Genomic DNA, 230,686 nt, shown 5'->3' with positions numbered 1-230,686 from the left:
ACAGCGGGCGATAGATGTCGCCGAGCGCCTTGCGGCCGCGCTCGTCATCGGTGCCGACCACGATGCGGTCGGGCCATTTGAAGTCGCGGATCGCCGCACCCTCGCGCAGGAACTCAGGATTCGAGGCGACGACGACATCGGCCGCCGGATTGGTCTCGCGGATGATGCGCTCGACCTCGTCGCCGGTGCCGACCGGCACGGTCGATTTGGTCACGACGACTGTAAAGCCGGTCAGCGACGCCGCGATCTCGCGCGCCGCTGCATAGACGTAGGTGAGGTCGGCATGGCCGTCGCCGCGCCGCGACGGGGTGCCGACGGCGATGAAGACGGCGTCGGCATCGGCGACGGGCTGCTTCAGGTCGGTCGTGAAGTCGAGGCGCTTGGCCTTGACGTTGGCCGCGACCAGCGCATCCAGCCCCGGCTCGAAGATCGGAATTTCCCCACGATGAAGCGCGGCGATCTTGCTCTCGTCCTTGTCGACGCAAGTGACCTCGTGGCCGAAATCGGCGAAGCAGGCCCCGGACACCAGCCCCACATACCCCGTGCCGATCATCGCAATTCGCATCGAAACCCATCCTTCAAGGTTAATACTTTGGCGTCTTAGACCATTTGCGGCCCAGGGGGAATTTAGAAAACGGCATGACGTTTGGATGACAGCAAGGAGTATTAACGGCTCTGCCCGAGAATGCGGCAGCTCCGCGCCAGAGAGGGACAGCATGACCGCGAATGGTACGCCGAGGCCGGCCGGAACCGAGGCGCGCATCGACTGGGTGGACTACGCCAAGGGCATCTGCATCATCATGGTGGTGATGATGCACTCGGTGCTCGGCGTCGAGCTCGCGGCCGGCGAGACCGGATTCATGCATGCCGTGGTCGCTTTCGCAAAACCGTTCCGGATGCCGGACTTCTTCCTGATCTCCGGCCTGTTCCTGCCGCTGGTGATCGACCGCGACTGGCGTACCTATCTCGACCGCAAGGTCTTGCACTTCGCCTATTTCTACGTGCTGTGGGTGACGATCCAGTTCGGCTTCAAGGCGCCCGGCTTCGCCGCAGCGAACGGCTGGCCGCATGCCGGGTATCTGTACCTGGAATCCTTCATCGAGCCGTTCGGCACGCTGTGGTTCATCTATCTGCTGCCGATCCTCTTCGTCGTCATCAAGGTGACACGGACGGTCCCCGTGCCGGTGATCTGGGGCATCGCCGCCGGCCTGGAAATGTCGCATATCTCGACCGGCTGGACCGTGATCGACGAATTCTGCGCCCGCTTCGTCTACATCTATTCCGGCTATCTGTTCGCGACGATCATCTTCGCCATGTCGTATCGCGCCCGGGCACAGCCGATGCTCGCCGTCACCGGCCTGCTCGCCTGGGCGGTGACCAACCAGTCGCTGGTGAGCCTCGGCGTCAGCGAGTGGCCCATCGTCTCGCTGCTGCTCGGCTATGCCGGCGCCGTGGCGATCATCATCGCCGGCACCCTGCTGGCGCGGGCCCAGCTTCTCAACGCGCTCAGGTTCTGCGGCGAGCATTCGATCGTGATCTATCTCGCCTTCTTCCTGCCGATGGCCGCGACGCGCACATTGCTGCTGAAGACGGGGATCATTACCGATATCGGAACGGTCTCGCTGCTGGTGACCATCGCCGGCGTGCTCGGCGCGCTCGCGATCTGGCGCCTCGCGCTTGTTGTCGGCGCCCGCTTCCTGTTCGAACGCCCCGTCGCGTTCTGGATTGCGCCGCCGAAGGCACGGCCTGCGATGCAGCCGGCAGAGTAGCGCCACCCACGGTGTCGTCCCGGGCGTAGACCCGGGACCCATAGCCACCGTCCTCAGCGTTGGGCACGCTGTGGCCCCGGCCTGCCGCCTCATTCCCGCCGCGGAGTATGGGTCCCGGGTCGGCGCCCCGCCGCCGCTTCGCGGCGACGCGGCTTGCCCGGGACGACGGCGAAATTTGTGGCGCCGACCAAGGCCTGCGAGGCCATCGAATTGGGTGGGGAACGCGCCGGAATCTGCCGTTCCGAGGGTGTCAATCCCGGCCAAATTCCCTACATTGCGGCCATGCCCAAAGCTCCCCAGAAAGCCGCCGTCACGCCCGCCGCTCCTGCGCCTGCCGCCGCCAAGAATTTGGCAAAGGCCGCGGCCAAAGGCGACCATGTGTTCCTGGTCGACGGCTCGTCCTACATCTTCCGCGCCTATCACGCGCTGCCGCCGCTGAACCGCAAGTCCGACGGACTGAACGTCAATGCCGTGCTCGGCTTCTGCAACATGCTTTGGAAGCTCTTGCGCGACATGCCCGAGACCGACCGGCCAACGCATCTGGCGATCGTGTTCGACAAGTCCGAGGTCACGTTCCGCAACCAGATCTACGCCGACTATAAGGCACACCGGCCGCCGGCACCCGATGATCTGATCCCGCAATTCGCGCTGATCCGCGAGGCCGTGCGCGCCTTCGACCTGCCCTGCCTGGAACAGTCCGGCTTCGAGGCCGACGACCTGATCGCGACCTATGCGCGGCTCGCTTGCGAGCGCGGCGCCACCACCACCATCGTGTCCTCCGACAAGGACCTGATGCAGCTCGTCAACGACTGCGTCACGATGTACGACACCATGAAGGACCGCCGCATCGGCACGGCCGAGGTGATCGAGAAGTTCGGCGTGCCGCCGGAGAAGGTCGTCGAGGTGCAGGCGCTGGCCGGCGACTCCACCGACAACGTGCCGGGCGTGCCCGGCATCGGCATCAAGACCGCAGCGCAGCTGATCAACGACTATGGCGATCTCGAGAGCCTGCTGACGCGCGCGGCCGAGATCAAGCAGCCGAAGCGGCGCGAGGCGCTGATCGAGAATGCCGAGAAGGCGCGGATCTCGCGCCAGCTGGTGCTGCTCGACGACAAGGTCGCCCTCGAGGTGCCGCTGGACGACCTCGCCGTGCACGAGCCCGATCCGCGCAAGCTGATCGCGTTTCTCAAGGCGATGGAGTTCTCCACGCTGACGAGGCGTGTGGCGGAGTATTCGCAGATCGATCCGGCTGATGTGACCGCGGACGCGCAATTGAAGGTGGGATCGAGCCCGGCGGCGGCCCCCACCCCGTCCTCCCCCGCGAGCGGAGGAGGGAGCGCACCGAGCAAGCCGGCGACGGCTCCGCGCACGGGTGATCCACGCATCGACAAATCCGCGATGGGCAAGGGCACGCCTGCTGGTCTTGCCGAGTCCAGAGCCGAGGCAGCGAAGAGCGCGCGCATCGATCGCGACAAATATCAGACGTTGCGCTCGCTGCCGGAGCTGAAGGCTTTTCTCGCCCGCGCGCACGAGTTCGGCCGCGTCACCGTCGACGTCAAGGCGAGCTCGATCGATCCGATGCAGGCAAACCTGTGCGGCTTGTCTCTGGCGTTGGCGCCGGGCGAGGCCTGCTACATCCCGCTGGCGCATCGCCAGGCCGGCGATGGCGGCGGCCTGTTCGATGCCGGGCTCGCGCCGGACCAGATCAAGGAGAGCGAGGCGCTGGCGGCGCTGAAGCCGGTGCTGGAATCCACCGGGCTCTTGAAGATCGGATACAACATCAAGTTCCTGGCCGTGCTGCTGGCGCAGCATGGCATCACGCTGCAAAACGTCGACGACATCCTGCTGATGAGCTACGCGCTCGACGCCGGGCGCGGCTCGCACAAGCTCGACTCGCTCGCCGAGCATGTGCTGGCGCATGCCATCATCAGCGAAGGCGAGTTGATCGGCAGCGGCAAGAACAAGCTGACGTTCGAGCAGGTCGCGATCGACCGCGCCACGGCGCATGCGGCTGAAGCGGCCGATGTCATCCATCGGGTCTGGCGCGTACTGAAGCCGCGCCTCACAGCCGAGCGCATGACCGCGGTTTACGAGACGCTGGAACGGCCGCTCGTGTCGGTGCTGGCGCGCATGGAGCGGCGCGGCATTTCGATCGACCGCCAAGTGCTGTCGCGCCTGTCCGGCGACTTCGCCCAGACCGCGGCGCGTGTCGAAGCCGAGTTGCAGGAGCTCGCCGGCGAGCCGATCAATGTCGGCAGCCCCAAGCAGATCGGCGACATCCTGTTCGGCAAGATGGGCCTGTCCGGCGGCACCAGGACCAAGACCGGCGCCTGGTCGACCTCCGCCTCGATTCTCGACGACCTCGCCGAGCAGGGCAATGATTTCGCGCGCAAGATCCTGGAATGGCGCCAGGTCTCGAAGCTGAAATCGACCTACACCGATGCGCTGCCGACCTACGTCAACCCGCAGACACATCGCGTGCACACGACCTACGCACTGGCGGCGACCACCACGGGCCGGCTGTCGTCGAACGAGCCGAATCTGCAGAACATCCCGGTGCGCACCGAGGACGGCCGCAAGATCCGCCGCGCCTTCATCGCGACGCCCGGCTACAAGCTGGTGTCGGCGGACTATTCGCAGATCGAGCTGCGGCTGCTGGCCGAGATCGCCGACATCCCGGTGCTGAAGCAGGCGTTCAAGGACGGGCTCGACATTCACGCGATGACGGCGTCGGAGATGTTCGGCGTGCCGATCAAGGACATGCCGAGCGAGGTGCGTCGTCGCGCCAAGGCGATCAATTTCGGCATCATCTACGGCATCTCCGCCTTCGGCCTCGCCAACCAGCTCGGCATCGCCCGCGAGGAGGCCTCGGCCTATATCAAGCGCTATTTCGAGCGCTTCCCGGGCATCCGCGCCTACATGGACGAGACCCGCGAGTTCTGTCGCAAGAACGGCTATGTCGTCACCCTGTTCGGCCGCAAGTGCCATTACCCCGAAATCAAGGCCTCGAACGCCTCGGTCCGCGCCTTCAACGAGCGCGCCGCGATCAACGCGCGGCTGCAGGGGACGGCGGCCGACATCATCCGGCGCGCGATGACGCGCGTCGAGGAGGCGCTGGCGCAAAAGAAGCTCTCGGCTCAGATGCTGCTGCAGGTGCATGACGAACTGATCTTCGAGGTCCCTGAGGACGAGGTCGCCGCGACCTTGCCGGTCGTGCAGCACGTCATGCAGGACGCCCCCTTCCCGGCCGTGCTGCTGTCCGTCCCGCTGCACGTCGACGCGCGCGCAGCGGATAATTGGGACGAGGCGCATTGAGCTGATCACACGGCTCTTCCTACTTGATCGATTGCTAGTAGATGCCCGGCCGCATCGCCAACCGTTCCCGTCGTCCCGGCGAACGCCGGGACCCATACCCCCAGGGAGCGGTTCGAGGCACGCTGGTCGTTGGCCTTTTGCCGAACACGACCGCCGCGGAGTATGGATCCCGGATCGGCGCCGTGTCGCGCTGGCGCGCGTCACGGCTTGTCCGGGACGACAGTGGAGGGCGAGGACGCATTCGCGGTTCACACGGCTGAAGACGTAAGATGAGAGGCACAGCTTCGCTGTCTCGCGGCACGTCGTGCCCGAGGTTTGCCAACAGTCCGCCCTCGCGAACGGTGCAAAGGGCGCAGGGAAGGCCGGGCCTCGGCACACGGCCCGTGGCCCGCCGGCGGAAAAATGCAGGCGGCAGGTACCACAGGTTCAGCCGGAACGACCCGGCCCTCCCTGCGCGATGGGTTGAACGTCTGCTCCGCGCTCTCCTCGGGGACCGGGCTGTCTTGCCCCCGTCACCAGCGCGACACGTCATGTCACGCCGGCTTGGCGCCAGCATCGGGCGCCAGGACCACACGGCTCGAACGTCCGCGAGCTCGCCAATCGTCCAGCGCATCAGCACCCGACAGGCCCGCGGCCACCGCTCCCCGCCTCTACGTATCGTGACGCCGCGCACGCCCCTCTGCATGAGGACGGGATACGTGAATCAGAACATAAATTCGGAAGAATAGCAAAATGAAAATGCGGTCGCGGACCGCACGCACTGAGCCACGACGCCGCCGGCACGGTCACCAGGAACGCGGCCAAGGGGCAATCGCATGTGGAGGTACGGAGTCCCTTAACGAGCGATCCTGCCGATCAGACACTCCGTCATGCCCGGGCTTGTCCCGCCTGCGCGGCCGAAGCCGCTTCGGCGCGGCGAAGGCCCGGGCATCCATGTCGTTCTCAGCATGCCGGCCGACGTGGATGGCCGGGACAAGCCCGGCCATGACGACGTGGAAAGAGAAAAGCACAAATCTGCGACCGTCACATGCGATTGCCCTGGGACCGCGGCGGTTTACCCATCATTAGGCACGATGAGAGCGCGATTGGCCGGTTGGACGCGCGGTAACACGACGTGCAGCGCGCTTTGGCAAGGTCGGTGGGGACCGCGCGCGAGCGATCGCGACGGCATCGATCAAGCCTCCTGCCACGAAGTCCCCGATGGCGCCGACGAACCTGGCCTCGACGAACTCCATGACCGCGATCGCATCCGCAGCTCATCCCACGACGCGCGACCGGCGCGCGGTGCTGATGCTGCTGATCGCGCTGGCGCTCTACAACGGCGTCTATCTCGTCAGCTGGTGGCTGTCGGGGCCGCAGCCGGCGTTCGGCGACTTCTCCGGCCTGTGGTCGTTCGGCAGGTTCGCGGCGCAGTCCGGCGCCGCGATCTACGATCCGTTCGCGCTCGCCGCCTTTCAGCAGCAGCTGGATCCCGCGCTCGGCGGCGGCGGCTTTCCCTATCCCTACCCGCCGACCTTCCTGCTGGCGCTGATTCCGCTCGGCATGATGGCGCTGCCTGCAGCCTATGTCTGCTGGATGGCCGCGACGTTTACCGCCTATGGGCTCGCAACGCTCGGCCGCGATTGGCGCTCGCCGTTCGGCCTCGCGCTGCTGGCCGCGCCGACGACGCTGATCAACGCGATCACCGGCCAGAACGGCTTCCTCTCGGCGGCGCTGCTGATCGGCGGCCTGCGGCTGCTCGGGAGCCATCCGCTCATTGCAGGCGGCCTGCTCGGCCTGCTCGCCTACAAGCCGCAATTCGTGCTGCTGCTGCCAATCGTGCTGCTGGCCTCGCGCAACTGGCGCGCCATTCTGGCCGCGGTCGCAACGACCGCGCTCGTCGCCCTCATCACCAGCGCCGGGATCGACGGGTCGATCTGGCTGCAATGGGTCGCGCGCTTCCCGAGCTATCAGGCGCTGCTGGCAGCCAACCAGGCCAGCCTCGATCACATGATGCCGACGGTCATGGCGGGCATGCACGCGATCGGCGCGCCGCCCGCGCTGGGCTACGTACTCCAGCTCATGCTGTCATGCGCCGTCGCGATCGTGCTCTGGCGGACCAGCCGGCGCGGCATCGACGAGCGGACCATCGCGCTGGTCGCGATCGGCAGCATCGTGGCCACCCCCTACGCGATGATCTACGACGTGCCGATGGTGGCGGCCGGTCTTGCGATCCACTGGAAGGCACGAACGGACGCGGGCAAAACGATCGCGCTTTGGGAGATCGGCCTCGTGATCGCGCTCGGCACCTGCCTGCTGGCCATGATCGGTCATTCGCTACCGTTCGTGGCGGCCATGCTGCTGGGCGTGCTGTTCGCCAGCATCGCCGTGCGCGACGGGACGGAGATGCCGGCGCTGTCTTCCATCCGGCGCTGAACATTCGCTGCCCTGCGGCGACCAAATGACACGACGCGGGCCCGGGCCTGCATCGCAGTCATGGTTCGATGGGGGAAGTTTTTGCAGATCTCGAAAGTGTTTGGCATCGCGCTGGTCACCGGCGTGGCGATGTGGTCGATGACGCCGCCGGCGCTGGCCGATCTCGGCTTTCCCGACACGGTGAAGTTTCCGGGGCAGATCGTGATCGATGCCCAGCAACAGCTGATCAAGGAGAACCTCGCCGAGGACGAGTTCGCGAGCGACGCCACGGGCACGATGACGGTGCGCCGCGGCCGGCATTTCCAGCGTTGGATGACCTACAAGCCCGCCGCCGGCGAGCCCGCGCCCGGCTACTACAACGGCACGGAGGAACGCATCTTCAAGGCGATGCAGGCTCCGCTGCTCGCGGCAGGCTGGCAGCTGGTCCAGGTCAATGACAACAAGGATCAGTTCACGATGCATCTCGTCCGCGGCGGCACAGACGCCTGGCTCGCAGTCAAGATGGATGGGCCGCAGGCCGCCGTGAACGTCAACGTGATCGAAAGCGGCGAGGCTGCGCCTGCGCTCACCCTGGCACCGCCGGCCGCGAAGCCGGAGAAGGTCGCCGACAAGGACGACCTGCCCTACCTCAAGCCGTATCCGGGCTCGTCGCGCAAGGGCGAGGGGCGCGGCAATGGTCCGCTCGACGTGACCCGGCCGGGCTCCGGCGACGAGCCGGCGCTGGTCGGCCAGGGCGTCGTCGTCCGCAGCTATCAGGGTCCGACGACGCTCTCGAAGCTGCAATTCGTCGCCGAGTACCGCGCCGCGCTGAGCAAGGCGGGCTGGCAGGTGACCTATCCCGCGACCGACAAGGAAGCGGCCGACGCGGCGGTGGTGATCGCGCACTACACGCGCGACGGCCGCGACATCTGGGCCAGGCTGACCTATGAGTTCGGCGCCAATCTCAGTGTGTCGGTTGTCGATCTCGGCGCCGAGGATCTGGCCGGCAAGCTCGACAAGGACTGCCATCTGCCGCTCTATGGCGTGCTGTTCGACTTCAACAAGGCGTCGTTGAAGCCGGAGTCCGAGCCGCTGCTCACCAAGGTGGCCGCGCTCGTCACCGCGCGTCCCGACCTCAATGCCGAGATCGAGGGTCATACCGACAATGTCGGCGGCGACGACTACAATATGAGATTGTCGGATGCGCGCGCCGCCAGCGTCAGGACATGGCTGACGCAGCACGGCGTCGCCGCGGCGCGGCTGACCTCGCACGGCTATGGCAAGACCCGCCCTGTCGCCGACAACGGCACCGACCAGGGCCGCGCCCTCAACCGCCGCGTCGAGATCGTCAAGCTCGGCTGCAGGCGGTGATAGAGACAGGGGCGCGGCGCGCCGGATTGGATCGCACGCTCAACCAGCGACTCTCAACCCTCACCCTGAGGAGCCCGCCGCAGGCGGGCGTCTCGAAGGGCGAGGCCGGTGCGGAGGCCTCATGGTTCGAGACGGCGCTGCGCGCCTCCTCACCACGAGGATCGGACGGCGGAGCGGCCGCTGCACACGGGACCATGAACAGGCCAAGAGGCGTGTTCATGGAGAGGGTTGAGGGCTCGAAACCGGCGCGCTGGACATTCGCAACTTGCGGTGGGCTTATGGTCAGCAGTTTAGTGTGGCGCCATCACCGGCTGCGATCCGCGTCGGGCTTCCCTCAGTCCAGCTTCGCCTCCATGCCACGCTTCACGGCGGGGCGGGCCATCAGCGCGTCGTACCAGCGCTTGACGTGGGGGAAATCGGCGAGGTCGACCTTGTGGCGGGGGTGGCGCCAGGCCCAGCCGAGGATGGCGAAATCGGCGATCGAGAGCGCGCCGGCGACGAATTCGTACTGCGCCAGGCGGCGGTCGAGCACGCCATAGAGCCGGACGGTCTCGGCCATGTAGCGCTTCAGGCCGTAGGCGCGGTCCTGCTCGTTCTCCAGCGCGATGAAATGGTGCACCTGGCCGGGCATCGGGCCGAAGCCGCCCATCTGCCACATCAGCCATTCATAGACCGGGATCCGCGCAGCGAGCGATTTCGGCAGGAATTGGCCGGTCTTCTCGGCCAGGTACAGCAGGATCGCGCCGGATTCGAACACGCTGACCGGCTGGCCCTCGGGTCCGGCGGGATCGACGATCGCCGGGATCTTGTTGTTCGGGCTGATCGCCAGGAACGCCGGGGCCATCTGGGCGCCCTTGGTGATGTCGACCGGAATGACGCGATAAGCCAGCCCCATCTCCTCCAGCGCCACCGAGATCTTGCGGCCGTTGGGGGTGTTCCAGGTGTGCAGTTCGATCGTCATGGGGGGCCTTCCGAGGTTTTGCGGATTGTGCATGCCGGGCGCTGGCTTCATTAGCTCGAAACTGAGCGCCGCTCCAAACGTAGCGTTGTTGATGGGACGTCGTGGCCGCTGGCCTCCGGCGTCCGAGGCCGATAGATTGCGCCACCCAAGAAGTCGCCAAGAAGCCGCCAAGAATCGACCGAGACCTCACTCAAGATCTGACCCCTCAAGGGAAAACGCCGTGTCCAAATCCGCCTCCCGCGCCCGCCTCCTCGAGATCATCCGCAGGCGCTCTTTCGGCCGCGGCGAGGTCACCCTGGCCTCGGGCCGCAAGAGCGATTTCTATTTCAACCTGAAGCCGACCATGATGGACCCGGAGGGCGCCACCCTGCTCGCCGAGCTCACCTACGAGGCGCTGAAGGACGACGGCTACGACTATATCGGCGGGCTGGAGATGGGTGCCGTGCCGCTGGCCGGCGCGATCGCGCAGATTTCGTGGATCAAGGGCCATCCGATCGCGGCCTTCTTCGTGCGCAAGAAGCCGAAGGAGCACGGCGCCAGGCTCGCGATCGAGGGACTGACCCGGGACGAGACCCTGGCGGGAAAACGCATCGTCGTGGTCGAGGACGTCACCACGACGGGCGGCTCGGCGATGAAGGCGGTCGAGACGTTGCGCGAGGCCGGCGCCGAGGTGTCGCTGGTGTTCACCATGGTCGACCGCGAGGAAGGCGCCGCCGAGGCCTTCGCGGCCGCCGGCCTCTCGTTCCGCGCGCTCTACAAGGCGCGCGAATTTCTCTGATCCGGTCCTCCGCGGCGCAATTCGCAACCGCGCACACCGCTCATTTACCAAAGGCTCGTTAAGGTTACTGCAAAGCTGACGGCGCCATGCCCTGGGGCATGGCCCATTCGGTCGTACATGATCGAGGCCATCCGGACGCTTGTTCGGAGGGGCTTTGCGGTGATCCTTGGCGCGTGGGAGCAGGCGTTGCGTAGCGTGTTGTCGTTTCGGCTGATGTCCCGCCGCGTGGCGGTCGCCGGTGCCGCCGGCCTTGTGGCTGTCGGCACGTTGGCGCCGCAGAGGGCCTCGGCCCAGGGATTGTTCGATCTGCTGTTCGGCGGCTTCACCAAGCCGCAATCGCAACGGCCGGCGGCGCCGGGCAGCTTCTTCACCGACCCGTTCGGCACCAATCCTCAGGCTCCGGCGCAGCCCCGGGCGGCCTCGGGCGGATCGGGCGCGGCGTTCTGCGTGCGCACCTGCGACGGGCGCTATTTCCCGCTGACCCGCGGCCTCGCCTCGCCGGTGCAGATGTGCCAGGCGTTCTGCCCGGCGAGCCCGACCAAGGTGTATTTCGGCTCCAACATCGACTACGCCACCGCGGCGAATGGCGAGCGCTATGCCGACAGCGAGACCGCGTTCGCCTATCGCCAGGCGCTGCGCGCCGACTGCACCTGCAACGGCCGCGATCCGGCCGGGCTCGCGCCGGTCGACCTCTCGCTCGACACCTCGCTGCGCCCCGGCGACGTGGTCGCGACCAGCGACGGCCTCGTCGCCTATTCGGGCACCCGCGGCAGCGGCGGCCAGCCCGCCGATTTCAAGCCGGTCGCCTCCTATCCCGGGCTGAATTCGGACATGCGCGCCAAGCTCAGCGAGATGAAGGTGGCACCGGTGCGCGCCGAGATGCTGGCGGCCGATGCGCTCGCCGCGATGCCGCCGGAGACCAGCGCCGGCAATGTCAGCGTCGCCCCGCCGATGACGATCACGCCGAAGCCGGGCACGGGCCGCGCCAAGCGCGCGGATGTGGATTGAGTCCGGAAGGCTGCGTCAGCGCCCGACGATCACGCCGATGACATTCGGCGCTTCCAGGTACTTCTCCTCGATCGCCGCCCGCGCAGCCGCGCGGTTGTCCGGCGTCAGCAGGCCGCGCTTCTCGGCCAGGATCATCCAGCAGAAGCCCCACCAGTCGGTCAGCATGCCCTCGTCGTCGACCAGATCGTAGCCCTGCTCGGCCGCGAAGATGCGCGCCCGCGCCTCGTCCAGGCCGTCCAGGAAGGTGTGGTCGGTGGCGGAGAACAGGTCGTCGGAAATGTCGTCGGTGGTGTAGCCCCAGACCGACATGCAGACGGCGTTGAACGCGCGGTCGATCTGATCGTCGTCGACGGCCCGGCGGCGTGCCGTCTTGTGCAGCCGCGTCAGAGTGCGCGCAAAATCGGCAATGCGGGTCAGGGCCAGGGGATCGAAGGCGATGTTGGACATGGTGTCCTCACGTGATGCACTGATGCCGGGGGGCGGATCGAATCGCAAGAAGGATAACGATCGCTTGCTAAATCGTTCTTAATTTGTTCTGATCGAAAAAGGAAGTCAATTGTCGTCGTCCCGGCCCCCGAGCCGGGACCCATAGCCACCGCAGCCCTTTGGTTTGCACGGACCGATGAGCGCCGAAGCTGCATGGACGGTCTACATTCTCGCCAGCGGGCATCATGGCACGCTGTACATCGGCATCACCAATGATGTCAGGAAGCGCCTCGAAGACCACCGTGCCGGGCGGGGCTCAAAACAAGGTTTTTCGCCTGGTTCACGTCGAGAGGTTCGCGAGCCCGCTGGAGGCCATCGCCCGCGAGAAGCAGCTCAAGAACTGGCATCGCGATTGGAAGGTCGAGCTGATCGAAAAGGAAAACCCCGATTGGAGCGACTTGTCGGGCCTCATCTTTGGCCGGTGAGTCTGGATCCCGGCTTTCGCCGGGATGACGAGGAGGAGACTTGTTTCGATCCTCTCGTGCGCCTGCAGGAGGTTAGCGCGTTCCTCTTTGGGAACTTCGGCCCGAACTTTGCATATTTTTCCATCACCTTGCTGTGCGGACCAGCCTTTCCCCGGGTTTCGGACCGCGCGCAACCATCGTATGCTTTTACCGGTTCCTCGTAGCATCACAGGTTTCAAGGTGACAGATCAGCCGTCCCAGCGCAGCTTCGTAAGCACCGGCCAGCCCGTCGACGAATTGGCCGTCGCCGAGATCAAGAGCGACATCCTGGCGAAGCTCCGGCTCGCGATTGGCAAGGAGGCGAGCCAGGCGACGCAGCAGGACTGGTATCATGCCGCGGCGCTGACCCTGCGCGACCGCATCGTGCATCGCTGGCTGACGGCGGACAAGGAGAGCTACGACGCCGGACGCAAGCGGGTCTATTATCTCAGCCTCGAATTCCTGATCGGCCGCCTGTTCACCGACGCGCTCAACAATATGGGCCTGATGAAGGTGTTCGAGACCGCGCTCGGCGATCTCGGCGTCGGCCTGATGGACCTGCGCAAATGCGAGCCGGATGCCGCGCTCGGCAATGGCGGCCTCGGCCGGCTCGCGGCGTGCTTCATGGAGAGCATGTCGACCCTGCAGATCCCGGCGATCGGCTACGGCATCCGCTATGATTTCGGCCTGTTCCGCCAGGTCATCGTCGACGGCTGGCAGCACGAATATCCCGACGTTTGGCTGTCGTTCGGCAACCCCTGGGAATTCCAGCGCCCGGAGGTGGTCTATCACGTCCATTTCGGCGGCGGTGTCGAGCATGTCGACGACAAGGGCCGCGACCGCGCGATCTGGCATCCCGGCGAGACCGTGCAGGCGGTCGCCTATGACACGCCGATCGTCGGCTGGCGCGGCCAGCACGTGAATGCGCTGCGGCTATGGTCGGCGCGCTCGCCCGATCCGCTGAAGCTCGACGTGTTCAACTCCGGCGACTATCTCGGGGCGTCCGCCGAGGAAGCCCGCGCGGAGGCGATCTGCAAGTTCCTGTATCCGAACGACGAGAGCCCGGCGGGCCGCGAGCTGCGGCTGCGGCAGGAATATTTCTTCGTCTCGGCCTCGCTGCAGGATCTCGTCAAGCGCCATCTCGGCTCCGACGGCCAGTTGCGGAGTCTCGCGCAGAAGGCCGCGGTGCAGCTCAACGACACGCATCCCTCGCTCGCGGTCGCCGAGCTGATGCGGATCCTGGTCGACCTGCACAATTTCCGCTGGGACGAGGCTTGGAAGATCACCGTCGCGACCTTGTCCTACACCAACCACACCTTGCTGCCCGAGGCGCTGGAGACCTGGCCGGTCGAATTGTTCGAGCGGCTGCTGCCGCGGCATCTCGAGATCATCTACCGCATCAATGCGCAGCATCTCGCGCTCGCCGAGCAGCGCGCGCCCGGTGATATCGACTATCGCGCGTCGGTGTCGCTGATCGACGAGAAGAGCGGGCGCCGCGTTCGCATGGGCCAGCTCGCCTTCGTCGGCTCGCACCGCATCAACGGCGTCTCGGCGATGCATTCGGACCTGATGAAGGAGACCGTGTTCCACGATCTCAACCATCTTTATTCCGGCCGCATCACCAACAAGACCAACGGCATCACCTTCCGCCGCTGGCTGACGCTCGCGAATCCGAAGCTGACGAGCCTGTTGCGCGAGGCCTGCGGCGACGCCATTGTCGACGATCCGACCCTGCTGACGAGCCTGGAGAGCTACGTCGCGGATTCCGGCTTCCACCAGAAGTTCCGCGCGGTGAAGCACCACAACAAGGTGCAGCTCGCGCGTCTCATCTCCGAGCGCATGAACGTTCGGCTCGACCCAAGCGCGCTGTTCGATGTGCAGATCAAGCGCATCCACGAATACAAGCGGCAGCTGCTCAACATCCTCGAGGCGGTCGCGCTCTATCTCGACATGAAGGACGACCCGCAGCGCGACTGGGTGCCGCGGGTCAAGATCTTCGCCGGCAAGGCGGCGGCGAGCTACCGCTATGCCAAGCTGATCATCAAGCTGATCAACGACGTTGCCGAATTGGTCAACAACGATCCTGCGATCGGCGGCAAGCTCAAGGTCGTGTTCATGGCCGACTACAATGTCAGCCTGGCGGAAACGATCATTCCCGCCGCCGACCTGTCCGAGCAGATCTCGACCGCGGGCATGGAGGCGTCCGGCACCGGCAACATGAAGCTGGCGCTGAACGGCGCCATCACCATCGGCACGCTGGATGGCGCCAATATCGAGATCCGCGACAATGTCGGCGCCGACAACATCGCGATCTTCGGCATGGAGGCCGGCGACGTCATGCTGCGCCGCCAGCAGGGCCTGGATGCCACCGACGTCATCCGCCGCTCGCCGCGGCTGGGCCGCGCCATCGACGCGATCGCGAACGGCCTGTTCTCGCCGGGCGAGCCGGGCCGGTTCGAGCCGATCGCGCATGCGCTGCGCCACCTCGACCACTACATGGTCTCGGCCGATTTCGATTCCTACTACGAGGCCCAGCGCGGCGTCGATGCGCGCTGGCAGTCCGAGCCGGCCTGGACCCGCGCCTCGATCCTCAACGTCGCGCGCATGGCGTGGTTCTCCTCCGATCGCACCATCCGCGAATATGCCGACGACATCTGGAACGTGCCGGTGGGACCGGTCGCGGCTCCGGCGCATGCGCAGCGGGCCTGAGGACCAAGCGCTTCGTACGCATCAATGACCTGTGACGTCATTGCGGGTCTGGCCGAATTGCATCTGACCTGACGACCATCATACGATGATCGTCAGGAGGAGCGCATGACCGACACGCCGACCACGTATTTGTTCGACGAGGCCACCCGCGTCACGGCCGGCGACAGCCGCTGGCAGGGGCGGACCAGCCCGGACTACTGGGCCTTCGTCGGTCCGTTCGGCGGCGTCACCGCGGCGACCGTGCTGCGCGCGCTGATCGAGCATCCGCAAATCATGGGCGATCCGCTGGCGGTGACGGTCAATTACTGCGCGCCGATTGCGGAGGGGTCGTTCGATCTCGACGTGCGGCTGGTGAAGGCCAACCGCTCGTCGCAGCACTGGTGCGTCGAGCTGAGCCAGGGTGATGCCGACTCAGCGACGCTGGCGACGGCGGTCTTCGCTGAGCGCCGGCCGTCTTGGTCGCACCAGCCGGCGATCAAGCCGGACGCGCCGCCGTTCGATCAGGTCAAGCGCTATCCCGATGCCGGAATGTCGTGGACCAGGCAATATGATTTCCGCTTCGTGGAAGGACGGCCAGACTTCGGCAGCCGTTCGGATCAACCACGCAGCGCCTATTCGCGGCTCTGGATCTCCGACCGCAAGCCGCGCAAGCTCGACTGCCTGTCGCTGCTGTCGATGTCGGACGCCTTCTTCGGCCGCGCCTTCCACGTCCGCGGCGAATTGATTCCGTTCGGCACGGTGTCGCTAACCACCTACTTCCACGTCAGCCGCGAGGAGCTCGCGGCCGAGGACATCACCCATCTGCTGGCCACCGCGGATGCCAAGGTGTTCAACCGCAGCTACCAGGATCAGCACGGCGAGCTGTGGTCACCCTCGGGTCGGCTGCTCGCGACGACGACGCAGATCGCGTATTTCAAGGCGTGAGGGCCCAAGACCCTTCAACAATCTCGGTGTCGTCCCGGCCTCCGAGCCGGGACCCATAACCACCGTCCGGAGTTTTGCGAACGCTGGAGCCGCCTTCCCGTTTCAACCACGCCGTCCTGTGGTTATGGGTCCCGGCTCAAGGCCGGGACGACGGCGGTGGGTTTGGCGCGACCTTCGGCTGCTCCGCGCTTTGGCGCGAAAACGAAGGGGCAGCCGCAGCGCGGCTGACCCTTGAGCTTGCAGCCCTACTCCGCCGCGAGCTTCACGTCGGGCGCGGCGGCGCGGACATCGGCGTCGACCTGGGCCTCGAACTTGGCGAAGTTCTTCTGGAACATGCCGACGAGCGCGCGGGCGGTCTTGTCGAACTCGACCTTGTCCTTCCAGGTGTTGACCGGATCGAGGATCTCGCTCGGCACGCCCGGCAGCGCCGTCGGCACCGCGAAGCCGAAATATTTGTCGGTGCGGAACTCGACGTTGCGAAGCGAGCCGTCGAGTGCCGCGGTCAACAGCGCGCGCGTCACCTTGATCGGCATGCGCGAGCCGGTGCCGTATTTGCCGCCGGTCCAGCCGGTGTTGACCAGCCAGCAGTCGACATTGTGGTCGGCGATCAGCTGCCGCAGCATGTTGCCGTAGACGGAGGGATCCAGCGGCAGGAACGGCGAGCCGAAGCAGGTCGAGAACTCCGGCTGCGGCTCGGAGCCGAGGCCGCGCTCGGTGCCGGCGACCTTGGCGGTGTAGCCGGACAGGAAGTGATACATCGCCTGCGCCGGCGACAGTTTTGCGATCGGCGGCAGCACGCCGAAGGCGTCGGCGGCGAGCATCACGACGTTCTTCGGATGCGGCGCGCGTCCGGTGCGCGAGGCGTTCGGGATGTAGTCGAGCGGATAGGCCGAGCGGGTGTTCTCGGTTTTGGAGCCGTCGTCGAAATCGGGAACGCGGCTGTCCTCGTCGAGCACCACATTCTCCAGCACCGCACCAAAACGGTTCGAGGCGGCGAAGATCTGCGGCTCGGCCTCCTGCGAGAGCTTGATGCATTTGGCGTAGCAGCCGCCCTCGAAGTTGAACACGCCGGACGGACCCCAGCCGTGCTCGTCGTCACCGATCAGCGTGCGGTTGGGATCGGCCGACAGCGTCGTCTTGCCGGTGCCGGACAGGCCGAAGAAAATCGCGGTGTCGCCCTTGGGGCCGACATTGGCCGAGCAGTGCATCGGCATTACACCGCGCGCGGGCAGGTAGTAGTTGAGCGTGGTGAACACGCTCTTCTTCATCTCGCCGGCGTAATACGATCCGCCGATCAGCACGATCTTGCGGGCGAAATCGATCGCGACCACGTTCTGCGAGCGCACGCCGTGCCGCATCGGATCGGCGCGGAAGCTCGGCATGTCGATGATCGTCAGCTCCGGCACGAAGGTGTCGAGCTCGATTGTCTCCGGGCGGATGAGAAGCGTGCGAATGAACAGCGAATGCCAGGCGAGCTCGGTGAAGACGCGGGTCTTGATGCGGAAAGTCGGATCGGCGCCGCCATACAGGTCCTGCGCGAACAGCGTCTTGCCTTCGGCGTGCTTGATGAAGTCCTGATACAGCGCCTCGAACTGCTCCGGCGTAATCGACTGATTGCCCGCCCACCACATCTTCTCGGTGGACGCATCGCGCACGGTGAACTTGTCCTTCGGGCTGCGACCGGTGAATTCGCCCGTATCCGCGCACAGCGCTCCGTCGGCAGACAGCGTGGCCTCGCCCGCCGCCAGCGAATACTGATAGAGCTGGGGCGCGCCGAGATTCCAATGCAACTGCTTGAGATTTTTTAAGCCGAACTTGTCGGCACCGAAGGCACCGTTGCGAATACCCGTCTCTTGCACCGAAATCCCTCCTGAGAGCCCGCAGCGATCGCGCGAAATTCGTGGCGCAGCGCGCGGTGACCGTTACCGTTTACATCGCCTTACCCAAGCGCGGTCGCGACCTATTACTGATCAACGCTGGTCTTGCCAAGACGATCCGGTCGAATTGGTTATTGCCGACAGCTGATGCACGTAGCTCAATTTCCGCGCGGCGATGCTCATCCGCGGAGCAAAATTCATTCTGACCACGTCATGCTGCAACGCAGCAGATAGATGCGCATTTCGATTTCGCCGAGCAGCGAAACGATACTGAAACCGAACCAAACGCATGGACGGGCGAAGACGGCTCATCTCGCAGGTTCGTCTTCCGGCGCTGGAACCTCCGCGTTGCCGCTGCCCGGTTAGCGACTCAATGCGTGAGCAACGTGACGACGCACCGGCGTCGACAAACGCCCGTGCAAGGCCTGGCGCCTCGGCGGCGCTTGTCGCCGGTCATGTTGCCGAGGGCCGACGGCGTCGGCGTTAAGCTTCAGCTGCGCAACCTTTCGACGTCAGCCCCATCGTCGCATGACGACAACCGTCGCAGCTGTCGGCGCCGCCGTTCCAAGCTGATTGAGTTCGTAGTACGGCGGCTGCACGTCTCGTGCGACCGCTCCCATCGCCGATCCTCGCCACGCAGGAACGAGGAAAGGAATCGCACCGCTGCTTTGGCGCGGAGACTGCCGTCAGAGATTGCTCGACTGATGAGCAGTCAGCTCGGCTACCCAATCTTCGCCCGCGCCTCGTCGGCGAGCCGCACCAGCATCTTGCGCAACGCCCCCGGCGTGGCGACGCGCTCGGGAAAATCCAGCCGCAGCGTCTTGCCCTCGGCCATCAGGTCCAATCCGTCGGGATCGCATCCGGAGCAGCGCCACTCGGCCGCGTCCGCGCCGAGCAGCTTGGTGGCGTAGAGGCCGAGCGCATCCCGGTGATCCTCGTTCATGTGATCCACAGCGCCCTGCTCCGCCGCCAGCAGTTCGGCGGCGTCGGATACATCCGTCAGAAACTGCTCCGGCTTGAGATCGACGATGCGGCCGAATCCGGCGACGAGATGCGTGCCGGCCGGACGAATGAGGAAGAAGGAGAAGTCGGCAAAATCGGCGTAGTCGGCCGCTGACGGATGCACATTGAGATACCGGCGACGAAGCGCATCCTTGTTCTCATCAGTTGCCTGTTCGGCCTTGCCCGACAGCATGATGCGAGCGCCTTCGAGCGGATCACCCGGCGCGCGTTCATCGAGCATCAGCGACACGCGCGAATCGGCGAGAACGTTCTTCGTGTGCACTGCTAATCGCGAGATCAGGATGATCGGCGCGCCGTCGGCGGCGGTGGCGACGTTGACGAGGGAACAATAGGGATCGCCCGAGCCCGTCATCAGGGTCGCGAGCGCGCCCTGTCGGCTTCGGCGCAGCAGGGACCGGGTCACGTGGTTAGGGTTAAAGCTCGGGGTCATCGTCTTTCCCTCGTCCATCCAGTTGCAATGAAGGCCTTTTTTCGGCTAAACGGGCCACAAACCTGGGCACGGCACAAGACTTTGCCATCGTATTTGTGGAACTCGGTCACACTTCAGCCCAGCTTGCATTGCTCGTTGACCATGTTCGAAGCCCAAATACGCGGCCCTTACTTGATTCTCGAAGTCTCGGCGTAACCAGACTCTGAAAGCAGGCTCATGCCCACAATCGCCTTGGTCGATGACGACCGTAACATTCTGACATCCGTCTCGATCGCGCTCGAGGCTGAAGGCTATCGCATCATGACCTACACCGATGGTGCGTCGGCCCTTGACGGTTTCCGGACCAGCCAGCCTGATCTGGCCATTCTCGACATCAAGATGCCGCGCATGGACGGCATGGAGACGCTGCGGCGGCTGCGCCAGAAGTCCGACCTGCCGGTGATCTTCCTCACCTCCAAGGACGAGGAGATCGACGAGCTGTTCGGCCTGAAGATGGGCGCGGACGACTTCATCCGCAAACCGTTCTCGCAGCGCCTGCTGGTCGAGCGCGTCAAGGCCGTGCTGCGCCGCTCGCAGCCGAAGGATCCGACGGCGCTGCCGAAGGAGAACGACGCCAAGGCGCTGGACCGCGGCCTGCTGCGCATGGATCCCGAACGTCACACCTGCACCTGGAAGAACGAGCCGGTCACCCTGACCGTCACCGAGTTCCTGATCCTGCAGGCGCTGGCGCAGCGTCCGGGCGTGGTCAAGAGCCGCAACGCGTTGATGGACGCGGCCTATGACGACCAGGTCTATGTCGACGACCGCACCATCGACAGCCACATCAAGCGGCTGCGCAAGAAGTTCAAGATGGTCGACGAGGAGTTCGAGATGATCGAGACCCTCTACGGCGTCGGCTATCGTTTCAAGGAAACCTGACACATCGTTCTCGCGCGGCGTCATGCGAAATTGCGCGCTGACGTCGCGGCCTGGATTGGGTAGAGTACCACTCTGCGCGTTGATCCGAGCGCAGGTGCCGGAACAGGGCGATTGTTGCGGCGAATTCGAGTGCGGCGGAGCGGTTCTCACGGGGAGCTCGCCGCACACCTCTTGCGACATTCGGAGTCGGAGCACTTACATTGCTCGATCGCACGCTTCCTGATCCGGCCCTGAACACCGAGGCTTCCATCACCTCGGAGGTGGTGGACGAGACCCCGAAGGTCTCCGGCTGGCAGCGTCCGGTCAGCTGGCTGCGCCGCGCCGGGCAGTTTCTGTTCGCGCTGTCGTTCTCGAGCCTGACCCGGCGCATCGTCTCGCTGAATATCGCCGGCCTGCTCGCCCTGGTTGCAAGCGTTCTCTATCTTTCACAATTTCGCGCGGGCCTGATCGATGCGCGCGCACAGAGCCTCCTCGTCCAGGCAGAAATCATCGCCGGCGCGATCGCGGCGTCGGCGACAGTCCAGACCAACACCATCACCATCGATCCCGAGCGCCTGCTCGATCTCAAGCCCGGCGAGAGCTATGGCGCGCCGGACGAATATTCGCCGCTCGACTTCCCGATCAATCCGGAGCGCGTCGCGCCGGTGCTGCGCACGCTGATCTCGCCGACCAAGACGCGGGCGCGGATCTACGATCCGAATGGCGGGCTGCTGCTGGACAGCCGCAATCTCGAAAATGTGCTGCGCTTCGACCTGCCGCCGCCCTCGAGCGAGAAGCCGGGCTTTGTGGAGCGCGCGCTGATCTCCGTGCGCACCTGGCTCAATCGCGGCGACCTGCCGCTGTACCGCGAATTCGGCCCCGAGAACGGCAACGGCTACGAAGAGGTCACGGACGCGCTGAAGGGCCAGAAGCGCAGCATGGTCCGCGTCAATTCGCGCGGCGAGGTCATCGTCTCGGTCGCGGTGTCGGTGCAGCGCTCGCGCACCATCCACGGCGCCTTGATGCTGTCGACGCAGGGTGACGACATCGACCAGATGGTCACCGCCGAGCGCCTCGCCATTCTCAAGGTCGGCGGCGTCGCCTCCGCGGTCATGATCGTGCTGTCGCTCTTGCTCGCCAGCACTATTGCGGGCCCGGTCCGCCGGCTCGCCGACAGCGCCGAGCGCGTCCGCCGCCGCATCAAGACCCGCGTCGAGATCCCCGACTTCACCCGCCGCCGCGACGAGATCGGCCATCTCTCCGGCGCGCTGCGCGACATGACGGATGCGCTCTACAACCGCATCGAGGCGATCGAGATGTTCGCCGCCGACGTCGCACATGAATTGAAGAACCCGCTGACCTCTCTGCGCTCGGCGGTCGAGACCCTGCCGCTGGCGCGCAACGACAACAGCCGCGCCCGCCTGCTCGCGGTCATCGAACACGACGTCAAGCGGCTCGACCGCCTGATCTCCGACATTTCCGACGCCAGCCGGCTCGACGCCGAACTGCAGCGCCAGGACATGACGTTGGTCGACCTGCGCCGGCTCCTGAACACGCTGACCTCGGTCGCCAACGAGACCAAGAAGAACGGCACCGATGTCGCCGTCGAGGTCCGCTTCGAAGGCCGTGGGGTGAACGACACGTTCTCGGTGCCCGGCCATGATTCGCGGCTCGGCCAGGTGATCTCGAACCTGCTGTCGAACGCCCAGTCGTTCTCGGCGGCCGGCGGCAAGGTCCGCATCACCTGCCGGCGCGTGCGCTCCGAGATCGAGATCATGGTGGACGATGACGGCCCCGGCATCCGCGAGGACGCCCTGCAGCGCATCTTCGAGCGCTTCTACACTGATCGCCCGCACCAGGGCTTCGGCCAGAACTCCGGCCTGGGTCTGTCGATCTCCAAGCAGATCATCGACGCCCATGGCGGGCGGATCTGGGCCGAGAACCGGCCCGGCCCGGTCGATGCCGAGGGCAATCCGACCGTCGCCGGCGCGCGCTTCATCGTCCGGCTCCCGGCGTCGTGACCACGGCCGGCCCGACGGTCCATGCCTCCGCCGTCAAGGTCGGGGATCGTGCGGTGCTGATCCGCGGCCCCTCGGGCTCGGGCAAGTCGCGCCTGGCCTTCGATCTGATTCTCGCCGGCCGTGCCGGACAGATCCCGCCGGCCGTTCTGGTCGGCGACGACCGTGTTCATCTCGCCACACGCGGCGGAGAAATGTGGGTCAGCCCAGCCCCGCAGCTGGCCGGCCTGATCGAGATTCGCGGGCTTGGCATCCGCGCCTGCGACCACGTGTCCGACGCGCCGATCGGTCTCATTGTCGATTTGATGGCCGAGGATGCCGCGCGGCTGCCGCCCCGCCATGCGCTGCGCTGGCAGCAAAACGGTATCGAGTTGCCGCGAATCCCGGTCGGCAGGGGTTATGAGCCCCTGTTGCTGGTTGTGGCTGCGCTAACCACGACCGAGAGTTCATGACCCGGTAATCTTTCGGCCAATTGTGTGAATCGAATTGGTAACCATATCACCCCCACTATCGGCGCCCGATCGACCGTCGCCAGCTCCCCGTCGCTCTGCCTGCATCCGGGAGAATCGCGAATGTGCCCTCTTGCGCGGGGGCTCCGGATGGTCAAAGTGGCGCGTTCGTGCGGTGCACCCAAGGCGCCCGCGAGGAGTATCCGATGATTGGCCTGGTACTGGTGACCCATGGGCGCCTCGCCGACGAGTTCCGAGCGGCGCTCGAACACGTCATGGGTCCTCAAAAGCAAATTGAAGCGGTCACGATTGGCGCCGACGATGATTCCGATCTCTGTCGCAGCGACATCATCGAGGCCGTGAACCGTGTGGACACCGGCGACGGCGTCGCCATCCTCACCGACATGTTCGGCGGCACGCCGTCGAACCTCGCGATCTCCTGCATGAGCCGGCCGAAGGTCGAGGTGCTCGCGGGCATCAACCTGCCCATGCTCGTGAAGCTCGCCAAGGTGCGCGAGGAGCGCTCGCTGCCCGATGCCATCGCGATGGCGCAGGAGGCGGGCCGGAAATACGTCACCATCGCCAGCCGGGTGCTCGCCGGCAAATGAGCGACGAGGACGCGCCGCAGGACAATGTCGCCGGGCCGTCGGTGCCCGCCGATGCCATTTCGCGGGAGCTCCTGATCACCAACAAGCGTGGCCTGCATGCGCGGGCCTCCGCGAAGTTCGTGCAGATGGTCGAGAAGTTCCAAGCCGAGGTCTGGGTGACGCGCGGCGGCGAGACTGTCGGCGGCCGCTCGATTATGGGCCTGATGATGCTGGCGGCGGCGCCGGGGACAAAGATCCTGGTGTCGGCGAAGGGCCCCGAAGCGGAAGCCGCGCTCCAGGGGATCACCGACCTGGTGAACGACAAGTTCCACGAAGAAGGCGTGTGACCACGAACTCGTCATTCCGGGGCGCGCGCAGCGCGAGCCCGGAATCTCGAGCTGAGGCACGACGTCGCAAAACAATCTCGGGATTCCGGGTTCGCCGCTGACGCGGCGCCCCGGAATGACGTCGCGGTTGGTTACCTCTCAGGCCCCTGAACATATACCTTCCAAACGATTGCAGGGCCCGCCAGGCCGTGGAAGAAGCGCTGGGTGGTCATCACCAGCGGCTCGGCGCGGGGCGCCTCCTTGGCCATCCAGGCCTCGCAGGCGGCGATGCGGTTGTCGGTGGTGTCGCAGACGCCGATGAAGCCGTCGTGCTTGAGGTCCTCGAGCGTGCTCAGGCCCGAGCCCCAGGTCTCCTCCGCCGTATAGGGGACGGTGAACGGCCGCGGGTGGTCCGGGCTGTAGAACGTCATCGGCGTGTTCATCTCGGAATAGCCGGCGACATGTTTCCAGGGCGAGCCGAATCGAGCGTGCCAGGCCTCGGTCAGCTGCTGCGCCAGCTGCGACCGGGCGCCATAGCCGGTGACGCCGTTCGGATTGGCTTCCATCTCGCGCCGAGCGATCCAGGGCGAGGCGGCCAGCGTCAGCAACGACAGCACCAGCCAGACCGCGGTGAGACGATGCAGCATGATCCGCCGCAGCCGGAGCGCGGGGATCGCCACCAGCGCCAGCGGCACCTGGAAGAAGAGCGAGATGCCCCAATCGGTCTTCATGTAGATCGTGAAGGCGAGGCCGCCGAGCGGCGGCCCGATTGCGACGATCGCCTGCACCAGCCAGACATTGATGGCCTGTCCAACATTGACGCCGGGATTCGGCCCGCGCCGCCAGTTGTCGAACACGAAGCGCGGCGGCCAGGCGAGCACCAGCGCGGCCAGCGCCACCGGCAGCGCGAGCAGCGCCAGATTGTGGCCGATATAGCCGCCGGCCAGCGCGGCCGCGCGGCCGCGATCCGACAGCGTGTAGACGTCGCCGGCATAGGTGATGGCGACGAAATCCGCCCGCCACAGCCAGACCAGATGCGGAATCATCGCGACGATCATCGTGACGATTGCGACCCAGGGCGCCGGCGAGGCCAGGAAGCGCAGCCGCTCGGGATGCAGCAGCGCCGCGAGGCCGATGGCGCCGATCATGGTCAGCACCCAATATTTGGTCATCAGCGCCGCGGCGCCGGCCAGCCCCAGCCAGATGCCGGACGCGACGCTGCGCTTTTCGAAGGCATGAAGATAGGCCAGCATCAGCAGCGGCAGAGTGAGAAGCTGCAGCAGGTCGGGGTTGTACTTGAATCCCTTGAAATTGAAGATCGGGTACAGCGCGACCATCACCACAACGAAGAACGCCCGGCGGCGGTCGACCACCTTCAGGCTGGCGAGCCAGATCACGACCAGGCCGCTGCCGTTGACGGCCATCGCCAGCGCATAGGTCGCCCAATCCTTGACCGGAAACACCGAGAACCACAGCCCGGCGAGCCAGCCGGACAGCGGCGGATGCTTGCCATAGCCGAGCAGGAAGCGGCTGCCCCAGGCATAGGCCTCGGCGACATCCATATGGATGTCCTGGGCCGCCTTCAGACGGGTCAGGATCGCGGTCCACAGCACGGCGTGGACGAGCGCGAAGGCAATCACGGCCCAGATCGACGTCGCCGGCGCGGTGGCGTGCGCGACCAGCCAGGCGGCCAGACGCTGCGGTCCGAGGCGGTGGCGCGGGCGGGCCGCGGGGTGCGGCAGGGAGGTACTCGACATCAGCCCTCGGTAGCCTGTTTTCGCGCCTCGGGGAATCAGCTTGGCGTGAAGAAAGGCCCTGGAAATTCAGCAATATGGTTGCTGGTCAGGGTGCTGTGATGCTATTTGCGCGACCCATGACGACCGTCCCCATTCCCAACATCCGCAACTTCTCCATCGTCGCCCATATCGACCATGGAAAGTCCACGCTCGCCGACCGCCTGATCCAGATGACCGGCGGCCTGTCGGACCGCGAGATGGCGGGCAAGGAGCAGGTGCTCGATTCGATGGACATCGAGCGCGAGCGCGGCATCACCATCAAGGCGCAGACCGTGCGCCTGCAATACCGCGCCAAGGACGGCAAGGATTACATCTTCAACCTGATGGACACGCCCGGCCACGTCGACTTCGCCTACGAGGTGTCGCGGTCGCTGGCGGCCTGCGAAGGCTCGCTGCTGGTGGTCGATGCCAGCCAGGGCGTCGAGGCCCAGACGCTCGCCAACGTCTACCAGGCGCTCGACAACAACCACGAGATCGTCCCGGTCCTCAACAAGATCGACCTGCCGGCCGCCGAGCCGGACAAGATCAAGCAGCAGATCGAGGACGTCATCGGCATCGACGCTTCCGACGCTGTCATGATCTCGGCCAAGACGGGCCTCGGCATTCCCGATGTGCTGGAAGCCATCGTCACCCGCCTGCCGCCGCCGAAGGGCGACCGCGAGGCGACGCTGAAGGCGCTGCTGGTCGACAGCTGGTACGACGTCTATCTCGGCGTCGTCGTGCTCGTGCGCATCGTCGACGGTGTGATGAAGAAGGGCCAGCGCATCCGCATGATGGGCACCGGCGCGGCCTATGACGTCGAGCGCGTCGGCTTCTTCACGCCGAAGATGCAGCAGGTCGACGAGCTCGGCCCCGGCGAGGTCGGCTTCATCACCGCGGCGATCAAGGAAGTCGCCGATACCCGCGTCGGCGACACCATCACCGACGACCGCAAGCCGGTGTCCGAGATGCTGCCGGGCTTCAAACCGGCGATTCCGGTCGTGTTCTGCGGCCTGTTCCCGGTCGACGCCGACGATTTCGAAACGCTGCGCGCGGCGATGGGCAAGCTCCGGCTCAACGACGCCAGCTTCTCGTTCGAGATGGAGACCTCCGCCGCGCTCGGCTTCGGCTTCCGCTGCGGCTTCCTCGGCCTGCTGCATCTGGAGATCATCCAGGAGAGGCTGTCCCGCGAATTCGATCTCAACCTGATCGCGACCGCGCCATCCGTCATCTACAAGATGAAGCTGACCGACGGCGAGGAGATCGAGATCCACAATCCGGTCGACATGCCGGACGTGGTCAAGATCGCCGAGATCCAGGAGCCGTGGATCGAGGCCACCATCCTGACGCCGGACGAATATCTCGGCAGCGTGCTCAAGCTCTGCCAGGACCGCCGCGGCAATCAGAAGGAGCTCACCTATGTGGGCAGCCGCGCGATGGTCAAATACGATTTGCCGCTCAACGAGGTGGTGTTCGACTTCTACGACCGGCTGAAGTCGGTCTCCAAGGGTTACGCCTCGTTCGACTATCATCTGACCGACTACAAGCCGGCCGACCTCGTGAAGATGCAGATCCTCGTCAACAACGAGCCGGTCGACGCGCTGTCGATGCTGGTTCACCGGACCCGCGCCGAGGGCCGCGGCCGCGCCATGGTCGAGAAGATGAAGGACCTGATCCCGCCGCACATGTTCCAGATCCCGATCCAGGCGGCGATCGGCGGCAAGGTGATCGCGCGCGAGACCGTGCGCGCGCTGCGCAAGGATGTCACCGCGAAGTGCTACGGCGGCGACATCACGCGCAAGCGCAAGCTTCTGGAGAAGCAGAAGGAAGGCAAGAAGAAGATGCGGCAGTTCGGCAAGGTCGACATCCCGCAGGAAGCCTTCATCGCCGCGCTCAAGGTGGACAGCTGAGGCCGTCGGGCGGGGCGCGCTCGTTCAGATCTGCAAGGTCGACGCAGCCGGCGCTATCAGGAGGTCTTGCCCAGCGCCTGACGTTTCTGCGCGCGCACCTGCTCGAGTTCGGGGAACGGCGCATAGGCCGCCTTGTAGCAGGCGAGAGGACCGCGATCGGTCCCGAAGTTCCCGCGGAAGACGCCGCCGTGCAGCCGTTCAGTTCCCTGATCTCCCGGCTCGACTTCAACGTAGGCGGAGCCCAGCGCGTACAGCTCCAATGGAGAATCCAGCAGGGCCTTGACGCAATACACGGTGCGGACAGTGATGGTCGACGATATCAGGCTGGTCCAGGTCCGCACGCGCATCACCTTGGGACCGGCGATGAGCGGGCCCGTGAGCGGGACGCGAAGCGCCGCGCCGAACCCCGGGTTGTTCTCGAGCATCTCCGCGATGGCCTGGCGTCGGCGCTGCAGATAAGCGGGGCTCAGCGCCTTCTCGCGGGCTTCGACGCGCGCGATTTCGTCGTCAATCGGGTCGGAGACGGGAGCGGCGTTCGAGCCCGCCCCCTGCTGGAACGAACTGCCGCCTTGTCCGGCGCAGCCTGATAATGTCGCGCCCACCAGCATGGCGGCGAACATGATTGGCCGACGCTTCCGCATCGGCAGACAGTATGACAGCATGGCCCGCCCCCAGACCCGTAAAAACCCGGAACCCCGCCGCTGCACTAACTTCGACCTGTGCGGGAGTCAACGGATCGAAACAGTCTCAGGCGGTTTCGAGGTCATTCTCGACGGGACATGCATCACGCATTCATCGATCAATCCAGATTCCCGTAAAACCACGGTATCTTTTCCTTAACGGTATTCTGGGACCTTGCTGCACAGCAAGGAATGCCCGGAATGTCCCGCCTTCAATCGATCTCCGCCCGCCTCATCATTGCGCTGTCGCTCACGGTCGCCATCGCCTGCGCCGTGCTCGGTACCTTTTCCGTCATCCAGCAGCGCGCGCTGACCCGCCTCGCTCTGGAGCAGCAGCTCAAGCTGCAGTTCGACAGCGTCTCGGCCGGCATCGACTATGAGGGCCGCGCGGCGCTGGCGGTGAGTTCGACTTTGGCGGCGCTGCCGCCGGTCGCCGACGCCTATCTCAAGGGCGACCGCGATGCGCTGGGCGCCCTGCTCGGCGGCGCCATGACCTCGCTGAAGGCGCAGGGCATTCCGCTGGTCAACGTGTGGGCGCCGCCGGCGACCAACTTCTACCGCGTGCATGAGCCGAAGGTGTTCGGCGACGACACCTCGAAGCGCCGCCTCACCGTCGTGCAGGCCAACCAGACCGGGAAACAGATCGCCGGCGTCGAGCAGAGCCGGCTGTCGCTCGGCATCTTCGGCATGACGCCGATCGTGCGCGACGGCAAGGTGATCGCCACCGTCGATGTCGGCGCTGCCTTCGGCAAGGAGTTCGTCGACCGCGCCAAGCAGCGCTTCGGCATCGATCTCGCGGTCTATTGGATCAATGACGGCCAGCCTAAGCGGCTGTCCTCGACGTTCGGCGACGATGTCGTCGCCACGCCGGAGGAAGTGCTCGCGGTGTTCAAGGGCAACCAACTGCAGCGCGACGCAACCCTGAACGGGCGGCCCGCAGCATTGTTCGTTGGCCAGATCAAGAACTATGCCGGCGATCCCGTTGCCGTGCTCGAGCTGATCAAGGACACCACCGCCTACGAGGCCGCGGCCGCCAGCGCGCAGCAGCAGCTGATCGCAGGCACGCTGGTGATCCTGCTGCTTGCCGTCATCGTCGCGCTGCTCGTCGCCCGCGGCATCTCGCGCCCGCTGGCCGCGATCACCGCCGTGATGCACCGGCTGTCGAGCGGCGACACCGGGGTCGCGATCCCCGGCGGCGAACGCAAGGACGAGCTCGGCACCATGGCGCAGGCGGTCGACGTGTTTCGCCGCAACATGATCGAGACTGCGAGCCTGCGCGACGCGCAGGAGGCCAACCAGAAGCAGGCCGAGCGCGACAAGCAGGCGCTGCAGCGGCAGATGGCCGACCGCTTCGAGGCCGACGTCAAGGGCGTGGTGTCAGCGGTGGCCAAGGCGACCGCCGACATGGAGCGCGTCGTTGAAGAGATCACGATCAGCGTCAACGGCACCTCGCAGCGCACGGCTGCCGCGGCGGCTGCGTCGGAGGAGGCCTCGAGCGGCGTCTCGACGGTGGCCGCGGCGTCAGAGGAACTCGCTTCTTCGGTGACCGAGATCGGCCGACAGGTCGCGCATTCGAGCAAGGTGGCCGATGGCGCCGTGGTCAAGGCGCGGCAGACCACCGAAATGGTCGGCAGCCTCGCCGCCGCCGCCGAGAAGATCGGCGACGTGCTGCGCCTGATCGACGCGATCGCCAGCCAGACCAACCTGCTGGCGCTGAACGCCACGATCGAGGCGGCGCGCGCCGGCGAGGCCGGCCGCGGCTTCGCGGTGGTCGCCGCCGAGGTCAAGGAACTCGCCGGGCAGACCGCGAAGGCCACCGAGGAGATCGCGGGACAGGTCACCTCGATCCAGGCCGCGACCTCCGACTGCGTCACCGCGATCGGCGGCATCAGTACCACGATCCAGGAGATCAGCGGCATCGCCGCGACCATCGCCGCCGCCGTCGAGCAGCAGGGCTCGGCGACCCGCGAGATCGCGCGCAGCGTCCAGCAGGCCGCCTCGGGCACGTCGGAGGTGTCGCAGAACGTGGTCGGCGCCAGCGACGCCGCCGAACAGTCGCGCCAGCTCGCCGATCACGTGATGGTGGCGACACGCGACCTCGGCAAGCAGGCCAGCGAGCTGTTCAAGAGCGTCGACACGTTTCTGGCCGGCCTGCGCCAGGCGGCGTAGCGATCGGTGCCAACGCTGCTCGCCAAACACTCCGCCGTCGTCCCGGCCTTGAGCCGGGACCCATACACCGCGCCGCCTGAGGTGAAGCACGGCTGTAGCTCCAGGTCGCTCTAAATTCGGCCGTCGGTGTTTATGGGTCCCGGCTCAAGGCCGGGACGACACTTTTAATGATGCAAGAGCCGGGCTCTCACGTTCAGTCACCCGTCGTCAGCGCAAAGCCCTCGTCGAGCCAGCCGGCGATGCCGCCGATCATCATTTTGACGGGGCGCCCGAGCCGCGCGAGGCGGATGGCGGCGCGGTTGGCGCCGTTGCAGTGCGGGCCAGCGCAATACACCACGAAGGTCGTGTCGCGCGGATATGCAGCCATCCGCTCCGCGGTCATGGTCCGGTGCGGAATGTTGATCGCGCCGGCGATGTGGCCCTTGGCGAAGGAGGGCTCGCCGCGGACGTCCACCAGAATGAAATCCGGCGCGGTGGCGCGCAGGCTTTGGTGCACGTCCCAGCAATCGGTCTCGTACGCCAGCATCGCCTCGAAATGGGCAAGCGCCTGCGCTGATGGCGCTGCGGGCACCTCGGTGACATGGGTGGTCATGGTCTCTCCAGCGACGTTGCATGAGCGGCTCCAACCTCGCGCGCAACCGCCCGCGACCCAAGTGACGGATCCGACAAAGTCCGGTAAGTTTCCGCCAATGCCACGTCCTGCACGTAAACCCGATCCGGATCCCGGCCTCGTCGCCGTCATCACCTATGACGGGCTGTGCACCTTCGAGTTCGGCATCGCCGTGGAAGTGTTCGGGCTGCCGCGGCCGGAGTTCGATTTCCCCTGGTATCGGTTCAAGGTCGTCTCCGCAGAGGGGCGGCGGTCGCGGGCGATCGGCGGCATCGTCGTCGAGGCCGGCGCGCCGCTGACCCGGCTGAAGGAGGCACGCACGATCATCGTGCCCGGATGGCGCGACCGCAACGAGCGGCCGCCGGAACGGCTGCTGCGCGCCATCGCGCAAGCCTCCGCGCGCGGCGCCCGCTGCCTGTCGATCTGCTCGGGCGTGTTCGTGCTGGCGGCGGCCGGGCTGCTCGACGGCAGGCGCGCGACCACGCACTGGCGGCACATGCCCGACCTGAAGCGGCTTTATCCGGGTATTCAGATCGAAGAGGACACGCTCTATGTCGACGAGGGCGACGTCATCACCTCGGCCGGCAGCGCCGCCGGCATCGACGCCTGCCTGCACCTCGTACGGCGCGACTTCGGAGCCAAGATCGCCAACAGCGTGGCGCGGCGCCTGGTGATGCCGCCGCATCGCGACGGCGGACAGGCGCAATACGTCGCCGCGCCGATCCAGGCGCGCCCCGGACGCACGATCGGCGATGTGATGGACTGGGCGCGCACAAGGCTGTCGCAACCGATCGCGATCAGCGCCATGGCCAAGCGGGCAGGCATGAGCGAGCGCACCTTCCTGCGGCGCTTCAACGAGAGCACGGGTGCCGGCCCCGCCGCCTGGCTGCAGCAGGAGCGCATGTCGCGCGCGCGGGAGCTGCTCGAGAGCGGGGTGCTCTCGCTTGCCGACGTCTCGGCGCAATGCGGCTATCAGTCGCTCGAAACCTTCCGCGTCGCTTTCCGCCGCAGCGTCGGCACATCGCCGGCCGCGTATCGCGCGCGGTTCAGAAGCAGCATGCCCTGATGTCGGCGATCGACCAAAACACGACAAGTGAGCGCAACAAGCGAACTGCCAATTAGTTACTCGTCATGCCCGGGCTCGTCCAGCGCATCCACGTCGTCCTCCAGGCGCGGCTCGACGTGGATGGCCGGGACAAGCCCGGCCATGACGACGCGGAGAGAGCCAACCACAAGCTGAAGTTTTCGGGCGGGATCGCGGCTAAAGCTGTGACTAAGCCACCATCGCCTTGCCCGATGACGGTCCACCCGACGCATCCCGCTGCGCCAGCAAAAGGCCGACGATCTCGGCGTTCGGCCGCGGGCGGCTGAACAGATAGCCCTGCGCCTCGTGGCAACCTTCGGCGCGCAGGCAGCGCAGCTCGGCCTCGGTCTCGACGCCCTCCGCGGTGATGGTGACGCCGAGGCCCTTGCCGAGGCTGACGATCGAGCGGACGATCGCCTGCGCCTCGCGGTTGGCGGCGAGGTCGCGGATGAAGGACTGGTCGACCTTGATCTTGTCGAACGGGAAGCTGCGCAGATAGCTCAGGCTGGAATAGCCGGTGCCGAAATCGTCCATCGAGATGCGCACGCCGAGCGCCCGCAGCGCATGCAGTGTCGCCAGCACCTGGCCGCTCTTCTCTAGCACCAAGGTCTCGGTGATCTCGAGCTCGAGCCGGCTCGCCGGCAGGCCGGACTGCTTGAGCGCATCCATCACCAGCGACAGCACGTTGCCGACGCGGAATTGCAGCGGCGACATGTTCACGGCCACGCGCACCTCGTCGGGCCATTTCGCCGCATCGCTGCAGGCCTGGCGCAGCATCGAGCGGCCGAGCCCGGAGATCAGCCCGGTCTCCTCGGCGATCGGAATGAACTCCGACGGCGGGATCATGCCGCGCTCCGGATGCGGCCAGCGCACCAGCGCCTCGAAGCCGGTGATGCGGCCGGTCGAAAGATCGATCAGCGGCTGATAGTGCGGCTGCAGCAGGTCGCGCTGGATCGCATCGCGCAGCTCGATCTCGATCTTGCGCCGGCTCTGCGCCCGCGCATCCATGCCGGTCTCGAAATAGCTGAAGGTGCCGCGCGTCTCCGTCTTGGCGCGCGACAGCGCCATGTCGGCGTTCTTCAGGAGCTTCTCGGCATCGTCCCCATCATTTGGCGCCATCGCGATGCCGATCGTCGCGCCGATCGTCACCGAGCTGCCGTCGATCAGATAGGGATCGGCGAGTGCCTGCAGCAGGCGGCGGCAGAGCTGCGCGGCATCTTCCGGCCGCGCCAGTCCGCCCTGCACGACCGCGAACTCGTCCGAGTTCAGCCGCGCCACGATGTCCTCCTGGCGCAGGATCGAGCGCAGCCGCTTGCCGACACCGCGCAGCAGCCGGTCGCCGATAGCATGACCCAAGGTGTCGTTGATCGACTTGAAATTGTCGAGGCCGAGCACCAGCACGGCCATCTTCTCCGAGCCGCGCCGCATCTGGATCAGCTTGTCGTCGATCTGCTGACGCAGCAGGTTGCGGCTCGGCAGCCCGGTCAGTGCATCGTGCTGGGCGAGGAAGGCCAGTCGCGCCTCGGCGCGCTTGCGCTCGGTAATGTCCATCAGCGCCAGCAGCACCGCCGGCTGATCGTTGTGGACGAGGTGGCGGGAATAGATTGCGAGATCGATCAGCGCGCCGTCGGCGCGGACATGCTTCCAGGTGCGCGCCGCCTGCTCCTCGCCGGACTGCTCGCTGGCCCAGGGCGTCTCGCTCTCGTAGGCCTGCAGATTGCGGATGCTGAGCTGCTCGAACGCCGCGCGGCTGTAGCCGTAGTGCTGGGCCGCGGCCTCGTTGACGCCAAGCACGCGGCCGTCGTCACGCGCGCAGACGATCATCGGGACAGGGTTGCCGTCAAACAGAAGCCGGAACGATTCCTCGCGCTGCTTGAGCTCAGTGATGTCGACGCGCAGACCGATGATGCCGCCGTCGCCGGTGAGGCGCTCCTCGATCAGGATGGTGCGGCCGTCGGAGAGCTTCTGTTCGTGCCGGCCGCTCGGATGGAACAGCTTCTCCAGCCGCTCGGTGATCCACGCGTCCTCGCGGCCCGCGGCTTCCGGATAGTCGCCGCGCGCGACGCCGACGCGGATCGTGTCCTGCAGCCGCGCGCCGGACTCGAACAGATCGGAGCTGCGATTGTAGATCTCGGCGTATTTCTTGTTCCAGAGAATGTAACGGCCGTCGGAATCGAGAAAGACGATCCCCTCGGGGAGGATGTCGATCGCCTCCATCAGGCGGTCATGCGCCTTCCTCGCCTCCGCGATGGCAGCCTCCGCCTCGGCCCGGGTGCCAGCGATCTGGTCGGCCGCGGCCGTATCCTCCAGGTTGCGCCGCCCCAGCTTCGGGCTCGGCCTCACCGGACGGGATGCACTGGCGCGGGGCGCGCGCTTCAGCGTTTTGGGCTTTATTGGCCGCACAGGCCGCATCACACGCCTCACTCTCCTCACGCGTCGCGTTTTCGGCCAAGTTTCTGAAAAAATGGTATCTCGATGTAGAGTGATACCATCTCTCATTGAGCGAGATTCGGCGTCGATTCTCGTTTTAGGCGAGGAATCATCGTCGAACATGCTTAATCAAACATGTCGGCACAACCTTCGGTAAGCTCGGTCCGCTGGCTGCTACAAACATGACACGCATTCCGTGTATTTACGGAGCGATGACGTTCATCTGTCGCACGACATCGTGCATTTGATCGGTGTTGGGCGGGTTCCACCAATCCGCACGCAGGGTTACTCGCTGCTTAAGATCGTCCTCCTTTGCACGCGTACAACGGCTAGACTGGTGTCATGCACGTCCGCCTGATTCTGATCGCCGTCATGAGTTCGGCCCTCGTCGCCGCCATGGCACCGGCGCATGCGCAGGACAAAGGGAGCGTCGAGCCGCAGGCCCTGCCGCCGTTGGCCCATCCGGATGCTCCCGACACCCCGGCCAAGGAGTTGTTCGCTCGCCGGGTCCTGCCCTCGGCGCAGCCGACCAAGGTCATCGGCACCTATAACCGCGGTTGCATCGCCGGCGCCGAGCGGATGCCGATCAATGGCGACGACTGGCAGGTGATGCGGCTGTCCAGGAACCGCAATTTCGGCCATCCGCTGCTGATCGCGCTGCTCAAGCGACTCGCCGCCCGGGCGCACAAGGACGCCGGCTGGCCCGGCATCCTGGTCGGCGACATCGGCCAGCCGCGCGGCGGACCGGCGCTGAGCGGTCATGCCAGCCACCAGATCGGGCTCGACGCAGACATCTGGCTGACGCCGATGCCCGAGCACCGGCTGTCACGCAACGAGCGCGAGGACATGTCGGCCGTGATGATGGTCCGGCCCGACCGCCTCGACGTCGACCCGCGCGTGTTTACGCCGGGACATCTCGCCGTGATCCGCGCCGCGGCCAGGGAGCCGTCGGTGCAACGCATCTTCGTCAACGCCGCGATCAAGAAGGCGCTGTGCCGCGACGCCAAGGGCGATCGCGGCTGGCTGACGAAGGTGCGGCCGTGGTGGGGTCATGACTACCACTTCCACATCCGCATGATGTGTCCGCCCGGCAATCCCGATTGTCACGGCCAGACCGACCAGGAGGGCGGCGACGGCTGCGGCGACCTCGACTACTGGTTCTCCGACGCGGTGCTGCATCCGCCGCCGCCGAAGGAGCCGCCGAAGCCGCCGCAGCCGATCACCATGGCGCAGCTGCCACCGGCCTGCCGCGCGGTACTGCACGCGCCGGATGCCAAGAATTGAGGCGCAAGCTCTGACGCGATCGCGTTTCGCGGCGGCGCCGACATGCGCTAGGATGTCCGGGCTCGCGCCGTAAGCGCGGCACTCGAACGGGATGACGGTCCCACTCTTTCAGACAACGATCCTGGGCGCGGCGCATTGCGCTGGGCTGTCCACTCCTCTGAGTCCGTCATGACCCTGATCCGCCGCGCTGCCACCGCCCTGCTCCTGAGCCTTGCCGCCAGCGCCACCTGCCGCGCCGCCGAGCCGAGCGGCTGCGACAAGTTCAAATGGGACATCGCGCGCGAGCGCGCGGCGTTGACCGCAGCCGATCGCCAGAATCTGGAGTCGGGCGCCGAGATCGCGGCGCTGCCGGCGACGGGCGTGTTGCTCACGCTGCGCCCGCTCGCCGATGCCAGGCTGCCGGCCACCCCGGAGCGCGCGCCGAAGGACGGCAGCTTCGCCGGCTTCACGCGGACGACCACCGCTCCCAAGCCGGGCATCTACACTGTGAGCCTGTCGGCCGCCGCCTGGATCGACGTCATGCAGGATGGCAAGACCCTCAAGCCGGTCGCCTTCAGCGGCGCCACCGATTGCGACGGCATCCGCAAGACCGTGAAGTACGAGCTCGGCGCGCAGCCGTTCGTGCTGCAGATCAGCGGCGCACCGGAGGCGGCGATCTCGGTCGCGATCCTGCCGGCGGAATGAGCCTTGCGAGTAACCCTCAGGTCGCAATTGACGGGTGCGCGTTTGCCGGAGATTTGCTATGATCTCGCCCATGATCAAGGCACTCGAATACGCAATCTCCGCACTCGAGCAGCTACCGGCGGCGGATCAGGAGCAAATCAGCCGCGAGCTGATTGCGCATGTTCAGAAGCTTCAGTCGCTTCGTAACATGCTTGACCAAGGCGTGGAGTCTCTCGATGCCGGCCAGGGTCAGACGCTGGATATCGAAGAGTTGATCAAGCGGAAAAACGCTGGACATGTCCGCGGGTGAACGTGCAGCGCTGTGGTCACCGGAAGCCATCAGCGATCTCGATCGTCTTTGGGAGTATCTAGCGGACACCGCCGGACCAGCAATCGCCGACCGAATTCTTCGTGATGTGTAGCGCGCCGTCACGGTGCTGATCGAGTTCCCACATGCGGGTCGGTCTCGCAGCGAGTTGCGACCAGGTCTTCGTTCGATACCCGTCGGCGCCCAGGTCGTGTTCTACCGCGTCGCAAAGGAAGGGCCGCAGATCGTCCGTGTCATCGACGCGCGGCAGGACATCGTCGCAATCTTTGCAGACGTAGATCCAAAAGCGAATTAGCTCGAGACTGCAGTCTTCACACCCCTACCACCGTCGCCCACACATCCGCGAGCTTGCGTCTCACCTGCTCCTTGCGTGTCAGCACCGGCTGCGGCTCCTCGTCCTCGGGCAGGCGCAGGCCGACGACGTTGACGCGGCCGCCGGAGATCGAGCGGGCGACCAGCACGATGGTGTCGAGCGCGACGGTGGAGCCTTCCTTCGGCGCGTTGTCGAGATGGATGTCGAAGTAATCCGCCAAGGTCAGCTTGTCCTCGCCCTCGCCGAGCTTGACGCCGTAGATGCCGGCGACTTCGTCGAGCGTGTGCTCGGCCGACACCATGAAGTCGCCGAGCAGATGCGGATCGGGCGACGACGACGGCGGCATGTCGACGAAGAAGCGGTCGAGCGACTCGGCCTTTTCAGGCGGCGCCAGCAGATAGAGGTAATCCCCCGGCGCGATCGGCTCGGCCTCGTTAGGCGACAGGATCTGCTGGTTGCGGATCACCAGCGTCGGCTTGGACCATGACGGGATCAGGCCCCGGCGATAGTACAGACTCTTGGAGCGGACCGAGTAGCCGACCAGCTGCTGCTCGAGCTGGCCGGGCAGATCGAGCTCGACGCGGCGGGGCCCGCGGTCGGTGCGCGGCAGCGCCACGTGCAGCTTGCGGGCGGCGACGCCGAGCGTCCAGCCCTGCGCCAGCAGTGAGATGATGACGACGACGAAGGCGACGTCGAAATAGAGATAGGCCTTGGACAATCCGACCAGCATCGGGATCGACGCCAGGAAGATCGCCACCGCGCCGCGCAGGCCGGTCCAGGCGATGAACGCCTTCTCCCGCCAGTTGAACCGGAACGGATGCAGGCAGAGAAACACCGCGGCGGGGCGCGCGACCAGCATCAGCACCAGCGCCACCGCAATCGCCGGCAGGAGGCTGTCGAGCAGCCGCTGCGGCGACACGAGCAGCCCGAGCAGCACGAACATCACGATCTGCGCAAGCCAGGTGGCGGCGTCGAGAAAGGCGACCACCGAATTATGTGCGCGCGTCGGCCGGTTGCCGATGATGATGCCGGCGAGATAGACGGCGAGGAAGCCGGAGCCATGCGCGATCTGCGCCGCGCCGAAGATGACGAGCGCCGCCGTCGTGACGAAGGGCGCGTGCAGGCCCTGCGGCAGCGCGACCTTGTTGAGACCGATCACCACGAGACGGCCGCCGACGATGCCGAACAGGGCGCCGAGCACGGCCTCCCGCACCAGCTCGAACAGGAAATGGCCGATGCTGCCGTGGCCGACCGAGATCAGCTCGACCAGCATCAGGGTCAGGAACACCGCGAACGGATCATTGCTGCCGGATTCCGCTTCCAGCGTCGCGCCGACGCGCGGCCGCAGGCGCAGGCCCTGCGCATGCACCAGCAGAAACACGGCGGCCGCGTCTGTCGAGGCGATGACGGCGCCGACCAGCATCGCCTCGGTCCAGTCGAGGTCGAGCGCGTATTTCGCCACCGGCGCGGTGATGAACGCCGTCAACAGCACGCCGATGGTGGCGAGCACCATCGACGGCGCCAGCACGGTGCGGATGCTCTGAAAGCGCGTGCGCAGGCCGCCGTCGAACAGAATCAGCGCCAGAGCGACCGAGCCGACCAGATAGGTGGTGCGGACGTCCTGAAATTCGATATGACCAGGGCCGGAATCACCCGCCAGCATGCCGATCACCAGGAACACCAGCAGCAGCGGCGCGCCGAAGCGCAGCGCCAGCAGGCTGGACAGGATCCCAGCCATGACCAGGACCGCGCCAAGGAGAATGGCAATGCTGACGGCGTCGAGGGATGTCATGAAAAAACGTTGATGGATCCGAGTTTTACATCCTTATCGTCGCCACACTTGCACGCCAACCGGATTTGCTCATATCGCGGCGATATGCCCATTTTTCCACCCTTGCCCGTGTTCGGGGTATATTTCGCGGCAAAACCACATCACGAAAACGCGCTAAATCCGACGCGTCGGTCAGCCCCGCGCCCCTGTTCCTCGCCGAGACCCCTCTGATGGACCTCGATCTACTCGATTTGAAAGACGTTCTCGAATTCCTCCAGACTGTTGCCCGATCGATCGGCGCCGAGGTCACCTCACCCTGGTTCTATCTTCAGCTCGGATTGGTGCTGAGCGGCGCCGGGATCGCGTTCGCGGCGAGCGCCGCGGTGCGCGCGCGTATCGACGTGACCTCGCTGGCGATGGGCTGGCCGGGTCCGCTGCGGCAGCTGCTGCGCGTGCTGCTGGAGAGCGTCACCACCGTCGTGTTCGTCATCCTGATGCGGATCGCGCGCACCGGCATGGTGCTGTGGACCTGGCCGAGCCGCTCCTATCTGCTCGCGGTTGCGCTCAAGCTGGCGCTGGCCTGGCTTGTCATCCGGCTGATCACCTCTGTGATCCGCAGCACCTTCATCGTGCAGATCGTGTCGATCTCGGCCTGGCTGGTGGCGGCGCTCAGCATCATCGGCCAGCTCGACAACGTCGTCGACGCGCTCGACTCTGTCTCGGTCGTGCTCGGCGGGCTCAGGTTGACGCCGCTGCTGGTCATCAAGCTTGGCGTGCTGCTGTTGGCCGTGCTCTGGCTGACCAACATCGCCAGCAATTTCGTCGAGAGCCGGATCACGCGCTCGACCGACCTGACGCCGTCGATCCAGGTGCTGCTGATCAAGATGGTCCGGATGGGCCTGATGATCCTCGGCGTGGCGATCGCAATCAGCGCGGTCGGCATCAACCTCTCGGCGCTCGCCATCTTCTCCGGCGCCGCCGGTGTCGGTATCGGTCTGGGCTTGCAACGCATTGTCGCCAACTTCGTCGCCGGCATCATCCTGCTCGCCGACAAGTCGGTGAAGCCCGGCGACCTCGTCACCATCGGCGACAGCTCGGGACGAATCAGCGCGATGAACACGCGCTACATCTCGGTCGCCGCCGGCGACGGCCGCGAGTTCCTGATCCCGAACGAGGACCTCGTCACGCAGAAGGTCACCAACTGGACCTACACCGACAAGAACACGCTGGTGAAGGTCAATTTCGGCACCAACTACGACGCCGATCCCCGGATCGTCGTCAAGCTCGCCACCGACATCGCGGCCGAGATGCCCCGCACGCTGAAGTCCAAGGCGCCGAACTGCCTGCTGACCGAGTTCACCGAGGCCGGCATGAAGTTCTCGCTGACCTGCTGGATCGCCGACCCCAGCTACATGGACAGCGTCAAGAGCGAGGTGATGCTGGCGCTGTGGGATGCTTTCAAGCGCGAAGGCATTCGCGTCCCTTATCCGGTGCGCGAACTGCGCGTGCGCGGCGGCGCATTGCCGGTCGAAACCACCGTCGAGGTTCCGACGGCCTGAGGACGCCGACTTTTCCCTATCCCCCGTGGCATCGGCTCACTCCTCAAGCGTTTGAGTTCATCAAGCCGCTCCGCATTCCGCGACGCCCTATCCCCCCGCTTGCGGGGGAGAGTTGGAGAGGGGGCGCCACATGCACTGCCGCCGGAGTGGCCCCCTCCCTAGCCCTCCCCCGCAAGCGGGGGCGAGAATCGACCGTGCATGCGGCGCCAGCCACGGCCCGACCCGCCGTGCAGACCCGGCTTGCACCGGGGGGCAGGATCATTAAATTAGGCGATCACCTCACGACATGTCCGAGAACGAACCAGGTCCATGAGCTATATCGAAGCCACCGACACCGCTGCGCGCAAGAACGGCCAGATCAAGCTGCACGGTCCGAGCGGGTTCGCCGGCATGCGCAAGGCCGGCGCGCTGGTGTCGAAGTGCCTCGATGCGCTCACCGACATCGTCAAGCCGGGCGTGCCGACCTCGCGGATTGACGACGTCGTGCGCGACTTCGCCTTCAGCCATGGCGCCTATCCGGCAACCTTGATGTATCGCGGCTACCGCTACTCGACCTGCACCTCGATCAATCACGTGGTCTGTCACGGCATGCCGAACGACCGGCCGCTGAAGGAAGGCGACATCATCAATGTCGACGTCACCTTCATCGTCGACGGCTGGTATGGCGATTCGAGCCGGATGTATGCGATCGGGCCGATCTCGCGCAAGGCCGAGCGGCTGATCGAGGTGACCTATGAATCGATGATGCGCGGCATCGCCGCGGTGAAGCCCGGCGCAACCACGGGCGATATCGGCCACGCCATCCAGAGCTTCGTCGAGCCGCAGGGCATGAGCGTGGTGCGCGACTTCTGCGGCCATGGCCTCGGCCGGCTGTTCCACGACGAGCCGAACATCATCCATGTCGGCCGTCCCGGCGAGGGCGTGCTGCTGAAGCCCGGCATGTTCTTTACCATCGAGCCGATGATCAATCTCGGCAAGCCGCACGTGAAGATCCTGTCCGATGGCTGGACCGCGGTCACCCGCGACCGCTCGCTGTCGGCGCAGTTCGAGCATTCGGTCGGCGTCACCAATGACGGGGTCGAGATCTTCACCCTGTCCGAGCGCCATGGCGAGAAGCCGCTGACGCAGGTGTGAGCGCGTGCAGCGCCGCGCGGCCGCACGGCGTCCGATTGTTGCCATTCGCGGCTGCTCGACTGCCTCCATCGCGCATGATCGCTGGAGGCTTCCGTGACGATTGCAACACGCCGTGGCGTTCTCGGCCTGCTCTCCGCGAGCGCGGCGCTGCTGTCACCATCGGCACGCGCGGCGTCGGAAACGCCCGCTCCGGCCGCTGGCGCAGAAGATGCCTGCATCCTCACGCCGCAGTCCGAATCCGGTCCCTATTATCTCGACCCCAAGCTCGTGCGCGCTGATATCACCGAGGGCCGCCCCGGCGTGCCGCTCGGCTTGCGCCTGCGCGTGATCGAGGCCGGCGCCTGTACGCCGATCTCTGGCGCGCGGGTCGACATCTGGCATTGTGACGCGCGTGGCGTCTATTCCGGCTATCCGGGCCAGGGCGATAATCACAAGCTCGACCAGAGCGGCAAGACCTATCTGCGCGGCACGCAGATGGCGGATGCCGCGGGATGGGCGGGCTTCAACACCATCTATCCAGGCTGGTATGCCGGCCGCGCCACCCACATTCATTTCAGAGTGTTCGTCGACGACGCCACCGTGCTGACGGGACAGACCTTCTTCCCTGAGGCGCTCAACGAGTTCATCTACACCAGCGTCCCGGACTACACGGGACGGCCGAAGCAGCGGCTGGTGATCAACGCCAATGACCGCGTCGCCACCGATGCCGATCCCGATCATCGCGCCTACTGCGCTATCAAGGAGGAGCGTGACCGTTATCTCGCGACGCTCACCCTGGCGGTGCGCCGCGAGGCGGCGAAGCCGGTCGAGATGCCCACCGGCAGGCTGCCGCCGGCGCCCTGGATCAAGGACCGCTTGGCGGCGCTGGTGCCCGGGCTGAAGCGCAGCCCGTTCTGATCAGTCGCGCTCGGTGAACTGATAGGCCAGGGCGGCGAGCGGCAGCGCGGTGCCGAGCGCGGCGGCGAGCGTCCAGCCGCCATGCGCGTAGACATAGGCGCCGAGGCCGGAGCCTGCGGCGCCGGCGACGAAGAACGTCGTCATGTAGAGGCCGTTGAGCCGGCTGCGCTGATGGGCGCCGAGCACGAACAGCACGCGATAGCCGAGGATCAGGCTGAGCTGCGCGCCGCAATCGATGGCGATCGCCGCGATGACCAGCAGGCTCAGCGACCAGCTGGTTCCGAGCGGCGCCAGCAGTGTCACGGCAAAGCCGGTCGCGCAGAGCAGCATCGACGCGATCGTCGCCGGCCGCGTCCAGCCGCGATCGGCGATGCGGCCGGCCACCGGCGCCATGATCGCACCGGCAACACCGGCGAGCGCAAACAGCGCGATGCCGGTCTGCGACAAGCGGAAGTCGGGCCCCGCGAGCAGCAGCGGCGAGGTGGTCCAGAACACGCTGAAGCAGCTGAACAGGGCCGCCTGGTACAGCGCGCGGCGGCGCAGCGCCGGGGTGTCGCGATAGAGCTGCACCATCGAGCCGAGCAGTTGGCCATAGCTCAGCCGCGCCTGCGGCTCGCGCGGTGGCAGCGCCACGCGCAGCACGACGGCGAGCGTCAGCATGGCCACCGCCGAGGCCGCGTAGATCAGGTGCCAGGAGGCATGCGCCGCGACGAAGCTCGCCAGCGGCCGCGCCAGCATGATGCCGAGCATCAGCCCTGTCGTGACGTTGCCGACGGTGCGGCCGCGGATCGCCTCCGGCGCCATGTGCCCGGCATAGGGGATCAAAATCTGCACCGCGACCGAGCCGAAGCCGATCAGCAGCGCCGACAGCAGAAAGGTCGAAGGCACAGTCGAAAGCGCCGCGCAGGCCAGCGCCGCGGCACCGACGATGATGGTCGCGATGACCAGCTTGCGGTTCTCGATGAGGTCGCCGAGCGGGACGACCAGCAAGAGACCGGCGCCGTAGCCGATCTGGCTCATCGTCACCAGCAATCCGGCGAGTTGCGGATTGAGGCCGAGATCGGCGCTGATCGGGCCGATCAGCGGCTGCGCATAATAGATGTTGGCGACGATCAGCCCGCAGGAGAAGGCGAGCAGCAAGGTGATCCAGGACGACAGCGAGTCGCCGGAATCGGACGTGATGGTGGTCAAGGCAGGCGTCTCCAGGCGGGACGGTCAATCAGTGCAACACGGCGTAGGCGCCGTGAAGCCCAGATTTTGCATCGCAGCATTCAAGCTGCACATGGGTCCTGAAGCTCCGTTTCGCCCGTTCACATCTGCGTGGGGACAAGGGCGGGCAGACCCCGGCGGAGATGGGCCCGGAGCCTGCCCGCGCCTCGACAGCTTAGATGCGGTCAGCGGATCCGCTCCGCTTCGGCCCCGGCGTCCGCGCTTCGCCGCCCACCGACGAGGCGCGGCAGCAGCATGGGAACCTGCTGGCGATAGTGCTCATAGATCTCGCCGAACTCGGCGACGAGATCGCGTTCCTCGAGGCGCGAGCCGATCAGGATGTAGCCGGTGCTGAGCGCCGCGAACAGGAGATGGCCAACGCTCATCTCCGGCGTGGCCCAGAAGGCGAGCAGGAAGCCGAGCATCAGCGGATGCCGGACCAGGCGGTACAGCAGCGGCGTCCTGAACGTCTGCCCCGGCACCGGCGTGCCACGCAGCGCGAAGAAGCCCTGGCGCAACCCGAACAGACCGAAATGATCGATCATGTAGGTCGAGCTCAGCGCGACCAGCCAGCCGAGCCATTGGATGCCGGTGAGGACCTGGCCTGCCAGACCATCGACGCGCCAGATCGGCGTCGCAATCGGCCGCCACTGCCACAGCAGGAGCAACAGGACCAGGCTCGACAGCAGCACATAGGTGCTGCGCTCGGTTGCGGCGGGGATGAGGGTCGTCCACCAGCGCTTGAACGCCGGCCGCGCCATCACGCTGTGCTGAAGCGCGAACAATGCGAGCAGCAGCACGTCGACGACGATGGACTCGGCGAGCGGCCCGGCGGCGCCGCCGCTGTCGATCGTTTTGGCGGCAAGCTGGCCATAATTGCCGATGAAACCGAGCGCCCAGGCAAACGACACAAGAAAAAGTGCGTAGCTGGCAATGGCATAGATCATGATGAGGAGACGTGCGAACATGGAAGCTCTCCGGTTGCGCGGCTGGCCGCGCCATGAGTGCGGCGGGAGCGATCCCGAGCGCGTGCCGCGATCGAGCCTCAGTGCTATCAGGCGACCGTCCCCTGAGCGTCCCCCGACGCCATGAAAGCAGGTCTCGTCACGATGCCGCGGTACAGCATCCGCACCTTGGGCTTTCCGGAGATCCTCCGGGACCGCGAGCCGTGCCCGCTGTCGCTCCGCAAGGGATTGGCGCTGCTGGTGTACCTCGGCGAGGCGAGGGCCGCCGTCGCGCGCGACATCGTCGCCACGATGTTCTGGCCCGAGTGTTCCGAGGACGTGGCGCGTGCGAGGTTGCGACGGTTGCTGCATCGGATCCAGCTCGTGCTCGGCGATGGTTGCTTGATCGTGGACCGTGCGACGATCCGCTGGTCTTCGGCGATCGGGCTGGAGGTCGATTCCCAGCAGTTCGAAGCCGCCTGCGATCGCGGCGAATTCGCCCGCGCATGCGGCCTCTACACCGGTGATTTCCTCGATGGCTTCACGCCCGGCGACTGCCCGTCCTTCGACGAATGGGCGTTCTTCCGCCGCGAGGCGCTGCGCGGCCGCGTGGTGCAGGCGCTGGAGCGGGTGGTGCAGGACGCGAGCGCGACCGGCGACCATGCCGCGGCCGTCAGCCACGCCCGGCGTCTCGTCGCGCTCGATCCGCTCAGCGAGGTCTATGGCCGCGCGCTGATCCGCAGCTTGCTGCTCGCGGGCGACCGCGCCGGCGCGGAGCGTCATCTGGCGGTCCTGACCAAGTGCCTTCACGACGAACTCGGCGTAACGCCGGAAGCAGACACATTGGCGCTGATCAAGCAAGGCACCGCGATGCGGGACGGTGCCGCGCCGCCGACGCGTTATGTCGGCAAGGACGGTATCCATCTCGCCTATCAGACCTATGGCCACGGTCCGGTCGACATTCTGCTGCTGCCCGGCTTCGTCTCCCATGTCGAGCGTGTCTGGGAGGAGCCGCGCTGCCGGGCGCTGCTGTCCTCGCTCGCTGGCATGGGCCGCCTGATCCTGTTCGATCGCCGCGGTGTCGGACTGTCCGACCGGGTCGGCTTCAGCCCCGACCTGCACGCCACCGCGCAGGACATCGCCACCGTGCTCGATGCCGTCGGCAGCCGGCGCACCGTGCTGCTCGGCGCCTCCGAGGGCGGGCCCGCCTGCATCGCGTTTGCCGCCGCCCACCCCGCGCGGGTCGCCGGGCTGATCCTGTTCGCCTCGCTGGCCAAGGGCAGCGCGACACCGGACTATCCGCACGCGCTGCAGGCCAGCCAGTACGGGATGTGGCTGCAGCAGCTCGTCGCCGGATGGGGCGGCCCCGCCGGGATCGAGACCTTCGCACCTAGCCTGGCCGGCGATCCCCAGGCTCGTGCCTGGTGGGCGGGGCTGCTGCGCGCCGCCTCAAGCCCCGGCGCGATCAGGGGCCTGATCGAGGCCTTGAGGGACACGGACGTGCGGCATCTGCTCGGACAGGTGACGGCGCCGACGCTGGTGCTGCACCGTCGCAAGGACCGCGCCGTGCTGATCGGGGCTGGACGGCATCTCGCCGGCAACATCCCGGGCGCCAAATTCGTCGAGCTCGACGGTGCCGATCACTGGATCTTCGCCGGCGACCAGCAGCCGGTGCTCGCGGCTATCGCTGCTTTCCTCGATCGCCTCCCGGCGCGACGCCCCGAGCGAGCGAGATCAATGGAGACGCTCTCGTCAGGAGATCGCGATCACGATGGCCGATGACACCGCGTTTCGTCACGAGCAGCGCCAGGTCGCGACCGGCATGGCCGCGGCCGCGCTGACGGGCCTCGTCGCCATCGGCGTCGCCTTAGGGCAAAGCGGGGGCTCGGCGCAGCCGATCGCCGAGCGGCTTGCCGTGGCGTTGCGTCTCGATCTGTTCGTGATCGTCTGGCTGCTCGCCTCGATCGGCAACGTCGCCCGCCTCCGCTTCTTCTCGCGCCAGGACATCGCCGGCGCAGCGACGACCGTCGCCAGCGAGGCCGTCCGCCGCGGCAACGCCATCCTGCAGAATACGCTGGAGCAGGCGGCGCTCGCGATCGCGGTGCATCTCGGCCTCGCGGCGTCGCTGCACGATCCCGTACCGCTGCTCACCACGCTGGTGGTGCTGTTCGGCCTCGGACGCCTGCTGTTCTGGCTCAGCTATGCCAAGGGGGCGGCGGGCCGCGCCTTCGGCTTCGCGCTGACCTTCTCTCCCACGGCGTTCGCGCTGGTGATCGGTCTGCTGCTGGTGCTGACGGGACGCGCGACCTGACCGACAATGCGCGGATGCCGGCACTTCGAGGTTGCAAAAACAATACGCCGCGGCATGCTGGCGCCGATGCCGGACAAAGCCCTCCCCCCCGATGACAGGCCGACCGAGACGCCGCATTACCACGGCCATCGGCAGCGCCTGCGCGAGCGCTTTCACAGCGCCGGCCCGGATGCGCTCAACGACTACGAGCTCCTGGAGATGGCGCTGTTTCCGGCCTTGCCGCGACGCGACGTCAAGCCGCTGGCCAAGGCGCTGATCAAGACGTTCGGGTCGTTCGCCGACGTCATTCACGCGCCGGAGCAGCGCCTGCGCGAGTTCGACGGCATCGGCGACGCGTCGATCACGCAGCTGAAGCTGATCGCAGCGGCCGCGCACCGGATCGCCAAGGGCGAGGTCCGGCAGAAGCATGCGCTGGCGTCGTGGCAGGAGGTGATCTCCTATTGCCGGACCAGCATGGCATTCGCCGACAAGGAGCAGTTCAGGCTGCTGTTTCTCGACAAACGCAACCAGCTGATCGCCGACGAGGTGCAGCAGACCGGCACCGTGGATCACACCCCGGTGTATCCGCGCGAGGTGATCAAGCGCGCGCTGGAATTATCTGCCACCGCGATCATCCTGGTGCACAATCACCCGTCCGGCGATCCGACGCCGTCGCAGGCCGACATCCGCATGACCAAGACAATCGTGGAGATCGCAAAGCCGCTCGGCATCACCGTGCACGACCACATCATCGTCGGCCGGAACGGGCACACGAGCCTGAAGAGCAACGGCCTGATGTGATCAAACGGAGCAGCCGCGTGATTCCACTCGGCAGAAAGCCGTGCGTCAACCGCGCGCGGCGGTGCGGTCGCAGCCCGGCAGATCCTGAAACGTGACCGCGCCATCGGCGACGTTCATCAAGCCGGTCTCGCGCAGCTGTGCCAGCACGCGGCTGACGTGAACCGTGGTGAGCCCGACCGCATCGGCAATATGCTGCTGGCGGAGCGGGAAGGAATAGCGACGGCCTTCGGCCAGCCCTTCCGGACTGAGCCTCTTCAGGGTGTCGATCACCAGGAAGGCGATCCGGCCCTGGGCTGAACGCCGCGCCAGCGTGGCCGCCAGATCGTACGCATCACGCATCTCCTCGATCAGCCGGTCGAGCACCAGCGACATCATTGGTGGCGTCGCCAGACATCTGTCACGCAGGTCACGCGCCGAGTAGCTGCAGAGCCGGACGTCCGTCAGCGCCTTCACCGGCGTCTCGAGCCGCGGCGCGGACTGTCCCGAGAAGGCCGCCTCCGCGGACACGACCTGGCTCGGCAGAACGATCCTGACGATGGAGCGGCGCCCGTCCGGAAGCATGCGATAGCGGAACGCCCAGCCGCTGCACAGGATCAGCGCTCGCGCGGTCGAACGCTCATTGTTCGGAATCGGCTGACCGGCTGCAATCGTGAAGAACCGTTGATCCAGCCCGGCTCGATCGGCTGCAGCGCCGGGCGACGCGACGATGGCCTCGCAGAGCCCTGCTGCAGGGCATGAGGGGCACCTGCGCGCCTGCTCCGGGAGCGTCATTCGACCGACCTTTCGTCCCCGGCGCACGACCTCGCCGCCGGGATTTATTAGTCGAAGACTCTCATGCAGCCCCACGTCGATCAATAACATGGATCAAGCCTATCTGCTCAACCTCACGACGGCGCGATCTCTTTCGTGAGTTGGCGTTCCGAGCGCGTCATCGCGCAGGCTTGAACCGACAGGCCCGCTTGCATCACCAAGCCTGGTGAACAGCAGCGGGATTGGACATGCGCGCCGCCCTTATCGGACTTGTCTTCGGCATTGTGGCGACAATGGACGCGTCCGCCTACGACGCCTATGACCCGGCCAATTGCAACGGCATCGGCTGGGACGATGCGCGGCCGCTGGCGGTTGCCGAAATCAGCGCGTCGCCGCGGGTTAACTTCGTCAAGAGCCCCTATGACGACGACTTCAAGGCTGCTGCCTGCCCCGCGATAGGCGATACATGCCGGAAGAAGAGCTACCTGGTCAGCGGCGACCTCGTGCTGGTCGGCAAGACCCGTGGCGAGTTCACCTGCGTCAGCTACCAGTCGCCCCACGCTCGGACACAGACCTGGACCTCCGGCTGGCTGCCGCGGACGGCTTTGGCGCCGGTCACGCCGATGGCCCGGCCTGCGCTCGCGGACTGGACCGGCAGCTGGGTGCATCCGGGCGGCGGGCTCGCGATCACCAGCGCCGGTGGCGGCCGGCTCAGGATCGAAGGCGACCAGGTGGTGCCGGCGGGACGCGATCTGAACAACGGCTCGCTCGCTGCGACGGCCCAGCCGGAGGGCGGGCTGATCGCCTTCGTCGACGATGGCACGACGCCGTTCGAGCGGCCGAGCGCCGGAGACGAATGCCGCGTGCGTCTGCAGCGGGTCGGCGCGCTTCTGCTGGTCGAGGACAACGCCGGATGCGGCGGTGCGGGCGTCAGCTTCACCGGCCTCTATCGTCGCAAATAGCCGGCGCGGCTTACGCCCACCGGCGCGCCATCGCCACGCAGAGCACGACGAGTCCGGCCGCGCCGAGCATCGGGGCGGACACCGGCTCGTGCAGCAGCAGGCTTGCGAAGGCGAGGCCGAGAAACGGCTGCAGCAGCTGCAGCTGTCCGACGCTCGCCGTGCCGCCGCGCGACAGGCCGCGGTACCAGAAGGCGAACCCGATGAACATGCTGAAGACGGAGACATAGGCGAGACCAAGCCAGGCCGCGGCGCTGATCGGCTGCGCGGAGATCGGCCATGTCATTAGCGCCAGCGGCAGCATGATGGGCGCCGACAGCAGCAGCGCCCATGAGATCACCTGCCAGCCGCCGAGCCTGCGCGTCAGCACGGCGCCTTCGGCATAGCCGAGTCCGCAGACGATGATCGCGGCGATCATCGCGAGGTCTCCGGTGAGCGACGCGGCGCCGCCCTGGGACAGCGCGAAGCCGGAGACCGAAGCCGCGCCAAGACATGCGAACAGCCAGAACAGCGGCCGCGGCCGCTCGCCGCCGCGCGGCACGCCGAACGACGCCGTCGAGAGCGGCAGCAGGCCGATGAAGACGATTGCATGCGCCGAGGTCACGTGCTGCAGCGCCAGGGCCGTGAGCAGCGGAAAGCCGATGACGACGCCGAGCGCGACGGTCGCGAGCGACAACAGTTCGCGCCGTCCCGGGATGCGCTGGCGGAACCAGGCGAGACAGAGCGCGGCAATCCCCGCGGCCAGCGTCGCACGCGCGCCGGTCAGGAACAGCGGCGCGAAGCCCTCGAGCGCGGCCCGCGTCGCCGGCAGCGAGCCGCTGAAGATCGTCATGCCGATGGCGCCGCTGCCCCAGCCGTCGATCGATGCCTTCATGCTCAGCCCTCCTTGGACAGCCCTGCTTAGCCGAAGGCGCCTTGCTGCGGCAGCCACGGATCGATACAATTCTGCCAAACTGTATTGATCTGTGGGGCAGTACACTTGGGACTCGCGGTCTCAGATCCGCGCCCGGCGGGCGCCAGGACGACGGCGGTGGTCGAGGCCATCAGGCAGCGGCTGAAGACGCGCGCGCTCGCGCCCGGCCAGCGCCTGCCGTCGATCCGGGCGTTCGCTGCAACGATGGGTGTCGCACCGGCCACTGTCGTCGAGGCCTACGACCGGCTTGCGGCCGAAGGCCTCATTCGCGCCCGGCGCGGCTCGGGGTTCTATGTCGCCGAGACTGCCCTGCCGCCGCTCGCGCTCGCCGGGGCCGAGCCGCGCCGGCCGCGCGCGGTCGACCCGTTCTGGGTGTCGCGGCAGTCGCTCGACGCCACGGCGACGACGCTGACGCCCGGTTGCGGCTGGCTGCCGCCGGACTGGATGCCGCAGGACGCACTCCGCCGCGCGGTCCGCGCACTGGCGCGCAGTGGCGGTCCTGAGCTCACCCATTACGGCGCCGCGCGCGGATCAATGACGCTGCGCCGCGTGCTGCAGGGCCGCCTCGGCGGCATCGGGGTCGAAGCCTCGAGCGAGCAGCTCATGCTGACGTCGTCGGGCACCCAGGCGATCGACCTGATCTGCCGCATGCTGCTGCGGCCCGGCGAGACGGTCGTGGTCGACGATCCCTGCTATTTCAATTTCCTGGCGCTGCTGCGCGCGCATCAGGCGCGGATCGTCAGCGTGCCGATGACACCGAGCGGCCCGGATGTCGCGCAGTTCGAGGCGGTGCTCGCGACCGAGCGGCCGCGGCTCTACATCACCAATTCGGGCCTGCACAATCCGACCGGCGCGACCCTGTCGCTGCAGACGGCGCACCGGCTGCTCAACGCCGCGACCACGCATGATACGATCATCATCGAGGACGACATCTACGGCGACTTCGAGCCGGAGCCGTCGCCGCGGCTCGCCGCGCTCGACGGGTTGCAGCGCGTGATCCTGATCGGCAGCTTCTCCAAGACGCTGTCGGCGTCGATCCGCTGCGGCTATATCGCAGGCCGCGCCGACTGGATCGAGCCGCTGATCGACCTGCAGATCGCCACCGGCTTCGGCGGACCCGGACAGTTCGCGGCAGAGGCGCTGGCGCAGGTTTTGACCGGCGGCAGCTACCGCAAGCATGTCGAGGAGTTGCGCGCGCGGCTCGCGCGGGTGCGGCCACGCGTTGCCGCACGGCTGCATCGCCTCGGCATGACGCCATGGCTGATGCCACGCGGCGGCTTTCATCTGTGGTGCAAGCTGCCGGAGGGATGCACGGCCATCGCGGTCGCGGAGGCGGCCCTGGATGAGGATGTGGTGCTGGCGCCCGGCGACGTGTTCAGCGCGGCGCAATCAGCGGCCGGGATGATGCGCTTCAACGTCGCGCATTGCGACGATCAACGGGTGATGGCTGCTCTGGAGCGCGCGATCCAGCATGAGGCCGCAACTGTCGCGCGGCCGGTTCAACGCCAGCGATGATCGGCAAATCTCAGTAGCAGTAGCGCGGATGGACGCGGACATAGGCGCCGTCGCCACGCTGCAGATAGCAGCCGTTGCGATAGGCGTAGTAGCCGCCGCGACGGCGCTCGCCGTCCGCCGCGATCGCGGCTGCCGTGCCGGCCCCGATCACCGCGCCGATGGCCGCACCACGGCCTCCGCCGATGGCGCCACCGAGGATCGCACCGCCCGCTCCGCCCAGGATCGCACCACCAAGGACGTCCTGCGCGGCCGCCTGATGCAGCGGCGCGACGGTCGCGAGAGTCAGCACCGCAGCCGCACTCACGCGGGTGGCAAGGGAAATCCCCAGACGTCGGGTCATGGACAGGCCTCCGTTCCGGGCACGCTAGTCCGCCCGGATGAGCCCTTCTTGATGCAGATCAAGGCGCGGTCAAGGCGCCGGAATCGCGTAGTCCATGCCGCGATCACGCCGCAGCGCGCTGATCCCTGGTGCGGTCCTCGACGATGCTCAGCAGATATTTCGGCTCGCCCTCGCCGACCGACACCGGCAGGCGGCGGACCACGATATCGCGCCTGCCATTGCCGGGCGTCTCGATGCTGTGCGCCTTCGGTGTCTGGTCGGCCGCCTCGTCGAGATGGTCGCGATCGAAGCTTTCGAGCAGCGCGCCCGTCGGCGCCGGAAACAGCTCGCGCGCGGCGCGGCCGATGATCTCCGACCGCGGCAGGCCGAACAGCGCCTCGGTCGCGCGGTTGACGAACACGTAGCGGAGCGACTGCGCGTCCTTTGCAACGACGGCCTGCGGGATGTTCTCCAGCAGCGCCGCGAGGAAATGTTCCGCCCGCGCCAGCACCCGCTCGTTGCGCCGCTGGGCCGTGAAGTCCTCGTGGGTCGCGACCCAGCCACCGCCGTCCATCGGGCGCTCGGAGATGCGCATGATGCGGCCGTCGGTGAGCTCGACCTCGAAGATCTCCGCCCTGCGCTCCTTCATGCGCTCGCGAAGCGCGGCGAGGAACTCGGACGGCTTTTCGCGCATCAGGCCGAGCTTGGCGCGATGCGCCAGGATCTCACGCATATGCGCGCCGGGCTTTGCGATCGAGGCAGGAACGCCGTAGAGCTTGCGGTACTGGTCGTTGACCATCAGCACATAGCCGAAGCTGTCGAGCATGATCAGGCCCTGCGGCATGTTGGCGACGGCCGCATCCAGCCGCTGCTGGCTGCTGATCGCGCCCTGCTCCAGCCGCTCATGGTCACGCAGGATGTCGGTGTACTGCCGCTCGATCTCGACCTCGTGCTGCTCGAGCTCCTGCAGGCGGAATGCGTTGTTCTGATAGGTCTCGACGGCATGGGCAACGTGCCCGATCTCGTCCTGGCGATGCGCATGCGGGATCTTCAGCTTGATGCGGCCGGCGGCGATGCGATCCGTGACCCGGGCGATGTCGAGCAGCGGCATCAGAACGCCGCGGCGCAGTGCCAGCGCGGCGGCCGCGATCAGCGTGACGATGAGCAGGCCGAGCCCGCCGATAAAGAACGAGGCGAGGCCTCGCTCGTCGACGACATCGCCGAGCTCGCGGGTGCGGTCGGCATAGAGCCGCGACAGACCCTCGAGATCTTCGTTGAGCGCGGTCCGCACCGCGCGGTTCTCGTCATTGTCGCCGAGCTCGCGCGCCGCCGACGAGCCGATCGCGATCGTGCGACGCGCCATCTCGGTGCGGAATGCGACGAACTGATCGATCCGCTTCCTGAACGGGGCGAACAGGGCCGCATCCTCGTCGCCAGTGCGGGCTTCCCATTCCTCGACGACCTTGCTCAGCTGCGCGAGCTTGACGAGCTGCGAATCGGCGTAGCGCCGGGCGACGTTGCGATCCGGCGACATGTAGATGCCCCGAGACTCCATCACCACGGCATAGATCAGCGCATTGATGCGCTCGATATTGCGGGAGGCCTCGGAAAGAGTTTCGAGCCGGTCGTAGAACAGGCGCTGCTCCCGGAGCGCCGACACCGCGCCGAAGGTCGAGAGCATCACGAGGACGGCGAAGGCGGCAGCGGCCGCGCTGATCTTGTCGTTGAGACTGAACGACGGCAGCAAAGGGGTGAACCTGCGCAACAGCATCTGCATGGCTGGCTCCCGGCGTTGGGACAACCATCAGACGCAAAATCCGTAAACAACACGTTCAGATAACATCACCAAGCCGCAACGAAGAATTAACCCAGGTTTCGCAATCGTTAACGCGGCGGGTGCTCAGGCTTCACTGCCGGAGCATGATCAGCGGCGCTGCGCTGTCCGGCACCAGCCGCCACTGCGCATTGTCGTCGGCCTCGAACTTCCAGGTCTCGCCGCGCGCCGACATCAGCATCATCTGGCCGTGCTCGAGCCGCCACTGCGTCGGCGCGAACGCCGCGACCTTCGGATCGCATTTCGGCTTTACGAACACCTGGAAATTGTCATTGCCGGCATCGGTGTTGGTCAGCACCAGGCTGCAGACGGCCGCACCATTGCCGTCGACCATGGCCCAATCGCCGATCATCTGGTCCATCGATTTCGCCAGCGAGCGCGCCGCCGCCAGATTCTGCAGGATGTAGACGCCCTCGCCCTGGCGCAGGCCTTCGAAGATGCCGGCCTCGACCTCGGTGAAATCGATCACCGCCTCGCCATTGGCCGCCTGCAGGCTGACGATGTCGCCGAGCCCCTTCACGTTCCAGCCGGCGATGTCCTTGGTGAACGGCAGCGCGGTGGCGCAGGCAGGCTCCATCTCGAGCTTCATGCCGCGTTGCGCGGCGTCGGGCTTCAGGGTCAGCACGCAGGTCTTGCTGCGCTCGGTGGTCGCGAGCTCCCACTGCCCGATCATCGCCTTCTTCAGGCTTGCCGCGTCCTGCGCAATCGCGGGAATGGCAGCCACTGACGACAGCGCGATCAGCAATGGGAGCAGGCGTGACATCAGCGGCCTTTCGCCGGCGTTTCCGGAACGGGTGTCAGCGGCGGCTTGCCGGCAAACCAGACCTTGAGGTTGTCGACGACCAGCTGATCCATCGCGTTGCGGGTTACGATGGCAGCGGAGCCGATGTGTGGCAGCAGCACGACATTGTCCATCGCCTTGAGCGCGTCCGGCACCGCCGGCTCCTTCTCGAACACGTCGAGGCCGGCGGCAAGGATCGTGCCCGACTGCAGCGCCTCGACCAAGGCCTGCTCGTCGATCACCGAGCCGCGGGCCACGTTGACGACGACGCCGCGCGGTCCCAGCGCCTTGAGCACCTCGGCGTTGACGATTCGGTTGGTGCTGGCGCCGCCGGGCACGATCACCACCAGCGTGTCGACATCCTTCGCCATCTGCAGCAGGTCCGGATAGTGCTTGTTGGCGACGCCGGCGGCGGGATTGCGCGAGTGATAGACCACCGGCACCAGCGAGGCCTCGAGCCGGCGCGCGATCGCCTGGCCGATGCGGCCCATGCCGACCATGCCGACGGTGCGGTCGCGCAGCGAGCCGACGCTGAGCGGATAGGCCTTCGCGCTCCACTCGCCCGCGCGCACGAAGCGGTCGGCCTTGATGAACTCGCGGCAGGTGGCGATCAAGAGACCGAGCGCGACGTCGGCGACCTCTTCCGTCAGCACGTCAGGTGTGTTGGTGACGATGATACCGTGCTGTCCCGCATGGGCGGCGGCGATGTGGTCATAGCCGACGCCGAAGCTGGCGATGATCTCGAGCTTCGGCAGCGAGGCCATGACCGCCGCATCGGTCTTGACGGTGTGGAAGGTGACGGCAACGCCGCGGATGCGGCCCTTCACATCCGCCGGCAGCGCTTCGAGATCGGCCTGCGTCGTCGCATGGTGCACGTTGAAGCTGTCCGGGAACCCCTTCTCCAGGATCGGCCGCAGCGGCCCATAGATCAGAACATCGACCTTGTCAGACGAAGTGGCCGCCATCAGCTATCCTTTCCAAGCGCGCTCTCGTGCCAGCGCCGCAAAACGAGGTGCGAAACTAGCGCCAGCAAGCCATAGATGACAATCCCGGCGACCGACAGCAGCACCAAGGCTGCGAACATGCGGGGGATGTTGAGACGATAGCCGGATTCCGCGATGCGATATGCGAGACCCGAGCCAGCGCCGGCGCTGCCGGCCGCGATCTCGGCGACGACGGCACCGATCAGCGACAGGCCTCCGGCGATGCGCAGGCCGCCGAGAATGTAGGGCAAGGCGGCGGGCAGCTTCAGATAGCGCAAGGTCTGCCAGCGCGAAGCGCCATAGAGCTGGAACAGGCCGGCGAGATTGCGGTCGACCGAGTTGAGGCCAAGCGCGGTGTTGGACAGCACCGGGAAGAAGCCGACGATCCAGGCGCAGGTGACCACCGCGGTCTGCTGCGGCAGATAGATCAGCAGCAGCGGCGCGATCGCGATGACGGGCGTCACCTGCAGCACCACGGCATAGGGAAACAGCGCCCATTCCAGCCAGCGCGACTGGTTGAACAGGAGCGCCAGCGCGATGCCGCCGAGCGCGGCCGCGGTGAAGCCTTCCAGCGTCGTGATCAAGGTCGTCAGCAGCGACTGCGCCAGGATATCCCAGTCGTTGACCAGCGTCTTGAGCACCAGGAGCGGCCCCGGCAGCACATAGGGCTGGATGCCGTTGACGCGCACCACGAGCTCCCACGCGGTCATCGCGGCGATGAAGACCACGGCCGGGAACGCCAGGCTCGCCAGCCGTGCCCCGGAGACGACCGCGCGTCGCTCCCCCACGTTCCTCACAGCGCATGCACTCCGGTATAGGCCGGCGCCAGCGCGTCGGAGACACGGCGGCAATACTCCGCGTAGGCCGGCGAGGCACGGAAGGCATCGTCGCGCGTCGCGGACGCGATGTGAATCTCGGCGCTGAGCCGGCCGGGCCGCGCCGTCATCACCAGCACGCGCTGCGACAGATAGACCGACTCGAACACCGAATGGGTGACGAACAGGACAGTCATGTTCAGGCTGCGCCACAGCGCCAGCAGGTCGTTGTTGAGGCGGAAGCGCGTGATCTCGTCGAGGGCTGCGAACGGCTCGTCCATCAGCAGGATGTCCGGCCGCGTGACCAGCGCCCGCGCCAGCGAGGCCCGCATCTTCATGCCGCCGGATAATTCGCGCGGGAACGCGTCGGCGAAATCGGCGAGCCCGACCTGCGCGAGCGCCGCCTCGATCCGCGGCCGCGCCTCCGATGCCGGCACATGCGCGAGCTTGAGCGGCAGGCCGACATTGTCGCGCACGCTGGTCCAGGGCATCAGCGTGGGCTCCTGAAAAACGAAGCCGATGCGGTGGCCGGGATGCGCCGTGGATGCGGACACCGCGACGTCGAGCGTGCCGCTGCTCGGGTCGGCGAGCCCCGCGATCAGCCGCAGCGCCGTCGACTTGCCGCAGCCGGACGGGCCGAGCAGCGAGACGAACTCGCCCTTGGCGATCGACAGATCGATCGGCCCGAGCGCGGCCACCCCGGAATCGTAGACCTTGGTGACGCCGCGCAGGCGCACCGCGCCGCCGTCGGCGCGCGCGGACGGAGGGACCGAGCTCATCTGCGGGAGGGTGCGCTCACGCGGCCTACTGCTTCGGCCGGAGATCGACGCCGACGCCCTTGTTGACGAAGCGCAGCGTGTAGGACTTGCGATAGTCGATGGTCGGCTTGACGACGCCGGCGCGCACCATCTTGTCGAAGAAGCTGGTGATGCGCTCATCCGTCATCGCGCCGATGCCCTTGGTGACGCTGTCGCCGGAATCGACGATGCCGAATTCCTTCATCTTGGCGACGGAATAGGCCAGCAGATCGTCGGTCATTTCCGGGTTCATCTTCTTGATCAGCGCATTGCCGGCGGAATTGTCGCCATAGATGTAGGTGTACCAGCCGATGATCGAGGCATCGACGAAGCGCTGCACCAGGTCCGGCTTGCTCTCGACCAGGTCACGCCGCGTCTCGATCAGGGTCGAGTAGGTGTTGAAGCCGTTGTCGGCGAGCAGGATCACGCCGGGCTTGAAGCCGGCGGCGCGCTCGACCGCGAACGGCTCGGACGTGACATAGCCTTGCATCGCGCTCTGCGGCGTGGCGATGAAGGGCTGCGGATTGAAGGTGTAGGGACGGACGTTCTTCTCGGAGAAGCCGTATTCCGACTTCAGCCATTGATAGTAGCTGGAGACGCCTTCCTTCGAGACGAACAGGGTCAGCGGCTTCAGCTCCTCGAGCTTGGTGACCTTGGACTCCGGGTGCGTCAGGAACACCTGCGGATCCTTCTGGAACATCGCCGCGATCGACACCACCGGCACGTTGTTGGCGACCGCGTCGAACGCCATCAGCGTGTTGGCGGCCATGAAGAACTCGATCTTGCCGGAAATCAGCAGCATCCGGTTGTTCTCGTTCGGGCCGCCCGGCACGATCGTCACGTCCAGCCCGTAGCGCTTGTAGGTGCCGTCGGCGACCGCCTGGAAGAAGCCGCCATGCTCGGCCTCGGCCACCCAATTGGTGCCGAACGAGACCTTGTCGAGGGTCTGGGCCTGCGCAGCCGCAACCGTCCCGCCCAGGGCCCCGCCGATGACCAGCCATGCCGCCATTAACGTTCGCGACAGAAGCGATTGCCTCATCTCTAGTCTCCCCGATTCTTTCTGGCTGAACATGTTAAGATCGTCTGGTGATAACTACCCTGCCCGACGGACGAAGGAAATGGCCCGCGCGATGACCGTGCCGCCCCGCGATTGGACCGAGATCAGCTGGCCCGACCTGGAAACGCCCGACGCGTCCAGCTGGATTGCGGTGCTGCCGCTCGCCGCCACCGAGCAGCACGGGCCGCATCTGCCTCTTGGCACCGACGTCTACATCGCCGAGGCCTATCTGGCCCGGGTCCGCGCGCTGCTGCCGCCGGCGTTGCCGGTGACGGTCCTGCCGGTGCAGCCGGTCGGCATCTCGACCGAGCACATCGATTTCCCGGGCACGCTGACGGTGCCGACCGAGACCGCGCTGCAGAGCTGGCGCGCGCTCGGCGACAGCGTGGCGCGCGCCGGTCTCCGCAAGCTCGTGATCGTCACCAGCCACGGCGGCAACAGCGCCGCGATGACCCTGGTCGCGCAGGATCTGCGCGCCGCTCACCGCATGCTGGTGGTGACGACATCGTGGTCGCGCTTCGGCGCGCCGGAGGGCCTGTTCAGCGCCGACGAGCTGCGGCACGGCATCCATGGCGGCGCGGTCGAGACATCGATCATGCTGGCCCGCCACCCGCAGCTCGTGCGCGGCAACGCCATCGCCGACTTCGTGTCATCGGCCGTCGCGACGGAGCGGGCGAATCGCGTGCTGTCGACGCAACGGCCGGCGCCGTTCGCGTGGCAGACGCAGGATCTCAATGCGAGCGGCGCGGTCGGCGATGCGACGCAGGCCTCGGCAGAGAAGGGCGAGCGCGTGCTCGACCACGGCGCGGCTGCGTTCTGCGCGCTGCTCGAGGATATCGATAAATTCGACGTGAACACGCTGGCCACAGGGCCGCTGGCAAGCCGCTAAATCCACGGCAAGCCACTGCCCTTCCTTGCGAATTCCGCCATCGCGCACGCCCTGGTCAGGTGATTCGAACCGCTTTCGAAAACGCTCCGTCCAATTGGCAAGCGACCAGCAACCGGCCGCCCCAACGCACAACAGGAGCTTTCCCATGTCGATCAAGAGCAAGATAGCCGCCCTTGCGCTGGCCGCGCTCGCCGTCACCGGCAGCATCGCGGCGACCTCCAAACCTGCCGAAGCCCATGGCTTCCATCATGGCTGGGGTTGGGGCGTCGGTGCCGGCCTCCTCGGAGCGGCGGTCGTCGGCAGCGCCATCGCCGCCAGCAATGACGGCTACTACTACGGCGGCTATCGCTATTGCCGCTGGGTGCCGCAATACGACGTGTACGGCCAATATGTCGGCCGGGTCAGGGCCTGCGGCTACTGAGGCCGCAGCGCCTGTCTCGCCGACCGGCCCGGGCGCTCTGTCCCCCCGCCGCTACCGATCTCGGTTCGCCCAGCTTGCCCGCCTTGACGCGGGTGCCCCCAGCAAACAGCCCCCCATCCGCGTCTCGACAGCCCGCCCGGCCGCCCGGGCGGGCTGTTTGTTGCACAGCTGTCATGGAGAGCGGGCAAGCAGGCGCCGAGGACCTGCGGCCAATCTCCTGTTGCAACTTACTTGCAATAAAGATAAGTCCACAATTGGTCGCGCCTCGCACACAGTTGCGCCCGAACACGGGCTGTTCCGCATTCTTTGCGTGACTGTGCGCGGCCAATCAGGTTCTGACTGACATCTGTGTCGTGGACTTCGCCTGGGACCTTGCTTTCATGATCCGCACGAACCGCACCCGAGAGATGCTCGTGGCCGGCACCATGCTCGCCGGTCTCGGACCTCTGGCGACCTCCGTCGCCGCGGCCGACCTGCCGGTGAAGGCACGGATGGCGCAGACGGTGTTCGATTGGACCGGCCTCTATGTCGGCGCCCATGCGGGCTATACCCGTGACCATGCGAGCGCGACGCTGAGCGATCCGACCGGTGTCGCAAGCGCCGGCAGCCGCTTCAACGGGCTCACAGGCGGCGTGCAGGCCGGCTACAATTGGGTGACGCGCTCCGGCCTGCTGCTCGGCCTCGAAGGCGATTTCAGCTTCCCGAATTATCTGACATCGAACCACACCGTCGCCATGCTCGGCACGCCCGGCGCCAGCGTGTCGGAGCTGTGGGACTATGTCGCCACCGCGCGCGGCCGCGTCGGCTACGCGAATGGGGACTGGCTTGCCTATGCCACCGGCGGCGTCGCCTGGACCGGCGGCCGCTTCATCAACACCGATCCGGCCGGCAACACCGAGAAGCGGCTGACGACCCGGCTCGGCTGGGTGGCCGGCGCCGGCATCGAACGCGCCTTCGCGCCGGATTGGAGCTGGCGGCTCGAATATCTCTACTACGGCTTCGAGAATGGCGGCGTCCGCTTCGGCAATGGCGCCAGCTACAATTCGGCGCTCGACTTCCAGACCCTGCGCGTCGGCCTCAACCGCAAGCTCGACTTTGCCGGCGGCCAGGAGCTCAAGCTCAAGAAAGATCCCTCGGATACGGAATCCGACCGCTGGGAGATCCACGGCCAGGCCACCGCGATCGCCCAGGGCTACCCGGCGTTTCACGCCCGCTACACCGGAGCCAACAGCCTGACGCCGGCAAGCCAGCTGCAGGAGACCTGGAGCAACAGCCTCTACATCAATGCGCGGCTGTGGGACGGCGGCGAGGTCTACTACAATCCCGAGCTGTTGCAGGGCTTCGGCTTGAACAACACGGTCGGCCTCGGCGGCTTCTCCAATGGCGAGGCGCAGAAGTCGGACTTCCCCTACCCGCACTACAATACGTCGCGGCTGTTCCTGCGCCAGACCTTCGGCTTCGGCGGACAGCAGGAGCAGCTCGGCAGTGGCCAGCTGCAGCTCGCCGGCAAGCAGGACATCTCGCGTCTGACCGTGCAGGTCGGCAAGTTTGCGGTGCTCGACGTGTTCGACGGCAACGCCTATGCGAAGGACGCGCGCAAGGACTTCATGAACTGGTCGATCTGGGCGCCCGGCGCGTTCGACTACGCCGCCGACAAGCTCGGCCTGACCTATGGCGCGACCGCCGAGCTGAACCAGAAGAACTGGGCGCTGCGTGCCGGCTATTTCCTGGTCGACTCCACCTCGAACTCGAACAGTTTCGACATGAACGTGTTCCGGCGCGGCGGCTACGTCCTCGAGCTGGAGACGCGCTATCAGCTGTTCTCGCAGCCAGGGCATCTACGCACCATCGGCTTCTTCAACAACACATTCTCCGGCAGCTATCGCGAAACGCTCGACAATCCCGCGCTCAACGCCGACATCACCCAGACGCGTCGCGGCCGCCCCAAATACGGTTACGTCATCAGCTTCGACCAGGCGCTGTCGGATGAGCTCGGCCTGTTCGGCCGCTGGAGCTGGAACGACGGCAAGACCGAGATCATGGCGTTCACCGACATCGATAACAGCCTGTCGTTCGGCACCTCGATCAAGGGCAACCGCTGGGGCCGCCCCGACGACACGATCGGCATCGCCGGCGTGACCAACGGCCTGTCCCGCGACCACCGCGACTTCCTCGCCGCCGGCGGCCTCGGCCCGCTGATCGGCGACGGCGCGCTGAACTATCGCCGCGAGACCATCATCGAGGCCTACTACGCCTACTCGATCAACAAATACCTGACCTTCACGGCCGACTATCAGTTCGTCAACAACCCCGCCTACAACGCCGACCGCGGCCCGGTGTCGATCTTCTCGGGACGGCTGCACGGGGATTTCTGAGGGTGACGCCGCTGCTGCGGTGGCAACTGTCCACGCGAGCGCGGCTCGCTGCTGTATGGAGACTCTCCCCACGTCATTGCGAGGAGCGAAGCGACGAAGCAATCCAGAGTCCCGCCCACGGCCCTTGGATTGCTTCGCTGCGCTCGCAATGACGCCGCGGAGTCAGTGGCGCCTCATCAAAATCAGTGTCGTCCCCGGCGCACGCCGGGATCCATGCCGCGGACGCTCTCGTGAGACATCACTGCGAGTTGCCTGCCTCAGCACGGCCGGTGGTTATGGCTCCCGGCTCAAGGCCGGGACGACGGTGGTGGGCTTGGCTGCCATCTCGGGCTCCGGAATGCCGACGCGTAAGAGCCACCACTCGCATGGCACAAAAGGTGTCGTCCCGGCGAAAGCCGGGACCCATACCGCGGACACTCACGTGGAACATCACTGCCAGTTGCCTGCCTCATCATGGCCGGTGGTTATGGGTCCCGGCTCAAGGCCGGGACGACGGCGGTGGGTGACGGGCGGCCGGTGCGCCAAGCTGCCCCGCTTCCTGGCCGCAGGTCCCCATGCGCCCACCGCAACGCAGCAATGGGCGGCTGCCATCCCCATATGCTAGGACCTGTCCCTTCCCGCCCGTCCGGGCGTCACATCAGGTCGCAATGCTGTCCGCCGAACTCGCCATCATCGTCGTCCTCATCGTCGTCAACGGACTGTTATCCATGTCCGAGCTGGCCATCGTGTCGTCGCGCCCCGCACGGCTGGCGCTATTGGCTGAAAAGGGCGTGTCCGGCGCGCGGCGGGCGCTGGCGCTGGCCTCGGATCCCGGCCGTTTCCTGTCGACGGTGCAGATCGGCATCACGCTCGTCGGCGTGCTCTCCGGCGCCTTCTCCGGCGCCACGCTCGGCCAGCGCCTGACCCAATCGCTGCTGGAGATGGGAATGTCGGCCTCGGTCGCCGACATTGTCGGCGTCGGCCTCGTCGTCACCATCATCACCTATGCGACGCTGATCGTCGGCGAGCTGGTGCCGAAGCAGCTCGCGCTGCGCGATCCCGAGGCGATCGCGGTGCGCGTCGCGCCGGCGATGCAGGTGCTGGCCAAGGTGTCGCTGCCGCTCGTGGTGCTGCTGGATCTCTCGGGCAAGCTGATCCTGGCGCTGCTCGGCCGCTCCGGCGAGGCCGAGGAGAAGGTCTCGGAGGCCGAGATTCACCATCTTGTCCGCGAGGCCGAAACCGCCGGCGTGCTCGAGCCGGGCGAGAAGGAGATGATCGCCGGCGTGATGCGGCTCGGCGACCGCCCGGTCGGCGCCATCATGACGCCACGCCCGGAGGTCGACGTCGTCGACCTCAACGACGACCCGAAGGCCATCCGCGAGCTGCTCGCCAAGAGCCCACATTCCCGCCTGCCCGTGTCCGACGGCGAGCGCGACCGTCCGATCGGCGTGCTGCAGGCGAAGGACCTGCTGGCGGCCTATTTGCGTGACGAGACGCCGGACCTGCGCAGCCTGGTGCGCGAAGTGCCGATCATTCCGTCCACGGTCGATGCGCGCGATGTGATCGCGATCCTGAAGGTGGCGCCGGTGCATATGGGCCTCGTCCACGATGAGTATGGCGCGTTCGAAGGCGTCGTGACCGCAGCGGACATTCTCGAATCGATCGTCGGCGCGTTCTCCTCGGAGGAAGGCCCGCCAGAACCGGCCTGCGTCCGCCGCGACGACGGCTCGCTGCTGGTCTCCGGCTGGATGCCGCTCGACGAGTTTGCCGACCTGCTGTCGATCGACGTGCCGCCGCATCGCGGCTACCACACAGTCGCCGGCCTCGTGCTGCAGCACTTCGGCAGCGTGCCGGAGGTCGGCCAGAGCTTCGAGCTCGACGGCTGGCGCTTCGAGATCGTCGACCTCGACGGCCGCCGCATCGACAAGATTCTGGCGACCAAGCTCGCGCCCGACGGCGGCGAGCCGAATGTAGGATAGCGGGACTATCGCATCTGGGGATCCAAGTTTGCGCTTGCCTGTCTCCACGTCGTCCTGGCCGGGCTTGTCCCGGCCATCCACGTCGTTCGGCATGCTGAGATCGACGTGGATGCCCGGGACAAGCCATGGACAAGCCCAGGCATGACGGAGTCAACGAACTGACAGGATCGTTGGTCGCGACCGCAGCAGATCTCCAGATGCGATCGCCCGCGCAGAGCGCCGGGGAGAGGTTGCACAGGAAGTGCCGCCCTCCGCGTACCACGAGCAGCTCGTGACGTCTGATTCGCCCGTCGGGCAGAGTGCGGATTGCCAACGCGCCAGCAGATGGCAGATGCACCATTCGGGCAGCCTGCGCCGAATTGCTGATTTTCCCTGTGCGCTCAACCCGAAGCTCCCTTTCAAGAGCCCCCGCCAAAAACAAATCACTTCCGAAAATCATAATCCCTGTTCTATTCTCCCTCCATTCCGGTCCTGATGAGGGGCGTACGCGTCGTCACGAACGTTGGGCCGGCAATGCGATGGACGTGGTGGCGGCGCTGGACGAGCGTCGTGATCACGGACGGCGAAATCGTGTGGTCCTGACCTCCCGACGCTGAGGTCCGCGACAGCGCGCCTGACGCGCGTTGGCGCCACGGTGGCCCAAAAGCCCGGTGCACCGAGGAGAGCACGTATAAGCCGTTAAAACCGATCGCGCAGGGAGGGCCGGGTCTGTCCGGCTGAACCTGTGGTACCTGCCGCCTGCATTTTTTCTCGCAGGCGGGCCACGGGCCTCAGTCGAGGTCCGGCTCTCCCTGCGCCCTCACATGTCACGAGGGCCGACCGACACGCACAGCCCGGACAGCCATGTCGCGGGAACGTGAAGACGCGGCCCGCGTATCCTTTGATAGGCCGGGATGACCCCGCCGTCGCGGCTTGAAATCAAACCATCACAGAGGGCACTTAGGGTGCGGATTCGGCCGGCGGCCCTGCCGGCACGACCAGCCCCAGGCCATGACGAGGACCCGTCCGCAGCCAGACGCTGCGGCCGACGAGACGAGACACGCGAATGCTGCTTCAGGACCTCCGGACGACCGTGCTGCGCGAGGCCGTGCGCCCCAATATCTGGGACGTGGTCGCACTGATCATCGTGGTCGGCGCGATGGTGCTGATTGTCTATGGCGGCGAGCAGACCACGCTGCCGCTGTCGGCGCTCGACACGGCGCCGGTGTCGCTCGATCCGTCCAACCTGCCGCTCTACGCGCTGCGCACCACGTTGCGCATGCTTCTCGCCATCATCTGCTCGCTCGTCTTCACCTTCGTTTACGCCGCGCTGGCGGCCAAGAGCCGGCGCGCCGAGATCGTGCTGATCCCGCTGCTCGACATCCTGCAATCGGTGCCGATCCTCGGCTTCCTCACCTTCACGGTGGTGTTCTTCATGAACCTGTTTCCGGGCAAGGTGCTCGGCGCCGAGCTCGCCTGCGTGTTCGCGATCTTCACCAGCCAGGCCTGGAACATGACCTTCAGCATGTACCAGTCGATGCGCAACGTACCGAAGGATCTCGAGGAGGCGACGCGCAGCTTCCATCTCTCCGGCTGGCAGCGCTTCTGGCGGCTCGACGTGCCCTATGCGATGCCCGGCCTGATCTGGAATGCGATGATGTCGATGTCCGGCGGCTGGTTCTTCGTCGTGGCGTCGGAGGCGATCACCGTCGGCAACACCACCGTCACCTTGCCCGGCATCGGCTCCTATGTCGCGCTGGCCATCCAGCAGAAGGATCTCGCCGCGATCGGCGCGGCACTGCTGACGATGCTGCTGGTGATCACCGCCTATGATCAGCTGCTATTCCGGCCGATCGTCGCCTGGGCCGACAAATTCCGCTTCGAGCAGACCGCGTCTGGCACTCCGCCAAGCTCGTGGATGCTCGACCTGTTCCGACGCACCCGCGCGCTGCGCTCGCTGTCGATCCCGTTCGCCGCGATCAACCGCACCTTCTCCAACTTGCGCCTCAACTGGCCGAAAGCCTGGAGCGGCCCGGTGCGCCATGCGCCGCCGTCGCAGCTGGTCGATGGTCTCTGGCTCGCCGCGGTCGTCGTCGGCTGTGCCTACGCTGGCTGGAAGACATACCTCTATCTCTCAACGACACTCGCGCCTTCGGATGTCTTCAGCGCGATCGGCTATGGCCTGATCACGCTGATCCGCGTCGCCGTGCTGATCGCGCTGGCCTCGCTGATCTGGGTGCCGGTCGGCGTCTGGATCGGGCTGCGGCCCAAGCTCGCCGAGCGCATGCAGCCGCTGGCGCAATTCCTCGCCGCCTTCCCGGCCAACCTCGCCTTCCCCGTGTTCGTCGTGCTGATCGTGCGCTACGGCCTCAATGCCGATGTCTGGCTGAGCCCGCTGATGATCCTGGGCACGCAGTGGTACATCCTGTTCAACGTCATCGCCGGCGCCAGCGCCTTCCCGAGCGATCTCCGCGAAGCGGCCGCAAGCCTGCACCTCACCGGCTGGCGCTGGTGGTTCAAGGTCGTGCTGCCCGGCGTCTTCCCCTATTACATCACCGGCGCCATCACCGCCTCCGGCGGCTCCTGGAATGCGGCGATCGTCGCGGAGGTGGCGAGCTGGGGCGACACGCATCTCACCGCATCAGGCCTCGGCGCCTACATCGCTGCCGCCACGGAGCGCGGCGACTTCCCGCGCGTCGTGCTGGGGATCGCCGTGATGTGCATTCTCGTCACTCTGTTCAACCGGCTGCTGTGGCGGCCGCTCTATGCCTTCGGCGAACGCCGGCTGCGGCTCGGCTGACCGGGAGAGATCATCATGCGCGACCAGGTCAAGGACACTTCGCTGATCGAGATCAAGGGCGTCAGCCGGATGTTTCCCAAGGGCAGCGGCGAGGATCTCGTCGTGCTCGAAAAAGTCGACCTCACCATCCGCGCGGGCGAGATCGTCGGGCTGCTGGGGCGTTCGGGCTCAGGCAAGTCGACCTTGCTGCGGATCATCGCAGGCCTGGTGTCGCCGTCGTCGGGCGAAGCCAAATGCCGCGGCGAGATCATCGCCGGGCCGCCGCGCGGCGTTGCCATGGTGTTCCAGTCGTTCGCGCTGTTTCCGTGGCTGACCGTGCTGCAGAACGTCGAGCTCGGCCTCGAGGCGCTCGGCATCGACAGCGCCGAGCGGCGCAAGCGCGCGCTCGCGGCGATCGACCTGATCGGCCTCGACGGCTTCGAATCCGCGTTTCCGAAGGAGCTGTCCGGCGGCATGCGCCAGCGCGTCGGCTTCGCCCGCGCGCTGGTGGTGCATCCCGACCTCCTGCTGATGGACGAGCCGTTCTCTGCGCTCGACGTGCTGACCGCGGAGACCTTGCGCACCGACCTCGTCGATCTCTGGACCGACGGGAGGCTGCCGATCAAGTCGGTGCTGATGGTGACGCACAATATCGAGGAGGCCGTGCTGATGTGCGACCGCGTCCTGGTGTTCTCCTCGAATCCCGGCCGGGTCGCGGCCGAGTTCAGAATCGACTTAGCCCATCCGCGCAACCGGCTCGACCCCGCGTTCCGCCAGCTCGTCGACAGCCTCTATGCGCGAATGACGCAGCGGCCGGAGCCGAAGCTGCCGAGCACCGCGAATGCCGGTGTCGGCATGGTGCTGAGCCACGTCTCGTCGAACTCGATCTCCGGCCTGATCGAGGCGCTCGCCGGCGAACCCTACAAGGGCCACGCCGACTTGCCGGTTCTGGCCGGCCATCTGCAGCTCGAAGTCGACGAGATCTTTCCTCTCGCCGAAGCGCTGCAGCTGCTGCGCTTCGCGCATCTCAGCGAGGGCGACCTGACCCTGACCGAGGCAGGCCGGCGCTTCGCCGACCTCGAGACCGACGAGCGCAAAAAACTGTTCGCCGCGCATCTGATCGAGAACGTGCCGCTGATGGGCCTGATCCGCCGCGTGCTCGACGACCGCCCCTCCCACGCCGCCCCCGCCGCGCGTTTCCGCATCGAGCTCGAGGACTACATGTCCGAGCAATATGCCGACGAAACCCTTGAGACCATCGTCTCCTGGGGCCGCTACGCCGAGCTGTTTTCCTACGACGAGCAGTCGGAGACCTTCAGCCTGGAGAACCCGCATTAGCTCGCTGACGGCTTCAAACTCCGCTGTCGTCCCGGGCAAGCCCGCTGACGCAACGCGTCAGTGGGCGCCGACCCGGGACCCATACCGCGTGATCTACCTTGGGGCAGGCGGCAAGTTGAACTTTCCGCGCAACACACACGCACCTGTGGTTATGGATCCCGGCGTTCGCCGGGATGACAGCGGGGGTGGGAACGCAGCGGATCAACTAACTGCCGTCGGCGTGGCAACCTCACGCCGCCGCGAACGTATCGGGCCGCGCCATCGCCCAGGCGTCGCGGAAGCGGACATCCTGCGTGCCGTCGAGGAGCTCGCCTGGCCGCAGCGAGGGATAGAGTTTTGCGAAGGAGGAGACCTCCGTGGTCGATGTCCGCTGTGAGAAGTGGATCGGCCGCAGATCCTGCGGATGCTCCAAGCCGGCAGCCGCTAGCAGCTCGGCCAGCGCATGCAGGGTCGCGTGATGATAGTTGTAGACCCGATCGATCTTGTGCGGAACGACCAGCGCGCGGGCGCGCGTCGGATCCTGGGTGGCGACGCCGGTCGGGCAGCGGTCGGTATGACAGCTCAGGGACTGGATGCAGCCGAGCGCGAACATGAAGCCGCGGGCGGAGTTGCACCAGTCGGCGCCGATCGACATGGCGCGAGCCATGTCGAAGGCGGTGGCGATCTTGCCGGAAGCGCCGATCTTGACTCGGTCACGGATGTTGATCCCGACCAGCGCATTATGCACGAAGTTGACGCCCTCGCGCATCGGCATGCCCAAATGGTCCATGAACTCCAGCGGAGCGGCGCCCGTGCCGCCCTCATTGCCGTCGACGACGATGAAGTCGGGGTAGATGCCGGTCTCCAGCATGGCCTTGCAGATCGCCAGGAATTCCCAGGGATGGCCGATGCACAGCTTGAAGCCGGCCGGCTTGCCGCCCGACAGCCGCCGCATCTCGCCGATGAACTGCATCATGCCAACAGGCGTCGAGAACGCGCGATGCGCCGGCGGCGAGATGCAGTCCTCGCCCATGGCCACGCCGCGGATCTTGGAGATCTCCTCGGAGACTTTCGCCGCCGGCAGCACGCCGCCATGGCCGGGCTTGGCGCCCTGGCTGACCTTGAGCTCGACCATCTTGATCTGCTCGGTCGCGGCCACGCGCGCAAACGCATCGGGATCGAACGTGCCATCCCGGTGACGACACCCAAAGTAACCGGAGCCGATCTCCCAGATGATGTCGCCGCCCATCTCGGCATGATACGGGCTGAAGCCGCCCTCACCCGTGTCGTGCGCGAAGCCGCCGCGCTTGGCGCCGCCGTTGAGCGCACGCACCGCGTTCGGACTCAACGCGCCGAAGCTCATGGCCGAGATGTTGAACACGGAGGCCGAGTAAGGCTTTGCACAGCCGGGACCACCGACGGTGATGCGGAATTTCTCCTCCGCGTGCGGTTTCGGCGACACCGAATGGTGCATCCACTCGTAGCCCTCGCGGTAGACGTCCTCCTGGGTGCCGAACGGCCGCTTGTCGAGCACCATCTTGGCGCGCTGATAGACCACCGCGCGGGTGTCGCGCGAGAACGGCATGCCGTCCTTCTCGCTCTCGAAGAAATACTGCCGCATCTCCGGCCGGATCTCCTCGAGGATGAAGCGCAGATGCGCCGATATCGGATAGTTGCGCAGCACCGCGTGACTCTTCTGCAGCAGATCCCGGACCCCGAGCGCGGTGAGCGCGGCGAAGACCAGCAGCGGAATGAGGACGAGATCGAAGATCTTGCGGTCGTAGATGCCGAGGATGAGCAGCAGCGCGGTTGCGGTAGCGCAGATCGTCAGCACGATGTAGCGCGGCGAGAACGGAAGCAGCAGCGTATCCATGAAAAGCCCCGGGACGGATCGTGGACGGTCGGCAGTGACGATACTACGCGCATCACGAAACAATCGTTACACGAGCGCGCGCGATTGACCATCGACGGTATCACATCGTCGATAGCCTGTGGCTATCGACGGGGGTGCCAAACTGGGCATGGGGCGAGCGCGCCGCCGCGCCAGCCAAGCGTAACGGACCGACCGAGCTTTCGAGCCTGCCCAGGCGGCCGATTGACGCCGCCGGCCCGCCCTGTCTCAGCCCTCGGCGAACAGGCCGGCATGCGCCTCGCGCAGCTGCCGCTTCAACAGCTTGCCGCTCGGGTTCTTCGGCAGCGCATCAACGAACACCACGCGCTTCGGCGTCTTGAACGAGGCCAGCCGGCCGGAGGCCTGCTTGAGCAGCGCCTCCTCGGTGAGCTCGCAGCCGGACTTCACGACCACCATCGCCACGACAGCCTCGACCCAGCGCGGATGTGGCAGGCCGACGACCGCAACCTCCGAGACTTCCGGAATCTGGTACAGCGCTTCCTCGACCTCACGGCTGGCGACGTTCTCGCCGCCGGTCTTGATCATGTCCTTCTTGCGGTCGACGATCGTGACGTAGCCCTCCTCGTCGATGGTCGCGAGATCGCCGGAGTGGAACCAGTCGCCCTGGAAGGCGGCAGTGGTGCGCTCATCGTCGTGGAAATAGCCGAGCATCAGATGCGGCGAGCGGTGCACGACTTCGCCGACCTCGCCCGGCGCCACGTCTTTCATGTCGTCGTCGACCACGCGGGTCTCGACGTTCAGCACCGCGCGGCCGCAACTGCCCGGCTTGCGCAGCTGATCCTCAGGTCCGAGCATCGTGGCGAGCGGCGCGATCTCGGTCTGACCGTAGAGATTCCACAGCCGGACCTTGGGCAGGCGCTGCGCCAGCTCGCGCAACACCTCGACCGGCATGATCGAGGCGCCGTAATAGCCCTTGCGCAGCGTCGACACGTCGGTGCTCTCGAACAGCGGCGAGCGCAGGATCGAGATCCACACCGTCGGCGGCGCGAAGAACGAGGTGATGCGGTGCGTTGCGATCAGCGGCAGCAGATTGTCGGGCGTCGGAAACGCCGTGATGATGTTGGTCGCGCCGACATAGATCGAAGGACCGAAGAACACGTCGAGCTGCGCGCAGTGATACAGCGGCAGTGCGTGCAGGGTCACGTCGTCAGCAGCAATACCCGCGTCGACCACGCAGCTGACATACTGCCAGATGACGGCGTCATGGGTGAGCATCGCGCCCTTCGGCAGAGACTCCGTCCCCGACGTGTAGACGATCTGCGCCACGTCGCTCCCCGCGATCTCGATGGATGGCACCGGCGCGGTCGAGGCCGCGAGCACGGCAAAGTCGATCATGTCGCCCTGCCGCTCGCTCGGGCCTTCCGACGGCAGCCAGATCAGCTGCTCGACGGCCGGCGCCAGCGCCTTGGCGGCGCGTGCCGTACCGGCAAAGCCGCTGTCGGTCGCCAAAAGGCGCGCGCCGGCATGCTTGAGGATGTAGGCGACCTCCTCCGGCTTGAGCATGAAGTTGATCGGCACCAGCACTGCGCCGAGCCGGGCCAGCGCGAAGCGCAGCGCGGCGAAGGCGTGCGAGTTGCGGGCGAGGATCGCCACCCGCTCGCCCTTCGCCACGCCGCGGCCGGCGAGGCCCGCCGCGAGGCGGTCGACGATTGCGTTGAATTCTGCGTAGGTCCAGCTGGTCTCGCCGCAGATCACGGCCGTCTTGGCCGGCGTGCGCGCCGCGCTCCGCCGCAGGAGGTCACCGAGCGTCTGTCTGCGAACGATGGAATCCATGGCCCTTCCCCTTGCTGTCGCGGGGATGGCCGCCCGTCGGGCGTTCCTAGTCCCCTCCCTGGTGCGCGCCGCACGTCTGCAGGTCCGGTCTTGCGGCTCAAAATCGCACGGCCGCTTCAGCGCGTGCAAGGAGGATATTGCCAACGAAAAGAGCGCCCCGATTGCGTCGAGGCGCTCTTTGACGAATTCCTATACGGCGAAATCGGCGGCTCAGCGCTCGACGAACGCTTTCTCGATCACGAAGTGGCCGGGCTCGTTGCCGCTGCCCTCGAGGAAGCCGCGCGACTCGAACATGGTCTTGAGCTCCTCCAGCATCGCCGGGCTGCCGCACATCATGATGCGGTCCTTGGCGATGTCGAGCTCGTGCTGGCCGAGATCGTTGAACAGCTGCTGCGACGAGATCAGATCGGTGATGCGGCCGCGGTTCTTGAACGGCTCACGGGTGACGGTCGGATAGTAGTGCAGCTTGCCTTCGAGCAGCTCGCCGAACAGCTCATCCTCTCGCAGCTTTGCGACCACATTCTCGCCATAGGCCAGCTCGGCGACCTGACGGCAGCCATGAACCAGTACGATGCTCTCGAAGCGCTCGTACACGTCCGGGTCCTTGATGAGGCTCGCGAACGGCGCGAGGCCGGTGCCGGTCGACAGCAGCAGGAGCCGGCTGCCGGGCAGCAGGTTGTCGGGGATCAGGGTGCCCGTGGCCTTGCGGCCGACCAGGATGGTGTCGCCTTCCTTGATCTTCTGCAGCCGGGAGGTCAGCGGACCGTCCTGCACCTTGATGCTGAAGAACTCGAGTTCCTCCTCATGATTGGCGCTCGCCATGCTGTAGGCGCGCAGCAGCGGGCGGCCCTCGACTTCGAGGCCGATCATCGCGAACTGGCCATTCTGGAAACGGAAGCCCGCATCACGGGTCGCACGGAAGGAGAACAACGTGTCCGTCCAGTGGTGAACGGAAAGAACTTTCTCTTTATAGAACGCGCTCATGTCGTTTGTTTTTTCACGTGGGCTGAAGTTGGAAGAAACAAGTCGTGACGGAGGCAGAACCGCAAAAACCTCGGAGATCTCAGCGATTTTCGGCGCCTGATGTACGTGAAAACAGCGAATAATCAACCCGCATGGATGCACCATTGATCACGATCAAACGCATGCCGGACGAGACCGGATCACGCGTCTGCGCCATTCATTCGTACACAAACGATCAGAGCAATTTACTTGCCGAAATTCCGATATTCCAGCACTTTAATTCCGCATCGCCGGCCCAATCCTTGAGCAATGATTAACCATCCCCGCCACCAGCTTGCTGCCGTCACCCGTTATTGCGCCGAGCGCGGCATCCGCCTCGACGTCCGGGACGACGGCTGGTTGCTGGTTCTCGAGGATGCCACCCGGCGCCACCTGATCTTCGGCTATGATTTCGGTTTGAACAGTGCGGTGGCGCACAGAATTGCCTGCGACAAGGCCGCGACGGCCGGCCTGCTGACCGCGGCCGGAGTTCCCGCTGTCCCGCACGCTTTCCTGCTCGCGCCGGCCTTGACCGGTTCGCGCGATCCTGACTGGACGCCGATCCTGAACATGCTCGAAGCGCACCCTGCCGGCCTCGTCGTCAAGCCCAACGAGGGGACGTCGGGCCGCGGCGTGACGCCGGTGACCAGTTCGGCAGACCTCAAGGACGCGATCAACCGCATCTTCGATGCGGGTGCGAGTGTTGCCATCGCACCGCTCATGGAGATCGCCGACGAGGTCCGCGTGATCCTGCTCGATGATATCCCGCTGATCGTCTATCGCAAGCAACGTCCTGCCGTGACGGGAGACGGCGTTCACTCGCTCCGCGAGCTCGCGATCGCGTCCGAGCCGAGCGAGCTGCATGATCAGCTGCTGCGGCGTCTGCGCGACGAATTTAGCGAGCCACTGCTGGATGCCATCGTTCCGCGAGGCGAGCAGCGCCTGCTGAGCTGGCGGCACAATCTCGAGCTCGGCGCCAGGCCGATGCTGCTGGCCGATGGCCGGGTGCGCGAGACGTGCTCGGCTCTCGCCCGCGAAGCCGCGGGGGCTATCAACATCCGATACGCCTCGGTTGACGTTGTCCTGACTGACGGACGCTGGCAGGTGCTCGAAATCAATTCGGGTGTGAAGATGGAGACGCTCGGCCGGCATGCGCCCGAGCTGGTCGAGGCCGCCTGTTTCGCGGCCCTGGACAAGATCTTCGGAGAACGCCGCCCGCGATCATGCCCCTGACGAAAGCACCACGCACCCGGCAACGAGCCCTTTCCGGTCAGTTGTTCGCGGCCGGGCTGTCATCGAGCACATGAAAGGCCTGCTCGAGCTGTGGCGAGATCGCTGCGTTGAGCCGCTCTCCCGTCGGCAACCGTCGGACGAACCACTTGTTGTAGAGCGGAATGAGGTCATGGTTGGAGCCGAGCCGCCGGAACGCCCTCTCGACCACGGCCGCGAGCTGCGGCTCATCCTTGCGGAACATGATTCCATAGGGGTCATAGGACAGATAGTCGCCGACGATCCGCATCTTGTCCTGCGCCTTGTGCCGCGCGATCAGGCCCGAGAGCAGGATGTCATCGGTGGCGAAGGCATCGACCTTGCCGTCCACGAGCATCTGATAGGACTGCTCGTGATCGGTCGCCGTCACCACCGTGAGGCCGAGCGCGGACTTCCGGTCGACCTCGCGCATCGCAGCTTCGTTCGTGGTGCCCTTGGTCACCACGACCGACTTGCCCCGGAGATCGGTTGCCGACGCGACCGGCGAGCCCTTGGACACCATCAGCTTGGTCCCGGCGACGAAAATCAGCGGAGAGAAAGACACCTGCCGCGATCGCTCGGCATTCGCCGTGGTCGAGCCGCATTCAAGATCGATCCTGCCAGCGACGACTGCATCGATGCGATCGTCGGACGTCACCTTGACATAGGCAATGCGCAGGCCGGGGTCGTCGATCTCGCCGCCGATTTCCTCGACGATGGCCTCGCACAGTTCGAGACTGTAGCCGATCGGCCGACCCGCCTGATCGAGGAACGAGAATGGCGGCGAGCTCTCGCGGTAACCCAGATTGACCACATGCCGCGCCTTGATCGCGGCCAGCGTCGGCGACAGGCCCTCGCCGGCGCCGCTTTGCGCGATACCCGGTTGCGCGCCGGCGCACGCGAGCAGTGCTGCGACCGTGAGACTTGCGACGACGACGCAACCGCGCATGCCGGGCCTCCGTCACTGCCCGGCCATGGCCGGAACCTCGCCGGGGATCATGTCGGGCGGCACGACATCCGACGGGCCGAGCGCATGCTCCGGCCCGAGCTCACCTTCCCACTTCGCCACCACCGAGGTTGCAAGCGTGTTGCCGATCACGTTGGTCGCGCTCCGTCCCATGTCGAGGAAGGTGTCGATGCCCATGATCATCAGCAGGCCCGCCTCAGGTATGCCGAACTGCGACAATGTCGAGGCAATGACGACCAGCGAAGCGCGCGGCACCCCGGCGACACCCTTCGAGGTGATCATCAGGGTGGCGAGCATGGCCAGTTGCGTGCCCAGCGGCATTTCGATCTTGTAGGTCTGGGCGATGAAGATGCTGGCGAACGTGCAATACATCATCGTGCCGTCGAGGTTGAACGAATAGCCGAGAGGCAGCACGAAGCTTGAAATGCGCTTCGAGGCGCCGAACCTGTTCAGGCCCTCGAGCGTTTTCGGATAGGCCGCCTCGGAGCTCGCCGTCGAGAAGGCGATCATCAACGGCTCACGGATCAGCTTCAACAGATGACTGTAGCGCGGACCGATGACGACGAAGCCTACCACCACGAGGATCGCCCACAACAGCAGCAGCGAGAGATAGAAGCCGCCCATGAAAACCACGAGCTTCCAGAGCACCCCGAGGCCGTTCTTGGCGACGGTCGCCGTGATCGCGGCCCACACCGCCAGCGGCGCGAACAGCATGAAGTAGCTCGTGACCTTCAGCATGATGTGGCCGACGTCATCGATCAGCTGCAACAGCGCCTTGGACCGTTCCGGCAGCGCTCCCATCGCGATCGAGAAGAATACGGCGAAGATCACGATCTGCAGAATCTCGTTCTGCGCCATCGCATCGGCGATGGATGTCGGGATCAAGTGAGTCAGAAACTTTTCGATCGAGAAGGCCGAGACCGGCAGGCTGGTCGACTGGCCCTTGTCCGGCAGCGTTCCCGGGAAGTTCGCACCTGGCTGCAGCAGGTTCACCATGACGAGGCCAAGCAGCAGCGAGACGAAGGACGCGCTGAGGAACCATCCCATGGTCTTGGCGAAGATGCGTCCGAGCTTTGCGCCGGACCCCATATGGGCGATGCCACCGACCAGGGTCGCGAACACCAGCGGCGCGATGATCATCTTGATGAGGCGCAGGAAAAGCATCGCAACGAGGTTGATGTCGGCGGCGAGTTCGATGCGGCTGTCAGGCAGCAGGTTGAAGATCAGCGTTCCCATCACGATGCCAAGCACCATCGCAATCAGAATGTATTGCGTGAACCTGTTCGACATTCACCACCCCCAAAGCAGAACTCCCGGTCGGGTTGAGTTTGGCAGATTTTGGCAAGGGCGCAATATGCCGCAGCGACTCCGGATGCTGGATTTCCGACGTGTCGCGCCATCGCGCGATCCTCGGCGCACAATCCTAGCAGGTGACCAGAATCCGCGCGCGGAACTGCGCGGGGATCGGGCACCGCGGATCGTGTGGGTTGCTTGGCCGAGCGAGCCGAAGGGCGTCCGCAACAGTCAAAGACCGCCCTAACGTTTCGACTACGGATCCATGCGCAGACGTTCGTACCGCTCAGAAGCTCGCCATTGAGCATGCCAAGCGCCCCAGGTTCATGCCAAAAATTCCGCTGGCGCAGAGGCGACAGGACGATTAGTCTCAGGTCAAGATAAACAGTATACTGTCAATTGGGAGAACGTCCTTGCGCATCGCCGTGCTCGGCGGCGGCCCCGGCGGGCTGTATTTCGCCTATCTCTGGAAGAAGCGGCACCCTGCCGCTGTGGTCGATCTGTTCGAGCAGAACCCGGCCGGCGCGACCTGGGGCTTCGGCGTCGTGTTCTCCGACCAGGCGCTGGAGTTCCTGCGCGCCGACGATCCGGACACGGTCGACGCCATCGCACCGCGCATGGAGAGCTGGCGCAACATCACGCTCAATCTGCACGGCGAGAGCGTCGAGATCGACGGCGTCGGCTTCTCCGCGATCGGCCGGCTCGAGCTGCTCAAACTGTTGCAGGCGCGCGCCGAAAGCGTTGGGGTCGTGGCCCGCTACGGCACGCCGATCCAGTCGCTGGATCAGCTTGCAGGTTACGATCTCATCGTCGCCGCCGACGGGCTGAATTCCCTGGTCCGGCGTAGCTTCGAGGGCGATTTCGGCTTCTCGGTGTCCTACTCCAGCAACAAGTTCGCCTGGTACGGAACGTCAAGAACCTTTCCGACGCTGTCGCAAACCTTCGTCGCGACCGAGCGCGGAATGTTCAATGCGCATCACTATCGCTACGCGCCCGACATGAGCACCTTCCTGGTCGAATGCGATCGCACGACCTGGCAGGCATATGGCTTCGCCGACATGTCCGTCGACGAATCCCGGCGCATCTGCGAGCAGGTGTTCGCCGAGACGCTCGATGGTCATTCGCTGATGTCCAACCGATCGGTGTGGCGCAATTTTCCCTGGGTGTGGAACGAGCATTGGTGGCACCGGAACATGGTGCTGATCGGCGACGCGCTGCACACGGCGCATTTCTCGATCGGCTCGGGCACGCGGCTTGCGATCGAGGATGCGATCGCGCTCGCCAAGGCGCTCGACGCCAAGGGCAATCTCTCCGACGGCCTCGCACATTATCAGGCGGAACGGCAGCCGATCGTCAAGAAGCTGGTCACCGCCGCTCGCACGAGCGCCGAGTGGTACGAGCATTTTCCGGCGCACATGAAGCTAGGCTTGATGGACTTTGCCTACGGCTACATCACGCGCTCGGGCCGGATCGACGACACCAGGCTACGCACCATGGCTCCGCAATTCATGGCCCGCTACGAGGCATCGCGCGCCGGAGGAGGCCGGGCATGACACGAGAGATTGCGGATCAGGTTCCTTCCGACAGCCCCGGCGCCCGCGAGATCGGCTTCGCCATCCCTGCACGCTACAACGCCAGCCGCGTGCTGTTCGACAATCTCGCCAAGGGCAATGCAAGCAAACCCGCGCTGATCGGCTCAGCCGGCGAGCGCAGCTATGCCGAGCTATGCGTCGATGCTTGCCGCTGGGGCAACGGCCTGGCATCGCTCGGCCTCACCCGCGGCGATCGCGTGCTGCTGTTCCTCGACGATACTCCGGCCTATCCGGCCGCGTTCTTCGGCGCAGTGCGCGCGGGCTACGTGCCGCTGCTGATCAACACGCTGACGCCGCCCGACCTCTTGCAGTTCTACCTCGCGGATTCCGGCGCCAAGGTCGCTGTCGCCGACGCGGAATTTGCCGGGCGGTTCGACTCCCAAGCCTGCGCGGAGACGGCGCTGCAGACCCTGATCGTCGTCAATGGCGTGGCGCCGGCAACGGCGGCGCCGTCGACAATCGCGGGCGATCGCTGGCTGGCCGACTTCGCAGCTGAGCTGGCCGAAGCCGACACGCATCGCAACGAGATGGCGTTCTGGATGTACTCGTCGGGCTCGACCGGGCGGCCGAAAGGCATCGTCCATCTGCAGCATGACATGGCCTATAGCGAGCAGGCCTTCGCGAGAAACGTGCTGCGGCTGAGAGCTGACGACATCTGCTTTTCGGTGCCGAAGATCTTCTTCGCTTATGGGTTCGGCAATTCCATCACCTTTCCATTCACCGCCGGCGCGACAACGTTGCTGCTGCCCGGTCAACCGAAGCCCGCGGCCATCTTCGATGCGATCGGGCGCTTTCGGCCGACCGTGTTCTTCGGCCTGCCGACGCTCTACACCGCCCTTACCAAGGCAGACCGCGCCGTCGAAGCCGACTTGTCCTCGTTGCGTCTGTCGGTCTCCGCGGCCGAGGTGCTCTCGGCGGAGGTCTTCAACGGCTGGAAAAGTCTTACGGGGCTGGAGATCGTCGAAGGGCTTGGCTCGACCGAGGTGCTGCACGTCTATCTCTCCAACCGCGAGGACCGGAAGAAGCTCGGCGCAGCCGGGCTGCGTGTCCCCGGTTACGAGATCGCACTGCGGAATGGGGAAGGGCGCGAGGTCGGGACTGGGGAGGAAGGCATTCTCTGGGTCCGTGGCGATTCAAATACGCCACTGTATTGGAACCGGCCGGACAAGACCGCGGAGACGATCCGAGAGGGCGGCTGGATCTATACCGGCGACCGGTTCGTCCGCGATGCCGATGGCTTCCACTTCTTTCGCGGCAGGGCCGACGACCTCGTCAAGATCTCCGGACAATGGGTCTATCCGCTCGAGGTCGAGCTCTGCCTTGCCGAGCACCCGGTCATCCGGGAATGCGCCGTGTTCGCGCATGAGCTGCCGGACCGGCGGATGACCCTCAAAGCCGTCGTGGTTACCAATGGCGGCTCGCACGATGAGCCGGCCATGACCAAGGCGTTGCAGGACTTCGTCAAGGCCAAGCTGCTGCCTTACAAATACCCACGGGAGATCGTCTTCATCGACGAACTGCCGAAGACCGGCACCGGCAAGATCGATCGCCAAGCGGTGATGCGGCTATGAGCGAACGCGGTCCACCGCGCAGGCCCCAGCAACGGGTCTCAGCCGCCTTTGCCGAGATGCTCCATCGCGTCCTCGGCGCGCAGCGGCACGCGCGACACCTCGTTGTTGAGATCGACCAGTTGCGACAGCAGCGCCATGAGCATCTTGCGATCGGCGGCTTTCAACGGCGCCAGCATGCGCGCCTGCGCGCGGTCGACGAACGGCATGATGTTGCGCAGCAGCGCCGCACCAGCCCTGGTCAGATACAGCAGCTTCACGCGCTTGTCCTCGGCCGAGGGCTTGCGCTCGACATGGCCCTTGGCCTCGAGCCGCTCGATCACGCTGCCGAGCGTGGAGCGATCGAACGCGATCACCGCGGACAGCCGCGTGGCATCGATGCCGGGATGATTCTGGATCGCGACCAACGCGGCATATTGCACGGGCGTGAGGTCGAACTCCCGGCATTCCTCCACGAAGATGGAGACCGCGATCTGCTGCATACGCCGGAACAGATAGCCGGGCTTGGTATAGACCGCGTCCATCGTGATCTCGGGCGGCTTACTCGGCATCGGGCTGGCGCTCCGGAGCGGCATCGGCAAACGCCGGCAGCGCCTTGGCTGCGGCTTCGGCCTGAAGCAGACGCGGGAACGCGGCGACATCGACGCCGAAGCGTCGCGCATTGCCGAGTTGGGGCACGAGACAGAGATCGGCGAGCGTCGGCGACGGGCCGAAGCAGAACGGGCCAGGCTCATGCTTGACCAGGGCTTCACAGGCCGCGAGTCCCTCGCGATTGGCCCAGCCGGCCCAGGCCGTGACTTTGTCCTCGGGGAGGCCGAGCTCGCGCAGCCGCGCCAGCACTTTCAAGTTCTGAACAGGATGGGTATCGCACGCGAGCACCTGCGCGAAGGCGCGAATATGTGCCCGGCGCAAAGGATCCTTAGGCAGCAGCGGCGGTTCCGGGTGAGTCTCGTCGAGCCATTCGATGATGGCGAGCGACTGGATGAGAACAGCGCCGCAGTCGTCCTCGAGCGTCGGAACGAAACCCTGCGGGTTGAGGGCGAGGTAGCCGGGCGCGCGCTGCTCGCCTTTCCTGAGGTGGTGCGGCAGATGCTCGGCAGTCAGCCCCTTGAGGTTCAACGCAATCCTGACCCGATAGGATGCGCTGCTGCGGAAATAGCCGTGCAGCTTCATCGTGGCACTCCTCCTGAGTTGATATCTCTGGTTGCAATTGACGGTAGGCTAATTGACAGTATACTGTCAATCAACAACGACATTTGATCGGGAGGCGCGCATGGCCGCAGTTTCGACCCCGGAACGCGAGGCATTTTACAAGAAGATCGACCGCGAGAACATGACCGCGCTCTGGACCGTGATGAGCGATCTCATCACGCCCGAGCCGAAGAGCGGCTGCCGCCCGCATCTGTGGCAGTTCGCTGCGATCCGGGACTACATGATCGAGGCCGGGCGGCTGATCACGGCAAAGGAAGCCGAGCGGCGCGTGCTGATCCTGGAAAATCCGGGCCTGCGCGGCCAGTCCAAGATCACCACCTCGCTCTATGCCGGCATCCAGATGGTCATCCCCGGCGACATCGCCCCCGCCCATCGCCACAGCCAGTCGGCGCTGCGCTTCGTCCTGGAGGGCCAGGGCGCGTTCACGACGGTCGACGGCGAGCGCACCTTGATGCAGCCCGGTGATTTCATCATCACGCCGTCGATGACATGGCACGATCATGGCAACGAAACCGCGGAGCCGATGTTCTGGCTCGACGGCCTCGACATTCCCCTGGTGCAGTTCCTCGACGCGTCGTTCGCGCAAGGGTCGCAGGAGGATCAGCAGAAGGTCGCGCGTCCCGCCGGCGACAGCTTTGCCCGCTACGGTCACAATCTGCTTCCGGTCGACGCCAAGCGCAAATCGCGGACGTCGCCGATCTTCAACTATCCCTACGCCTACACGCGCGAGGCGCTTGAGAACGCCAAGCGCAGCGGGGAATGGGATGCGTGCCATGGGCTGAAGCTGAAGTTCTCCAATCCCGAGACCGGCGACTTCGCGATGCCGACGATCGGCACCTTCATCCAGCTCTTGCCGAAGGGGTTTGAAACCGCGCGCTATCGCTCGACGGACGCTACGGTGTTCACGGCGATCGAGGGTCGGGGGCGAAGCCGCATCGGCGACGCGATCTTCGAATGGGGTCCACGCGACCTGTTCGTGGTGCCGAGCTGGCAATGGGTCACCCATGAGGCAGACCAGGATGCCGTGCTGTTCTCGTTCTCCGACCGCCCGGTGCAGGAGAAGCTCGACCTGTTCCGCGAGGACCGTGGCAACGCGTGATGCAGCCGATCAGCGCCAGTGCAGCCACCGCGCTTCGAGCAGGCTGATCAGTTTGCCGACGGCGAGGCCGAACAGCGACAGCATCAGAATGCCCGCCATCAGCTGATCGGTCTGCATGAGGTTGCCGGCCTGCAGGACGAAGGTGCCGATGCCGGTTTCGGCGCCGATCATCTCTGCGGACACCACAAGCATCAACGCCACCGACGCCGTGATGCGGAAGCCGGCCAGGATCGACGGCAGCGCGCCGGGCCAGATCACTTTGCGCACGATGGTCGGGAACGGCACGCCAAAACTCTGCGCCATCCGGATCAGATTGCGCGGCACGGCGTCGACGCCGCTGTAGACCGAGATCGTGGTCGAGAAGAACACGCCGAGTGCGATCGTCGCGATCTTCGGCTGCTCGCCGATGCCGAGCCACAGGATCAGCAAAGGCAGCACCGCAATCTTGGGGATCGGAAACAGCGCCGAGACGAAGGTGATGCCGACGCTGCGCGCGACCCGCCACAGCCCGATGGCAAAGCCGACGACGATTCCGGACGCGGTGCCGAGCGCCCAGCCGGAGAGGATCCGCAGCAGCGAAGCGGAAAGGTGCTGCCAGAGGGCACCACTTTCGGCGAGCCGGTACAGCGCCCGCAGGATGCCGAGCGGCGTGGGCAGGAACAGCGGGTTGATCAGCGCGAGGCTGCCGATCAGCTGCCACAGCCCGAGCACAGCGACGATCGCGAGCACCCCTGCCCAGCGGCTGGCCGATGGCGTGAACCCGCCACCGCGAAAGGGCACCGGCTTGGTCTCGGCGTCCGCGACGATGCGTTGTGCGTCATTCGGGATGCGGTCAAGCATGCTGAACCTCGCGCTCGGCATCGATCGCTTCGGTCCGGATCAGCGCCCACAACTCGTTCTGCAGCTCCAGCAGCTGCGCCCGCATTGCCGCGTCGCCGCGCGTGCGGCGGGTCGCGGGAACGGTGACGACCTTTCGGATACGGCCGGGACCACGAGACAGTACGACAATGCGGTCAGCGAGCCTGACCGCTTCCTCCAGATTGTGCGTGACGTAGACAGCTCCCATCGACCCATCGGCCAACAGGTCGACGAAATCCTCCATCAGCAACTCGCGCGTCTGCGAATCCAGCGCCGACAGCGGCTCATCCATCAACAGGATCGCAGGCCTCACCACGAGCGCGCGTGCGATGCCGACGCGCTGGCGCATGCCGCCGGACAATTGTTTCGGGAAAGCCGCGCGAAAGTCGAGCAGCCCGGTGCGCCGCAACGCATCGTCCACCGCAGCGGCCCGGTGCTGGGCGGACAGCGAGGTATGCAGCAGCGGGAATGCGACGTTGTCCGCGACACTGGCCCAGGGCAGCAGCGCGAAGTCCTGGAACACGAAGGTCAGCGGGTTGAGGCTGCCCGGCGGCGGCGCACCCTGCAACAGAGCCTGCCCCGCGCTCGGCTGCAGAAGTCCGCCGAGGATCGAGAGCAGCGTACTCTTACCGCAGCCGGAGGGACCGACGATGGCCACGACTTCGCCCGCGCCAACGGTGAATGACACGCTGTCGAGCACATCGAGCGTATCGAAACGGTGGCTGATGGTCTGCGCGATCAGGTCCATCTCACAACAATCCGCTACCTGCGGCGCTCGAGCTCAATCCGGTTTGACGAAGTCTTTTGCGATGATCGCGGCTGCATCGTAGCCCTGGTCTGCGAAACCCTGCGTCTGCAGCCATTTCACCTGGCTGTCGATGTTCTGCACGTCGAGCTTACCGTCAGGGTCGATATAGGCGCAATTCCCGACCACTTGCTCGACCGGCAGGCTGGTGTACTTGCCGATGATCTCGAGCAGCGGTTTCGTCTTATCGTCGATGGCGGCATTGCCGTCCTTCACGGACGTCAGCACGACGTCGTGATATTCGCGCTCGGCGCGCTGCAGCGATGCCAGGAGCTTCGTCAACGCAGCCATGTTCGCCAAGGTCTTCGGTCCGGCAAACACGCCGCTGACCTGCCAAGGCGTTTCGTCGCCGACCCAGCCGAGATGCTTGATGGCGCCCTCCTCCATCAGCTTGCGGGCGACCGACACCGGCATCAGCGCGGCGTCGACGGTCTCTCCCTTGATCGCCGCGGCCATGTTGGACATCGACTGCAGCGGCACGATCTTCACGTCCGCGAGCTTGAAGCCGTATTTGTCAGCAAGCAGACCAACCGAGTAGTGAAAGCTCGACCCGACCTGCGTCATCGCCACGCGTTTGCCGGCGATGTCCTTCGGAGACCTGAGGCCGGCCTCGTACGCCTTGTTGCTGGCGAAGTAGCCGATCAGCGGAAAGCCGGGGCGGTCGCGGCTCATGCCGGCGACGATCTTCAGGGCACCCTTGCCCGCGAGATTGTAAAGACCCGCGGTAAACGCGGTCACGCCGACATCGACGTCTCCGGTCGCGGTCGCGACAGCGATCGGTTGCGCCGCATCGAAGAACTTCAGCTCGATGTCCAGTCCCGCCTCACGGAAATAGCCCTTGTCCAGGGCAATGAAGACCGGCGCTGACGACGACAGCCTGAGAACGCCGATTCGCAGCTTCACGTCCTCCGCCTGAGCGGCGGCGATCGACGCGCCCAACAACAAGGCGCCCAGGATCGGGCTTGCGACCAGGTTCAAACACCGGAACATTCAACTCTCCAAGATCCGGCCACCGTCGCGCCCGCAGGCCGCTGGTGACGCAGACGTGTTGCAATATTTTCAACCTGATGTCGCGGCAAATTTTTCGAGGGTCTTCCCTGGCTCAAAAGTCCGACGGTCAGCCAGGCCGCCCGGCTCACCCCTTTGCAGTCACCTTGCGAACGTCATCCTCAACCTGCAGGATCGTCAAGGTCGGTCCCGATGCATCAATCGGCGCGCGCAGCGATCGTCTCGAGCCAGGACGCGAAGGCCTGCGTCAGCTCCTCCAGGACGGCCTGGTCATTGCGGCCGGAGCGCGCCGGCACGTGGAAGGCGTGATCGGCCTGATCGAGTCGATGCAGCGTCGCGCGCGCACCCAGGCGCTTCACGACCGGCACGAGCAGCTCCATCTCCGCAAGTTTGTCGCGCGTGCCCTGCAGGAACAGCATCGGTACGTCGATCGCATCAAGATGCTCGGCGCGCGCGATCGATGGCTTGCCGGCGGGGTGCAGCGGGAAGCCGAGGAAGCCGAGCCCTGACACACCCGGCAGCGGTGCCAGACTTTGCGCCTGGGACGTCATTCGACCACCGAACGACTTGCCGCCAGCGATCAGCGGCACGCCCGGACAGAGTCGCGAGGCCGCAGCAACAGCGGCCCGCACCGCGGCTTGCGCAACCGCGGGGGGATCGGGGCGCTTGCTGCCTTTCTCCATGTAAGGGAATTCGAAGCGCAGCGTGGCGACGCCATGCGCGGCGAAGCTATCGGCGGCACGGCTCATGAACGCATGCGTCATGCCGGCACCGGCTCCATGGGCGAGCACGAAGCAGGCGCGTGGCTTCGGCGGGGCTAGCAGCAACGCCGACACGTGGCCGGCGTCGCCGACTGCAATGCTGAGAGAGCGTGGCTGTAGAACGGTCATCGCGCCAGCTTGCGGCTGAAGTCGCCCGACCGTCAACGCCTCGCAGCCCCGATATCAGGCTGCGGTCCGGATCGTCTGCAGGAACTCGGCAACGTTGCTCCGCAACGACGCCGCCTGCTGCTGCAGCGCGGCTGCGGCAGCGAGCGCGGCCTCTGCTCCCGCATCGGTCTGGCCGGCCACCATGCGCACATCGCCGATCTCCTGCGTGACGGCCTGGGTGCCACTGGCGGCTTGCTCGACGTTGCGGGCAATCTCGCTGGTCGCGGCGCCCTGCTGCTCGACCGCGGCGGCGATCGCGTTGGAGATTTCGGCGATCTCGCGCACCGTGGTGCCGAACTGGGCGATTGCGCTGACCGTCTCCTCGGTCGCACTCTGGATCGTGGCGATCTGGCTGGAGATCTGCTCGGTCGCCTGCGCCGTCTGCGACGCCAGGTTCTTCACCTCGCTCGCGACGATCGCAAATCCCCGACCGGCCTCGCCAGCCCGCGCCGCCTCGATGGTGGCGTTGAGCGCGAGGAGATTCGTCTGGCTCGCGATCGCCTGAATGAGCTGCACGATCGTGCCGATCCGCTCGGCCGCGCTGGAGAGGCCGTCGATCAGCTCCGAGGTCCGCCGCGTCTCATGCGTCGCGCGGGTCGACACCGTGACCGACCGCTGCACCTGCCCGGAGATCTCGCGGATCGACGCAGCGAGTTCCTGGGTGGCGGATGCGACCGTCTGCACGTTCGCCGAAGCCTGCTCGGCCCGGTTGGCCACCGCCTCCGCCAGTCCGCGGCCGCGCTCGGCGATTTGCGCGAGCTCCCTTGCGCTTTGCCCCATGTCGGTGGCACGGCCCCCGACACCAGTGATCACGCCCTGCATGCCCTGCTCGAAACGGCCGGCGAGATCAGCCATCATGCGGGCGCGTTCAGCCTCGGTGACCTCGCGCTGCGAGGCGGCTTCCTGCTCCATGCGGCGAACGGCCAGCGCGTTTTCACGGAAGATCTCGACCGCGCGTGCCATGCGCCCGATCTCATCGCGATGCGTACCGCCCGGGATCGACTGCTCCAACTCGCCGGCGGCGAGCGACTGCATTCGATCGGTCATGCTGCGGATTGGTCCGGAGACGCTGGCACCGATCAGCCAGGCAAGCACGGCGCCGAGCGCGACCGCACCGGCGGCGGTGATGATGATGGTCTGCCTGGTGTCCGCGACAGCCACGGCGGTCTTGGCGCCCTGCTCGCCACGAGCCGTACCGAGCTGCTGATTGATCCGCCCGACTTGCCCGTCGATCGCCGCGCTCACCTTCGCGAGCTCGGCCTGCTTGGCGCGCAGATCGGCTGCGATTTTGATCACGTCCTCGAGCGCCGCCGCATCGGCGGTCAGCGCGTCCTTGAGCGCCGCGATCATGCTTTTCAGCTTGGCGTCCTCGACGCCTGCGAGCTCCGCTTCGGAATCGGCGAGCGCAAGCCCTGTGTAGACGAAGGTAAGCCTCGCGTCTTCGGCATCGTTGGGAGACAGCGTGTTCGTATATCGCATCACGGCGATGCGGGCGGCGTCGACGACGCTCGCGAGCCGCAGCGGGTTGAGCAGCGGCTCTCGTCCGGAGCGATTGGCGAGCGCGACCTGGATGCCGCCAAGATTGACGCCGGCGACAGCGCCGAGCGCCTCGGTCTTGTTGGTCGCCGCGCGCAGCCGGTCGACCGCCTCGGCGGCAGCTGCGAAGGCGCTGCGATACGCCGCGAGCGCGCTGCGCACCGAGCCGATGCCGTCAGCGATCACCTTCAGTTGGCCGGACTGTTTTTCGACCTCATCGGCAAGCCCGCCAACCGAGTCGATGGCCTTGCCGGCGGCATCCTTGTCGCCCACGCTCCAGGTGCGGATGAATTTTTCGACTGCGCCGTTGGCTGTCAGCAGCGCGGCACGCACTTGCGACATGCCGGCGTCGCCGGCACCGCTGGCGACGAGGTCGTCCACCGTGCCGCCAATGCGGCCGACCTGGCTCATCGCGAAGCCGCCGAGCAGCACCAGAAAGCTCAGGATCAGCGCGAAGCCGCCGAAGATCCGCGGCCGGACCCCGATCCAGGACATCAACGAAGAGAGTTTCATGGAATCGCCGGTCTGTTTCACGGAGTGGACCTGATGGTAGCGAGCAGCTCCTTGCCAAAGCGCTTCTCGAATTCGGGATCGAGCGGCTTGACCGCATCGACGAAGGTCTTGCGATCGAAGGTCTCGATGACGTCCATGCCGCCCTTGCGCAGATCGTCGAGCTTCTGGGCATCGAGCTGCGCCTGCCACGTGACTTCCGCCGCGGCCTTGGCAGCCGCGACCAGCGCTTCGCGCTCACCCGCATCGAGCTGCTCGAACGTCGCACGATTGGCGACGAAGGCGATCGGCGCGAAGAAATGGCCGGTCAGCGTGAGATACTTTTGTACCTCCTCGAACCGGTTGGCGGCGATCGTGGCGACGGGGTTCTCCTGACCATCGAGGCGCCCGTCCTTGAGCGCCGCGTACACGAGGGGAAAGTCCATCGGCAGGACATCGGCGCCCAGGGCCTTGAAAGTCATCTGATAGACGGGATTGGGGATGACGCGGATCTTCAGACCCTTGACATCATCAACCGTGCGTACCGGCCGCTTCGAATTGGTGAGATTGCGGAAGCCCTGCTTGCCCAGGGCGAGCAGCACCAGCCCCTTGTCCGTAAACTTGGCGCCGATCGCGGTGGCGACCGGTCCCGTGGCGACGGCCTTGGCGTGCGCGGTATCGCGGAACAGGAAGGGGATGTCGAAGACACCGAGTTCGGGAACGACGGCGCTGGCGATGCCGCCGGACACCACCGCGATGTCGACCGCGCCCGTGCGGGTCGCCGCCAGGACGGCCGCTTCGCTGCCGAACGAATTGCCGGCGCGTTCGTCGATGATCAGCGTCTTGCCGGCAAGCGCCTGCAGCTTGGTGCGAAACTCATCGGAGCCGATCTGCTGCGGGTTTTGCGGCTGCGAGTTGAACACCAGCGAGACCATTCGCGGGGATGCCGCCGCCGGATGGACGCCGACGAGCACCGCCGCCATCAGTCCTGCAAACAAACTCTCTCGAAGCGAGCTACGCATGAGATCCTCAAGCTTTTCTCATAACTTTCGTAGCAGCGAAATATGGTTAAGATGTTAAGATCGCTCCTCGTCCTAACAAGCTCGCCGGTTCTTGCCAATCGAATGAACTCATAAACATGCAGGGCGAGCTGAACCGCCTGCCGCTGCACATGTTTGACCTGCTTCAGGCCGCTCGGACCGTGGCGAGGAATCTGTCGACCTCGGTGCGAAGCCGCTTGCTGTCGTTCGCAAGCGACTGGGCCGCCGACAACAGGCTGGTCGACGCCTGGCCGGTATCGGCGGCGCCGCGGCGAACATCGGTGATGTTCGTCGACACCTCCTGAGTGCCGTGCGCCGCGTGCTGAATGTTGCGCGAGATCTCCTGCGTCGCCGCGCCCTGCTCCTCCACCGCCGAGGCGATGGCCGAGGACACTTCCGACAATCGCTCGATCGTCGAGCTGATCTGGCTGATGGCGCTGACGGACTCCTGAGTCGCCGCCTGAATACCTGCGACCTGCTGGCCGATCTCACCGGTCGCCTTCGCGGTCTGCTCCGCCAGCGCCTTGACTTCAGACGCCACGACCGCAAAACCACGACCCGCTTCGCCGGCGCGCGCCGCCTCGATGGTCGCATTGAGCGCCAGGAGGTTGGTCTGGCCGGCGATCGCATTGATCAGCTCGACAACGTCGCCGATGCGATTGGCAGCCTTTGACAGCTCGCCGACGCGTTCGGTGGTGGTCCGCGCCTGATCGACCGCCTCATTGGCCATGCGCGCGGATTCCAGCACCTGACGGCTGATCTCGTTGACAGAGGACGAAAGCTCCTCGGTCGCCGACGCGACCGACTGCACATTCGTCGAGGCTTCCTCGGATGCGCCTGCCACGACCTCGGCCAACTGCCGCCCGCGATCGGCGGTGCCGGTCAGCGCGGTCGCCGACGACTCCACCGTGTCGGATGTGGCTGAGACCGTTTTCACGATATCGCCGATCGCCTTCTCGAACGTATCGGCCAGGCGATGCATATCGGCCTTGCGCTGCTCGGCGACGCGCTGCTCCTGCTCGATCTTTGCCGCCGCCTCCTGATGCGCGCGCTCTGCGGCGAGCTGCTTGAAGCGCTCGACCGCTCGCGCCACGTGACCGATCTCGTCCTTGCGCCGGACGCCCGGCAGCACGACGTCGAAGTGTCCGTCAGCGAGCTGGATCATCGCCTTTTCGAGCGAGATGATCGGCCGGCTGAGCGAGTAGGCGAAGCCGAGCGCGAGCAGGATGCCCAGCACCAGCGTGGCCCCCGAGGCCGCCATCATCATCGTGCGCGAGTCTGCGACATGCGCTTCGGCCTCATTACGGTATTCATAGCCATAGGCCGCCACCAGCTCGACCAAGTCGTCCACGCTGGCCAGCGCCTCGGTGCCGAGCTTGCTCAGCAGAAAAGCCGTCGGAATCTCGGTGACGCCGTCCGGCGCCGGCTTGAGAACCTTGAGCGCGGCATCCGACCAGTCACGCAGCTTCTTGGCGGCCTGTTCGCGGGCGGCGTTGACGCTGCTCGACTTCACGCGCTCACGGACAACGTCGAGATCCTCCGAGATCGACTTGACGAGCTTCTCGAACTTGTCAGCGGACTGCTTCGAGGTACCGACCGTCTCGGTCCGGCTCAGAACCAGCATCGCAGCATTCAGCTGGGCGTGCACCGAGCGTGCGTGATTGATCGCCATGAGCGGCCCGTCGTAAAGACGAACCACGAGATCGCCGGCCGAGGTGATGCCCCGCAATCCGTACAGCGCTAGGCCGCCGGCGAGGGTGAGCATGATGCCCAGGACGGCGAGGATCCTCAACCGGATCGACATGTGTCAGTGCTCCAGAGCCTTAGTCGACGACCTTGACGGTCATTTTCATGCGCGGATGGATCGCGCAGATCACCGCCACCTCGCCGGCCTCCTTGAAGGTCACGTCGGTGGAGGCGCCCGGCTGCTGGGAGCCGAGATTGAACTCGTTGCCCTTGCTGGTCGACATGATGTTGTGCGGAATCGTGTCGTCATTCAGAAAGGTGAGCGCATCGCCCTTCTTCACGGTGACGCTCTCCTCCGAGAACGCCCGGCCCTGCTGATGGATGACCTGCGTGGCGGCCAGCGCACCGGTGGACAGGCCGGCGAGAATTGCGACGGCGAGAAGGCTTCGGGCTCGGGACATGGTGATTTCCATCATTAGCGCGGCAGCACCGGGGCGGCCGTCGGAGTGAGATTGCTGGTGAGAGTTTTCAGGAACGCAACGAGATCGGACTTTTCGGCAGCGCTCAGCCCGAGCGGGCGCATCAGGTCGGAACGGCTCGGCCGATCGACGCCGCCGCTGTCATAGTGGTCGACGACCTGCTCCAGCGTGGCCAGCGAGCCGTCATGCATGAACGGCGCGCGGCGCGTGATCTCGCGCAGGCCCGGTGTCTTGAAGGCATGCTGCATCTTGATGACGCCGGGCGCGTACTCGCCCCGGCCGATATCCTTGCTCGGCAGCCCGATGTCCTGGAAGCCGTCATTGGTGAAGTTCCAGCCTTCGTGGCACGTCACGCACTGCGCCTTGCCGTTGAACAGCGCAAAGCCGCGCTTGGCGTCCTCGGAGATCGCCCTCTCGTCGCCATCGATCCAGGCATCGAAGGGCGCGCGGTCCGAGACTACGGTGCGCTCGTAGGTCGCGATCGCCTTGGCGAGCGTCTTCGGCGTCATGCCGTCCTTGGGAAAAGCGGCTTCGAACAGCGGCTTGTATTCCGGGATCGAACCGAGACGCTGCATCAGATGATCGAGCGGCATGTTCATCTCGCCGGCAGCCTGGATCGGACCGAGCGCCTGCTCCTCCAGATTGGCCAGCCGGCCGTCCCACATGAAGATCTCGCCCCAGGCCGCGTTGACGACAGTCGGCGAGTGCCGGCCGAGCTTGTTCATGCCATTGCCGACGCCGACAGCGAGTCCATCGCCCCAGCCGAAGCTCGGGCTGTGGCAGCTGCCGCAGGACTGCGCCATCGACACCGACAGTCGCGTGTCGAAATACAGCTTCTTGCCGAGCGCCGCCTTTTCGGGCGTGTAGGGATTGTCCTTAGGGAACGGGATCGTCGCCGGACGCCGGTACAACGCCTTCAACGCATCCGTGCTCGACGGACCTTTCTGCTGCAGCGTGACCTGCTTGGTCTCGCCGACGAGAGCGGCGCCGAGGCCGGCGGTGGCGAAGCCGAAGACGAGGGCAACAGCGGTGCCGAGCGAAAGGGAACGAGCGGTGAAGCTGCGCGGCATCATGGATTTTCCTGGAATGCTTTCGGCGACTGCGAACGAGACGTGTTTCGTTTGATTGCTGCCGATGACACATGCTTCGGATTAAGGAAAACTTGATCTACTTAAGTAATCGACGCCGGATAAATACGGTCCCCGTACTAACACGGTGATCCGTCCCGTCGGCTTGTGCACGCGCGAATGCACGCTGCAACGCACAGGTCACGCAACTTCGATTATTCATAAATGGCGCGGTCGCCAGTCTCCGCAAGAGGTGAGCGGGGATCACCGGCGCATGGCACCCGACAGGAGAATGGCCCTGCCCGTCGCGGAGGGCACGGCGGACAACAGCGCAGACGCAACATCCGCCGCAGCGATCGGCTTGTAGTTTGGCGGAATCAGGAACCCGATCATCCTGCTTACGGCGCTGCCCCATTCCTCGCCCGGCCGGCTCGGCTGCCCGAGCTCGGCGCGGGCTCCAGCCAGCAGCGAAGGACGGGCAATCACCAGACCTGCGAACGGAAGTGCGGACAGTGCGTCCTCGAGCTCACCTTTCACGCGGCTGTAGAAGATGCGCGACCTCGCATCAGCGCCCATGGCGCTGACCAGGCCCACCCGCGTCGCGCCGCTCGCCAGCGCCGCCTTGGCCACGGCGAGGTTCGCGTCATGGTCGATCGCGCGAAAGGCCGCCTGGCTTCCGGCGACCTTGATGGTCGTCCCCAGTGCGAGATACAGCTCGTCCGCCGCCGGCAGCGACGGCAGCGCGGTGAAGTCGACAACGTGACTCGTCAGCTTCGGCGAGACCTGCGGCGGGGCGCGGCGGCCGACGCTGTGGACGTGATCAACCCCGGGGTCGGCGAGCAGGCCGCGCAGCAGCTCCCGGCCAACGAGGCCGGTTGATCCTGCAATGATCGCGATGCGGCCTGCCATGCCTCCTCCTATGGGCGCCTCAGGCGCCCTTGCGCCGCTCCTGGGCCTTCGCCAGCGCCGCCGCGAACGCGCCGCCGCCCGACGGCTTCTCCTCGCGCGTGGTCATGCGCGCCGCCGCTGGCGGCCGCGCGCTGGTGCGCTTCTCGCCCTTGGCGGGCAGTGGATCGGACAGCCGCAAGGTCAGCGAGATGCGCTGGCGCGGCACGTCGACGTCCAGCACCTTGACCTTTACGACCTGGCCCGGCTTCACCACCTCGCGCGGATCGTTGATGCGCTTCTCGGACATCGCCGAGATGTGGATCAGGCCGTCCTGGTGCACGCCGATGTCGGCGAAGGCGCCGAACGCCGCGACGTTGGTGACGGTCGCCTCGAGGATCATGCCGGGCTTGAGGTCGGTGATCTTCTCGACGCCTTCCTGGAAGGTCGCGGTCTTGAACTCGGGGCGCGGGTCGCGGCCCGGCTTCTCCAGTTCCTTGATGATGTCGGTAACGGTCGGGACGCCGAAGCGCTCGTCGGCGAACTTCGCCGGATTGAGCGCCTTCAGCGTCTTGGTCTCCCCGATCAGCACCTTGATGTCGCTCTTGGTCGCCTCGAGGATCTTCTTCACGACCGGATAGGCTTCCGGATGCACGCCGGAGGCATCGAGCGGATTGTCGCCGTCGCGGATGCGCAGGAAGCCGGCGCATTGCTCGAATGCCTTCGGCCCGAGCCGCGGCACATCCTTCAGCTTGTCGCGCGTCGGGAACGGCCCGTTGGCATCGCGATGCGCGACGATATTCTGCGCCAAGGTCTCGCCGATGCCGGACACACGCGCGAGCAGCGGCGCGGATGCGGTATTGAGATCGACGCCGACCGCGTTCACGCAGTCCTCGACGGTGGCATCGAGCGCGCGCGCCAGCTCGTACTGATTGAGGTCGTGCTGATACTGCCCGACGCCGATCGAGGCGGGCGGCACCTTCACGAGTTCGCCAAGCGGATCCTGCAGGCGGCGCGCGATCGAGACAGCACCGCGGATCGAGACGTCGAGATTGGGGAATTCCTTGGCCGCGAATTCCGAGGCCGAATAGACCGAGGCGCCCGCTTCCGACACGATCGCCTTGGTCAGCTTCAGGTCCGGCTTCAGCTTCATCAGGTCAGTGACCAGCTTCTCGGTCTCGCGCGACGCGGTGCCGTTGCCGATCGCGACCAGCTCGATGCGATGCTTGATGCAGAGCTGCGCAAGCGTGAGCATGCTCTCGTTCCACTGCCGCTGCGGCTCGTGCGGATAGATCGTCGCGTGATCGACGAACTTGCCGGTGCGATCAATGACGGCGACCTTGACTCCGGTGCGGAAGCCAGGGTCGAGCCCGAGCGTGGCGCGGCCGCCCGCGGGCGCGGCGAGCAGCAGATCGCGCAGGTTCGCGGCGAACACGCGCACGGCTTCCTTCTCGGCCTCCTGCCACAGGCGCATGCGGACATCGAGCGCGAGCGAGGTCTTGATGCGCGTGCGCCAGGCCCAGCGCACGGAGTCGGACAGGAACTGATCGGCGGGACGGCCCTGGCGCGAGATGCCGAAGGTCACCGCGATCCGGTTCTCATACAGCGAGGGATCCTTCGAATCCTCCGGCTCGCCATCGCCGAAATCGAGCTGCAGAATCTCTTCCTTCTCGCCGCGCAGCATCGCCAGGATGCGGTGCGATGGGAGCTTGGTGAACGGCTCGGAGAAATCGAAATAGTCGGCGAACTTCGCGCCTTCGGTCTTCTTGCCGTGGCGCACCGAGGACTTGACCGCGCCGCGGGTCCACATCTCCTCGCGCAGCGAGCCGACGAGGTCGGCATGCTCGGCGAAGCGCTCGACCAGGATCGCGCGCGCACCGTCGAGCGCGGCTTTGACGTCCTTGACCGGATTGTCGCCGTCCTTCTTGATGAACGCCTTGGCCTCGTCCTCGGGGTTCTTCATGGGATCGCCGATCAGCATGTCGGCCAGCGGCTCGAGCCCGGCCTCCTTGGCGATCTGCGCCTTGGTGCGGCGCTTCTCCTTGAACGGCAGGTAGATGTCTTCCAGTCGCGCCTTGGTGTCGGCGGTCGCCAGCGCCAGCTCGATCTCAGGCGTCATCTTGCCCTGCGACTTGATGCTCTCGATGATCGCAGTGCGGCGGGCGTCCATCTCGCGCAGATAGCGCAGCCGCTCTTCGAGCGTGCGCAGCTGCGTGTCGTCCAGCATGCCCGTCGCTTCCTTGCGGTAGCGCGCGATGAACGGAACGGTCGCGCCGCCGTCGAGCAGGTCGATCGCGGCCTGGACCTGGGCATCCCGAACGGAGAGCTCAGCAGCGATGATGGAGGCAAAATTCGACACGGTGTTCTTCCGAGATTCGTGACGGGGCTGATTGGATAGGAGTCCGCACGCGCCAGCGCAAGCGGCTGGCTGACGCTCTGTGGGCAACCGTGGCAAAAAAGACCGGTTGCGAATCATGTAAAACGCTGCCGCAAGCGGACCATGTCGTTGCACGCGAGGGGCAAATCACTGATTCTTGCGCGCTGGGAGACGATTCGTGCAGGCGATTGCGGCGACATATCTCGATGATCTCAATCCGGAGCAGCGCCGCGCCGTCGAGCATGGCGGCACGTCCGCCGCACCGGGCCCGCCGTTGCTGATCATCGCGGGTGCCGGCTCGGGCAAGACCAACACGCTGGCGCATCGCGTCGCACATCTCCTCGTCAACGGCGCCGATCCGCGCCGCATCCTGCTGATGACATTCTCGCGCCGCGCGGCGAGCGAAATGAGCCGGCGCGTCGAGCGCATCGCGCGCAAGGTGCTCGGCGGCCAGGCGGAGGCGATCACCGCGGGGCTCACCTGGGCCGGCACGTTTCACGGCCTCGGCGCGCGAATGCTGCGCGAATACGCCGAGCGCATCGGCCTCGATCCCGTGTTCACGATCCATGATCGCGAGGATTCCGCCGACCTGATGAACCTGGTGCGGCATGAGCGCGGCCTGTCCAACACGCAGCGCCGCTTCCCGACGAAGGGAACTTGCCTCGCGATCTACTCGCGCTGCGTCAATGCCGACATGCCGCTGGACGAGGCGCTGGTGCGGCATTTTCCATGGTGCGCTGAATGGGCCGGTGAGCTGAAGGGCTTGTTCGCGGCCTATGTCGAGGCCAAGCAGGCCAACGCCGTGCTCGACTACGACGACCTGCTGCTCTACTGGGCGCAGATGATGGCGGATGAAACCATCGCCCGCGAGATCGGCGAGCGCTTCGATCACGTGCTGGTCGACGAGTATCAGGACACGAACCGGCTGCAATCGCAGATCCTGCTCGGCCTGAAGCCGGATGGTGCAGGCCTTACGGTGGTCGGCGACGACGCGCAGTCGATCTACGCATTCCGCGCCGCGACCGTGCGCAACATCCTGGAATTTCCCGACCAGTTCAGCCCGCGCGCCGACATCGTCACGCTCGACCGCAACTACCGCTCGACGCAGCCGATCCTCTCGGCCGCCAACGCCGTGATCGGGCTGGCGCGCGAGCGCTTCACCAAGAATTTGTGGACCGACCGCACCGCCTCGCGCAAGCCGCAGCTGGTGACGGTGCGCGACGAGACCGACCAGGCGCGCTACATCGTCGAGCAGGTGCTGGCCAAGCGCGAGGAAGGCATCGTGCTGAAGCAGCAGGCGGTGCTGTTCCGGACGTCGTCGCACTCGGGGCCGCTGGAGATCGAGCTGACGCGGCGGAACATTCCCTTCGTGAAGTTCGGCGGCCTGAAATTTCTCGATGCCGCCCATGTCAAGGACATGCTGGCCTGCCTGCGCTTCGTCGAGAACCCGCGCGACCGCATCGCCGGCTTCCGCGTGCTGCATCTCATTCCCGGCATCGGTCCGGCCTCGGCGCAGCGGCTGCTCGATGCCATCAGTGAGAGCGCCGATCCGCTTCGGACGTTGTGCGCACAGCCGACGCCGGCCCGCGCCGGCGAGGATTGGACCGCGTTCGTGCGCACGCTGGAGCAGTTGCGGAGCTCGGACTGGCCGGCCGATATCGAGCGAATCAGGCACTGGTATCAGCCGCATCTCGAACGCGTGCACGAGGATGCCGAGATGCGCAGCGCCGATCTGCTGCAGCTCGAACAGATCGCCAGCGGCTATGCCTCGCGCGAGCGCTTCCTCACCGAGCTCACGCTCGATCCGCCCGATGCGACCTCCGACCAAGCCGGCGTGCCGCTGCTCGACGAGGACTACCTGATCCTCTCCACCATCCATTCCGCCAAGGGCATGGAGTGGAACGCGGTGCACGTCCTCAACGTGGTGGATGGCTGCATGCCGTCCGATCTCGGCGCCGGCTCCACCGCCGAGCTGGAGGAGGAGCGCCGGCTGCTCTACGTCGCGATGACCCGCGCCAAGGACGACCTGCACCTGCTGGTGCCGCAGCGCTTCTTCGTCCATGGCCAGCCGGTGCGTGGCGATCGTCATGTCTACGCCTCGCGCACACGCTTCATTCCGGAAGCGCTGGTGCCGCTGTTCGAGCGCGTGAGCTGGCCGAAGCTGCAGGCGGGGGTGACGGTTGCGAGCGCGGGGCCGCGGATTGACCTGGGTGCGCGCATGCGCGAGCGGTGGCGGTGAAGCGACGCAGCTGCTACGTAGCTACGGTGCCAGTGACTGTGCCCTCTCCCCTTGTGGGAGAGGGCTACACAGCTGGTAATCACAAACTCACTCGGGTGAGAGGTCGCCACAAATTCAGGTCTGAGTTCGTGGCAACCCCTCACCCGGCTTTCATGCTGCGCATCAAAGCCACCCTCTCCCACAAGGGGAGAGGGTACACCGTCTGTGTGGCGAGGGCTTTCTGACATCTCAGGCGACGTGGTCGGTCTGCGCCTCTCCCGCTTGCGGGGGAGGTCGCATGGCATCGCCAGATGCGATGCGGGTGGGGGATGCTCCGGAAAGACTGCCGCTGTGGCGCCCCCACCCCTACCCTCCCCCGCAAGCGGGAGAGGGGGCGCACCGATCGGGCGGCGATAGCTCGGATCCCAACTCATGACCTATGAGACTTCGCTATGTACGAGACTTCGTTCCGTCCCACTGCGTCCGAAACCACGTCCAGGTCTGGCGTGTCACCGCGACATACCCCTCGCCGCGATATTTGATCTCGCCATCGACGATGGCGTGCAGCTTCGGCAGGGCGTGGAACGGCACAGCCGGATACGCGTGGTGCTCGACGTGGTAGGGCATGTTCCAGGCGAGCCAGTGCACGAACGGCGTGGTGAAGGTGGTGCGGGTGTTGTGGAAGGCGCTTCTCGTGTGATCGCAGCCGGTGTGCTCGGCGTAGAGATAGGGGCGCAGGATCAGCTGTCCGAGCAGCAGCGGGACGACCCAGACGCACAGCAGGAGCGCGCTGTGCAGCGCGAGCGAGCCGATCAGAAGCAGCGCGTAGCCGGCGACGTAGAAACGCGCCTCGCGGACGATGATGGCGCGGCGGCCGGCGGGAACCCAGGGCACGGTCACTTCTCCGGTCAGCGCATGTTTCAGCATCAGCCTGAGACGGCCGGCCACCTGCACCAAACCGGAATAGGCGATCGCGAGCTGCGTCTCGGAGCGCGGCTTGGGGCCGACGATCAGTTCGGGGTCGCGCAGGGGATCCTGGGTGTGGCGGTGATGCTCCCAGTGGAATAGGCAATAATATTCGTAAGGCAGCCCGATCAGGAAGCCGGAGAGATTGCCGACCGCGACGTTCAGCCGGCGGCTGTCGAACGCGGTCTTGTGCGCCGTCTCGTGCACCGCCATGAACAGAAACGCGATCAGTACGCCCTGCACCGGCAGCAAGGGCAGCGCCCACAGCAAACCCTGACTCGATGCGACTGCTCCGATCAGCGCACCCACGGCGATGATCGCGCCGTAATGGCTGAGCGTGCGCAACGCGCCCTTCAGGTTGGACCGTGCGCAGAGCTGCTGCAACACCGGCGGGGTCAGCAGCTTCGAGCGGGGCGCGAATTCTTCGGTAAGCACATCGGTCATGACGGATAGCGGCTCAGCTCTGGAGAAGGGTCGAGACGTTGGCTTTGATGAAGTCGCGATCGGCCGGGATGCGCACGGGATTGCCGGCGCGATGGCCGTGGACGGATGGGATCGGCCGCAGCGCGGCAGAGCGCGCATTGATAAGCTTCGGCAGCTCGCGCTCATTGTCGCGCCAGTCGAAGTAGCGGTCGGTCTGGCCGGGCATCAGCAGCATATGCGCCTTGATGGCCGCCAGCGCGCGATCGAGATCGCCGCCAAAGGCCGCGCAATTGCCGATGTCGCCACCCTGCCAGATCGCGATCTGCGTGAGCAGATTATTGGCGTCGCGATGCGCGAAGGCGGTGTCCCAGGTCGCGGCGAGATAGTCCTCCTGCGAAGCAAAGCCCTGCTCGCGCCAGACCTCGTCGCGGTAGAACTCGTAGGACATCGCCCAGCCGGCATAGATGCGGCCCATGGCGCGCAGGCCGGCCACGGGCTTGTCCACGAAGCGGCCGTTGCGGAACGCAGGATCAGCGATCAGCGCCGCCTTCACCGCGTCGAGGAACAGGTGATTGTAGGGCGAGCAGCGCGCGCTGCCGCACACGACCGCTGCGCGCTCGACCATGTCCGGATGGAGCGCGGCCCAATGATAGGCCTGCATGCCGCCCATCGACCAGCCATAGACCAGCGCGAGCTTCTCGATGCTGAACTGCGCCTCCAGGAGCCGCCGCTGAACCGCAATGGCGTCGTGATAGCTGATGGCCGGGAACGGCGTCTCCCCGATCGGCGTGTTCGAGGGCGAGGACGACAGGCCGTTGCCGAACAAGTTCGGGATGATGATGAAATATCTGTCGGAGTCGAGAATCCCGTCCGGTCCAATCAGCCATTCGGTATCGACATGCTGGGCACCGAACGAGGTCGGATAGAGGATCACGTTGTCCTTGGCGGCATTCAGCGTGCCATAGGTCTTGTAGGCGAGCCGCAGCGACCGGAACGTCACGCCCGATTGCAGCAGGACGTCGCCCGCATCGAAGATCTGATAGTCGCCGGCTGAGGTCACGCGCGTGGTCCCATGTCATTCATGGACTGAGCCTAGGTGATGCGCGGCGGCCCGACACGCCCATTTTTTGACATGGCATGCTCGCATGAACGGCGCGGCGCCGAGCTGCCGTGCACGTCGCCCGCGCGTTCTCGTTCCCGCGGCCGCTTTCGCCCGAGTCTTGCCAAATGGAACCCCCTCGAAAAGATGAGGGCGCAGGGAATGCCGGGTGAAGGCCTCACCCATGGCCCGCCTGCGAAAAAAATGCAGGCGGCAGGTACCACAGGTTCAGCCGACAATCCGGCATTCCCTGCGCGATGGGCTCACGGCTGCTCCGAGCTCTCCCCGGGGACCGGCTGTCTTGCCCCCGTCGCCGATGGATCACCCCACCGGCTTGGCCTCAGCATCGGGAGGCCAGGACCACACGGCTTGACCGTCCGCAACGGATCGTTCGTCGGCGCGACTTGCGTCACGCTGCGCTCCGCCACGGCCACCGCATCCCCGCCTCGCGTCTCGTGACGACCGCGCGCACGCCCCTCATCGATGAGGCGGGATGAGCGCAGTAGAGCATGATTTTCGGAAAAACGAAAGAGAAATTTTGTTGGCGAAGACTGTCGTGTCCCGCACCATCAGGGGCACAGTCATTCCGGGGCAAGGCCGCAGGCCTTGAACCCGGAATTCCGAGCTGGTTTCCCTCATCTTCAGATTCCGGGTTGACGACGGAGCCGAGGGGGTTGGCGAAACCCTGTGTTTCGTCATGTCCCCTTGCAATCCGGTTCGCCCCTTCCAGCTGGCAGCGAGACGCCGTATGACGGCCGGACGGAATGGAACGAGACATGACGACACAGATCGAATTCGGCCTGGACACCTTCGGCGACGTTACCCGCGGCGCTGATGGCGCGATGGCGGCGCATGCGCAGGTGATCCGCGACGTGGTCGAGGAGGCCGTGCTGGCCGACCAGCTCGGCATCGATTTCATCGGGCTCGGCGAGCACCATCGCGGCGATTTCGCGATCTCGGCGCCCGAGGTGGCGCTGGCGGCCGTCGCCGCGCGGACCTCGAAGATCAGGCTGGGCTCCGCGGTGACGGTGCTGAGCTCGGACGATCCGATCCGCGTCTTCCAGCGCTTTGCCACGCTCGACGCGGTGTCGAACGGCCGCGCCGAGGTCATCCTCGGCCGCGGCTCGTTCACCGAATCCTTCCCGCTGTTCGGCTTCGACCTCAAGGACTACGAGTCGCTGTTCGAGGAGAAGCTCGATCTGTTCGTCAGCCTGCTGCCGCAGCAGCCGCTGACCTGGCAGGGCAATCTGCGACCGCCGCTGCGCGAGCAGCTGGTGTATCCGCCGGTCGAGCATGGCCGGCTGAAGGCCTGGATCGGCGTCGGCGGCAGTCCGGAATCGGTGGTGCGCGCCGCGCATTACGAGCTGCCGCTGATGCTCGCGATCATCGGCGGCGACCCCAAACGCTTCGCGACCTATGTCGATCTCTATCACCGCGCCATCAAGCAGTTCGGCCGCGCGACGAACCCGATCGGCGTGCATTCGCCGGGCTATGTCGCAGATACCGATCAACAGGCACGCGAGGAGCTGTGGCCGGACTACAAGACCATGCGCGACCGCATCGGCCGCGAGCGCGGCTGGCCACCGATGGGCCGCGACGAGTTCGTGCAGGAGGCTGATCACGGCTCGCTCTATGTCGGCTCGCCCGAGACCGTGGCGCGGAAGATCGCCGCAACGATCAAGGCGCTCGGCCTTTCGCGGTTTCAGCTGAAATACTCGGCCGGTCCGCTGCCGCATGCCAAGCTGATGCGCAGCATCGAGCTGTATGGCCAGGTGGTGGTGCCGCGGGTGCGAGAGTTGCTGGCGGAGGAAGTAGCGCCGGCGTCCTGAGCAGCGTGGCCGAACGGCTCGTTGGTGAGCCGAAGGTCGCGCAACCCCCACCGCCGTCGTCCCGGCCTTGAGCCGGGACCCATACCGCGTGATCTCTCTGTGGGGCACACTTAGTGTCGTTCTTCGCCAAACAGCGGCCGGTGGTTATGGGTCCCGGCTCAAGGCCGGGACGACATCGAGGGCTTGGACAAAGGGTCGATTACGACTCGGAGACGCCCGGCGCCAATCGTCCGCGCTCCCCCGCCGCCACGCGCGCCAGTTCGTCCGACGCCCGCATCAGCACGCCGTTCCAGGCCATCGGCCGCTCCTGCCTGAACAAGCGCATGGTCGGGTACCACGGAGTGTCTTCGCGGTCGCGCAGCCAGCGCCAGTCCTGGGCGTGGGGCAGCAGCACCCACACGGGCCGCGCCAGCGCGCCGGCGAGATGGGCGACCGAGGTGTCGACGGAGATCACGAGGTCGAGCGCGGTGACGGCGGCGGCAGTTTCCGCAAAGTCGGTCAGCAGCGGTGCGAGGTCGATGACCTCAGTGGCGAGATCGAGCAGCGCCGGTGCATCATCGGGACGCGGCTCCTTCTGCAGCGAATAGAGCTGCACGCCCGACGTTAGGAGCCGCGGCAGCACATCCCTGGCCGCGAGCGAGCGCTGATGGTCGCCCTTGTGCCTGACATTGCCCGCCCAGACCACGCCGACCTTCAGCGCGGGCGCGCGTCCGAGCACGTTGCGCCAGGCGGCGACCTGGATGGGATCGGCGGCGAGATAGGGCACGTCGGCCGGGATCGTCTCCAGCGTGGTGCCGAAGATGTGCGGCAGATCCATCAGCGGCAGCTGCAGATCGAACGGCGGCAACGGCTCGCCGCGCGCCACCACGGTGACGCCGTCGAGGCCGCGCAGCAGCGGCGCGATCGCCGGCTGCACCTGCAGCACGACGCTGCTGCCCATGGCGCGCACGCGCGGGATGTAGCGCACGAACTGCAAGGCATCGCCGATACCGTATTCGGCGAACAGCAGCAGCGTGCGGCCGCCGAGCGGCTCGCCGTTCCAGTCCGGCGCATCGAAGCGCGGCATGCCCGCGGACAGCTCCGGACAGTGGCGGCCCCAGCGGTGCTCGGCGAAGCCCGCCACGAGGTCGCCGCACAGCAAGAGAACATGGGCGTGATTGTACCGCGTCTGCGCGTCGTCGGGCGCGAGCGCAACGGCCTGGTGCGAGGCCGCGAGCGCCGCATCGATGTCGCCGGCATGGCGCAGCGCCACCGCGAGATTGGCGTGGCCGCGGGCATAGGAAGGATCGGCAGCGATGGCGCGGCGATGCGCAGCCACGGCCTCATCCATGGCGCCGCGCCGTTCGTGAATGATGCCGAGATTGGTGTGCGCCGGCGCGTAGCCCGGCTGCAGCGCCAGCGCATTCCTGCACGCGGCGAGGGCGGCCTCGAGTTGCCCGAGACCGTATAGGCAGGCGGCGAGATTGCTGAGCAAGACGACATTGGTCGGGTCGAGCAGGGCCGCGCGACGATAGGCCTCGATCGCCTCTGACGCCCGTCCCGCCTGATGCAGCGCGTGGCCGAGCTGCCGCGCGGCCTCGGCATCATCTGGCATCAGCTGGCAGGCGCGGCGATAGTGAAGCGCGGCATCGTTGAAGACGCCTTGGGCGAGCAGCACATCACCGAGGCCGAGATGCAGCCCGGCATCGTCCGGATCGGCTGCCAGAGCGTGCCGATAGGCCGCCGCGGCCTCATCGCGCCGGGGGAATTCGGCGAGCACATGGGCCAGCGCGCGCCAGGCGCCGGGAAAGGCCGGATCGCGCGCGAGCAGCTCGCGATAGGCGGCCTCGGCCTCATCGAGGCGGCCTTGCCGGCTCAGCGCCAACGCGAGATTCCAGTGCGCGCCGAGCAGTGCGGGATCGAGCGCCAGGGCCTGACGATAGGCAGTCTCGGCCGCGGCCAGGCGAGACAAGGCCAGCCACGCGGTGCCGAGCTTGTCGTGGATGACGGCGTCGCGCGGCCGCAGCGCTGCAGCCCGCCCAAATGCATCGGCGGCACCCTCATGCTCACCCTTCACGGCGAGCGCGTCGCCGAGCGTCACATAGGCCGGCGCGTGGTTGGGATCGCACGCGAAGACGCGGCCGAGCAGCGCTGCGCCCTCCGCCATGCGGCCATCGGCAAAGGCGAGGATCGCAGACAAGTGCAGCGCCGGCAGGTGATCGGGCTCATTGTGGAGGATCTTCGCGCACAGCGACTGCGCGGGTAAGGGCCTTCCGGCATTATAGTGATCCGCCGCCTCGATCAGCAGCCGCTCGACAGCCACAGCGCCCATGATGTCTCCGTCTCTCGCACTCGGATGCAAGCTTCAACGGCGGGTACGCCAGTTTCAGGCGGGGCAGCGAGCCCTCATCAATGCTAACGGCTGTTCATCAGGCGAATATCTGCAGACACAACCAAGTTCGACAGATCGATCGGCCATACACTTTTCTGTTAGTAAAAGTCGCGTTGCAGGCGGCAACATCGATCGCAATTACTTTGGATTGTGTGTCTTTCCGACGACAGCAACGGACGAACTGATGTCACTAACAAACCGTTAAGAATCTGAAACAAACGATTAATAGTGACGACGGCGGGACGAAGGGCCGCAGATCCGTGGCCATTTCCCGCCGGACGCGGAGCGCACCCGGCGTCGATCTTGTTAGTCTGGGGGCACTTGGAATGTCGTCGTCTGCGTATCTGAAATTCTGGAAATACGCCGCGCTGGGCTCCGCCTTGCTGCCCCTCGCCGCCAAGGCCGGCGACATCCCGACCACCCCGCCGGTCAACTTCACCAATTCGAGCACCGCAACGACCGGCTCGACCATGGTCAACGTGGTCGATTCCTATGCCAATCTGATGCTGAGCGATCCGACGCTGACCAACGGCACCGGCGTCATGGAGCAGAACCTCGCGACCGTCATCCGCATGACGCAGGGGCGGACCGCGGCGCAGACGCTCGAGGCGATCCATGACGATCGCACCAACCAGCAATACAGCGTGCTGAATGGACTCGGCGTGCTCACCGGCTATTTCATGACCGGCACCGGCGCCTCCGCCAGCGGCACCACGCCGAACAGCCTGACGCCCACCACCTACGCGCCGTACACGCTGCAGAACTTCCAGTCCAACATCAACTATCTCAACAGCGCGAGCTGGGGGGCCACCACCTTCGGCAACGGCAGCGCGACGCCGCTCGCCGCGGCGGTGAACTTCGTCAACAACACCGTCCGTGCGAACTCCTCGACCGAGCCGACCAAGCGCACCTTTGAGCGCTACATGGGCTCGACCGCGCCGGTGACGAATCCGGGCGCGTATGGCGCAGCGGTGAACCAGACCACGACGGGACCGCTGGCTGCCGCCTACGCCAACTACAACGCTGCGACCAACAAGACCGGACTTTCGACCGCCGACACCGCCAACATCGTCGTCCCCACCTATTACGGCAATCTCACGATCCCCGCCGTGTATGGCAACGCCACCAACTGGGTCCGCGGCTTCACCGTGACCCAGGCGATGATCGATGCGCAGAACACCACGAACGGCACTAGCCTGAGCTATCTCACCGTGCCGAATGTCGGCACCATCGTGAACGGCGTGCTACAGCCGACGCAGTTCTCGGTCGGCGACTACGTGCCAGGCATCGGCGCGGCGGCGCGGCCCTACCGGCTGTCGACCGATGTCAGCGTGCCGACGCCGCTGCTGCAGATCATCAACAGCACCAACCCTTACGCCGACGGCGGCTTCATCTCCGGCCACACCAATTCCGGCTATACGCAGGCGCTCGGCCTCGCCTTCCTGGTGCCGCAGCAATATCAAAGCATCCTGGCGCGCGCCGCCGACCTCGGCAACAACCGCATCCTGGCCGGCATGCATTCGCCGCTCGACGTGATCGGCGGCCGCACCTTCGCCACAGCGATCGCGGCGACGAACATCTACAATGCGCTTTATGATTCGAACGGCGACCGGGTGGACTGGACCAACCCGGCCAATACCAATGCCTATGCCGTCTACCAGGCCTACACCCAGACGCAGTCGTATCTTTCGTCATCCTGCGGCACGGTGAGCGTGCAGGCCTGCATCCAGCAGGCGCAGGGCGGCGCGGCGACGATCGCGGCGGCGTCGAAGGACATCAATCTCAGTTCGACCGATCCGTCGAGCTACACCTATCGCATGACCTATGGCCTGCAGCTCGCCGGCGCCAGCACGATCCTGCCGGAGAACGTGCCGGTGCAGGCGCAGGTGCTGCTGCTGACGCGCTTTCCCTATCTCAGCGACGCCCAGCGCACCGAGATCCTGAAGACCACCGCGCTGCCGTCCGGCTACGCGCTGCTCGACGGCAACACCTGGGACGGCTGGGGCCGCATCAATCTCTACCAGGCAGCCTACGGCTATGGCGCGTTCAACAGCGCCGTCGCTGTGACGATGGACGCTTCGCAGGGTGGCTACAATGCGTTCGACATCTGGAGCAACGACATCTCCGGTACGGGCTCGCTGACCAAGAGCGGCAGCGGCACGCTGGTCCTCGCCGGCAACGACAGCTACAGCGGCGGCACCAATGTGAACGGCGGCGCGCTGGTGGTTGCCGCCGGTGCGACGGTCACGAGCCCGATCAGCGTCGGCGCCGGCGCTACTCTCAGTGGCCTCGGCACGGTCGGCGACGTCAATGTCGCCGGCACGCTGGCGCCGGGCTATCAGGCCGTGACCGGGCTGACCGGACAGGCCGGCAGGCTCACAGTGCTCGGCAGCCTCGCCTTCACCAGCGGAGCGACCTATGCGCTGCAGTTCACGCCCGGCAGCTTCAGCACGACCAGCGTGTCCGGCACCGCGGCGCTGAACGGGCAGGTCACCGCGACGTTCGCCAGCGGCATCTACGCAGCCGGCAGCAAGGTCGCGATCGTCTCGGCGGGCGGCGGCGTGAACGGCCAGTTCTCTTCGTTCAACTACACGACCGCGGGCACCATCAACGTCACGCCGACGCTGAGCTATGACGGCCAGAACGCCTATGTCACGCTCAAGCAAGCGGCGCTCCCGTCGCTGCCGACATCGGGGGTCAGTGGCAACGGACAGCAGATCTACAACACGCTCAGCAATGCCGTGAGCAAGGGCGGCACGCTGCCGGTGTCGCTGCAGGCGGTCTACTTCCAGAGCGCGGCGGGGGTCGGCGCGACATTCAACCAGCTCGCCAGCCAGAGCGCGCCGGCGGGCGCGCAGAGCGTCGGCCAGAGCATGACCGGCTTCATGACCACGGTGCTGGACTTTGGCGGCAGCGGCCGCTCCGGCGCGGGATCGAATCCCGGCGGCTCGCCGATGATGTCCTATGCCGAGGCCAGCGGCCCGGCCGCCAAGGCAGGCAGGATCTTCGCCAAGGCCATGCCGGTCGAGCCGAGCTGGGCGGTGTGGGGCTCGGCGTTCGGCGGCGGTGGCCATATCGGCGGCGACACCGCGGCCGGCAGCCAGGACGTCTCGACGCGGATTTACGGCCTCGCCACCGGCGCCGATTATCGGCTGGCGCCTGACATGACGCTGGGCTTCGCGCTGTCGGGCGGCCAGACCAGCTTCAGCGTCGCGCAAGGCGGCGGCTATGGCAGCTCGGACTTCGTCCAGGCCGCGGCCTATGCGACCAAGCGCTTCGGCGCGGCCTATGTCTCCGGCAGCCTCGCCGCCGGCGCGCATTGGATGTCGACGACGCGAAGCGTCAACGTCGGCGCGGCCGAAACGCTGCGGGCGAACTACACGGCCCCGACCTTGGCGGCGCGGGCGGAGACCGGCTACCGCTTCGATCTCGGCTTCGGTGGCTTGACGCCCTACGCCGCGCTGCAGCTGCAGCAGGTGTGGAGCCCGTCCTACACCGAGACCAGCTCGCTCGGCGCCAACGGCTCGGCGCTGACCTTCGCCGCGCGCGACACGACCCTGCCGCGCACCGAGCTCGGCGTCTGGGCCGACCGCCGCCTCTCCGACACCTTCCTGCTGCGAGGCCGCGCCGCCTGGGCCCACGACTACAATCGCGATGCCAAAGTGAGCGCCACCTTCCAGACCCTGCCCGGCGCCAGCTTCGTCACCACCGGCGCCCGGATCGCCGCCGACTCTGCGCTGCTGTCCGGTGTCGCCGAGGTGGCGCTGACCTCGCGCTTGACGCTGTCGGGCCAGATCGACGGCCAGCTCGCGCGGTCGACGTCGTCCTGGGCCGGAACGGGCCGGATCCGCTATCAGTGGTGAGCTGACGACATCTGTGACGCCGAACGAGCCGCGTCCGAAACGACGCGGCTTTTTTGTCTGCGACCGCAACGCACGTCGTCAATTCGCCGCAGTCTCGATCCGCGCTGGCGCCTTGCGGGCACGGTCGATGTCCGGCGTCCGATAGGCCGCTTCCGGAATGGTGCCGAGCCGCGAACCGAGGACGCGCGGGCCTAGGCCATAGAACTGCTGGAAGCTCATGATCAGCGGCCGCCATTTGTCGGGATCGATGCGGTCGCCCGCGCCGTCCATCAGGATCGAACGATCGACATGGACCCGCTGCACGCGCACCTCGAAGCACTGGATGTGTCCTTTCAGGATCGCATCCTCATCGGCGATGCCATGCACCGCCTCAACGCGTGCTTCGAGCTGCACTGGACATTCGGCGACACGCGGCGCCGCGACAGTTTCTGACGCGGCGGCGGTGAGCCCAGCCACGGCAAACTTGTCAGCCACGTGACAATAACCCTTGTGGCGTTTCATCGCCGGCACCGGGTCCGATCCGGTGGTCAACGCCAGCCGATCGACCGCGGCGACGAGATCGACCGAGGGCAGGTTCAGGACGCATTCGCCAGTGCGCCACATGTTCTGTGGTGTCTTCGATCCTGCGGCGAGCCCGAGCATGCAGCGCCAGCCGAGCCAGAAGGCAGAGGACATCGGCGCGAGGTTGGCGCTGCCATCCTCATTGACGGTGCTGATCAGGACGACCGGCGTCCCGAAATAAAGGATGCCCGGCTCGATGGTCGTATGCATGGGGAGATCTCCAGGGTGATGCAGCGGCGACAGCCGCTGTCGACTCCCGGACGGTTTCCACGATCACCCCTGAGCGCTCCACCCGATCCCCGATCGGGCGAGAATGACGCGCACGTCGCAGTTTGATCTGGAGAGGTCTGCGCACATGATGCTGCGGCAGAATGGCGATCCCGGCATGACTCGAACATGCGACCTACGGTTTAGGAAACCGCCGCTCTATCCAGCTGAGCTACGGGACCGGAGCCTGCACCGACGTGCATCTGCTTCGCCGTCTCCATAGCAGACCCGGCCCGCGACCGGAAGCCTCCAAGGCCCTCGCAGTAAGACCCTCGCAATAGGGCGGGCGCAAGCATGGCCGGCTTGAGCGATCAAGGCGGCGCGTCACATCCGGGAACATCGAACAGCGCCTTCAGCCCGCACGACGAGGTGAACATCTTGTCGCCGCTGTGGCCGACACCGGGGACGTCCCAGAGCCGATGGTTGGGGGTGCCGCCATCGCGCGCGGCCATGATCGTCGCGTAGGAATGGCCGCGCACGTAGCGGGTCGGCCCCTGCGTCTCGGCCATGCAGCTCTTGTCCAGAGCGGGGTGGTTCGGATCGGTATCGCGGGTGCCGAGCAGGTAGATCACGCGGCGGGCGACATAGGTCTGCTCGAGCTCGGCCGAGGTCGGCGTCGCCAGATAGGCCGGCCGGTCGGCCATGCCGTATTTCCAGCCGTTGTAGCCCGGACAGGCCGCGGCGATCGCGGTCTCGGGCCGGTCGGCGGTGAAATAGGCGTAGGACGAGGGATTGGCGACGACATAGCGCACGGCGATCTGGCGCTGCGTCAGCATCGCCTCGCCACGGCCGGCAATCGCATAGCGCTGCACCACCTGGCCGCCGCCGGAATGACCGGCGATGACGACCTCGCTCAGAGCGGGGAACAGCGCGCGATCTGCGAGGCGCGTGAGGATCGCGTCCAGGGCCTCAAACGAGCTGACCGGCTGAGGACCGGTCGCCGCATCGCCGCCCTGCCAACCCTCGAGAGTCCAGCGCAGGGTGTCCTGCGGCAGCCGATTCGCCTCGACATCGAGCTCGGCGAGAAATTGCGGGGCGATCAGCAACGTCGTTGTGCCCGCCGGACCGGCGGCATCGCGGGCCTTGATCGCGGTCTTGTAATAGACGTCGGCATTGCGCAGCCGGCCGTGCAGAACCAGCACGGCCCGCGTGATGTCGGGCTGCGGCTGGGTCCATGGCCGGGACACGTAAAGCGGCAGAACGCCGCGATCGCCGAGGGCGATCCGCTCGTCGGCCACGACGGCCACCGGCCGCCGGTTCGGCGCAGACTCGCCTTGAGCCCAGACCAGTCCGCCGATCACTGCAAACCAGGCGACCAGCGCCCCCTTCAACGCGGCCATGGCTCCCCCGGACCGATGCGGCGACCCCATTGTCGTCCGGGATCCAGCATAGAGCGACCGGCGCGGCAACAGAAGAACGCGGCGGTCCGCGATCACAGCTCCGTTGGCGGGGACTTTTGACGATCCGCCAGGCGGGCGATGAGTCTCGCGGAGCGAATAGGCCGCCGAGCCGGATGGGGTCGCGTGATTTGCGTCACATCTCCCGGGAACCGCCAGGATCATGGTTCGCGCCGTGATCTGAGAGGACAAAAGAGGCGCGCCATGCCCGTGATGCTTGCGGATATCGAGGTCAGCAGCAGCCAGGACCACCCGACAGCCGACACCGGGCCCAGCCCGGACGGCACCGCCGAGATCGGTCCGATCGTGATCGGCAGCGGTGGCGCCGAATCGGCCTCCGGCGGAAGCGCGGTGCAAATTGCCGAGATCGCCGTCAACCTGTCCGATCCCGGCACCGGGAGCCCATCGGAAGATACGGCCGGCGACCTGCATCCCAATCCCTATGGCAGCGATGGCAGCGACGAGCATCCTTATAGCGGCGGCGACGCTGGCGGCGTGTGCAGCGCCGGAGACCTGCACGACAATCCCTATGGCAATCCGGACCAGGGTGGCGAGGAGCTGCCGGCCAATCCTTACGGCGAAGGCGGCGGCACCGACAATGCGCCGGAGTTGCCGCCCAACCCCTATGGTGACGAAGGCGGCGACCTGCATCCGAGCCCCTATGAAGGCGATGGCGGCCAGGGCGGAGGAAATGGCGGCACTGGCGACGGCGGCAGCAATGGCGGTGGCGGCGGCGATTCCGGAGGCGAAGGCGGCGGCGGCGAAGGCGGCGGGGGCGAAGGTGGGGGCGGTGGTGAGGGCACGCCTGACCCGGACGGGACCGGCGAGAGCGGCGAAGGCGGTCATCTCGGAGCCGGCGGCCACGCCGGTGGTCATGACGGCGCAGGCCTTGCCGGAGGTGAAGCCGGGCTGTCCGGCGACGTCATCGGTCACTTCGGCGGCGAATCCCACGGCGAGGGCACCGGCCCGCTGCACGATCCTGGCGAGGAGCGGCCAAATCCGGACGACAGCGGCGCTGGCGGTCCGGCGGGCGCTTCGGGCCATCTGCAGGAGAACGGCTTCTGGGCGCAGGCGGCGTCGGCCGCGCAGGGCACAGCCGCGGGCGATCAGATCAGCGCTGCCGAGATCAGCCATCTCGATGTGACCGCTTTCCAGGTGGCGCATGCGGGCGCGATCGAGGACCCGGCCGGCGCCCATGACGGCAGCCATGATGGGCTGCTCGACGATGTCGCGCACGGCACGATGCATGCGGATGTGCTCGGTCACGACGCCGCGGCCGGCTTCGCCCACGCCGATCTCGGCTCCGCCGCCTTGCATTCCGCCGCCGAGCTGGCCGGCGGCCATTTCGCCAACCAGATGCACATCTGACCGGCTGTGATCGCCGCGGAACATCGCGATCACAGCCCCGTTGGCGGGGGCGGTTTGACTATCCGGCAGGCGGGCGATGGTCTAAGAGAACGGCGCCGATGCGGAACCGGCCTCGGGATTGCCGTATTGGTCGTGCCTGAGCGCGGCTCGTGATCGAGGGACCCCCGTCCCGCGCCACGGAGCCGCCGAGCCGGGCGCGCTCGCTCCATTTTTCAAGCCGAGGGAAACAGACGGTTCAATGCTTATCCGGTCGGTCATTTCAGGCGCACTCGCAGGTCTTCTCTCGCTCTCCGCCGCGCAGGCCCAGGACACCCGCAATCTGCTGGAGTCCAAGGAATCGCTCTACAACAACATCTATGTGTACGAGCAGGCGCCCTATCGCAGCATGACGTTCGGTCATAACCGGCGCATCTATACCGAAAGCGTCTACAACACCCGTGACGAGCTCGATTTGCCGGTCGACTATACCCGCTTCATGACCACGAGCGTGATGTACGCCAAAAACGTCAGTTCGATTTTGGAGATCGGCTTCGGCGGCGGCCGCACCGCATGGTACCTCCACCGCTTCCTGCCCAAGGTGCAGGTCACCTCGGTGGAGCTCGACCCGACCGTGCTGGAGCTCGCCAAGAAATATTTCGGCATCAAGGAGGAGCCGAACTTCCACGTCGCCAACCGCGACGGAAGGCTGTTCGTGCAGGAATCCAAGGATCGCTACGACATCATCCTGATCGATGCCTATCGCGGCCCGTTCGTGCCGTTCCATCTGCTGACCAAGGAGTTCTATCAGCTGGTCAAGGACCATCTCGCCGAGGGCGGCGTGGTGGCGCAGAATGTCGAGCCGTCGACGATGCTGTTCGACGCCGCGGTCAAGACGATCCACAGCGTGTTCCCGCAGGTCGACTTCTACGAGGCCGGCGGCAACATCGTGATGGTCGCCTATCCCGGCGACGAGCGGAAGCCCGAGGATCTCGCTGCGGTCGCGCAGGAGCGCGACAAGGAGTTCGGCTTCCGCTACAAGCTCGCCGACATGCTGGCGCAGCGCAAGCGCATCGACATTGACAACGGCCAGGTAATCGACGCCAAGGCCAAGGTGTTGACCGACGACTTCGCGCCGGTCGAGGCGCTGAAGAGCATCGAGCGCCACAACAAGAAGCTGCCATGAGCGAGCACGTGTCCCGCGCGGGCGTGCTGGCGATCTACGTCTGCTCGTTCCTGGTCGGCTGCGTGCTGATGGGCTTCGAGATGCTCGGCAGCCGCTACCTCAATCCGTATTTCGGCAGCGGCATCGGCGCCTGGGCGAGCCTGATCTCGACCGTGCTGTGCGCGCTCGCCATCGGCTATTTCGCCGGCAGCGCCATCGTCGACCGCAGGCCTTCCACGCGCACCATCGGCACCATGATCCTGGTCGCCGCCGCCTACATGGCGCTGGTGCCGGCGACCGCCGATGCAGTCATGGCCGACATTCTCGACACCATCGGTGATGGTCCAACGGCGACGCTGATGGCCTCGACGGCGCTGCTCCTGGTGCCGCTGACCCTGCTCGGCACGTTCTCGCCGATCGCCGTCAGCCTGCTGACACGCTCGGCCGACGAAGCAGGCCGCGTGGCGGGCCTCGTCTATGGTGTGTCGACCATCGGCAACGTTGTCGGCACGCTGGTCACCACCTTCTCCCTGATCCCGACCATCGGCTCGCGCGCGATAACTTATTACTTTGCTGTTGTGCTGGCAGCCTGCGCCGGCATCCTTTTCATCCCGTTCGGCAAGAAGACGCCCTGACACTCACTGTGAAGAGCTTTGCGGATGACTGAGTTCTGGCCCCGCGTCGCCGCCACCGCGGCGACGGCCGTGTTGCTGATGACATCGCTCCCCGCGCAGGCCGCCGAGCCACAGATCGAGCTCTGGGATGGCCAGCGCGCGATGGCCGTGATCGCGGATCTGCTGCAGTTCACGCCGCGGTCGATGGGCGAGCCGGGACACCAGAAGACCATCGACTACATCAAGGCGGCGATGGCCAAGAGCGCGGCCGAGGCGGTGCTGACGCAGAGCTTCACCGCCAAGGGCGACGACGGCAAGGCGATCCCGCTCACCAACATCATCGCCCGCTTCCAGGTGCAGAACCCGCGCCGCATCATCGTCGCCACGCATTACGACAGCATCATCAGGGCCTATCGCGATCCCAAATCGCCCGACGCGCCGATGCCCGGCGCGAACAACTCGGCCTCCGCCGTGGCGCTCCTGCTGGAGACCGCGCGCGTGCTATCGCTGTCGGCGAAGCCGGATGTCGGCATCGACTTCATCTTCTTCGACGGCGAGGAGGGACCGAAATCGCTCGGCGCCGGCGATCCGACCTGGCGCGCGCTGGGATCGCCCTATTTCGCGGCCAATCTCAAGACCTATTACCCGACGCGCAAGCCGGAGAAGGCGGTCGATTTCGACATGGTCTGCGACAAGGACCTCAAGCTGCAGCCGGAGCTGTCGTCGCTGCATTCGGCGCTGCCGGAGGTCAAGAAGTTCTGGAGCATCGGCAGCCAGATCGCCCCGCAGGCCTTCTCGCCAGAACCGACGTCCTACCCGATCAGCGATGACCACACCGCCCTTCAGCAGGCCGGCATTCCGAGCTTCCTGGTCATCGACTTTGACTACGAGCCCTATTTCAACACGACGCAGGACACGATCGAGCAGTGCTCGTCGCAGAGCCTGGAGGCGGTCGGCCGCACGTTGCTGCGCTACCTCTACGCGCCCTGAGCGGCACTGCGCCCGCTCAGGCCAACGCCAGCTCGGGCTGGGGTCGCGGAGCCGTCACCGCCTTGCGCGACAGCAGACCCGGCACCAGCGCCTCGGCCGCTTCGGCACCCGAGATCACCACGGCCTCGACGCCCGCCCCGGCATTGCCGCCACCGGCGATGACGAGATTGCGCAGCGGCGCCTTGGCGCCCTTCATCCGACCCGAGCGCGCGACGCCATAGATCGAGCCGGCGCTGGCGAGGTCGTAGCGCGAATAGGTGACGGGACTGGCGTCGGTCCGATAGACGATGTGCTGCGACAGGCCGGGAATGGCGGCCTCGGCCGCCGCGACCATGGCGTCGCCGAGCTGCTGCTTGCGCGCGTCATAGTCCGGCGAGCGCCGCCACGCCTTGTAGTCGTCGCCGCCCTCCTCGGGAAACCAGCTCTTGGCCTGCTCGTGCGGAACGAGGGTGATGATCGTCATCGTCGCATGCCCCTCCGGCGCCGCCGACGGATCGAGCTTCGACATCACAGCCAGCCCCACTCCCATCGGCGCATCGAGATGCGTGGCCGGGGCGATGTCGGGCACGAAGTCGAGACCGAGATGCACCGAGAAACAGGATGTGGCCGGCGCGATCGTCGCAGCGCGGTCGCGGAACGCCGCCGGCAGATCCGCGGGGCTCAAGAGCTCGGTGAATGTCCGGCCGAGATCGGCATTGGACACCACGGCGTGGGCGCGGATCTTGCGGCCATTGCCGAGCTCGACGCCGGCTGCGCGGTCCTGCTCGACCAGAATGCGCGCGACCTTCGACTTCAACACCACCTCGCCGCCACGTGCAGTGATGGCATCCGTCAGAACGTCGGCCAGGTGGCCCGAGCCACCGACGGGATAGAAGCCGCCCTTGAAATAGTAGCCGAAGATCGGAACCATCTGGGCGCAGCTGAGCGTCTCGCTGCGGTCGCCGAGATAGCCGGACAGCGCGTTCAGATACGCAATCAGCTCGGGATCGGAGACGTGCGCCGCGACGAGCTCGTCGAACGGCTTGTTCATCCAGCGGAACGCCTGCGGATGCTTGCGCGGAAAGGCCAGCAATTCCTCGATCGTATCCGGCATGCCGGGAATGCCGCTGCGGCCCTCGCCGGTCGCGTACATGCTCTCGAAGATCGCGTGGATGGTATCGAACAGCTTCACCAGCCCGTCCGCGCTGGCCGGAAACATCTCGCTGAGCAGCCGGACATAGGCGCGCCAATCCTCGGGCACGTCGATGCTACGGCCGGCGAGACGGTAGGAATGAGTGACGCGCTTCCATTCAATGCGATCGGCAACGCCGAGCCTGTGCAGCACGCTGTCGACCGGACCGCCCGGCCAGACGCCGGAGAAATCATGCGGCCCGGCATCGAAGCGGTAGAGCACCGGCTTGTTGTCGTGATGCGCCTTGCGCAGATAGCTGTGGCAGAAGCCGCCGGGCACGACGTGGTGATCAAACACCTTCACCTTGAGCCCGGACTCGGCGAGCAGCGCCGCCGCCGTGAGGCCGCCGATGCCCGCCCCGATCACCGCGACGTCGCAATCCGTGCTCTCGCGGGTCGAGAAGGCCGGCGCTGGCCAATGATAGTCCTCACGCGCCGCCCGCATCCGCTGGATGGCCTGGCTGATGGCGAAACGCGGACCGAAGATCGAGATCAGCGCGCCGCCGACGACGATGGCAGTCGTGATCCAGGACGACACGCCGGCCCAGCGGCACAGGCCAAGCACCAGGAACAGCACGCCCCATAGGCCGGTCATCATCATGTTGATCAGCTGGAACTGCGGCGTCGCGGCGCTGTCGGCGTAGCTGGCACGGGAATAGTCCGCGGTCCAGGGACGGCCGACCGTCAGCGAGGCGAAGCTGATCAGCGCGAGACCCACGAACGACAGCCACAGCGTATTCGCCGCGGTCCAGTTCGGAGCGACATCGTTGGCAATGGCGAGGAGCACGAACAGCGCCAGGCCCCCGAGTTCGAGAACCGCAAGCTCGGTGCGGTAGGCGCGCCACAGATTGCCCAGCAGCGACAGGGCCAAGGCCGACCAGATGGCCCAGGCGGGCTGCTGCCAGCCCAGCAAGACCCACAGGACGATGAACGGCAGCAGCGCCAGCTTGACGATGAGGAATACTTTCATACCAGCCTCCTCGCGCCCCGCGGCGCACATATCTTTCCAATGTCAAGATCAGCATAGGAGCACACCCGGGTCCCGTCAATCATAATCTTTCCAACGTCAAGATTAGATTCATCAACCCTTGCGGGATGAAGATGGTAAAATGATGCTAGATAGAAATCGTTGGCCACAGGCTATCGTCGGGACGCCACAGCAAGGTGCGATTCGCGTACCCGGCACTGCTTCGACTGGCTCAACTGTGGCAGCGAAATCACGGAACCGCGGCAGGCAAACAAGAAAGCCGCAAATTACGCAGCATTGGAGTCACACCCCGCCCCAAAATGGCGACAATCTGCGGTCATCTGAGGCAGTGAGACGCTGAGGATTGCCGTTCGTGTATCGACCCCAACTGCCAATAATGGTCTTTGCTGCAATCAGCTGCTTGTCCGCGACGCAACCTCAACGCGTGCATGCGGAGTGGTGGAGTCGGTCGCCTGCCGATTTCGAGGAGTGCGCCGACGCCGCAGAGAAATCCGCGACGAAGGAAGAGAAGACCGCGGCAATGGCGCAGTGTAACGCGAAATTTGCCGGGAGACGGAAGCCGGGCGGTGGCTACGTCTACTACGATTTCATGCAGGATCGCAGCTTCGATATCGCGGGCCCCAACCCGACGCCGGACGAGCAGAAGTTCATCGATCAGCAATATACGCAATACCTTGAACGCCAGCGTCACTCCAACATGAGCGCGGCGATGATGCCGCGGCCGCAGCCGCAGGGACTGCAGCCGACCTCGCTCAAGGACATGACCGCCCGCGCCGCGATCGAGCCGCCGAAGCCGGCGATGCCGGCTCCTCCTCCGCCACCGCGGCCGAGCAAGCCGCCGGCTGCGGCCCAGCAGCCCGCTCCCGCCCCGCCCGCGGCGACCGCCGAAGCGCGCGCCCGAATCAAGGCGGCGCAATGCGCCAAGGACGGCGGACGGCGCGACTCCTTCTCTTGCAATTTTCCGGTTCTGTCGGAAAAGCTCGACGACCTGAAGCGGATCTTCACGGGTCCGAGCCAGACCGCAACGGCACCTTCCGCCGTGAAGCCGCCGAAGCGGGCTGACGCCAAGAACTGATGCCAAGACTTGATACCGAGAACTGCCGTCGGAAACTGACGCGGTCGGCGTTCGCCGAACCCACCTGCCCCTCTGCATTTGCCCTCTGCATTCATTCGCGCGTCATCTGACCCGTGCCACAAGGCGCGGCGCTCGGGCGCGCCGCTTGTCACGCCGCGTTCGAGCCCATAGCTTCACTCGGCGTGGGGCGCAGGAGGCAGGTCATGGGTCTACTCGATATCCTCAACGGCATGCAGAACGGTCCGCACGGCCCGTCTCATCCGACCACCCAGCAAAATGGCGGCATGTCGCCGATGACGATGGCGATCCTCGCGCTTCTGGCGTGGAAAGCCGTGAAGCACTTTTCGCAGAACGGTCAGCAGCCAAATGCGGCGCCGACCCCGGTTCCGCCGCCGCAGCCGACCAATCAGGGCGGCGGACTCGGTGGAGCGCTCGGCGGAGGACTGGGCAACATTCTCGCCGGCGGCCTCGGCGGGCTGCTTGCCGGCGGCGCGGCCGGAAGCGTGCTGTCCGGCGGGCTGGGTGATCTCCTGCACCAGTTCCAGGAGAAGGGCCATGGCGACGCGGCCAATTCCTGGGTCAGCCCCGGTGAGAACAAGCAGATCTCGCCCGGCGATCTCGCCAACGCGCTCGGGGCCGACCAGATCGATCAGCTCACGGCCCAGAGCGGCCTGTCGCGCGACGAGCTGCTGAGCGGGCTCAGCCAGTATCTGCCGAAAGTGATCGATCAGCTGACGCCGGACGGGCGGCTGCCGACCGAGCACGAGCTGGCCGGCCGGATCTGAGCGCCTCCGACACGTTGACGGGAAGGACGTTACATGTTGCACATTCTCATCGTCGGGCTGGTCGCCGGCTTTCTCGCACGATTGATATCACCCGGACCGAACAATCCTTCGGGCTTCATCCTGACCATCGTGCTCGGGGTGGTCGGGGCGTTCCTCGCGACTGCAGTCGGACAGGCGATCGGTCACTACAGTCCTGACGAAGGCGCAGGCTACGTCACCGCGACGCTTGGCGCAGTGGTCGTTCTGTTCATTTGGAACAGGCTGGTCGCAAGCGGCACGATTCGCGACTTCAATAGGTAGCAGCCGGCACTTCGTCGGTGCAATTGAAGCGGTGCAATCCAGAGTCTGGCTAGGCCCTGGATTGTTTCGCTACGCTCGCATTGACGCGGATGGATGGAGACCGCCGAGCAAATCACACCGTCGCTGCGGACACGCTGGACCGCGGCGCCTGGCAATCCTGCTCACTCTGGCTGACCATCGGCTTTCACCAAACCCACCCCGTCATTGCGAGCGCAGCGAATAATCCAGGGCCACGCAAAACGTGTAGACCGCGTCAGCGCCTGATCGCAGCGACGCCGGTCTCAGCCCAATAGATGCATCCCCGCATCCATGCGCACGACCTCACCGGTCATCTGGCCCGATGCGGGGCTTGCCAGGAAGACGACGAGCTGCGCGATGTCCTCGGCCGTCGACGCCGTGCGCAGCGGCACGCGGGCCACGACGGCATCGCGGACCTGCTTGGCACCGGCTTCGCCGCGCCCCTTGGTGAACCAGGGCGTGTCGATATAGCCGGGGCAGACGGTGTTGACGCGGATCGACGGCGCCAGCGCGCGCGACAGCGACAGGGTCATCGTGTTGAGCGCGCCCTTGCTCGCCGCATAGGCGACCGACGAGCCGATGCCGCTGATGCCCGCGACTGAGGAGACGTTGACGACGGCCGAGGCGCGCGCGGCCGCCTGGGCGGCGGCTTCGAGCAGCGGCCGCGCGGCGCGGATCATCTGGAATGGTCCGATCGTGTTGACGCCGAAGATGCGCTGAAAATCCTCCGCCGAGAGGCCGTCGAGCTGATCATGCGGCACATGCTTGGTGGTGCCGGCATTGTTGATCAGCACGTCGAGCCGCCCCCAGGGAGCGGCCGCCGCGACGATCTTCCTGCAATCCTCGTCGCGGGACACGTCCCCCTGCACGACGATCACCTCGACGCCTTCCTTTCGGCAGAGATCGGCGGTCTGCTCGGCTTCGGCTTTGCTGTTCGAATAGTTGACGACGATGCGCATGCCGGCCTTGGCCAGCAGCTGCGCCGTCGCGGCGCCCAGGCCGGACGCCGAACCCGTCACGATCGCGCACAGACCTTCCACCGCCATTGACCCTTCTCCCTGTTTGCCGGCTTGTCGTTCTCCGATGATTGCTTCTTAGCGAAGATCAGCGCGACTGCAAAATCCAGGCAATCTCCGCGCTGCGGAAATCGAGCCGGTCCATGCGGGGCGCGGACGGCGCCCTGCGATGGGCAGCGCTTGTCTTGCGGAGCGCTTGCGCTCATCATGCGCGCCAAAGCATCGCCCGCGCCGAGCGCCGGCGCGATGCAGAACAATCAGCACGAGGAACGCCGTGGCGGACGCTGAGAACATCGTGGTTGCGACCGCGGAGAAGATTTTCGCCGATCTCGCCGACCCGCAGACCATCAATCACGACAAGGACGGACGCTGGGCGGCGCCGCTGTGGCAGGCGCTGAGCGAGGCCGGCCTGCCGCTCGCCTGGGTCACCGAGGAGCTCGGCGGCGCCGGTACCGATCTCGCCGACGGCTTTGCCGTGATCAACTCCGCCGGGCGCTTCGGATTGGCCGTGCCGCTCGCCGAGACCCTGCTGGCCGGGTGGCTGCTGCAGCAAGGCGGGATCGCTTCGCCCGAGGGCGCGATGACGATCGCCCCCGCCCGGCCGAGGGACAGGATCACGATGAATGCCGACGGCACCTTATCGGGCCGCGCGCGCGGCGTGCCGTTTGCGAAGCACGCAAGACATGTCGCGGTCGTGGCGCATGGGGCAGACGGCGTCTGGATCGCGCTGGTCGAAGCAGCCAGGCTGCACATCGATGCAGGCCTGTCGCTGGCCAATGATCCGAGCGACACCATCACGTTCGATCACGTCGCGCCCGTCGCGATCCAGCGCGCGCCGGCCGGCTTCGATCAGGACCGCGTGATGCTGATGGGCGGCGTCGTGCGCGGGTTGCAGATCGCCGGCGCGCTGGATCGGCTGCTCGAGATCAGCGTGCGCTATGCCGGCGAGCGCGTCGCCTTCGAGAAGCCGATCGGCAAATTCCAGGCGGTGCAGCACAATCTCGCCCGCCTCGCTGGCGAGAGCGCGGCGGCAAGCGCGGCCGCGACTTCCGCTGCGGACGCGATCGCACGTGCCGATGGCTTCGACGACGCGATCTTCCTTGAAGCTGCCGCCGCCAAGATCCGCTGCGCGGAAGCCGCCGAGAAGGGGGCAGCGATCGCTCATCAGGTCCACGGCGCGATCGCCTTCACCACCGAGCACATCCTGCATCGCTTCTCCTTGCGCGCGCTTGCCTGGCGCGACGATTTCGGCTCCGAGAGCCATTGGGCCGTCGCCCTCGGCCAACGCGTCGCCGCCCGCGGCGCCGACGAATTGTGGCCGCTGGTCGCGTCACGCTGAGCTGCACGGAAAGGATAGCCCATGTCTGCGCTTCATTTCGATCCGATCCGTCTGCCGCCCGAATGCGAGGAGCTGCGCAAGGAGGTCCGTGCATTCCTGGCCGAGGAGGTTGCCGCCGGCACGTTCAATCCCTATCAGCCGCTACGCGAGGACGCCGACGCACGCGAATTCTCCAGGCGCGTTGGCGAGCGCGGCTGGATCGGCATGACCTGGCCGAAGAAATATGGCGGCCATGAGCGAACGTTCCTCGAGCGCTATGTCGTGACCGAGGAGATGCGCGTCGCCAATGCGCCGGTGCGGCGCTTCTTCGTCGCCGACCGCCAGAGCGGGCCGATCCTGCTGCGCTATGCTCCCGAACATATCAAGGCGGACATCCTGCCGCGCATCTGCCGCGGCGAGCTCTGCTTCGCGATCGGCATGAGCGAGCCGAACTCCGGCTCCGACCTGTTCGCCGCCAAGACGCGCGCGACGAAGACCGATGGCGGCTGGCTGATCAACGGCACCAAGATCTGGACCACGTCGGCGCACATGGCCGACTACATGATCGCGATCTTCCGGACGTCGCCGGCGACCAAGGAGAACCGCAGGCACGGCCTGACGCAGTTCCTGGTCAACATGAAGTCGCCGGGCATCAAGGTGAATCCGATTGGCCAGATCACCGGCCAGAAAGAGTTCAACGAGGTCGTCTTCACCGACGCTTTCGTGCCGGACGATCACCAGCTCGGGGAAATCGACGGCGCGTGGAAACAGGCCACCTCCGAGCTCGCCTATGAGCGCTCCGGGCCGGAGCGCTTCCTGGAAACCTACTACGTTCTGACCGAGCTGGTGCGCGCCGTCGGCCCCGATCCCGACACGCGCAGCGCCGAAGGCATCGGCCGCCTGGTGGCGCAGCTGCATGCGATGCGGCGCATGTCGGTCTCGGTCGCCGGCATGCTGCACGCCGGCAAGGAGCCGGTGGTCGAGGCGTCGATCGTCAAGGACGTCGGCACGGTGTGGGAGCAGCAGCTGCCGCACCGCGTGCGCGACCTCGCCGCCTTCGTCGAGGAGGACGCCGGCAACCGTGAGACGCTGGAGAATCAGCTGACTTTCGCGATCCGCACCGCGCCCAAGCTGACCATCCAGGGCGGCACGACCGAGGTGCTGCGCGGCATCATCGCGCGCGGGCTGGGGTTGCGTTAACGGCTGGCGAAACGCCTCGGCGTGCACAACTACGTGGCTCCGTCATCGCGAGCGCAGCGAAGCGATCCAGGGCCATTCGCACCAATCTGGATTGCTTCGCTGGGCTCGCGATGAGGTCGGAGAAGCAGAATGGGAGACCACCCACATGACTCACGTCCCTGACATCGGCGTCGAGATCCACGGCCATGTCGGCCTGATCGAGATCCGCCGGCCGCCGCTCAACTTCTTCGACATTTCATTGATCAACCAGATCGCCGACGCGCTCGAAGGCTTCGATCGCGACATCGCGATCCGCGCCTCGGTGCTTGCCGCGCAGGGCAAGGCGTTCTGCGCTGGCGCCAATTTCGGCGACCCGGCGCGGCAGGCGCAGGAGGCGGCCGCAGCGAAAGGTGACCCGGCCGACAGCCTCGGGCCGATCAACCATCTCTATATGCAGGCGGTACGCATCTTCCGCTGCAAGAAGCCTGTCGTCGCTGCCGTGCATGGCGCTGCGATTGGCGGCGGGCTGGGCTTGGCGGTGTCGGCTGACTTTCGCGTGACCTGTCCGGAAGCGCGGTTCTCCGCCAACTTCACCAAGCTCGGCTTCCATCCGGGCTTCGGACTGACGGTGACGCTGCCGGAGCTGGTCGGCAAGAACAACGCCGAGCTGATGTTCTACACCAGCCGCCGCGTCACCGGCGAGGAGGCCTACAAAATGGGCCTCGCCAATGAATGCGTGCCGCAGGACCAGGTGCGCGACGCAGCGATGAAGCTCGCCGCCGAGATTGCCGAATGCTCGCCGCTCGGCCTGCTCTCCACCCGCGCCACGATGCGCGCCGGCCTCGCCGACCGCGTCATGGCCGCCACCGAGCATGAGCTCGCCGAGCAGACGCGGCTACGCGCGACGGAGGATTTCAAGGAGGGCGTGAAGGCCACGGAAGAGCGGCGCTTCGCGAACTTCAAGGGGCGGTGAGTTTCCCTCGGATCGGTCACGAAGCTGGTATCGCATGGCACCGGGCAGCGGCGCATTCGGTAGACGTATGGACGAGGCCTAGCGAGACTAGCTGTTTGGATGCCGTCCGGCGAGTTCTCGCTGCGAAATGACGACAGGGGAATAGCGCAGAAGTTTTGAGCCGGACTTGCGACCGGATACAGCCGCGCTGGCCGGTTCAAATCCGTCCTCGCGGCTGAAGAAAGCTGCGAAGAATGATTCTCCAAAGCTTTGCGCATCGCTTTCGCTGATCTTGCAACGATGCCCAACGACTTCCGGAATACAAGCATCGCGGACGAGACGATCCGCAAGCGTCAGATATGCCAAGGCCAATGGGGATGCCGGCTTGCCTCCCTCGCAGCCGTTCAGAACCAGGAGTCGAACATCGCTCTTCCGCAAGGCCGCTGCCAGAACACTTGCCGACAGGATTTCGTCCCGAATCTGCAGGCCCGCATCCCCCATGTGGCCCGCAATATGGACAACCTGCTCCTGACAGCCGCGGAGCCTGGACAGTACGTCGTCAACGCCCGCACCCTCGTAAGTCACAACGAGCTCTGGGGGCCAGCCCAACTGATCGTAGGACGAACGCAACGCGTCTCTCAATCGGCGCACCTGGCCGGACGGATTGATATCCGGGCTGGGCAGAGACAGAAGAAGAGTAGCCGGCGGATTCGAATTGGACGCAATACCCTGGAAAATGCAGGATCTGGTGACGACGTCGTGCAGGCGCCAGCGGACCGGCCGACGGACCGCGAGCGGCTCGTCGTGTTCCGTTTCGCACGTCCACTCGACCGGCAACAGCATGAGCTTGTTGACCGCGGTCACGCATAGCGGGCGAGCGCTCATCAGGAGGTCTGGTAACTGCTGCCCGATCAGCCGACCCATGAGAATCATTTGATCCAAGGTCGAGTCGGGGCTGACGTCGATCAGAAAGCTATCGATCTGGCGATGATCTTCGTTCGCCACAGCCACGAACGGTGGCCATTGCAACAAATGACGTTCGTACAACCAATCATTCACGCGCTTGCGTCGTTCCTCCCGACGACCGGCAACCGTGATCAGCAGCAGCGCCACGATCTGACGTGCGCGTCTATGCTTCTCCGGATCTTCGGGCAGACGCAAGATGGGATCCAGCCATGCCGCTGCCGAGTCGTCGCCGATGATCGACTTGATTTCGCCTTCCGGGATCCCGGCAAGACGCAGGAGCGATAAGGTTCGCTCGACATTGTCGCGCCCGTCCTGCTTCAGCCATTCCTCGAGCTGTTCGCGCTGTTCATGGCGCAACGCCCAGCCGATTGAATCAGCCGAACTCTCAACGTCCGAGACGATCTTTTCCTCGACCTCCCGCTGCAGCCAGTCCGGACGACGGAAATTGTGGATGCTCGTGCCCGCCAAGGCGGGGAGCCTTGCCTTCAGGCCATCGAGCGAATAAGCGCGGAGCTCGATCAGACCTTGATCGCGAAGCTTCGTGCCCTGCGCCAGTTCCTCCATGCAGAACGCGCTGGCAGCGAAGTTCTCTTCGATCAGATAGACGACGATGTCTGCATCGTCGATGCGCTTGCGCAGTCCGCGCTCGATGTCCTCACCGCTCTCGAGCCGGCCGCCGCTCGTGCTGTCCTCGTTACGATATTGAAAGCAGCGCAGGTTCTGAAAACGGAAGATCCTGGCCAGTCGATCGGCGAGCTTGGCCGCGCCGCCGGATCCGGCAAAGCTGATGAAGACAGTGCCGCGCTCGGCGCGCTTCCAGTACTGCTCGAAGTATCTCTGGGCACTCGGACCAGTGCCTATCGTTTCCGCGCCGTTGCCCGTCAGGCTATTGAGAAACGAGAGAATTCGTCCCGTGGTATCGAAAATCTGGTGAGCCGCCTCGGCAGGGGTCGTCCAGAAAACGACCGGCTGCATCTTGGCGTCCAGCTTGATGCCGTCGAGAAAGCGTGGAAGCGAAATGGCGCTCGGATCGTGTTGCGCTTCGTTCTGGTAGATCAGGCGAGGTCTCCGTCCGCGGCTCGGGTCGATGAACTGCAGGAGTTCCTCGATCTCTCCACCGTTCAGCACGCGGCAGAGCCTGATTTGCGGAATCCCCGTGGCATGAATGTAGCTGAGCGCTTCGGAGGGCGTCCCCCGCGATCCGACGTCAACGATCAAAAGGTCGAACTCAAGGTTCAACAGGGCCCTTTCATTGCCCAGGTTGGAGGGCTGCAGCAGGGTACATTCGATATCGCTGTTCGCCTGCAGCAGGCTTTGAAGCTGCTGCCACTCCCCATCCCCCGTTCGCGGCGGCAGCAGCGCAACCGTCTGTTTGGAGAGATTCTGTCTCGGTCGCCAGCGACCGGCGCTCTGGAGGACTTTTCCTGCCGCCCTGTGTTCTTTGACGAGTGCTGAAAATTCCTTGATCCGCTCCTCAAGCCTGCATTGTGTGTCCTCGTTCCAGAATTTGTCCCACGGCTTTGGAAATGAGATCCGCTCGGATATCGAAGCGTCGAACTGGCCGCCCTCGGGCTCCGCGACAAGCCGCGGCAGACCCATGCGGACCGCGGTACGATATTCAAGCCACTGATACGCTGATTTTCTCGGTGTACTCGGCGCGATGGCGACGAAGCCGTCGCACTGGGACATCATCCACTCATTGAAGGCGATATCCATCGGCCGGATCGCGCCCTCGCCGGCGCTCGATGACTCGCGACCGGAGTCGATCCAGGCATGGAAGCCCTCCTCCCTGAGGAGCTTCCACAGACTTTCGTTGAAACGAAGATCCTCGATGTCGTAGCTGTGGGAAAAATATAGCCGGTGCATCTTCACACCAAGATTTTCCAGATCGTCCGGTCGCAGCGTACCAGTGGGCGCGGGCCGCCCTTGGCGACGGTCTGTGTCAGCGCGTCCAACGCTTGCTCGATCGTGGCAATAGATTCGTCGGGCCCGAGGCGCGTCCAGATCTGGTCGGCGGATAATCCTTCTTCTACATCTCGCAGCAGCAACAGGATCTTGATCTGAAGCGGGTCACGAACCTGCACATGGTGGCGGTAGATGTCGATCAGGAAGCTGACCACCTCCTTGGTCGCGATACCCAGGTTCAACAGGCTGGCATGGCCGCTGAAGAGGGCGCTCATCAGTTCGCCGAGCAGCTTGAGCGCGAGCTTCGTCGCGGACGCGTCGTCCTCGCTCCAGGCATAGAGTTCATTTTCGCCAAGGGGGTTGCGGACGATCGGGAGAGTCCTCTGCGACGGCGGCACGAGCGCCAATGCAACGCCTTCGGTCACTTCGGCCGCGCTGAGTCCAACCGGGAGCCATGGTTCGATCTCGTTCTGCAACTCGCTCAGGCTCATCTTGCGCTGATCGGTCATGTCCTGTCTCCTTCTCCATCGACCGCGGTTTCAATTCAGGCCAGACTTTGGTAGCTTCCCGGCCACTACTCTAGCGCAAGTAGAAGCGATGATGGAACCGGATTACATCGCGTTCGACGGATCCATGGCGAAGCGATACCGAAAGGTCAGCAGGGTCCTCGCCTTCCGTTCGGACGATGCGTTCTCTTTCCAGAAGCCGTGGGGAGTTCAGCAACTTCCGGAAGGAAGCTGGATTATCATACCCCTGAGCAACGGGCAGCCAACCGGGGATATCTATGGTTGCAATCGCGAGGCCTTCGTAGAGACGTACGGAACGGTCGATGGCGATCAGCCGAACATGTACGAAAAGCACGCGATCATTAGTGCCTATCAGGTGGGCAGACCATTCTTGCTACGGACCATCGTGGCCGGCTATGCGGAGACTGACCCAGCCATTGGCGGCCCTACGGATTGGCTGGTGCAGAACCCCGGCGGCGAAATCTATGCGGTGGCCGACATCGTCTTTCGCGCGACCTATCGCGAGCTGGGGCCGGATTGATTGACCGGCCGTTTGATTGAACAGTCGTTTGATCGACCGGCCGTGGACGCTCTGTCTCGGCCAAGGCAGCGGCCTGCGCTCGGCCGTATAGGCGTCACATCATCAGCTGGAACGCGACACCTCCGACCGTGAAAACATCGTTGGCGACCGCATGGCCGCGGGCGCGGGCGGCTCCGATCACGCGCGCCGCGTCGGCGACGCGGAAGGTCAGGCCGCTCATCAGTTCACGCTCGCCGCGCTCGACGCGAATACGGGCGTTCGGCAGCACGAGCTCTTGGGCGCACTCCTCGGCTCCCTTTTGGCAGCCTTCGGCGCACTGCGTCGGAGCGTGATCAAGGATCCGCCCCCAATGCGCCGCGAGCGAGGCCGGCTCCGGGCTTTCCAGCACCACCTCGGTCAGCGCCGTCGTCACATCGCGGCGGATCGCGCGCGTCCAGTCCGGACCCGCCGGCGGATACGGCCCCAGCACGTCGTCGCTGCCCGTGGTGTGGTTGAGCTCGATGAACGCCGCGCGGCAGTCGCGGGGATGCAGCTGCACGCCGTGATAGGGCGGATGATTGATGATGTTGGCGGTGCGCACGCCCATCGCATTCGCAACGGCTGCGCGGCCGTCAGGATCATCGCAGGCGAAGATCGCCATGTAGCCGCCGCGGCCGCCGGTCTTGTCGAGAAAACGTCCTGCCGCCGTGCCTTCGCGCTTTGGCGCGACGACCTCGAGCAGGATCGGCCCGACCGGCAGCAGCGCGTTCTCCAGGCCGTCTTTGCCGACATGCGGATCGCGGTAGCAGATCTCCAGGCCCATGATCGCGGCGATGTCGGAGACGACCGGCTCGAGCGCCGGGGCGACCAGGCAGACCTGGCGCAAATGGAGGTAAGGCATGGGAATCCTGTTTGCTGTATCGCCAGTTCACGCCAACCAACGGCCTCTCTGGCGTCATTGCGAGCGCAGCGACTTGTCCGCCGGACCTCGCAGAGCGAAGACGGAAGCTATCCAGAGCTGACACAATCACCCTGGATTGCTTCGTCGCTTCGCTCCTCGCAATGACGGAAAGTGTGGTGCTAATGCCCCTTGAACACGGGCACGCGCTTCTCGACGAAGGCTCGCGCAGCCTCCTTGTGATCCTCGGTGTCGCTGCAGCGCGAGTGGTGCACGGCTTCGGCATCGAAGCAGGCTTCCAGGGTCATCGTCTCGGCATTGTTGATGTTGCGCTTGATGTAGCCGAGCGTGACGCTCGGGCCTTGAGCCAGCGACATCGCGAGCTCGCGCGCGGCGGCCTCGACCTCGGCGTCGGGCACCACCTTCGTCACCATGCCCAGCGCCAGGGCTTCGCGCGCGGAGAGGATCGGCGAGGTCAGGTACAGCTCGCGCGCCTTGGCGCTGCCGAGCAGCTGGGTGAGGAAGTAGGTGCCGCCGAAATCGCCTGACAGTCCCACCTTGGCGAAGGCCGTCGTGATCTTGGCGGATTCGCCGGCGACGCGGAGATCGCAGGCGAGTGCGATCGACAGTCCGGCGCCGGCCGCGGCGCCATCGATCTGCGCGACGACCGGCTTCCGCATCTGGTGCAAGAGCCGGGACACCTCCATGCGCTCGCGCAAGGTCGTCGCCTTGGTCTCGAACGACGGAGCCGTCTTGGCCTCGGCCATCGCCTTGACGTCGCCGCCGACGCAGAACGTGCCGCCGGCGCCCTTGAGCAGCACGGCGCGCACGTCCGGATCGTTGGCCGCGCGCTGCGCCGCCTCGACCAGGCCTTTGGTCATGTCGCTGTTCAGCGCATTGCGCCGCTCGGGGCGGTTCATCGTGATCGTGAGCAGGCCGGCATCGAGGTGCTGCAGGACGGCGGTGTTGGTCATGGCTGATGCTCCGATATCCGAGTTGTGGACCCGTCATTCCGGGGCGACGCGTCAGCGTCGAACCCGGAATCCCGAGATGATGGACTCATGTCGAGGCTCCGGGTTCAACGCTGGCGCGTTGCCCCGGAACGACGGAAGCCGTGGGCGGACCCGCTCCACGGCCGTCCAAAGGTCATTTCTTCACCAGCGGACAACGCGACAACTCCAGCGACTGGAACGCCTCGTTGCCTGGCACGGTCGCGAGCAGCTTGTAGTCGTCGGATTTGCCCTTGGACTCCGACGGCTTCTTCACCTCGAACAGATACATGTCGTGCACCATCCGGCCGTCCTCGCGGATCCGCCCGCCCTTCGCGAACATGTCGTTGATCGGGGTCGCGCGCATCAGCTTCATGACGGCGTCGGGATCGGTGGTGCCCGCGGCCTTCACGGCCTGGAGATAGTGCGTCACCGAGGAATACACGCCGGCCTGCGCAGAGGTCGGCACGCGCCTGGTGCGCTCCATGAAACGCTTGGTGAAGGCGCGGGTGTCGTCGTTGAGATCCCAATAAAACGCTTCCGCCACCAGGAGCCCCTGCGCCGTCTCCAGCCCGACGCTGTCGATGTCGGAGACGAAGGCGAGCAGCGGCGACAGCTTCTGGCCGCTCTTGCTGATGCCGAACTCCGCCGCCTGCTTGATCGCGTTGATGGTGTCGCCGCCGGCATTGGCGAGCCCGATCACCTTGGCCTTGGAGGCCTGGGCCTGCAGCAGGAATGAGGAGAAGTCCGAGGTGTTGAGCGGATGGCGCACGCTGCCGAGCACCTTGCCGCCCGACTTCACCACCACCGCGCTGGTGTCCTTCTCGAGGTCCTGGCCGAACGCGTAGTCGGCGGTGAGGAAGAACCAGCTGTCGAGGCCGGACTTCACGGCCGCGAGGCCGGTGACGTTGGCCTGCGCAAACGTGTCGAAGACGTAGTGCACGGTGTACGGGCCGCAGGCCTCGTTGGAGAGGCGCACAGAGCCCGGGCCGTTGAAGATGATGATCTTGTTACGCGCCTTGGCGATCTCGCCGGCGGCGAGCGCGGTGGCCGAGGCCGCGACGTCCCAGATCATCTCGACGCCCTGATTGTCGAGCATGTCGCGCGCGATGTTGGCGGCGAGATCGGCCTTGTTGAGATGGTCGGCCGCGATCACCTCGATCTTGCGTCCCAGCACCTCGCCGCCGAAATCCTCGACCGCCATCTTCGCCGCGGCCTCGCTGCCGGGGCCCGTGATGTCGGCGTAGAGGCTCGACATGTCGAGAATGCCGCCGATCTTCAGCGGCGGCTTGCTCTGCGCCAGCGCCGCGGTGGCCGACAGCGTCAGCGCCGCGGCCAGCACGATCAATGACGCTGCCGCGCCGCGAATGGATCTGCTCATCGATATCCTCCCAGCCGGGCACGCCGCTGCGTGGCGACGGCCTCGTTGATAGTTGACATCATGGCGCAGGCCCACGCATGCGGCAAGCGCCTAACAAAGCGCTCGGATGCCGCTGTTTTCCGCTCAGTGGAACGCAAATTTCGTGCGATGATGCGGCATGGCGCGTGCACGCATGATGATCTGCAGACCAAGGCTCGCCGGCGTGACGCCGGTTGCGACGGCCATCGCGGCATCGGCCGTCGTGGTCGTGACGGCATCGACGGGCCTTGGCGCTCCCTGCACGTTCGCCGAGCTTGGCGACGGTCATGTCAGCGAGATCGTCGATGCGCGCAGCGTGCGCCTGAGCGATGGCCGCGAGATCCGGCTCGCCGGCATCGAGGCGCCAGCGCCCGAGCATCGCGCGGCGGCGACGGACGCGCTCGTCGCGCTGCTGCGCGACCGCGACATCGTGCTGCGCGGCGACGATGACGCACCGGACCGCTACGGCCGGCAGCGCGCCTTCGCCTTCGTCGCCGGTGCCGACCAATCCGCCCAGAGCGAACTGCTGCGGCAGGGCGCCGTGCTCCGCGGCATCGACCTGCCTGACCGCGACTGCGCCCTCAGCCTGGCTGCGGCGGAGACCGAGGCGCGGGCTGCGCGACGGGGGCTCTGGAATATGGGGACCGTCATAAAAAACGCTGAAAGTCCAGACGATATTTTGGCTGGCGTAGGGCTATTTACGGTTGTCGAAGGGAAGGTGTTGTCCGTACGACAGGCAGGGACAACGACCTATCTGAACTTCGCTCGTAACTGGACACGGGGCTTCGCTGTGATTATTCCAAAGCGTATGATGGCGGTATTGGAAGGTGCCGGCATCGACGTCAAATCACTTGCGAATCGGCAGGTTCGGGTGCGCGGTTGGATTGAAGCGCATGCGGGTCCGAGGCTGGAACTGACGCAGAGCGCGCAGATTGAGATTTTGAGCGGCAATTGACCGCTGAGGGTACGTGAGTAGCGACGTGGACCTGTCTGTTCGAAGGCGCATGTTGGTAGTGAACTGCGGTTCGCGGATCGCACCGGCGTTGCTGTGCCTGGGGCTCGCGCTGGCCGGTTGCAGCGACATGGGCAAGTTGCAGCAGGCGACGGCGCCAATGCCGACGCCGCGGCCCAAGCCGGCGATCGTACAGACCACGCCAGCGAGCGACCGCGAGCATGAACGCATCCTTGCAACTTACGGCGGTGCCTATGAGGATCCCCAGCTCGAGGCGCTGATCGGCCGGATCGTCGATCGGCTGGTGGCCGTGTCGGACAGGCCGGACCAGGGCTACAAGGTCACCATCCTCAACTCCGGCGCAGTGAACGCCTTCGCGCTGCCGACCGGCCAGCTCTACGTCACGCGCGGCCTGATCGCGCTCGCTAACGACACCTCCGAGCTCTCCTCGGTGCTGAGCCACGAGATGGCGCATGTGCTGGCCCGCCACGCCGCGATCCGCGAGGATCAGGCGCGCCAGGCCGCGGTGGTCACCCGCGTCGTGTCCGATATGGGCAACGATCCGGATCTCACCGCACTGGCGCTGGCCAAGACCAAGCTGACGATGGCGAGCTTCTCGCGCACGCAGGAGTTCGAGGCCGACGGCATCGGCGTCGGGATCTCCGCCAAGGCGAAGTTCGATCCCTATGGCGCGGCGCGGTTCCTGACCTCGATGGAACGCAACGCCGAGCTGAAGGCCGGTAAGGTCGCAATCGACCCGCGGGCGCAGGACTTCCTGTCGTCGCACCCGGCCACGCCCGAGCGCGTCCAGAACGCCGCGGCGATCGCCAAGCAATACGTCTCGGCGGACGCCAAGGAGCACGACCGCGAAACCTATCTCGCCGCGGTCGACAACATCGTCTATGGCGAGGACCCGAGCGAGGGCTTCGTGCGCGGCCGCCGCTTCCTGCATCCGAAGCTCGGCTTCACGTTCCAGGCGCCGGAGAACTTCACGCTCGACAACACCGCCCAGGCGGTGATCGGCGTCCGCGAGGGCGGCGCCCAGGCGATGCGCTTCGACGTGGTGCGTGTGCCGGCTCAGCAGACGCTGGGCGACTATCTCAATTCCGGCTGGATGGAGAACGTCGACAGATCGTCGACCGAGGAGCTGACAATCAACGGCTTCCCGGCGGCCTCCACCAGCGCCAGCGGCGATCCCTGGCAGTTCAAGGTCTACGCGCTGCGGGTCGGCAGCGACGTCTACCGCTTCATCTTCGCCTCGCGCCAGAAGACCACCGAGAGCGAGCGCAATGCGCGGGAGACGGTGAACTCGTTCCGCCGGCTCAGCCTGGAGGAGATCCAGTCGGCCCGGCCGCTGCGCATCAAGGTCATCACCGTGCAGCCCGGCGACACCGTCGAGTCCCTCGCCCACCGCATGACCGGCGTCGACCGCCCGATCGAGCGCTTCCGCGTCCTCAACGGCCTCGACGCCCGCGCCCAGGTCAAGGTCCGCGATCGCGTGAAGATCGTGGTGGAGTGAGCGCCGTCGCTACGTCTCGCGATCATGCTCCGCGTCCAACTATCAGATGCATGGCACTGACCATGCGCAATCGACAGGTGTCGTCCCGGCCTTGAGCCGGGACCCATAACCACCGCTTTCCGTTGCTGAGCCTGCTGGAGCGTCCACCTCCCGCAACCACGACATTCTGTGGTTATGGGTCCCGGCGTTCGCCGGGACGACAATGGAGCGCTTGGCACCAGCGCGCGCCCCAGCCATCGCTGAGAGGCCAGAGCCGTCGTGGAGGCGAGCACGAGGGCAGCGAGCCCGGAGGCTGTACCGATCGTGCGGACGGCCGGCAGACAGACTGGCACCAAACAAAAAGCCCGACCTCGCGGCCGGGCTTTCGTAAGCAACTAATTGGAAAACGAGCTAGCGATCGATCAGGCAGCCTCATCCGCCACGGCGGTGTCGTCGCCGTCGATATCGTCGGCATCACTCTCGGCGTCGGCATCGCCCTCGGCGACAGCGTCGGCTTCGGTCTTGGCGCCGCGGCGCGGGCTCTTGGCGAGCTGCGTTTCGATCTCCTTGACGGCTTCGGTCTCGGTCGAGTGCTGCACGACCGCGATCTCGCGCGACAGGCGATCCAGCGCGGCTTCATACAGCTGACGTTCGCTGTAGGACTGCTCCGGCTGCGACTCCGAGCGATACAGGTCGCGCACGACCTCGGCGATCGCGACGATGTCGCCCGAATTGATCTTCGCTTCGTACTCCTGGGCGCGGCGCGACCACATCGTGCGCTTCACGCGGGCGCGGCCCTTCAGCGTCTCCAGTGCCTTCTTGACCAGCGCCGGGTCGGACAGCTTGCGCATGCCGACATTGGCGACCTTGGCGGTCGGCACGCGCAACGTCATCTTGTCCTTGATGAAGTTGATGACGAACAGCTCGAGCTTGGCGCCCGCGATCTCCTGCTCCTCGATGGCCAGGATCTGGCCGACGCCGTGAGCGGGGTAGACGACGAATTCGTTGGTCTTGAAGCCCTGGCGCTGAGTCGGCAATTTCTTCTCCTCGACGCGCGGCGCGGCCGCAGCGGGGGCAGCCGGCTTGGCGGCAACGGGGGGCTTGGCGGCAGCAGGGGCAGCAGCAGGAACGGCCGTCTTGGTGGCCTTGGGCGCAGCGGCAGCCTTGGCCGGGGCGGCCTTGGCAACCGAGTCCTTTGCAAGAGTGGTCTTCGCGGCGGATGCTTTCGCGGCAGTCTTGGCAGTCTTTTCAGGCATTGCGCTTCTTTTGTTCTTGGTGGACTTGGCAGCCGAGGCCTTTGCGGCAGCCCGAATCTCCTTTACAGGAGCCCGGGCACGGCCCTTGGAAACGCTGCGGCTGGCCGCGGCGGCTTTTTTTGTACTCTTGGAAGCACTCTTTTTACGCGTTTTCTGTGACACAGCCTGCGCGCGGAACTGCCACGCCCCTGTTTGATGTTGCGGGAACCTAAAAGGGCGGCCAAAAAAGTATACGCATGGCCGGGTTCGGCTCTGAGAATGTGCCATATATAGCACATTTCCCGCAAAAATCAATGATTTAGAGGCTCCAAGGGCGGTATTGTGACGGCTCCGCGAAGTTAGGGTTAAGTGACGCGTGCCAGAATCGTACACATCTGCCGGGCTTGTTCCTGCATCGCAAGATACACCCTAGGCCATTGTTTCCGCGTGGCATTCCCGATCAGCTGGCGTCCGCCGCCCGCCCGCGCGGCGCTTGTAGAGCGCCGGTAGCCGCATGATGGGCTAGTCCCCGGCTCCGGCCTTCGACGAAAAATATTTCTCGAATTTTCCGTCCTCGCCGTCGTGCTCCTTGGCATCGCCCGGCGGATCCTTCTTCTGGGTGATGTTCGGCCAGGACTTGGCATATTCGGCATTGACGCCCAGCCACTTCTCCAGACCCGGCTCGGTATCCGGCTTGATCGCATCGGCCGGGCATTCGGGTTCGCACACGCCGCAATCGATGCATTCGTCCGGATGAATGACGAGCATGTTTTCGCCTTCGTAGAAACAGTCTACCGGGCAGACCTCAACGCAATCGGTATATTTGCACTTGATGCAGTTTTCGGTGACGACGTAAGTCATCCAGCGCTCCGGAACGGATCAACAAATCGGCAAGCCTGCACTAGCGCAGGACGTGGTGTGCCGCAAGTGAAGCAGGGCGAAGAACTGAATTGAAGTTGCGCAGACCCAAACCGTCAGCTGCGTCCGGCACCGTCGAGATCATCATAGAGGCCGCGCACTGAGGCCGCGTCGCCGCGCCGCTCGGCGAAGCCCGTCACCTTCAGCACGCGCACGCTGCGATCGAGCGCGATCGTCAGCACATCGCCGGTTTTCACGCCGTGGCCCGGCGACGTCTCGCGCACGCCATTGACGCGGACATGGCCTGACGAGACCAGCGCTGCGGCGCTGGTGCGGGCCTTCACCACGCGCGCATGCCACAGCCATTTATCGAGGCGCTGGCGCTCTGACGGGGTGTCGGACGTGGGCGTTGTCCTTCTCGTCAGTCCTTGCGGTTGTTCGCGGCCAGCTGCTCCTTGAGGGCAGCCAATTTGGCGAACGGCGAGTTCGGATCGACGGGTCGGTCGCGGTCGCGACCGCCACCACCGCTCGACGCGTAGGGCCGCAAGGCCGGGCCGCCGTCGCGCTTGTCGCGGCCGCCCTTGCCGAAATCGCGGCCGCCGCGTCCCTCGCGGTCACCACCGAATTTTCCGCCTTTGTTGCGGTCGCGATTCTGGTCGCGTCCCTGATCGCGCCCCTTGGCGTCGTGATCGCGGCGCGGGCCGCGATCGTCGCGCGCGGGCGCGCCCTCGGCAGCAGGGGCCTCGGACCCTTCGCGCGGCGGTCCCTTGCGAAAATCCTTGCCGAACTCCTTGACCCGGTCCCGGCGGCCATGGCCGCGATGATGGCGCTCGCGACCCTCGCCCTCGGCGGGCGCAGCACCCGCGGCGGGCTGCTCACCAGGAGCCGCCTGGCCACGGTCGTGCTGCGGACGATGCCGGTTGCGCTGATGGTGCTCATGGCGCGGACGGCGCTCTTCCGACCGTCCGCCGGGACGCCAGACCTCAACCAGCACAGGCTCGGCGGCGGGCGCGGCCTCGGCCGCATCTGCAGCCGGCTCGGCCGCGGAAGCTTCGGCGGTCGCGCCGTCGGCCGGAACGACCTGCTGCGCGGCCTCTGCCTGAGGCGCATCAGCGGCGGCCACCTCGACGGAAGCCGGTTGCGCGGCCTCGGTCGCAGCGGCGTCCTCAGACGTCTCGACGACAGGCAACTCTTCGGCCGGCGCCGGAGCGACGAAATCGACGGTCGGCAAGGACGACAGCGCAGAGGCCGCCGTGGTCTCGACCTGCGGCTCAGCAGGCGCATCCATGACTTGCTCGGTAACGGGCGCGACGGCAGCCTCCGCCACGGTCGGCACCTGCGCGTCCGGCTGGGCAGCGGCTGTCTCCGCCGCTGCCGTTTCGGCCGGCGCCTCATCAGGCGCAGCCGCCTCGACCGGCTTTTCAACCGGCTTCGGCGGCAAGGGCGGCCGCTTTTCCATGCGGTAGCCGAGCGCGCGCAGGATCGAGGCGAAGTCCTCGCCGGCCGAGCCGGTCAGTGAGGTCATCGCCTGCGTCACCACGAAGCCACGGCCATCGAAGGCACCGGCCGGCTTCTCGCCCTGCGTAGTCTCGCGCCAGGCCAGCGCGGGACGAATCAGGTCGGCGAGCCGCTCCAGGATGTCGACGCGTACGGCGCGCTCACCTGCCTGCTTGTAGCCAAGCACGCGATAGGCATCGCGCGGCAGGGCCTTGTCGACGGGGAAGGAGGTGCGGCCCGAGCTCGCCAGATGCTGCGCGCCGGTCAGGGCGGACATGTCGACATTGCCCTGCTTCTCGGCCCATAGCAGCGCCGCGAGCGCGCGTGCGGCAGGCTTGAGCAGCGCCGGGACGTAGATGTGATAGGCGCCGAAACGCACGCCATATTTGCGCAAGGTGGCGCGCGAGGGCTGGTCGAGATCCTTCATCTCGGCCGCGATCTTATTGCGCTCGATGACGCCGAGCGCCTCGACGAGCTGGAAGGCGATGCCCCGCGCGATGCCGGTGATGTCCTCGGCCTTAGACAATTCGAACAGCGGCCCGAGCAGCTTCTCGACATGCGTCTTCAGCCACAGGTCGAGCCGTGCCTGCACCTTGTCGCGCGCCGCACCAGTGAGCCGCTCGTCGGCAATGATACGCAGGCGCGGATGCAGCGCGTCGTCGGCGGCGACCAGCTTGGCGACGGCGTCGCCCGTCCAGCGAAGCGTGCCGTCGGCGGTCAGCACGATGTGCTCGTCGGGCGCATTGGACAGCTTCTCGGCGCGTGCCTCGATCTCGCCAGCCAGCGCCTTCTGCGCAGCAGCCTGCAAGGCCTTGGCCTCGGAGCCGGCTTCGGCGGTGTCGGGCGCGAAGGTGAATCCATCCAGGCGACCGATCGCGTGCCCTTCAACGATCACTTCGCCGGTCTTGCCGATTTCCGTATTCAAAACACTGTTCTCCCGCAGGCGCCGCATCAATACACTGGTACGACGATCAACGAAACGCTCCGTGAGCCGTTCATGAAGGGCGTCTGACAATTTATTTTCGAGGTCGCGGGTAATCCCCTGCCAATATTCCGGATCACGCAGCCAATCTGGCCGGTTGGCGACGAAGGTCCAGGTGCGAATTTGTGCAATTCGGCCTGACAGCGTGTCGATGTCGCCATCGGTTCGGTCGGCTTGGTCGACTTGCGCGGCATACCAGGCGTCCGGGATCCGACCCTTCTGCATCAGGAAGCCGAACACCGTGGTGACGAGCTCGGCATGGGCGGCCGGTGACAGCCGGCGATAATCGGGAATCTGGCAGGTTTCCCAGAGGCGCTCGACCGCAGCGGCGCCATGCGCCATGTCGCGCACCTCGGCGTCGCGCGCGGCGTGGTCGAGCACGCGCAGATCCTCGGCGATCGGCGCCCGCGTCAGCACCTCGTGCCCCGGCGCCAGCGCCAGCGACACCTGCAGCGCGCTGAGGGAGGCGAAATCCAGCTTCGAATTGCGCCATTGCAGCATCTTCACGCTGTCGAAGGTGTGGTTCTGAAGCGCGTTGACCAGCTCGGGCTCGAACGGCGCACAACGCCCGGTGGTGCCGAAGGTCCCGTTGCGCGTCGCGCGCCCGGCGCGGCCCGCGATCTGGGCAAACTCCGACGGCGTCAGGCGGCGGAACTGATAGCCGTCATATTTGCGATCCGAGGCAAAAGCGACGTGATCGACATCGAGGTTGAGGCCCATGCCGATCGCGTCGGTCGCGACGAGATAATCGACGTCGCCATTCTGGAACATCGCGACCTGCGCGTTGCGTGTCCGCGGCGACAATGAGCCGAGCACGACGGCCGCCCCGCCATGCTGGCGGCGGATCAGCTCCGCGATCGCATAGACCTCGTCGGCCGAGAAGGCGACGATCGCGGTCCGCCGCGGCTGTCGCGTGATCTTGCGGTCGCCGGCGAATTCGAGCTGCGACAATCTCGGCCGCGTCACCATCGAGGCGCCAGGCAACAGCCGCTCGATGATCGGGCGCATCGTCGCAGCGCCGAGCAGCAGCGTCTCGTCGCGGCCGCGACGGTTGAGGATGCGGTCGGTGAAGACGTGGCCGCGCTCGAGATCGGACGCGATCTGGATCTCGTCGACGGCGAGGAACGACACGTCGAGGTCGCGTGGCATCGCCTCCACGGTCGAGACCCAATAGCGCGGGCTCTTCGGCTTGATCTTTTCCTCGCCGGTGATCAGCGCGACCGTCTCGCTGCCGACGCGATCGGCAATCTTGTTGTAGACCTCGCGGGCCAGCAGCCGCAGCGGCAGGCCGATGATGCCCGACGAATGCGCCAGCATGCGCTCGATCGCGAGATGGGTCTTGCCGGTGTTGGTGGGACCGAGCACGGCGGTGACGCCGCTTCCAGGAGCACGGTCGGATGCACGGTCGGACGCGCGCTCGAAAGGCGAGGCAGCCGAAGAAGACGAAAAAGCCATTCGTTAAATTTGGGTCTCGAAGCCGGCGTTGCAGGCGCGCTGGTCGGGCGCGATGGATGCTGGATTTATCGTGATTTTCAGGAGGCTGCGGTCCTCACCTCTGTCTCATCCTGTGACGCATATAGGCACGCAGCGTAAGCTTCGGAACGCCTTGAGAACGAATCACGAAGGAATCGGTGACTCCATCGTCTTTCCGGCTTCGTTCACCGCAACATCTCGCGCTCTGCGACTTAGTCGACACTAGATCAAGTTTTTGCAGGCTCCACAAGCAACGGTTTTGCGATGGAACTGACGGAAGTCGGCGCGGGCGCCGAGTCGAATCAGAATCAGGGAAGAGTCAAACGGATTCCCGACACGACGGAGAAACATCGCATGGCTCGCTCTTCCGCACGCAATCGTCACCCCGATCTTCGCGGCCAGCGCTGCCCGGTCGACGGAACGCTTACGGGCTAGGCTCGGCGCTACTGGGTCTTGGCGACGTGCGGCGTGGCCTGCGTGATGAACGACGTCGCCTCGAGCATCGCGGTGCCGAAGGAGGTCGGGATCACCACGCGGAACGGCACCAGGATCCGCGTGCCTGCGAGCGGCACGAAGAAGACTTCCATGTTGCGGGCTTGAGCGAGGTATTTGATGACCGGGCGGTCCGGGATGTAGCCCGCGACGGGCGTGAAGTAGATCGCGCAGACCAGCGCAGGACCGCGATAGCCCTTGTCGGCCTTGACGTTTTCCATGCGCTTGTAGTCGAGCTTGAGCTCGTAGCGCATCCGGCCGTCGAACACCGGCGCGGCGCCGCGGCAGGACTCCGGCGACAACAGCTCGCCATTGCCGGGCACGCGCAGCAGGGAGGCGGTCATCGGATCGAAGACGCCGCGCTTGTGCGCATCGGTCACCGGAACGCGGTCAGGATCGACCGGCGGGGTCGGCTCAATGGTGAAATCCTTCACCGTACCGTTCTGCAGGTTGATGCGGATCTGCTCGGATTTCTTCCCCGTTGTCGACGAGGCCTGGTAGCTCTGGGCCACCAGCGCGCCGTTGACGACGCGGCCCTGCACCGAGCCATTGCCGGACCCTTGCGAGAAGCTCTTGAGCAGCCCGGCGGTGCCGCCCTGCGCCGAGGCGCCGTACTGATCGTCGCCGATCTCGATGGCCCAGGTCCCTTTGCCGACCGGGATGCCGGCCAGCGACGCCTCATATTGCGCATCGAGCCTGGCCTGCGCCTGAGCGCTCGGGGCGAGCAACAGCAGCAGTCCCAGCGCGGAACTGGCCGGAAGCAGGTAACGGGAGACGAATGGGAGAGCCGAGATGATGGTCACGTGAGGATTGATCCTGCCGATCCGCCTGCCTGAACGCCGGACAAATCCGGCACGTCGTCCTCGTTACTTAAGCCAAAAACGCCCTCGAACAACGCGAACCGCCCGACAATGGCGGTTTGTCCAGCGCTTTGCGCCGGAATGAGCCGCGGATCCCGCGCGAGTTTGGCCGGAACCGCGCACCGACATCCCGACCGTGCCAGCGTGCCGCCGTTCTGGCGCTTCAAGACGAGACGCAGAGTACCATCCATCCCGCCGGAATGCGCCGTTTATATGGTCTAGTCTGCAGGCTATATCTTTGATTATACGCCGGCTTTTCTGCTGTCAGACGAACTGGTCAGGCGCCGCGCTGACATCTGGACTCGCCTGGCGAATGGCGCTGGCCCGGCTCCCTCGTTTTCGCGCGGCCTTCAAAACCTTGACGAAAAGCCGCGTCCCCCCTATACGACCGCATCTCCCAGAGACGAGCTGGACGAGTTTTGGACCCCCGCGGCCCGCCGACACGAGCGGACTGAGGGTGCGGGGATGAGAGAGGATTTATTGCCATGTCGCGGCGCTGTGAACTGACGGCCAAGGGCCCCCAGGTTGGCCACAAGGTCAGCCACTCGAATATCAAGACTAAGCGGCGCTTCCTGCCGAACCTGTGCAACGTGACCTTCATCTCGGATGCACTCGGCCGCAACGTGCGCCTGCGCGTCTCGACCAATGCCATCAAGAGCGTCGACCACAATGGCGGCCTCGATGCGTATCTGATGAAGGCGAATGCCGCGGCGCTGTCGCCGCGCGCGCTCGAGCTGAAGCGCGCCATCGAGAAGAAGGCCGCCGAGGCCGCTCCGGTCGCGAAGGCGAGCTGAGACATTCATCGCTTCGGCCCGTTGGGGCGGGCGCAAGGTGAGTTGAGAGAACGGTCGGATCGCAGGATCCGGCCGTTTTCATTTGCGGAAACGATCTTGCGAAGCGCAGCGCGTTGCATTGAGCCAAGCGACGCGGGCACCTGGTGACCATGCGATCGGAAAACAGAGATTAACGCAGGACACTTTCAGAGACGGCGTATCGGATGTCATCGCGGCGCCCCAGACGAAGTGTCATGGCAACCAAGCTCCCCAATACCGGCCAGATCATCTACACTCGCCGCGGTAGCATTATTGCGGACATTCCTTTGCCATGAAAAATATTGTCATCTGCTGTGACGGCACCGGCAACGAGATCAGCGAGAACATTTCGAACGTCCTCAAGCTCTATCGCTGCCTGCGCAAGACCGACAAGACGACGCCGCATCAAGCCGTGTTCTACGACCCCGGCGTCGGCACCCTGACGCAGCCCGACAGCTGGCACCGTTTCAAGACCAATTTCAACATGGTGCTCGGACTCGCGACGGGCTACGGGCTCGATGACAACGTCATCAAGGCCTACTGCTTCCTCGCGACGCACTATGAGGACGGGGATCGCATCTTCCTGTTCGGCTTCTCGCGCGGCGCCTACACGGTGCGCGTGCTCGCCGGCCTCGTCCACAAGATCGGCCTGATCTCACCCGACCAGATCAATCTCGCCGGCTCGGGCGTGATCGCCTACAAGACGTACTCCTCCGACAATCCGAAGGCCGGACGCGGCATCACCGCCGAGCTCGAGAGCACCGAGGAGGACGGGCCGATCCCGGAGAGCCGCGACGATCAAGCCGCGCAGTTCGCGCGCATCACCTCGACGCGCTGGCCGACGATTCATTTCGTCGGCGTGTGGGACACGGTGGCCAGTGTCATCGTGCCACGCACCGATCGGCTGTTCGCGCTGCCGAGTCTCGAGGAGCTGGCGTTCACGATCAGCAATCCGAGCGTGAGGATCTTCCGCCAGGCCGCGGCGATGGATGAACGGCGCTGCATGTTCCGACTGAAGCCCTGGGAGATGCCGCAAACATTCACGCCGAACCGCTTCAACAAGGCCAAGGCAGGACCGCAGGACGCCAAGCAGGTCTGGTTCGCCGGCGTGCATTGCGATGTCGGCGGCGGCTATCCGGAGGCGCAGTCTGCGGCCTCGAAATATCCGCTGCTGTGGATGATCGACGAGGCCGTCGAGGCGGGACTCGCCGTCAATCCGCGCACGGTCAATCAGCTCGCCTGGGGCGTGCAGCGCAAGAACAGCCCGTTCTCCTATGTCGAACCCAGCATCCGAAGTCCGCTGCACAACTCGATGACGCCGGCCTGGCGGCTGCTCGAATATCTGCCGAAGCGCGCGAAGTACAAGGAATGGCCCGAACGCAAGGTCCATCTCGGGTTCTACATTCCGAATTGCGAGCCGCGCTTCATTCCCGAGGGCGCCTTCATCCACGAGAGCGTGCTGATGCGCATCGCCGAGTCGACGGACTACCGGCCCATCAATCTGCCGACGGCCTATGAGCGCGTGCCGCTGCCGGTGAAGCAGAGGACCGACTAACAATGGCGACGGATCTCGCGCCTTCGCCGCGCCACCATGTGGCGCGGACGCCGGCCGCGGAACGTTCCGCCTTTGCCCTCACATCATTGTCAGGTGGATCACGCCGTCCCTGACCTCGCCGCGCGCAAAAAGCTCGCGGGCGCGCTGCTCGAACGCGGTGCGATTGCGCTGCAGGTAGGCCAAGGCCTGATTGCGGGTGCAGAAGCTGGTCTCGAGGTGACAGACCTGGCGCGTCGAGCCGATGGCAAGCGCGAAGGCGATCATCTGTCCTCCGCGACCCGAATCTTCTCTTGCGATGCGAACGTCCGTTGCGACGGATTTGGCCACGTCAGCCTCCTCAGCAGGGAGATGGAACCTGTACGCGGAACGCTGGTGTCGTTGGGACCAGAACGAATTTCGCCGCCTGGGGTTCGATCTAACGCGCGATCTTGTTGCGTCGCTTGGCCGGCCGCGCTGCGGGGGCACTACCACCGATCCTGGCGTCCTCGGCCTCCTTCGCAAGCCTGAGCGCGCGCAGCCGCTCCATATTCTTGCGGATGTCGATCGCACGCTGCTCGGCCGCCACCAAGGCCTTGGCACCCTCCTCGGCGGCGAGTTGCCGGCGCTGCGTGCGTGCAAGGCTTTCAGCCGAAGGCTGCAGGGCTCGTTTCGTTGCCATTGACCAGTCCTTCCCAAGAGCTGCAGGGCCTCGTGGAAACGCAAACAGCCCGCTCAATCATGAGACCGAGCGGGCAGTCCAGCCATTTCAGTACATCCGTGAAATGGCTTGAGATCGAAAGATCAAGGCGATCAGATCAGCGAGAGATTTTCCGCGCTGGTCTTGCCGCGCATCTTGTCGGTCTTGACGTCGTAATTCAGCTTCTGACCTTCGGCCAGACCTGCGAGACCAGCACGCTCAACGGCGCTGATGTGAACGAACACGTCGTTCCCGCCGTCCTGCGGCTGAATGAAACCGAAGCCCTTCTGGCCGTTGAACCACTTCACGGTACCCTGCATGTCTATCTCCAAGCGCAATCGTCGCGCGAACGCCGCACGACCTCATCATTCAACTGAGCGATGACTTTGGAAATAGCCCGCGGGCACATTCAGAAAGGCACAGCGGCTAATCGAACAATCTCAAGGTAGACCCTTTCCGGGGGATTACAAGGGCGCGCAGCAAATATAGTTTTCGGCCGATACGGCTTTTAGACCGGCGCGCTGGCAATATCCGCCCTCTGCGCCTATCTTGATACGACCATCGATAACGGCCCGGCCATCGATGGCTGAGAGACATTTCGTGCTCCCGCCTTCCTACGAAGGGGATCACACATGGCTTGGGCGGCGATCACAGCTGATCATTTCATCCAAGCCGCCGGCTCAAGGTGATGCCATCACGCGCGTCGCGCGATCGACTTCACACACCAGCTCTCATCGCGAGATTCTGATCGCGGGATGAAGACAAGGAGGATGCTTTTGCAGGTACTCGTTCGTGACAATGATGTCGACAAGGCGTTGCGCATTCTCAAACGCAAGATGCAGCGCGAGGGTGTTTTCCGTGAGATGAAGCGCCGCCGCTCCTACGAGAAGCCATCGGAGCGCAAGACGCGCGAGAAATCCGATGCGATCCGGCGCCAGCGCAAGGTCGCGCGTAAGGCGGCGATCCGCGAAGGGTTGCTGCCAGCCCCGGTGAAGAAGGTGCCAGCGGCACGTCCTGGTGCACTTCCATCGACGAACTCAGCGCGGACCGAGCGCGAACGGCCGCAGGGTCAGATCGCTTCAGCGACATCGCGGACCTGAGCAGGGGCTGCCAAGTCCTATCCGCAAACGACGTGAACGAAGCCGGCGCTCAAGCCGGCTTTTGTTTGCGATCGATTTGGTCGCTCTTGGCGGCCGCCGCCTCGCGCGCGAGGCGCTCGGCTCTCAGGCGCTCTCTGTTCTCGTTAAACGCGCTCTGCGCCTTCTCGTAATCGCTCTTTGGGGCCGGAGCCTGCTTGAACGCCTTGTGGGCTTCGAGCACCGCGGCCGTGGGCCTGCGCTCTAACATCGGGGGCTTCCTCAGTGGAGTAGTGAACTCGTCGCCACGTGCGGGCAAGATTGGCACAGGATGGCCACGGTTCGGTGACGGCATCGGACGATCGTCTCGCAACCCTCGCTCGGGAGCGGATGCCGGTCGGCAGTGCCTGACGTCGTCAAGGCACTCCGAGCCATGTTGCTATAACCGAAATGTGCCGATTATGTTGCAACTGATTTACGAATCCAACGCGGCCAGCTTCGGCTTGCGCCCCGGGACGGCCGCGAGGAGCTCGCGCGTATAGGCGTGTTCCGGATTTGCAAACAGCGCGGCCGTTGCTTTCAGCTCGACGATCTCCCCTTTCTGCATCACCGCAATGCGATCGCAGATCTGCGCGGCGACGCGCAGATCGTGGGTGATGAACAGCATCGAGAGGCCAAGCCGCGCCTTTAGATCCTCCAACAGCCGAAGCACCTGCGCCTGCACGGACACGTCGAGCGCGGACACCGCCTCATCAGCCACGATGATCTCCGGATCCAGCGCAAGGGCCCGCGCGATGCCGATGCGCTGGCGCTGGCCGCCGGAGAATTCGTGCGGGTAGCGCTCGGTCGCGCCGGCGTCGAGGCCGACCAGTCCGAGCAGATCCTGCGCGCGCTTCAGCGCCGCATCCAGCGCCGTACCGCGCGCGACCATGCCGTCGGCGATGATGCGGCCGACCTTGCGGCGCGGGTTGAGCGAGGCGAACGGATCCTGAAAGATCATCTGGATGCGATGACGCTGCGCGCGCAGCGCTCGGCCTTGCAGCCCGGTGAGATCGGCATCGCCGATCCGAACCGTGCCACGATCGGCCTCGATCAGCCGCATCACGAGCCGCGCGACTGACGATTTTCCTGACCCGGATTCGCCGACGAGGCCAAGCGTCTCACCTTGATGGATGGCGAAATTGACGGCATGCGCCGCGCGCGTCTCGCGCTTTGACCGGAACCAGCCGGTCGGCGTCACATAGGTCTTGTCGAGACCGATCACCTCGAGCGCCTTTGGCGCGTCTTCTCGGGAGTACCGCGGCGGCGGATCGAAGGACGGTACGGCGGCGAGCAGCGCCTTGGTGTAGTCGTGCTGCGGGCTGCCGAGCACACTCGCGGCGGAGCCCTCCTCCACCACCTTGCCGTGGCGCAGCACCACGACCTGATCGGCGATATCGGCGACGACGCCGAAATCATGGGTGATGAACATCACCGCCATGTTGTGACTGGCCTGCAGGTTGCGGATCAGCTTGAGGATCTGCGCCTGCGTCGTCACGTCGAGCGCGGTGGTCGGCTCGTCGGCGACGAGCACCGCCGGCTCGAGCGCGAGCGCCATCGCGATCATCGCGCGCTGGCGCTGGCCGCCGGAGAGCTGATGCGGATAGGCGCGGATGATTCGCTCGGGGTCGGGCAGCCCGACCTCACGCACCAGCGCCAGCGCCTTGGCACGGCGCTCCGCGGGCGAGAGCAATCCATGCGCCTCGAAGACCTCCATCAATTGGTCGCCGATTCGCATCAGCGGATTGAGCGCTGTCATCGGCTCCTGGAACACCATCGCGATGCGGCGACCACGCAGATCGCGCCAGCCGTCCTCATCCACCTCGAGCAGATCGCGGCCGTCAAAGCGGATCTCGCCGCTCTCGACGGTCACCGTCTCCGGCAACAGGCCGAGCAGCGCATGCGCGCACATCGACTTGCCCGAGCCGGACTCGCCGACAACGCAGACGATCTTGCCCGCGGTGAGATCGAGCGAGACGCCATCAACGGCGTGCGCGCGCTCGGCGCCCTTCGGCAAGGCGATCCGGAGATTCTTGATGGCAACGACGGGATCAGACATGGCTCACCCTCACCGGTCCCGTAGGGTGGGCAAAGGCGCGCCGATGCCGTGCTTTGTTTGCTGCGCTCCAGCCCGCGCCGTGCCCACCATCGGCAGACGAGATCGGCAATCGGTGGGCACGCTTCGCTTTGCCCACCCTACGGCAGTTGTTATCAGCCATCACTCACCTGCCTTCCCGCGACAGGCGCGGGTTCAACGCATCGTTCAGGCCCTCGCCGATCAGGTTGAGACCGAGCACGGCGAGCAGGATCGCCACGCCCGGAAATACCGTGATCCACCAGGCCTGGCGGATGACGGTACGGCCGGCGCCGACCATGTAGCCCCAGGAGATCAGATTGGGATCGCCGAGGCCGAGGAACGACAGCGAGGATTCGAGGAGGATCGCCGTCGCGACCATCAGCGATGCCAGCACGATCACGGGCGACAGCGCGTTGGGCAGGATCTCGCGCCAGATGATCCAGGCATTGCTCTGGCCGGTGACGATCGCCGCCTGGACGTATTCACGGGTGCGCAGGGAGAGCACCTCGCCGCGTACGAGGCGCGCCACCGGCGGCCAGCTGACGAGGCCGATGGCGGCGACGATCGAATAAATCGAGGGCTGAAGAATCGCGACCAGCACGATGGCCAGCGCGAAGCTCGGGATGGTCTGAAAGAATTCCGTGAAGCGCATCAGCGCATCGTCGACGCGGCCGCCGAAGTACCCCGCGATCGCTCCAAGGGGCACGCCGACGACGAGAGCGACCAGCGTCGACACCAGGCCGACCAGCAGTGAGACGCGGGCACCGAAGATCAGGCCGGCCAGCACGTCGCGCCCGAGCGCATCGGTCCCCAGCGGCACCTTCGCCAAGGTGAAGGGCGGCACGAAGGGCCGCTGCACCATGCGCCACGGGGAATTGGGGAAATAGAACGGTCCGGCCACCGCGATCACGATCGCAAGGATCAGGATGATCAGCCCGATGATGCCGCTCGGGCTGCGCAGCATGGTGCGCCAGAACTGCCTCATGACGCATACTCGATGCGCGGGTCGACCAGGCGATAGACGAGGTCGGTGACCAGGTTGAAGATCAGCACCATGGCCGAGGAGACCACGAACACGCCAAGCAGGAGATTGTAGTCGCGCTGAATCAGCGCGTCGTACATCAGCCTGCCGATGCCGGGCCAGGCGAACACGGTCTCCGTCAGCACGGCGCCGCCGACCAGGGTGCCGGCGTGGACGCCGGCCAATGTCACCACCGGCAGCAGCGCGTTGCGCAGCACGTGACGCCGCAGGATGACGCCGTCGCGCAGGCCCTTGGCGCGCGCGGTCTTGACGAAGTCGAGCCGTTTCACCTCGAGCATCGAGGCGCGGGTCATGCGGGTGTAGGTCGCCATGAAGAACAGGCCGAGCGTCGCTGCGGGCATCACCAGATGCGCGCCGACGTCGAGCGCGTGGCGCAGGCCGGTGTAGCCGGCGCCAACGGTCTCGTAGCCGAAGCTCGGCAGCCAATCGACCCAGACGGAGAACAGCAGGATCGCGATCAGCGCGATCCAGAACAGCGGCGTCGCGTAAAAGATCAGCGCGAGCACGGTGATTGCCGTATCGAGGAAGGTGCCGGCGAACCTTGCCGCCAGCGCACCGAACAGGACGCCGAGCACGAGCGAGATCGCGAATGCAGAGAGCGTCAGCAGCAGCGTCGCCGGAAGCCGCTCGACGATCAGCTTGGCGACCGGCGCCTGCTGGCGGAACGAGAAGCCGAGATCGAGGCTGGCGATGCCCTTGATGTAAATGAGCAGCTGCTCCGGCAGCGGACGGTCGAGGCCGAATTTTTCCCGCAGCTGCGCGACGAACATCTGGTCGGACGCGCCGGCTTCGCCGGCCATCACGACGGCGGGATCCCCCGGCGCCAGCCGGATCAGGAAGAAGTTCAGCACGACGATGGCGAGAAGGACGATGACGCCCTTCGCGACGCGCTGGACGATGAAGGAGAGCATGGAGGGCCCGTGATGGTCAGCTCGAGATGCAGGTGGAGCACCTGGGGCGCAGCGCACACCGCAGCGCCCCAGGACTATTGTTTGTCATCGGAGTTTTGCGCTCGTCTGCCTCAACGTCGTCATGGCCGGGCGTGTCCCGGCCATCCACGTCGTTCGGTACGCTGAGAACCACGTGGATGCCCGGGACAAGCCCGGGCATGACGGAGTAACAAACTGGCCGGATGGCATGCCGCGACAGCCCAATACGTCAATACACAAGCGTCCCGGATGCGCTCCGAATCCTGCCATCATTTGTCGAGCCAGGCGTCGCGGAAGCCGTCGTTGACGCCGACGCCGGTCGTGATCAGGTTCTTGACCTTGCATTTGGTGATGGTCGGGAACTGCAGCTCCAACAGCCAGGCCACCGGCACGTCCTCGACGAGGATCTTCTGCACCTTGTCGTAGGCCTCCTTGCGCTTGGCATCGGTCGGTGCCGTCGCGCCTTCGGCGAACAGCTTGTCGACCTCGGGGTTCGAATAGCCCTCGACATTGTTGAACAGCTGGCCCTTGGCGATGGCCGAGGTGATGTAGTTGCGCGAGACACCGAGCGCGGGATCACCATACTGATAGAGATAGGTGAAGGCGAGGTCGTAGTCCCACTCCATGATCTTCTGATTGCCGCCGGGCACGTCGGTGGCGATCGTCTCGATCGTCATGCCGACGTCCTGGAGGTTCTGCTTCACGGCCTCGCCCCAGCGCTGCCAAGTCTCGCCATAGGCCAGCGGCAGCATGCGGATCTTCTCGCCCTTGTAGCCGGCCTCCTTCAGCAGCGCCTTGGCCTTGGCGGGATCATAGGAGTACTTCGGTACGTCATCGGTGTAGAACTTGATGGTCGAGGCCGACGGGCCTGTCGCCACCTTGCCGAGCCCGTTCCAGATCACGTCCTTGGCGAAGTCGCGATCGATGGCGTACATGATCGCCTGCCGGACTTTCTTGTTGGCGAGAATCGGGTTGCGCAGGTTCAACCACATCCAGGAGAGCGGCGAGAAAAATTCCCAGCCAGCGCCGGTGACGCATGCGCCCGGCAGCTTGGAGACGCGCGGCACGTCGAAATTCTCGATCGAGCCGCCGGGCAGCACGTCGACCTTGCCGGTCTCGAAGGCCACGGCGCGCGCTGCCGCATCTGGAATGATCTGCCAGTAGACCTCGTCGAGATAGGGCTTTCCCTTCTCATGGTAGTTCGGGTTTTTCACCATGCGGATGAACGAGCCCTTCTGCCATTCCTTGAACATGAAGGGGCCGGTACCGATGGGCGCGTTGTTGTTCGGATTGGTCTTGTAGTCGGTGCCCTCGTAGAGATGCTTCGGCACCATCGGCAGCGAGCCGACCTCGAAGATGCCGATGAACGGACCGAACGGCTCCTTCAAGGTGAACACCACGGTGAGATCATCGGGCGCCTCGACCTTCTCGACCATGACCAGGTTGTTGCGGGCGCGCGCATGCGTCTGCTTCAGCATCTCGATCGAGAACAGCACGTCGGCCGAGGTGAACGGCTTGCCGTCGTGCCAGGTCACGCCGGGCTTCAGCTTGAACGTATAGGCCTTGGCGTCGGGGCTGATCGTCCAGCTCTCGGCGAGGCCGGGCAGCGGCTCGAGCTTCGGGCTGTAGCGCAGCAGACCTTCGAAAATGTTGCCGGACACCATCTGGGTCGGACCGTTCTGGACCATTGCCAGCATCAACCCCGGCGGCTCCGGCTGGATGACGGCGTTCACGACGCCGCCGATCTTCGGCTCCTCCGCATGAGCTGCGGACAATCCGCAGCCGATGACCATCCCCAACAACACCCGCTTCAACATGATGAGCTTCCCACATGATTCTGCGCGCTGCGATGCATCAAGCGCGCCAACGCGCCGACTACCGTCATGCGACGTTTCGATGCGGCGCTTGCTCTGGATGCATGGGACGGGCGGTAAACCGTTAGAATCCAGCCGGTCTGCGCAACGCATGCGTCGCGGAGAGCGTAATCCTGAAGCGGACGCAGCCCGCATCGTCTTCTTAGTTCCGCGCAGCAGAACTCATGTGCGACAACACCCCGCAACCGTCGCGAGGCGCTCGATCAAAGTCGCGACAATCAGCACAAAAATTGACCATCCCTCAGCGTCGCATGCGCGCGATCGCACCCGCGACGATCTGCATCGCAACGCCGATCACCCAGCCGGCCATGATGAGTGAGGTCCAGACAATGTGTGGATCTTCGCGGAGGATGATGATCCCCACGGCGAAGAAGGCTGTCAGCGTGGCGAAAAACGTCCCGACGGCGCTGAGGAATTCAGCCGCATCGATCTTGTTCTCGGCCGGCGTGCCCTCCTCGTGGGGATGGAACGGTATCTGGGGCGTGTCGATCCCGAGATAGAAGCCGAACGCGCCGGACAGCATCATCACCAGCAGGAAGCCTTGGGTGGTGAGCCACGGTACGCTGGAGCCGACATGCGCCCCCACGAACACACCGCATGCCGCGCCCGCCAAGGCAAGCCCCGACCGCTCGAGCACATGGGCTGACTGTCGGACGCGAATGCGCATGGCAATGACCTCGTCGATCGGACCGGCGCACCTGCGCCGGCCCGATCGCTGATATTACGCCGCCCTGGTCATATCGGCATTGAGATGGCGCAACCTCGGCATCACCTCGTGCTTCAGGAGGCGCAGCGAGTTGTGCCAGGCTTCCGGCTTGTGCTTGTAGTCGAAGCCGAACACGCACAGCGTCCCGAAGCCGCCGACCTCGTGCCAGATCTTCTCGATCTTCTCGGTCACCGTCGCCGGCGAGCCGATGATCCAGTTGCGCTTGGCGCAATAGTCCACCGTCACGTCGGTATCCGGCACGTCGGGCGAATGCTTGAGGTAGTCCTTGAAGCCGAAATGGCTCAGCAGCGGCAGGAAGTACTCGCCCATCATCCGGCCCATCATGTCGCCGGTCGAGAGCCGCCACGCCTCCTCATCGGTCTCGGCGACGAACACCTCGCGGACCAGCCGCCAATCGTTGCGGCTCGGCTTGCGCCCGGACTTGGCGGCGCCGGCCTCGACCGAATCCCAGTGCGACGACACATAGGCGGGGTTGAGATTGAGACTCATCGGAATGAAGCCGCGCTCGCCGGCGAGCTTGAGCGTATCGGAGTTCTTCGACAGACCTGCGACGCCGATCGGCGGATGCGGCGCCTGCACCGGCTTGATATGCGGCTTCAGGAAGTCAAACATCACGTCAGGCTTGGTCACCGTCCAGTACTTGCCCTTGTGCGTGAACGGCGCCGGCTCGGTCCATAGCCGCAGGATGATCTCCAGCGCCTCGCGCGTCATCTCGCGGTTCTGGCCGCTAATGCCGTCGACATTGAACATCGCCCAGTCGCTCGGCAGGCCGGATGCGGCAATGCCGAAATTGAGCCGGCCGTCGGAGAGATGATCCAGCATCGCGACGCGGTTGGCGAGCTCGGCCGGATGATGATAGGGCAGCAGGAAGCCGCCGGGGCCGAGGCGGATGTTCTTGGTCTCGCGGAACGCCTGCGCCAAAATCAGATCGGGCGCGGGATGCGGCTCCCATGGCGCGGTGTGATGCTCGCCGATCCAGGCTTCCTGATAGCCGAGCTCATCGAGCCAGCGCAGGACCTGAAGGTCCCACTCCTGCCCTTCCTTCAATCCGCACTCCGGCGGATGCGAGGGCATCGTGAAGTATCCGATTTCCATGGCGCTTTCCTCTCGCGTTTATACTGCGGCGCACCTTTGTGATGCGCTCATCGTCACGCGAGACGAAACACGACCAACGGAGTCGGCAACGCCGCACGTGGTCTGCGAAGTCTATCACTTCGTCGAACAGCGGCAATCGTTCGCTGTGTCGCTGGCGGAATGATGACCCGCGGATTTCTGCAATGCTGATCCGCGGGTCACGCTCGTTCAATTGCACGTCAGCGTGCGCCGAACGTCGTCCGGCCGAACAGCTCCTTGTGCGTCGAGGGCTGCGAGCGCCAATATTGCGGGGGCGCGGCAACCTGGCCGCCCAACTCGGCCGCCGCATGCCAGCCCCAGCGCGGGTCGTAGAGCATGCCGCGGGCGAGCGCGATCATGTCGGCCTTGCCGGAGGCCACGATCTCCTCCGCTTGCTGCGCCTGCGTGATGAGGCCGACCGCCATGGTCGGCAATCCCGTGGCCTTTTTCACCGCGTCTGCGAACGGCACCTGATAGCCGGGACCGAGCGTGATCTTCTGCAGCGGCGACGCACCACCCGAGGACACATCGATCCAGTCGACGCCGCGGCGCTTCAACTCGTTCGCAAAGGCAATCGTCTGGTCGAGATCCCAGCCGCCCTCGACCCAGTCGGTCGCCGAGACGCGCATGCCGACCGGCTTGTCCGCCGGGAAGACGGCGCGCACGGCATCGAAGACTTGGAGCGGGAAGCGCATGCGATTTTCGAGCGAGCCGCCGTAAGCGTCGCTGCGCCGATTGGCGATCGGCGACAGGAACTGATGCAGCAGATAGCCGTGCGCGCCATGCACCTCGATCGCATCGATCCCGAGGCGGGCAGCGCGCTGCGCCGCGGAGACGAACGCCTCTCGGATGCGCTGAAGGCCAGCGGTGTCGAGCGCCTCCGGGGCAAGCTCGCCCTCCTTATGCGGCAGCGCCGACGGCGCGACCGTCTGCCAGCCGCCCTCGCTCAGCGCGATCTGCTGGCCGCCATCCCACGGCTTGTGGCTGGAGCCCTTGCGGCCGGCATGGGCGAGCTGCATCGCGATCGCCGTTTTCGCATGCTTGCGTACCGAGGCGAGGATCGGCTTCAGCGCAGCTTCCGTCGCATCGTCCCACAGCCCGAGGCAGCCAGGCGTGATGCGTCCGATCGGCTCGACATGCGTCGCCTCGATGCAGAACATCGCCGCACCCGACAGCGCCAGCGTGTTGATGTGGGTGAAGTGCCAGTCATTGGCGGCGCCGTTCTCGGCCGAGTACTGGCACATCGGCGACACGACGATGCGGTTGGCAAGCTCCAGGCCGCGCAGCTTGATGGGAGTGAACAGGGCGCTCATGCTGAGTTCCAGGCTGACATGATGATGGGATGATCTCAGCCGCGAGTGTCGGCGATGGCTGCGACAGGGTCAACGCGGTCGCTGCGCCGCCTTGCGGCTCATTCCAGCAATGTGAACTGCAGGAGCAGCGTGCGCTGGATCATCGAGAAATTGTCGTCCGACACCAAGGTCAGCACGGTGTCGCCTTCCGGCGTGACATGCGCATCGATGCCTTCGAGGTTGTCGATCTCCTGGCCCAGATCGGCGGTGAAGATCGAGGGACCGTCGACCAGCGCCCCCGGCGCGATATCGGCAAGCTTGATGCGGCGGATCCGGATGCCGACGCCGCTGAGCAGGGAGAATTTGCGCTCCAGCACCAGCAGGTCGCCGGACGGCAACAGCACGGCGTCGCTGACGTCGAAATCATTGCTGCGGACGACGCTGAACTGAGCCATGGCGGGCCCACCGACCAGGAACGCCAGCAGATTGCCGTTCGCATCGAGGCCCCGTTCGGAGATCGCGATCACCGTCCCGGCCAGCGGCAGCCCCTTCGGCACGACCACCAGCGCCTCGAGTCCCTTGTTGTTCGGCAGCCGCCTGGCCGCGGGCGGCAGCGGCATGATCTCGCTGCGCGCGCCAGTGCCGCCTTTGGCGAAGTCATAGCGCAAGAGCAGATTGACGCGTTCGAGGCCGACATAGACGACGTCACCGTCGCGCGCGAGCGACTCGGAATCGTACCAGCCGCGATCGGTGATCGGCCGGCCGTCGGGACCGAGCAGCGGCGACGCCTCGACATCCGCGAGCCCCGCGATCTCGCGACCCGAATAGACGATCCGGCCGGTGAACCAGCCGCCCTTGTCGCTGACCGCGAGGAAACGCTCGCCTTTTGCATCGAGCCGCATGCCGGAGAGACCACCGAAGCCCGGACAGGACGAGGTCAGCGCGACGCCGCTGCGATATTGCAGCATCCCGAAGCGCTGTTGCGCCCGATCGCGCAGGTCGAACGCCGGCAATGGCCGCGCCTTGACCTCGATCTTCACGGTCGATGTGACGGAGTGCTCATCAAGGGCCGCGCGGCGCCGCACCGGAGGCGCGATCGATTGCGCGCCAGCCCCGCGGCAGATTGCGAATGCCGATATGCCGCCCAGGGTCAGCGCAAGAAAACGCCTGCGGTCGGCGATCGCCTGCAGCGTCATCGTCGGCGGGGCCCCCTTCCCCACCTCCTCAAGGGCGGAGGAGGACGCGTCCGATCGACCGACCGGCTTACGAGTGCAGCTTGCGCTTCGGTGCGCGCGCCGGCTGCTGCGGCGCCGCGTGCGTCTCCGTGAACAATTCGGCAAGCTTCTCGGTGATCGCGCCGCCAAGCTCCTCGGCGTCGACGATCGTCACCGCGCGACGATAATAGCGCGTTACGTCATGACCGATGCCGATCGCGATCAGCTCGACCGGCGAGCGGGTCTCGATCTCCTCGATGATGTGACGCAGGTGACGTTCCAGATAATTGCCGGGGTTGACCGACAGCGTGGAGTCGTCCACCGGCGCGCCGTCCGAGATCATCATCAGGATCTTGCGCTGCTCGGGCCGGCCGAGCAGGCGCTTGTGCGCCCAGTCCAGCGCCTCGCCGTCGATGTTCTCCTTCAGCAGCCCCTCGCGCATCATCAGGCCGAGATTCTTCCGAGCCCGGCGCCACGGCGCGTCGGCCGCCTTGTAGATGATGTGGCGGAGATCGTTGAGGCGGCCGGGATTGGCCGGCTTGCCAGCGGCAAGCCACGCCTCGCGCGACTGCCCGCCCTTCCACGCGCGCGTCGTGAAGCCGAGGATCTCGACCTTGACGCCGCAGCGCTCGAGCGTGCGGGCGAGAATGTCGGCGCAGGTCGCGGCGACCGTGATAGGGCGGCCGCGCATCGAGCCGGAATTGTCGAGCAAGAGCGTGACGACGGTGTCGCGGAAGGTCGCTTCCTTTTCGCGCATGAAGGACAGGGGCTGGTAGGGATCGATGACCACGCGCGACAGCCGCGCCGGATCGAGAATGCCCTCTTCGAGATCGAACTCCCAAGCGCGGTTCTGCTGCGCCATCAGGCGCCGCTGCAGCCGGTTGGCGAGCCGCGCCACGATGCCCTGGAGATGCGCGAGCTGCTTGTCGAGATAGGAGCGCAGCCGCTCCAGCTCGTCATGATCGCAGAGGTCCTCAGCCGCGATGATCTCATCGAACTTCGGCGCGAAGGCGTGATATTCGGGCCCGCGCGGCTCGTTGGCGCCACTGCGGTTTGGCCGCGTCGCCTCGCCCGGCGTCTCGTCGTCGCCGAGCTCGCCATCATCGAGCGTGTCGGACGCGGACGCCTGCGCGGCTTCCATCGCGCTCTCCGACATCTCGTCCGAGGTCGTCTGCGCCTGGTCGGCACTCATCTCCTGCGCGGCATCGGACTCGGGCGAGCCCTCGGCGCCGGACTGGTCATTGTCACCGTCGCGGTTGTCGTCGTTGTCCTCGTCCTCCTCGGAGTCGGCATTGCGCTCGTCGCCGAGATCGAGCGCCGAGAGGAGATCATGGACGAGATCGCCGAACTTGGCCTGATCCTCGGTGAAGCGGCCGAGTTCATCGAGCCGCGAGCCGATCCGGTCCTCCAGGAACGGGCGCCAGAGATCGACCACCTTGCGCGCCGCGTTCGGCGGCGCCATGCCGGTCAGCCGCTCGCGCACCAGCATCGCCAGCGCATCCGACAGCGGCGCGTCGGCACGGTCGGTGATCTCGTCATACTTGCCGCGATGGAAGTGATCGTCGAGCATCGCGGTGAGATTCTTGGCGACGCCGGCCATGCGCTTGGCGCCGATCGCCTCGACACGGGCCTGCTCGACCGCCTCGAACACGCCGCGGGCCTGCGGATTGCCGGGGATCAGCTTGCGGTGAATCTTCGGATCGTGACAGGCGAGCTTCAGCGCGATCGAATCGGCATGGCCGCGCACGACAGCGGCGTCACGCTTCGTCATCTTGCGCGCCGGCTCCGGCAGCCGCGCCTTGCCCGGCGCAAGGCCCGGCCGTTCGGCGGCGAAGGAGACTTCGAGCTCGGGCGATCGCGCAATGGCGCGCAGGCACCCCGTCACCGAGCGCTTGAACGGCTCGGTCGGCGCTTCCTTGGTACCGGGACGGAGTTTGCTGTTGGATGTGGTCATCTTGTCCCTGCGGCCTGTCGTCCCGGCGAACGCCGGGACCCATAGCCACCGGCGGTCATCTCATCGTGTCGAAGCCAACTCCGGCGCATCGCCGAAACGTCACGGCGTATCGGGGTCACGGCATATGTGTCCCGGCTGGAGGCCGGGACGACGCCTCATATCAGCTCAACGCGACGTTGACGGCGGATTCCGGCAGCTCCGCATTGAAGCAGCGCTGATAGAATTCCGCGACCAGCGGACGCTCGAGCTCGTCGCACTTGTTCAGGAAAGTGACGCGGAAGGCGAAGCCGATGTCGCCGAAGATCTCGGAGTTTTCCGCCCAGGTGATCACCGTGCGCGGGCTCATCACCGTTGACAGGTCGCCATTGGCGAAGGCGTTTCGCGTGAGATCGGCAAGCCGCACCATCTTGTTGACGGTGTCACGGCCCTGCGCGTTCTGATAATGCTTGGCCTTGGCCAGCACGATCTCGACCTCCTCGTCATGCGCGAGATAGTTGAGCGTCGTGACGATCGACCAGCGGTCCATCTGGCCCTGGTTGATCTGCTGTGTGCCGTGATACAGGCCCGAGGTGTCGCCGAGACCAATGGTGTTGGCGGTCGCGAACAGGCGGAACGCCGGGTGCGGCTTGATGACCTTGTTCTGGTCGAGCAGGGTAAGGCGGCCCGAGACCTCGAGCACGCGCTGGATCACGAACATCACGTCCGGGCGGCCGGCGTCGTACTCGTCGAACACCAGCGCCACGTTGTGCTGCAGGGCCCAGGGTAGGATGCCGTCACGGAACTCGGTGACCTGCTTGCCGTCCTTGACCACGATCGCGTCCTTGCCGACCAGGTCGATGCGGCTGATGTGGCTGTCGAGGTTGACGCGCACGCACGGCCAGTTCAGGCGGGCGGCGACCTGCTCGATATGCGTCGACTTGCCGGTGCCGTGGTAGCCGGTCACCATGACGCGGCGGTTCTTGGCGAAGCCGGCCAGGATCGCGAGCGTGGTGGCACGGTCGAAACGGTAGTCGGCATCGACCTCCGGCACGTGCGGATCGGTCGCGGAAAAGGCCGGCACCTCAAGGTCGCTGTCGATCCCGAACACCTGCCGCACCGACACCTTCATGTCGGGCACACCGGTCATCTCCTGCGCATTGGTCGTAGCGGCGGTCGTCATTCATCCTCCGAGGTCCCGGGCAATCCCGAAACCAGATTTCATGGTTTGGCTGCGGTTGAAAGGCTTCAACCGCCAGCCTAGCAGAGAGCGCGCGCGGGCAGAAGCCTAAGCCTTGATCAAAGTTCCGTCGTTATATCATCGAGATAGGCATGGGACGACGTTTTTGGAAGGCTGCCCTGCGTATCACGCCACCTTTTGGCCTCACCAGCACGCCCAGCATTCTGACGTGGCACTCGGGGCCGGGGTTCCTACTTATCGAACAGCTCGTCATGTCTCCGTCATACCCAGCAGGATCCGCGTGGCCCATCTACTCGACCCCCTGATCGCCTTCGTGTCAGCCCATGCGGGGCTGGCCTATCTCACCCTGTTCATGGCGGCGCTGCTGGAGGCGGTTCCGATCGTGGGCTCGGTGGTCCCGGGCACGACAATTATCCTGGCGCTGAGCGCGCTGATCCCGGGCGGCGAGCTGACGCTGCAATGGGTGCTGGCGGCCGCCATCCTCGGCGCCGTGATCGGCGATGGCGGCGCGTTCTGGGTCGGTCATCGCCAGCAGCGCGAGATCCTGACGAGTTGGCCGTTCTCGAACTATCCGCGCCTGGTGGCGCAGAGCGAGGCGTTCTTCCACCGCTTCGGCACCTTGGCGATCTTCTTCGCCCGGTTCGTGGCGCCGATCCGCGCCGTGGTGCCGATCACCGCGGGCGCGCTCGACATTCCGCCGGCGCGCTTCTACGCGGTGAATATTCCCGCGATCGTGCTGTGGGCCTGCGCCCACGTGCTGCCTGGCGTGTTCGCCGTGCAGCTGCTGCATCGCTATGGCGGCATTTCGCATCACAGCCATATCGCGAAGTCGACCTGGATCATCGCCGCGGTCGCCGGCACGATCGTGGTCTGGCTGGTGCTGCGGATGGTGCGGAAGCGGCGCGAGACGCAGCTGGCGACTGGCTCTGCCGAATAGGCGGGGCCGCGCCGCTACAGCGTTTCAAGGCTGGCGGCGCGTCCCGGGATCGGTCCGGTGTAGCGTGCGCGTGGCCGGATTAGGCGGCCGAACTGCAATTGCTCGCAGGCATGCGCGATCCAGCCGACGCAGCGCGCCATCGCGAATAGCGCCAGCTCGCTGCCGGCCGGCAGCCGCAGGCTGTGCACCAGCACGGCTAGCGCATAGTCGATGTTGACGAACTCGCCGGTCGCCTCCGCGATCCGCTCGGGCACCTCGCGGGTGAACTTGCGTGGCGCGCCGGCGCGCGTCAGCGCCTCCAGCAACGAGATGGCGCGCGGATCGCCGCGCTTGTAGACGCCGTGTCCGAAGCCGGCGAAGCGCTCGCCCAGCGCAACGCGTTCACGGATCAGCGGCGCGACGTCGCGATCGATCAGCGTCTTCACCAGTTGCGATGCCAGCACGCCGGCGCCGCCATGCTGCGGCCCCTTCAGGGCGGCGAGGCCGGCGATCACGGCGTCATAGAGGCTGAGGCCCGTCGATGCGGCGCAGCGGACGGTGAAGGTCGAAGCGTTCAGCTCGTGGTCGGCGAGCAGCACGAGGGTCCGGCGAATCAGGTCGGGCGCATGCTTGTTGTCTGGCGCCCAGGTTTTGGCGATTTGGACATGGAGCGCCTCCGCAGAAGGCGGCGCATTCAGCATGGTCGCGACCACGAGCCGAACGATGCGCGCGCCGATCAGGGCGCGTCCGTCGGGAGCACGGTTGAACGCGGCGGGATCCGCGTTTGTCGCCAGCGCCAGCACTGCGATGGCGCGGTCAATCGGCGCGGCGCGCCGTGCCGCCTCGGCAATGAGGCGCATGTCGTCCGAGATGTGCGGCATATTCTCGGGCGCGAACGGATCGAGTGCCGTGACGTCCCACAGCAGGGTCGCCGCATGCTCCAGCGAGTCCCGCTCCGCCAGCTCGACGCAGTTCACGCCGCGGTAGATCGGACCGGCTTCGGTGATCGTCGACACCGCAGAGTCGAACACCGGCAGATCGGCATCAAAACTGCGGAAGGCTCGCGGCTCCGGCGCGGGCGCACGCCGCTCCTTCAACGCCCGGATGTCCTCGGCGCGATAGCGGTTGCTGCGCGAATCTGGCGACGGCTCGGACCGGACCAAGCCGCGGCTCACATAGGCATACAGCGTCGCGGGCGTGATCGCGAGTTCGGCGGAGGCCTCACGGGCCGATAGGTAAAGGCCGCTGTCTTTTTTCATATTGATCAGCTTAATCAAGATTGATCAATTTGTCGACAGGACGAATCTTACCGGCGTGTCCATTCACGCAGGAGATCGCGCCATGACCATTCAGCTTCCGAAGTCCCCGATCGGCCTCGACGGCATTCCCGCCGCCGAGACCGTGCTCAGCCATGTCGACGGCCAGCAGGGCGAGCTGATCATTGCAGGCCACCGCGTAACCGACCTCGCCGCCGGAACCGGCTTCGAGGGGGTGACCGCACGGCTCTGGAGCGCGGCGACCAGACGCAGCCTCAGCGAGGCCGACGTCCGCGTCACCCTCGGCGTGGCACGCCAGCGCGCCTTCGCGCGGCTGCCCGAGCTGCTCGCTGCGACGACGGGCCTGTCGATCATCGACGGCTTCCGCGCCGCCATCGCCGCGCTCCGGCCCGAGCCGGGCCTCGACGACGAAGCCACCATCGTCGGCGCCTGTCCCGTCATCGCCGGCGCCCTGGTCCAGCGCGCCCGCGGCGCGCAGCCGATCGCGCCGAATCCTGACGTGAGCCATGCCTCCGACACCCTGCGCATGGTCCGCGGCGATACCCCTGCCGCTGGCGAGGTGGCGGCGCTCGAAACCTATCTCGTGACCGTCAGCGACCACGGCATGAACGCCTCGACCTTTGCCGCCCGCGTCGTCGCCTCCACCCAAGCCGACCTGTTCGCCTCGATCACCGCCGGCTATTGCGCGCTGACGGGCCCGCTGCATGGCGGGGCGCCGGAGCCGGTGTTGGAGATGCTGGATGCGATCGGGACCCGGGAGAACATCAAGCCGTGGGTGGATGCGGCGTTATCGCGCGGGGAGCGGCTGATGGGGTTTGGGCATCGGATCTATCAGGTGCGGGATCCCCGGGCCGATGTGCTCAAGGGCGCGATCAAGCGGCTGGCGGGGAGCGGGGCGGATCTGCCGTTCGCGAGCGAGGTGGAGGCTTATATCCGGCAGGCGCTGCGGCAGAAGAATCCGGAGCGGGTGTTGGACACCAATGTCGAGTTCTTCACCGCCATCCTGCTCGATGCGCTGAAGATTCCGCGCCAGGCGTTCACGCCGATCTTCGCGGTGGCCCGCGCCGCGGGCTGGACCGCTCATGCCCGCGAGCAGCAGCGGACGGGTCGGCTGATCCGGCCAAGCTCGGCCTATATCGGGCCGAAGCCCTAAACACCCAGAATGCGACGCGCGGCAGCCTCGCTGCCGCGTGTCAGCCCTTCACCACCGTCTTCAGGTAGTTGTAGGCCTTGATGATCTCGATCAGGCGATCCTCGGTCGAGCGATCGCCGCCATTGGCGTCGGGATGGTGCTGCTTCACCAGCGCCTTGTACTTGGCCTTGACGTCCTCCAGCGTGACGTCGGGGCCGAGGCCCATGACCTGCAGAGCCTTGCGCTCGGCGTTGAACACCTTGCGCGTCTCGGCCTTCGGTGCGGACTGCGCACCCGGGCGCCAGCCGGCGCGACCGTTGATCTCGGCGAACACGCTGAACGGATCCGAGGCATCGCCGAGATCGTTCTCGGCATTGCCGGTGCCGCGCTTGCCCGCGGTGTTGGCTCCCATCTTCCAGGTCGGCCGATGTCCGGTCAGCGCATCCTTCTGATAGCGCGCGACGGCCTCGGCGTTCATGCCGGAAAAGAAATTATAGGACTGGTTGTACTCGCGCACGTGATCGAGACAGAAGTGCCAATATTCACGCTGGTTCTCGCGCCCCTTCGGCGCGCGGTGCGAGCCCCGGTTCGTGCAGTCCGGCCATTGGCAGGGCTGAGCCTCCTCGCGCACCGGCTGCCGCGCAGCCGCCTTCTTGGGCTTGATGCGGATGGAGTCGAAGAATTTGTTTGAATCGATCGGCATGGCGGACTTTGACTACGCAACGCGAAAAGCTTCAAGTCTTGACATTGCGAATACCTCAGGCGGGGACCGCCGATTGACGAAAAATAATTTGATGCGTATTTCCGGAGACCATGCGGACCCAGGATGCTATCATCAAAAAGTTGCGCGAAGCTTTCGCTCCGGAAAGCCTCGACGTGCAGGACGAATCACATCTGCATGCGGGACATATGGGACACCGTGAGAGCGGCGAGACCCATTTCCGCGTCTATATTGTGTCGCAGGCCTTCGCGGGCAAGAGCCGCGTCGATCGCCACCGCCTGATCAACGCCGCATTGGCCGAGGAACTTGCCGGCTCGGTGCATGCGCTCGCGCTGCATGCGAAGGCGCCGGGTGAAGGCTGATCCAAACAGGGTGATCCAAACAGGCTGATCCACACAGCCTGCTTCAAATCAGAACGCCGTGCCGGCCCGGCGCGGCCGTGTCTCCTCGGTTTCTCCACGCGGCACCGGCACGATGCGCAGCGCGGTGATGCGATTACGCTCCCGCCGCAGCACGCGAAAGCGGAAGCCGTGGAACGTGAAGCTCTGGCCGCGTTCGGGGATCGAGCGCGCCTCGTGAATGACGAGACCTGCGACGGTGGTTGCCTCCTCATCAGGCAACGTCCAGTCCATCGCGCGATTGAGATCGCGGATCGGCACCGAGCCGTCGACGACGACCGAGCCATCCGGCTGCACGCGCACGCCCGCGACCTGCACGTCCTGCTCGTCGGAAATGTCGCCGACGATCTCCTCGAGAATATCCTCGAGCGTCACGATGCCCTCGACCTCGCCATACTCGTCGACGACGAGCGCGAAATGCGTCTTGCGACGACGGAACGCCTTCAGCTGTTCCGACACCGAACGCATCTCCGGCACGAACCAGGGCGGCAGCGCCAGTGACGCGACGTCGATGTGCGACACATCGCCCTCGGCGGAACGGATCGCGCGCAACAGATCCTTCGCGTGCAGCACGCCGATGATGTTCTCCGGCGTGCCGCGCCATAGCGGAATGCGCGTATATTCCGAGGCCAGCACCTCGCGCACCAGTTCCTCCTGCGGCAGGTCGGCATTCACCATCACCATCTCGGTGCGATGAACCATGACGTCCGACACCTGCAGCTCGCGCAGGTCGAGCAGGCCGCCGAGCATGTCGCGGTCCTGCTTCTCGACCTTGCCCTCGTGATGCAGGAGATCGACCGCGCCGCGCAGGCGTTCGGTCGGTGACAGGATCGGCTGGTTGGCCCCCACCTTGAAGCCGATCAGCCGCATCAGCCCGCGCACGATCGCCTCGATCACCGCCAGCACCGGGCCGAGCACGAACACGGTCGCGCGCATCGGCCGCGCCACCGCCAGCGACACGCGATCCGGCGCGTTGATCGCGATCGTCTTCGGCAGCACCTCGGCGAAGATCACCACCAGAGCCGTCATCACGCCGGTGGCGTAGAGCACGCCGACCTCGCCGAACCACGCGGTGAAGATTCCGGTCGCCAGCGCCGAGGCGCCGATATTGGCGATGTTGTTGCCGAGCAGCAGCGCGCCGATCAGCCGCTCGCGCATGTCGAACAGGCTCGACACGACATCCGCGTCGCGATTGCCCTGCTTTGACAGCCGCAGCATCGAGGCGCGGGAGGCGCCGGTCAGCGCGGTCTCGCTCAACGCGAAGAAGGCGGATCCTGCCAGCAGCATGATGACGATGGTGAGTGTGAGCCAGTCCATGACGCCATATCACTCTCGAGGGAAGCCGCCGATCATGCGCCGCTACTGCTCAACGCGGCGTAAAGCACCTGGGATCAGCCGCTTCTGTCCAATTTGGCCTGCAGGAAGTCACGGACCCTTGCCGGGTCGACGTCATTCGCAATGACCGCGCGGCCGATCGCTTCCATCAGGATGAAGGTGAGCTTGCCGCGCTTGACCTTCTTGTCCTGCGCCATCAAGGCCAAAAGCCGTTCGGCGTCGCCGATCCCTTCCTGGGCGAAGCCGGCGATGTCCTGCAGATGGGTCGGCAGGCCCACTGCGGCAAGGTGACGCTCGATCCTGGTGACGTCGCCGGGCGGCAGCATGCCGAGCTCAGCCGAAAACTGCGCCGCCAGCACCATGCCGACCGAGACGCCCTCGCCATGGAACAGCCGGTCGGAGAAGCCGGTGATGGCCTCGAGCGCATGCCCGAAGGTGTGGCCGAGATTGAGCAGCGCGCGGTCGCCGGTCTCGCGCTCGTCGCGGGCGACGATCGCGGCCTTGGCGCGGCAGGAGGTCGCGACCGCATGCTCGCGCGCGGCGCCGCCCGTGACGATCTCGGCTTGGTTGGCCTCGAGCCAGGCGAAGAAGCCGGCGTCGCCGAGCAGGCCGTATTTGGCGACCTCGGCATAGCCGGCGCGGAACTGGCGCGGCGACAAGGTGTCGAGCACCGCGGTGTCGGCGATCACCAGCACCGGCTGGTGGAAGGCGCCGAGCAGGTTCTTGCCCTGCGGCGAGTTGATCCCCGTTTTGCCGCCGACGGAGGAATCGACCTGCGCCAGCAGCGAGGTCGGCACCTGCACGAAATCGACGCCGCGGCGCAGGATCGAAGCCGCAAAGCCGGCGAGATCGCCGACCACGCCGCCGCCGAGCGCGATGACGAGATCGTTGCGCTCGATCTTTGCCGAGATAAGCGCCTCGCTGACCTTTTCGAGGCCGGCATAGGTCTTGGAGCCCTCCCCCTCCTCAACCACGATGGTGGATGACGGGATCCCCGCCTCCGCCAGAATCGCCTCGGTCGGCTTGAGCCAATGCGCAGCGACGGTGCGGTCGGTGACGATGGCGGTGCGCACGCCCGGCCGCAGCGCTGCGATGCGCCGGCCCAGCGTGTCCAGCACGCCGCGGCCGATGACGATGTCATAGGCGCGCTCGCCGAGCGCGACGTCGACGATGATCGGATCGGAAGACTTCAATGGTGCCGTCATCGAAACGCCCTGTACGGAATCGGAGGAGAGGGAATGGGGCTGCGGCTCCGCCGCCGGAGCCGCGGCCATGGCCGGGGACAGGAACGTCTGCAGCTCCTGCAGGCAGTCCTCCACGACCCTGTCATGCGGCACGTCGCGCGAGCAGATCTTGAGATCGGCGAGCCCGTAGACCGGCTCGCGCTCGCTCAGGAGCCGCGTCACCGTGCCTTCGGGGTCGGCAGTCTGCAGCAGCGGCCGGTCGGCGCGGCGCCGGACGCGGCGCATGATCACCTCGGCATCGGCCTTCAGCCACACCGAGACCGCCTTCTCGTGGATGCGGCGGCGGGTCTCCTCGCGCATGAAGGCGCCGCCGCCGGTGGCCAGCACCGCCGGCCCGCTTTCGAGCAGGCGGGCGATCACCCGTGCCTCGCCGTTGCGGAAATAGTCTTCGCCGCGCGATTCGAAGATCTCCGGTATGCTCATGCCGGCCGCGGTCTCGATCTCGGTGTCCGCGTCGACGAAGGGCAGCCGCAGCCGCGCCGCGAGCCGCCGGCCGACCGTCGACTTGCCGACGCCCATCATGCCGACCAGCACGATCAGCCGCTTGCCGAGGCCCGCGAGGATCGCGGCCTCCGGAGCGCCTGGGCCGGATGCGGGTTGCGTCAGTTCGGTCATATCCGGGCTTCTAACCCAGGCCCTGCTGCTTTCAAAGGCATCCTGTTCCGCTTCGGCCGCCCCACCGCCGTCATTCCAGGGCGCGCGCCGCGCGAGCCCGGAATCCATACCCACAGGATGCCGTGTGGGACAGGCTGGTGGTGGGCATCTCACGCCACGACAACGTCCTGTGGTCATGGATTCCGGGCTCGTCGCGCTGCGCGCGCCGCCCCGGAATGACGGAGCAAGGCAAATGACCATAGGGCAACGGGCTGGTCGCGCCGGGCTTGCCAGCCGGGTGCGAACATGTTGGATGAAACCCGTTTCTCCCTGGTGGCCTGCGCGACCCCGATGCCCAGCCTGTTCCGCTTCCTGACCGTGATCGCCGTGATCGTCGGCGTGGTCTATGGCGCGATCTACGCGCTGGCCAATTTCGTCAATCCGAAGCCGCGCGAGATGACGGTCTCGATCCCGCCGGACAAGTTCCAGAAGAAGTAGCCGGCGCGGCTGTGGCGAACCGAAAAGCCACAGGGCATTGATTAAGACTTTTGCGGTTGTCTGAAACAGCCGGGCGCCGCGATGTCGGCCAGATTTGCCGTCACCGCTCGACACACCGGCGCAAGCTTCTCGTCCTGATTCGATCGCCCGGGTCTCAGCGGATTTCACCACATGAAGGTCAAGGCTTCCGACGACCGGCTGATGAGCCTGTTCCTGGACATGATGGCTGCCGAGCAGGGCGCCGGCCAGAACACGCTCGACGCCTATCGCCGCGATCTCATCGATCTCTCCGAATTTCTCACCCGCAAAGGCAACGGCTTCGCCGCGGCCGACACGCAGGCGCTGCGGGACTATCTGGCGAATCTCGATCTCAGGGGTTTCAAGTCCTCCAGCGTGGCGCGGCGGCTGTCGGCGATGCGGCACCTGTTCCGCTTCCTGTTGAGCGAGCGCATCCGCAGCGACGATCCCGCCGCCATCCTGTCCGGCCCGAAGCGCGGCCGCGCTCTGCCGAAAGTGCTCTCGATCGGCGACGTCGACCGCATGCTGACCAAGGCCAAGGAGCTCTCGGAAGTCGCCGACGCCTCGCTGTCGCAGCGGCTCCGCGCGCTCAGGCTGTATTGCCTGCTCGAGGTACTCTACGCCACCGGCCTGCGCGTCTCCGAGCTGGTGGCGCTGCCGCGCACGGCGGCGCGTAACGATGCCCGCATGATCGTGGTGCGAGGCAAGGGCAACAAGGAGCGGCTGGTGCCGCTCAATCAAGCCTCGCGCCAGGCCATGGCCGACTATCTGGCGATGCTGGACAGGCAGAAGCCGCACGCGAAGGCCAGCGCCACCTTCGGCAAATGGCTGTTTCCCTCGTTCGGCGAGAGCGGGCATTTGACCCGGCAGCACTTCGCCCGCGACCTCAAGGAGCTCGCGGCGGCGAGCGGCCTGCCGGCGCGGCTGGTGTCGCCGCACGTGCTGCGCCACGCCTTTGCCAGCCATTTGCTGCACAATGGCGCCGACCTGCGCATCGTGCAGACCCTGCTCGGCCACACCGATATCTCGACCACCCAGATCTACACTCACGTGGTCGAGGAGCGGCTGAAGAGCCTCGTGCGCGACCTGCACCCCCTGGCCGAGACCTGAGCGCGCCCCATACCTTCCCGCAACCAAATCCGCGGGTCTGACGCGCGGCCCGCTTGACTTCGCGCCCGTCTGCGCTGAAAGAGCGCCATCCTGCCCGCGATCCCGGCGCGATGCCTGGAGGCCGGGCACCGATCGTGCCTTAAGCTCCTGAAGTACCTCATCTTCAGGTGCAAAGGCCGAACCGATTTTCTTTTCCCGCGCTCTTCCTTCAGCTCCTCCATGCCGGATCCCATGCGCAGCTACCTCGATTTCGAAAAGCCAGTTGCCGAGCTCGATTCCAAGGTCGATGAACTCCGGGCGATGGCCGCCTCCGGCACCGATATCGGCGAGGAGGTCAGCCGGATCGAGGAGAAGGCCGGCCAGGCGCTGGCCGACCTCTACGCCAATCTGACGCCGTGGCAGAAGACGATGGTCGCGCGCCACCCGCAGCGGCCGCACTTCACTGACTTCGTCAATGCGCTGATCACCGAGTTCACGCCGCTGGCCGGCGACCGCAAGTTCGGCGAGGACGCCGCTTTGCTCGGCGGCTTCGGCCGTTTCCGCGGCGAGCCGATCTGCGTGATGGGACAGGAAAAGGGCGCCACCACCGAATCCCGCCTCAAGCATAATTTCGGCATGGCCCGCCCCGAAGGCTACCGCAAGGCCGTCCGGCTGATGGAGATGGCCGAGCGCTTCGGCCTCCCCGTGCTCTCGCTGGTCGATTCCGCCGGCGCCTATCCCGGCATCGGGGCCGAGGAGCGCGGCCAGGCCGAGGCGATTGCCCGCTCCACCGACGCCTGCCTGGCGCTCGGCGTGCCCAACGTCGCGATCATCACCGGCGAGGGCATGTCGGGCGGCGCCATCGCGCTGACCACCGCCAACAAGGTCCTGATGCTGGAGCACGCGATCTACAGCGTGATCTCGCCGGAAGCCGCCTCCTCGATCCTCTGGCGCGATGGCACCAAGGCGCAGGAAGCCGCCAACAGCATGAAGATCACCGCGCAGGACATGCTGCGCTTCGGCGTGGTCGACACCATCCTCAAGGAGCCGGTCGGCGGCGCCCACCGCGATCCCGCCGCGATGATCGCGGCGACCGGCGACGCCATCGCCCAGGCTTTCGACGAACTGAAGGGCCTCGATGCCGCCGCCATCCGCAAGCAGCGCCGGCAGAAGTTCATCGAGATCGGCCGCAAGCTGAGCTGAGCCGCCGAGATCTCCCGGCCGGCTCTGGTCACTCGCGGATTTGTGAGTCTTTCCAGCCGTTTGGCCGCATTTCGGCCGTGCCGGCAAGGTCTGGTGTTTAGGACTTGTTGACCAAGACGGCCACCGCGCCGCAGCTCCGCTTTGGCGCGGGTTGCGGCTCCCAGGGCCAAAGTATACAATTTTAATCATTGGTTTGACGTGAGCATGACGCGCGATCGACCTGGGATCTGTCCAGCTTCCCGGTCGATGGACTAAGACAAGAGTGGGGTGTCGCGGCATGCTGGGATTGCGGGGAGCTTCGCTTTGATCAACCGCGCTTTCGTCCGGGTCCTGATGACCTCGGCGGCGTTGGCCGCCGGCGCGCTGCTGACCGGTTGCAACAGCGACCAGGTCGCGCTCGCCACCAGTGCCAAGGCCAACCAGCCCGTCCCGCCCAAGCTCGTGGCGGCTATCGCCGAGAAGGACATGGACACGCAGTCGCCGATCCTGGTGCGCGTGTTCAAGCAGGAGGCCGAGCTCGAGGTCTGGAAGCAGGATCGCTCCGGCAAGTTCGCGCTGCTCAAGACCTATCCGATCTGCCGCTGGTCCGGCGATCTCGGCCCGAAGGTGCGTGAGGGCGACCGCCAGGCGCCGGAGGGCTTCTACTCGATCAATCCGAGCCAGATGAACCCGCAATCGGCGTATTATCTGTCGTTCAACACCGGCTATCCGAACGCGTTCGACAAGGCGCTGGGCCGCACCGGCTCGCAGCTGATGGTGCATGGCGACTGCTCGTCGCGCGGCTGCTTCGCGATGACCGACGAGCAGATCGCCGAGATCTATGCGCTGGGACGCGAGTCGTTCTTCGGCGGCCAGCGCGCCTTCCAGTTCCAGGCCTATCCGTTCCGGATGACGCCGGTGAACATGGCGCGCCACCGCAACAACCCGAACATGCCGTTCTGGCGCATGATCAAGGAAGGTTACGACGCCTTCGAGGTGACCCGGCAGGAGCCGAAGGTCGACTTCTGCGAGAAGAAATACGTCTTCAATGCTCAGAAGCCGCCTGGCGCGACCCGCGACCCGGTGTTCGACGCCGCCGCCAAGTGCCCGGCCTATGTGGTGCCGGACGAGATCGCCTCGGCAGTGCGCGAGAAGCAGCAGGCGGACGAGGCCGAATACGCCAAGCTGGTCGCCAAGGGCACGCCGGTGGCCAAGCTCAACACCGGCATCGACGGCGGCATGAACCCGATCTTCGCCAACCGCGTGCCGGGCGCCTCCACCGGCCTGTCCGACGCCGGCGAGGCGCCGGGCCTGTCGTTCGCCAACTTCCAGCCCGCGCCGGGCACCATCCCCGGTCACGTCAACCCGCCGCGCGCACCGGGCGCCGACGAGGTCGCGGCGATGCCGGCGAGTGCCCCGGAAGCTCCGGTGACGACCGCGCCGTCGACCCGCGTCGCCGCTGTCAGCGCGCCGGAGAAGCCGAGCTTCATGTCGAGCCTCGCCCGCAAGGTCGGCCTGGGCGGCAATGCCGAAACCACGGCGACCGCGAAGCCGGCCGAGAGCAAGACGGCGGAGGCGAAGCCCGCCGAGGCGAAGCCGGCGCCGAAGCCGGTTGCTGCCAAGCCGGCCGAGACCAAGCAGGCTGCCGCCCGGCCGCCGTTCAAGCCCGCGACCGGCGACGCGCCGGCGACGACGTCCTCGGCTCCGGCGCAGACCCAGGCCGCCCTGGTCTCCGGCGCCGCGCCGGTGCTGCAGTCGAACTCGTTCGACAGCCGGTTCGCCGGGTTCAAGTAGGCGGCGAGCGGGACACTGCGCGGCTTGCCGTCGCGGATTGCTTGATTTGCTAGCTCGCGTCCGACCGCACTTTGTCCAACCGCATTTTGTCGATGAGTCCACATCGGCCGCAAACCACTCGGTGTCATCCCGGCGAACGCCGGGATCCATAACCACCGGCGGAACCCGGCGCGCGAGCTGGATGCTCCGGCGTGCCTCATCCAACCGCCGCGACGTATGGGTCCCGGATCAGCGCCGCGACGCGCCTTGCGCGTCACGGCTTGTCCGGGACGACGCCGAAACTGACGGCCCGGCTCATTGTTCTTCCCCAGCGGTTGCGATCGCCCCCACTGTCATCGCCCGCGCAGGGCGATCCAGTATTCCTCCGCCAGCGCGGTCCATCATCACTGCCGAGGCGTACTGGATCACCCGCCTGCGCGGGTGATGACACCCAACTTGTTGCGGGAGACGCGCAGACATGATTGATCGCGTCTCGCGGCGCCGCTTGGCGTCCGAGTCATGCATTGTTCTCACCCTCTCCAAACCAAGGGTGCAGGGAGGGCCGGGCCTCGGCTGAGGCCCGTGGCCCGCCTGCCAAAAAAATGCAGGCGGGAGGTACCACAGGTCCAGCCGGATCGACCCGGCCCTCCCTGCGCGATGGTTTTCACGGCTGCTTCGCGATCTCCCCGGTGCGCCGGGCGTGTTGGCCACCGTCATCCGCGGGACGCGCCTTCGCGCATCACCGCAGACTTGACCTCAGCTTCGGGAGGCCAGGACCACGCGACTTGACCGTACGGGCCGGTGTTGTTCGTCGGCGCGATCGCTCACGCTGCAAACCGGCCCGCCCACCACATCCCGCACTCCACGCTTCGTGACGACCGCGCAGCGCCCCTCGTCGATGAGGCGGGACAGCATGATGAAATAACGAAATTCGTTAAAAGAGAAGGGGAATATCTTTGCTGATGGGACTGGACAGGCCAAATCAGCTTGAACCGACAAACGAAATGAGTTCGCCGGCACAGGCCGAGTGATGAGTTGCGCGGCGAAGATACAAGCGCGAACTTGAACGACACGCGCGGCCGAGTCGCCCGACGGGCAGGCCGCGGGACTCGTACGTGCTCAAGCTCGCCTAGATAGCATGCGTGACGCCGCGCACGGAGCACGTGGCTGAGATCTGCGACAACGGCGCCGTCACCCGAGGCGAGGTGACGCAACCGAGAGGAGCAGATCATGAGCTTTTGGGATGACATCGGAGATGCAGTCAGTTCCGCCGTCGATGACGTGAAGGACGCCGCGAAGGATGTGGCGGGTGCGGTCGGCGGCGCGGCTTCGGCCGTGGTCGACACGGTGGAGCATGTCGCGGGCGACGCGGCGCATGCGGTCGGCAGCGTGGTGCATGGCATCGGCGCGCTCGGCGGCGAGGCCTTTCACACCATAGGTGGCGTGCTCGGCGCGGTCGAGCACGGGGCCGAGGCGATCGGCAGCGGCGTGCTTCACGCCGTCGGGGACGTCGCCTCGACCGTGGTGCATGTCGGCAGCGACGTCATCCACACCGGCATCAACGTCGCCGGCGACGTCGCCTCGGGCTTCGGCCATCTCGTGCACGGCGACCTCAACGGCGTGGTCAACGACGTCCAGCATATCGGCGGCGATATCGTCGATGGCGGGCTGCACGTCGCCGGAGACGTGGCGCATGGTGCGATCAACGTCGCCGGGGATGCGGTGCATACGGCGGTCGGGCTCGGCGAGGCCGGGCTGGAAGCGGCCGGCGCGATCGGTCACGGCGCGCTCGACATGGCCGGCACCATCGTCGGCACCGCGGCCGATGTCGGCGCGGATGCACTCGACGCTGCCGGCGCTGTGGTGAAGGGCGGCTTCGAGGCCGGCGTGGCGGTTGCCGACGGCGCCATCGGTGTGGCGACCGACACCGCGTCCGCCGCGGGCCACCTGATCGGCGGTCCGATCGGTGAGGCCGTCTCCGGCATCGCGCATGGCGTCGATGCGGTCGGCACCGGCGTGGTCAACGGCGTCGGCCACCTCCTGGGCGAAGGCGTCAGCGGGCTGGCGCAGACGGCCGGCGACCTGACCGGCACGATCGGCCACCAGCTCGACGCGATCGGCCACGATCTCGGCTCGCTGGTCAACGATCTCAGCCACGGCAATCTCGGCGCTGCGATCGGCGACATCTTCAAGCTGGCGCAGGATGGCCTGCGCGGCGACGGCCTCGCCATCGCCCAGGGTCCGTCCGAGGGCGGCGGCCATGGCGGGTTCTGGGACTCGATCGCCTCGGCGGTCAGCCATGCCGGCGAAAACGCCCAGGGCGTCCAAGGCGCTGGATTCGGCTCCGGGTTCGGCTTCGGCCCGCTGCACGGCGAGGGCTCGTCGCACAACCCGATCATCGTCGACAGTTTCGGCGACCACGGCCACCCCGGCAACACGGGCATCGTGCCGCCGAATTTCGACATCGGCCATGCCGGCGGCGCGCACGACGCCCCGCATGTCGACTACAGCCACATCGTTCAGATGGACGAGGGGCATCACTTCGCGATGCACGGCTGAGGCCGCGCGCTCCAGCGACGACAGCAGCGATACCCTGCCGCGGACCGCGCGGCGGGGTATTCGTGTCGAGTCCGGCTGCGTGACACGGCTCACAGAGCGCAGCCGCCCGTTCTGCGACAACGCTCCCGTCACCCGCGGTGAGGTGACCCATCCGAGGGAGAACAACAATGAGCATTTTCGGCGATATCGGGCACGCGCTGGGGTCGGTCGCAAAGGGCGTCGCGCATGTGGCATCGGACGTCGGCCACGCGGTCGGCAGCGCCGCCTCGAGCGTGGTGCACACCGTGGAGCATGCGGCAAGCGGCGCCGCGCACGAGGTCAGCCATCTCGGAAATTCGGTCATCCACACCATCGGCAAGGTGACGCATACGGTGGGCGACGCCGCGGCGAGCGCGGCCCACACCGTCGGGCATGTGGTCAGCGATGTCGGACATGCCGTGAGCGATGTGGCGCATGGCGTCGGCCATCTCGGCGGTGAGGTCATTCACACCGTCGGCGGCGTCGTGAACGCTGTGGAGCATGCCGGCGCGGCGGTCGGCGGCAGCATCATTCACGGGGTCCAGGACGTCGTGTCGACCGCGGGTCATGTGGCCGGCGACATCGCCAGCACTGGCGCGCATGTGGTCGGCGACGTCGCCTCCGGCCTCAACCATCTCGTGCACGGCGATCTCGGCGGCGTGGCCGGCGACATCGGTCATATCGGCAGCGACATCGTCAATGGTGGCGTGCATGTCGGCGGCGACTTGGCGCATGGCTTGATCGCCACGGCGGGCGATGCGGTTCACGGCGCCCTCGGTCTCGGCCATGCCGGGCTCGAAGCGGCCGGCGCGATCGGCCACGGCGCGCTCGGCGTGGCCGGCACCATCGTCGACACCGCCGCGCATCTCGGCGCCGACGGCATCCACCTCGCGGGCGATGTGGCGAAGGGCGGGCTCGATGTCGGCACCTCGCTCGGCCACGGCGCCCTCGGCGTCATCACTGATGCGGTGTCGAACGCGGGTCACCTGGTCGGCGGGCCGCTCGGCCACGTCATCTCCGACGCCGCCCATGCCGCCGACACCCTCGGCTCGGGCGTCACCAGCGGCCTCAATCACGCGGTCAGCGCGGGCATCTCCGGCTTGACCGAGGTCGCCAGCGACCTGACGCACGCCGTCGGTCATCAGGCCAATGCGGTCGGCCACGATCTCGGCGCGCTGGCCAGCGATCTCAGCCACGGCAATGCCGGTGCGGCGCTCGGCGATCTGTTCAAGCTCGCCGGCGACCTGATCGGCGGCGGCCACGAGGGCAGCCACGGTCATCAGGGCGGGTTCTGGGACCAGATCGCGCAGGCGATCCACCAGGCCAGCGACGGCCATGACGGCCACGGATCCGGCCTCGGCCTGGGCGGTCCGTTGCATGGCGACGGCTCGTCGCACCACCCGATCATCGCCGACGGGTTTGGCGACCACGGGCTTGGCGACCACGGAGTTGGCGATCACGGCCACGCCGGCAACACCGGCATCGTGCCGCCGCACTTCGACATCGGTCACGCCGGCGGCGCGCACGACGCTCCGCACCACGATTTCAGCCACGTCGCCCACATCGACGATTCGCATCACTTCACGCTGCATGGCTGAGGCTTGGAAAAGGAAGAACCCGCGGTGCGCGCACCGCGGGTTCTTTTTCGTCTCCTCGATGTGAGCTCTCGCTCAGCGCGTTTGCACGATCGCAGGCGGTGTCACGGAGGCCTGGGTGCGGTTCTGCGGCACATGCGCGTTCATCGCCGACAATGCGCACAGCGCCAGCGAGCCCCAGACGGCGGCGCTGAAATACAGCGACATCCAGGCGATCTCCTCCTTCCAATGCTCGAACTCGTGGGTGACGGTCCACTGCGTGGCGGAATCGCGCAAGCCCACCAGCGGATGCAGCAGCGGCTTACCGGCGGCGCGCTCGATGCGCCAGCGCTTCACATACATCGGCACGTCGACGACGACGAGGAAGGCGAGATAGCAGGCGATGCCGACGAGGCCGGCGACCAGAAGCCCGCGTACCAGGCCGTCGAACTCCGGCAGCAGACGGCCGAGGCCGATGCCCACGAGCAGGAAGGCGACCGCCCACAGCGAGTTCTCGATCGCGTTGTAGAGAAAGTTCTTGGTGACGACCGCGTACCAGGAGCAGATCTCGGCGACGACGATGATCGGCACGATCAGGCGCGCCATGTTGACCGCGGTTTCGGCGTCGGAGATCGCGCCGAGCTGCGCCAGGATGATCGCCCATTGCGCGGCGAAGGCGATCTCGGCGATGGTCGCGACCGAGCGGCCGACGAACACGCTCGACAGCCAGCTGTCGACCAGGCAGATGCGCTGCACGTCGGCGCGCGGCAGCACCGAGCGGAAGGCGCAGCCGAACACATAGGCCGCCGACAGCGCCAGCATCTGGCCGGTCTCCGACGACCAGCTGACGGCGACGCTGCCGCCGTGCAGCTGGCGGTACAGGATGAACCAGAACGCGATATTGGCGAGGCTGACGAGGGTCAGCATCGCCCACCACAGGGCGACCGGGTTCGACAGGGCTCGCGACTGCGCACGCATCCGGCACTCCAATTTTCATGTGACTGACATTCGATCGTATTAATTCCGTCATGGAGCAGCAACCCGTTCTGGCCCGGAGGGTTCACAAAAGCGCGTGTGACGGGGCTGCGGCGGGAGGCGGCGCGGCAACGGAGCACCGCGACGACGCGTTCCGAGGCGGCCGAGGGCCTCATGGGTCGAGACGCGCCGCACGCTGGCAGCCTTCACGATCATGGGCGAGCGGGCGCGGCGCTCCTCACCATGAGGCAAGGAACTTCCGCCGCGGCCCGCCGTTCATGACGCGACTGCGGCGTCGCGCCGCGTTTCGTTCTCATCAGCCTGGAGCCGCGCAATGGCCGCAGCCCGCCATCTGCAGCGCGCGCCGCTGCTGACCTTCACGGCCGTCATCGTCGGACTGATGGGCGTCGCACTGCTCGCCGGCGGCTTCTGGCTCGCCGCGATCGGCGGCTCGCTGTACTACGTGATTGCCGGTGCGGCACTGCTCGGCACGGCGTGGCTGCTGTGGCAGCGGCGCGCTTCCGCGCTATGGCTCTACGCGGCACTGCTGCTGGGCACGATGATCTGGGCGGTCTGGGAGGTCGGGCTGGACTTCTGGTCGCTGGCGCCACGCGGCGACGTGCTGGCACCGCTCGGCGTCTGGCTGCTGCTGCCGTTCATCACCGCGCATCTGGCCGGTGACATGCGCTCGGCGCGCTGGGGCCTTCTCGCCGTGCTCGCCGTCGCGGTGGTCGTGCTCGGCGCCTCCCTGCGCGGCGACCGCTTCGGCGTCAACGGCGCGCTGCCGCAGGCCGCGGCTGCCACCGCCGGCACCGATCCCGGGCCCGCGGAAGCGCAGGCCGACTGGACCGCGTATGGCGCCAGCAATTTCGGCACGCGCTTCTCGAGCCTGAAGCAGATCACCGCCAATAATGTGAAGAACCTGCAACTCGCCTGGGAATTCCAGACCGGCGACCGCAAGGGGCCCGACGATCCCGACGAGTTCACCAATGAGGTGACGCCGCTGAAGATCGGCGATCTGCTCTACACCTGCTCGCCGCACCAGATCGTGTTCGCGCTCGATGCGGCCACGGGCAAGCAGCGCTGGACGTTCGATCCGAAGATCGAGCACCACAAGAATTTCCAGCACATGACCTGCCGCGGCGTCGCGTATCACGAGACCAAGCCCGGCGCAGTCGACGTGTCGGGCGCCGCGGCTCCGGGCGAATGCGCCAGGCGCATCTTCCTGCCGACCGACGACGGACGGCTGTTCGCGCTCGACGCCGACAGCGGCAAGCCGTGCGACGGCTTTGGCGATCACGGCCAGATCGATCTGAAGGCCGGCAACGAGATCACCACGGTCGGCTTCTACGAGGGGACCTCGCCGCCCGTTGTCACCGACAAGGTGCTGATCATGGCCGGCGCCGTGATCGACAACTACTCCAACAAGGTGCCGTCGGGCGCGATCCGCGGCTTCGACGTCTACTCGGGCAAGCTGTTATGGGCGTTCGATCCCGGCAATCCCGATCCGAACGAGATGCCGTCGGCGACGCATCATTTCACGCCGGGCTCGCCGAACGGCTGGAGCGTCGGCGCGGCCGACGAGGCGCTCGGCCTGGTCTACATCCCGCTTGGCTCGAGCTCGCCGGACATCTGGGCCGGCAACCGCTCGGCCGACAACGAGCGCTATGATTCCGCGCTGGTCGCGCTCGACATCGCCACCGGCAAATTGCGCTGGTCGTTCCAGAACGTGCATCACGATCTCTGGGACATGGACATGCCGTCGCAGCCGAGTCTGGTCGACATGCCAGGCCAAGACGGCGTGGTGCCGGCGATCTATGTGCCGGCCAAGACCGGCAACATCTTCGTGCTCGACCGCCGCGACGGGCACCTGCTGGTCCCCGCGCCCGAAAAGCCTGTGCCGCAAGGTGCGGCGCCCGGCGATCATCTGTCACCGACTCAGCCATTCTCCGAGCTGAGCTTCCGTCCGCGCAACCAGCTGACAGGCGCGCAGATGTGGGGCGCGACGATGTTCGATCAGCTCGCCTGCCGTATCAAGTTCAAGCGGCTGCGCTACGAGGGCCCGTTCACGCCGCCCTCCGAGCAGGGCACGCTGGTCTATCCCGGCGATTTCGGCATGTTCGAATGGGGCGGCATCGCGATCGATCCCGTCAGGAAGATCGCGATCGCCAATCCGCAATCGATCCCGTTCGTGTCGCGGCTGGTGCCGCGCGGCAAGGACAATCCGGCGGCGCCGAACTCCGCGCATCCGCCGGGCACCGAGCTCGGCGTGCAGCCGATGTACGGCACGCCCTATGGCGTCGATCTCGGCATCTTCCTGTCACCGCTCGGAATCCCCTGCATGGCCCCGCCCTGGGGCAGCCTCGCCGCCATCGATCTCAAGACCAACCAGATCGTCTGGCAGCACCGCGTCGGCACCATTCGCGACCAGGCCCCCGTGCCACTGCCGTTCAAGCTGGGCGTGCCGATGCTCGGCGGCCCGATGGTGACCGCGGGCGGCGTCGCCTTCCTCACCGGCACGATGGACGACTACATCCGCGCCTTCGACGTCAAGGATGGCCGGCTGCTCTGGCAGGACCGCCTGCCGGCCGGCGGCCAGTCGACGCCGATGACGTACGAAGCCGGCGGCAGGCAGTATGTCGTCACCGTCGATGGCGGCCACGGTTCGTTCGGCACCAAGCTCGGTGACTATGTCCGCGCCTACGCATTGCCCGGCAACGTCGCGAGCAGATAGCCGGCAGGTTCCAGCTCCGCACAGAGTGTCGCGGCGCGTTGGTGCTTTCGTCACGATGACTCTGGTTCCACATGAATTACGCCACCAGGAGGCCCGCGCCTTAATCTTCAGCTTCCAGACCTCGTGCATGACTCGGGACGGGCCGACTCTCTGCCCGTATTGACGCTTTGCTAACCGCGATCCCGGCGCGCCAAAACGCGGCGCAGCTCGGTTCGTAGCTGGCCTGCGTAGGGGTTCATTGCCGATGATGACGATCCTGTCCTGCCTGCCTGCCGATCATGACCTCCGCTATGTCGCCGCTGCGCTTCTGGTGTGCGTGCTCGGCTCGATTCTCTCGATGCGATTGCTCGCCCGTGTCCGCCGCAACACCGGGCTGCGCCGGCTTCACCTGCTGTTCCTGGCCGGACTGGTCGCCGGCGGCACGGTATGGACGACGCATTTCGCCGCGATCCTCGGCTATGACGCGCCCGGCAACCGCTCGTTCGAAGCGGGCCTGACATTCGCCTCGCTCGGCCTCGCCGTGCTGTTCTCCTGGCTCGGTTTCTTCGTCACGACGCGCACGCAGCGCGGCCCGCTGATCGAGATCGGCGGCGCTCTCTTCGGCTTCGGCATCGCCGCGATGCACTACACGGGCATGAGCGCGCTGAATCTCGACGGCGTCAGGACGTGGCACCCGCCGGCGATCTGGTTGTCGCTGTTTCTGGCGATCGGATTCGGCGCGGTCGCCGCGAACCGCATCGCGCGTCCGGTGACGCGCTTCTGCAAATATGGCGGCTCGCTCGCCATGGTCCTTGCAATCCTGAGCCTGCATTTCACCGGCATGGCGGCGCTGACCTTGGTGCCGATGGCCGGGGCAGAGGCGCCCGCGCAGGCGCTCTCCGACAGCGTGATGCTGATCAGCATCGTCACCGGCATCGGACTGATCATGGCCATGGCGGCGTCGGCCTACATGATCGACATGCAGGCGACGCAGGAGGCGGTCGAGGGCTATCGGCAGCTGGCCCTGCAGGACCCGCTGACCGGCCTGGCCAACCGCAACGGCCTCGCGCAGCGACTCGCGCCATTGCTGACGGAGGGCGACGAAACCGCGCATCTGGTCGTGCTCGCGATCGACCTCGACCGTTTCAAGGACATCAACGACGCGCATGGCCACGCCGCAGGAGATGCCGTGCTGACGGCGATCGCGCAGCGGATTGCGTCCACGCTGCAGCCGGGCGAGTTCCTGGCGCGGATCGGCGGCGACGAGTTCGTCGCCGTCAAGAGCGAGATCTTCGCGCGCGCCGAGGCCGCCAGGTTCGCCGAGCGCATGCGCGCGCTGGTGCTCGCGCCCGTCGAGTGGGAGGAACGGAGCCTGTCCGTCGGCTGCAGCATCGGCGTCGCGCTCCATCCCGAGCACGGCTTGACGGCGGACGAATTGCTCACCCGTGCCGACCTGGCCATGTATCGCGCCAAGAGCCTCGGCCAGGGCAAGATCTGCACCTACGAACCGTCGATGGACGAGGCCAGCCGGCGCCGCGCCGAGCTCGCCATCGACTTGAAGCGCGCGCTGGTGCGCAACGAGTTCGAGCTGCACTACCAGGTGCAGAACGACACGAGGAGCGGCGAGATCATCGGCTTCGAGGCGCTGCTGCGCTGGAATCATCCGGTGAAGGGCCGCGTGCCGCCGAACGATTTCATCCCGATGGCCGAGCAGACGGGGCTGATCGTCGACATCGGCGATTGGGTGCTGCGCACCGCCTGCGCGACCGCCGCGAGCTGGAGCCAGCCGTTCAAGGTCGCCGTCAACGTCGCCCCGATGCAGCTCAACCACGATCTGCCGAGGCGCGTCGCCGAGGTGCTGCGCGAGACGGGGCTGGCGCCGGATCGGCTGGAGATCGAGCTGACCGAAACGGGGATCATCGCCGACCGCCAGCACGCTCTGCAGGTGATGCAGGCGCTGAAGGGAATCGGCGTCACCGTGGCCATGGACGATTTCGGCACCGGCTATTCGTCGCTGTCGACCCTGCAGGTGTTTCCGTTCGACAAGATCAAGGTCGACAAGAGCTTCATCCAGTCGGTCGAGACCAGCGTGCATGCCGCGGCGATCGTCAAGGCGACGCTGCTGTTGGGCCGCAGCCTGAACATTCCCGTGCTCGCCGAAGGCGTCGAGACCGAGCAGCACCTCGCCTTTCTGCGCGAGGAAGGCTGCACCAGCGTGCAGGGATTTCTGTTCGGCAAGCCGATGCCGAACGAAGCGATCAGCCGGATGATCCGGGACGTCCGAGTTTCGCAGGCACCAAGCGAGACGATGAAGGACGCCGCAGCCGCCTGATCACAGACCTCGCCCTCGCTTGTTTCTCCGTCGTCATGGCCGGGCTTGTCCCAGCCATCCATGCCGCTCGGCATGCTCGGACGACGTGGATGCCCGGGACAAGCCCGGGCATGACGGAGAAACGAATTAGCCGAATCGCTTGCGTCGACAGTTCGTGCATTCAACGACGCGTCGACACGCAGCCGTCCTCCGCATCGCGCGTCAGAACGTGCGGATGATCCTGAAATCCAATCCGTCGGCTGCGGCGAGATGCATGGCCATGGCGGCGCGGCCGTGGCGGAGGGTGACGTCGCCGCGCGGGCCGGAATAGACGATGTTGCGGCTGGCGGCGGCGAGCGGGTGCAAGGACAATGAGCCGGCTCGCTCCGCGGCGGCCTTCAGGAAGCGCAGGCCTTCGTAGTTCGACTGGCCGACCGAGCCGACCGGCGGCGCATTGGCGCCGAACATCGCGGTATACAGGCTCATGAAGTCGTCATTGGCCTTGGAGCCGATGCAGTTGAAGTAGCCCGAAGCGGAATAGAGGTTCTCGGCGTTGTCGGCACCGATGCCGAGCAGCACGGTCTCATCGACCGCCCCGGCCAAGCGGAGGGTCGTCGCTGCGAGGCCGGACTCGCCGAAGGCGCGGTTGAAGGTGATGCTGTCGGTGCCGATCAGCGAGATCAGCACGACGTCGGGCTTGGCGGCGCGGATGCGCGCCAGATGCGCCTCGTGATCGTCCTCGCCGACCGGCACGAACTCTTCGCCGACGACCTGGCCGCCGGCCTCGGTGATGTAGGTCTTCGTCGAACGATGCGCCTGCCATGGCCAGACATAGTCACTGCCGATCAGGTACCAGCGCTTGGCGCCCTTGTTCTCCGCCAGCCAGTGAATGGCGGGTCGGGTCTGGCTGTGCGGCGTCTCGCCGATCGCCATCACGCCCGGGGTGCGCTCGCCACCTTCATAGACCGGCGTATAGATATAGGGGATGCGGCCGCGCGTGAGCCGGCGCAGCCCCAGCCGCACGGCGCTGATATGCGAGCCCATCACGACATCGATGTCGTCGAAATCGAGCGCGTCGCGGGCGCGCGCGACCACGTCATCCACCGGGCCGCCGGAATCGTAGAACGACAATTCGATCTCGCGGCCGAGGATGCCGCCGCGGCGGTTGATCTCCGAGACCGCGAGCAGCGCGCTGTTGGTCGCCGCCGGCCCCCAGATGCCGGGCGAGCCGGAGAAGGTGATGAAATTGCCGATGCGCAGCCTGTTGTGGCGGCCGCGCCGCTCGAAACGGTCGGGATCGAGCGGGGCCAGCGACGGCAGGCCATTTCGCCGGGGCGGGCTCCTGAACAGCAGGGAGGGCGGCAGGCTGCAGCGCCCGGCGGTGACAGATCCTGTCGAGAGCACACCCACTCCTTGGCCGCGGCCGCGAGAGACCCAGTGTGGGCCAGCGGTCATACGCCGTCAAAATCAGCACGCGTTCGGCAAATATCCTATTCGAAAATGTTGAATGTTCAAGAATTCGAATGCATATAGATCGGGCAGCGACTGCCGGACATTCATTCAAATCGGGACCCGCGAAGTTCACCGTGGCCAAATCGCCCAATCCCAACACCCCCCTCACCGAACATCTCGCCTATCTGCTCGCGCAGGCCAACCGGGAGATCAACCGGCAGCTGGAATCGCGCCTGAGCACTGAGGGCGTGCCCGTCGAGCAATGGCGCATCCTGAAGGTGCTGTCGGACGGCGAGGGGCACTCGATGGGCGATCTCGCCGAGGCCGTGCTGCTGAACCATCCGACCCTGACCAAGATGATCGACCGGATGGTGTCGGACTCCCTGGTCTACCGCCGCCAGGACGCCCATGACCGCCGCAAGGTGCTGATGTTCATCAGCGAGCGCGGCAAGGCGCTGTGCAAGCGCCTGAACTCGCTCGCCGCCAGCCAGGAGGCGCACATCCTGGAAAACTACGGCGACAAGGCCACCGGCGAGCTGAAGCGGCTGCTGGAGAATTTGATCGACGCGGCGAGCTGAGCCGCGGTTGCACTGCAGACCTCAGGGCCAAGCTCCATCCTCCCGTCATTGCGAGCGCAGCGAAGCAATCCAGGGTCCCGCCCACCACCCTGGATTGCTTCGCTGCGCTCGCAATGACGCGGAGTTCGAATGCCGTAGAGCTTGTGAGCCAATTTGAGTTCAGGGCTGAGTTTGCGACGAGGGGGCTGTCGCCGCGGGATAGCCGTTGTGGGCGGCTCTGTGCGGCGGATTGTCCCGGAGGATCCCTCGGATGCCGCTCCCGGCGACTATGATGCTGCTTTTTGACAGGCGATGAGGTGCAATCCTTGCAGAAGGTTGTTGGTGAACGCGTACCAGCTCACGACGGCGCGAACCTTGTCGATGCCGCGTACCGTCACTTGCCGGAGGTCCCAGTTGCGCCAGCGGGCGTGGATGCATTCGCACAGCGAGCGGAGCTGATACTGAGCCTTGCCGGCTTCGCTCGCCATGCGCGCTCGCCAGGCCGCCACACCAGGGCCATCGGTATCTCGGGGCAGATAAGGATCAACACCGCTTTTTTGCGAGCGCGGCGGACAGTAGATCTCGATGTTCTGGCCATGCGCCCATTCGATGTCGTCGCCACGGCAGTATCCGCCATCGACGAGGTAGCGCCTGGGCAGGCGTTGCAGCTTGTCGCGCAGCCGCTCCAGCATCGGTCGCATCAGGCCGCCGTCTGATCCGTTGTTGTCGATGTCGATTGCGACCACGATCATCGCAGCTGCAGCGCTGACGACCTGCACGTTGTAGGCGGGACGGAAGCCGGCATCGGCCATCTTCATCCGCCGCGCCTGCGGATCGGTGGTGGAGGCCCGAGGCTCCTTCGGCTTCTTGCCGTTACCGCCTTTTTCCTCGAGCTTCTGGCGCTTGCGCTTGATCTCCTCCAGCGCCGCCTGCGCCGCTTCGACCTTCTGTTTATGCTCGCGTGCGGCGCGCTCACGCGCCGCGCGGATGCGCCGGTTGCTGGCTTCTGGATCTGCATCGACTTCCCGCTTGAGCTCTTCCACCACCTCCGTTGCTTCCGCCAGCTTCTGCTGCAGCCTCGCTTCGCGCCGGAACGAGCTGGCCCCCGCATTGGCGCGGATCCGCACCCCGTCCTGTGCCAGCGTATCGAGATCGACCAGCCCGGCCTCGCTCAACGCCGCCAGATGTTCGCTCATCAGGCGGTCGAGCACATCGGCACAGCCGACGCGGAAGTCCGATAGCGTGTGATAGTTCAGCGATACCCCGCCACACAGCCAGCGATAGGCATCATGGCTCTCGCACAGGCGATCCAGCGCCCGAGCACTGCCGACGCCGTCGCTGGTGGCATAGAGCCAGAGCGCCAGCAAAAGGCGTGGCGACGGTGCCGGATGACCAGGCCTGTTCTCCCGCGCCTTCACTCGGTCTTCCAACTCGCTCAGGTCGAGCGTCTCGACATAGGTCCAGATCATCCGCGCCGGATGATCCTGCCCGATCAGGCTGTCGATATCGACCGCGCGCAGCTCGACCTGGTTGCGCTCCGGAACCCGCAGACGAGGCGCACCCTTCGGAAGCTCCCGCGCTTTGGGACCCGACTGCTCCGGCAATCCATCGAAAAGCTCGTCCTTAGCCATCATGACCTCCAGCAAACCGCTCCGCTCAGAGAATCATAGTCAGCGAGAATAGGCATCGAAAGATTCACAGCCTCGTAGGGTGGGCAAAGGCGCGACCGGCTTGAGCTGAAGCGAAGACTGGTGCGCGCGCCGTACCCACCATTGGCGGATGCGTGCGTAGACGGACGGTGGGCACGGCGCGGCGAATGTTTGCCGCGGAGCAGCACCGGTGGACGCGCCTTTGCCCACCCTACAGCAGCGCCGCTGCGGCAAATGGGTTCGCTTGCCCGGCAACGCCGGGATAGACGCAAGACGAATCCTCCCTCATCCTGTCACCTGACGATCGCGACGAACGGGTCATAGAGCCCGCGCGCGATCACCGGCCATGCGCGGCCGGACGAGGACCGACACAGGGAGGACAGGCCATGGGCAATTCCACGGGCATGCATCTGCTCGATCGCGCCATCGGCAGCGACTATCCGACATTCGCCAGCACGGCGGACATCCGGGCCTTCGAGCAGACGCCATATGGCGAACGCATCGCCGCTCAAAGCACCTACGAGGCGCTGAAATGCGGGGCATCGGCCAATCCCGATGCGCCGGCAATCCAGTTTCTGCCGAATGCCGATCCGGCCGATATGCCGGTCACGATCACCTATCGCGACTTCATCGCGAAGGTAACGCAGGCGGCCAACATGTTTCATGCCCTCGGCGTCGGCCCCGACGATGTCGTGAGCTTCATGCTGCCGCTGGTGCCCGAAGCGTTCATCACGCTGTTCGGCGCGGAGGCCGCAGGCATCGCCAATCCGGTCAATCCGCTGCTCGAGCCGCACCAGATCGCCGAGATCCTCGATGCCGCCAAGACCAAGGTGCTGGTGGCGCTGGGCCCCCTGCCCGGCACCGACATCTGGCAGAAGGTCGAGAAGGTCCGCGGCGGCCTCAAGCACCTCAAGGCGATCGTGCAGGTCCATGGCGGCGGCGGCGATCCGGCCAACGGTGTTCACGCCTGGGGCGACCTAATCAAGCCACAGCCGGGCGATCATCTCGTCAGCGGCCGGCAGATCAAGGCCAGCGACACCGCGGCCTATTTCCACACCGGCGGCACCACGGGCACGCCGAAGCTGGTGCGGCACAGCCACGGCAACCAGGTCTACCAGGCCTGGGGGGTCAACCTGCTGTTGAAGGCGAAGCCCGGCGGCACGCTGCTGTTCGGCATGCCGCTGTTTCACGTCGGCGGCTCGCTGACACAGGCGCTGCAGACGCTGTCCGCGGGCGGCAGCTTGGTGGTGCTCTCCGGCGCCGGCTGGCGCAATCCGAATGCGGTGCGCAACATCTGGGGCCTGGTCGAGAAGTACAAGCCGGAGACCTTGTCGAGCGTGCCCACAGTGCTCGCCGCGACGCTCGCGGTGCCGCGAGGCCGCGCCGACATCTCCAGCCTGCGCTATGCCGCGGGCGGCGGCTCGGCGATTCCGGTCGCGGTCGGCCAGGCGATCATGGACCGGCTGAAGCTGCCGGTCATCGAGGTCTACGGCATGACCGAGACGTCGAGCGTGCACACCATGGCCTATGCCGACCAGCCGATCCGGCTCGGCTCGGTCGGCCTGCCGCTGCCTTACGCGAAGGTGCGCATCGTCAAGCTCGACGCCGACGGGCGCTACGAGCGCGACTGCGCCGTGGACGAGATCGGCGTCGTCATCATGGCCGGGCCCGGCGTGTTCTCCGGCTATCTCGACGAGGCGCACAACAAGGGCGCCTTCATCGACGGCCATTGGGTCAATTCCGGCGATCTCGGCCGGCTCGACGCCGACGGCTTCCTGTGGATCACCGGCCGCGCCAAGGACCTCGTGATCCGCGGCGGCCACAACATCGACCCGGCTCCGATCGAGGAGATCCTGTTCCAGCATGCCGCCGTCGGCTTCGCCGCCGTGGTCGGCCAGCCCGACGCCTATGCCGGCGAGCTGCCGATCGGCTATGTGCAGCTGAAGCCGGGCGCCTCGGTGCAGCCGGGCGAATTGGAGGACTGGGTGCGCGCCCGCACCCCGGAGCGCGCGGCGGTGCCGGTGCAGATCATCCCGATCGATCCGATGCCGGTGACGGGCGTCGGCAAGGTGTTCAAGCCGCAGCTGCGCTGGGACGCCGCGACGCGCGTGTTCACCAAGGTCCTGTCGCAGCTCACCGACCGCGGCATCGATTGCAGCGTCAAGGTCGGCGCCCATGGCAGCCACGGCAGCCTCGCCACGGTGACCTTGCGGAATGTGCCGGCCGAGCAACGCGAGGCGATCGAGAACGAGGTGCATACGCTGCTGGCGCCGTTCGTGATCCGGCATGAGGTGGTGATGGGGTGAGCGGCGGACGCATCATCCTCCGTCTAGGCTCCTGGCGCGCGGCGCCTCATGGGAGATAGATCGCCGTCGCAACAAACGATCAAGTCAGTTCGTTGCTCCGTCATGCCCGGGCTCATGATGACGTGGAGATTGAGGGCGCCATTTATTTGATCGGAATGCCCGGCCCCAGCCGTTCGACATCCAATATGAGCGGCTTTGCCAATCCTTTGTCGACCGCAACACGACGCAGCAGGCTCGGCCAATCGGAGATGATGCCGTCGACCCCGATGTCGATCAGTTGAGCCATGTCCTAGCGCTTGTTGACGGTCCACACCACCACCTGAAGACCGAGCCCGTGCGCCTCGCTGACCAGCTCCGGCGTGACCTCGGTGTAGTACGGCGACCACACCCTGCCGCCGGCCGCGTGAATCGTGCGCGGCAGCGAGCCGCCGTGATCGGCGGGATTGAATCCGGCGGTCCAGCGCGTCGATTCGGTCAATGACACTGTCGGCGTCTTGCCGCCTACGCGCGACAAGTAGACCGTGGGGATTTGAGGCGCGCGCTGCTGCACCAGTTGCAGGGTGCGCCAGTCGAATGACTGGATCATGACCCGGTCGGCGACGTGTTCGGCCGCGATCAGATCGAGCAGCAGGCTGACGAAACGCTGGGGATCCGGCGCTTCGTCGGGAAAGGCGGGATCAAGCTTGGTCTCGATGTTGAGACGCACCTGGTCGTTGCGGGAGCGCCTGACGAGATCGATGACCTGCTTCAACGTCGCAATTCGGGGTGGTGGCACGTTTCCGGCCAGCACCTGCTGGAACGGAAACTGCTTGGCATATTCGCTGCCCGGCCTGATCTGCCCGACATCGTAGGACTGTACCTCTGCGAGCGGCAGATCGATCAGCAGCGGCCCGGGCGGGGCTACGTAATTGCCGAGGGCATCGCGGGCGAGATCGGGATTGAGCCGCCGTTCGTGCGAGACCACAGCACGCCGTCGCGGGTGACCCCAACGTCGAGTTCGAGCGTGTCTACGCGAAGCGCCAGCGCGATCGTGAACGCCTGCAGCGTGTTCTCCGGATGAAGCGCGCGCCCGCCGCGATGCGCCTCGATGTCGAACGCGAGGGCCGGGCAGTCGATGCCGCAGAGCAGGAGAGCCGCGCAGAGGGACAGAGACAAGGACTGCATGGCACCAGTCTACCACGCCGGCGCGTCATGCCCATTCCTCTTGTTTCCGCTGCCCTTCTGAACTAGGCCTTTACCATGAGACCAGCCGAAAAGGCGGGCCAGGAGGCATCGAGGGGAGGCGATCCGCACACGCAGCAAACGCCGTGCCTGCATCCCCTTTTCGGCCTCTCTCTGCGGTTTCTCTTGAGTTCACGCGTGACGGACCCATGCCCATGACCGAGCTTCCTGTCATCATCGCCGGCGGCGGCATTGGCGGCCTCGCCACCGCGCTGACCCTGCAGCAGATCGGCGTGCCCTGCGTGGTCTATGAGAGCGTGCGCGAGATGCGGCCGCTCGGGGTCGGCATCAACCTGCAGCCCAATGCAGTGCGAGAGCTCTACGACCTCGGCGTCGGCGCCGACGATCTCGATGAGGTCGGCGTACCCGCGCAGGAATGGGCGCTGGTCGGGCTGAACGGCAACGACGTCTATTCCGAGCCGCGCGGGCTGCTCGCCGGCTATAACTGGCCGCAATATGCCGTGCATCGCGGCAAGCTGCACATGCTGCTGTACAGCCGGCTGGTGCAACGGGCCGGCGCTGCGACGGTGCGGCTCGGTAGCCGCGTCGCGGGCTATGAGAAGAACGCCGACGGCACGGTGACGGCGCGCGTCGAACATGCCGACGGCTCGCGCTCCGAGCAGCAGGGACGGCTCCTGATCGGCGCCGACGGCATCCATTCGGCGGTGCGCGCGCAGATGCACCCGACGCAGCCGCCGATCCATTGGGGCGGCGCCGTGATGTGGCGTGGCGTCACCTGGGCGAAGCCGATGCGCACGGGATCGTCCTTCGTCGGCCTCGGCACCCACCGCCACCGCGTGGTGGTCTATCCGATCTCGCATCCCGACCCGAAGACGGGCCTCGCGCTGATCAACTGGATCGCCGAGGTGACGATGGACAACACCGAGGGCTGGAAGCAGACCGGCTGGTTCCGGCAGGTGCCGGTCAGCGAGTTCGCGCATCACTTCGCGGGGTGGACCTATGACTGGCTTGACGTGCCCGCGCTGATCGCCGGCGCCGACGGCGCCTATGAGAATCCGATGATCGACCGCGATCCCGTGCCGACCTGGGTCGACGGGCCGGTGGCGCTGATGGGCGACGCCGCGCATGCGATGTATCCGACCGGCTCCAACGGCGCGAGCCAGGCGATCGTCGACGCCCGCGTGCTCGGCACCATGCTGCTGGCGCACGGCGTGACGCCGGCAGCGCTCGCCGCCTATGACGACAAGCTGTGCGGCCCGATCTCCCAGGTCATCCTGCGCAATCGCGGCGCCGGCCCGTTCGGCCTGCTCAATCTGGTCGACGAGCGCTGCGGCGGCACCTTCACGGACATCGACGAGGTGATCCCGCCGGCCGAGCGCGAGGCGTTCATGGCTGGCTACAAGAAGGCGGCCGGCTTTGCGATCGAGCAGCTCAACACAGCGCCGCGGACGATCGCCGAGGGCGCGCGCATCGATCGCGTGGCGGCGATCTGAGCTCTCCCTGTCAACCGCGCGGTCCGAACCGGTGCGCACGAGCCCGCCATCGAGACAGCTGCCCAGCGCGATCGCCACGCTGCGGCGATGGGGCAGACTGTCCCTTGCCGTTCCGCTGCTCGTGCTGTCGCTCCGGGCCGGCCTTGCCGCCGAGTGCAGCAACAGGGCCGCGACCTCGCAACTCGTCGGCCCGATGATCATGGCCGGGTTCTTCGGCACCAAGCCATCCGATGCCGGATTTCAGCAGCTCCTGGCCGATCTCGAAGAGGGTCTGATCGGCGGCGTCGTCATCCTCGGCCGCAATGTCGGCACGCGGGATGATCTCGTGGGAATGATCGAGCGGATTCGAGCCTGCAAATGCGCGGTGCCTCCGTTCATCGCCATCGACGACGAGGGCGGCACGGTGGAGCGGCTCGGCCCCAGCATCGGTTTGGCCGCGACGCCGTCGGCCGCGGAGATCGCCCGCGGCTCCGTGGCGGCCGCGCGTGAGACCTACGCCGCGCTCGCCGCGAAGCTCGCGACGCTGCACATCAACGTCAACCTCGCGCCGGTGGTCGACCTCAACACCAATCCCGCGAACCCGATCATCGGCCAGCGGCAACGCAGCTATGGCAGCGAGCCCGACACCGTCGTCCGCTATGCCGCGGCCTTCGTGCAGGCGCACCGCAAGCAGGGCATCCTGACCGTGCTCAAGCATTTTCCGGGGCATGGCTCGTCGACCGCCGACAGCCACGCCGGCCTTGCCGACGTCACCACCACCTGGTCGCCCGCAGAGTTGAAGCCGTACAGGCAGCTGATGCGGAACGGGCTGGCTGGAGCGATCATGGTCGGGCACCTCGCCAATATCAGCCGCTGGGGCGGGGTCGCCACCCAAAGCGAGGGTCATGCGATCGACCGCCTGCTGCGCCGCGAGCTCGGCTATGACGGCGTGGTCATGACCGACGACCTCGCCATGAAGGCGATTCTCGACGCCAAGCCGCCGGCCTCCGCCGCGGGGGACGCCGTGAAAGCGGGCGCCGACATCATCATGTTCACGAAGCTCGGCGAGGAGGACCAGACCTCCGACGTCGGCCGCGAGATCAACGCTGCGCTGACGGCTGCCGTGTGCTCGAGCGAGATCAAGACCGGCGCGGTACAACGCTCGGTGGCGCGGATTCGCAAATGGATGTCGGGTTGGAAGCGGCCCAGCCACGGGCAGGCAAAGCGCCACGCGACCGTTGTTGAGCATTGACCTTCAACAGGGATGTGGCGCGACAGGCTGGAGCGGTCACCGCGCTCGACACTCAGGCGGATGGTTACGGATCCCGGCGTTCGCCGGGATGACAGCGCGGTGTGTGCCGGAATCGCGCTCCGCAAAGGGTGTCGTCCCCGCGAACGCGGGGATCCATAACCACCGGCGGACGAGAGGAGGCAGGCTGGAGCGACCAGCTCTGCTTCGTCACGTGATCCTGTGGTTATGGGTCCCTGCGTTCGCAGGGACGACAGCGGTGATTTTGGCGCGCAGCTCGTGCAACAGCGTCGTTGCGGCACGCTTCGGCGGACACGTCGCTGACGCTCGCATGACGATGTAGATACTGCCGGGTTCGCCGCTTACGCGTACCTTCCGTGGCAGTGCTTGTACTTCTTGCCGCTGCCGCAGGGGCAGTCCTCGTTGCGGCCGACCTTGCCCCACGTCGTGGGGTCCTTCGGATTGCGCGCCTCGGCCGGGACCGGCGCGGCGCCTGAGGACGGCACCAGGGAGACGTTGGCGAAGGCCATCTCGTCCTCGCCGGTGTTGGGGTCGGCGTGGTGGGCCTGCATCGGCGGCAGCGTCTGCTGCTGCTCTTCCGGCGGCACGATCTCGACGCGCATCAGCTGCGCGGTGACCGCCTCGCGCAGATGCGCGATCATCGCCTCGAACAGCGTGAAGGCCTCCGACTTGTACTCCTGCAACGGGTCGCGCTGGCCATAGCCGCGCAGGCCGATGACCTGGCGCAGATGGTCGAGCATGATGAGGTGCTCGCGCCAGAGATGGTCTAGCGTCTGCAGCAGAATGGTCTTCTCGACGTAGCGCATCACGTCGGGGCCCCATTGCGCGACCTTGGCGGCCATCCGCTCGTCGGCATGGGTCTCGATGCGCTTCAGCAGTTCCTCGTCGGCGATGCCCTCTTCCTTGGCCCAGGCGTCAACCGGCAGGTCGAGGTCGAGCACGCGCTTGAGCTCGTCCTTCAGGCCGGCCACGTCCCACTGCTCGGCATAGGCATGCTCGGGCACGTGCTTGCTGACGAGGTCGTCGATGAAGGCGTGGCGCATGTCCGTGATGGTCTCGACCACGCTCTCGTCCTGCATCAGCTCGACGCGCTGGTCGAAGATCACCTTGCGCTGGTCGTTCTGGACGTTGTCGAACTTGAGCAGGTTCTTGCGGATGTCGAAGTTGCGCGCCTCGACCTTCTGCTGCGCCTTCTCCAGCGCCTTGTTGATCCAGGGATGGATGATCGCCTCACCTTCCTTCAGGCCGAGGCGCGTCAGCATGCTGTCGAGCCGGTCGGAGCCGAAGATGCGCATCAGGTCGTCTTCGAGCGACAGGAAGAATTTCGAGCGGCCGGGGTCGCCCTGTCGGCCGGAGCGGCCGCGCAGTTGGTTGTCGATCCGGCGGGATTCGTGGCGCTCGGAGCCGATGATGTAGAGGCCGCCCGGCTTGGTCACGGTCTTGGCCGGCTTGGAGCCCTTGGCGGGCTCGATCTCGACCGTCTCCTCGGCCTTCAGCACGATCTCGCGGAAGCGGGCGATGTCGGCCTTGATCTGCTCGATCTTGGCGGCCTTCTCAGCCTCGTCGGTGATCCCGGCGGTCTCCTGCTGGATGCGCATCTCCAGCGAGCCGCCGAGCTTGATGTCGGTGCCGCGGCCGGCCATGTTGGTGGCGATCGTGATCGCGCCGGGCACGCCGGCCTCGGCCACGATATAGGCTTCCTGCTCGTGGAAGCGCGCGTTCAGCACCGCGAACAGCTTTGCCGGCTTGCCGGCGCGGGCGGCGGCATACAGCTTGTCGAGCGCGCGCTCGCTGCCGAAATCGATCTGCTTATAGCCGTGCTGCTTGAGATAGGCGGCGAGCACCTCGGACTTCTCGATCGACGCCGTGCCGACCAGCACCGGCTGCAGCCGCGAATTGGCGCGCTCGATCTCCGCGAGGATCGCGGCATATTTCTCCTGCTGGGTGCGGTAGACCTCGTCATCCTCGTCGAGACGGGCGACCGGCAAATTGGTCGGGATCTCCACGACCTCGAGCTTGTAGATGTCGAACAGCTCGTCCGCCTCGGTGGCGGCCGTGCCGGTCATGCCGGCGAGCTTCTCGTACATGCGGAAGTAGTTCTGGAAGGTGATCGAGGCCAAGGTCTGGTTCTCGGGCTGCACCGGCTGGTGCTCCTTGGCCTCGAGCGCCTGGTGCAGGCCTTCCGAATAGCGCCGGCCCGGCATCATGCGGCCGGTGAACTCGTCGATGATCACGACCTCGCCGTCGCGGACGATGTAGTCCTTGTCGCGGGTGAACAGCGTGTGGGCGCGCAGCGCCTGGTTGATGTGGTGCACGACGGAGACGTTCTCGACGTCGTACAGCGACTCGCCCTTGAGCTGGCCGGCGTCGCGCAGCAGAGTCTCGATCTTCTCCATGCCGGCTTCGGTCAAGGTCACCGTGCGCTGCTTCTCGTCGACCTCGTAGTCGGTCTTGTCGAGCTTCGGCACGAAGGTGTCGATGGTGTTGTAGAAATCCGAGCGGTCGTCGAGCGGGCCGGAGATGATCAGCGGGGTGCGGGCCTCGTCGATCAGGATGGAGTCGACCTCGTCGACGATGGCGAAGAAGTGGCCGCGCTGGACCATCTCCTCCAGCCGGTACTTCATGTTGTCGCGCAGATAGTCGAAGCCGTATTCGTTGTTGGTGCCGTAGGTGATGTCGCAGGCATAGGCCGCCTTGCGCTCGGCATCGTCGAGGCCATGGACGATCACGCCGGTGGTGAGGCCCAGGAAACCGTAGATCTGGCTCATCCAGCCGGCGTCGCGGCGGGCAAGGTAATCATTCACCGTCACGACGTGGACGCCCTTGCCGGCGAGCGCGTTCAGATAGACCGCGAGCGTGGCCACCAAGGTCTTGCCTTCGCCGGTCTTCATCTCGGCGATGTCGCCCTCGTGCAGCACCATGCCGCCGATCAGCTGGACGTCGAAATGACGCTGGCCGAGGGTGCGCTTGGAAGCCTCGCGGACGGTGGCGAAGGCTGGGACCAGGAGGTCGTCGAGCGTCTTGCCGTCGGCGAGCTGCTGCTTGAATTCCGTGGTGCGCGCCTTGAGCTGCTCGTCGGTCAGCTTGGCGAGCTCCGGCTCCAGCGCGTTGATCGCGTTGACGCGGGACTGGTAGCCCTTGACGCGGCGGTCGTTGGATGAGCCGAAAAGCTTACGGGCGAGCGCGCCGATCATTGCTGAAATCCTGCCTTTGTGGGTCTGCGTTGCAGCCGTAACTCATGCTTTGGCTTTGCTGTTCCCGGCGTGATGCACCGCAGCACACGCGCCAAGCTCGACTTCGGCGCCAGGGCGGCGGCCGCCAGATGAGCGGGAGACGAGCAGACCAGGGGTCAACGGCCAAAAACGCAGCAAAATAAGCGCTATCGCCTTGGAGCGACAGGGCAGAGATATGGCTGGGGGGGAACGTTGTCAACGGCGCCCGGCGGCGGGAGATCGGCCCGCAACCTGTCGCCGATTTCACGAAATTGACAGACTTTTCGCGTTGCCAAGGCACCGCGATTGGGCGAGTGTCCCGGCCGCCCAGAGGTAATGCCCCTCGAGCCCCTCTTCAAACCAAGGATTTTCCATGACCACGTCGTTCCCGGTTACGAAAACCGGCCTGCACTTCGGCCTTGCCACCGCTCTTGCCGGCAGTCTCGCATTGTCCCTGCTGGTCGCCCCCGCGCGCGCCGCCGACGATGCCAACCCGGTGCTGGCCAAGGTGAACGGTGCCGAAATCCGCAAGAGCGACGTCGCGCTCGCGGAGGAGGAGCTTGGTCCGAGCCTCGCCCAGATGGACCCGGCGACCAAGGACGAGAACGTGCTGTCGTTCCTGATCGACATGAAGCTCGTGTCGAAGGCGGCCGAGGACAAGAAGGTCGCCGAAAGCGAGGACTTCAAGAAGCGCCTCGCTTTCACCCGCAACCGCCTGCTGATGGACAGCCTGCTCGCCAGCGAGGGCAAGGCCGCGACCACGCCGGACGCGATGAAGAAGGTCTATGAGGAGGCCTCCAAGCAGATCGGCGGCGAGCAGGAGGTGCATGCGCGCCACATCCTCGTCGAGACCGAGGACGAGGCCAAGGCCGTCAAGGCCGAACTGGCCAAGGGCGCCGATTTCGCCGAGCTCGCCAAGAAGAAATCCAAGGACCCCGGCGCGTCGGATGGCGGCGACCTGGGCTTCTTCACCAAGGAGCAGATGGTGCCGGAATTCGCCAACGTGGCGTTCAGCATGGAGCCGGGCAAGATCTCGGATCCGGTGAAGACCCAGTTCGGCTGGCACATCATCAAGGTCGAAGAGAAGCGCAACCGCAAGCCGCCGGAGTTCGAGCAGGTCAAGAGCCAGATCGAGACCTACGTCACCCGCAAGGCCCAGGCCGATTACGTCGGCAAGCTGCGCGAGGCGGCCAAGATCGAGCGCCTGGACAAGCCGGCCGCCGACGCCGCCAAGCCGGCGGACGCGAAGCCGGCCGAGCCGGCGAAGAAGTAAGCGGTTAGCTTCTGCGCGGCGACTCGTCACTGATTTGTTAGATTGCCTTAACCGCCGCGTCACAAAAGGTGTCGTCCCGGCCTTGAGCCGGGACCCATACCGCGTGATGTTGGAAATGGGCACGCGGCCGGTACCGCGGATCGTCACTTCACCCTGTGGTTATGGATCCCCGCTTTCGCGGGGATGACGACTGAGTGTGAGGGCACATCCCCTCCCACAAGCTTGATGAGGATGATACAGAGCGCTTCCCGCCATCCTGCCGGAAGCTACTCCGATGTCCTCTGCCGTCTCCCCGCTCGCCCCGACCGACGTCCCCGACATGCCGGCGCTCGCCGGCGTGAGGCTCGCGACCGCCGCGGCCGGCATCCGCTACAAGAACCGCACCGACGTGCTGCTGGCGCTGCTCGATCCCGGCACCACCGTCGCCGGCGTGTTCACCAAGTCGAAATGCCCCTCGGCCCCGGTCGAATGGTGCCGCGCCAAGCTGAAGGGCGGCAAGGCGCGCGCGCTGGTCGTCAATTCCGGCAACGCCAACGCCTTCACCGGCAAGACCGGCAAGCAGTCGACGGCGCTGACGGCGTCGATCGCCGCCAAGGCGGTCGGCTGCAAGCAGGACGAGATCTTCCTGGCCTCGACCGGCGTGATCGGCGAGCCGCTCGACGCCACCAAGTTCGACGGCGTGCTCGAAGGCCTCGCCGGCACCGCCGCGCCGGAGGACTGGATGGGCGCGGCGCGCGCCATCATGACCACCGACACCTTCCCCAAGGTCGCGACCGCCACCGTCAAGCTCGGCAAGGCCAAGGTGACGATCAACGGCATGGCCAAGGGCGCCGGCATGATCGCGCCCGACATGGCGACGATGCTGTCCTTCATCTTCACCGATGCGCCGATCACGGCGCCGGCGCTGCAGGCGCTGCTCAAGGCCGGCGTCGAGGACACCTTCAACGCCGTGACGATCGATGGCGACACCTCGACCTCGGACACGCTGCTCGCCTTCGCCACCGGCGCCGCCGCGGCCAAAGGCGCGACGAAGATCAGCCGGATCAGCGATCCCGCCGCCAAGGCCTTCGTGAAGGCGTTCAACGCCGTGCTCGCCAATCTCGCCGAGCAGGTGGCGCGCGACGGCGAGGGCGCGCGCAAGCTGGTCGAGATCATCGTCGAGGGCGCCAAGACCAAACAGTCGGCGCGCAGGATCGCGATGTCGATCGCCAACTCGCCGCTGGTGAAGACCGCGATCGCCGGCGAGGACGCCAATTGGGGCCGCGTCGTGATGGCGGTCGGCAAAGCCGGCGAGCCGGCCGATCGCGACAAGCTGTCGATCTCGTTCAACGGCATCCGCGTGGCGTCGAAGGGCGCGCGCGATCCGTCTTATGACGAGAAGGAGGTCTCGGAGGCCATGAGGGCGCAGACCATCCAGATCAAGGTTGCGCTTGGGCTGGGCAAGGGCCGCGACCGCGTGCTGACCTGCGACCTCACCAAAGAGTATGTCGCGATCAACGGCGACTACCGCTCCTGACGCCGTCGGCCAGCGACGGAGCGCGCAGGGCCTGCGCGCTCTCGAGCGGCCGCCTCGCGATCAACCGGCAATACGCGCGTCCGCCACGGCCTTCTTGAACAGCGCATTCATCGCGTCCGCGATGCCTTGCGTCGGCGAGACCTCGAAGTAGAAGCCGTCCGACGCGCAGGCCTGCATGTTCTGCGCGATCTCGCTGTTCGGCGATGGTCCGAACGGCCCCTTGTTGAAGGGGTCGATCCAGCTCATGTACCAGCTGTTGGTCGGCAGCTGCAGATAAGTCGTGTAGAGCACGGCGATCTTGATCCCGCGGTTCTTCAGCGCCGTGCACAACGCCGGATTGATCGGCGACTGGCAGCGGTTGCCGCTGGCCTTCGGCTTCAGGCAGGCGGCATTGCTCTCGTCGGCGACGCCGTCGGAGACGAAGAACAGATATTTCAGCGGCGAGCCCGAGGTGCCGTCTCCCGGGGTCGCAATCTCGTTGTTGATGGCCGGAAGAGCGGTCGTGTACGGCGTGTCCTTGTCGGCCGTGAACGAATCATTGTTGCCGTAGACGCCCATCAGGTCGATGTTTCCGGCGGCGCTCTTGGCGCTGGTCAGGCTCGACGACAGCGCGAACAGCGCGCGCAATCCGATCGTCTTCGACGACGCGCCGAAATCATAGATCGCCATGCGGAACTGGTTCGAGTAGGTCTGCGTCTGCTGCGCGGTGTCCATCAGTTGCTGCGTGGCGCTGCGCAGCACGTCAATACGGGTGGTGACCCCGAGCGTCTTGGCCAGATTGTAGTAGTTGTTGGCGTCGTTGTAGTCGTGGCAGGCGAAGGCGCATTTGTCCGACGTCGCACTGACCATCTTGGTGACGTCGGCGGGCGTGGCCGCCACGCCCATCGATGGCGAATTGTCCAGCAGCAAATAGAAATCGATGTATTTCGGCATCGAAGCCTTTGCCGTCGACGATCCCTGCAGCGACATCGTCTTGTATCCGACGATGCTCATGAAGAGCGTCGGCACCGTCGCCGAGAACGAGACCGTGGCGGTGAGCACCGAGCCGGTCTTCTTCACCTCCGGCGTCAGGCTGTCCAGCGTATAGCCCGTGGTGCCGGACATGTTGCCGTTGAAGATCTTCCGCGCATCGTCGTTTCCGGCGGCGATGACGCCATCCGTCGTCATCGCTCCGGCGGCGATGAACGCCGGCGAGGTCCGCGACACCGCCCCGACCGAGGCGGCGTCCACCGCCGCCTGCAGCTTGGCGCGCATCTGATTGGTGCGGCTGTAGTCCACGCCGCAGCCGACCGCCGTGATCACGGGGACGCAGACGATCGCAAAGGTCACGGCGACATTGCCGCCGGCATTGCGACGGAAACGGGAAAGGAGGAGAGACAAGCTGCGCATGGACGAAGCCTAACGGGCGGTTAAAGCACTGCCGCAAGTGGCCAAAAATGCAGCGCGAGCCATTAAGCTTCGCTTATCCGGTCCGTGGAAACACGGACCGACGTGGCGCTCGGTTAAGCGCGCGTAAATATCAGCAGACCCTCGACCGCGGCGGGCGCCGGGGACGAACCCGTCAATTGGTCAGCCGGACCGGCGAGGCCTTGTTGAACAGGGTCGTGAACGCGTTCTGAATGGTGGCGACATCGGAGGCGATGATGAAGTTGCTGCCGGCGCAAGATTTCAGCGCGATCGGGATATCATCGACGCGCGTGGCGCCACCAAGGCTGCCGGGCTGGCCGAGAGTCGCGTTGTACCCCCAATCCCACGTCATCGGATAATAAGGGGTGTTGATGATTGCGACCGTCACGCCGTTGCTCTTGAACGTGTTGCAGAAGGCCGTGTTGAACACCCGCACCTGCGACCGCAGCGAGGTCTGCGAGGTCCAGGCCCTGGTCGGATCGTTGACGCCGTCAGTGGCAATGATCACCAGCTTCTGCGGAGTGGCCGACGTGCTGCCATCGCCAGCCGTCCCGACGCTGGAGACAAAGCTCCCGATCAGGCTGTCGAACGGCGTGGCTGCCGCGGCGTCGTTGTAGGCGAGACCCGGCGCCGGAAAGTTGGCTGCAACCGAGGAGAAGCTGGACGTCAGCGAGGACAGCTGCGTGAGCTGATTGTCGAACGACCACAGGCCTACCTTGACGTAATTCTTGTAGACCGCGCTGCTGTTCAGATAGGTCAAGAGATTCTGCACGCCCTGATTGACCACCTGATAGCGAAGCAGCACGTTGTTCTTCAGCGCGTAGCTGTACGAGTCTGTTCCGTTCGTCGTCTCGTGGCAGGCCAGCGCGCAGCCCGTGCCGTTTCTCATCTGGGTGATGCCGGCTTGCGTTGCGGGCAGCAGCATCGACGACGAGATGTCGACCAGAAGATAGACGTTCAGATAAGGCTGCATCGTCGCCGACGAGGCGGAGCTGGCGTTCAGGGTCATGGTCGGAAAGCCGACCAGTCGCATGAAGGACGTGTTCATCACGCTGGTCGCAGATCCCGTCCCGGACAGGGTGCGGCCCATGGTCGTGAAGTTGATGGTCGGGGTGGCGTCGATTTTCGCCGTATTGCCGGTGAAGTAGGAGGAGGATGCCGCCTGGGCCATGGCAATGGCCGCGGCCTGCGTTGCCCCCGAATCGAGTGCGGCCTTGCCGGCGGCGACGCCCGCGAGCACGGCCTCATCGATCGCCATTTGCAGCTTGGTCCTGAGCTTGTTGGCCATCGAATAGTCGATCCCGGCTCCGACGAACGCCAGAACGGGCACGCAAGCGATTGCAAAGAGGACGGCAATGTTGCCGCGCTGGTCGTGTCCGAACTTGCGGAGGTAGCGTAGCAGCCGGTCCATGCGAGCGGGGTCCTCAAGAGAATTGAACCGCCAGAGACAAGGGTTCCCGTTAAAGACAGATTGATCGGGTTCCATAAGGTTCCATTGAGTTCCACCATGTTTGCGGCGCGGGCACGAATGGGTTAACGCTGAGTAAACCGCCCTTCCCGCCCGACTGCATCAGATGACCGATTTCAAACTCACGCTCGTCGTCGCCTGCGCTCTGGTCGACACCGACAATCGCGTGCTGCTGGCGCAGCGGCCGCCCGGCAAGACGCTCGCCGGCTTGTGGGAATTTCCTGGCGGCAAGCTCGAACCGGGCGAGCGTCCGGAGGCCAGCCTGATCCGCGAGCTCGACGAGGAGCTCGGCATCACCGTGCGCGAGACCTGCCTGGCGCCGCTGACCTTCGCCAGTCACGCCTATGAGACGTTCCACCTGCTGATGCCGCTTTACATCTGCCGGCGCTGGGAAGGCGTGGTGACCGCGCGCGAGGGCCAGAAATTGGCCTGGGTGCGACCGAACAAGCTGCGCGACTACCCGATGCCGCCGGCGGACATTCCGCTGCTGCCGCATTTGATCGATCTATTGATGTGAGGCCGGGGGCGTCACGCCCCGCCTCGTCATGCGCGGGCTTGACCCGCCTGCGGGGCCGTAGCCCCTTCGGCGCGGCGAAGGCCCGCGCATCCATCCTCTTCCAAGAGCGATGGATCGCCGGGTCAAGCCCGGCGATGACGAGTGGTGTTACTCATCGCGCCCTGCGCCTGGCGCGCGCCTCACCGCCGCCTCCAGGCTCGCCGTCGCCGAGCCTGGCTTCAGCGGCTTCTGCTGGCTTTCATGGGGCGCCCAGCCCGAGATCCAGATGATGTCGAAGGTGGCGCGGATGCGGCCGTCGGGGTCGGCGAAGCGTTCGGCATAGAGTTCGACCATGCGCAGCAGCGTGGCACGACGGAGCGGCGTGCGGCGGCGCTCGACAAGGTTATTGGCCGCGCCCATGCGGCGGAGATCCTGCATCAGCCCGAAGGCGCTGGCGTAGCGCACCACGACGCGGTCGACATCCGTCACCGGTAACGCGAAGCCGGCCCGCTGCAGCAGGCCGCCGATGTCGCGCAGATCGGCGAACGGCGCGACCCGCGGCGACACGCCGCCCTCGCATTCGGCTTCCGCCGCCGCGAAACTCTGCCGGAGCTCCGTCAGCGTGTCGCCGCCGATCATGGCGGCGAGCAACAGACCATCGGGCCGCAGGGCGCGGCGGATTTGCACCAGCAAGCCTGGGAGATCGTTGACGAACTGGAACGCCAGCGCCGAGACCGCGAGATCGAGCGATTGCGGCTGCAACGGCAGCATCTCGTTGGCCGTATCGGGTGAAGCGATATGCGCGAACTGCGCAACCTGTCCGCTCAGATCAGGCGTCAGGCCATTGCCCGGCGTCCAGATGTCGGCGGCCGATTGGAAAGACCGGTTCACCGCGGCGAGACGGTCGGCGAGGTCCTCGGCGACGCGCTCGAGCAGGAAGGTCTCCGGCGACCTCGACGCGCGCCGCTGCCTGAGCGCCAGCAGAGAACGGTCGAACAGAACGGGAGCGGTGGCGGGCTGTGTCATGGCGGCTGGTTACGCCGATCCTCGGAAACGGGCAATGCACCGCTTGAGCCGGACCGGCCGCGCGGCTAGCCTCAACCCATGAGCCTCAGCCTTGCTCCCATCCGCCTCGGACAACTCCGGGTCATGGCCAGCGCCGCGCGCAGCGCCTGCGGCCATCTGGCAAAGCTCACACTCGACATCGCGCTGCCAACCCTGTGCATCGCCTGCCGCGAGCCGGTCGATGGCGAGGGCGTCTGCGCCGCGTGCTGGGGCAAGCTGTCGTTCATCGAGCGGCCTTATTGCCCAAAGCTCGGCATTCCCTTCGTCTACGATCCCGGTCCCGAATTGCTCTCGATGGAGGCGATCGCCGCTCCGCCGGCCTATGCGCGGGCGCGCGCCGCCGTCCGCTATGACGACGTGGCGAGCACGCTGGTTCATGCACTGAAATATCAGGACCGCACCGATCTGGCGCCGATCATGGGGCGCTGGATGACCCGGGCCGGCCACGAGCTGCTGGCCGATGCCGATCTCCTGGTCCCCGTGCCGCTGCATTGGCGGCGCGGCTTTTCCCGCCGCTACAACCAGTCGGGCGCGCTGGCGCGGGTGATCGCACGGTCGAGCGGCGTCCGGATGAGCGGCGATACGCTGCGACGGGTCCGCGCCACTGAACAGCAGGTCGGCCTGTCGCGCACCCAGCGCGCCAGCAATGTGCAGGGCGCATTCCAGGTATCTTCAGACCGCCTGCACGACGTGCAGGGCCGCCGCGTCGTCATCGTCGACGACGTGCTGACCACCGGCGCGACAGTGGACGCGTGCGCCCGCGCGCTGCTGCGGGCCAAGGCGGCGGAGGTCAGCGTGCTGGTCTTCGCCCGGGTTGTCGATGCGCCCCGCGCTCCCATATAATCCGATACTTCCGCAACAGCTGAGCGCGACATGACCGCTGCGATCGAAATCTATACCCGTCCGGGGTGCGGCTACTGCACGGCCGCCAAATCGCTCCTGACCCGCAAGAACGTCCCTTTCACCGAATACGACGCGGGCAAGGATCCGAACGTCCGGCAGCAGATGTATGATCGCGTTGGCCCGGGCTCGACCTTCCCGCAGATCTTCATCGGCAAGACCCATATCGGCGGCTGCGACGATCTCTATGCGCTCGATCGCGAGGGCAGGCTCGACGCCATGCTGGCTGGAGACAAGGCGACATCATGAGCAACGACCGCAGCTTTACCGCCGCCATGGTGCAGATGCGCACCGCGCTGTTGCCCGAGCCGAGCCTCGAGCAGGGCACCAGGCTGATCCGGGAAGCGGTCGCGCAGGGCGCGCAATACGTCCAGACGCCGGAAGTGAGCAACATGATGCAGCTCAACCGGACGGCGCTGTTCGAGCAGCTCAAGAGCGAGGAGGAAGATCCCTCGCTGAAGGCCTATCGCGCGCTCGCCAAGGAGCTGAACATCCATCTGCACATCGGATCGCTGGCGCTGCGCTTCTCGGCCGAGAAGGCCGTGAACCGCTCGTTCCTGATCGGGCCCGACGGCCAGGTGCTGGCGAGCTACGACAAGATCCACATGTTCGACATCGACCTGCCGGGCGGTGAGAGCTATCGCGAGTCCGCGAACTATCAGCCGGGCGAAACGGCGGTGATCTCGGATCTGCCGTGGGGCCGGCTGGGCCTGACGATCTGCTACGACGTCCGCTTTCCGGCGCTGTATCGCGCGCTCGCCGAGAGCGGCGCGTCGTTCATCAGCGTGCCCTCGGCGTTCACCCGCAAGACCGGCGAGGCCCACTGGCACACCTTGCTGCGCGCCCGCGCCATCGAGACCGGCTGCTTCGTGTTCGCCGCCGCGCAATGCGGCCTGCACGAGAACAAGCGCGAGACCTTCGGCCATTCGCTGATCATCGATCCCTGGGGCGAGATCCTCGCCGAGGGCGGCGTCGAGCCCGGCGTCATCCTGGCGCGCATCGATCCCTCCAGGGTCGAGAGCGTGCGCCAGACCATTCCTTCCCTGCAGCACGGCCGCCGGTTCGGTATCGCCGATCCCAAGGGCGGACCGGACTATCTGCACCTCGTGCGGGGCTCGGCATGATCCGCTATGCGCTGCGCTGCGAGCGTGATCATTCGTTCGAAAGCTGGTTTCAGAGCTCCTCGGCCTACGACTCTCAGGTGAAGCGCAAGCTGGTGGAATGCCCGGCCTGCGGCTCGACCAAGGTCGAGAAGGCGATCATGGCGCCGCGCATCGTCAGCAAGAAGGGCCGCGAGACGCTGCCTGTGCCCGCCGCTCCCGCGCCGGTGCCGACGCAGGAGGTGATTCCGCCCGGACCGACGTCGCTGCTGATGGCGCAGGAGCGCGAGCTGCGCGCCAAGCTCAAGGAGCTGCGCGACCATATCGTCAAGAACGCCGACGATGTCGGCGAGCGCTTCCCGACCGAGGCGCGCAAGATGCACTACGGCGAGACCGAGCATCGGCCGATCTACGGCGAGGCTTCGCTCGACGAGGCGCGCGAGCTGATCGAGGAAGGCATCGAGGTCGCCCCGATCCCGGTGCTGCCGGACGACCGGAATTGACGAGCTGGGCTCGTCATCGGCGACAACCCGCCAGTGATGCGCACACGATCTCGGCAATCTCTTCGTCATTGCGAGCGCAGCGAAGCAATCCAGAGTCCCGTCCACAGCCCTGGATTGCTTCGCTGCGCTCGCAATGACGGTTGATATAGATCGACCTGAACTGCGACCTTCCTCCGGGAGATGACGATGTCCCCCCTCTCCTCCTCGTGGCAACTCTGGGCCCTGCTCTCCGCGTTGTTCGCGGCGCTCACCGCGATTTTCGCCAAGGTCGGCGTCGAGGGCCTCAACTCCGACCTCGCGACGCTCATCCGCACCGCCATCGTGCTGGTGACCTTGGCGCTGATCCTGTTCGCGACCGGCCAGCTCACCACTCCGGGGCCGATCTCGACGAAGAGCTGGATCTTCCTGACGCTCTCAGCCCTCGGCACCGGCGCATCTTGGCTGTGCTATTTCCGCGCTCTCAAACTTGGACCGGCGACGCTGGTCGCGCCGATCGACAAGCTCAGCGTCGTGCTCGTCGCGCTGTTCGGCGCGGTCTTTCTCGGTGAGCGTCCGAGCCTGCAGGGCTGGACTGGCATTGCCCTGATCGCAGCAGGCGCCGTGCTGATCGCCATCAAGGGCTGACTACACCGCGATCAACAGCGCCACGCCGGCGACGATCAGCGCGATGCCGCAGAGCTCGCGCAGCGAGACCGGCTGCTTGAACGAGTAGTACGACACGCCCTGCGCGAACAGCACCTCGATCAGCGCCAAGGTTCGGACATTCGCGGCCGCGGTCAGCGCAAACGCCAGGAACCAGAACTGCGAGGCAAAGGCGCCGACAAAGCCCGCCATCATCGACGGCCGCCACAACGACAGGATCCCGCGCAGGATGTCCGGCGCCCGCGCCAGCAGATAGACGGTCAGGATCGCCGTCTGCACGAACAGGCCCGCGACCAGCGTGGTGGAGGCCGCGGTCACGAAGCTGACGCCCTGGACCGCGATGATGGCGCCTCGGTAGCCGACCGCCGACAGCGCAAAGGCCGCGGCCGCGACCAGGCCTGTCACGGTCGGTTTCAGCTCCGCAAAGCTCTTCTCGCCGCCAGGCCTGAGCGCGGTGATGACCACGCCGATCGTCGCAATCAGGATGGCCACCAGTTTCGGCAACGACAGCGGATCGCCGAGGAAGATGAAGCCGAAGATCGCGGTCTGGATCGCCTCGGTCTTCAGATAGGCCGTGGTGACCACGAAGGAGCGATCGGTCATCGCCAGCAGCATCAGGCCGGTGGCAACGATCTGGCTGAGCGCGCCGAGCAGCAGCCACGGCCAGAACGACGCCGGCGGCCATGGCAGATGATCCCCGGTCGCCACCAGCACCATGCTCAGGAACACCAGCGAGAACGGAAACCCAAACAGAAAACGGATATTGGTCGCGCCCCAGGTGCCGAGCTTCGCCGTCAACGACCGCTGCATCGCATTGCGCGCGACCTGGCCGGCTGCGGCAACCAGCGTGAACGGGATCCAGAGCGAGGTGATGGAGAGCATGGGGTGACTACGCCGCGGTGAGGCCGGCACCGTGGCGAGGGCGGAGCGCCGGGTCAACAGCGCTTGTGGCGGTTCAGCCGCATGTCAGGATTGCAGCTCTCGTCGAAGGGCAGGCATTCTCGGCGCGTTGTGGTACGCTCGCGCCGCAAAAACGGTGTCGTCCCTGCGAACGCAGGGACCCATAACCACCGGCTTCAATTGGGTTAGGGGATCCATCCACGCGATGGTGCGGCGATGTACTACGTCTATATCCTCGCGAGTGGACGGCACGGCACGCTGTATATCGGCGTGACGAACTCGATCCGAACACGACTTGAGCAACATCGAAAAGGCCAAGGCTCGGACTTCGTCAAAAAATATGGCGTTTTCCGCCTCGTCTACGTCGAAACCTACGCCGCCGTCGAAGAAGCGATCACTCGCGAGAAACAGCTCAAGCGCTGGAAGCGCGACTGGAAGATCGAGCTGATCGAGCGCGACAATCTCGAATGGCGCGATCTCAGCGGCCTAGTCTCCTAGCGTGCCCCTAACCCCTCCCTGTGGTTATGGGTCCCTGCGTTCGCAGGGACGACACCGTATATGGAGCGGCAGACGATCCAAGTCAGAGCTGATCAGACCATCTGCTCGGCGACCACCATGTAGTTCACGTCCATGTCGCTGGACAGGCTCCAGCGGTCGGCGAACGGGCTGTAGACGACGCCGCTCTGCTCGGTGATGACGAGGCGGTTGTCGAGGAGATATTTGGTCAGCTCGTCGGGAGTGACGAACTTGCTCCATTCATGCGTCCCGCGCGGCAGCCAGCGCAGGACATATTCGGCGCCGACGATGGCGAGCGCGAAGCTCTTCCAGTTGCGGTTCAGGGTCGAGACCACCATCAGGCCGCCCGGCTTCAGCACGGCGGCGCAGCGGCCGAGGAAGGCGCCGACATCGGTGACGTGCTCGACGACCTCCATCGCCAGCACGATGTCGAAGCGCTCGCGCGGATCCATCTCTTCGATGGTCGTGCAGCGGTAGTCGATCGACATATGGCCCTTCTCGGCGTGCAGCTTGGCGGCGGCGATGTTGCTCGCGGAGGGATCGACGCCGACGACCTGCGCGCCGAGGCGCGTGAACGGCTCGCACAACAGGCCGGCGCCGCAGCCGATGTCGAGCATGCGCAGACCCGACAGGCAGTTGAGGCTCTTGGCGTTGCGCTCGAACTTCCGGCAGGCGGCGTCGCGGATATAGGTCAGGCGCAGCGGGTTGATCTTGTGCAAGGGCGCCATCTTGCCCTTGGGGTCCCACCAGGTCTCCGACAGTTTGGAGAATTTCGCAATCTCGGCCGGATCGACCGTCGAGCCGGGCGTACTGCGGGAATCCTGAGACATTGTCATCGCTGCATACTCATGATCGAAGCTGGACCGTCCGGGCGGGCTATCGCGCCGTGATGGCGTTGCGAAACGCCAGCGGCTCCGCGATGGTCGAAATGGTTTCCTTGCCTTCGCCGACGCCCAGGATGGTGACGTCGCCGTAGTTGAGAATACGTCCCATGATGGTCTGGTTGACGTCGACGCTCTCGACCTTGTCGAGCGCCATCTCGAAGGTCCGGCGGCGGATGAAACCGGTCTTGTGGACGACGCGGCGATTGGTGACGTCGGTCTCCGTCGTCAGGCGGTGGAACCAGGCCCGCACCGTCCAGTACAATGCCACCACAGCCATCACGGCGGCGGTCGCCAGGCACAGCATCACGAGATTATCGTTCACGGTCATCCGCGACAGGACGATCAATCCGAACACGACGATCCAGGCCCCGATCGCCGGCAGATAGAACATCCAGTGTGCGTTGGTCGAATACAGCACCTTCTCGCCGGGTTGCAGGATTTCGTCGATATAACGCGCCATACCAGTCCTCTACCCCACTCCATCACCACAAGGAACCGTCTTGCCCCCGGCCGCGGCGCTATGTATACGCGCGTTTCGGCTGATGCGCCTCCGCTTTCGCGCCCGGCCGGTCAACTTATCCTCCTGCTGGGAATGAGCGCGTCGTCATGGGTCGCCTCGTGCTGAAATTCGGCGGCACCTCCGTCGCCAACATCGACCGCATCCGCAACGTCGCGCGCCACGTCAAGCGCGAGGTCGACGCGGGGCATGAGGTTGCCGTCGTGGTCTCGGCGATGTCCGGCAAGACCAACGAATTGGTCGCCTGGTGCACCGAAGCGTCGCCGATGCATGACGCGCGCGAATACGACGCCGTGGTGGCCTCGGGCGAGCAGGTCACGTCGGGCCTGCTCGCGATCGTGCTGCAGAGCATGGGCATCCAGGCCCGCTCCTGGCAGGGCTGGCAGATCCCGATCAAGACCAGCGACGCCCATGCCTCGGCGCGAATCGTCGGCATCGACGGTTCCGAGCTGATCCAGCGGTTCCAGGAGCGCAAGGAGGTCGCGGTCATTGCCGGCTTCCAGGGCATCAATGCCGAGACCGGACGAATCACCACGCTTGGCCGTGGCGGCTCGGATACTTCTGCGGTCGCGATCGCCGCGGCCATCAAGGCCGACCGCTGTGACATCTATACCGACGTCGACGGCGTCTACACCACCGATCCCCGCGTGGTGCCCAAGGCCAAGCGGCTGGACAAGATCGCCTTCGAGGACATGCTGGAGCTGGCGTCCCAGGGCGCCAAGGTGCTGCAGGTCCGCTCGGTGGAACTGGGCATGGTCCACAACATGCCGATCTTCGTCCGCTCCTCATTCGACAAGCCCGAGGATATCGACCCGCACGCCAACCAGCCGCCGGGGACGCTGATCTGCAGCGAGGAACAAATCATGGAAAATCACGTCGTGACCGGCATCGCCTTCTCCAAGGACGAGGCCCAGATCTCGGTGCGCCAGATCGAGGACAAGCCGGGGATCGCCGCCTCGATCTTCGGGCCGCTGGCGGATGCCAACATCAACGTCGACATGATCGTCCAGAACGTCTCCGAGGACGGCAAGACCACCGACCTGACCTTCACCGTGCCGGCGACCGACTATAATCGGGCCCGCGAGACCATCACGGCGGCCAAGGACAAGATCGGATACCAGCGCATGGACGCCGCTACCGACGTCGCCAAGGTGTCGGTGATCGGCTCGGGCATGCGCAGCCATGCCGGGGTCGCCGCCAAGGGTTTTGCGGCGCTCGCCGCCCGCAACATCAACATTCGCGCGATCACGACCTCCGAGATCAAGTTCTCGGTGCTGATCGACGCCGCCTATACCGAGCTGGCCGTCCGCACGCTGCATACGCTCTACGGATTGGACCAGGCCTAGAAAATTCTCCCCCGTCACGCCCGGTGTCCCGTTTCGTAACAGCGGGACATCGCGCAGACGTGCGCGAAAGCCGTTGACGTCGCCGCCGCTGGCAGGCGTTTTGCTTGGCAAAACAAGCCCTAATTCGCTATACGCCTCGCAGGATGGCTGCCGCGAACTGTGCTCCAGTGATGGTTGTCCTGATTCGGGCCGGCACTTTCAGGGTGCGGCAGCATGGAATCAAGAAAGCTGTTCGATTTCGCGACTTTAGCGCCAGCTCGGCCGCGCGCCGGTCTGGCCCCAGGAAGGGGGATTGTGCCACATGCGAAGCACGTCGGGAGGCCCCCGCGTCCTGCTCAGACGGCTTCGCGAGACCATGGCGGAGCAGGTCTCGGCACAGGAGCGGCTCGACAAGATCGTGGTGCTCATCGCGGCCAACATGGTCGCGGAAGTCTGCTCGGTTTATGTGCTGCGCGTCGACAACACGCTCGAACTCTACGCCACCGAAGGTCTGAACCGCGACGCCGTCCACATGACGGTGCTGAGCGCCCATGAAGGTCTGGTCGGCCTCGTCGCCAGCGAGGCCACCCCGCTCAATTTGAGCGACGCGCAGAATCACCCGGCCTTCTCGTATCGCCCGGAGACTGGCGAGGAAATCTACCACTCCTTCCTGGGCGTGCCGATCCTGCGCGCCGGCAACACGCTCGGCGTGCTCGTGGTGCAGAACCGCGCCAAGCGCACCTATGTCGAGGAAGAGGTCGAAGCGCTGCAGACCACCGCGATGGTGCTCGCCGAGATGATCGCCTCGGGCGAGCTCGCGGCCCTCGCACAGCCAGGTGCCGAGCCGGCCGTGCGGCACTCGGTGCACAAGACCGGGGCGGTGCTGTCGGACGGCATCGCGCTCGGACATGTCGTCCTCCACGAGCCGCGCGTGGTCGTCAACAACTACATCGCCGAGGACCTGCCGAAGGAGATCAAGCGGCTCGACGCCGCGCTGGTCAAGTTGCGCGCCGATCTCGACCGCATGCTGGAGCGCGGCGACGTCGCCGACGGCGGCGAGCACCGCGAGGTGCTGGAAGCTTATCGGATGTTCGCCAACGACCAGGGCTGGTCGCACAAGCTGCATGAAGCGGTCGCGACCGGCCTGACCGCCGAGGCCGCGGTCGAGCGCGTGCAGTCCGACACCCGCGCCCGCATGCTGCGTTCGACCGATCCGTATTTGCGCGAACGTCTGCACGATCTCGAGGATCTCGGCTACCGGCTGCTGCGCCAACTGGTCGGGCAGGACCATGCGCCGAGTCGCGATCACCTGCCCGACAACGCCATCCTGATCGCCCGCGCGATGGGCCCGGCGGCGCTGCTGGACTACGATCGCAAGCGTCTGCGCGGCCTGGTGCTGGAGGAAGGCACCGCCAACTCGCATGTCGCGATCGTCGCCCGCGCGCTCGGCATCCCCGCGGTCGGCGAGGTGCCGAACGCGCCCGGCATCGCTGATCCCGGCGACGCCATCATCGTCGACGGCACCTCCGGCTCGATCTATGTGCGGCCGTCGGCGGAGATCGAGTCCGCCTATGCCGAGCGGGTGCGCTTCCGCGCCCGCAGGCAGGCGCAATACAGCGAGCTGCGCAACAAGCCGTGCAAGACAAAGGACGGCCAGCCGGTCGAGCTGATGATCAATGCCGGCCTCGTGATCGACCTGCCGCATATCGAGGACACCGGCAGCGCCGGCATCGGCCTGTTCCGCACCGAGCTGCAGTTCATGGTGTCGGCCAGCCTGCCGCGCTCCAGTGACCAGCTGGCGCTGTATCGCACGGTCCTCGACGCGGCCGGCTCGAAGCCTGTCACGTTCCGGACACTCGACATCGGCGGCGACAAGGCGCTGCCCTACATGGAGACGGTGATCGAGGAGAATCCGGCGCTCGGCTGGCGCGCGATCCGCCTCGGGCTCGATCGCCCGGGCCTGCTGCGCGGCCAGATCCGCGCGCTGCTGCGCGCCGGCGGCGGCCGCTCGTTGCGCATCATGTTCCCGATGATCTCGGAGGTCGCCGAGTTCGACACGGCAAAGGCGATCGTCGAGCGCGAGCTGACTTACCTGCGCCAGCATGGCCACACGCTGCCGGAGCGCGTCGACATCGGCACCATGCTCGAGGTCCCGGCGCTGCTGTACCAGATGGACGAGCTGCTGGCGAAGGTCGACTTCATTTCGGTCGGCTCCAACGACCTGTTCCAGTTCCTGTTCGCCGTCGACCGCGGCAATGCCAAGGTTTCCGAGCGCTTCGACACGCTATCGACGCCGATCCTGCGTGCGCTGCAGGAGATCGTGCGCAAGGCCAAGGCGGCCAAGCGGTCAGTGTCGCTCTGCGGCGAGATGGCCTCCAAGCCGATCGGCGCGCTGGCGCTGATCGCGCTCGGCTACCGCTCGCTGTCGCTGTCGGCGACCGCGCATGGGCCGGTGAAGGCGATGATCCTAGAGCTCGACGCCGCCAAGGCTGAAGCCAAGATGGCCGAGTGGCTGGCGACGCCGGCCGGCAGCATATCGATGCGGCAGAAGCTGACCGAGTTCGCCGAGAGCGAAGGCCTCGCGCTGTAGCGGGCCAGCCGCGGCCCGCGCGACTTCCGTTCGTATCGTTTGCTCCTACATCAGATTACATCATGTCGTCGCTTCCCGAAGCCAAACTGGACGTCCTGCTCGCGCATCACGCCTCGCTGGAGGCGGAGCTGCTCGGCCAGGTCAACTCCGACCGCTACGTGCAGATCACCCGCGAGCTCGCCGAGCTCAATCCGCTGATCGACGCCGTGAAGGCTTATCGTGCGGGCGTCAAAGAACTCGCCGACACTGAGGCGCTGATCGCCGATCCCGACACCGATGCCGAGATGCGCGCGATGGCGGAGAGCGAGCGCGACGAGCTGGTCGCGCGCCGCGGCGAGCTGGAGCAGAAGATCCGCATCGCGCTCCTGCCCAAGGACGCGATGGACGATCGCAACGTCGTGCTCGAAATCCGCGCCGGCACCGGCGGCGACGAGGCCTCTCTGTTCGCCGGCGATCTGTTCCGGATGTACGAGCGCTTCGCGAGCTTGCAGGGCTGGAAGGTCGAGGTGATCTCGGCGTCAGAGGGCACCGTCGGCGGCTACAAGGAAATCATCGCCGAGGTGCAGGGCCGCGGCGCGTTCGCCAAGCTGAAATTCGAATCCGGCGTCCACCGCGTGCAGCGCGTGCCCGACACCGAGACGCAGGGCCGCATCCACACCTCGGCGGCGACGGTGGCCGTGCTGCCGGAGATCGAGGACGTCGACGTCGACATCAAGCAGGACGATCTGCGCATCGAGACCATGCGGGCGCAAGGCGCGGGCGGCCAGCACGTCAACAAGACCGAATCGGCGATCCGCATCACCCACATTCCGACCGGCATCGTGGTGATGATGCAGGACAGCCGCTCGCAGCATAAGAACCGGGCGTCGGCGATGAACATTTTGCGCTCGCGCATCTACGACGCCGAGCGGCAGAAGGTCGACGCCGCGCGCTCCGCCGAGCGCAAGGAGAAGGTCGGCTCCGGCGACCGCTCCGAACGCATCCGCACCTACAATTTCCCGCAAGGGCGCGTCACCGACCACCGAATCAACCTGACGCTCTACAAGCTGCCGCAGGTGATTGCCGGCGAAGCGCTTGGCGAGCTGGTCGACGCGCTCACCACGGAGCACCAGGCGGCGCAGCTCGCCGCGCAAGGCGCGGCGGCGTGATGAAGGCGCGCGGATTGCGAGCGGCGGTGCGCCGCTGCCTCGACACAAGTGGTGTCGTCCCGGCGAACGCCGGGACCCATAACCACCGGCCTCAGTGGTTGTCACGAAAGGCAACTCCGACCACCCGTCCCGCGCTTGCACGGCGTATGGATCCCCGCTTTCGCGGGGATGACGCGTGGAGAAAGCGTGCGCGATGACCAAGATCGCCGCCGGCGCCAGCATCGATTCGGCGCGACGCGCGCTCGCGGCGCGCTTCGGCGACGCCGGTTTGGACTCGCCCGAGCTCGACGCGCGGCTTCTGGTGGGCCATGCGCTGCAGCTCGATCTGACCGGTCTGGTGATGCACGGCAAGCGCGCCCTCTCCCATGACGATGCGCAACGACTCGACGCACTGGTGCAGCGCCGCCTCGCTGGCGAACCGGTGGCCCGCATCCTCGGGCACAAGGAGTTCTGGGGACTCGAGCTCCGGCTGTCGGCTGACACGCTGGTGCCCCGGCCGGACACCGAGACCGTCGTCGAGCTGGCGCTGGACCACCTCTCCGCCGGCGGCGCGCTGACGCGGCCGCTGCGCATCGGCGATCTCGGCACCGGATCGGGCGCCATCCTCCTGGCCCTGCTGTCCGAGCTGCCGCGGGCCTCCGGCGTCGGGACCGACATCAGCATCGCCGCGCTGACGACGGCACGCGAGAATGCGCGTGCGCTCGGTCTGAACGACCGCGCCGCTTTCGTCGCCTGCTCCTATGCGACCGCGCTCGCGCCGCCGTTCGATCTGATCGTGTCGAATCCGCCCTACATTCCCTCGGCCGACATCGCCGGTCTCGCGACCGAGGTGCACGCTCATGACCCGCTCCGGGCACTTGATGGCGGCGGTGACGGTCTCGCCGCCTATCGCACACTGATCCCACAGGCCGCGCTGCTGCTTCAGACCGGCGGCGCCGTCATCGTCGAGGTCGGTCAGGGCCAGAGCGGCGACGTCGCGGGGCTGATGACCGAGGCCGGTCTGGCGAGCGATTCGTCGGCCATCAGGGCCGATCTCGCCGGTATTCCGAGGGCCGTCATGGCCCTAAAAAAGCGCCGGTAAAGGCTGGCAGACGCAGAAAAAGCTCTTGGAATATCCTCGAGGAGCGACTACGTTTCGTCCATAGCATCGGCGCAGGCCCCGCTGAGCGGTATTCACGGAACACCGCGGTGGACAGATGCCAGAGAGCCGCGCCGGGCGATTGGTTCCAGAACGCAGATCTGTTGAGCGCGAGAGCCTGATGGCTGCGCAGCCTACGACTGCAAAGCGAACGAAAGCCTGACTTTGCACTTGAAGTCTTACGCTAAGCAAACTGGGTCGGTCGTGGCGTAATCGCCCGGGCTGGCTGATTGACGTGGTTCGCCGGTCGAAATGACCGGTGGGTGGGGAACGCGTGTTGAACACGCTTTTGTCGAGCGAATCGGCTGTCGATCACATCGACATGGGTCAAGACCGGCATGTCGGAACGACATTGGTCGGCTCAGGCCATTTGGACCGCACGGATGGCGTCCAGGCCACGGGACGGTATTTCAATACGGTATCGGTATTCCGATGACAATCAGTGCTCCTAACGCAGGGTTGGAATAAAGGCAGGACATGAGAAACGGTCAGAACAACAAGCGGATGCGCAACCGGAATAACGGCAACAATAATAATAACCGGCGCGGCCAGAATCCGCTGACCAGGGTGTTCGAGTCCAACGGGCCTGACATCAAGATCCGCGGCACTGCCTCTCATGTGGCCGAGAAATACGTCCAGCTTGCCCGCGACGCGCGCTCCTCGGGCGATCCCGTCGCCGCCGAGAACTACTATCAGCATGCCGAGCATTATTTCCGCCTGATCGCCGCGGCTCAGGAGCAGTTCCGCCAGAACCAGCCGCAGCCGCGCAACACCGATGACCTGACCGTCGACGATCTCGATGATGATGGCGAGAGCTTCTCCAATTTCGGCCAGGAGCCGGGTTTCGTTCAGCCCCAGCCGCAGGCTCAGCCTTTCGTGCGCGACGGTGGGCAGCGCGAGCGCGGCGACAATCAGCAGCCCTATCAGCGTGATCAGCAGCAGCCGCGTGAGCACCGCGAAGCCCGCGAGCATCGCCAGCCGCGCGAGCATCGTGAGCCGAGAGAGCCGCGGGAGCATCGCGAACCGCGCGAGAACCGCGAGGCCCAGGAGCATCGCGACCGTGAGCCGCGAGAGCACCGCGAGCGTCCGCAGCCGGCTGCCTATCAGCCGCAACCGCAGCCTGTGATCGCCGACAGCGGCGTCGACCGGCTGCCGTCCTTCATCACCGGTCCGCAGCCGCAGATCGCCAATGCGCCGGCGGCTTTCGAGGGCGGTGCAGAGCGCTATCCCCGGCGTCGCCGCCGTCCGCACGGACCGCGTCCGGAGGCCGCTGCAGCCGCTCCGGCGCCGAGCGAGGATCTCAATCCCGGCGAGTAATCATCACGATCCATGATGATCGAGCGGGCAGGCCCCACGGCCTGCCCGCTTTTTTTGCGAGCTCGCGGATCTCTCTGCGCCTAGTCGTCGCGATCAGTCGTCCGACGAGGAACGAGAGGCCAGATCGGGATCGAGCTCGGCCGCGAAATTGGAGCCGAGATTGGACCCTTGCGCTGACGGCGCCGGGGCCAGCACCGGCTCGAGCCGCGGGATCAGCCGGATGCGCTCGCGCCGGGCCGGGATCACGCGATAGACCTGCTTGGTCGCCTCGACGATGTGAACCCCGGCAAAGGGGAGTGAAAGCGCCGCGCCGACCCGTTCCCAGGCCATTGCCGATTTCAGGAACCAGCCGCCGACCGGCGGCATGAACAACGCCTCGCCCCAGGCGCTCGGCGTGAACCAGGTCTGGCGCAGCAGCTGCGTGATCTGGGAGCGCGAATACGGCCGGCCGTGACCGAACGGCGTGTTGTCGCTGCGCGTCCAGATGCCGCGGCGGTTGGGGATCACGATGATCATCCGCCCCGCCGGCGCCAGCACCCGCCACATCTCGCGCAGCAGCCCGGCGGGATCATCGGACATTTCCAGCGCATGCACGATCAGGATCCGATCGACGGCGGCGTCCGGTAGCGGCAGCGAGAACTCGTCGACCAGCGAGGCCAGCGTGGGCCGCGCCGTCGGCCATTTCAGCACGCCCTGGGCGGCTGGCATGAAGGCGATGCAGCGCTCCGAATCCTCGCGGAACAGGCCGAGATAGGGTGTGGGATAGCCGACGCCGAGTACGCGCTGCCCGGCCGCACTCGGCCAGCGCGCGCGAATGCCGCGGTTGATCAGCAGCCGCGCGACGATTCCAAGGCGCCCCGAATAGAAATTCCGCAGATCGATCACGTCCATGAACATCAATGTAACATGCCGTTGTAGCCTGCCGCGCGCCCAATATAGCGTTGCGCCTGCAGCGTTAACGCCATATCTCTGCCGCTACGCCACGACGGAGGCCGCCCGCGACGCTGCGCCCCGGGCCCGGTCTCTCAGCCAGATCTGACATCACGCGCAGCGCGTTCGTGCCGCGCCGGTACCGCCGACGGAGACATCATGGCCGCCGACATCCGCGTCTTCACCTGCCTGTCCGACAATTTCGGCTATCTGATCCACGATCCCGCAACTGGCGCCACGGCCTCGGTCGACGCCCCCGAGGCGGGTCCGATCGTCCGGCAGCTGGAGGCCAACGGCTGGACGCTGACCGACATTCTGATCACCCATCATCACTACGATCATGTCGGCGGCGTTGCCGAGTTGAAGCAGCGCTACGGCTGCCGCGTGATCGGGCCTCATGACAGGAAGGCCGCCATCGCGGATGTCGACCTGCGCGTCGCCCATGGCGATGTCGTCAAGGTCGGCGAGCTCCTGGCGCGCGTGCTGGAGACGCCCGGCCACACGCTCGACCATGTGTCCTACGTGTTCGATGCCGACAAGGCGGTGTTCGCGGCCGATACGCTGTTCTCGATCGGCTGCGGCCGCGTCTTCGAGGGAACCTATCCGATGATGTGGGATTCGCTGCTGAAGCTGCGAACCCTGCCCGACGATTTCAGGCTGTATTGCGGCCACGAATACACGGCGTCGAACGTCAAGTTCGCGCTCACCGTCGATCCGGACAATGAGGCGCTGAAGGCGCGTGCCGCCGAGGTGACGCGGCTGCGCGCGGCGAATCAGCCCACCATCCCCGTGCTGCTCGGCGAGGAGAAGCAAGCCAACGTGTTTCTGCGCGCCGATGACCCGGCGATCGCCGTGCGGCTCCGCATGAAGGGAGCGAGCGCCGAGGAGGTGTTCGGCGAGCTGCGCGAGCGCAAGAACAAGTCGTAAGCCCGCGGATCACGATCATGACCACGCTCCTCGCCGCCGACATCATCGCCCGTCTCGGCCTGCAGCCGCATCCGGAGGGTGGTCACTTCCGCGAGACGTTTCGCGATACGGCGGTGGACGAGACCGGCCGCGCCGCGTCGACGCTGATCTATTTCCTGCTGGCGCGCGGTGAACGCTCGCATTGGCACAAGGTCGATGCGGTCGAGACCTGGCACTACTATGCCGGAGCGCCGCTGGTTCTGCGTATCGCTCGCGAGGGCGAGGGGCCGCACACGACGACGCTGGGAATCGATTTCGCCGCTGGCCAGCAGCCGCAGGCGGTGGTGCCGGCGTACGCCTGGCAGGCCGCCGAGAGCACGGGCGACTGGACCCTGGTCGGCTGCACCGTCGCCCCCGGCTTCGACTTCGCCGGATTCGAGCTGGCGCCCGCGGACTGGGAGCCCGTATAGCTCAGGCGCTGGCGCCGGCGACCTTGACGCTGGCCCGATCGGCGAAGTGCTGGCGCTCCCGCGCCAGAAAGCCTGAGATCGCATCGGCCGGCATCGGCTCGGCGAAATAATAGCCCTGGATGTAATCGGCTCCGAGACGCTTCAGGCTGTCGAGCTGCTCTTTGGTCTCGACGCCCTCCACGACGCAGGAGATGTCCATGTCCGCGCAAAGGCCGGTCAGCGACTTGATGATCTTGTGACTGACCGGATTGGCATTGACGTCGTGCACGAAGCTGCGGTCGACCTTGAGCTTGTCCAGCGGCAGCCGGTGCACGTGGCTGAGCGACGAGTAGCCGGTGCCGAAATCGTCCAGCGAGATGCCGCATCCGAGCGCCTTCAGGGCCGCGATGGATTCTTCGGCCCGCGCGAAATCGAACGCGACGGCAGTCTCGGTGATCTCAAACTCGATGCGGCGCGGCGGCACGCCGCTGGCCTGGATCACGGCGATCAGCGGCAGCACCCCTTCGGGCGCGCAGATATCGTGCGCCGAAAGATTGAACGAGATCCGGATGTCGTCGGGCCAAGTCCGGGCTGCCGCCAGGGCCTTCACCAGCAGGAAGCGAGTGAGGCTGCGGATCACGCCGATCCGCTCGGCCGCCGGAATGAAGCTCGCAGGCGAAACCAGTCCCAGCTTCGGACTGTTCCAGCGCGCCAGGACCTCGAAGCCGGTGGTGCGCGAATTGGTGGCGTCCATGATCGGCTGGAACGCCAGATCCATCTCGGTCTCGAAATCGGCCGTACGCAACAGATGCTCGATCACGCTGCGGCTGCGGATCTCCGCCTCCAGCTCGCTGGAGAAGATGATCGCCTGTCCGCGCGCGCGGCGCTTGGCGTGATACAGCGCGTAGTCGGCGCACTCATACAGCGCATCGGCCGCCGTAGCCGAGCGTGGATAGAGCGCAAACCCGGTCGAGCAGGACAGCCCGGAATGCGTCGCATCGAACTGATAGGGCAGCTTGATCCGCTCGGTGATGTCACGCCCGAGCGAGAGCAGATCGTCGTCGGTCGGATTGCCCGTCACGACCAGGCCGAACTCGTCGCCGCCGAGCCTCGCCAGATGCACCTGTGCGCCACGGCGCTCGCAGACGTCGCGAATGCGGCGCGCGGCTTCCATCAGGACGCGGTCGCCGACGGTGTGCCCGTAGGTGTCGTTCACCGGCTTGAAGCCGTCGAGATCGATGATGCCGACAGCGAGCCGCGTGCCGTCGCGCTCGGCCTCGGCGAAGGCATTCGTGAGCTCCGAAAAGAAGCGGCGGCGGTTGGGCAGGTCGGTCAAGGAATCGAGATTGGCGAGCCGGAAATTCTCGTCCGACAGAGCCTGGGTCGCGGCCTGCTCGGCGAGCAGCGACTTGCGGCTGTCGACGAGCGCGGCGAAGTCGCGATAGTAGATGAACAGCACCGTCACCATCGCGCAGGAGACGAGCAGCTGATTGACTGCGATCGCACGGAGGGCGTGGACGCCGGTCGCCATGAAGAAGATGACATAGGGGACGATCACCACCAGCGTGACGATCAGCGCCGCCGAGCGCAGGTGCATCAGGCAGAAGATGATCCCGATCACCGTCACCGCCATGTAGAACGCCACCTGCCCCTGGGCGAACGGATCGCCATAGGGAAACAGTGAGAACGACCAGACGACGAACAGCGCGCCGATCGGTCCGGCAATGCGGTTGGTCAGGCGTAGATACTGCAGCGCTTCCGCGTCGGTGCAGACGTTATGGCCTTGCCGCAACCACCAGACCATGCGGACGCTGGTGATGGCCGACAGCAGTGCCGGCACGGCCAATGTGAGCCCCATCGGGGCCAGCGGCAGGAACGTGTAAGCGAGCGCAAGGCTGTTGGTGATCAGGATGAAATACAGCAGCGGCATTTGCTTGGCGAACGCCTGAAACTGCGCGCGCGTCAGCTCGGGATTGTCCGCGGGCACGCGAAACAAGTTCCCCGCGCGAGCGATATAACGTCTCACGTCCGGCATCCGCCGCCCCGTTGTCGTTCTCATTCGGGCTCAGTCTGGCCTGGACGGGTAAAGGGCGCGTTAGGTGCAGAGAGGCTCGGCACAGCATCGGCGGTTGTAGTCTACCTGCCGACGCCCCCCGAACGCTCTCGGATTAAGTGCGCATCAAGGATAATCGGCAGATTCCTGCCGAGCATGATGCGGCCGCTCGATCAGGCGTGGCGCAGGCCCGCTGGTGATGCAGCACAGGCGCTTAGCGACGGCGCAGCAGGAAGAGGTCCTTCGCGGCGACCAGTCCGCCACCGGCAATCAGCAGCGCCGCCACAGCGATCGCGGCGGTCGGCTGGGCGTAGCCGGCGAGAATGAGAAAGGCGGTCGACAGCAGTGGGGTTGCATAGGACGCCGCACCGAGGACGCGAATGTCGCCGCGCTTCATGCCGACATCCCAGGCATAGAACGCCGCCCCCACCGGGCCGATGCCGAGGCCTGCGACCGCAAGCCACTGGACCGCACCATCGGGCCATACCTTAGGCTCGACCAGCCCATGCACCACCGCCGCAAGCAGCGAGGTCGCGAGACAGAAGCCCGCCACGGCATCGGTCGGCACCGCCTTGAGGCGGCGCGACAGCACCGAGTAGATCGCCCACACGAACGCCGCCACGAAGGCCGCCGCCAATCCCGGCAGCTGGTCGGCGGCGAAGCTCGCGCCGTTGCCCATGAACAGCAACACGGTGCCGATGAGCCCGAGCGCGGCGCCGATCACGTGGTGAAGGGCCAGCCGCTCGCCGGGCAGCAGCGCCGAGAACAGCACGATCAGGAGCGGCCAGAGATAGTTCAGCAGTCCCGCTTCTGCAGGCGGCGCGAAACGCAGCGCGAGGAAATACAGCGCGTGGTAGCCGAACAATCCGCCGACCCCGACCAGCCAGGCCCGCATCGGCTGCTTGAGGCTGCGCGGCGCCGCTGGGCGGCCGATCCAGGTCAGCATGCCGACCAGGCCGCCGACCGCGAATGTCATCGCGGCAAGCTGAAACGCGGGGATCTTGCCGGTCGCAACCGTCAACAGGGCCAGCAGCGACCACATCAGGATCGCTGTCAGACCGATCAGGGTCGCGGTGCGCTGGGACATCGGGCGGCAGGCTCCGTCTCGGCCAAGGACATTCGGCCGCTCACGCCTGTGCCCGTGCCGGGCAACGCCAAAGACGTGAATGCCCGCGGCAGGCGCGGGCATTCGTGGTCTTAACCGCAGATCGCGTCCGGAGGCAACGCCGCCTTCGGCATCGCGCCGGCATCAGGCCATGTACTGGCCGCCGTTGACGGAGAGGGTCGAGCCGGTGATGGCACCGGCCTCGTCGGCCGCGAGGAACACGACAGTGCGGGCGATCTCTTCGGGCTCGCCGAGACGGCCGACGGGGATCAGCGGCAGAATCGACTTTTCGAGCACGTCCTTCGGCACTGCCTGCACCATCTCGGTATTGATGTAGCCGGGGCAGATCACGTTGACAGTGATGCCAGCCTTCGCGGTCTCCAGCGCCAGCGCCTTGGTGAAGCCGATGTCGCCGGCCTTCGCGGCGGAGTAGTTGACCTGGCCGAACTGGCCCTTCTGACCGTTGATCGACGAGATGTTGATGATGCGGCCGAACTTGCGCGCGCGCATGCCCTCGATGATCGGACGGGTCATGTTGAAGAGCGAGCCGAGATTGGTGTTGATGACGACGCTCCACTGCTCGAGCGACATCTTGTGGAAGGCCGTATCGCGGGTGATGCCGGCGTTGTTGATCAGCACATCGATCGGCCCGAGCTCGGCCTCGACCTTCTTGATCCCCTCGGAACAGGCCTCGAACGAGCTGACGTCCCACTTGTAGACGGGGATATCGGTCTCGCTCTTGAACTTCTCCGCGGCGGCATCGTTGCCGCCATAATTCGCCGCGACCTTGTAGCCGGCTGCCTTCAGCGCCTTGCTGATCGCAGCGCCGATCCCGCGCGTCCCTCCCGTCACCAACGCCACACGTGCCATGTCGAATCCTTCCCTCGATGACTGACGGCCCGACGACAACCTCTGGATGTCGGCGTGCCTACCCGTTGTTATTGGATCACGTCCGCCCTCGCAGCAATCCATTCACCGCAGAGACATCCGTGTTCAACGCCATTTTTTTAAGAGGTCGATTATGCGACGTGTTTGACGGACATCAAGAACAAAACGCCCGGCGAGATCGCCGGGCGTTGATCTTTAGTTGAGCGGGACGCGACTGCGAAGGCCGAACGAGTCGCAATCAGTGCCGCGTTTTTAGTCGCGTGCAACGCACAGCGCGATGCCCATGCCACCGCCGATGCACAGCGTGGCAAGACCTTTCTTGGCGTCGCGCTTCTGCATCTCGTGCAGCAGTGTGACGAGCACGCGGGCGCCGGACGCGCCGATCGGATGACCGATCGCGATCGCGCCGCCGTTCACATTGACCTTGGCCGGATCCCAGCCGAGATCCTTGTTGACCGCGCAGGCCTGCGCCGCGAACGCCTCGTTCGCTTCGATCAGGTCGAGGTCGGCAATATTCCAGCCGGCCTTCTTGAGTGCGGAGCGCGAGGCCGGGATCGGCCCGGTGCCCATGATCTTCGGATCGACGCCGGCCTGGCCCCAGGACACGATCCGCGCCAGCGGCGTCTTGCCTTCCTTGGCGGCCTGCTTGGCGGTCATCAGCACCACAGCGGCGGCGCCGTCATTGATGCCCGACGCGTTGCCGGCCGTCACGGTGCCGTCCTTCTCGAACGCGGCGCGCAGCTTGGCCATCGCGTCGAGCGTGGCGCCATGACGCGGATATTCGTCGGTGTCGACCACGGTGTCGCCCTTGCGGCCCTTGATCGTGACCGCGACGATCTCGTCCTTGAACTTGCCGGCCCTCTGCGCGGCTTCGGCCTTGTTCTGCGACGCAACCGCGAACTCGTCCTGCTGCGCGCGCGTGATCTGATACTGCTTCGCAACGTTCTCGGCGGTGTTGCCCATGTGATAGCCGTTGAAGGCGTCCCACAGGCCGTCCTTGATCATGGTGTCGACGAACTCGAGCGAGCCCATCTTGACGCCGCCGCGCAGATATTGCGCGTGCGGCGCCATGCTCATCGACTCCTGGCCGCCGGCGACGACGATGTCGGAGTCGCCGTTCTTCAGCGCCTGGTAGCCCAGCGCAACCGAGCGCAGGCCCGAGCCGCACAGCTGGTTGATCCCCCAGGCCGGGCTGTCGACCGGAATGCCGGCGGCGATCGAGGCCTGACGCGCCGGGTTCTGGCCCTGCGCCGCGGTCAGGATCTGGCCCATGATGACCTCGGAGACCCGGCCCGGCTCGACGCCGGCCCGCTCCAGCGCGGCCTTGATGGCAACGGCGCCCAACTCATGGGCCGGGACATTGGCAAACGCACCGTTGAAGCTTCCAACCGGGGTGCGGGCGGCGCTGACGATGACGACATCGTCTGACATGGGCATCTCCTGAGGTTCTTGATCTTGAGGCGTGAGAGCGAGGCTTGAGAGCTTTGGGGTATTTGAAATGAAAACGAATTTTTCAGTTCACGGTCGTGCCGGCCGTCCGCAAGCCCCGGATGGGCAGTCGCGCAACCTTCGCCCGTCATCCTGTTAACGTCGTTGCGACATGTCAATTGGCGGTGGCAGCAATTCCTGTTGCGGCGCACTCAAATTGGTGCGCTTGGCCGTTTGATGGGCAAGTTTTCTGCTGTCGGATTAACCGTTCCGCACAAAACCGTAGCCGAACTCGCTCGAAAGTGATTACGTTATTGCATTGCGTAGCTCGTTTGCCCTGCGGCACCCGCAGGGTTCCCTGTATCTCGGTTTGCATGTGTGAGCTCCATGGCGAAATCTGACCAACCCACCACGATCAAGAAATACGCGAACCGGCGGCTCTACAATACCGGGACGAGTACCTACGTGACCCTCGAGGATCTGGCCGCGATGGTTAAGAACGGGGAGGATTTCCTCGTCTATGACGCCAAGACCGGCGACGACATCACCCGCTCGGTGCTGGCCCAGATCATCTTCGAGCAGGAGAACAAGGCCGGCCAGAACCTGCTGCCGACGACCTTCCTGCGCCAGCTGATCCGCTTCTACGGCGACAGCATGCAGATGGTGGTTCCGAAATATCTGGAGCAGTCGATCGACACGCTGACCAAGGAGCAGGAGAAGTTCCGCAAGCAGATCGCCGACACTTTCAGCGGCACGCCGTTCGCGCCGCTCGAGGAGCAGGTGCGCCGCAACATGGAGCTGTTCCAGCAGACCTTCTCGATGTTCAAGCCGTTCGCGCCGGCCGCGCGGACGGAGGAGAAGGCGGCAGAGCCTGCCGCCGCCGCTTCCGACGACAACATCGACGAGCTGCGCCGCCAGATGAAGGAAATGCAGGACCGGCTCGACCGCATGTCCGAGCCGAAGAAGGACGAGCAGCAGGGCTGACCTGCCAGCATGAATCTCGGATGCCGGCGGCAGCTCAGCTCGCCGCCGGCAACTCCATCCGGCCCTGCTCGATCCAGGGGCGCTCGACCGAGGCGAGGCCGATCACCCGGCCCTGGATGTAGTCGCAGCCCCAGTCACGCAGCAGCGCGACCGACGCATCATCCTGCACCCACTCCGCGACCGTCTTGATCTGCAGCCGTCGCGCCAGCTCCACCAGGGTCTGCACGAACGCCCGATCGTCGGCCGAGCGCACCAGATTCTGCACGAACGCGCCATCGATCTTGACGATGTCGACGCCGAGCTTGCGCAGGTTGCGGAACGAGGTGTGGCCGGCGCCGAAATCGTCGATCGCGATCCGGCTGCCCAGATCCTTCAAGCGGGTGACGAAGCCGCGCAGATCGTCGATGTCCTGGATCTCCACCGTCTCGGTGATCTCGACGATCAGCCGCTCGGCGACGCCCGGATGGGCGCGCATCATCGATTCGATCGAGGCCCACCAGTCCGGATCCATGGTGGTCTCCGGCGAGATGTTGAGACTGAGCGTCACGTTTGGCGAGGCTGCCAGCTCGGCAACGACCAGCTCGAGGATTCGATGATCGACGAGCCGGATCAGGCCGAGCCGCTCGGCGACCGGAACGACGTCAGGCGCCAGCAGGGCGCGGCCGTCGTCCTGCCGCATCCGGACCAGGCATTCGTAGAACGCCGTCGTGCGCGTCTGCGCGTTCACCACCGGCTCGAACGCGGTGACGATGCGGCGCTCGTTGAGCGCGGTGACGATCTCGTCGGTCACGCGGATGTTGACCTTGCGCTGCGCGTCGCGCTCGACATTCGGCCGCCAGGTCGAGAACGAACCGATCCGGCGTCGCTTGGCGGAATCGAGCGTCTCATGAGCGCGATTGACGGCCTCCTCGACCGACCGGGCGTGGCGCGGCACGCTGACAGCCCCGATCGTCGCGGTGACCGCGACCGGACCCGACTTGGTCGGAACCACGTCGTCGCGAACCGCGGCGAGGAAGCGCTCGGCTGCGATGGTCATGTCGTCCATCGTGCAGCTCTTCAGGATCAGCCCGAACTTGTTGCCCGAGAACCGCCCCAGCGCATCGCCGCCGCGCAGCCGCGCCCGGATCCGTTGCGCGACCTCCAGCACCACGCCGTCGGCGACATCGAAGCCGAACGCGTCGTTGATGCGGGCGAGATGATCGATGCCGACCAGCATGAAAGCGCAGGCGAAGCGGAAGCGCTGCGATTCCTCGATCACCTCGGCAAGAGTGGCGAGGAGGTTCGTGCGGTTCAGCTCTCCAGTGAGCGGGTCGTGGCGCGACAGCTTGACCAGCTGCTCCTCGCGCGCGTGACGCTCGTTGTTTATACGGACGATACCCTGGGCCCGGGAGGGCCGCCCGTCGGAGCCAGCGTACCAGCAACCGGTCTCCTCGACCCAGATCAGCGGCGCGCCGGCGCGGGTCCGCACGCCATACTCGATGCGGTAGGGGGTGCCGGCGGCGCCATGGAGCGGCACGGCCTGGCGCATCACCTCGGAGCGGATGCCGCGGTCTGGCTCGATCAGCTTGGCGAATTCACCGCCATTGCAGAGCTGCGGCAGCGGGACGTCGGCGAACACCGCGCCGACGTGATCGCTCCAGACGATCACATCGCTCGCCAGATCCCAAACGAAGGCGGCTTGGCCGAGGGAGGCCAGGATCATCGAGGTCTGTGGCAATTCGGATGTCAAGATCGCCTCGTTCTGGAACACGCCGGCGCAGCCCGGCGTCGATTTTCAGGACGGCCGCCACCTACCCGCGCGCGCAGCGGAAGCGGACCTCGCGAATCAGACTACGCATCTCTGGTTAACGGAGAGCATGCCGGCGCGACAGGCGTGCGTCGGAAACGCATCAACCATCTTCCAACCTGACAGGACCTCGGGCAGCGGCACGGCATTGCCCTTGCGAGGTGGGATGGTGAAAGGCTCCGGCGTCTCATAATGTGACAAGCGCGCCGGCTGTGGTGGGACGATGTTAACGATCGATCAGGATCAGGGCTCATGCGGAGCTGACGAGGCCCCCCGGGCTGTGGCGCTGCTGCCTGGCACATGGAGCCACGAGCGCCGCGTGAAGGTCCGTGCCGCGCGTCCGGATGCCGGCTTCGTCACCCAGCTGATCGCGACGGCTGAGCACTTGCCCCAGACTCGCACGCTCAGGCGCGCGGCGGCTGCCGACGTCCATAGCGCCTATGCGGCGAGGCTTCAGCCCGCCACGCGCGCGGGTGATCGAACCCGGGAAATCATCTGAGCGGCGCCCGCCTGCGCATCAGGACTTGGGCGCCTCAGGACTTAGGCGTCTCAGTTTTGGGCGTCTCGGTTTTGGGAGGATCGGTTTTGAGAAGCTCGGGCTCGGGGGCGCTGGTCGTGGCAGCCTCGGCCTCCTTGACGTCCGAGATCCATCCGGTCGTCTGCACGGGGGCAGGCAGAGGAGGGACCGAACGATCGAGCAGCACGGACTCGGCCACAGAAGCCGCAGCCGGCACGGCAACGGTCGACTCCTCGACGATGGGCGCGGCCGCCTCGACGGGTGGAAGCTCTGCCTTGGCAGGTTCTTTGACGGGTTCTCCGGCCGGCTCCTCGACCGGCGGCTGAGTCTGCGGCTCGGAGACGGTCGCCTTGGCCGGCGCCGGGACGGGATCGGGAGCCGCGACGACCGCGCGGGCGGCGCGCTTGGTACGCAGCGCGACGCCGCCGAAGAAGTCGACCATCGCCAGCAGGGTCAGCAGCAGGAACGTCGAGTTCCCGAACTTCGGCCACATCGCGAATTCGGCTGCGGCGCCGCCGAACACCAGGAGCGACAGCAGATGGTCGGTGAGATATTTGCCGTTCGGCTTGGCCGCCTTGATGACCTCGAGCAGCAACAGCAGCACGCCAAGCGCCAGCAACATGTCGCCGAGCGAGATCGTCCAGACCTCGCCGGAGGGAAGCTGCAGGCGCAGCAGAATCTCGCTGAACGCGACCCCCGGCATCAGGAAGACGATCATGTTGTAGATCGCCAGCGGGATCAGCAGCAGCGGGAAACCGACCATGGACATCGGCTGGAGCCTTATGGCGCCGGCAGAAGGGCGGCGCGGAATCGATGGGTGTCCGACGAATCAACGAGAGGCGCCAACGCATGACACATGCGCATCGGTCCCGGCGAATCAATCGCGCGGGACCGATTTCAACCTCATCGATGGCCGAATTCAGGCAGCCAAACGGCAGCCAGTGCGGACGATCAGGCGTCTTTCTTCTTCAGGACCTGGCGGCCCTTGTACATGCCGGTCTTGAGGTCGAGATGGTGCGGACGACGCAACTCGCCGGAGTCCTTGTCCTCGACATAGGTCGGCTTCTTGATCGCATCGGCCGAGCGGCGCATGCCGCGGCGCGACGGCGAAGTTTTTCTTCTGGGGACGGCCATATCGGTATCCTCTAGGGTATTTTTGCAAGGCATCGTCCGCAAAGGGACGGCTGCAGCCATGAAGCTGGCGAGCCCGGATGCCGATCAAGGCCGCGCTTATAGAGGAAGGGGTCCGGCATGGCTAGGGCTCTCCGGGGCATTTTTGGCCAAAATTCGTAACCTGTCGGACCTCAACGGCGCTCTCCCCAGCAGGTCTGCAGGCCCTGGGCCTGGGCCCGCACCAGATAGGTCGCCGACAACCGCCGCACGCCGGGACCCGGCGTCCGGGCGCTGCGCCGGACCGGATTCGGCAGGATCGAGGCCATCAGCGCCGCCTCACGCGGGCCGAGGCCCGCCGCCGAGCGGTTGAACGCGTAATTCGCGCCGGCCTCCACCCCGAACTGGCCGGCCGGGCCCAGCTCGGCGATGTTGAGGTAGATCTCGAGAACGCGCCGCTTGGGCAGGACGAGATCGATCCACAGCGCCAGCGGCAGCTCCAGCGCCTTGCGCACATAGCTGCGGCCCTGCCACAGGAACAGGTTCTTGGCGACCTGCTGGGTGATGGTCGAGCCGCCCCGCGAGACCTCGCCATCCTCGGCATCGTCCATGACCTCGCGCAGCGCCCCCCAGTCGATGCCATGATGGGTGCAGAATTTGGCGTCCTCGGCTGCCACGACCGAGCGCGGCAGATACGGCGACATCGCCGCGAGGTCGATCCAGCGCCGCTCGACCGGCCGGCCGGTCACCGTCCGCCACAGCATCAGGCTCGAGACCGGGTGACCCAGCGCATAGAACGGCGTCAGGATGTAGGGCACCAGCAGCACCAGCACGACGACCAGGAGGATGGCTCTGACGGTACGCAAGGACAGGCGTCGCTCGGGTTGGACCGCCGTCGGGGCAGCCGATGGGCCCGGATTATCCGATATCTCCACGTGGTTTCCTGGTTTTTTCCGCGCTTGCGGCCGAAAGCCGCCTCCGTCCTCGCAATTGACGAAGTCGCCGCCATCAACGATTGTCCGGCGAATTTCGCCCCTGGAGCTCTTCTTAAATGACCGCGACGGCCACCGATTTCACCCAACGCCTGGATAAGACCGCGGAGGAGACCGAAGCGCTGCTCGGCGAACTGCTGTCCGATGCGCCGCTGGCCGACGAGATCGCCCGGCCGAAGCGGCTGATCGAGTCGATGCGCTATTCCAGCCTGGGCGGCGGCAAGCGGCTGCGCCCGTTCCTGGTGGTCGAGAGCGCCGCCGTATTCGGCGTGCCGCGCCGCGGCGCGCTGATGGCGGGCGCGGCGCTCGAATGCATCCACTGCTACTCCCTGATCCATGACGACCTGCCGGCAATGGACAATTCCGACCTGCGCCGCGGCCGTCCGACCCTGCACAAGGTCTATGACGACGCCACCGCGATCCTTGCCGGCGACGCGCTGCTGACGATCGCCTTCGACATCATCACCCGCGACGAGATCCATCCCGACGCCGGCGTCCGCCTGGCGCTGACCCGGGCGCTCGCCCGTTGCGCCGGTGTCGGCGGCATGGCCGGCGGCCAGATCCTCGACCTGGCCGGCGAAGGCAGGTTCGGCGACCGCGATCCGGTCGACGTCGCCCGCGTGCAGCAGATGAAGACCGGCGCCCTGCTCCGCTTCGGCTGCATCGCCGGCGCCCTGCTCGGCCAGGCATCGGCGGCCGAGTACAAGGCTCTCGACGATTACGGCCGTGCGCTCGGCGAAGCCTTCCAGATCGCCGACGATCTGCTCGACGTCGAAGGCGATGCCGCCACGCTCGGCAAGCCGGCCGGCGCCGACGCCGAGCTCGGCAAGACCACCTTCGTCACGCAGCTCGGCATCGAGGGTGCCAAGCAGCGCGTCCGCGACCTGCTCGCGCGTGGCGACGCAGCGCTGTCGATCTTCGGCGCCAAGGGCGACGTGCTGCGCGCCGCCGCGCATTTCGTCGCCGAGCGCAAGAGCTGAGCCGGGACCGCGCGGTTGACGGGACTTCATCCGGACGATCCGGTGCTCGCGCGCTTCGCGCGCCTGCCGCGTGGCTTGCGCATCATCTATGCGCGTCCACGCACCTTCATGTCGCTCGGCATCGCCGCCATCGCGTTCTTTCTGCTTCCGCCGGCCCTGCGGCTGATCACTCGGCTCCTGATCAGCTGGGACATCTTCACCACGATCTACCTCGTGCTGGTCGCGGTGATGATGCTGCGCAGCGAGCATCATCACATCCGGCGCAAGGCGGTCATGCAGGATGACGGCCGCTTCGTGATCCTCATGGTCACCGCGCTCGGCGCCTTCGCCAGCATCGCCGCGATCGTGTTCGAGCTCGGCGCCTCCAAGCGCGACGCCCCAGCGCTGACATTGGCGCTGCTCACCGTCTCGCTGTCCTGGGCGGCGGTCCATGCGACCTTCGCGCTGCACTACGCCCATGACTACTATCGCGGCGCCAAGCCCGGCGGCCTGCAATTCCCGAGCGGCGACAAGGACGAGCACGCCGACTACTGGGACTTCGTCTACTTCTCCTTCATCATCGGCATGACCGCGCAGGTCTCCGACGTCGGCATCACCGACAAGATCATCCGCCGCACAGCGACCGTTCACGGCATCATCTCGTTCGTCTACAACACCGCCCTCGTCGCGCTGATGGTCAATATCGCCGCCAGCGCGATCTCGTCCTGATCAATTGCAAACCTCGACATGGGCGTTGCCGTAGCGGTTGCCGCCGCCGCGGAAGTCCAGCCGGCAGCCCGGCCTGACAGGACGGCAAATATAGGAGTCGCAATAGATCTGGCCCGACGACGGCTTGGGCCGCGCCTCCGCCTGCGGCTTGGGGGCGCCTATGGTCGGCGCCATCCCGACGCCCAGGCCGACGCCGCCGACACCGATGCCGACCCCGACGCCAACGTTGGGAGCCGGCATCGCCAGACCCGGCTCGGGAACCGCGCGGGTGCGGCGGCGCGGCGCCGCGTCCTCGTCGTCGCTGCTGTCGCGCTTGGCGACCGGCTTCTTGTCGCGGCGCTTTTCGCACTCGTTGTCATCGTTCAGGAACGAGCCCTCGGCGCAGACGATGCGGGTGCAGCGATCGCCATCGGATTTCGTGCCGTGCGGACAGACCAGCGGGCAGACGCGGGCCTGTTTCAGCTGGATCGCCTGCAGCGCGTCGGCCGACGCGGCCTGGGTGTCGAGCTTGGTGCCGGCGTAGCGGTTGAACTGCGACAGCGAGCGGCGCGACGCCGAGCCCCAATCGCCGTCGGCCTCGTCGGTCAGGCAGCCGACGCGCCGCAGCTCGAGTTGCACCGACTTGGTGAGATCCGCGGGCTGGGACGCCGGCGTCAGCGAGGCGACCTGCGGCCCCTGCTGCGGGACTGCGGCCGGTGAGGTCGCCGCGCGCGGATTGTCGGCTGCCGCGAGCTGCTGCTCCTGTCGCTTGCGTTCGGCCTCCGCCGCCTGCTGCTGAGCCAGCTGATTGGCCCGCTCGGCCGCGAGACGCGCCTGCTCGGCCGCCTTGGCCTCGGCTTCCGCCTTGGCCAGCGTATCCTTGCGCGCGCCTTCGGACGCCAGCCGCGCCCGCTCGGCTTCCGTGACCCGTGCCTTCTCGGCCGCCGCGGCGCGGTTCTCCTCGGCCGTCAGCTTCTCCAGCTGCAGCTTGGCGAGGCTGGCATAGAATCCGTCGGGATATTGCGCCAGGAAAGCGTTCAGCGCGCCCTTGTTGCCGACCTGCATGGCGAGCTCATAGTCGCGGCGGATATCGGCCTGCGGATTGGCGGGCGGCGGCGTCACCGGCATCTGGGTGACGACGCGCGGCACGCCAGGCACGAGCGGCACGTCCTCGCCGCCGAGCGAGCCGTACACGAACGGCTCCTGCCGATTGCTGGTCGACTTCAGCACCTCGTCGCGGACGAAGCCGAACGCCTTGCGGACATCGAGGCCGGGTGTCGCGATATGGCGCGACAGCGCCATGGTGAACGGCGAGTTATTGCCGTCGCCATCCTGGGCCGTTGAACCGGCCTTGGCTGAATAGGCGATCAGCGTGTTCGGGCTGGTCGGCTCGACCTTGGCAAGACCGCGGCCGAGGCTGCGGGTCGCCACCGTCCGCTGCATGTTGCGGGTGAAGGGATTGTCGCGGCAGGCGTCGAGAATGACGAGCCGCAGCTTCTTGGCCGGCTCGACGGCGACCAGGATGCGGTCGAGCGACAGCGTCTCGTCATAGACGTCGGTGTCGCGCTCCAGCCTGGCATCGATCGGAATGAGATAGTTCGAGCCTTCGACCTCCATGCCGTGGCCGGCATAATAGACCACGGCGATATCGGCATCGCGGGCCGCGTCGGCAAAATCGCGCAGCGCCCGCCGGGTCTCGCGCGCGGTGAGATCGCGCCGGTAGTCGACGACATCGAACCCGGCATTCTTGAACGTCTGAGTCATCACCGCGCCGTCATTGGCGGGGTTGGCCAGCTGCGGCACGTTCTGATAGGCGGAATTGCCGATGACGAGCGCCACCCGTTTGTCGGCGAGCGCGGGGTGGCCGACCAGCAGGAGCGCGGCCGCGAGCAGAAACCCGCCCCATCGGAAACCACGCAATCGGAGTGACCAACACATCGCATTTACCCCACAGCCTGGGAGATCTTCAAGGCTCTGCCTATCAGGCCCAGCCCTTCCGGCTTGTGATCGGAATCACGCAAGCCTTTATCCCCGGAACATCCGCATCCGGCCAGTCTATTTCTGTCGACCCAGCATCGGTTGCAGTTCATGGCTTGCCAAGCCCGGTTTTGCATCGAAAATGCGATCCTTGTTTGTCCCGGGGTGCCCAGGAGTTGACCATGAGCGCAGACCGTTCCACCGTTGAATCCGTCGTGCAGGGCTATTTCGATGCGCTCTACGAAGGAGATGCCGACAAGCTCGGCGCGGTGTTCCATCCCAGTGCCGATCTGCGCTGGGTCGAGAATGGCGAACTCAAGGTCCTGACCGTACCGGACTGGCTCGCCTGGGTGCGCAAACGCCCCTCCGCCAAGGGCGAAGGCAA

At 66.0% G+C, this 230,686-nt stretch carries 187 protein-coding genes, 1 tRNA gene and 2 pseudogenes (2 of these 190 running past the window's edge); 94 read left to right on the top strand and 96 right to left on the bottom strand.

Features of this window, described 5'->3' with window-relative positions; translation table 11 throughout:
* Window positions 1-565, bottom strand: the start of a protein-coding gene (locus tag BRADO_RS03540) for a UDP-glucose/GDP-mannose dehydrogenase family protein (RefSeq protein ID WP_011923936.1). It extends 755 nt beyond the left edge of the window; 565 of the gene's 1,320 nt are visible here — the first part of the coding sequence; its start codon is at window positions 563-565; the stop codon falls past the left edge of the window.
* A 151-nt stretch (window positions 566-716) separates the two neighbouring features.
* Here BRADO_RS03540 and BRADO_RS03535 point away from each other — a divergent pair, with 151 nt between their 5' ends.
* The 4 genes from BRADO_RS03535 to BRADO_RS03520 all read left to right on the top strand — a co-directional run bounded on the left by BRADO_RS03535 (window position 717) and on the right by BRADO_RS03520 (window position 8,849).
* Window positions 717-1,769 carry an acyltransferase family protein gene (locus BRADO_RS03535; protein WP_011923935.1) on the top strand — a complete coding sequence of 351 codons (1,053 nt, stop codon included), beginning with the start codon at window positions 717-719 and terminating at the stop codon, window positions 1,767-1,769.
* Window positions 1,770-2,051: 282 nt separating this feature from the next.
* Window positions 2,052-5,084, top strand: coding sequence for a DNA polymerase I (polA, locus tag BRADO_RS03530; RefSeq protein ID WP_041757296.1), 3,033 nt, complete (start codon window positions 2,052-2,054; stop codon window positions 5,082-5,084).
* Between the two features lie 1,200 nt (window positions 5,085-6,284).
* Window positions 6,285-7,499: a glycosyltransferase family 87 protein gene (locus tag BRADO_RS03525; protein WP_244422960.1), complete on the top strand. Its 1,215-nt coding sequence runs from the start codon at window positions 6,285-6,287 to the stop codon at window positions 7,497-7,499.
* Between the two features lie 81 nt (window positions 7,500-7,580).
* Window positions 7,581-8,849: an OmpA family protein gene (locus tag BRADO_RS03520; RefSeq protein ID WP_157872507.1), complete on the top strand. Its 1,269-nt coding sequence runs from the start codon at window positions 7,581-7,583 to the stop codon at window positions 8,847-8,849.
* Window positions 8,850-9,183: 334 nt separating this feature from the next.
* Here the strand turns inward: BRADO_RS03520 and BRADO_RS03515 are convergent, their stop codons facing one another.
* Window positions 9,184-9,810: a glutathione S-transferase family protein gene (locus BRADO_RS03515; RefSeq protein WP_011923931.1), complete on the bottom strand. Its 627-nt coding sequence runs from the start codon at window positions 9,808-9,810 to the stop codon at window positions 9,184-9,186.
* Window positions 9,811-10,030: 220 nt separating this feature from the next.
* Here BRADO_RS03515 and pyrE point away from each other — a divergent pair, with 220 nt between their 5' ends.
* Both pyrE and BRADO_RS03505 read left to right on the top strand, forming a co-directional pair.
* The gene (gene pyrE, locus BRADO_RS03510; protein WP_011923930.1) at window positions 10,031-10,588 is read left to right on the top strand and encodes an orotate phosphoribosyltransferase; all 558 of its coding nucleotides are present in this window, start codon (window positions 10,031-10,033) and stop codon (window positions 10,586-10,588) included.
* A gap of 186 nt (window positions 10,589-10,774) precedes the next feature.
* Entirely contained in the window at window positions 10,775-11,596 is an 822-nt protein-coding gene (locus tag BRADO_RS03505) for a DUF2865 domain-containing protein (protein WP_011923929.1), read from the top strand.
* Between the two features lie 15 nt (window positions 11,597-11,611).
* On the opposite strand, the gene BRADO_RS03500 is transcribed toward BRADO_RS03505, so the two are convergent.
* Window positions 11,612-12,043, bottom strand: a complete 432-nt coding sequence (locus BRADO_RS03500; protein ID WP_011923928.1) for a hypothetical protein — start codon at window positions 12,041-12,043, stop codon at window positions 11,612-11,614.
* Window positions 12,044-12,218: 175 nt separating this feature from the next.
* On the opposite strand from BRADO_RS03500, the pseudogene BRADO_RS03495 reads away from it, so the two are divergent.
* From BRADO_RS03495 to BRADO_RS03485, 3 genes and pseudogenes are all read left to right on the top strand, one after another.
* Window positions 12,219-12,507, top strand: a pseudogene (locus BRADO_RS03495) (GIY-YIG nuclease family protein).
* A gap of 219 nt (window positions 12,508-12,726) precedes the next feature.
* Window positions 12,727-15,234, top strand: a complete 2,508-nt coding sequence (locus BRADO_RS03490) for a glycogen/starch/alpha-glucan phosphorylase (protein ID WP_011923927.1) — start codon at window positions 12,727-12,729, stop codon at window positions 15,232-15,234.
* Window positions 15,235-15,339: 105 nt separating this feature from the next.
* Window positions 15,340-16,158 carry an acyl-CoA thioesterase II gene (locus BRADO_RS03485; protein ID WP_011923926.1) on the top strand — a complete coding sequence of 273 codons (819 nt, stop codon included), beginning with the start codon at window positions 15,340-15,342 and terminating at the stop codon, window positions 16,156-16,158.
* A gap of 245 nt (window positions 16,159-16,403) precedes the next feature.
* Here BRADO_RS03485 and BRADO_RS03480 read toward each other — a convergent pair whose 3' ends face one another.
* Window positions 16,404-18,017, bottom strand: a complete 1,614-nt coding sequence (locus tag BRADO_RS03480) for a phosphoenolpyruvate carboxykinase (protein WP_011923925.1) — start codon at window positions 18,015-18,017, stop codon at window positions 16,404-16,406.
* Between the two features lie 739 nt (window positions 18,018-18,756).
* Entirely contained in the window at window positions 18,757-19,488 is a 732-nt protein-coding gene (locus BRADO_RS03475; RefSeq protein WP_011923924.1) for a HugZ family protein, read from the bottom strand.
* 216 nt (window positions 19,489-19,704) lie between these two features.
* Between BRADO_RS03475 and BRADO_RS03470 the strand changes: the two genes are divergently transcribed.
* From BRADO_RS03470 to BRADO_RS03450, 5 genes are all read left to right on the top strand, one after another.
* Window positions 19,705-20,406, top strand: a complete 702-nt coding sequence (locus BRADO_RS03470; RefSeq protein WP_006611449.1) for a response regulator transcription factor — start codon at window positions 19,705-19,707, stop codon at window positions 20,404-20,406.
* Window positions 20,407-20,606: 200 nt separating this feature from the next.
* The gene (locus BRADO_RS03465) at window positions 20,607-22,406 is read left to right on the top strand and encodes a sensor histidine kinase (protein WP_011923923.1); all 1,800 of its coding nucleotides are present in this window, start codon (window positions 20,607-20,609) and stop codon (window positions 22,404-22,406) included.
* A complete protein-coding gene (locus tag BRADO_RS03460) occupies window positions 22,403-22,855 on the top strand; it encodes an HPr kinase/phosphorylase (protein ID WP_011923922.1) in 453 nt (150 codons plus the stop codon). The genes BRADO_RS03465 and BRADO_RS03460 overlap by 4 nt, the downstream gene beginning before the upstream one ends.
* 203 nt (window positions 22,856-23,058) lie before the next feature.
* Window positions 23,059-23,460, top strand: a complete 402-nt coding sequence (locus BRADO_RS03455; RefSeq protein ID WP_006611446.1) for a PTS sugar transporter subunit IIA — start codon at window positions 23,059-23,061, stop codon at window positions 23,458-23,460.
* Window positions 23,457-23,786, top strand: coding sequence for an HPr family phosphocarrier protein (locus BRADO_RS03450; RefSeq protein ID WP_011923921.1), 330 nt, complete (start codon window positions 23,457-23,459; stop codon window positions 23,784-23,786). The genes BRADO_RS03455 and BRADO_RS03450 overlap by 4 nt, the downstream gene beginning before the upstream one ends.
* 131 nt (window positions 23,787-23,917) lie before the next feature.
* Here the strand turns inward: BRADO_RS03450 and BRADO_RS03445 are convergent, their stop codons facing one another.
* Window positions 23,918-25,522: a glycosyltransferase family 39 protein gene (locus tag BRADO_RS03445; RefSeq protein ID WP_011923920.1), complete on the bottom strand. Its 1,605-nt coding sequence runs from the start codon at window positions 25,520-25,522 to the stop codon at window positions 23,918-23,920.
* Window positions 25,523-25,638: 116 nt separating this feature from the next.
* On the opposite strand from BRADO_RS03445, the gene lepA reads away from it, so the two are divergent.
* On the top strand, window positions 25,639-27,450 hold the full coding sequence (lepA, locus tag BRADO_RS03440) for a translation elongation factor 4 (RefSeq protein WP_041756064.1): 1,812 nt from the start codon (window positions 25,639-25,641) through the stop codon (window positions 27,448-27,450).
* Between the two features lie 56 nt (window positions 27,451-27,506).
* Here the strand turns inward: lepA and BRADO_RS03435 are convergent, their stop codons facing one another.
* Window positions 27,507-28,070: a hypothetical protein gene (locus tag BRADO_RS03435; protein ID WP_157872506.1), complete on the bottom strand. Its 564-nt coding sequence runs from the start codon at window positions 28,068-28,070 to the stop codon at window positions 27,507-27,509.
* A gap of 261 nt (window positions 28,071-28,331) precedes the next feature.
* Between BRADO_RS03435 and BRADO_RS03430 the strand changes: the two genes are divergently transcribed.
* On the top strand, window positions 28,332-30,299 hold the full coding sequence (locus tag BRADO_RS03430; RefSeq protein WP_041756062.1) for a methyl-accepting chemotaxis protein: 1,968 nt from the start codon (window positions 28,332-28,334) through the stop codon (window positions 30,297-30,299).
* 193 nt (window positions 30,300-30,492) lie between these two features.
* Here the strand turns inward: BRADO_RS03430 and BRADO_RS03425 are convergent, their stop codons facing one another.
* Window positions 30,493-30,891 carry a rhodanese-like domain-containing protein gene (locus BRADO_RS03425; protein ID WP_041756061.1) on the bottom strand — a complete coding sequence of 133 codons (399 nt, stop codon included), beginning with the start codon at window positions 30,889-30,891 and terminating at the stop codon, window positions 30,493-30,495.
* Between the two features lie 97 nt (window positions 30,892-30,988).
* On the opposite strand from BRADO_RS03425, the gene ftrA reads away from it, so the two are divergent.
* A complete protein-coding gene (gene ftrA / locus BRADO_RS03420) occupies window positions 30,989-31,975 on the top strand; it encodes a transcriptional regulator FtrA (protein WP_011923915.1) in 987 nt (328 codons plus the stop codon).
* Between the two features lie 207 nt (window positions 31,976-32,182).
* Here the strand turns inward: ftrA and BRADO_RS03415 are convergent, their stop codons facing one another.
* The gene (locus BRADO_RS03415) at window positions 32,183-34,405 is read right to left on the bottom strand and encodes a bifunctional diguanylate cyclase/phosphodiesterase (RefSeq protein ID WP_041756060.1); all 2,223 of its coding nucleotides are present in this window, start codon (window positions 34,403-34,405) and stop codon (window positions 32,183-32,185) included.
* Window positions 34,406-34,765: 360 nt separating this feature from the next.
* Here BRADO_RS03415 and mepA point away from each other — a divergent pair, with 360 nt between their 5' ends.
* The 4 genes from mepA to BRADO_RS35975 all read left to right on the top strand — a co-directional run bounded on the left by mepA (window position 34,766) and on the right by BRADO_RS35975 (window position 36,993).
* On the top strand, window positions 34,766-35,707 hold the full coding sequence (gene mepA / locus BRADO_RS03410) for a penicillin-insensitive murein endopeptidase (protein ID WP_011923913.1): 942 nt from the start codon (window positions 34,766-34,768) through the stop codon (window positions 35,705-35,707).
* A gap of 168 nt (window positions 35,708-35,875) precedes the next feature.
* Window positions 35,876-36,391, top strand: coding sequence for a hypothetical protein (locus BRADO_RS03405; protein WP_041756059.1), 516 nt, complete (start codon window positions 35,876-35,878; stop codon window positions 36,389-36,391).
* 70 nt (window positions 36,392-36,461) lie between these two features.
* Window positions 36,462-36,680, top strand: a complete 219-nt coding sequence (locus tag BRADO_RS03400) for a hypothetical protein (protein ID WP_011923911.1) — start codon at window positions 36,462-36,464, stop codon at window positions 36,678-36,680.
* Between the two features lie 124 nt (window positions 36,681-36,804).
* Window positions 36,805-36,993, top strand: a complete 189-nt coding sequence (locus BRADO_RS35975; RefSeq protein WP_011923910.1) for a type II toxin-antitoxin system RelE/ParE family toxin — start codon at window positions 36,805-36,807, stop codon at window positions 36,991-36,993.
* Window positions 36,994-37,009: 16 nt separating this feature from the next.
* Here BRADO_RS35975 and BRADO_RS03390 read toward each other — a convergent pair whose 3' ends face one another.
* On the bottom strand, window positions 37,010-38,803 hold the full coding sequence (locus tag BRADO_RS03390; RefSeq protein ID WP_011923909.1) for a potassium/proton antiporter: 1,794 nt from the start codon (window positions 38,801-38,803) through the stop codon (window positions 37,010-37,012).
* 209 nt (window positions 38,804-39,012) lie between these two features.
* Here BRADO_RS03390 and BRADO_RS03385 point away from each other — a divergent pair, with 209 nt between their 5' ends.
* From BRADO_RS03385 to BRADO_RS03375, 3 genes are all read left to right on the top strand, one after another.
* Complete coding sequence (locus tag BRADO_RS03385) at window positions 39,013-40,341, top strand: mechanosensitive ion channel family protein (RefSeq protein ID WP_011923908.1); 1,329 nt, start codon at window positions 39,013-39,015, stop codon at window positions 40,339-40,341.
* Between the two features lie 309 nt (window positions 40,342-40,650).
* Window positions 40,651-41,475, top strand: a complete 825-nt coding sequence (map, locus tag BRADO_RS03380; protein WP_009027481.1) for a type I methionyl aminopeptidase — start codon at window positions 40,651-40,653, stop codon at window positions 41,473-41,475.
* Window positions 41,476-41,568: 93 nt separating this feature from the next.
* Entirely contained in the window at window positions 41,569-42,372 is an 804-nt protein-coding gene (locus tag BRADO_RS03375; protein ID WP_011923907.1) for an intradiol ring-cleavage dioxygenase, read from the top strand.
* Here BRADO_RS03375 and BRADO_RS03370 read toward each other — a convergent pair whose 3' ends face one another.
* A complete protein-coding gene (locus tag BRADO_RS03370; protein ID WP_011923906.1) occupies window positions 42,373-43,563 on the bottom strand; it encodes an MFS transporter in 1,191 nt (396 codons plus the stop codon).
* A 203-nt stretch (window positions 43,564-43,766) separates the two neighbouring features.
* Window positions 43,767-44,549, bottom strand: coding sequence for a methanethiol S-methyltransferase (gene mddA / locus BRADO_RS03365; RefSeq protein ID WP_011923905.1), 783 nt, complete (start codon window positions 44,547-44,549; stop codon window positions 43,767-43,769).
* Window positions 44,550-44,690: 141 nt separating this feature from the next.
* On the opposite strand from mddA, the gene BRADO_RS03360 reads away from it, so the two are divergent.
* The 3 genes from BRADO_RS03360 to radC all read left to right on the top strand — a co-directional run bounded on the left by BRADO_RS03360 (window position 44,691) and on the right by radC (window position 47,616).
* A complete protein-coding gene (locus tag BRADO_RS03360) occupies window positions 44,691-46,307 on the top strand; it encodes an alpha/beta fold hydrolase (protein WP_083794818.1) in 1,617 nt (538 codons plus the stop codon).
* Window positions 46,297-46,836 carry an MAPEG family protein gene (locus BRADO_RS03355; RefSeq protein WP_011923903.1) on the top strand — a complete coding sequence of 180 codons (540 nt, stop codon included), beginning with the start codon at window positions 46,297-46,299 and terminating at the stop codon, window positions 46,834-46,836. The genes BRADO_RS03360 and BRADO_RS03355 overlap by 11 nt, the downstream gene beginning before the upstream one ends.
* 66 nt (window positions 46,837-46,902) lie before the next feature.
* Window positions 46,903-47,616 carry a DNA repair protein RadC gene (gene radC, locus BRADO_RS03350; protein WP_011923902.1) on the top strand — a complete coding sequence of 238 codons (714 nt, stop codon included), beginning with the start codon at window positions 46,903-46,905 and terminating at the stop codon, window positions 47,614-47,616.
* 45 nt (window positions 47,617-47,661) lie between these two features.
* On the opposite strand, the gene BRADO_RS35970 is transcribed toward radC, so the two are convergent.
* Window positions 47,662-48,387: a Crp/Fnr family transcriptional regulator gene (locus BRADO_RS35970; RefSeq protein WP_041756058.1), complete on the bottom strand. Its 726-nt coding sequence runs from the start codon at window positions 48,385-48,387 to the stop codon at window positions 47,662-47,664.
* A gap of 227 nt (window positions 48,388-48,614) precedes the next feature.
* Here BRADO_RS35970 and BRADO_RS03340 point away from each other — a divergent pair, with 227 nt between their 5' ends.
* Complete coding sequence (locus tag BRADO_RS03340) at window positions 48,615-49,328, top strand: hypothetical protein (RefSeq protein WP_041756057.1); 714 nt, start codon at window positions 48,615-48,617, stop codon at window positions 49,326-49,328.
* A 10-nt stretch (window positions 49,329-49,338) separates the two neighbouring features.
* Here BRADO_RS03340 and BRADO_RS03335 read toward each other — a convergent pair whose 3' ends face one another.
* Window positions 49,339-50,199, bottom strand: a complete 861-nt coding sequence (locus BRADO_RS03335) for a DMT family transporter (RefSeq protein WP_011923899.1) — start codon at window positions 50,197-50,199, stop codon at window positions 49,339-49,341.
* A gap of 105 nt (window positions 50,200-50,304) precedes the next feature.
* Between BRADO_RS03335 and BRADO_RS03330 the strand changes: the two genes are divergently transcribed.
* A complete protein-coding gene (locus BRADO_RS03330; RefSeq protein ID WP_011923898.1) occupies window positions 50,305-51,753 on the top strand; it encodes a PLP-dependent aminotransferase family protein in 1,449 nt (482 codons plus the stop codon).
* 10 nt (window positions 51,754-51,763) lie between these two features.
* Here BRADO_RS03330 and BRADO_RS03325 read toward each other — a convergent pair whose 3' ends face one another.
* From BRADO_RS03325 to BRADO_RS03295, 7 genes are all read right to left on the bottom strand, one after another.
* Window positions 51,764-52,093 carry a hypothetical protein gene (locus BRADO_RS03325; RefSeq protein ID WP_011923897.1) on the bottom strand — a complete coding sequence of 110 codons (330 nt, stop codon included), beginning with the start codon at window positions 52,091-52,093 and terminating at the stop codon, window positions 51,764-51,766.
* A 103-nt stretch (window positions 52,094-52,196) separates the two neighbouring features.
* Complete coding sequence (locus tag BRADO_RS03320; protein WP_011923896.1) at window positions 52,197-53,843, bottom strand: PAS-domain containing protein; 1,647 nt, start codon at window positions 53,841-53,843, stop codon at window positions 52,197-52,199.
* Window positions 53,844-53,979: 136 nt separating this feature from the next.
* Complete coding sequence (locus tag BRADO_RS03315; protein WP_011923895.1) at window positions 53,980-54,579, bottom strand: AprI/Inh family metalloprotease inhibitor; 600 nt, start codon at window positions 54,577-54,579, stop codon at window positions 53,980-53,982.
* Window positions 54,580-54,668: 89 nt separating this feature from the next.
* On the bottom strand, window positions 54,669-55,652 hold the full coding sequence (locus tag BRADO_RS03310; protein ID WP_011923894.1) for a 2-hydroxyacid dehydrogenase: 984 nt from the start codon (window positions 55,650-55,652) through the stop codon (window positions 54,669-54,671).
* Entirely contained in the window at window positions 55,652-56,458 is an 807-nt protein-coding gene (locus BRADO_RS03305; RefSeq protein WP_011923893.1) for an ABC transporter permease, read from the bottom strand. The genes BRADO_RS03310 and BRADO_RS03305 overlap by 1 nt, the downstream gene beginning before the upstream one ends.
* A gap of 5 nt (window positions 56,459-56,463) precedes the next feature.
* Window positions 56,464-57,264 (bottom strand): ABC transporter ATP-binding protein, encoded by an 801-nt coding sequence (locus tag BRADO_RS03300; protein WP_011923892.1) that lies wholly within the window; start codon window positions 57,262-57,264, stop codon window positions 56,464-56,466.
* 25 nt (window positions 57,265-57,289) lie between these two features.
* The gene (locus BRADO_RS03295) at window positions 57,290-58,321 is read right to left on the bottom strand and encodes an ABC transporter substrate-binding protein (protein ID WP_041756056.1); all 1,032 of its coding nucleotides are present in this window, start codon (window positions 58,319-58,321) and stop codon (window positions 57,290-57,292) included.
* A gap of 79 nt (window positions 58,322-58,400) precedes the next feature.
* On the opposite strand from BRADO_RS03295, the gene BRADO_RS03290 reads away from it, so the two are divergent.
* From BRADO_RS03290 to BRADO_RS03265, 6 genes are all read left to right on the top strand, one after another.
* Complete coding sequence (locus tag BRADO_RS03290; RefSeq protein ID WP_011923890.1) at window positions 58,401-59,228, top strand: creatininase family protein; 828 nt, start codon at window positions 58,401-58,403, stop codon at window positions 59,226-59,228.
* Window positions 59,229-59,373: 145 nt separating this feature from the next.
* Window positions 59,374-59,649 (top strand): hypothetical protein, encoded by a 276-nt coding sequence (locus tag BRADO_RS03285; protein ID WP_011923889.1) that lies wholly within the window; start codon window positions 59,374-59,376, stop codon window positions 59,647-59,649.
* Window positions 59,650-60,029: 380 nt separating this feature from the next.
* The gene (locus BRADO_RS03280; RefSeq protein ID WP_041757294.1) at window positions 60,030-62,024 is read left to right on the top strand and encodes a carbohydrate porin; all 1,995 of its coding nucleotides are present in this window, start codon (window positions 60,030-60,032) and stop codon (window positions 62,022-62,024) included.
* A gap of 647 nt (window positions 62,025-62,671) precedes the next feature.
* Window positions 62,672-63,982 (top strand): hemolysin family protein, encoded by a 1,311-nt coding sequence (locus BRADO_RS03275; RefSeq protein WP_011923887.1) that lies wholly within the window; start codon window positions 62,672-62,674, stop codon window positions 63,980-63,982.
* 1,045 nt (window positions 63,983-65,027) lie between these two features.
* The gene (locus BRADO_RS03270; protein WP_011923886.1) at window positions 65,028-66,761 is read left to right on the top strand and encodes an ABC transporter permease subunit; all 1,734 of its coding nucleotides are present in this window, start codon (window positions 65,028-65,030) and stop codon (window positions 66,759-66,761) included.
* A gap of 15 nt (window positions 66,762-66,776) precedes the next feature.
* Entirely contained in the window at window positions 66,777-68,078 is a 1,302-nt protein-coding gene (locus BRADO_RS03265; RefSeq protein WP_011923885.1) for an AAA-associated domain-containing protein, read from the top strand.
* Between the two features lie 229 nt (window positions 68,079-68,307).
* On the opposite strand, the gene BRADO_RS03260 is transcribed toward BRADO_RS03265, so the two are convergent.
* The 3 genes from BRADO_RS03260 to BRADO_RS03250 form a co-directional block, all read right to left on the bottom strand.
* Window positions 68,308-69,930, bottom strand: coding sequence for an FMN-binding glutamate synthase family protein (locus tag BRADO_RS03260; RefSeq protein WP_041756055.1), 1,623 nt, complete (start codon window positions 69,928-69,930; stop codon window positions 68,308-68,310).
* Between the two features lie 246 nt (window positions 69,931-70,176).
* Complete coding sequence (locus BRADO_RS03255; protein ID WP_011923883.1) at window positions 70,177-71,742, bottom strand: acyl-CoA synthetase; 1,566 nt, start codon at window positions 71,740-71,742, stop codon at window positions 70,177-70,179.
* A 210-nt stretch (window positions 71,743-71,952) separates the two neighbouring features.
* A complete protein-coding gene (locus BRADO_RS03250) occupies window positions 71,953-72,726 on the bottom strand; it encodes a ferredoxin--NADP reductase (RefSeq protein WP_011923882.1) in 774 nt (257 codons plus the stop codon).
* Between the two features lie 288 nt (window positions 72,727-73,014).
* Between BRADO_RS03250 and BRADO_RS03245 the strand changes: the two genes are divergently transcribed.
* On the top strand, window positions 73,015-73,977 hold the full coding sequence (locus tag BRADO_RS03245) for a hypothetical protein (RefSeq protein ID WP_011923881.1): 963 nt from the start codon (window positions 73,015-73,017) through the stop codon (window positions 73,975-73,977).
* Window positions 73,978-74,014: 37 nt separating this feature from the next.
* Here BRADO_RS03245 and BRADO_RS03240 read toward each other — a convergent pair whose 3' ends face one another.
* Window positions 74,015-74,941, bottom strand: coding sequence for an amino acid ABC transporter substrate-binding protein (locus BRADO_RS03240; RefSeq protein ID WP_011923880.1), 927 nt, complete (start codon window positions 74,939-74,941; stop codon window positions 74,015-74,017).
* 12 nt (window positions 74,942-74,953) lie between these two features.
* Window positions 74,954-76,249, bottom strand: a complete 1,296-nt coding sequence (locus BRADO_RS03235) for a dicarboxylate/amino acid:cation symporter (RefSeq protein ID WP_011923879.1) — start codon at window positions 76,247-76,249, stop codon at window positions 74,954-74,956.
* Window positions 76,250-76,665: 416 nt separating this feature from the next.
* Between BRADO_RS03235 and BRADO_RS03230 the strand changes: the two genes are divergently transcribed.
* Together BRADO_RS03230 and BRADO_RS03225 are read left to right on the top strand one after the other, a co-directional pair.
* Window positions 76,666-77,805 carry an FAD-dependent monooxygenase gene (locus tag BRADO_RS03230; RefSeq protein ID WP_011923878.1) on the top strand — a complete coding sequence of 380 codons (1,140 nt, stop codon included), beginning with the start codon at window positions 76,666-76,668 and terminating at the stop codon, window positions 77,803-77,805.
* Complete coding sequence (locus BRADO_RS03225) at window positions 77,802-79,415, top strand: benzoate-CoA ligase family protein (protein WP_011923877.1); 1,614 nt, start codon at window positions 77,802-77,804, stop codon at window positions 79,413-79,415. Before BRADO_RS03230 ends, BRADO_RS03225 begins: the two co-directional genes overlap by 4 nt.
* A 38-nt stretch (window positions 79,416-79,453) precedes the next feature.
* Here BRADO_RS03225 and BRADO_RS03220 read toward each other — a convergent pair whose 3' ends face one another.
* On the bottom strand, window positions 79,454-79,963 hold the full coding sequence (locus BRADO_RS03220) for a MarR family winged helix-turn-helix transcriptional regulator (RefSeq protein WP_011923876.1): 510 nt from the start codon (window positions 79,961-79,963) through the stop codon (window positions 79,454-79,456).
* The gene (gene maiA, locus BRADO_RS03215; protein WP_011923875.1) at window positions 79,953-80,585 is read right to left on the bottom strand and encodes a maleylacetoacetate isomerase; all 633 of its coding nucleotides are present in this window, start codon (window positions 80,583-80,585) and stop codon (window positions 79,953-79,955) included. The genes BRADO_RS03220 and maiA overlap by 11 nt, the downstream gene beginning before the upstream one ends.
* 100 nt (window positions 80,586-80,685) lie before the next feature.
* Here maiA and gtdA point away from each other — a divergent pair, with 100 nt between their 5' ends.
* Window positions 80,686-81,723 carry a gentisate 1,2-dioxygenase gene (gene gtdA / locus BRADO_RS03210; RefSeq protein ID WP_011923874.1) on the top strand — a complete coding sequence of 346 codons (1,038 nt, stop codon included), beginning with the start codon at window positions 80,686-80,688 and terminating at the stop codon, window positions 81,721-81,723.
* A 9-nt stretch (window positions 81,724-81,732) separates the two neighbouring features.
* On the opposite strand, the gene BRADO_RS03205 is transcribed toward gtdA, so the two are convergent.
* The 11 genes from BRADO_RS03205 to BRADO_RS03155 form a co-directional block, all read right to left on the bottom strand.
* The gene (locus BRADO_RS03205) at window positions 81,733-82,563 is read right to left on the bottom strand and encodes an ABC transporter permease (RefSeq protein ID WP_173363482.1); all 831 of its coding nucleotides are present in this window, start codon (window positions 82,561-82,563) and stop codon (window positions 81,733-81,735) included.
* On the bottom strand, window positions 82,556-83,329 hold the full coding sequence (locus BRADO_RS03200; RefSeq protein ID WP_011923872.1) for an ABC transporter ATP-binding protein: 774 nt from the start codon (window positions 83,327-83,329) through the stop codon (window positions 82,556-82,558). The genes BRADO_RS03205 and BRADO_RS03200 overlap by 8 nt, the downstream gene beginning before the upstream one ends.
* A 33-nt stretch (window positions 83,330-83,362) precedes the next feature.
* Complete coding sequence (locus BRADO_RS03195; protein WP_011923871.1) at window positions 83,363-84,376, bottom strand: ABC transporter substrate-binding protein; 1,014 nt, start codon at window positions 84,374-84,376, stop codon at window positions 83,363-83,365.
* Between the two features lie 215 nt (window positions 84,377-84,591).
* A complete protein-coding gene (locus BRADO_RS03190) occupies window positions 84,592-85,284 on the bottom strand; it encodes an alpha/beta family hydrolase (protein WP_041756054.1) in 693 nt (230 codons plus the stop codon).
* Window positions 85,285-85,338: 54 nt separating this feature from the next.
* Window positions 85,339-87,354, bottom strand: coding sequence for a methyl-accepting chemotaxis protein (locus BRADO_RS03185; RefSeq protein ID WP_011923869.1), 2,016 nt, complete (start codon window positions 87,352-87,354; stop codon window positions 85,339-85,341).
* A 35-nt stretch (window positions 87,355-87,389) separates the two neighbouring features.
* The gene (locus BRADO_RS03180) at window positions 87,390-88,370 is read right to left on the bottom strand and encodes a TRAP transporter substrate-binding protein (protein ID WP_011923868.1); all 981 of its coding nucleotides are present in this window, start codon (window positions 88,368-88,370) and stop codon (window positions 87,390-87,392) included.
* 163 nt (window positions 88,371-88,533) lie between these two features.
* A complete protein-coding gene (locus BRADO_RS03175) occupies window positions 88,534-90,192 on the bottom strand; it encodes a methyl-accepting chemotaxis protein (RefSeq protein ID WP_011923867.1) in 1,659 nt (552 codons plus the stop codon).
* 19 nt (window positions 90,193-90,211) lie between these two features.
* Window positions 90,212-90,535, bottom strand: coding sequence for a plastocyanin/azurin family copper-binding protein (locus tag BRADO_RS03170; RefSeq protein WP_011923866.1), 324 nt, complete (start codon window positions 90,533-90,535; stop codon window positions 90,212-90,214).
* A 14-nt stretch (window positions 90,536-90,549) separates the two neighbouring features.
* Window positions 90,550-91,626: a cytochrome-c peroxidase gene (locus BRADO_RS03165; protein ID WP_011923865.1), complete on the bottom strand. Its 1,077-nt coding sequence runs from the start codon at window positions 91,624-91,626 to the stop codon at window positions 90,550-90,552.
* Window positions 91,627-91,884: 258 nt separating this feature from the next.
* Window positions 91,885-92,529, bottom strand: coding sequence for a nucleoside-diphosphate sugar epimerase (locus BRADO_RS03160; protein ID WP_011923864.1), 645 nt, complete (start codon window positions 92,527-92,529; stop codon window positions 91,885-91,887).
* Window positions 92,530-92,548: 19 nt separating this feature from the next.
* Entirely contained in the window at window positions 92,549-94,864 is a 2,316-nt protein-coding gene (locus tag BRADO_RS03155) for a Tex family protein (protein ID WP_011923863.1), read from the bottom strand.
* A gap of 196 nt (window positions 94,865-95,060) precedes the next feature.
* Here BRADO_RS03155 and BRADO_RS03150 point away from each other — a divergent pair, with 196 nt between their 5' ends.
* The gene (locus tag BRADO_RS03150) at window positions 95,061-97,121 is read left to right on the top strand and encodes an ATP-dependent helicase (protein ID WP_011923862.1); all 2,061 of its coding nucleotides are present in this window, start codon (window positions 95,061-95,063) and stop codon (window positions 97,119-97,121) included.
* Window positions 97,122-97,550: 429 nt separating this feature from the next.
* Here BRADO_RS03150 and BRADO_RS03145 read toward each other — a convergent pair whose 3' ends face one another.
* The gene (locus BRADO_RS03145; RefSeq protein WP_173363481.1) at window positions 97,551-98,510 is read right to left on the bottom strand and encodes a fatty acid desaturase family protein; all 960 of its coding nucleotides are present in this window, start codon (window positions 98,508-98,510) and stop codon (window positions 97,551-97,553) included.
* Window positions 98,511-98,523: 13 nt separating this feature from the next.
* A complete protein-coding gene (locus BRADO_RS03140; RefSeq protein WP_011923860.1) occupies window positions 98,524-99,549 on the bottom strand; it encodes an alpha/beta fold hydrolase in 1,026 nt (341 codons plus the stop codon).
* Between the two features lie 815 nt (window positions 99,550-100,364).
* Between BRADO_RS03140 and BRADO_RS03135 the strand changes: the two genes are divergently transcribed.
* Window positions 100,365-101,417 carry an LLM class flavin-dependent oxidoreductase gene (locus tag BRADO_RS03135; protein ID WP_011923859.1) on the top strand — a complete coding sequence of 351 codons (1,053 nt, stop codon included), beginning with the start codon at window positions 100,365-100,367 and terminating at the stop codon, window positions 101,415-101,417.
* 199 nt (window positions 101,418-101,616) lie between these two features.
* On the opposite strand, the gene BRADO_RS03130 is transcribed toward BRADO_RS03135, so the two are convergent.
* The gene (locus BRADO_RS03130; protein ID WP_041756053.1) at window positions 101,617-103,728 is read right to left on the bottom strand and encodes a tetratricopeptide repeat protein; all 2,112 of its coding nucleotides are present in this window, start codon (window positions 103,726-103,728) and stop codon (window positions 101,617-101,619) included.
* Between the two features lie 386 nt (window positions 103,729-104,114).
* Here BRADO_RS03130 and BRADO_RS03125 point away from each other — a divergent pair, with 386 nt between their 5' ends.
* Complete coding sequence (locus tag BRADO_RS03125; RefSeq protein WP_011923857.1) at window positions 104,115-107,651, top strand: autotransporter domain-containing protein; 3,537 nt, start codon at window positions 104,115-104,117, stop codon at window positions 107,649-107,651.
* A 78-nt stretch (window positions 107,652-107,729) separates the two neighbouring features.
* Here BRADO_RS03125 and BRADO_RS03120 read toward each other — a convergent pair whose 3' ends face one another.
* From BRADO_RS03120 to BRADO_RS03110, 3 genes are all read right to left on the bottom strand, one after another.
* A complete protein-coding gene (locus tag BRADO_RS03120) occupies window positions 107,730-108,422 on the bottom strand; it encodes a flavin reductase family protein (protein WP_011923856.1) in 693 nt (230 codons plus the stop codon).
* Window positions 108,423-108,584: 162 nt separating this feature from the next.
* Window positions 108,585-108,661 (bottom strand) — tRNA-Arg (locus tag BRADO_RS03115).
* 129 nt (window positions 108,662-108,790) lie between these two features.
* The gene (locus BRADO_RS03110; RefSeq protein ID WP_041756052.1) at window positions 108,791-109,819 is read right to left on the bottom strand and encodes a lipoprotein; all 1,029 of its coding nucleotides are present in this window, start codon (window positions 109,817-109,819) and stop codon (window positions 108,791-108,793) included.
* A 261-nt stretch (window positions 109,820-110,080) separates the two neighbouring features.
* On the opposite strand from BRADO_RS03110, the gene BRADO_RS03105 reads away from it, so the two are divergent.
* The 4 genes from BRADO_RS03105 (at window position 110,081) to BRADO_RS03090 (ending at window position 113,989) form a co-directional block, all read left to right on the top strand.
* A complete protein-coding gene (locus BRADO_RS03105; protein ID WP_083794816.1) occupies window positions 110,081-111,244 on the top strand; it encodes an RTX toxin in 1,164 nt (387 codons plus the stop codon).
* Between the two features lie 238 nt (window positions 111,245-111,482).
* A complete protein-coding gene (locus tag BRADO_RS03100) occupies window positions 111,483-112,406 on the top strand; it encodes a spermidine synthase (protein ID WP_011923854.1) in 924 nt (307 codons plus the stop codon).
* A complete protein-coding gene (locus tag BRADO_RS03095) occupies window positions 112,403-113,020 on the top strand; it encodes a fused MFS/spermidine synthase (RefSeq protein ID WP_011923853.1) in 618 nt (205 codons plus the stop codon). Before BRADO_RS03100 ends, BRADO_RS03095 begins: the two co-directional genes overlap by 4 nt.
* 24 nt (window positions 113,021-113,044) lie before the next feature.
* Complete coding sequence (locus BRADO_RS03090) at window positions 113,045-113,989, top strand: M28 family peptidase (protein WP_041756051.1); 945 nt, start codon at window positions 113,045-113,047, stop codon at window positions 113,987-113,989.
* Window positions 113,990-114,005: 16 nt separating this feature from the next.
* Here the strand turns inward: BRADO_RS03090 and BRADO_RS03085 are convergent, their stop codons facing one another.
* The gene (locus tag BRADO_RS03085) at window positions 114,006-116,129 is read right to left on the bottom strand and encodes an NAD(P)/FAD-dependent oxidoreductase (RefSeq protein WP_011923851.1); all 2,124 of its coding nucleotides are present in this window, start codon (window positions 116,127-116,129) and stop codon (window positions 114,006-114,008) included.
* A gap of 394 nt (window positions 116,130-116,523) precedes the next feature.
* Here BRADO_RS03085 and BRADO_RS03080 point away from each other — a divergent pair, with 394 nt between their 5' ends.
* The 3 genes from BRADO_RS03080 (at window position 116,524) to BRADO_RS03070 (ending at window position 118,307) form a co-directional block, all read left to right on the top strand.
* A complete protein-coding gene (locus BRADO_RS03080; protein WP_050780944.1) occupies window positions 116,524-117,222 on the top strand; it encodes a hypothetical protein in 699 nt (232 codons plus the stop codon).
* A gap of 203 nt (window positions 117,223-117,425) precedes the next feature.
* Entirely contained in the window at window positions 117,426-118,007 is a 582-nt protein-coding gene (locus BRADO_RS03075; RefSeq protein WP_011923849.1) for a YidB family protein, read from the top strand.
* A 33-nt stretch (window positions 118,008-118,040) separates the two neighbouring features.
* Window positions 118,041-118,307: a GlsB/YeaQ/YmgE family stress response membrane protein gene (locus BRADO_RS03070; protein WP_008963183.1), complete on the top strand. Its 267-nt coding sequence runs from the start codon at window positions 118,041-118,043 to the stop codon at window positions 118,305-118,307.
* Window positions 118,308-118,588: 281 nt separating this feature from the next.
* Here BRADO_RS03070 and BRADO_RS03065 read toward each other — a convergent pair whose 3' ends face one another.
* Window positions 118,589-119,371: an SDR family NAD(P)-dependent oxidoreductase gene (locus tag BRADO_RS03065; protein WP_011923848.1), complete on the bottom strand. Its 783-nt coding sequence runs from the start codon at window positions 119,369-119,371 to the stop codon at window positions 118,589-118,591.
* A gap of 244 nt (window positions 119,372-119,615) precedes the next feature.
* Here BRADO_RS03065 and BRADO_RS03060 point away from each other — a divergent pair, with 244 nt between their 5' ends.
* The 3 genes from BRADO_RS03060 (at window position 119,616) to BRADO_RS03050 (ending at window position 122,811) form a co-directional block, all read left to right on the top strand.
* Complete coding sequence (locus tag BRADO_RS03060) at window positions 119,616-120,680, top strand: acyl-CoA dehydrogenase family protein (protein WP_011923847.1); 1,065 nt, start codon at window positions 119,616-119,618, stop codon at window positions 120,678-120,680.
* 21 nt (window positions 120,681-120,701) lie between these two features.
* Window positions 120,702-121,859, top strand: coding sequence for an acyl-CoA dehydrogenase family protein (locus tag BRADO_RS03055; protein ID WP_011923846.1), 1,158 nt, complete (start codon window positions 120,702-120,704; stop codon window positions 121,857-121,859).
* A 145-nt stretch (window positions 121,860-122,004) separates the two neighbouring features.
* Complete coding sequence (locus BRADO_RS03050; protein ID WP_011923845.1) at window positions 122,005-122,811, top strand: enoyl-CoA hydratase/isomerase family protein; 807 nt, start codon at window positions 122,005-122,007, stop codon at window positions 122,809-122,811.
* An 87-nt stretch (window positions 122,812-122,898) separates the two neighbouring features.
* On the opposite strand, the gene BRADO_RS03045 is transcribed toward BRADO_RS03050, so the two are convergent.
* Both BRADO_RS03045 and BRADO_RS03040 read right to left on the bottom strand, forming a co-directional pair.
* A complete protein-coding gene (locus BRADO_RS03045) occupies window positions 122,899-125,628 on the bottom strand; it encodes a TIR domain-containing protein (RefSeq protein WP_011923844.1) in 2,730 nt (909 codons plus the stop codon).
* Window positions 125,625-126,170, bottom strand: coding sequence for a hypothetical protein (locus BRADO_RS03040; protein ID WP_011923843.1), 546 nt, complete (start codon window positions 126,168-126,170; stop codon window positions 125,625-125,627). The genes BRADO_RS03045 and BRADO_RS03040 overlap by 4 nt, the downstream gene beginning before the upstream one ends.
* Window positions 126,171-126,258: 88 nt before the next feature.
* Between BRADO_RS03040 and BRADO_RS03035 the strand changes: the two genes are divergently transcribed.
* A complete protein-coding gene (locus tag BRADO_RS03035; protein WP_041756048.1) occupies window positions 126,259-126,708 on the top strand; it encodes a hypothetical protein in 450 nt (149 codons plus the stop codon).
* A 94-nt stretch (window positions 126,709-126,802) separates the two neighbouring features.
* Here the strand turns inward: BRADO_RS03035 and BRADO_RS03030 are convergent, their stop codons facing one another.
* The 3 genes from BRADO_RS03030 to BRADO_RS03020 form a co-directional block, all read right to left on the bottom strand.
* Window positions 126,803-127,588, bottom strand: coding sequence for a hypothetical protein (locus BRADO_RS03030; RefSeq protein WP_011923841.1), 786 nt, complete (start codon window positions 127,586-127,588; stop codon window positions 126,803-126,805).
* 179 nt (window positions 127,589-127,767) lie between these two features.
* On the bottom strand, window positions 127,768-128,559 hold the full coding sequence (locus BRADO_RS03025) for an enoyl-CoA hydratase (RefSeq protein ID WP_011923840.1): 792 nt from the start codon (window positions 128,557-128,559) through the stop codon (window positions 127,768-127,770).
* 172 nt (window positions 128,560-128,731) lie between these two features.
* Window positions 128,732-129,955 (bottom strand): ABC transporter substrate-binding protein, encoded by a 1,224-nt coding sequence (locus tag BRADO_RS03020; protein WP_050780943.1) that lies wholly within the window; start codon window positions 129,953-129,955, stop codon window positions 128,732-128,734.
* 157 nt (window positions 129,956-130,112) lie between these two features.
* On the opposite strand from BRADO_RS03020, the gene BRADO_RS03015 reads away from it, so the two are divergent.
* Window positions 130,113-130,928 (top strand): thermonuclease family protein, encoded by an 816-nt coding sequence (locus tag BRADO_RS03015; protein ID WP_157872502.1) that lies wholly within the window; start codon window positions 130,113-130,115, stop codon window positions 130,926-130,928.
* 49 nt (window positions 130,929-130,977) lie between these two features.
* The gene (locus BRADO_RS03010) at window positions 130,978-132,444 is read left to right on the top strand and encodes a M48 family metalloprotease (protein ID WP_011923837.1); all 1,467 of its coding nucleotides are present in this window, start codon (window positions 130,978-130,980) and stop codon (window positions 132,442-132,444) included.
* Between the two features lie 401 nt (window positions 132,445-132,845).
* Here BRADO_RS03010 and BRADO_RS03005 read toward each other — a convergent pair whose 3' ends face one another.
* From BRADO_RS03005 to BRADO_RS02985, 5 genes are all read right to left on the bottom strand, one after another.
* Window positions 132,846-133,679 carry a CarD family transcriptional regulator gene (locus tag BRADO_RS03005; protein ID WP_083794815.1) on the bottom strand — a complete coding sequence of 278 codons (834 nt, stop codon included), beginning with the start codon at window positions 133,677-133,679 and terminating at the stop codon, window positions 132,846-132,848.
* A 501-nt stretch (window positions 133,680-134,180) separates the two neighbouring features.
* The gene (gene fdxA / locus BRADO_RS03000) at window positions 134,181-134,519 is read right to left on the bottom strand and encodes a ferredoxin FdxA (protein ID WP_035643080.1); all 339 of its coding nucleotides are present in this window, start codon (window positions 134,517-134,519) and stop codon (window positions 134,181-134,183) included.
* Between the two features lie 113 nt (window positions 134,520-134,632).
* On the bottom strand, window positions 134,633-134,941 hold the full coding sequence (locus tag BRADO_RS02995) for an RNA-binding S4 domain-containing protein (RefSeq protein WP_083794814.1): 309 nt from the start codon (window positions 134,939-134,941) through the stop codon (window positions 134,633-134,635).
* Window positions 134,938-138,450 (bottom strand): helicase-related protein, encoded by a 3,513-nt coding sequence (locus BRADO_RS02990; protein WP_011923834.1) that lies wholly within the window; start codon window positions 138,448-138,450, stop codon window positions 134,938-134,940. The genes BRADO_RS02995 and BRADO_RS02990 overlap by 4 nt, the downstream gene beginning before the upstream one ends.
* Window positions 138,451-138,911: 461 nt before the next feature.
* Window positions 138,912-139,763 carry a DUF3108 domain-containing protein gene (locus BRADO_RS02985; RefSeq protein ID WP_041756047.1) on the bottom strand — a complete coding sequence of 284 codons (852 nt, stop codon included), beginning with the start codon at window positions 139,761-139,763 and terminating at the stop codon, window positions 138,912-138,914.
* Window positions 139,764-140,305: 542 nt separating this feature from the next.
* On the opposite strand from BRADO_RS02985, the gene rpmB reads away from it, so the two are divergent.
* Window positions 140,306-140,614, top strand: coding sequence for a 50S ribosomal protein L28 (gene rpmB / locus BRADO_RS02980; RefSeq protein ID WP_011923832.1), 309 nt, complete (start codon window positions 140,306-140,308; stop codon window positions 140,612-140,614).
* Window positions 140,615-140,924: 310 nt separating this feature from the next.
* A complete protein-coding gene (locus BRADO_RS02975) occupies window positions 140,925-142,187 on the top strand; it encodes a DUF2235 domain-containing protein (protein ID WP_011923831.1) in 1,263 nt (420 codons plus the stop codon).
* 78 nt (window positions 142,188-142,265) lie between these two features.
* Here the strand turns inward: BRADO_RS02975 and BRADO_RS02970 are convergent, their stop codons facing one another.
* The 3 genes from BRADO_RS02970 to BRADO_RS02960 form a co-directional block, all read right to left on the bottom strand.
* A complete protein-coding gene (locus BRADO_RS02970) occupies window positions 142,266-142,451 on the bottom strand; it encodes a hypothetical protein (protein ID WP_011923830.1) in 186 nt (61 codons plus the stop codon).
* 151 nt (window positions 142,452-142,602) lie between these two features.
* A complete protein-coding gene (locus BRADO_RS02965) occupies window positions 142,603-142,845 on the bottom strand; it encodes a hypothetical protein (RefSeq protein ID WP_011923829.1) in 243 nt (80 codons plus the stop codon).
* Between the two features lie 131 nt (window positions 142,846-142,976).
* Window positions 142,977-143,183, bottom strand: coding sequence for a cold-shock protein (locus BRADO_RS02960; protein WP_008966330.1), 207 nt, complete (start codon window positions 143,181-143,183; stop codon window positions 142,977-142,979).
* A 456-nt stretch (window positions 143,184-143,639) separates the two neighbouring features.
* On the opposite strand from BRADO_RS02960, the gene rpsU reads away from it, so the two are divergent.
* The gene (gene rpsU, locus BRADO_RS02955; RefSeq protein ID WP_011923828.1) at window positions 143,640-143,963 is read left to right on the top strand and encodes a 30S ribosomal protein S21; all 324 of its coding nucleotides are present in this window, start codon (window positions 143,640-143,642) and stop codon (window positions 143,961-143,963) included.
* A 49-nt stretch (window positions 143,964-144,012) separates the two neighbouring features.
* Here the strand turns inward: rpsU and BRADO_RS02950 are convergent, their stop codons facing one another.
* From BRADO_RS02950 to cobS, 11 genes are all read right to left on the bottom strand, one after another.
* Window positions 144,013-144,210: a hypothetical protein gene (locus BRADO_RS02950; protein ID WP_011923827.1), complete on the bottom strand. Its 198-nt coding sequence runs from the start codon at window positions 144,208-144,210 to the stop codon at window positions 144,013-144,015.
* A 204-nt stretch (window positions 144,211-144,414) separates the two neighbouring features.
* Window positions 144,415-146,037, bottom strand: a complete 1,623-nt coding sequence (locus BRADO_RS02945; protein WP_011923826.1) for an ABC transporter ATP-binding protein — start codon at window positions 146,035-146,037, stop codon at window positions 144,415-144,417.
* Window positions 146,038-146,200: 163 nt separating this feature from the next.
* Complete coding sequence (locus tag BRADO_RS02940; protein WP_011923825.1) at window positions 146,201-147,040, bottom strand: ABC transporter permease; 840 nt, start codon at window positions 147,038-147,040, stop codon at window positions 146,201-146,203.
* Window positions 147,037-148,008 (bottom strand): ABC transporter permease, encoded by a 972-nt coding sequence (locus tag BRADO_RS02935; protein ID WP_011923824.1) that lies wholly within the window; start codon window positions 148,006-148,008, stop codon window positions 147,037-147,039. Before BRADO_RS02935 ends, BRADO_RS02940 begins: the two co-directional genes overlap by 4 nt.
* A 287-nt stretch (window positions 148,009-148,295) precedes the next feature.
* Window positions 148,296-149,843 (bottom strand): ABC transporter substrate-binding protein, encoded by a 1,548-nt coding sequence (locus BRADO_RS02930; protein WP_041756046.1) that lies wholly within the window; start codon window positions 149,841-149,843, stop codon window positions 148,296-148,298.
* A 298-nt stretch (window positions 149,844-150,141) separates the two neighbouring features.
* A complete protein-coding gene (locus BRADO_RS02925) occupies window positions 150,142-150,567 on the bottom strand; it encodes a hypothetical protein (protein ID WP_011923822.1) in 426 nt (141 codons plus the stop codon).
* 54 nt (window positions 150,568-150,621) lie between these two features.
* Entirely contained in the window at window positions 150,622-151,722 is a 1,101-nt protein-coding gene (locus BRADO_RS02920) for an LLM class flavin-dependent oxidoreductase (RefSeq protein ID WP_011923821.1), read from the bottom strand.
* Window positions 151,723-151,940: 218 nt separating this feature from the next.
* Complete coding sequence (locus BRADO_RS02915; protein ID WP_011923820.1) at window positions 151,941-153,053, bottom strand: NADH:flavin oxidoreductase/NADH oxidase; 1,113 nt, start codon at window positions 153,051-153,053, stop codon at window positions 151,941-151,943.
* A 98-nt stretch (window positions 153,054-153,151) separates the two neighbouring features.
* Window positions 153,152-154,228, bottom strand: coding sequence for an esterase-like activity of phytase family protein (locus tag BRADO_RS02910; protein ID WP_011923819.1), 1,077 nt, complete (start codon window positions 154,226-154,228; stop codon window positions 153,152-153,154).
* 67 nt (window positions 154,229-154,295) lie between these two features.
* Window positions 154,296-156,200 carry a cobaltochelatase subunit CobT gene (gene cobT / locus BRADO_RS02905; RefSeq protein WP_011923818.1) on the bottom strand — a complete coding sequence of 635 codons (1,905 nt, stop codon included), beginning with the start codon at window positions 156,198-156,200 and terminating at the stop codon, window positions 154,296-154,298.
* 160 nt (window positions 156,201-156,360) lie between these two features.
* The gene (gene cobS, locus BRADO_RS02900; protein ID WP_035647724.1) at window positions 156,361-157,359 is read right to left on the bottom strand and encodes a cobaltochelatase subunit CobS; all 999 of its coding nucleotides are present in this window, start codon (window positions 157,357-157,359) and stop codon (window positions 156,361-156,363) included.
* Window positions 157,360-157,657: 298 nt separating this feature from the next.
* On the opposite strand from cobS, the gene BRADO_RS02895 reads away from it, so the two are divergent.
* On the top strand, window positions 157,658-158,314 hold the full coding sequence (locus tag BRADO_RS02895; RefSeq protein WP_011923817.1) for a DedA family protein: 657 nt from the start codon (window positions 157,658-157,660) through the stop codon (window positions 158,312-158,314).
* Window positions 158,315-158,328: 14 nt separating this feature from the next.
* Here the strand turns inward: BRADO_RS02895 and BRADO_RS02890 are convergent, their stop codons facing one another.
* Window positions 158,329-159,552, bottom strand: coding sequence for a citrate/2-methylcitrate synthase (locus BRADO_RS02890; RefSeq protein WP_041756045.1), 1,224 nt, complete (start codon window positions 159,550-159,552; stop codon window positions 158,329-158,331).
* A gap of 82 nt (window positions 159,553-159,634) precedes the next feature.
* Between BRADO_RS02890 and BRADO_RS02885 the strand changes: the two genes are divergently transcribed.
* Complete coding sequence (locus BRADO_RS02885) at window positions 159,635-160,723, top strand: citrate synthase/methylcitrate synthase (RefSeq protein WP_173363479.1); 1,089 nt, start codon at window positions 159,635-159,637, stop codon at window positions 160,721-160,723.
* A gap of 40 nt (window positions 160,724-160,763) precedes the next feature.
* Here BRADO_RS02885 and BRADO_RS02880 read toward each other — a convergent pair whose 3' ends face one another.
* Entirely contained in the window at window positions 160,764-161,405 is a 642-nt protein-coding gene (locus BRADO_RS02880; protein ID WP_041756044.1) for a J domain-containing protein, read from the bottom strand.
* 110 nt (window positions 161,406-161,515) lie between these two features.
* Between BRADO_RS02880 and BRADO_RS02875 the strand changes: the two genes are divergently transcribed.
* Window positions 161,516-161,785 (top strand): BolA family transcriptional regulator, encoded by a 270-nt coding sequence (locus tag BRADO_RS02875; protein WP_041756043.1) that lies wholly within the window; start codon window positions 161,516-161,518, stop codon window positions 161,783-161,785.
* A 48-nt stretch (window positions 161,786-161,833) separates the two neighbouring features.
* Here the strand turns inward: BRADO_RS02875 and BRADO_RS02870 are convergent, their stop codons facing one another.
* Complete coding sequence (locus tag BRADO_RS02870) at window positions 161,834-163,138, bottom strand: HlyC/CorC family transporter (RefSeq protein WP_011923812.1); 1,305 nt, start codon at window positions 163,136-163,138, stop codon at window positions 161,834-161,836.
* 74 nt (window positions 163,139-163,212) lie between these two features.
* Entirely contained in the window at window positions 163,213-165,015 is a 1,803-nt protein-coding gene (gene aroB, locus BRADO_RS33640; RefSeq protein ID WP_011923811.1) for a 3-dehydroquinate synthase, read from the bottom strand.
* Between the two features lie 330 nt (window positions 165,016-165,345).
* Between aroB and BRADO_RS02860 the strand changes: the two genes are divergently transcribed.
* The 6 genes from BRADO_RS02860 to BRADO_RS02835 all read left to right on the top strand — a co-directional run bounded on the left by BRADO_RS02860 (window position 165,346) and on the right by BRADO_RS02835 (window position 173,729).
* Complete coding sequence (locus BRADO_RS02860; protein WP_008966351.1) at window positions 165,346-165,492, top strand: hypothetical protein; 147 nt, start codon at window positions 165,346-165,348, stop codon at window positions 165,490-165,492.
* 171 nt (window positions 165,493-165,663) lie between these two features.
* Entirely contained in the window at window positions 165,664-166,620 is a 957-nt protein-coding gene (locus BRADO_RS02855; protein WP_041756042.1) for a site-specific tyrosine recombinase, read from the top strand.
* 219 nt (window positions 166,621-166,839) lie between these two features.
* On the top strand, window positions 166,840-167,802 hold the full coding sequence (locus tag BRADO_RS02850; protein WP_011923809.1) for an acetyl-CoA carboxylase carboxyltransferase subunit alpha: 963 nt from the start codon (window positions 166,840-166,842) through the stop codon (window positions 167,800-167,802).
* Window positions 167,803-168,105: 303 nt separating this feature from the next.
* Window positions 168,106-169,575 carry a murein L,D-transpeptidase family protein gene (locus BRADO_RS02845; protein WP_041756041.1) on the top strand — a complete coding sequence of 490 codons (1,470 nt, stop codon included), beginning with the start codon at window positions 168,106-168,108 and terminating at the stop codon, window positions 169,573-169,575.
* Between the two features lie 1,209 nt (window positions 169,576-170,784).
* The gene (locus tag BRADO_RS02840) at window positions 170,785-172,113 is read left to right on the top strand and encodes a hypothetical protein (protein WP_011923807.1); all 1,329 of its coding nucleotides are present in this window, start codon (window positions 170,785-170,787) and stop codon (window positions 172,111-172,113) included.
* 167 nt (window positions 172,114-172,280) lie between these two features.
* Window positions 172,281-173,729 (top strand): hypothetical protein, encoded by a 1,449-nt coding sequence (locus BRADO_RS02835; RefSeq protein WP_011923806.1) that lies wholly within the window; start codon window positions 172,281-172,283, stop codon window positions 173,727-173,729.
* 72 nt (window positions 173,730-173,801) lie between these two features.
* Here BRADO_RS02835 and BRADO_RS02830 read toward each other — a convergent pair whose 3' ends face one another.
* On the bottom strand, window positions 173,802-174,683 hold the full coding sequence (locus BRADO_RS02830; protein ID WP_041756040.1) for a hypothetical protein: 882 nt from the start codon (window positions 174,681-174,683) through the stop codon (window positions 173,802-173,804).
* A 331-nt stretch (window positions 174,684-175,014) separates the two neighbouring features.
* On the opposite strand from BRADO_RS02830, the gene BRADO_RS02825 reads away from it, so the two are divergent.
* Both BRADO_RS02825 and BRADO_RS02820 read left to right on the top strand, forming a co-directional pair.
* On the top strand, window positions 175,015-177,414 hold the full coding sequence (locus BRADO_RS02825) for a membrane-bound PQQ-dependent dehydrogenase, glucose/quinate/shikimate family (RefSeq protein ID WP_011923804.1): 2,400 nt from the start codon (window positions 175,015-175,017) through the stop codon (window positions 177,412-177,414).
* 244 nt (window positions 177,415-177,658) lie between these two features.
* Window positions 177,659-179,725 carry a bifunctional diguanylate cyclase/phosphodiesterase gene (locus BRADO_RS02820; RefSeq protein WP_041756039.1) on the top strand — a complete coding sequence of 689 codons (2,067 nt, stop codon included), beginning with the start codon at window positions 177,659-177,661 and terminating at the stop codon, window positions 179,723-179,725.
* Between the two features lie 201 nt (window positions 179,726-179,926).
* Here the strand turns inward: BRADO_RS02820 and BRADO_RS02815 are convergent, their stop codons facing one another.
* The gene (locus tag BRADO_RS02815; protein WP_011923802.1) at window positions 179,927-181,108 is read right to left on the bottom strand and encodes a substrate-binding domain-containing protein; all 1,182 of its coding nucleotides are present in this window, start codon (window positions 181,106-181,108) and stop codon (window positions 179,927-179,929) included.
* A gap of 182 nt (window positions 181,109-181,290) precedes the next feature.
* Between BRADO_RS02815 and BRADO_RS02810 the strand changes: the two genes are divergently transcribed.
* The gene (locus BRADO_RS02810; protein WP_011923801.1) at window positions 181,291-181,734 is read left to right on the top strand and encodes a MarR family winged helix-turn-helix transcriptional regulator; all 444 of its coding nucleotides are present in this window, start codon (window positions 181,291-181,293) and stop codon (window positions 181,732-181,734) included.
* A gap of 266 nt (window positions 181,735-182,000) precedes the next feature.
* On the opposite strand, the gene BRADO_RS02805 is transcribed toward BRADO_RS02810, so the two are convergent.
* The gene (locus BRADO_RS02805) at window positions 182,001-183,347 is read right to left on the bottom strand and encodes an IS1182-like element ISBrsp2 family transposase (protein ID WP_050781079.1); all 1,347 of its coding nucleotides are present in this window, start codon (window positions 183,345-183,347) and stop codon (window positions 182,001-182,003) included.
* Between the two features lie 401 nt (window positions 183,348-183,748).
* On the opposite strand from BRADO_RS02805, the gene BRADO_RS02800 reads away from it, so the two are divergent.
* On the top strand, window positions 183,749-185,668 hold the full coding sequence (locus BRADO_RS02800) for an acyl-CoA synthetase (RefSeq protein ID WP_011923799.1): 1,920 nt from the start codon (window positions 183,749-183,751) through the stop codon (window positions 185,666-185,668).
* A 142-nt stretch (window positions 185,669-185,810) separates the two neighbouring features.
* On the opposite strand, the pseudogene BRADO_RS02795 reads toward BRADO_RS02800, so the two are convergent.
* A pseudogene (locus tag BRADO_RS02795) lies at window positions 185,811-186,832 on the bottom strand (glycerophosphodiester phosphodiesterase).
* A 212-nt stretch (window positions 186,833-187,044) separates the two neighbouring features.
* On the opposite strand from BRADO_RS02795, the gene BRADO_RS02790 reads away from it, so the two are divergent.
* Both BRADO_RS02790 and BRADO_RS02785 read left to right on the top strand, forming a co-directional pair.
* Entirely contained in the window at window positions 187,045-188,343 is a 1,299-nt protein-coding gene (locus BRADO_RS02790) for a flavin-dependent oxidoreductase (protein WP_041756038.1), read from the top strand.
* A gap of 31 nt (window positions 188,344-188,374) precedes the next feature.
* The gene (locus tag BRADO_RS02785) at window positions 188,375-189,574 is read left to right on the top strand and encodes a glycoside hydrolase family 3 N-terminal domain-containing protein (RefSeq protein ID WP_244422957.1); all 1,200 of its coding nucleotides are present in this window, start codon (window positions 188,375-188,377) and stop codon (window positions 189,572-189,574) included.
* A gap of 359 nt (window positions 189,575-189,933) precedes the next feature.
* Here the strand turns inward: BRADO_RS02785 and secA are convergent, their stop codons facing one another.
* Window positions 189,934-192,786, bottom strand: coding sequence for a preprotein translocase subunit SecA (secA, locus tag BRADO_RS02780; RefSeq protein ID WP_011923796.1), 2,853 nt, complete (start codon window positions 192,784-192,786; stop codon window positions 189,934-189,936).
* A 391-nt stretch (window positions 192,787-193,177) separates the two neighbouring features.
* On the opposite strand from secA, the gene BRADO_RS02775 reads away from it, so the two are divergent.
* Window positions 193,178-194,077 carry a peptidylprolyl isomerase gene (locus tag BRADO_RS02775; RefSeq protein WP_085972765.1) on the top strand — a complete coding sequence of 300 codons (900 nt, stop codon included), beginning with the start codon at window positions 193,178-193,180 and terminating at the stop codon, window positions 194,075-194,077.
* 274 nt (window positions 194,078-194,351) lie between these two features.
* Window positions 194,352-195,593 (top strand): bifunctional glutamate N-acetyltransferase/amino-acid acetyltransferase ArgJ, encoded by a 1,242-nt coding sequence (argJ, locus tag BRADO_RS02770; RefSeq protein WP_011923794.1) that lies wholly within the window; start codon window positions 194,352-194,354, stop codon window positions 195,591-195,593.
* A 60-nt stretch (window positions 195,594-195,653) separates the two neighbouring features.
* Here argJ and BRADO_RS02765 read toward each other — a convergent pair whose 3' ends face one another.
* Window positions 195,654-196,982, bottom strand: coding sequence for a TadE/TadG family type IV pilus assembly protein (locus BRADO_RS02765; RefSeq protein WP_011923793.1), 1,329 nt, complete (start codon window positions 196,980-196,982; stop codon window positions 195,654-195,656).
* Window positions 196,983-197,154: 172 nt separating this feature from the next.
* Window positions 197,155-198,411 (bottom strand): TadE/TadG family type IV pilus assembly protein, encoded by a 1,257-nt coding sequence (locus BRADO_RS02760; protein ID WP_011923792.1) that lies wholly within the window; start codon window positions 198,409-198,411, stop codon window positions 197,155-197,157.
* A 163-nt stretch (window positions 198,412-198,574) separates the two neighbouring features.
* Between BRADO_RS02760 and BRADO_RS02755 the strand changes: the two genes are divergently transcribed.
* The gene (locus BRADO_RS02755) at window positions 198,575-198,985 is read left to right on the top strand and encodes a (deoxy)nucleoside triphosphate pyrophosphohydrolase (protein WP_011923791.1); all 411 of its coding nucleotides are present in this window, start codon (window positions 198,575-198,577) and stop codon (window positions 198,983-198,985) included.
* A gap of 147 nt (window positions 198,986-199,132) precedes the next feature.
* Here BRADO_RS02755 and BRADO_RS02750 read toward each other — a convergent pair whose 3' ends face one another.
* Window positions 199,133-199,990, bottom strand: coding sequence for a methyltransferase domain-containing protein (locus BRADO_RS02750; RefSeq protein ID WP_011923790.1), 858 nt, complete (start codon window positions 199,988-199,990; stop codon window positions 199,133-199,135).
* 78 nt (window positions 199,991-200,068) lie between these two features.
* Between BRADO_RS02750 and BRADO_RS02745 the strand changes: the two genes are divergently transcribed.
* The 5 genes from BRADO_RS02745 to BRADO_RS02725 all read left to right on the top strand — a co-directional run bounded on the left by BRADO_RS02745 (window position 200,069) and on the right by BRADO_RS02725 (window position 203,156).
* Window positions 200,069-200,872, top strand: coding sequence for a ComF family protein (locus BRADO_RS02745; protein WP_011923789.1), 804 nt, complete (start codon window positions 200,069-200,071; stop codon window positions 200,870-200,872).
* A gap of 30 nt (window positions 200,873-200,902) precedes the next feature.
* Window positions 200,903-201,178 carry a glutaredoxin 3 gene (gene grxC, locus BRADO_RS02740; protein WP_011923788.1) on the top strand — a complete coding sequence of 92 codons (276 nt, stop codon included), beginning with the start codon at window positions 200,903-200,905 and terminating at the stop codon, window positions 201,176-201,178.
* Complete coding sequence (locus tag BRADO_RS02735) at window positions 201,175-202,053, top strand: carbon-nitrogen hydrolase family protein (protein WP_011923787.1); 879 nt, start codon at window positions 201,175-201,177, stop codon at window positions 202,051-202,053. Before grxC ends, BRADO_RS02735 begins: the two co-directional genes overlap by 4 nt.
* Window positions 202,050-202,532, top strand: a complete 483-nt coding sequence (locus BRADO_RS02730; RefSeq protein ID WP_011923786.1) for a DUF1178 family protein — start codon at window positions 202,050-202,052, stop codon at window positions 202,530-202,532. The genes BRADO_RS02735 and BRADO_RS02730 overlap by 4 nt, the downstream gene beginning before the upstream one ends.
* Window positions 202,533-202,718: 186 nt before the next feature.
* On the top strand, window positions 202,719-203,156 hold the full coding sequence (locus tag BRADO_RS02725; RefSeq protein WP_011923785.1) for an EamA family transporter: 438 nt from the start codon (window positions 202,719-202,721) through the stop codon (window positions 203,154-203,156).
* On the opposite strand, the gene BRADO_RS02720 is transcribed toward BRADO_RS02725, so the two are convergent.
* Entirely contained in the window at window positions 203,157-204,056 is a 900-nt protein-coding gene (locus BRADO_RS02720; protein ID WP_011923784.1) for an EamA family transporter, read from the bottom strand. It lies immediately after the preceding gene.
* 234 nt (window positions 204,057-204,290) lie between these two features.
* On the opposite strand from BRADO_RS02720, the gene BRADO_RS02715 reads away from it, so the two are divergent.
* Window positions 204,291-204,572, top strand: coding sequence for a GIY-YIG nuclease family protein (locus BRADO_RS02715; protein WP_011923783.1), 282 nt, complete (start codon window positions 204,291-204,293; stop codon window positions 204,570-204,572).
* A 92-nt stretch (window positions 204,573-204,664) separates the two neighbouring features.
* On the opposite strand, the gene ubiG is transcribed toward BRADO_RS02715, so the two are convergent.
* Complete coding sequence (gene ubiG / locus BRADO_RS02710; RefSeq protein WP_083794811.1) at window positions 204,665-205,420, bottom strand: bifunctional 2-polyprenyl-6-hydroxyphenol methylase/3-demethylubiquinol 3-O-methyltransferase UbiG; 756 nt, start codon at window positions 205,418-205,420, stop codon at window positions 204,665-204,667.
* 46 nt (window positions 205,421-205,466) lie between these two features.
* Window positions 205,467-205,934: a PH domain-containing protein gene (locus BRADO_RS02705; protein WP_011923781.1), complete on the bottom strand. Its 468-nt coding sequence runs from the start codon at window positions 205,932-205,934 to the stop codon at window positions 205,467-205,469.
* Window positions 205,935-206,080: 146 nt separating this feature from the next.
* On the opposite strand from BRADO_RS02705, the gene BRADO_RS02700 reads away from it, so the two are divergent.
* The 5 genes from BRADO_RS02700 (at window position 206,081) to BRADO_RS02680 (ending at window position 213,509) form a co-directional block, all read left to right on the top strand.
* On the top strand, window positions 206,081-207,337 hold the full coding sequence (locus BRADO_RS02700; RefSeq protein WP_011923780.1) for an aspartate kinase: 1,257 nt from the start codon (window positions 206,081-206,083) through the stop codon (window positions 207,335-207,337).
* Window positions 207,338-207,638: 301 nt separating this feature from the next.
* The gene (gene ptsP, locus BRADO_RS02695; protein ID WP_011923779.1) at window positions 207,639-209,906 is read left to right on the top strand and encodes a phosphoenolpyruvate--protein phosphotransferase; all 2,268 of its coding nucleotides are present in this window, start codon (window positions 207,639-207,641) and stop codon (window positions 209,904-209,906) included.
* Window positions 209,907-209,968: 62 nt separating this feature from the next.
* On the top strand, window positions 209,969-211,054 hold the full coding sequence (gene prfA, locus BRADO_RS02690) for a peptide chain release factor 1 (protein WP_011923778.1): 1,086 nt from the start codon (window positions 209,969-209,971) through the stop codon (window positions 211,052-211,054).
* A 193-nt stretch (window positions 211,055-211,247) separates the two neighbouring features.
* Window positions 211,248-212,135 carry a peptide chain release factor N(5)-glutamine methyltransferase gene (gene prmC / locus BRADO_RS02685; RefSeq protein ID WP_011923777.1) on the top strand — a complete coding sequence of 296 codons (888 nt, stop codon included), beginning with the start codon at window positions 211,248-211,250 and terminating at the stop codon, window positions 212,133-212,135.
* 534 nt (window positions 212,136-212,669) lie between these two features.
* Window positions 212,670-213,509, top strand: coding sequence for a DUF4167 domain-containing protein (locus BRADO_RS02680; protein ID WP_011923776.1), 840 nt, complete (start codon window positions 212,670-212,672; stop codon window positions 213,507-213,509).
* A 93-nt stretch (window positions 213,510-213,602) separates the two neighbouring features.
* Here the strand turns inward: BRADO_RS02680 and BRADO_RS02675 are convergent, their stop codons facing one another.
* Window positions 213,603-214,400 (bottom strand): class I SAM-dependent methyltransferase, encoded by a 798-nt coding sequence (locus BRADO_RS02675; protein WP_050781078.1) that lies wholly within the window; start codon window positions 214,398-214,400, stop codon window positions 213,603-213,605.
* A gap of 198 nt (window positions 214,401-214,598) precedes the next feature.
* Here BRADO_RS02675 and gloB point away from each other — a divergent pair, with 198 nt between their 5' ends.
* Entirely contained in the window at window positions 214,599-215,366 is a 768-nt protein-coding gene (gene gloB, locus BRADO_RS02670) for a hydroxyacylglutathione hydrolase (protein ID WP_011923774.1), read from the top strand.
* A gap of 17 nt (window positions 215,367-215,383) precedes the next feature.
* A complete protein-coding gene (locus tag BRADO_RS02665) occupies window positions 215,384-215,815 on the top strand; it encodes a cupin domain-containing protein (protein ID WP_041756037.1) in 432 nt (143 codons plus the stop codon).
* Window position 215,816: 1 nt separating this feature from the next.
* Here BRADO_RS02665 and BRADO_RS02660 read toward each other — a convergent pair whose 3' ends face one another.
* From BRADO_RS02660 to BRADO_RS02645, 4 genes are all read right to left on the bottom strand, one after another.
* The gene (locus tag BRADO_RS02660; RefSeq protein WP_041756036.1) at window positions 215,817-217,829 is read right to left on the bottom strand and encodes a bifunctional diguanylate cyclase/phosphodiesterase; all 2,013 of its coding nucleotides are present in this window, start codon (window positions 217,827-217,829) and stop codon (window positions 215,817-215,819) included.
* Window positions 217,830-218,061: 232 nt separating this feature from the next.
* Window positions 218,062-218,934: a DMT family transporter gene (locus BRADO_RS02655; protein ID WP_011923771.1), complete on the bottom strand. Its 873-nt coding sequence runs from the start codon at window positions 218,932-218,934 to the stop codon at window positions 218,062-218,064.
* A 162-nt stretch (window positions 218,935-219,096) separates the two neighbouring features.
* Window positions 219,097-219,822, bottom strand: coding sequence for an acetoacetyl-CoA reductase (gene phbB / locus BRADO_RS02650; RefSeq protein ID WP_011923770.1), 726 nt, complete (start codon window positions 219,820-219,822; stop codon window positions 219,097-219,099).
* Between the two features lie 270 nt (window positions 219,823-220,092).
* Window positions 220,093-221,271 carry an acetyl-CoA C-acetyltransferase gene (locus BRADO_RS02645; RefSeq protein WP_041756035.1) on the bottom strand — a complete coding sequence of 393 codons (1,179 nt, stop codon included), beginning with the start codon at window positions 221,269-221,271 and terminating at the stop codon, window positions 220,093-220,095.
* Window positions 221,272-221,655: 384 nt separating this feature from the next.
* Here BRADO_RS02645 and phaR point away from each other — a divergent pair, with 384 nt between their 5' ends.
* A complete protein-coding gene (phaR, locus tag BRADO_RS02640) occupies window positions 221,656-222,252 on the top strand; it encodes a polyhydroxyalkanoate synthesis repressor PhaR (protein ID WP_011923768.1) in 597 nt (198 codons plus the stop codon).
* A gap of 34 nt (window positions 222,253-222,286) precedes the next feature.
* Here phaR and BRADO_RS02635 read toward each other — a convergent pair whose 3' ends face one another.
* On the bottom strand, window positions 222,287-223,954 hold the full coding sequence (locus BRADO_RS02635; protein ID WP_244423079.1) for a bifunctional diguanylate cyclase/phosphodiesterase: 1,668 nt from the start codon (window positions 223,952-223,954) through the stop codon (window positions 222,287-222,289).
* A 403-nt stretch (window positions 223,955-224,357) separates the two neighbouring features.
* Between BRADO_RS02635 and BRADO_RS02630 the strand changes: the two genes are divergently transcribed.
* The gene (locus tag BRADO_RS02630; protein ID WP_371259350.1) at window positions 224,358-224,537 is read left to right on the top strand and encodes a hypothetical protein; all 180 of its coding nucleotides are present in this window, start codon (window positions 224,358-224,360) and stop codon (window positions 224,535-224,537) included.
* A 34-nt stretch (window positions 224,538-224,571) separates the two neighbouring features.
* On the opposite strand, the gene BRADO_RS02625 is transcribed toward BRADO_RS02630, so the two are convergent.
* The 3 genes from BRADO_RS02625 to BRADO_RS02615 form a co-directional block, all read right to left on the bottom strand.
* A complete protein-coding gene (locus BRADO_RS02625; RefSeq protein WP_011923765.1) occupies window positions 224,572-225,324 on the bottom strand; it encodes a hypothetical protein in 753 nt (250 codons plus the stop codon).
* Window positions 225,325-225,506: 182 nt separating this feature from the next.
* Window positions 225,507-225,689, bottom strand: coding sequence for a 50S ribosomal protein L32 (gene rpmF, locus BRADO_RS02620; protein WP_006610266.1), 183 nt, complete (start codon window positions 225,687-225,689; stop codon window positions 225,507-225,509).
* A gap of 170 nt (window positions 225,690-225,859) precedes the next feature.
* The gene (locus tag BRADO_RS02615) at window positions 225,860-226,531 is read right to left on the bottom strand and encodes a transglycosylase domain-containing protein (protein WP_011923764.1); all 672 of its coding nucleotides are present in this window, start codon (window positions 226,529-226,531) and stop codon (window positions 225,860-225,862) included.
* 185 nt (window positions 226,532-226,716) lie between these two features.
* Here BRADO_RS02615 and BRADO_RS02610 point away from each other — a divergent pair, with 185 nt between their 5' ends.
* Window positions 226,717-227,637: a polyprenyl synthetase family protein gene (locus BRADO_RS02610; RefSeq protein WP_011923763.1), complete on the top strand. Its 921-nt coding sequence runs from the start codon at window positions 226,717-226,719 to the stop codon at window positions 227,635-227,637.
* A 15-nt stretch (window positions 227,638-227,652) separates the two neighbouring features.
* A complete protein-coding gene (locus tag BRADO_RS02605) occupies window positions 227,653-228,345 on the top strand; it encodes a DUF1345 domain-containing protein (RefSeq protein ID WP_011923762.1) in 693 nt (230 codons plus the stop codon).
* Here BRADO_RS02605 and BRADO_RS02600 read toward each other — a convergent pair whose 3' ends face one another.
* Window positions 228,346-230,262, bottom strand: a complete 1,917-nt coding sequence (locus tag BRADO_RS02600; protein WP_011923761.1) for a caspase family protein — start codon at window positions 230,260-230,262, stop codon at window positions 228,346-228,348. It abuts the gene before it with no gap.
* Window positions 230,263-230,483: 221 nt separating this feature from the next.
* Here BRADO_RS02600 and BRADO_RS02595 point away from each other — a divergent pair, with 221 nt between their 5' ends.
* On the top strand, window positions 230,484-230,686 hold the 5' portion of the coding sequence (locus BRADO_RS02595) for a nuclear transport factor 2 family protein (protein WP_011923760.1). The gene runs 172 nt beyond the window's last position; the window shows 203 of its 375 coding nt (coding positions 1-203); the start codon lies at window positions 230,484-230,486; its stop codon lies beyond the right edge, outside the window.

The organism is Bradyrhizobium sp. ORS 278 (assembly GCF_000026145.1).
GTDB lineage: Bacteria > Pseudomonadota > Alphaproteobacteria > Rhizobiales > Xanthobacteraceae > Bradyrhizobium.
Note: the sequence above shows the minus strand (reverse complement) of the source record. Positions and strands in the feature narration are given on the sequence as shown.

Bases quoted from the DNA above. Each gene is read 5' to 3' on its own strand.
- BRADO_RS02805 (WP_050781079.1), bottom strand. From the start codon at position 183,347: ATGATGGCTAAGGACGAGCTTTTCGATGGATTGCCGGAGCAGTCGGGT.
- BRADO_RS03080 (WP_050780944.1), top strand. From the start codon at position 116,524: ATGGTCTTTGCTGCAATCAGCTGCTTGTCCGCGACGCAACCTCAACGC.
- BRADO_RS02635 (WP_244423079.1), bottom strand. From the start codon at position 223,954: ATGATCCTGGCCTCCCTCGGCCAAGCCGCCTTCGTTTGGGATCTGGCG.
- BRADO_RS03470 (WP_006611449.1), top strand. From the start codon at position 19,705: ATGCCCACAATCGCCTTGGTCGATGACGACCGTAACATTCTGACATCC.
- BRADO_RS03285 (WP_011923889.1), top strand. From the start codon at position 59,374: ATGTCGATCAAGAGCAAGATAGCCGCCCTTGCGCTGGCCGCGCTCGCC.
- BRADO_RS03295 (WP_041756056.1), bottom strand. From the start codon at position 58,321: ATGAGGCAATCGCTTCTGTCGCGAACGTTAATGGCGGCATGGCTGGTC.
- BRADO_RS03430 (WP_041756062.1), top strand. From the start codon at position 28,332: ATGTCCCGCCTTCAATCGATCTCCGCCCGCCTCATCATTGCGCTGTCG.
- rpmB (WP_011923832.1), top strand. From the start codon at position 140,306: ATGTCGCGGCGCTGTGAACTGACGGCCAAGGGCCCCCAGGTTGGCCAC.
- BRADO_RS03340 (WP_041756057.1), top strand. From the start codon at position 48,615: ATGCGCGCCGCCCTTATCGGACTTGTCTTCGGCATTGTGGCGACAATG.
- BRADO_RS03325 (WP_011923897.1), bottom strand. From the start codon at position 52,093: ATGACCCGACGTCTGGGGATTTCCCTTGCCACCCGCGTGAGTGCGGCT.
- BRADO_RS02730 (WP_011923786.1), top strand. From the start codon at position 202,050: ATGATCCGCTATGCGCTGCGCTGCGAGCGTGATCATTCGTTCGAAAGC.
- BRADO_RS02915 (WP_011923820.1), bottom strand. From the start codon at position 153,053: ATGAGCGCCCTGTTCACTCCCATCAAGCTGCGCGGCCTGGAGCTTGCC.
- prfA (WP_011923778.1), top strand. From the start codon at position 209,969: ATGTCGTCGCTTCCCGAAGCCAAACTGGACGTCCTGCTCGCGCATCAC.
- BRADO_RS03515 (WP_011923931.1), bottom strand. From the start codon at position 9,810: ATGACGATCGAACTGCACACCTGGAACACCCCCAACGGCCGCAAGATC.
- BRADO_RS02990 (WP_011923834.1), bottom strand. From the start codon at position 138,450: ATGGCTTTTTCGTCTTCTTCGGCTGCCTCGCCTTTCGAGCGCGCGTCC.
- BRADO_RS02765 (WP_011923793.1), bottom strand. From the start codon at position 196,982: ATGCGCAGCTTGTCTCTCCTCCTTTCCCGTTTCCGTCGCAATGCCGGC.
- BRADO_RS02700 (WP_011923780.1), top strand. From the start codon at position 206,081: ATGGGTCGCCTCGTGCTGAAATTCGGCGGCACCTCCGTCGCCAACATC.
- BRADO_RS03405 (WP_041756059.1), top strand. From the start codon at position 35,876: ATGACCCTGATCCGCCGCGCTGCCACCGCCCTGCTCCTGAGCCTTGCC.
- BRADO_RS02760 (WP_011923792.1), bottom strand. From the start codon at position 198,411: ATGGACCGGCTGCTACGCTACCTCCGCAAGTTCGGACACGACCAGCGC.
- map (WP_009027481.1), top strand. From the start codon at position 40,651: ATGAGCTATATCGAAGCCACCGACACCGCTGCGCGCAAGAACGGCCAG.
- BRADO_RS03220 (WP_011923876.1), bottom strand. From the start codon at position 79,963: ATGCCGAGTAAGCCGCCCGAGATCACGATGGACGCGGTCTATACCAAG.
- BRADO_RS02820 (WP_041756039.1), top strand. From the start codon at position 177,659: ATGATGACGATCCTGTCCTGCCTGCCTGCCGATCATGACCTCCGCTAT.
- BRADO_RS03270 (WP_011923886.1), top strand. From the start codon at position 65,028: ATGCTGCTTCAGGACCTCCGGACGACCGTGCTGCGCGAGGCCGTGCGC.
- BRADO_RS03010 (WP_011923837.1), top strand. From the start codon at position 130,978: ATGTTGGTAGTGAACTGCGGTTCGCGGATCGCACCGGCGTTGCTGTGC.
- BRADO_RS03195 (WP_011923871.1), bottom strand. From the start codon at position 84,376: ATGTTCCGGTGTTTGAACCTGGTCGCAAGCCCGATCCTGGGCGCCTTG.
- BRADO_RS03250 (WP_011923882.1), bottom strand. From the start codon at position 72,726: ATGAGCGCGTTCTATAAAGAGAAAGTTCTTTCCGTTCACCACTGGACG.
- BRADO_RS02945 (WP_011923826.1), bottom strand. From the start codon at position 146,037: ATGTCTGATCCCGTCGTTGCCATCAAGAATCTCCGGATCGCCTTGCCG.
- BRADO_RS02855 (WP_041756042.1), top strand. From the start codon at position 165,664: ATGAAGGTCAAGGCTTCCGACGACCGGCTGATGAGCCTGTTCCTGGAC.
- BRADO_RS03105 (WP_083794816.1), top strand. From the start codon at position 110,081: ATGCCCGTGATGCTTGCGGATATCGAGGTCAGCAGCAGCCAGGACCAC.
- BRADO_RS03290 (WP_011923890.1), top strand. From the start codon at position 58,401: ATGGCCCGCGCGATGACCGTGCCGCCCCGCGATTGGACCGAGATCAGC.
- BRADO_RS03435 (WP_157872506.1), bottom strand. From the start codon at position 28,070: ATGTTCGCCGCCATGCTGGTGGGCGCGACATTATCAGGCTGCGCCGGA.
- BRADO_RS03355 (WP_011923903.1), top strand. From the start codon at position 46,297: ATGGCCGATGACACCGCGTTTCGTCACGAGCAGCGCCAGGTCGCGACC.
- BRADO_RS03390 (WP_011923909.1), bottom strand. From the start codon at position 38,803: ATGACATCCCTCGACGCCGTCAGCATTGCCATTCTCCTTGGCGCGGTC.
- BRADO_RS03425 (WP_041756061.1), bottom strand. From the start codon at position 30,891: ATGACCACCCATGTCACCGAGGTGCCCGCAGCGCCATCAGCGCAGGCG.
- BRADO_RS03300 (WP_011923892.1), bottom strand. From the start codon at position 57,264: ATGAGCTCGGTCCCTCCGTCCGCGCGCGCCGACGGCGGCGCGGTGCGC.
- BRADO_RS02775 (WP_085972765.1), top strand. From the start codon at position 193,178: ATGACCACGTCGTTCCCGGTTACGAAAACCGGCCTGCACTTCGGCCTT.
- BRADO_RS02950 (WP_011923827.1), bottom strand. From the start codon at position 144,210: ATGTTAGAGCGCAGGCCCACGGCCGCGGTGCTCGAAGCCCACAAGGCG.
- BRADO_RS03035 (WP_041756048.1), top strand. From the start codon at position 126,259: ATGATGGAACCGGATTACATCGCGTTCGACGGATCCATGGCGAAGCGA.
- BRADO_RS02850 (WP_011923809.1), top strand. From the start codon at position 166,840: ATGCCGGATCCCATGCGCAGCTACCTCGATTTCGAAAAGCCAGTTGCC.
- BRADO_RS03280 (WP_041757294.1), top strand. From the start codon at position 60,030: ATGATCCGCACGAACCGCACCCGAGAGATGCTCGTGGCCGGCACCATG.
- BRADO_RS02655 (WP_011923771.1), bottom strand. From the start codon at position 218,934: ATGTCCCAGCGCACCGCGACCCTGATCGGTCTGACAGCGATCCTGATG.
- BRADO_RS03020 (WP_050780943.1), bottom strand. From the start codon at position 129,955: ATGAGCAGATCCATTCGCGGCGCGGCAGCGTCATTGATCGTGCTGGCC.
- rpmF (WP_006610266.1), bottom strand. From the start codon at position 225,689: ATGGCCGTCCCCAGAAGAAAAACTTCGCCGTCGCGCCGCGGCATGCGC.
- mepA (WP_011923913.1), top strand. From the start codon at position 34,766: ATGCACGTCCGCCTGATTCTGATCGCCGTCATGAGTTCGGCCCTCGTC.
- BRADO_RS03050 (WP_011923845.1), top strand. From the start codon at position 122,005: ATGACTCACGTCCCTGACATCGGCGTCGAGATCCACGGCCATGTCGGC.
- BRADO_RS03175 (WP_011923867.1), bottom strand. From the start codon at position 90,192: ATGTCGATCCGGTTGAGGATCCTCGCCGTCCTGGGCATCATGCTCACC.
- BRADO_RS02750 (WP_011923790.1), bottom strand. From the start codon at position 199,990: ATGACACAGCCCGCCACCGCTCCCGTTCTGTTCGACCGTTCTCTGCTG.
- BRADO_RS03095 (WP_011923853.1), top strand. From the start codon at position 112,403: ATGAGCGAGCACGTGTCCCGCGCGGGCGTGCTGGCGATCTACGTCTGC.
- BRADO_RS03415 (WP_041756060.1), bottom strand. From the start codon at position 34,405: ATGCGGCCTGTGCGGCCAATAAAGCCCAAAACGCTGAAGCGCGCGCCC.
- BRADO_RS03535 (WP_011923935.1), top strand. From the start codon at position 717: ATGACCGCGAATGGTACGCCGAGGCCGGCCGGAACCGAGGCGCGCATC.
- ftrA (WP_011923915.1), top strand. From the start codon at position 30,989: ATGCCACGTCCTGCACGTAAACCCGATCCGGATCCCGGCCTCGTCGCC.
- BRADO_RS03485 (WP_011923926.1), top strand. From the start codon at position 15,340: ATGACCGACACGCCGACCACGTATTTGTTCGACGAGGCCACCCGCGTC.
- BRADO_RS02870 (WP_011923812.1), bottom strand. From the start codon at position 163,138: ATGGACTGGCTCACACTCACCATCGTCATCATGCTGCTGGCAGGATCC.
- BRADO_RS02840 (WP_011923807.1), top strand. From the start codon at position 170,785: ATGAGCTTTTGGGATGACATCGGAGATGCAGTCAGTTCCGCCGTCGAT.
- BRADO_RS03360 (WP_083794818.1), top strand. From the start codon at position 44,691: ATGCCGCGGTACAGCATCCGCACCTTGGGCTTTCCGGAGATCCTCCGG.
- BRADO_RS02720 (WP_011923784.1), bottom strand. From the start codon at position 204,056: ATGCTCTCCATCACCTCGCTCTGGATCCCGTTCACGCTGGTTGCCGCA.
- fdxA (WP_035643080.1), bottom strand. From the start codon at position 134,519: ATGACTTACGTCGTCACCGAAAACTGCATCAAGTGCAAATATACCGAT.
- phaR (WP_011923768.1), top strand. From the start codon at position 221,656: ATGGCGAAATCTGACCAACCCACCACGATCAAGAAATACGCGAACCGG.
- BRADO_RS03125 (WP_011923857.1), top strand. From the start codon at position 104,115: ATGTCGTCGTCTGCGTATCTGAAATTCTGGAAATACGCCGCGCTGGGC.
- BRADO_RS02660 (WP_041756036.1), bottom strand. From the start codon at position 217,829: ATGCCGGACGTGAGACGTTATATCGCTCGCGCGGGGAACTTGTTTCGC.
- BRADO_RS03200 (WP_011923872.1), bottom strand. From the start codon at position 83,329: ATGGACCTGATCGCGCAGACCATCAGCCACCGTTTCGATACGCTCGAT.
- BRADO_RS03165 (WP_011923865.1), bottom strand. From the start codon at position 91,626: ATGATGCCGCGCAGCTTCACCGCTCGTTCCCTTTCGCTCGGCACCGCT.
- BRADO_RS02665 (WP_041756037.1), top strand. From the start codon at position 215,384: ATGACCACGCTCCTCGCCGCCGACATCATCGCCCGTCTCGGCCTGCAG.
- polA (WP_041757296.1), top strand. From the start codon at position 2,052: ATGCCCAAAGCTCCCCAGAAAGCCGCCGTCACGCCCGCCGCTCCTGCG.
- BRADO_RS03025 (WP_011923840.1), bottom strand. From the start codon at position 128,559: ATGACCAACACCGCCGTCCTGCAGCACCTCGATGCCGGCCTGCTCACG.
- BRADO_RS03245 (WP_011923881.1), top strand. From the start codon at position 73,015: ATGATTAACCATCCCCGCCACCAGCTTGCTGCCGTCACCCGTTATTGC.
- BRADO_RS03030 (WP_011923841.1), bottom strand. From the start codon at position 127,588: ATGCCTTACCTCCATTTGCGCCAGGTCTGCCTGGTCGCCCCGGCGCTC.
- BRADO_RS03065 (WP_011923848.1), bottom strand. From the start codon at position 119,371: ATGGCGGTGGAAGGTCTGTGCGCGATCGTGACGGGTTCGGCGTCCGGC.
- BRADO_RS03455 (WP_006611446.1), top strand. From the start codon at position 23,059: ATGATTGGCCTGGTACTGGTGACCCATGGGCGCCTCGCCGACGAGTTC.
- BRADO_RS03450 (WP_011923921.1), top strand. From the start codon at position 23,457: ATGAGCGACGAGGACGCGCCGCAGGACAATGTCGCCGGGCCGTCGGTG.
- BRADO_RS02935 (WP_011923824.1), bottom strand. From the start codon at position 148,008: ATGCTCTCCTTCATCGTCCAGCGCGTCGCGAAGGGCGTCATCGTCCTT.
- BRADO_RS02645 (WP_041756035.1), bottom strand. From the start codon at position 221,271: ATGTCAGACGATGTCGTCATCGTCAGCGCCGCCCGCACCCCGGTTGGA.
- BRADO_RS02755 (WP_011923791.1), top strand. From the start codon at position 198,575: ATGACCGATTTCAAACTCACGCTCGTCGTCGCCTGCGCTCTGGTCGAC.
- BRADO_RS03500 (WP_011923928.1), bottom strand. From the start codon at position 12,043: ATGTCCAACATCGCCTTCGATCCCCTGGCCCTGACCCGCATTGCCGAT.
- BRADO_RS02930 (WP_041756046.1), bottom strand. From the start codon at position 149,843: ATGTTGAAGCGGGTGTTGTTGGGGATGGTCATCGGCTGCGGATTGTCC.
- BRADO_RS03205 (WP_173363482.1), bottom strand. From the start codon at position 82,563: ATGCTTGACCGCATCCCGAATGACGCACAACGCATCGTCGCGGACGCC.
- BRADO_RS03070 (WP_008963183.1), top strand. From the start codon at position 118,041: ATGTTGCACATTCTCATCGTCGGGCTGGTCGCCGGCTTTCTCGCACGA.
- BRADO_RS02735 (WP_011923787.1), top strand. From the start codon at position 201,175: ATGAGCAACGACCGCAGCTTTACCGCCGCCATGGTGCAGATGCGCACC.
- BRADO_RS03255 (WP_011923883.1), bottom strand. From the start codon at position 71,742: ATGGATTCCATCGTTCGCAGACAGACGCTCGGTGACCTCCTGCGGCGG.
- BRADO_RS02705 (WP_011923781.1), bottom strand. From the start codon at position 205,934: ATGGCGCGTTATATCGACGAAATCCTGCAACCCGGCGAGAAGGTGCTG.
- BRADO_RS02940 (WP_011923825.1), bottom strand. From the start codon at position 147,040: ATGAGGCAGTTCTGGCGCACCATGCTGCGCAGCCCGAGCGGCATCATC.
- BRADO_RS02835 (WP_011923806.1), top strand. From the start codon at position 172,281: ATGAGCATTTTCGGCGATATCGGGCACGCGCTGGGGTCGGTCGCAAAG.
- BRADO_RS02715 (WP_011923783.1), top strand. From the start codon at position 204,291: ATGTACTACGTCTATATCCTCGCGAGTGGACGGCACGGCACGCTGTAT.
- BRADO_RS02725 (WP_011923785.1), top strand. From the start codon at position 202,719: ATGTCCCCCCTCTCCTCCTCGTGGCAACTCTGGGCCCTGCTCTCCGCG.
- BRADO_RS03015 (WP_157872502.1), top strand. From the start codon at position 130,113: ATGGCGCGTGCACGCATGATGATCTGCAGACCAAGGCTCGCCGGCGTG.
- BRADO_RS03320 (WP_011923896.1), bottom strand. From the start codon at position 53,843: ATGCTGTTGCGCAGGTTCACCCCTTTGCTGCCGTCGTTCAGTCTCAAC.
- BRADO_RS03225 (WP_011923877.1), top strand. From the start codon at position 77,802: ATGACACGAGAGATTGCGGATCAGGTTCCTTCCGACAGCCCCGGCGCC.
- BRADO_RS02680 (WP_011923776.1), top strand. From the start codon at position 212,670: ATGAGAAACGGTCAGAACAACAAGCGGATGCGCAACCGGAATAACGGC.
- BRADO_RS03275 (WP_011923887.1), top strand. From the start codon at position 62,672: ATGCTGTCCGCCGAACTCGCCATCATCGTCGTCCTCATCGTCGTCAAC.
- gloB (WP_011923774.1), top strand. From the start codon at position 214,599: ATGGCCGCCGACATCCGCGTCTTCACCTGCCTGTCCGACAATTTCGGC.
- BRADO_RS02800 (WP_011923799.1), top strand. From the start codon at position 183,749: ATGGGCAATTCCACGGGCATGCATCTGCTCGATCGCGCCATCGGCAGC.
- ptsP (WP_011923779.1), top strand. From the start codon at position 207,639: ATGCGAAGCACGTCGGGAGGCCCCCGCGTCCTGCTCAGACGGCTTCGC.
- BRADO_RS03310 (WP_011923894.1), bottom strand. From the start codon at position 55,652: ATGGCGGCCACTTCGTCTGACAAGGTCGATGTTCTGATCTATGGGCCG.
- BRADO_RS03135 (WP_011923859.1), top strand. From the start codon at position 100,365: ATGACGACACAGATCGAATTCGGCCTGGACACCTTCGGCGACGTTACC.
- BRADO_RS03145 (WP_173363481.1), bottom strand. From the start codon at position 98,510: ATGACCGATGTGCTTACCGAAGAATTCGCGCCCCGCTCGAAGCTGCTG.
- BRADO_RS03190 (WP_041756054.1), bottom strand. From the start codon at position 85,284: ATGACCGTTCTACAGCCACGCTCTCTCAGCATTGCAGTCGGCGACGCC.
- BRADO_RS03315 (WP_011923895.1), bottom strand. From the start codon at position 54,579: ATGATCGGGCAGTGGGAGCTCGCGACCACCGAGCGCAGCAAGACCTGC.
- BRADO_RS35970 (WP_041756058.1), bottom strand. From the start codon at position 48,387: ATGACGCTCCCGGAGCAGGCGCGCAGGTGCCCCTCATGCCCTGCAGCA.
- BRADO_RS02880 (WP_041756044.1), bottom strand. From the start codon at position 161,405: ATGCCGATCGATTCAAACAAATTCTTCGACTCCATCCGCATCAAGCCC.
- phbB (WP_011923770.1), bottom strand. From the start codon at position 219,822: ATGGCACGTGTGGCGTTGGTGACGGGAGGGACGCGCGGGATCGGCGCT.
- BRADO_RS02600 (WP_011923761.1), bottom strand. From the start codon at position 230,262: ATGTGTTGGTCACTCCGATTGCGTGGTTTCCGATGGGGCGGGTTTCTG.
- cobT (WP_011923818.1), bottom strand. From the start codon at position 156,200: ATGACCACATCCAACAGCAAACTCCGTCCCGGTACCAAGGAAGCGCCG.
- radC (WP_011923902.1), top strand. From the start codon at position 46,903: ATGCCGGACAAAGCCCTCCCCCCCGATGACAGGCCGACCGAGACGCCG.
- BRADO_RS02890 (WP_041756045.1), bottom strand. From the start codon at position 159,552: ATGAAAAAAGACAGCGGCCTTTACCTATCGGCCCGTGAGGCCTCCGCC.
- BRADO_RS02970 (WP_011923830.1), bottom strand. From the start codon at position 142,451: ATGATCGCCTTCGCGCTTGCCATCGGCTCGACGCGCCAGGTCTGTCAC.
- BRADO_RS03475 (WP_011923924.1), bottom strand. From the start codon at position 19,488: ATGACCCCGAGCTTTAACCCTAACCACGTGACCCGGTCCCTGCTGCGC.
- BRADO_RS03075 (WP_011923849.1), top strand. From the start codon at position 117,426: ATGGGTCTACTCGATATCCTCAACGGCATGCAGAACGGTCCGCACGGC.
- BRADO_RS03170 (WP_011923866.1), bottom strand. From the start codon at position 90,535: ATGTCCCGAGCCCGAAGCCTTCTCGCCGTCGCAATTCTCGCCGGCCTG.
- grxC (WP_011923788.1), top strand. From the start codon at position 200,903: ATGACCGCTGCGATCGAAATCTATACCCGTCCGGGGTGCGGCTACTGC.
- aroB (WP_011923811.1), bottom strand. From the start codon at position 165,015: ATGACCGAACTGACGCAACCCGCATCCGGCCCAGGCGCTCCGGAGGCC.
- argJ (WP_011923794.1), top strand. From the start codon at position 194,352: ATGTCCTCTGCCGTCTCCCCGCTCGCCCCGACCGACGTCCCCGACATG.
- BRADO_RS03130 (WP_041756053.1), bottom strand. From the start codon at position 103,728: ATGGGCGCTGTGGCTGTCGAGCGGCTGCTGATCGAGGCGGCGGATCAC.
- BRADO_RS02745 (WP_011923789.1), top strand. From the start codon at position 200,069: ATGAGCCTCAGCCTTGCTCCCATCCGCCTCGGACAACTCCGGGTCATG.
- BRADO_RS02675 (WP_050781078.1), bottom strand. From the start codon at position 214,400: ATGGACGTGATCGATCTGCGGAATTTCTATTCGGGGCGCCTTGGAATC.
- BRADO_RS02830 (WP_041756040.1), bottom strand. From the start codon at position 174,683: ATGCGTGCGCAGTCGCGAGCCCTGTCGAACCCGGTCGCCCTGTGGTGG.
- BRADO_RS03160 (WP_011923864.1), bottom strand. From the start codon at position 92,529: ATGGCAGGCCGCATCGCGATCATTGCAGGATCAACCGGCCTCGTTGGC.
- BRADO_RS02790 (WP_041756038.1), top strand. From the start codon at position 187,045: ATGACCGAGCTTCCTGTCATCATCGCCGGCGGCGGCATTGGCGGCCTC.
- BRADO_RS03110 (WP_041756052.1), bottom strand. From the start codon at position 109,819: ATGGCCGCGTTGAAGGGGGCGCTGGTCGCCTGGTTTGCAGTGATCGGC.
- BRADO_RS02925 (WP_011923822.1), bottom strand. From the start codon at position 150,567: ATGCGCATTCGCGTCCGACAGTCAGCCCATGTGCTCGAGCGGTCGGGG.
- BRADO_RS03085 (WP_011923851.1), bottom strand. From the start codon at position 116,129: ATGAAAGTATTCCTCATCGTCAAGCTGGCGCTGCTGCCGTTCATCGTC.
- BRADO_RS03265 (WP_011923885.1), top strand. From the start codon at position 66,777: ATGCGCGACCAGGTCAAGGACACTTCGCTGATCGAGATCAAGGGCGTC.
- cobS (WP_035647724.1), bottom strand. From the start codon at position 157,359: ATGACGACCGCCGCTACGACCAATGCGCAGGAGATGACCGGTGTGCCC.
- secA (WP_011923796.1), bottom strand. From the start codon at position 192,786: ATGATCGGCGCGCTCGCCCGTAAGCTTTTCGGCTCATCCAACGACCGC.
- BRADO_RS02875 (WP_041756043.1), top strand. From the start codon at position 161,516: ATGCGGACCCAGGATGCTATCATCAAAAAGTTGCGCGAAGCTTTCGCT.
- BRADO_RS03180 (WP_011923868.1), bottom strand. From the start codon at position 88,370: ATGCGTAGCTCGCTTCGAGAGAGTTTGTTTGCAGGACTGATGGCGGCG.
- BRADO_RS02610 (WP_011923763.1), top strand. From the start codon at position 226,717: ATGACCGCGACGGCCACCGATTTCACCCAACGCCTGGATAAGACCGCG.
- BRADO_RS03005 (WP_083794815.1), bottom strand. From the start codon at position 133,679: ATGCCTGAAAAGACTGCCAAGACTGCCGCGAAAGCATCCGCCGCGAAG.
- BRADO_RS03385 (WP_011923908.1), top strand. From the start codon at position 39,013: ATGGACCTCGATCTACTCGATTTGAAAGACGTTCTCGAATTCCTCCAG.
- BRADO_RS02965 (WP_011923829.1), bottom strand. From the start codon at position 142,845: ATGGCAACGAAACGAGCCCTGCAGCCTTCGGCTGAAAGCCTTGCACGC.
- BRADO_RS02825 (WP_011923804.1), top strand. From the start codon at position 175,015: ATGGCCGCAGCCCGCCATCTGCAGCGCGCGCCGCTGCTGACCTTCACG.
- BRADO_RS03040 (WP_011923843.1), bottom strand. From the start codon at position 126,170: ATGACCGATCAGCGCAAGATGAGCCTGAGCGAGTTGCAGAACGAGATC.
- mddA (WP_011923905.1), bottom strand. From the start codon at position 44,549: ATGTTCGCACGTCTCCTCATCATGATCTATGCCATTGCCAGCTACGCA.
- BRADO_RS03335 (WP_011923899.1), bottom strand. From the start codon at position 50,199: ATGAAGGCATCGATCGACGGCTGGGGCAGCGGCGCCATCGGCATGACG.
- BRADO_RS03185 (WP_011923869.1), bottom strand. From the start codon at position 87,354: ATGTCCTGGATCGGGGTCCGGCCGCGGATCTTCGGCGGCTTCGCGCTG.
- BRADO_RS03090 (WP_041756051.1), top strand. From the start codon at position 113,045: ATGACTGAGTTCTGGCCCCGCGTCGCCGCCACCGCGGCGACGGCCGTG.
- BRADO_RS03260 (WP_041756055.1), bottom strand. From the start codon at position 69,930: ATGGATACGCTGCTGCTTCCGTTCTCGCCGCGCTACATCGTGCTGACG.
- BRADO_RS02885 (WP_173363479.1), top strand. From the start codon at position 159,635: ATGACCATTCAGCTTCCGAAGTCCCCGATCGGCCTCGACGGCATTCCC.
- BRADO_RS03055 (WP_011923846.1), top strand. From the start codon at position 120,702: ATGTCTGCGCTTCATTTCGATCCGATCCGTCTGCCGCCCGAATGCGAG.
- maiA (WP_011923875.1), bottom strand. From the start codon at position 80,585: ATGAAGCTGCACGGCTATTTCCGCAGCAGCGCATCCTATCGGGTCAGG.
- BRADO_RS02860 (WP_008966351.1), top strand. From the start codon at position 165,346: ATGCCCAGCCTGTTCCGCTTCCTGACCGTGATCGCCGTGATCGTCGGC.
- BRADO_RS02920 (WP_011923821.1), bottom strand. From the start codon at position 151,722: ATGGAAATCGGATACTTCACGATGCCCTCGCATCCGCCGGAGTGCGGA.
- BRADO_RS03240 (WP_011923880.1), bottom strand. From the start codon at position 74,941: ATGCGCGGTTGCGTCGTCGTCGCAAGTCTCACGGTCGCAGCACTGCTC.
- BRADO_RS02625 (WP_011923765.1), bottom strand. From the start codon at position 225,324: ATGTCCATGGTCGGTTTCCCGCTGCTGCTGATCCCGCTGGCGATCTAC.
- BRADO_RS03445 (WP_011923920.1), bottom strand. From the start codon at position 25,522: ATGTCGAGTACCTCCCTGCCGCACCCCGCGGCCCGCCCGCGCCACCGC.
- BRADO_RS02975 (WP_011923831.1), top strand. From the start codon at position 140,925: ATGAAAAATATTGTCATCTGCTGTGACGGCACCGGCAACGAGATCAGC.
- lepA (WP_041756064.1), top strand. From the start codon at position 25,639: ATGACGACCGTCCCCATTCCCAACATCCGCAACTTCTCCATCGTCGCC.
- BRADO_RS03400 (WP_011923911.1), top strand. From the start codon at position 36,462: ATGATCAAGGCACTCGAATACGCAATCTCCGCACTCGAGCAGCTACCG.
- BRADO_RS02910 (WP_011923819.1), bottom strand. From the start codon at position 154,228: ATGACGCTGCAGGCGATCGCCGACCGCAGGCGTTTTCTTGCGCTGACC.
- prmC (WP_011923777.1), top strand. From the start codon at position 211,248: ATGACCAAGATCGCCGCCGGCGCCAGCATCGATTCGGCGCGACGCGCG.
- gtdA (WP_011923874.1), top strand. From the start codon at position 80,686: ATGGCCGCAGTTTCGACCCCGGAACGCGAGGCATTTTACAAGAAGATC.
- ubiG (WP_083794811.1), bottom strand. From the start codon at position 205,420: ATGTCTCAGGATTCCCGCAGTACGCCCGGCTCGACGGTCGATCCGGCC.
- BRADO_RS03100 (WP_011923854.1), top strand. From the start codon at position 111,483: ATGCTTATCCGGTCGGTCATTTCAGGCGCACTCGCAGGTCTTCTCTCG.
- BRADO_RS02960 (WP_008966330.1), bottom strand. From the start codon at position 143,183: ATGCAGGGTACCGTGAAGTGGTTCAACGGCCAGAAGGGCTTCGGTTTC.
- BRADO_RS03120 (WP_011923856.1), bottom strand. From the start codon at position 108,422: ATGCATACGACCATCGAGCCGGGCATCCTTTATTTCGGGACGCCGGTC.
- BRADO_RS03525 (WP_244422960.1), top strand. From the start codon at position 6,285: ATGGCGCCGACGAACCTGGCCTCGACGAACTCCATGACCGCGATCGCA.
- BRADO_RS03235 (WP_011923879.1), bottom strand. From the start codon at position 76,249: ATGTCGAACAGGTTCACGCAATACATTCTGATTGCGATGGTGCTTGGC.